We start from the raw sequence: 230,686 nt of genomic DNA, 5'->3' as shown, positions 1-230,686 counted from the left end.
TTGGGGAGCAATGCGATCCGGGCTGTTGTCGAAGACAGAGTTGATGGATCCTGGTGTGCCTTTAGCAGCATTCCTTGAGGGTGCATAATTGCTTAGGCCCTCACAAGTGGACCAAGGATTGACCAATTCTAAGCTGTAACCATTGGTTAAAACCTCACTTGCGAGTGGGATTTCGGGGCCGTAATTCATTTTATCCACAAGCTCGTCTTTGTGGTTTAATAGGGATAGTTCATCTCCTCCATTTAGCAATGCAGGCCAGGGACTCAGCCCAATTACCTTACCATAGTTTGTGAAAGAAGCCACTGATGCTATTGGGCATAGGATAACATGTTCACCTGGTTTTATTTCTTCCCTGGGAAGAAGGCTTTGGTTTCTTGAGTTAGCCAGTTTCATGCCTCCAAGATTAAAAGTGCTGTCGGTGGAATTGAATATTTCAATGTATTCAGAGGCAGGTAAGTCACTTCCCTCTCTGGGAGCAGGCATGACCTCATTGATCAGCAAATCTTTAAAGCTAGGAACAGCTACCTGTTGGTAAACAAAGGTAAAAACAATTGGGTCAATCTCATTCCCGTCCAAGTCTTCGAGTTGGCGGATTTCCAGGGAAAGTTCGGTTCTATCTGACCAGGTAGCTTCGAATTCTAAAATCACTCCTTTGCCATCGTCTTCCAAATACACAGTCATCGGAGCTTCATTGCCTATGCTATAGAATTGAGGGACTGTGGCCAGAATAGGATCGAGTTTTTTGTCAAAATACAAGGCCAGTTGGTTATCCGGTAGCACGACTACTTCCAATAGCTTTGGGGGGAGGGGATTCCAGGAGATTACTCTTAGACTGCCAGGTAAAATTCGCTCACTATTTAATATTCGTGGAGGAATTTTCAAGGTCAATTGAAGGCCTGTAGGAAGTGGAGGAGAGATCAGCACCTGAATTTGATTGGCATGAGTCTGACTTAAAAAGGGTTCCAATTGGTATTCTTCTTCGATAAAATGAAAATTATTGAGCCAGGGTTGGTTTCCTTGAAGCCCTGCTTCATGATTGATCAATAGTTGCTGCTCGTTTTCTAACCATAAATCATCTACTCCATCTTCATAGCGCAATTCCTCTTGGAATAAATTTCCGGACAATTCTGGCACATCCTGAATGGGAGCTATTTCAAGGAAAATGCTTTTTCCCAATGTTAAGTTATCGGACAAAGATAGCCTGACCTGATGGGAGTTTTCCTGACCAACCCCCTTGGGAAATTCCCCATTGATTTTATATTGCTCTCGAAAAATAACCGTTGCTGGGTCATAAAATTTCGTGAAATTAATTAGGATGGATTCCTCATCCCAAATCATGGCCTTTGCTACTGAGAGTAGGCGGTTGTCAACGGTGAAAATAAGGTTTTCCGCAGCCTCTCCAGTTTTGCTGGTAACCAGAGGAAGTTTTATTTCTAATGTAGTTATTGGCCAGCCCTCCTCGTTGGTGACCATTATTTTTCTTCCTGCATCTGTAAGCTCAAATTGGGTATACAATTGTTCGTTAATAAGTAATGTATCCGGTGCATCAATGCTTTTGCTCCAAATGATTTCCAAAGCATAAGGGTTGATCACAAAGGCCGTGTCAATAGCTGGGGCAAGGGTATCCCAAATGAAACTACGTTTAATCGGTTGTATCAGTTTTCCTCCATAGCCGTCTTCGAGGCCATTGATGGTCAATTGGTACTCCTCACCGGTAATCCATTTGAAAGGGAACTGAAGTAAAACTTGATGTTTATTGGGCATTTCTACTTCATGGGGATGTTCATTCTTGTCTTCTATCCTGTAAACCTGTGGCAAAAAAGCCCATTTTGGATCCAGTGCTTTGTTGAAAGTCAACAGGAGGCTTTGGTTGGTAGGGATTTCTATTTGCTCCAATATAATCGGTCTGGTATCATGGATATAGGCTTTTTTTAAGGTGATTTTGTTTTTGCCTTCAGTGTCCTTTATACCGCGTACCAGCAAATGCTGCATCTCGTTTTCTGGAATTTCCGCATCAAAGACCAGCATAAAGGTGTTTTTCTCTTCCTGGTCTTGCAATACTTTGACAGGATGTGTAAGGCCTGATCCAGCCTGGTAATTTTCCGGATTTGTTGCTGTCTCTAGGTTTAGGGTTTCTGAGAATATTACCTTCACCGTATTGGGAGAATATACCATGACCGTATCCAAAACATCTTCCCATTTGAAGGAAATGGTGTCTGAAAGTATCTGATTTCCGGATAGATCGACTATATTATTTATCTTCAATTGGTAAGTTTCACCAATGATCAGGGCGTCTGAGAGGCCAAGCTGAACTTCCTTTGGTACTTCTTCTGTAACACTTGGCTTGAAAGTTATTTCCTTGTTTTGTACCAACTGGTAGTTGGCTGCCTTTATGGCTTCAACCGGATCAATGGCCTCATCAAAAATCAAAACCATGGTCTTTTCATCTATTCCCCAGACATTTTTAGCTACTGGGGGACTGCCATCATAGGTAAAGGAAAGTGAGCTTTCTTCCATTGGCACAGTATTGCAATCCTGTAAATTGGAGATGTCCAGTTGATAGCTTTCTCCGGAAATCAAAGGGGCCGGAGTTAAGAGAAGTAGCGTATAAGTTTTTAACTCGACCAGTTCCAATTCCTGTCCATTTATCGAGAAAGTTGTTTCGGTCGATAGTATTTTGGGCAATGTTTTAGAGAAGGAGAGCTGAATCCTGCCCGAAGTTAAAGGAAGAATTTTGAGTACTTCAAAAATCCTTGGATCTGCGGCTTCGCTAAACCTATCGTTTATTTTTCCAGGAGTTCCCCCTTCTTTGGCTTGGGAAGCTTTCCAATTGTATGGATCATTACAAGTGAGAAATGGATTGACCTGTTCAATGGACCAGCCGCCATTTACTTTTTCGCTGTCTGCATACAATGCGTGATCATATTGTAGACTGTCTATCAAGTTGCCAAAGCCATCCTTCACAATTATATCACCACCGCTATTTACTAGCGTTTTAAATGTCTCCATGCCAGCAACCTGTCCAAAGGGCTGGAACAAATCCTGGTTTGTATTGGAACATAGAATTAAGTAGGTCTGTGGATCAAGGGTCACCTGTGGGATGGGTACCTCATTATAAGTGAAATTATCCAACCTAATGGGTTTGTCCGTCCGGTTGAATAGTTCAATGTATTCTGCATTGGGCAGGATGGGATTTGGAGGTTCCAATCCTTTCGAGTTGGGGTCAGGCATGATCTCATTGATAACAATGGCTCCCTGTGGGGTAGGCTGGTTAAGATCAAACCTAAACGTCCAGTCCGTATAAGTTTTATCCGTAACCAAGCCTTTTATTTGCTCAAAAACAATTTGGTAAGTGTTGTTATAGAGGTAATCGTCAAATTTCAGGAGTACCTGATTGTCTTTTACCTGGGAGACTTCTGAAGGCTGACCATAAGTATTGTCTAGCCTTGTGATTTTAGAAATTAATGATACAGGTTGGTTGAATTCCAATAAAAGAAAACTGTCTTTTTCCGTGTTCAGTAGCTTTGCCGTTAAGGATTCAATTTGTTCTTCTGAGTCCGATACGCTAAAGTCATCCAAAAATAACCTGGCCGCACTACCAGCGCCTTTTCCATATATGACCTCTAACTTAAGCATTATTGCTTGCCTGTTGCTGAGTGAATCAGGTAGGGGAAGACTGTATAGTTGGTAGGCGGTGTCTTCATTTGGGAAGCTATTTTCTGTACCAATTGGTAAGGGATCGCTAAAAGAATTTCCCTGATCTGTAGAAAAAGCGAGGGTTAAAGTAACCGTTCTGTTGCCAGATCCGTTGTTTTTAGTCTTGGCCCAAAAGGAAATTGTAGGGCGTTGTAACCCAACAGTCAATGTTTTTATGTAAATTTGCGCATTGAAAGTGCCAGTGGTTTGGATACCTAGTGCCTTGGAATTAGCGATTCCTTCACCTGCAGCCTGAAAGACCCTGGATTTTTCCGCGCGAATCAGATTAGCTGACCAGCCAGGTAAAAATTCATCAGGGTAGGAGGAAATGGTAAAATCCGCTTCAAAATCCTGATTGGCTAAAATTTCGATTGTAGGAGAAATTGAGAAACCAAATAGAGGTATAGCGATGAAAGTCCAAATTAAAGCAATGGTTTTCATAGCTTTAAGATAACTAAAAGTATACAAAATAAGTATTTACATAGAAGAATTTTTTCTCGGGAAGACACCGGGAAAGTTTTATCGGTCAAAATTATAATCAAAATGAAGTTAGCCGTAGTTGGAGCCACCGGACTGGTAGGCTCAGAAATTCTAGAAGTGCTTGGAGAGCACAATTTTCCTTTCGATGAATTATTGTTGGTTGCCTCTGAACGTTCTGCAGGTAAGAAAATTGCTTATAAGGGTAAGGAGTATACGGTAATTGGCCTGAAGCAGGCAGTAGCAGAAAAGCCGGATGTGGCCATTTTCTCTGCTGGTGGTAGCACTTCATTAGAGTGGGCACCGCAGTTTGCTGAGGCTGGCACAATAGTGATTGACAATTCTTCTGCATGGAGAATGGATCCTTCAAAAAAATTGGTGGTACCAGAAATAAATGGTAAAAGCCTTAGAATAGATGACCGCATCATCGCCAATCCTAATTGCTCTACCATACAAATGGTCCTTGCATTGGCTCCATTGAAAGAAAAATATGGTATCAAAAGAATTGTGGTATCTACTTACCAGTCTGTGACTGGTACCGGTAAAGATGCTGTGGACCAGATGATGGCAGAGAGGAATGGGGAAGAAGCCAATATGGTTTACCCTTATAAAATTGATTTGAACGTATTGCCTCATATTGATGTGTTCCAGGAAAATGGATACACCAAAGAGGAGATGAAGATGATCAATGAAACAAAAAAAATATTTGAAGATGATTCCATTCAGGTTACAGCTACAGCGGTAAGAATTCCAGTGATGGGAGGCCATTCAGAAGCGGTGAATGTTGAATTCCATAAGGACTTTGATCTTACTGAGGTTAGGGATTTGTTGTCAAATACCCCGGGAGTAATCGTAGAAGACGATCCAGCAAACAATATTTATCCAATGCCTTTGAATGCCCATAAAAAAGATGAGGTTTTTGTAGGTAGATTGAGGAGGGATGAGACCCAAGCCAATACCCTTAATATGTGGATTGTTGCGGATAACCTTAGAAAAGGAGCGGCTACCAATGCTGTACAGATTGCCGAGTATTTGTTGGAACACAGCATGGTTTAAGTGAACCTTGAGTCTATATATCATCAAGAATTGATGCAGTTTGTGCAGGATCATCTTAGGGAAGATCCTGCACATTTGCTTTTAAGGCATAAATCCCTTTCAGGAATTGACCTAAAAGCAGCAGCACAGCAGATTGCCATGCGGCAAAAAGCGGCCAAAAAGCTCCCTTTCTGGGCCAGTCATCCTTCTCTTATTTTTCCGCCGACCCTGTCAATGGAACAGTGTTCCTCTGAGCTAACAGCGGTATACAAAGCCAAGTTGGTGTCAGGCAAAACTTTTATTGACCTTACAGGTGGTTTTGCAGTAGACACTTTTTTTATAGGCCAGCATTTTGAGGAGGTTACTTACCTTGAAAGGCAGCAAGAGTTAGTGGATCTTGCCCAGCACAATCTTTCTAGGCTTTTGAAAGAGCAGGACATTAAACTGAATGTATTGCATGGGGAATCTGTTCATTTTATTGAGGAAACCCAAGCAAAGTACGATGTGTTGTATGCTGATCCCGCTAGGCGGGGAACTGGGAATCAAAAGATGTATCAGCTCAAAGACCTTGAACCGGATGTAACCCAAAACTGGAACTTGTTTCGGCAAAAAGCCAAGGTGATTTTGATAAAAGCCTCGCCTATGCTTGACATTCAAGCAGCGCTTACTCACTTGCCAGAAGTAAATGAAGTGCATGTAGTGGCTGTAAAAAATGGGGTTAAAGAATTGTTGTTTCTCTACAATGGCAATAATGAGAAAACCAAAGTGATAGCCGCAGAATTGGGGGAGAATAGAGAACAACGATTTTCCTTCACTTTAGAGGAAGAAATGACTGTCTCTGTTAATTATTCTTTGCCACTGAAATACTTGGTATTGCCTTATGCCTGTATTTTGAAAGCCGGAGCTTTCAAAAGCTTTGCTGTTCGGAATGGATTAAGTAAACTGCATCCACATACTCATCTATATACTGCAAATGAATTACCCGAGCAGGTCAATGGTCGGGTTTTCGAAGTGTTGGAGGAGCTGAAATTGGATAAGAAAACGCTTAAAGCACGCTTCTCCAATGGCAAGGTGAACGTATTGACACGAAATTACCCAATAAAGCCGGACCTTATTAAAAAACGGTATAAGCTAAAAGATGGGGGTGATGAATATTTAATTGCTTGTACCTTAATGGAGGGTCAGACTTCTGTATTGAGGTGTAAACTTTCGCAAGAAAGTAGTTAAATTCGCAAACCTTCTAAACTATAAGCTTGAGATAGTATGAAATTCCTGACTTGTCCTAAAATTAGTTTATCGATTATTGTTTAAATACTGGTATAGGGTTACAATCCCGTATAAATCCCCCTAGCCCCCTTGAAGGGGGAATTGCGGCAAAGTGACAATTCAAGCTCTTTTGGTATCATTGTTACGGGCTGAGGAAATGCAGAACAAGGTTTGAACTCTTTAGTCCTGAAAGTACAAAATCCCCCTTTTCTTCAAAGGGGGACAAAGGGGGATTTTTTCGTAAACATTCTAAAATATAAGCTTGAACCCAGATTATTTAATAGAATTCGTGATGAGTGTTGCAATCCCAAGAAAATCAGGCTGTTTGGAGATTTTAGCATAGCACCGCTATGGTGAAATTGAAAACAGCAACGAAGTGGCCGATTTTAAAGCGATTTCAGCACGCAATAGAATGTCTATTGCATATTTAGGGTCGAAATAGTATGACATTAAGCGGAGACTGCCACACCCTTTTCTGCCTCAGAATCTCCCCAAAAAGGGTTCGCAGTGAAGATTAACCTTTTATTAGCCTACTGACCTAGAGTATTTTAACCTAATTATAAACTTTTTCTTCATTCAATTTTCTTTTGAAAGGAAAAATTTTATCTTTGTTAACCATATGGTTAAACCAAACAGTTAGATGGCCGAAAAAAAGTTTAATCAAGATACAGAAGTGAAAATCTTGGAAGCAGCCAAGGAGGTTTTCCACCAGAAAGGAATGGATGGAGCACGCATGCAGGAGATCGCAAATGGAGCGGGCATAAATAAAGCCATGTTGCATTATTATTTCAGAAGCAAGCAATTGCTATTTGAAGCGGTTTTTAAGAATGCATTTTCCTTATTGGCCCCCCAGCTTAATAAGGTCTTGAACGATGATTCCTCTATTGAGGAAAAGGTGAAAAACTTTACGCACAATTACATTTCTTTTATAAAGAAACATCCTTATTTACCCAATTTTATCATTCAGGAAACCAACCGTAATCCCGGATTTTTTGAAACGATCCAGAATACTCATGGCTTTCCATCAATTGATAAATTTAAAAAGCAGGTAGCCTTAGAGGTTGAACAAGGCATATTAAGGCAGATTGATGGTGAGCAGTTGTTTGTAAGCATTCTTTCTATGAATATTTTTCCTTTTGTAGCAAAGCCATTGATTAAGGGCTTGATGAAAATGGGAGAAGAGGATTTTGAGCAGCTAATGGAGGAGCGGAAAGTTGCGGTTTCTAATTTTATTATCTATTCAATAAGAAAACCATGAAAGGATTTTTAACGCTTATCCTGGGAATATTTCCCCTTCTTTTGCCTGCTCAGCAGGTATTAACATTGGAAGCCTGTCTTTCACTTGTTGAAGAAAATTATCCGCTTGCCCGTCAAAAGGTTTTGTTGGAGCAACAGTTTCAATCCGAGGTAAATATCCTCGAAATGCAGAAACTTCCCAAGCTCGACCTTAACGCACAGTCCACTTACCAATCCGAAGTCACCAGGATTCCTATTGATTTACCCAATGCTACCATTTTACCTCCGAATAAAGATCAGTACAGGGCCACGGTGGATGTTAACCAATTGATATATGCTGGTGGGAGTATAGCTGCAAATGCGAGATTAAAGGAGGCAGAATTGAATACCCGTCAGCAGGAAGTGGAGGTAACAATATATAAAGTAAAGGAACGGGTCAATGGTGCTTTCTTTAATGTTTTACTCCTTCAAGAGCAAGAAAAGCTGCTGGATTCTAAATTGGAGTTATTACAGGAACGCTTTAACGAATTGGTGTCTGCTGTAAAGAATGGAATGGCCCTGCCTTCTTCCAATCAGCTCTTGCAAGCTGAAATGTTATTACTGGAGCAACAGAAAGTTCAGCTCAAATACGAACGAAATAAAGCACTTAAAAGCCTTTCGGCTCTAATTTTTAAGGATATAACTCTTAAAGATACCTTCTTGAAACCCGAGATCCTGGTATCTTCTACTAACCTGATAAATCGGCCGGAACTAAGACTATTTGAGTACAAAGAACATCAGTTGGACCTTTCTAAGGGATTAATTGATAAAGAGAAATCCCCCAGCCTTATGGGCTTTGCTCAGGCAGGATATGGCAACCCTGGTTTAAATATGCTTGACAATTCATTCCAGGATTTTTATATGGTTGGCTTAAAGTTCAACTGGCGGTTATTTGACTGGGGCAAGGCTCAGGAAAAAAAGCACAGTGTTGAAGTATTAAAGAAAATTGTGGCTACAGAAAGAGAAACTTTTCTGCTCAACAATGAGATCCAATTGCAGGCTGCTTGGGAGGATATCAGCAAATACAAAGAAATTCTTCAGCAGGATGCGTCTATAGTGAATTTGCGGGAAGCAGTAATCGCATCCAAAACCTCCCAATTTCAAAATGGGACCATTACTTCCTCTGATTATATCATCGATCTCAATAAGCTTTATGATGCAAAAATCAATCAAAAGTTGACCGAAATCCAGTGGGTCATGAGTCAAGCCAGGTATCGAATAATTAAGGGTGACTTTTAAAATATAAGCGCAATGAAAACCTTCAAACTATTTTTAACAAGTATTCTTCTATTGGGAATTCTATCCTGTAACAAGGAAGAGAAAGCGGATGGCTATGGCAATTTTGAGGCCACTGAGATCACGGTTTCAGCCGAATCAGCTGGAAAGCTATTGTTTTTAGAAATTGAGGAGGGACAAGTGATTGCGGAGGGCGAATTGGTGGGTTTGGTAGACACCGTGTCTTTGTATTTGAGTAAGCAACAGTTGTTGGCTTTAAAGGAAACTGTGTTCTCAAAATCAGGAAGTGTTTCTTCGCAGATCAATGTGCTTAAGGAGCAATTGAAAAACGCAGTTTTAGAATTGGATCGTGTCTCTAAAATGATGTCAGATGGAGCTGCTACCCAACAGCAATTGGATAAAGGAAGCAATCAGGTGGAAGTTTTAAAAAAGCAAATTAAAAACGTCCAAAGTCAGCAGTTGCCTATTGAAAAAGAAGCCTTGTCCTTTGATGCTCGTATCGCTCAAATCGATCAACAAATCGCTCAAAGTGTCTTAAAAAACCCTATTTATGGAACTGTTTTGGGGAAATTCGCTGAAACTGGTGAAGTGGTATCTTTTGGGAAGCCACTCTATAAAATTGCTGACTTGGACAACATGCTTTTGAGGGTTTATATCAGCGAAACACAATTACCCAATGTCACTATCGGACAAGAGGTAAGGGTCAAGATAGATTCAAATGAAGGGATGAAAGCCTACAATGGTAAGGTTAGCTGGGTTTCATCAACTGCAGAGTTTACCCCAAAGATTATCCAAACAAAAGAAGAAAGAGTAAACCTGGTCTATGCAGTAAAAATTAAGGTTAAAAATGATGGAAGCCTTAAAATTGGCATGCCAGCGGAAATGTGGATAGAAGTAGCAGAGACAGAACAATAAACATTACAAAATTTAGACAATTTTCAATATGGAAAAACATGAATACAATGTCGATCTCGATTGGCAAGTCGATAGAAAAGGCCTAATGTGTTCTCCTGAGTTTGATGCAAATGAAGTTGACAGTTCTAATTGTATAGCCGTGGCGACCCCTCCGGAATTCCCGAAGGGGATGCCCAATATTTGGTCCCCCGAGCACCTATTTACGGCTTCAGTTTGTAGTTGTTTGATGACTACTTTTTTGGCCATCGCAGAAAATAGCAAACTGGATTTTTCTGCCTTTAGCTGTAGTGCAAAAGGGATATTGGACAAGAAAGATGGCAAATTGGCGATGACAGAAATTATCCTTTCTCCTACGGTTACCCTCTCCAGTAAAAAAGATAGAGAACGTGCAGAACGAATTGTTCAGAAGTCTGAAGCGGCTTGCTTGATCTCCAATTCAATCAAATCAAAGGTCACCCTTAACATAACCATTAAAATAGAGGAATAAAAATGAGTATTTCGCTCAACCATATTAGCAAGGCCTATAATGGAATAAGTGCTGTCCAGGACATTTCATTTGATGTAAATCCCGGAGAATTGTTTGGGATAATAGGGCCTGATGGTGCGGGGAAAACTACCTTGTTTCGAATTTTGACTACCCTGCTATTGGCAGATACTGGTACGGTAGTAGTAGCAGGGATGGACGTAGTGGAGGATTATATTGCTATTCGAAAATCAGTCGGCTATATGCCAGGTAGGTTTTCTCTTTATCAAGACCTGACGGTGGAGGAAAACCTGCAATTTTTTGCAACAATTTTTGGTACAACCCTCGAAAAAAATTATGATCTGATCAAGGAAATCTATGAACAGATAGCACCCTTTAAAACCCGGAGGGCTGGAAAGTTGTCTGGGGGGATGAAGCAAAAGTTAGCCCTTTGTTGCGCCTTGATTCATAAACCCAAAGTGCTTTTTCTGGATGAACCTACCACTGGTGTGGATCCGGTGTCAAGAAAGGAATTTTGGGACATGCTAAAACGACTTCAGGCAAAAGGCATTACGATTTTGGTTTCCACACCTTATATGGATGAAGCGGCTTTGTGCGATAGAGTTGCCCTCATGCAAGGTGGGCATATCCTTGAAATTGACAGTCCGCAGCATATTGTGGAAAACTATCCTAAAGTAATTTATGAAATTGGGGCAAAGGAAAAACATAAATTGATACAAGTGCTTCGGGATTTCCCTAACCTGTACAGTGTGTATCCCTTTGGCGAGTTTGTGCATTATACAGATAAGCGGACCGATTTAGCAATACCTGAATTGGAAAATTTCTTAAAATCAAAGGGACTTTCAAACATTTATATTGGGCTTACCGAACCTACCATCGAGGATGTATTTATGGAATTGGCAAAAAAATGAGCGAAGAAAAGGTCATAAAGGTTGTAGAATTGACGAAAAAATTTGGCGAATTCCTGGCCGTCGATGCCATAAGCTTTGAGGTAAAGGCGGGTGAAATTTTCGGATTTCTGGGCGCCAATGGAGCGGGGAAAACTACGGCCATGAAAATGCTTATAGGCATTTCGAAACCCAGCTCTGGTGAGGCCAGTGTAGCTGGCTTTGATGTCAATACCCAAACGGAGCTTATCAAAAAAAACATTGGTTATATGAGCCAGAAGTTTGCGCTCTATGATGATTTAACGGTGAGGGAAAACATTACCTTTTTTGGTGGGATATATGGCTTGACCCGCTCTACAGTAAAGGAAAAAATAAAGGTGCTTGTGGCTGACCTGAAACTAGGGAAAATCATAGATCAACAGGTTGGTGCTTTGCCCCTGGGCTGGAAACAGAAATTATCTTTTTCTGTTTCCCTACTGCACGACCCTAAAATTGTTTTTCTGGATGAGCCTACAGGAGGTGTGGACCCGATCACCAGAAGGCAGTTTTGGGAAATGATCTACAATGCTGCAGACAAAGGCACGACCATATTTGTGACGACCCATTACATGGATGAAGCAGAATATTGTGACAGGGTTTCTATTATGGTCAATGGTAAAATTGAAGCGATGGATCGTCCAAAACGTTTAAAGGAACAATATGGGGCGAGTAACCTTAATGAGGTATTTTTGAAATTGGCACGAAAAAGTAATCCAGAATAATTCAAGGAAATTTAATTCTCGAAATGAAGCGTTTTATAGGGTTTGTAAGGAAGGAATTTTACCATATCTATAGGGATAAAAGGTCACTTTTTATCCTTTTTGGCATGCCTATCGCTCAGATTTTATTATTTGGATTCGCCATTACGAATGAAATCAATAAGGTGGAAATTGCTATCCTTGATCATGCCAAGGATGCGACCACCATTGAAATTATTCATAAAATGGCCTCTTCCAAATATTTTTCTATCAATCGTTACCTAAATGCTGAATCCCAAGTAGAAGGTATTTTCAAACAGGGAAAAATCAAGGCAGTAATAAATTTTGAAAAGGATTTTGGTGCCAATCTGATAAAAGAGGGGCAATCCACCATACAGGTGATTGCAGATGCCACTGACCCAAATACAGCGAACTCCATTACCAATTATATTCAGGCCATCATTCAACAATACAATCAAGCCATAAACATCAATCAATTAGAAAGCAATCAGGTTATAATGCAAACCCATATGGCCTTCAATCCTGAGATAAAGAGTGTATTTATGTTTGTCCCTGGGGTGATGACGATAATATTGATGTTGGTCTCTGCCATGATGACTTCCATATCCATCACCAAGGAAAAGGAGTTAGGTACCATGGAAATATTGTTAGTATCTCCCCTTAAGCCATTTCAAGTAGTTTTAGGTAAAGTGGTACCCTATATTTTGCTTTCCATCATCAATGCCATAATTATCGTATTGCTCAGTATTTTTATTTTCAAAATGCCCGTTCAGGGCAGCTTTTTTTTGCTGGCTGCAGAAAGTGTTTTATTTATCATAACGGCGTTGTCTTTGGGGATTTTAATATCAACTATTGCTGAAACCCAACAGACAGCCATGATGATCTCATTGATGGGGCTGATGCTGCCTGTAATCCTCTTGTCTGGATTTATTTTTCCTATTACCAGTATGCCTCTTCCTTTACAGCTTATCAGCAATATTATTCCAGCCAAATGGTTTATCCTTATTATCAAAGGGATCATGTTGAAGGGAGTAGGGATAGCCTTTATATGGAAAGAGACGTTAATACTTTTTGGGATGACGCTGTTTTTTATGGGAGTCAGTATCTATAAATATAAAATCAGGTTGGAATAATGAAAACCATCGGATATTTGATTCAAAAAGAGTTCAAGCAGATCTTTAGAAATAAAGGCATGCTTCCTATTATTTTTATTTTGCCTATCATCCAACTCCTTGTACTTTCTAATGCTGCAACTTATGAGGTAAAGAATATTAGTTTCGGATACATCGATTCAGACCATAGTACTTCTTCCAGGGAATTGATTGAGAAGTTCGGTTCTTCCACCTACTTCAAACTATTGCCACCCTTTTCCTCCTTTGAAGAAGCAAATTCAGCAATGCTTGAAGGCAAAGTAAACGTTATTTTAGAAATCCCCAATGATTTTGAACGAGCGCTTATAAAGAATAATAAAGCCGGATTAGGGCTTACCGTTGATGCCATAGATGGTGCAGCTGCAGGGGTGGAGAGTGCTTATGTTAATCAAATTGTGCAGGGATTCAACCAAAGTATTTCGCTACATGCTGCTAATGGAAACAATATCAATGGACCTTCTGGAGTGATTACAATTATTCCATCCTACTGGTACAATATTACATTAGATTACAAAACCTTTATGGTGCCGGGGATACTGGTGCTTTTGGTCACCATGATTACCCTGTTTCTTTCAGGAATGAATATTGTTCGTGAAAAAGAAGTTGGCACCTTGGAACAGATAAATGTTACCCCAATTAGGAAGAGCCAATTTATTATAGGGAAGCTTTTTCCTTTTTGGATTATCGGTTTAGGATTGTTGACCATCGGTCTGGTGCTGGCCAAACTTATTTTTGATATTCCCATGCTAGGTAGTTTGGGCATTCTCTATTTTTATACGGCTATCTATTTGTTGGTGATTTTGGGTATCGGTCTTTTTATTTCCAATTTCACTGATACCCAACAGCAGGCCATGTTTATTGCTTGGTTTTTTATCGTGATTTTTATCCTAATGAGTGGTTTGTTTACTCCTATAGAGAGCATGCCACAATGGGCACAGATAATTACAACCTTCAATCCCATCCGCTATTTTGTGGAGGTAGTGCGTATGGTAATGTTAAAGGGTGCAGGGTTTGAAGCTATTTTACCTCAGCTATGGAAGACGCTGGCCTATGCCATTTTGGTCAATGGATTGGCTGTGTATAGTTATAAAAAAGTGAATTAAGAAATTCTTACCTGGGGCTACGAAGATTTCTGGAGTGCTGCATTGAATATTGTCATCTTAATTCCGAGCTTTTAAAATATTAAGTCTCGTAAAGACGTCTTCCGGTCACTGAGCTTGTCGAAGTGTACCGAATTAGCGATATACCATTACGTCAATTCGAACTCTTTTTTTGGGGAAATGAAGGGCAGGAAAGGGGAGTGGCAATCTCTTTACGTTTGTGATTCCATCGACTTTCTCTACTCAAAGCTCCTGAAAAGTCTAGAAATGACGAATTTCAATTAAACCTGATTAGGGTTAAGTTCCTATGATAAATTAATTTCCGCCTTGTAGATTTTCGGCGTTAAGAAATTTATGATGCGAAGGAAAGGGCACAAGCATGGTTAGCCTTTGAAATATAGGATTGAATTCCGAAAAAGCAATCTATATAAATAAACGCTATAATAACCTAGTTTGTCTGTGTGCGGGAGGTCTTAATTTTAGCCGAAAAGATACTCAGCGGCGGGGTTTTTTCGTCACTTTTTTGACCTGCAGCAAAAAAGTGACAATCGTCTTTTGATTGAATATGTATAGGTAAGTCGGAAATATAATGTAAAGATTGCACTTGCCTGGAGTCCTATACTGGATAGTATTATCTTGATTGATGCGTTATCAAAATATTAATTCTCGGAAAGGCAATTTTTTGCTAAATTTTAATCGTGCTCAGGTTATCAGAATGATCTTGTAAGTATTTTAAAAGTGATGTTGCGCAATGAAATCTAAAAAGAGGAGGGTTTTGCCATTAATTCAGGTCCAATGTGCCAGGGAAAGCTTTATGAAATAGATTAAGATTGCAGGAATGCCATAATACTTGAGGACTGTAAGCCTATTGAAGCGGTGCATAAACCAAAGCACGATTACCGGTCTAATTAGGCCTAGTATGGTCCCTAAAAGGGTGACTAAAAACAGGATGTCTATGCCGGTGGCTACTGTTTCCATGGTTATAGATAAAAAAAAGGGACAACTTTACGCTGTCCCTTAAGTGGTAATAAACTTGTTATTTATTTTTTACGCTTGATCTCTTCCATTTTGTACCCTTCAAAGGTATCACCCTCTTGGATATCGTTGAATCCTTTAATGGAAACACCACATTCGTAGCCGTATTTCACTTCGCTAACATCATCCTTGAATCGTTTCAAGGCACTGATCTCACCTTCATGAATTACAATACCATCTCTGATAATTCTGATTTTGTTTTTACGGTTGATATAACCATCCGTAACGTAAGAACCAGCGACTGTTCCGATTTTAGAGATTTTGAATACTTCTCTTACTTCAATATTACCAGTAATGACCTCTTCAAATTCAGGCTCAAGCATACCTTCAATGGCATCTTTTATCTGGTTGATAGCATCATAAATTATTGAGTAATGTCTGATTTCAATTTCCTCTTGCTCAGCAAGACGTTTCGCATTGACAGAAGGTCTTACCTGGAAGCCTAAGATAATCGCATCAGAAGCAGAGGCAAGCAATACATCAGATTCAGAGATTTGACCTACGCCATGGTGAATGATATTTACATTCACTTCCTCTTTTGAAAGTTTCAATAAAGAATCAGACAATGCTTCTACTGAACCATCCACATCACCTTTGATAATGATGTTAAGTTCTTTAAAGCTACCAATGGCCAATCGTCTACCGATCTCATCCAGTGTGATATGTTTTTTGGTACGTAAGCTTTGCTCTCTTTGTATTTGCTCTCTGGAATTGGCAATTTCTCTTGCTTCTCTTTCGGAGTCATATACTTTGAATACATCCCCTGCTTGAGGAGCACCGCCTAATCCAAGTACTTGAACTGGAGTGGAAGGTCCTGCCGCATCGAGTTTCTTACCCAAGTGGTCAAACATCGCTTTAACTCTACCGTAATGTTGGCCAGCCAAAATCGTATCACCCACATGTAAAGTTCCTGCCTGTACCATTATTGTAGATACATAACCTCTACCTTTATCAAGAGAGGCTTCTACTACTGTACCGACAGCATTTTTATTTGGATTTGCTTTAAGTTCTAATATTTCAGATTCAAGCAATACTTTTTCCAATAGGTCATCAATACCAGCACCTGTTTTAGCAGATATGTCCTGAGATTGGTACTTACCACCCCAGTCTTCGACCAGTAGGTTCATATTGGCAAGCTCTTCCTTAATCCTTTCCGGATTAGAGTTTGGTCTATCTATTTTATTGATGGCGAAGATCATTGGAACACCAGCTACCTGAGCATGGTTTATTGCTTCTTTTGTTTGAGGCATGACATTGTCATCCGCTGCAATTACAATGATGGCAACATCCGTGATTTTAGCACCCCTGGCTCGCATAGCTGTAAAGGCTTCGTGACCCGGAGTATCTAGAAACGCAATTTTGTGTCCACCTGATGTTTGTACATCGTAGGCACCAATGTGCTGGGTAATCCCACCTGCTTCACCATGGGTAACCTTAGCCCTACGGATATAATCCAGTAAGGAAGTTTTACCATGATCAACGTGTCCCATTATGGTGACGATCGGAGCCCTTTCTATTAATGTATCTTCATTTTCCTCCTCAATGATTTCAGTCTCTTCTTCGTCGGTTTTGGTGAACTCTACATCATAATTGAATTCATCAGCAATAATTGTAATTGCTTCTGCATCCAATCTTTGGTTGATGGAAACGAACATGCCTAGTCCCATGCAAACAGAGATGACCTCATTAACGGTAACATCCATTAGGGATGCCAGGTCGTTTGCGGAGATAAATTCCGTTACACGTAAGATTTTGCTTTCCTCAGGCGTTTCGCTAACCTCTTTCGTTCTGTCAGAGCGTTTGTCTCTCCTGTTTTTGTTTTTTCCACCAGATCGTCCGCCACCTTGCAATCTTGCAAGTGTTTGTTTGATTTGATCCTGAATTTCTTTCTGAGTTGGTTCCTCTTTTTGGAAACGAGGATTTTGTCCTCTTCCTCCTGGTCTTCCGACTCCACCACCTCGGTTGTTGCCTTTTCGGGCTCCACCACCACCTTGGCCTGGTCCACCTTGTCCTCCTGGCCCTCTATTGGCAGGTGTTGTAGGTCTCGCTCCTTCTGCGGGTTTGATAGGTCGATTATCAATCCGTTTTCTTGGACGTTTCTTCTTCTCCTTATTGCGCTCATCAGAAGAGGCAACTGGTTTGGATTTTTTCTTAGGTTTGTCTTTTGGAAGTTCAATTTTTCCCAATACAGTCAAACCTCTAAGGGATTCTGCTTTAGCAGATATCACCTTGTCTTCAGTCTTTTCGATAGGTTTCTCCGGTTCTTTAGTTGCTTTATCTTCAGTAACAGGCTTAGGTTGGGCAGGAGCCTCCTTAGGTGCAGCAGGTTTAGCTTCTGGTGCTTTTTCTGGAGGAGTGCTTTTTTCTTCTGCTTCTGGAGCAGGAGTTTTATCCACAGGTTTTTCGGGTATTACTGGAGCAGGAGTAGGTTTAGGAGCAGTCGTTTCCGGCTTGGCCTCTGCTTTTGGAGGCGCGGCTTTTTCTTCTTTGACTTCTGGTTCCTTCTTAGGTTCTGGCTTTGGCGCTGGCTGTTTTGGTTCTTCAGCTACAGGCTTTGGAGGAGTAGGTTTTTCCACTTCCTTAACTGGCTCCGGTTTTGGCTTGGATTTATTGGCATCCAAATCAATTTTCCCAACTACTTTAATTCCTTGTAGTTTAGGCGCTTCATTTGATATTTTGTCAGCAGCTTTTTCCACAGGCTTTTTGGCCTCTACTGGAGGGGCTGGAGTAACCGGCTTTTTTGGCTCTGGTTTCTTGATTTCTTTTTCAATCTCAGATTCCGACTCTGCCTTGATGGTAAAGTTTTCATTGTGCCTTTTGCCTATAGATAGATGGGAGGCCTCTTCCTTTTCTTGGGCAGAAGACTTGAACTCTTTGGCAAGCATACTATAATGCTCCGAACTAATTTTCGAGTTCGGATTGCTTTCTACCTCAAAGCCCTTTTTGGCCATAGACTCAACGATGGTGGAAACACCCACGTTAAGTTTTCTGGCTACTTGGCCTAATCGCATCATTTTTTCTTCTGACATACTAATACCTATTCCTGTATTTATAATAATGCAAATATAAAGGGGATAACGAATTATCTGTCGTTATTTGCTATTCAAATTCTTGTTTTAATATTTTAAATATATCGGCAATTGTTTCTTCTTCCAGTTCGGTCCTTCTGAGAAGGTCTTCTTTGGTCAAAGCCAATACACTTTTTGCGGTATCTAAACCTGTTTTTTTCAACTCCCCTATTACCCAACTTTCAATTTCGTCAGAAAATTCAGACAGATCAACATCTTCTTCATCTTCATAACCAGATAGTTCTCGGAATACGTCAATTTCGTACCCCACCAATCGGCTAGCAAGTCTAATGTTAAACCCACCTTTACCTATGGCTAAGGAAACCTGATCAGGCTTCAAATATACCGAAATCCTTTTGGCTTCTTCATTCACTTGTAGTGAAGTTACCTTTGCAGGACTTAACGCTCTGGAAACATACAGGTCAAGATTGTCTGTGTAATTGATAACATCTATGTTTTCATTTTGTAGTTCTCTAACTACAGCATGAATTCTGCTGCCTTTCATACCCACACAAGCGCCAACTGGGTCAATACGGTCATCATAAGATTCTACCGCTACCTTGGCCCTGTCGCCTGGTTCCCTTACTATTTTTTTAATGGTAATAAGACCATCATATACTTCAGGAACTTCATTTTCAAACAACCTTTCCAGGAATATTGGTGAAGTTCTCGAAAGAATAATTCGTGGATTACCATTGATCATTTCCACTTTGTGAACAATTGCTCGGACAGAATCTCCCTTTCTAAACCTGTCCTTTGGTATTTGTTCGGATTTTGGCATGATCAATTCATTGCCTTCAGCATCCATAAGTAGAATTTCTCTACCCAATATCTGATATACTTCCGCAGTTATAATTTCACTTACCAGTTCCTCATATTGTTGAAAAAGCAAATCTTTTTCCAAATCTTTGATTCTCTGGATGAGTGTCTGTCTGGCCATCATCACTGCTCTGCGACCAAAATCTTCTAACTCTATTTTTTCATAAGTCTCTTCACCGATTTCAAAATCTGGCTCAATTTTTTTGGCTTCAGCCAAACTAATCTTATCATGATCCCAGATGTCCTCAGAGTTGTCGTCAACGATCTGTCTAATCCTTACGATTTCTAAATCACCTTTGTCCGCATTGATGATAACATCAAAGTTTTCATCAGTTTCATACTTTTTACGAATCATCGCCCTAAATACATCTTCGAGAATGCGGATCATTGTTGGTCTATCCACATTTTTTGATCTTGCAAACTCTGCAAATGATTCAATCAGAATTTTAGCATCCATTGTTTTTATTTGAAAGAGACTAATACAATTGATTTCTTTATTTGGTCAAAAGAGATGCTGACTGCTTCTTCAACAACCTTTTTCCCTTTTTCTTTTTTCTTCACCATTAACTGAATAGCTCTTTGGTCTACTTCAGTCAGCTTACCCTCCGTTACTGGACCCTCTTCTAGGGTTACTTTCAAATTTCGGCCGATATTCTTTTCGTACTGTCTTCTAGAACTTAACGGAAAATCTACCCCAGGGGATGAAACTTCCATTACATAAGCGGTGTCCATCAGCTCTTTAGCTTCTATTTCTTCGCCTACTGCTCTACTAACCAACGCACAAGCATCAATATTTATGCCGTTGTCAGCATCGATTAAAATGTGCAATAATTTTTTATTGCCCTTTTCTATAATTTGTACATCAACGACAAAATGGCTGCTGTCAGGCAGGTGTTTTTCCACTATTTCTTCTATCGTTTGCTTCAAATTCATATCTTTTTGCTTACTTGCTTCTGGTTTTTGTTCCACAAATGATCAATAAATGAAAGAGGGGACTGTGGTCCCCTCTCTTGTCATGAATTAACTCAGGCACAAATGTAATAAAATTATTTTCCTAAAAAAAGTATTGAAAGTTTGATAAATTTGCCTCATGCAATCAAAAAAGTTAAAAATATACAATACCCTTTCCAGAACTAAGGAAACTTTCGAACCTATAAGTCCCCCAAATGTAGGCATGTATGTCTGTGGCCCCACGGTTTACGGTGATGCACACCTAGGACATGCCAGGGCTGCAGTGTCCTTTGACATTGTTTTTAGGTACCTAAGATTTCTGGATTATAAAGTTCGTTATGTCAGAAATATTACTGATGTGGGTCATTTGGAAGCAGATGCAGATGAAGGAGAAGATAAAATAGCGAAAAAAGCAAAGCTTGAACAACTAGAACCCATGGAAGTGGCCCAGCAATATGCAGCTTCCTACCATAGAGACATGGAGCAACTCAATACTATCAAGCCAAGTATAGAGCCGCGAGCCACAGGGCATATTCCCGAGCAGATCAAACTCATTGATGAAATAATCGAAAATGATTTGGCTTATGTGGTGAATGGAAGCGTCTATTTCGATGTTTTGAAATACAATAAAGAAGAAAAGCAATATGGCATATTGTCCGGAAGAGTGGTCGAGGAACTAATGAGTGGTAGCCGTGAGCTTGACGGACAATCTGAAAAAAAGAATCCTGTGGATTTTGCCCTTTGGAAAAAAGCCGCTCCTGAACACCTCATGCGTTGGGATTCTAAATGGAGTGTGGGTTTTCCAGGATGGCACCTGGAGTGTACTGCCATGAGTGCTAAATACCTGGGAAATCAATTTGATATTCATGGTGGTGGTATGGACCTTATGTTTCCGCATCATGAATGTGAAATCGCCCAAAGCAATGCAAGTCATCATACCGATCCAGCGAAATATTGGATGCACAACAATATGATTACCATTAACGGGCAGAAAATGGGTAAGTCCCTCGGGAATTTCATTACCCTGCAGCAATTGTTCCAGGGAGATCATGACAAACTAGAGCAGGCTTATAGCCCCATGACCGTTAGGTATTTTATATTGACGGCACATTACCGCTCTACGTTGGATTTTTCTAACCAAGCTTTGCAAGCTGCCCAAAAAGGGTACAAGAAGTTGATCAATGGGCTGAGAATAACTTCTCAGTTACAGTATCAAGCTGACCCTGAAGTGGAGGTTGATGAGAACAATGTGGCTCAAATCGAAAAAAGTATAGCGGCTGCATTTGATTCCATGAATGATGATTTCAATACAGCACAGGCCATTGGCCATCTCTTTAACTTGCTCAAAAAAATCAACAGCCTTTATACTGGACAATTGCATTCAGCTCAGTTGGGTAAGGATGTATATGATAAATTGATTCAAACTTTCAATGTCTTTATTAAGGAGATTCTAGGTTTGATAGAAGAAAAAGGAGATAACCAGGACGAGTTATTAAAAGTGATCATCGATCTGTATAGCAATGCTAAATCAGCACGTGATTATCAAAAAGTAGATGAAATTAGAGCGGCTTTAAAAGGAGTTGGCGTGATAATTAAGGACATGAAGAATAGTGTAGATTGGGCATATGAAGAATAATAAATGGATAGGGTTTTTATTTCTAGGATTGCTGCTTTATGTAGGTGCTTGTAGTGAAAAAGCCAGCAATGAAAATAAATCGGCAGAAACAATCGCATACCAGCCGGCACCTGCGTTTAGTGCAGATTCCGCTTATGCTTATATACAGCAACAAGTGGACTTTGGCCCTCGGGTACCCAATACTGAGCCCCATAAAATTGCTGGCGACTGGATAATAGAAAAGCTGGAAGCATTTGGGCTCAAAGTGACTGTGCAAGCTTTTGAAGACAAAGCATATGATGGCAAAGTACTCCAATTGAGAAATATAGTTGGAAGTTATAAGCCAGAAGCGACTAAGCGAATTTTATTAGGTGCACACTGGGACACCAGAAGAATAGCGGATAAAGATACGCAGGACCTTGATGATCCTATAGACGGCGCCAATGATGGCGGGAGTGGGGTGGCAGTAATGTTAGAAATTGCCCGTGTGTTGCATACAGATACTTTGCAACCCAATGTCGGCATAGATTTTATCTTCTTCGATGGGGAAGATGATGGGGAGCCTGATCATAGGAATTTTCGGGACAATAGCCAAATTTGGTGGTGTCTGGGCTCTCAGTATTGGTCCAAAACGCCTCACGTGAAGGGGTATTCCGCTTATTATGGTATACTATTAGACATGGTTGGTGGAAAAGGTGCCAGGTTTTACAAGGAGGGCTATTCTGTACAATATGCCAAAAACATAGTAGATAAAGTTTGGGGTTTGGCGCATCATTTGGGCTTTGGGGATTTCTTCCAGATGCGAAATGCGGAGGCCATCACAGATGACCACCTTTTTGTCAATCAGGATGCCAATATTCCTATGATAAACATTATAGAGTATAGCCCTGATTTTGGCTTTGGCCTGTACCACCATACCCATAAGGACAATATGGAGATCATTGATAAAAAGACCCTTTCAGTAGTGGGTCAAACGGTTTTATTTACCCTTTTCCAAGAATAGAAATTTTAATATTACCATACATTTTCCATGACCATTCTAGCACTCATTGCAAAAACCTTTGAGGAAAAATACCAGCAGAAACCCTTGATTGTTCGCTCTCCTGGAAGGATCAACCTAATAGGTGAACATACCGATTATAATGAGGGTTTTGTGTTGCCTGCAGCAATTGACAAATCCATTTACCTGGGCTTTGCTAAGAATAATACGGGGTCTTGTAGGGTTTATTCACTTGATTTTAAAGAAGAACAAACCTTTTCGCTTGATAATTTAAAACCGGCGAAAGGCTGGGTGAATTTTGTGATGGGAGTGGCCAATGCCATTCAGAAGTCCGGCAAAAAGCTGGAAGGCTTTGATTGTGTATTTGGCGGAGACATACCCATAGGGGCAGGACTTTCTTCTTCTGCCGCCTTGGAAAATGGAGTAGGCTTTGGCCTGAATCAGTTGCTTGATTTAAAACTGGAAAGGCTTGAGCTGCTGAAATTTTCCCAACAGGCGGAACATGAATTTGTAGGGGTAAAATGTGGGATCATGGACATGTTTGCTTCCATGATGGGCAAGCAGGACCAAGTCATTCGTTTGGACTGTCGATCTTTGGCACATACTTATTTCCCTTTGGAATTGGGAAATTACCAACTCATCCTCTGCAATACCAAAGTAGCGCATTCTTTAGCTGAATCTGCCTATAACCAAAGGAGGGAGGAATGCCAGGAAGGCGTAAACCAGGTCAAGAAGCAATTTCCGGAGGTGAATAGCCTTAGGGATATCAACCTGGAAATGCTGGACAAGGCCAAAGGAGGAATTTCTTCGGTCATTTACAAGCGTTGTGCCTATGTGATTCAGGAGAATGAACGGCTAATAAATACCTGCGAGGCCCTGGACAAGCAGGACCTAGAGGCGGTAGGACAATTCATCTACGGCTCTCATGATGGCCTTTCTCTTGATTATGAAGTGAGTTGCCCAGAGCTTGATTTTTTAGTGGACTATACCAGGGAATTGCCCCATGTTTTAGGGGCCAGAATGATGGGTGGTGGATTCGGTGGATGCACCCTAAACCTGATCAAGAAAACCCATAAAAAGGAATTTATAGCTGCTATTTCAGCATCCTATGCCACCAAGTTTAACAGGCAAATGGAAACCTATGAGGTGAATGTGGCTGATGGTACGGGGCTTATAATTTAGCATGTATTTCCTAAGCCTTAAGGGTACTTCGGAACTGGGATAGGGTACCTTTGAACATATCCATTGGGGTTCAAAACTCCAATTACGCACATAATAACAGGGGTGGGGTACCTAAAACTGACAAGCTTGAACCTTTTAACTCGAATTTTCGACCTCCGAACTCGGATTTTGTCATAAAAAACCTGGTAATTCAAGCTAAACCCGACGGTGATTCGATATAAATACTGAAAAACTGACAAAATATCCGAAAATTTCAACGTGCAGGTCAAATTTTCGGTGTCTAGAAGTGCAAGGGGGTACCTCCGAACCTACCCATTGCAGTTATTAACTTCAAAATCCCAGTTCAGAAGTGGGTAATCGAACCTTTTAACCGGAAAATTTCGCCTTTTTGGCAGTATTGTTTAAGTTTAAACCAAAGCATTTGACCAAAAACTGACAAGAGAGAAGGTTTAGAGTAAAGCATTTTGGTAAAATGATGGGGTATATAGGGTTTTTTAATTAAAGTCTGATTCAATTACATAATCCTGATTTAACAAACGCTTAGAGAAAAATGCGTAATAAATCTATCAATTTTCTAAAAACCCCTGTTTAAGGGTTCAAAGGGTTTTTTATTTAGTATTTATTCCTTAGTTTTAGTGGTAGTTGGAAGGCGAATAAAGTGTACTTTAGCATCAATTCACTGAACCGAAATATGGAAGAAAGAAAACTAGAAGTACTAAGATTTTATATTACCTCGAAGCACAACAAACAGGAAAAGCTCCCACTTTATGATATTGAAGGGGTTGATCTTTTGGAAAATCTTTTTACTAACTTAATCCCGTTCATTGATGACTTACCACCTGACGAACGTAACAAAAGGGTAGTCCAATTAGGAAAAGACCTTGAAGGAGCGAGCATTTTTCACAAGAAGGATTCAATTAGGTCAATCTCCGGTATAATTGAAACAGGGAAGTATGGCAAGGAAGAAAACGTAGTTGATATTAATAGGAAAAAAGATGAAACACCTGTTTTCAGAATGATGAAAAATCATGCCCTTCAAAAGCCTTTCTTTTTTTTAATCTGTATTTCATCTAAAAAGAATGAAGGCCTAATTTTTCTGGAAAGAGAAGGTCAATTTGGAATAAAGCAAGTATTTACTCTCATTCTGTCTAAATACATAAATCTTAATTTTCCTGAACATACTTTTCACTTCTCGAATTTCATCGACCAAGAGTTTGTGAAAAAGTTCATAAATGATGGGGTGTACAATAAAATTCGCTTGGTGAGAAACTCTCTACCTGGGGACATAGCTGAAAAGTATGGCCTTGAAACATTTGAAACAGACGATTTTGTTTTGGAGCTTAGTATTCGTTCAAAAGGGAAAAGACGAATTGGTGGTAATGCCAGAAAAAGAATTCAAGAAATTTTTGAAAACAATCCAGATGGGTTTTTTACATCTCAAGATTTTAGAAAAATCGGATTTGATGATGAAGCCTCCATTCATGTGAATTCGACATACAAGAATTCCTCCAGAACAATTAACTTATCAGATACTTTGAAATTCAGACCGTATTATGATATTAAGGTTGAAATTACATCAACTGGTCATTCTGACTTTCGTTCTATTGAGGGCGCATGTATCCAACTATTAAATGATTTTAGCCTAGACCTCTATTAATATGTCTTCAAAGATTAATGTCATCGAAATTTTGCAAAAGCATAAGTCAACCCTTGAAAATGCTGAAGGTAAAATGCTTAGACGTGACAGAAGACATTTCATTATCTATCCGCTGATTATCGCCTTTGTCCTAAGCACAGTAGTTAGAATTCCGAACGACAACCTTGTCAACATCTTCGCAATCTGCCTATCCGTTTTCGTTGGACTTTTTTTGAATTTATTAGTACTTATTATTTCTTTCGCAGAGAATAAGCTCAACATAAAAGACAGTAAAAACAGAGCTGAGCTTTTGGAACAGACTTTTTACAATATCACTTATACCATTGTAATTTCACTTTTTGCACTTGGAATTCTGTTCTTTGCGAACATTCAGTTTTTACCCACGGAATTGGTCTTTTCATTTGAAAAAACAGTCTATGGAATTCAGATTGATATATCGAAACTCGAATACAATAAGGTGATCACATTTGTGATTTATTTCATTTTCAACTTTGTATTTGCACACTTAATACTCACTTTGTTAATGATTATTAAAAGGATATTTAAGCTATTCAAGGTCGAAATTGAGAAGATTAATGGACAAAAAGATGCTAATAAACACTAAAATGAATATACGAACAGAGCCATTTGAATGGATATTTCGAAAAAGAAACTTAAGTGTTTCAAGCAACTGGGGCACATACTCATTTGATTTGAGCGTTAGGCACAATTAAACATAAACTCATGTCTAGAACAAAAAATCTAATACAACTTATTGAATGCTTGGAGAAACCAGAATTTGATGAAGTAGTGAAAACATACTTGAAAGAAGAGTATGGATTTGAACGGGTAGTTAATACTGATGGCAAAGACGATACAGGAATTGATATAAAAGTTTTTGACTTCCAGAAGGAGAAACTTCAATTTCAACTTACAACTCAAAAATCAAAAACTCAAGCTGAGAAAAGGTCTTTTGATAAAAAATTAAAAGAAGATTTAGAAAAGGCAAAAGCGAATTATCAAGATTATGGATTTGGTAACAAACTGTTTTTCTTTTACTCTTACGAATTAACTAATAAGGTGATTAGAGGATATGAAAAGCTTGCTTTTAAAGATTATGGTATCAATTTAGAATTGATTGATGCGAATAGAATTGCAGAAGAAGCTGAAAATATTATTGCTATTCAAAGAGTGCTTTATAAGAAAAATAAACTCGATGAATTTGCTGTTAAAGAATCAGTTTTTAATAATGAAAATGAAAATTTTGTTTTTGATTTATTATCATTTGGAAAGCCTTCTGAGTTTAGAATACAGATAATTGAGGGGTTTATATTAAAATCTATTTTTGATAAGAACTCATTAAGTACTCAAGAAATTAAAGATTATTGTGAATCAAAATTTAAAGTTGGTGAAAATGATGTGTTCTATACAAAACTCCTTTCAAGACTTCAATCATCAAAAAAAATAAAAAAAGAATCTACTGATTGTTTTTCACTTACAGAAGAAGAAAAGAGCCTAATTAACCGGAAAGTTGAGCAATACGAATTAGATGAAAAAGTATTTTTTAGTGAATTGCATCAAATATTAGAAGGCTTTAAGCAAAGTGAACATGTTGATGATTACGTCTTGCAATTAAAGGAATTGTACACTCAAAATTTTAGTTCTGACTTAAAAGATCTTTTGAATACTGGTGAAAATGAGGCGATATTCAGTGTTGCCAGAGAATTTATCCATTTTACTCAATCTAAACTTGAAGATAAAGAAAAAGCAAAAAGGCTTTCATTGAAATTATTGCGTTATTGTATGAATAGTAAGTTTATTCAGAAAATTGCTGCTAGTAAAGTCTATTGCTCAAATATCAACAATTCAAGATTGGAAAGATATTTAAATACCCAAAAACGCATTTTTGTTGATACTCCAGTGGCCTTATATGCCTTGTGTCATTTTTACAAGCCAAAGAGTAATTATAACAATTACTTCTACAGTACAACTAAGGGATTGATTGAGTTTTCTTCCCAAGAAAATCTAAATCTTCATATATCTGAACGTTATATTTGGGAGGTACAAAACCATGTTAAGGAGGCGTTTTACTTGATCCCCTTTTCGCAACTTGATAATTTTAGGAAATTAGGTTCTTCAAAGAATGTTTTTTATAACTTTTATCTCTTTCTCCTAAGCAATGATTTGATTTATGAGCAAACGACCTTTAATCAGTTTTTAAGTGAATATGGCTTTGAAGAATCTAGTTCACAAGATTCCATTAACTCAAAAATTAGCTCTCATTTGGCTAAAATGAATATTCAAAAGTATGAATTTGAATATGACTACGACATAGAAGATACTAACAGAATATTTGAAAACATCCTAGTTGCCAATAACAAATTTAAATCGCCATTTACCAGAAATAATGATAGTATCATGGTCAAATTTCTCGCGGACAACGATGTAGATGTGCATCCAGTACAACCTATGTTTTTGACTTGGGATCGATCATTTTTTGATGTTCAAAAACAGTATTTCAAATCTTATCCAGATTGTCAAAAGTGGCTCATGCTCCCACCGGGAAAAATGATTGATTCGTATGCTGTTTTAAAGTTCAAAATAGATTCTGAAAGTGTTACCGAGAATTTATTAGCTCTAATTTCTGATGAACTGATTCTGAATACGCATGCTTTAGTAGATACCATAAAGTTTATTCTGGACCCAAATAATGAAGTTAGCTTAGAATACACTAATCGCTTAGCACAAATCAGAGAAGAGGAAATTAATAGAATCAATAGAAAGGTTAGCACTCCGCCAGAAGAGTTTGAAGGTGAAGCTGTAATTGATGAAGTTTTCTATTCTTTATCTAATCACTTTCAAGAGAAAGAAGATGAAAAGTACTTCGGGTACTTTAAAGAAATATTTACAAAGAAAGAGTTAATGACAACTGTAATTGAGTCTATTATGTCTGCTATAGAATCATACTATCAGAAACAAAAAATTGACTCTAATCTTTTTACAACATTCGATAAACTAGTTGAAGAAATAAAGAAGGAAAAAGCCCCCAATAACTAAGCATTCTGACGGCTGGAACAGCCTAGTCTGTATGCAGTGTGTGTGCCCAGCATGGGCATCTGGTATCGAAGGTAACAAATTATACCAGCCGGTGAAAACCTGTACCGAGTTTTATCGGTATCCCTTATGTTTGGGCATTTATGTCCCGATGCATTATCAACAGTCATTTGATTTGTAGTAAACTACCGGAGTGATAGGGGTGTTGTGGTTATAGATGGATTTACATATGCTGGGCAGAATCCTATGAAAAGGAAATAAAAAAGATTTTCGGTAAGTCGTACGAGCGAAAAGTTCACATACGGTTTGATGAAAGGGGCGTTGAAAGTTTACTGCTTATTATTATCTTTATAGGTAATTAAATAGGGTAGGCTATTAGGCTCTACTCAACAGCATAATTAGAAACACCCTAGCGAATGGAAATACCTAAGTTTCATGAAACATTTATACCAATACTGAAAGTGCTTGAGAACGGAGAGACTCTTCAATCAAGAGAGATGTATAGAAAAGTAATTGATAAATTTTACACAGGGTTATCTAAAGAACAATTAGAGCAGACAACAAAAAGTGGTGACATACTGATAAACAATAGAATAGCTTGGGGTAAATCGTATTTAAAAAAGGGTAGATTTATAGAGTTCCCCAAAAGAGGTTATGTGAGAATTACTGAAAAAGGTAAAAAACACAGTGCTTCTAATTTAACATTAAATGAAGTTGAAAGCTCAGAAAATTTTTTAGAATTCTATAACGAAGAAGATCAAAAAAAGGAAACTACTCCTTCCAGAGTTCAGAATGCTTCACCACAAGATTTAATTGATGAAGGTTTTAAAGCGATTGAAATTCAACTTAAGGATGAGCTGTTAGAGAAATTAAAAGAAATGGATCCCTTCTATTTTGAAAAAGTAATACTGATCTTGCTGAAGAGAATGGGGTACGGTGATTTCGTAGAAACCTCCAAAACGGGTGACGGTGGTATTGATGGAATTATCAATGAAGATAAACTTGGGCTGGATAAAATTTACATTCAAGCTAAACGATACGGAGAAAACAAGGTACGCGAAAAGGATATAAGGAATTTTATAGGTGCAATGAGTGGAGATACTCAGAAAGGCGTTTTCGTTACTACTTCCAATTTTGACAAAGGAGCTGTAAAAAAAGCAAATGATGCACACCACACAATAATTCTTATTGACGGACAAAAGTTAGTAGATTTAATGCATGAATTTAATGTAGGAGTTCAGGTTAAAACACCATATGAAGTCAAAGAAATAGACATAGACTTTTTCGATGGAGACTAAAAAATATGAGTAATCGATGGGGCATACCAAAAGAAGTTGAGGATTTTGTAAAGCAAAGAGACAAGAGTTGCGTTTATTGTGGTCAAGAATTTCGAGATAATCCCCAATCAAGAAAACATAAGCCATCGTGGGAACATATTGTAAATGACATTAGAATAAATGATAAGAGTAATATTTCGCTTTGTTGTATGTCATGTAACTCAAGTAAAGGAGCTAAGCTTTTAGAGGACTGGTTCAACAGTGACTATTGTAATAGAAATGAAATTACGGAAGATTCGGTAGCTCAAGTAGTAAAAGATGTTTTAAAGAATATTCCAAAACTGAAATAACTATGCAAAACAAGATGAATAGTGCATAGAACCCTTTGAGATGTTACGTCACTATACACTAATCGTTGATGCGCCACGAGGTGGCATTTATCCAGTAGGTGTAAAACCTACCAGGGCAATTGACTATTCAACCTGGGACAGTCAATTTCGTGAAGAGTTCGCTGAAGCTCTGTTGGTTTTCAAATACCTAAGTCGCAATGTGCAAGTGTGAACTCGTTGTAGCTTCGGTATGTGTACCCGTAATTTGGGCGCAGTTTTGATCCAGATTTTTCGGGAGAACCCTGCCATATTACAAAGATTAACAGTCATTTGATTTGTAGTAAATTACTGGAGTGATAGGGGTGTTGTGGATATAAATGGATTTACATTTGCTGGGGAGAATCCTATGAAAAGCAAATATTGAAGGCTATCATGCTCTACTCTACGTTGTAATTCACTAGACTCACGCTGCCCAAACCTTTAAATTTATAGCATCAAATCAATCAAATTCGCCATTGTAAGATGGGAATCAAATCGATAAAACCAACCTCAAATTGTTCAATTTTGTTAATTTTATAATATGGCTTATTTGATATTCAAGAAGCCTGAGGGGCTTCAACAATAATAACCACGGGTGGCACCCGTGGTTAGGAAAGCATTTATCAAATCTGCAACTCTGGAAGGGTTGAACAAGTACCTTTATAACCTGGAAAGACACTTTTTGTCTTGATTTAGAACAAGGGCAATATTACCTATCCGTCAGAGGATGATGGTTTCCATCTTATTATTATCTTTATAGGTATTAATAAAGTTGATTATTAGGCGTTATTCTACTGGACAAGTGTAAGAAAATAATCAGAATTTAGGCCCAGATTTTGGAAGAATCAACCCAATTAAATTAACAAGACGCTACAATAATTATGTATATAAAAAATTTTAATAATGCTATTCTTTTAGGTTTTCTAATGGTATTGCTTCATTCCTGCTCTTTGCAGGTGGCACATATGACAAGTACTAAAATGAATGCGCTTGAACTTGGTATGTCGAAAGAGGAGGTAACTCAGATTTTAGGGGATGACTATACAATTGCAGAAAAGCGATTGGAAGGCCCCATTGAAATTGAGGTTTTATCTTATAGGGACCATTTTGAAAATGACGAATTTTATCTGTTTGTTTTTAGAAATAAAAAATTGGATAAATGGTACCGTGAGTTGTTTTCAAAAGAAGGAATAGAAATGAAATAGCTTTTTTACTCAAAGTTTCTTTTTGAGCGAATTAGGTACACAATTGATTGTTCATATCGTGTTTAATCAAATGGAGAATATTGAGGCCTTAGTTAAAATTGGTTTGCTGCCATTTTTCCTTTGGCAAAACTTAATTCCATAATTACCCTTTTATGACTTAAATTTTGGATAAAGCCGGATGCTGTATTGCATCTTTGAAAATGGGTTAAAGCCCATTCCTATGGAGTAGTTATTTTAATAAAAGGGCTTATTTTTTAAATCGAAGAAGCCCGAGGGGCTTCAATTACAATAACCACGGGTGGCATTTGTGGGTAGGAAGCATTTATCAAATCTGCAACCCTGGAAGGGTTGAACAGGAGCCTTTGAGCTGGAAAGCGTTTTATAATGGATGAACACTTTTTGTTCCAAAAATGGATTGTCTGCTAGTTTACTTTTTATCACCTTTTTATAGCACGCGCTGACTGAGATCATAAGAATTTATTATCCGGCGGATAGGTCTATCGATGCATTAAAAGAGGAAAAAGTAATATCATTTAATTTTATTTCTAATTACATAAATTTATTTCTAGAGCCCTTTTTATATGGAAGTGCATATAGTTTATTATATTTCGTTATTTTTGTATGTAAATACATATACTATGAGTAGACTATCAGACTTTGTAAAAACCAAAAGGAAGCAATTGGGGCTGACTCAGGAAGACTTTGCTGAAAAAGCCGGAGTTGCTCTTACGGTAATACGAAAAATCGAACAAGGCAAAGATAACCTCAGTATGTCAAAAGTAAGCCAAGTACTTCAGATGTTTGGTCATGTTTTAGGTCCAATTAATGAAAAAGATGAGACAAGGAATAGTTAAATGCAATAACATCCAAGCCGGTGTTCTTACTGAAGAGGATAATGGGGAATATCTCTTTGTATATGACGAAGTGTATGCCCAAACCTATCCGGACCAATTCGTCACCTTTCAAATGCACGTTTCCACTAGACCATATAGGAGTAATAGACTGTTTCCCTTTTTTGATGGGCTAATACCTGAAGGTTGGCTACTGAATATTGCGGTAGAAAGCTGGAAAATTAATAAGAATGATCGCATGGGCTTATTGCTGGCCTGTTGCCAAAATGCTATTGGTGCTGTAAGTGTTCACCCTGTAATTCCTAAAGTTGATGTCTAAGTGCCTGTACTGCTATAAGCCCTTGGATGAAAATCAGGAGGACTACCACCCGAAGTGTATAATGGCCTTTTATGGGACAAAACATGCTCCGCTAATGCCCTATGGCTTATCAGAGATGGAGAAACTGGCGAAAGAGGCCGTAGAGCAATCTATTACCGTCCCGGGCGTTCAACCAAAATTGTCTTTAGGGTGGATCAAAACAGCTGTGGAAAATGGCCATCAAGGCCGATTGACCATAATGAATGCTTTAGAAGGGAACTATATTTTGAAACCCCAAAATGCTGATTACCCGCTTATGCCAGAAAACGAGCACCTTTCCATGAAACTAGCAGATTTGTTTAAAATAAACATTGTGCCCATAAATATGATTCGTTTACAATCAGGTGAACTTTGTTTTATTACCAAACGGATTGATCGTAACAAGGATGGGTCCAAGAACCACATGATAGATTTTCTCCAAATTCTTGAGCTGACTGATAAATACAAGGGTACCATGGAAATGCTTGGAAAAACCATAGGTGAATTATCAGCAAACACTTTGTTAGACAAGTTGCGATTTTTTGAATCAACGGTATTCAACTTTATTATAGGGAATAATGATATGCACTTGAAAAACTATTCTATGTTTTTGTCAGAAATGGGTTGGGTCCTAGCCCCTTTTTATGACTTTTTAAGTGTCAAAATGATATTGCCAAAAGACAAGGAGGATACAGCCCTATTGCTGGGTGGTAAAAAGAAAAATTTCAATAGAGGATATTTCGACCGCCTTGGAGCTGTTTTAAATTTAAATAACAAACAAATAAATGTAGTGTATAAAAGGGCACAAAAATGGCTTCCTGAAGCCAATAAATTAATAGAGCGTTCATTCCTTGATGTAAACAGGCAAATAGACTATAAGGAATTAATTGTTGAACGAACGAAACTTTTTTTATCATAAGCCAACCATGAAGACATGAGCGAAAGTGAACCACGTAATAAAGGCCTTTTGCATATTCGGGATTAAGCATTATAGGTGGAATTTAGGCCATTAGGAGGACTGTTACTATTGTTGAAGGCCCTAATGCCTTGAAATGCTTCTCCTTTGTACTATCTCAATTCAATCTTTTTGTTTCCGTAGTTTTGGCTAAAGCCCATTCCTATTGAGAAGATATTTTTATGAACATGGCTTAGTTTCAAATCGAAGAAGCCTGAGGGGCTTTAATAATAATAACTACGGCTGGCACCCGTGGATTAGAAACGATCTATTAAACTTGCAACCCTGAGAAGGGTTGAACAGAAGCCTTGTAGCCTAAATTTTTTTTACGAAAATAAATGCACCTATTCCTTACCCTAGGGCTCTTTTCCACAGGCTAAGGAGCTGAGTTTAGAGACTAGATTATAGTCTTTGGTATAGGGTTTTTTCTTATGCAACGGAGCATATTGCCCTCTTTGAAAAAAGGTTTATTGCTCCTTTCCCTTTGATAAGTTTCAATTCAATCCTATTGATCGCTTGAATTTGGATTTTAATCTTAGATCCAAAAAAAATAAAAATAGGTGAATCCAATCTTATTCTCTTTTTCGTAAGTAGGTGAACAAATGTGATAACTAAGCACTATTATTTAACCAAACTAAATTTTAAAATGAAAAAATCTAACCTTTTTAAAGTCTTTCTTGGCTTTACATTGCTCGCTTTTACTTCATGTGATGATGATGATATGATGGATATGGATAAGCATGGCGCTACCTTGTTTGTTACCAGCAACGCCACTGGCGATATTAATACCTACGCGTTTAAAGAAGATGGAGGGGTGGAAATGAATAGGTTTACCACGCTTTCCACGGGAAATGAGGGCATTCACTACGATGAGGCAAGTGATGACCTTATTGTTGCTTCCAGAAGCGCCCTTCAAGTAAATGTTTATGGTGGTGTATCCAATGTTTTGATGAACCCCTCACTTTCATTAGACTTGGGAGGTTCTGGTGCTGCGGACTTAATGAATCCACGTGCTATGGCTGTAAACGGAAATACTATGGTAATTGCTGACAACCAACAAAATCAGTTTTTCGTTTATACGAAATCAGGTAACAGCCTGACGTTAAAGAATACTTTTGATATCGATTTCGCAGTCTGGGGAATTGAATTTATAGGTGATGACCTATTTGCTGTGGTGGATAAAACTGCTGATCTGGCAGTGTTCAATAATTTTTCATCAAATACTAGCGATGGAATGCTGCAAGCTTCAAAAAAGGTTACCATTGAAGGAATTGAACGTACGCATGGGTTGGCCTATGATAGGATGAAGGACATGATGGTGATGACAGATATCGGTGACGCAGAGAATACCGAAGACGATGGAGGGTTTCATTTGATTGAAAATTTCAGCAGCACGTTCAATAATACCTCAGATGGAGGAACTATCGGGATGGCTGCACAGATCAGAGTGGCAGGTGCTGCCACCATGATGGGTAACCCCATTGATGTGGCTTATGACAGTGAATCCGGTACGGTTTATATTGCAGAAATAGGAAATGGCGGAGGCCGTGTGCTGGCTTTTTCTAATTATGAAAACGGAGGAAATGTATCTCCTTCATGGAATGTAGCCCTCGGTGGAGCCAGCTCCTTGTACCTGGCTACTGATTAATTTAGGTGAGTACGAATGTTCAGCTGGCATTAGTAGAGTTGAACATATTGCTTTTTCCATTTTTGGAAAGGCGAAATTTCATAAGGTGAAGAAGGACATTTATATGTCCTTCTTTTTTAGGTTTATGCTATAGAATTTGCGATGAGAGCAGAACCTAAAGGCTGGAATTATTCCTAAGGTATGTGGCCAACACATCTTTAGCAAAATTCAAAATTACCACTATTTTTACCTAAATTTTGGCTAAAGCCGAGTACTGTATTACCATTTTTTAAAATGGGCTAAAGCCCATTCCTATTTAGTAGATACTTTATAGGGCTTAGTTTCGAACTAAGAATTCAATAATAATAACCACGGGTGGCACCCGTGGACAGGAAAGTACTCATCAAATCTGTAACCCTGGAAGGGTTGAACAGGAGACTAGGAGCTGGAAAGCCATTATTATAGAAAGCTACATATTGTCTTCTTTAGGGTTTCCTGATAGCCTAATTTATATAAAATCCTTTTCCGTATTAATAGAGAAGTATACCAGCCTCTAGTCTACTACGACATTTTTGCTAAAAACAAATTTTATACTAACCTTTAGCGTTAGTAACGCGTAAAAGTATTATGATAATATCGTTTGGCTCTAAAAGAGACTGAAAAAATTTGGAACGGTATCCGTGTCAGAAAAATGCCTATAGATATACAAACTATAGGGCGTAGGAAATTAAGAATGCTTAATAACTCTCAGGATATACCGGATTTACGCATTCCACCTTCCAACCGACTGGAAAAGTTGACTGGAAAACTAAACGGATTTTATAGTATTAGGATTAACAAGCAATGGGGGATAATATTTCAATGGGATAATGGAAACGCTAAAGAAGTTGAAATAATTAACTATCATTAAATAAGCATTAAAGATGGAGAAATTAGCAAATGTACACCCTGGCGAAGTTTTAAATTTTGAATTTCTTGAGCCACTCGAGATTTCGGCTTACCAACTTTCAAAAGATTTAAAAATACCTCAAACAAGGATTTCGGAAATAATAAAAGGAAGACGTAGGATTACAGCGGACACAGCCCTTCGTTTGAGCAAATATTTTGGGAATTCTGCTAAATTTTGGCTAGGACTTCAAGACGATTATGATATTGAAGTAAAAAGTGATGAAAAAAAAGGGGAATTGGAAGATATTCCTAAATACGAAAATAAAAATCTTGCCTAATAATTGAGCTAAATGATGCGATTAAGGCTTCGGTTCCTAATAGTCCTGTGCGGTCAGGATTCGGACTGAGCTTTCGATAGCTTCCTGGGATGGGGATAGGATCAGTTTTATTGGCCTGGTCTTACCAGTGATTTTGGTTCAAGCTTGCCATTATATGCCGTTCTCCGGTCTTGTAACAAAGACAATTTTCGAGTAGTTAAGCTGTTTTTTCTACTTCTATTATGACTTGCCTATCTCGGTTTAATAAAATGGAAGATGTTGTCCGACTACCTATTATAAGCTACCTACCTTTTGGCATTTCGATTCATTATTAACACTATTTTTACCTAAATTTTGGCTAAAGCCGAGTGCTGTATTACCGGCTTTAAAAATGGGCTAAAGCCCTTTCCTATTGAGAAGTTAATTCTTGAAATATGGCTTATTTGATATTCAAGAATTCAATAATAATAGCCACGGGTGGCAACCGGGGATAGGAAAGTAACCATCAAATTTGCAACCCTGGAAGGGTTGAAAATGAGCCTTGGAGCTGGAATTGATATTTTATGATGGGAGCCCACTTATTGTGCGGAATTAGGAAACAGGGATATTATTCTTTTCCTGCTAGTTGTTGATCATTTGCTTCGTTGTATCTTTATAGGGAATGGAGAAATGGCCATGAGGCGAGAAGCAATTCAACCAAACTATTCATGGGATGATAATTTGTATTGCACAAACATGTTCTGAAAAAGGAAACATTCAATTGAACATCCAAAATCACTTGGAATTAATTCAACGTGCCATAAAGCACAATGCTGACCTGATTATTTTCCCTGAATTGTCTATAACCAACTACGAACCTTCCATTGCCAGAAAGCTTGTAACAGCTGTAGATAACAGCCTTTTCAATCCATTTCTAGAACTTGCGGATAGAAATAAGATTACGATTGGTTTAGGCATGCCTACAAACTCTACTGAAGGAATAAACATCAGTATGTTGATTTTTCAGCCGAACCATAATGGAGCTGTGTATTCCAAGCAAATATTACATCCAGACGAGCTACCGTACTTTGTATGTGGAAACAAACAATATTTACTAAATATTAAAGGAAAAAAGATTGCGTTTGGGATTTGCTATGAAACCTTACAAGGAGAACATTTTAAAAATGCCCACCACCTTGGAGCTGATATTTACATTGCAAGTGTAGCAAAATCTAAAGACGGTATTGTAAAGGCCTACAAGTATTTTTCCAAAACCGCAATTACATACAAAACCCCAATTTTAATGTCGAACTGCATTGGTCCCTGCGACAACTTTATTAGTGTGGGACAAAGTGCAATATGGAACAAGGATGGTCACATAATTGGGGAATTAGATGACAAAAATCAGGGGTTATTAATATATGATACGGTAAGTGAATTAACAGGAATTGAACAAATATAAATTAGGCAAAAAAGTAATTATTTGGTCGATTTTAAAATTAATACCAATTAATTTCGGGATGTGTTATTTGTAGTGTTTAATGGCCAAACGAATCGGTATATTAAGGGTTCTCAAAATTATTTTGAACATGTACAAAGATCAGTTCATACCGTTTGCAACTATGGTTGCTATAGGAAATGGTTTTCGGTTTACTTTTTTACGGCTTGTGAGGTTTAACTTTTCGATATTAGCTTTATAGTTGCATTGGCTAGGGTACAATATTGCCTGATTTAGAAAAGGTTTGATTAATAATGAGCTGATAGTTAACTTATTATTATTATTTTAAAGTTTTAATAGGGGTGCAATGAATAGACGCTACGGTATTGCGTACTTGTCTAAGTAATTGCTTCCAAACCAAGTCTTAGAAAGGTTAACCATTCTTTATGAGAATTGTATGCTTAATTGTATTATTAATTATTTCTTCCCTAAGAACGGTTGCTCAACAGGACTTTATTAATTCTTACCCAGATTCAATTGACAAGAAGCGTTTAAACACTGCGATTGGAATTGAAGTTGGCAGTTACTTGGCAGGTCTTTCTTTCTTGAACTATATCTGGTACAAAGATCATGAGCGTGTTCCCTTTCATTTCTACGATGACTCAAAAGGGTATTTACAAATGGATAAGTTTGGACATGCTTTTGGAGCATATAGAGAAAGTTATTCAGCTTACTACGCATTGAGAAGAGCGGGTGTAGACAAAAGAAAAGCACTTATTTATGGAGGACCAATAGGCCTAATCTTCCAAACACCAATAGAAGTTTTTGATGGCATGTATGAAGGCTGGGGCTTCTCTTGGTCAGACATGATTGCAAACACATTAGGGTCTACTCTATTTATTATCCAGGAAGCGGTTTTTGACGAACAGGTATTTCTTATGAAATTCTCCTATTCTCCCAGCATATATCCAAATTACCATACCCACCTTGGAGAATCGCATTTAGAACGATTTTTCTTAGATTACAATGCCCATACTTACTGGTTCTCTGGCAATCTACAGCAACTTACTGGTTTAGAAAAAATCCCTCCATGGCTCAATATTGCATTTGGATACAGTGCAAATGGGATGATTTATGAATTTGAAAATCCTAAGTTTTATCAGGGAGAGCCCTTTCCCAATTTAGAAAGGTACCGACAATACCTATTCTCATTAGACATTGACTTCACCAAAATTCCTACCAATAAAAAATGGTTGAAAAGGGTGTTTAGGTCGGTTAACCTTATTAAGATTCCATTTCCTGCTATTGAAATTAATAGGGTGGATGGTATTGTATTTAGTCCTATTTACTTCTAACAGCTTTTCCGAACAAATAAGCTACCATGATGCAAAGCAGCCAAAACCAATCCTAATTTCAAATCACTAATCAGCCTGTTTTTTTATCATAGAAAGCCTTCTCAGTGGAGTGGCTGAGTCCTATTTATTAATGCTGGGTAACCAAGCTCAGCTTATCAATACCTGCCAACAATGCCTACATTGAAATTCCCCATAGGCCCGTAACCTCCTTCAAAAAAGAACCCGAAATTTTTGGTAGGGTAAAAACCAACACCGGTCAATAATCCTGCAGAATAATTGAGGTCTTCATCTGTTCGATATAACGTGTAGTTAATCTGATCTTCAGGCAAATGACCACTATACCTGTCAAACTTATCCGTTACGGAGTTTAATGTTACACTGGCATAATACCGCACATAAACATCCCATTTCTCTGGCTTAAGATTAAGTTGTAATTGTTTGCTCAAAAATGAGGTAAAGTGTACGGTAACTCTTATTCCTATAGGGATGAAATTTTGGTCGTAATATAAAACTTTACTGTCTGAGCCTACTACAGATAAAAAGGAATATTGCCTCTTTTGATAACCAACGAATACCCCTGTGCTTATAAATTCCCCAAGACCATAATCAAAAAACAATTCTTTGTAAAGATCATTGTTGCCTTGTAAATACCTGGTGTTATTTAGGGAAGTTGCCAGGCCAACTATTTTTTTTCCCTTTACTGAATAATCCTCAGCATTTTGTTGGGCAAATGCAGTTATTCCTGTGACTATAAAAAAGGCTGCTGCCAATGCTATTATGTTCATAATCAAATTTTTAAAAGGGTGATTCTCGTACCCAATAGATCCCAGCTTTAAAGTGCACCAATTATTTTGATTACAGTGGCTTAAATATTTAATACTAGTTAAAATTAAACTAAGTTTTAAATAATTCAAAATAAAGCTAGCTTATGTCATTTTTTAAGAGGGTTCGATGCGTAAACATGAGGATGCAAAACCAAGCGCAACCTCGGTTTCGATTAAGGAGGTAGAAAGGATCGAATGCCTTTCACCTGATTATCTTCCTTCCTGGTATTTTTTATCCCCCTTATCTATCCCTTAAAAAAAACCTTTCTTCTCTTATACAATTGGATCAATGAATTTTAGGGCAAAAATCGTATATTATCAAATCTTTTTCAAAATAACCAAATTCAAATACGATGAAAAAAATAGTATTATTTGCTGCTTTATTCCTGGTTCTGTTTCAGGTAAAGGCAGAATTAGAATTGCCTAAAGTTTTTGCTGACCATATGGTACTGCAAAGAGGCCAGGAAATACCTGTATGGGGTAAAGCAGACCCGAAACAATGGGTAAATGTGACCTTTCAGGGCAAAAAATACCGTGTAAAAGCAGATAAAGAAGGACAGTGGATGTTGAAAATGGACGCTTTCCCAAAAGGAGGTCCCTATATTCTTTCCATTAATACCAAAAAAGACTCCAAAGTTTTGGAAAACGTTATGATGGGCGATGTTTGGTTGCTCGGTGGCCAATCCAATATGGAGTGGCCATTGACAAAGACCATTGGTGGTGAAGACAGTATCAAAACAGCGAACCATCCCAATATCCGACTTTTTGAAGTGGGAAGAAACCTAAGCCTTGAGGAGATAGAAGAAGTTCCTGAGGCCAAATGGTCCATTTGTTCTCCCGAAACCGTAGCTAATTTTTCTGCCATTGGTTATTATTTTGCCAGAAGAATTGAGTCAGATATGGACGTAGCCATAGGACTTTTGGACATCAATTGGGGGGGAACACTTTCAGAGGCATGGACGAGTGCAGATGCTTTATTGACACATGCAGATTTCAAGGAAAGGGTAACCACAAACCAAACTGAAGGGCCTAAGGATTTTTCTGATCCAAACTTAGAGAAAAAGAGTCCAAACAGTTGGCCAACCAGCTTGTTTTATGGGATGCTTGAACCAATAATTCCATTTGCTATCAAAGGAGCCCTGTGGTATCAGGGTGAATCCAATGCATCAAGGGCTTACCAGTACAGGGAAATCTTCCCTTTAATGATTGAAGACTGGAGAGCACAGTGGGGTCAGGGAGACTTCCCTTTCTTATGGGTACAATTGGCGAATTTCAAACAGCCTAAAGCTGCTCCTGAAGACAGTGATTGGGCAGAGTTAAGAGAAGCACAAACCATGACATTGTCGCTTCCCAATACTGCTCAAGCAGTTATCATCGATAAAGGTGAAGCAGGGGATATTCACCCTAGAGACAAATGGACTGTAGGAGAGCGTCTTGCAAAAGGAGCCAAGAAAATCGCTTACGATATGGATGTTGTTTACAGTGGACCTACCTATAAATCCATGGAAATCCAGGGAAACCAAATCCGTATAAGCTTTGATCATGTAGGTTCTGGCCTAATGGTGAATGACAAATATGGTTATGTCAAAGGATTTGCAGTGGCAGGTTCCGACAAGAAATTCCATTGGGTATCCGGACAGCAAGATGGCGATCAAATCGTATTGCAAACCGGGGACATCAAAAACCCAGTTGCTGTAAGGTACGGTTGGGCGGACAATCCTGATGATGTCAATGTGTACAATAAAGAAGGGCTTCCTGCCAATCCATTCAGAACAGACGATTGGAATGGCATTACTTATGGTAAAAGATAAGTTTGCTCAATAAATATAAACCTCCGGACAGTTGCAATAATAAATGCAATTATCCGGAGGTTTTTTTTATGGGTGAAAGGATTCGAGGTATAGAAAAATATATCGATAATAGAAATTTCGTCAGTATTGATGCAAAAAAAGGCAACAATACCGCCAAAATCATTTAGTGTACATTCATTGAACCTCGGGCAGCACCCGTGGCTGAGATATTACGTCCATTCTTGGCTGATGAAATTGAAATCTTTAATGTTAATTTAATAGAATTAACTTTTTAAAAGTAAACGCTAAAGTATTAGATGGTATTCTAAGACCTCGGCAAAAATGGACAGGAAGAGATAAGGGTAACCAGTAGGTCAAGCCATTAAATCATATTAAGTGGTTAATTTATACCTGTAATTATATGCTTTAGAAGGGATTACGCAAAAGGGGTTTTCGTGATTTGATCATATAAGGGAAGGTTTATCGCCTATTTCGGGGGCAATTACCAAAATTTAATTTTTTCTATGGCAGTGATTAGCCTCTGTATGTCCTCAGGAAATACATGGCCGATATGGCCTATTCTAAAAGTAGCCGCTTTGGACACTTTACCTGGATAAATTACAAAGCCTTCTTCTTTGAGCAAATGGTACAATTTATTGAAAGAAAAGTCAGGACTTGAAGGCTCATGAAAGGCCGTAATAATGGGGGACTGGTCTTTTTCAGGAAGAAAAGCTTCAATTCCCAAATTTTTCATTCCCCTTACCAAAGTTTGGTGGTTACTGACATACCTATGGTGCCGGGTAGAAATTCCGCCCTCTTCTTTTAATTCTTCGAGGGCTTGTAGAAATGCCCTCACGGTATGCGTAGGAGAGGTAAACCGCCATTTTCCTGGGTCATTTTCCATCGCCTCCCATTGGTCATAAAGGTCTAAAGAATGGCTTTTAGAATTGCCTTTGCATGCTTGAAGAACATCCTTGCGGACAATAACAAAACCAAAACCAGGTACGCCTTGGATACATTTATTGGCACTACTGATCAGAAAATCAATTTTAGGAGCTCGGATGTCAAGCGGTATACCTCCAAAACTGCTCATGGCATCCAGAATAAAACACTTGTGGTATTGCTCTGCCAGCAAAGCGATGGGTGCATAATCATTTAGCATCCCTGTGGTGGTCTCACTGTGAACCATCCCGATATGGCTGATGTCTGGATTTTGCTTAAGCAATTCCTCGACTTTTTCCGGGTCAGGTTGTAAGTGCTCTTCCATTTCCATCACTTCCAAACTTATGCCCATCAAGGAGACGATCTTACCCATTCGCTTACCATAAGCACCATTAGAAAGCACCAATATTTTATCATTGGGCTTCAAACAAGTCCACAAAACTGCTTCAACAGAAAAGGTGCCACTTCCCTGCATCAAAACGGTAGTGTAAGCATCTCCACCATTACTTAAGTCTAATAAAGAGCTGCGGATATTTTGCACGATTGTTTTGTAATCTTCATCCCAAGTGCACCAGTCGCGGTTCATGGCTTCCCTAACTGTTTTACTAGTGCTCAAGGGGCCTGGTGTAAGCAGTAAATAAGGATTTTCAGGTATCATTTTAAGTAAATTTCGGTGGTTTCTTTAATCAAATATAATTGATATTGAAATTGGTTTCTGTTAAAAAGGGATATTATTAATGAAAAAATCCCAGACGGACAAGCATGCTCTTGGTCTGGGATTTTCTTTTTTTTAGCTTAATTTAGTCCAATGGGATCAATGAACTGTCTTTTAATATTCAAAAAGACTTATGCTAAAATACTTTTGGCTATCTGTGAAATGATGATCCGTTTTAAACCCTGCGTTTTCCCTTAATTGAATCAAATCACTGATATTGTATTTTTGGGAAATTTCCATGTGCACAGGTTCGTTTTTCTCAAAATCGATGGCTTGGCCTCCCACTTGAACATTTTGCTTAATTTTACTAATGAGGAAACTTTTGGTAGTGCCGCTTAACGGATCGTAACTTGCATAATGATCGTAATTTTCAGGAATAAAATTACCCTCCAATTCTCGGTTAATGCGGTGTAGCAGGTTCAGGTTAAACCTTTTTGTAATGCCTTCAGGATCATCGTAGGCTTTTAATATTGTTTGAGGGTGCTTTTTCAAATCTGCACCCAGCATAAATAAATCTCCTTTTACTAAATATTGACGAACGAATTTTAGAAATGCTACGGCCTTTTCCCCTTCAAAATTGCCAATATTACTTCCCAAGAAAAGTACAATTTTCGGGTTTTTACGAGGTTTTATTTTTTCTAAAGTCTCAAAATAATCCCCTGCAATAGGCAATATGTTTAAGTCTGGAAACTTCTCAATTAAAAAATCTTTGTTGACCTCAAGGATTTCAGGAGATATATCAAGAGGTAAGTAATTTATTGTCTTCTCTGACTTTAATAAGGCGTCTAGGAATAAGGCCGTTTTAGTTCCATCTCCAGCCCCAAGTTCTACTACATCATAGGTAGGGTTTGGAAGACGGGAAATTATCTCCTGACTCTTTTCGGTTAAAATTTCTGTTTCGCAGCCTGGCAGATAATAGCTTTTCATCTGCATAATTTCCTGAAATATTTCAGACCCTTTTTCATCGTAAAAATACTTCGAAGAAAGCTGTTTGGGTGCTGAGTTAAGCCCTTCAAGGATATCTCTTTTAAAAATGGTATTCATCATAATGATTTGGCAAGTCTTATTCCTGAAAAAATCCATTGGGAGGAAGGTGCAAAGAAATTACGGTAAGTCTTTCTGCTATGGTTTTTGGCTGTGGCGGTAGAGGCGCCTCTGAGCACTTGTTGGTTGACCATGAATTTACCATTGTATTCTCCCAAAGCACCTGGGGCTTTTTGAAAGCCTGGATAGGGCAGGTAGGCGCTTGATGTCCATTCCCAAAGTTGACCCCAGCTAAATTGGTCTGCTGCTACTTCCCATTCAAATTCGGTGGGCAATCTCATTCCCTTCCATTCGGCAAAAGCAAAAGCCTCATAATAGCTAAGATGTTGTACAGGTAAATCTGGATTTACTTCTTTGAGTCCGTTAAAAGTATATTGATGCCATTTACCTTCAATTTTATGCCAATACAATGGCGCCTTAATTCCCTTTTCATTAATAAATTCCCAACCATCAGAATGCCACAAGTTAAAATTAGTATATCCTCCGGATTCAATAAATTGAATGTATTCCCCATTGGATACGAGATTTTTAGAAATACTATAGGGCGCTAGAAAGACACGGTGTTTTCCTAGTTCATTGTCATAAGAGAAGCCATCACCGGAAAAACCAATTTGTTTTATTCCCTCTGAAACTTCGACCCATTCGTTATTCTTGTCTTCAGGTTTATTTGAAAAATGATCCCCGTAAGTAGGGAAAGTAGGCTGATTTCCAAGAATGTATTTAATGTCATAAACCAGGAGTTCCTGATGTTGTTGTTCGTGGTTGATGCCTAATTCGATTAATTCCATTATTTGGCTGCTAAGTTCTCCCTTTTCAGCAAATTCCAATACAGCATTGGTAACATATTCTCGATATGCCATCACCTGGGAAACTGGAGGTCTACTCATCAGCCCTCTATTGGGGCGCAAAACCCTTTCTCCAGCATTGTTGTAATAGCTATTGAACAAATAGGCAAAATCTTGATCATATACCTTATAGTCGCTATTGAAAGGGATAAGCAAAAATTGTTCAAAAAACCAAGTACTATGAGCCAAGTGCCATTTGGGTGGTGATACCTCAGGTATAGGCTGAGGAACAAAATCTTCCACTTCGAGCGGAGCACATATTTTTTCTGTTTGTTGGCGACAATTTTTGAATCTGTCTAAAAGTAATGATCGAGTGGGTACTTCTTGCTTTAATATCCCTGCCATGAAAACTATCTTTTGTTGGGTTTATAATGCTAACAAATAAAAATAGGGATGGTTTTCACCGTCCCTATTTTTTTAAGCAATTATCGGGCTAAAATTTATTTAACCAACTATATATTAGTCATAAAGTTCTACAATCATCTCTATTTCAACGGAAATGTTAGAAGGCAATGAACCCATCCCTATGGCTGCTCGGGCATGTTTTCCTTTCTCACCGAATACTTCTACCATCAAATCAGAAAAGCCATTGATGACTTGTGAATGTTGCGTAAAAGAAGGGTCTGCATTGACCATACCTTTGGCACGAACGATGTTCTTCACTCTGTTAAGATCACCTATTTCAGCTTTCAAGGAAGAAAGTAGTGAAATGCCTGCAAAACGAGCAGCAGCTATGCCTTCTTCAAGACTTATTTCACTGCCTAATTTACCAGTAACCTGAGAGCCATCAGGTCTATCTGGCCCAGTACCTGCCAAGTATACTACATTGCCCAAGGTTTTGGCTTTAAGGTAATTGGCAGTAGGTGGTTTAGGCTTAATAAGTTCAATGCCCAAATCTTTGATTCTCTGTTCGGCATCCACACCATCGGTGCCTTGTTCTGTAGCGCTCCCATTTTTATCTGAAGGATTGGACGATGGTGGTCCACCACATCCTGCTAGACATAAGAAAGGAATCAACAGTAATAATGTAATTTTTCTCATCGTATGATTTATTTTTTTAATTTAACCTTTTAGGGGTGCTTTATTTTTGAAAGTTTTGGATCAAGTTGCCAAAGGAGGTCCTCCTGGTACGTTGATTTTTTCTTTCCGCTGTTTGCTTTGCCATTTCTTAGCGGTGAATTTAGCAGTAAGGTATTCACCCATGAAAACATCTCCAGCGATTTCACCATTTTTTACTTTGCCAGTAAACATATAGACGATAGAATCGCCAGGTTTCCTGAAATGGCTACGGATTTTTACTGTATCACCATCAATTGTTCCATACAAATCCTGCTCTGCAAAATCACTGTTATGAATTCCATTCAGCCAGTTTCCATCTTGCTCAATTAGCATGCTATGCGTGCTTTCACTGCTGAAGAAGGTCATTTCGACATTCCATCTACCTGAAATATTTGCAGCTGGTGAAGCCATTGAAGTATCAGGTGTAGGTCTCTTTTCGGAAAGGGTATCGTGAAGTCGGTTGGCAACCACTTTTGCTTCGCCATCCTGCATTTGGCTAGGGGTAACATTGATAGAAGTCATTCCATCTTTTCCACCGCTTCCAATTGCAATTCTTGGTTCTGACCTACCGAATAACTCAGCCACTTCATCACCTGTAATATTGAATTGTTTAGGATCCCAACTAACTATTAATCCTGGGGCTCTATTGTTAAGGCCTTCAGGAATCGTGATTTCGTGAGTAACTCCTTTTAATTTGGTGACTTTATTAGCGATGAGATTTAGATATTCCATCCATTTATCCCATTCTTTTTCATGGTCTCTGGTGGTCCAGGCTTCCACCGCTGCTAGCATGCCTAGCATTTCTTCTTTGCCGACTTTATTGTCTCTTCCGGGTCCGTGATGGGGAGAGCTTGCCTGCCAAGCAGAAAGCATTAGGTCTTTCTTACCTAGCAAAAGTCCAGCACATTGAGGGCCACACATGGCTTTTCCACCACTATAGGCAACCATATCTGCTCCACGATCAAAGTGGACAACCGGAATACTTAAGTTTTCAGCAGCTGCATCCACCATAATTGGTATGCTTTGTTTTTTTGCAACTTTTGCAATATTCTCTACTGACATAGGCTGTCCAGTAGCAGAGCTTCTGTTTGCAAGCAAATAGATCATTGCTGTTTTAGGATTAATGGCTTTTTCCAGCTCCTCCATGCTCTCTACTTCTACCACTGTTATGCCAATGTTTCTAACAGCATGGTCATAAACATTTCTGGAATGCCTTGGGATGATTACTTCAGTTTTATCCAATCCCGAAAGGTCAGGTATTCTAAGTAATTTTTCAGGATTACCTCCTGTGACACAAGCAGCAGTACCATGCTTCATCGCCGCTGCACAACCAGCAGTGACTATACCAAACTCAGCCTTGGTGATTTCAGCAAGCCTTTCGCCAATGGCAAAAGCCAATTCATCGTATTGAACGAAGTTTTTTGAGGCTGCAGCCATTGCGGCATGTACCTCTGGTCGCTCAATTGACCCACCTATAATGGTGAATGTACCCCTACAATTGATAATTGGAACCACTCCAATTGACTTATAAATATCTTCATCAAGGGCTAGTGGTCCCTTGGCAGTATTATTTTCCGTCGAAGCCATAAGTGGCGACATACTCATTAGGCTTCCTCCAACCGGAAGGATGGCCAGGTTTTTTAACATTTCTCTTCTATCCATAATTTTAGTGGTATTTGTCTGCTGCCAATCCATTTAGGTCATAAACGACCTTCCCATCTTTCATGGTCAGCTCTGTTTCTAATTTATATTTACCTTCAATTTTCTTTTTCCCTGCATCAATAAAACCAAACTCCCCGATGTGCAATTGGAGCAAAGTAAGATCGGCCACTGCTCCTACACTTAGGTGCCCCAGGTCGGTTCGATGTATGGCCTGAGCAGTTTTCCATGAAGCTTTTTCAATTACCTCTTCTATGCCCATTCCGATATTGATGAATTTTGACATGACATTTAACATGTTCTTCATACCGCTATTCATACTGAAACGGTGTAGGTCTGTACCAAATGAATTTGGAACCAAACCCTGCTGGTAGGCAGGAATAGCTTGACTAAACCAAAAGCCAGCTCCTCCATGGCCTACATCGAAATTTATACCCCTGTCATAAGCCGATTTTACAAATGGGTGAAGCCTTCCTTCTGCATCTATGATGGGTAACCTTTCGTCTATTTCTTCAAAACTGTGAGTAATGATGTCTCCCGGTCTCATTTTGTTCAATTGATCTTCAAGTGAATACTCGGGCAAATGGCATTCTACAAGTAAAGGCTTGTCAGCTCTTCCAGAAGCTTGAAGCGCATTTTCAAAAGGAAGCCAGTCTGTACCCGTATAATGTCCAATTTTAATCCCTAAAAGGATATCAGGATACTGCATTAAGGTCTCATATGCCTTTTCGGCATTCATGTCTGATAGGTTTTCTTGAGTAGAACCCCCACTCATCCCCGTTCCGGCAATATTTAGAAATGCCAGGACCCTAGTATTTGAGGCATCGATTACATTTGCCTTAAAAGTCTCGAAATTTCGCCATCCCGAAGTGCCTGCGTCTACGACTGTGGTAATGCCCGAGCGAAAGCTGAAATCGTCAGGGGAAACACTGTTAAAACCATCTGCAAACGTTTTGCTTTTGCTACCAACAAAAACATGCGTGTGCGGATCTATCAAACCAGGACTAAGAATCAGTCCGGAAGCATCAATTACCTTCTTCGACAGAGTGGCAGGGATATTTCTAGAAACAACCGCGATTTTCCCATCTGATACCGCAATATCCATGGTGTCACGAATTTCATTCTTAGCATCTATTAGATAAGCCCCTTTGATAAGAATATCATATTCCTGGCCATTGGCCTGCAAGGTGTAAGCGATACAGAAGCATATAATAAGAAAAAACCTCATGGTTGTTTTTTACGAATTTTACTATTTAAACTCTGATTCCCAATGAGGCATACTCAAGCCGTTTAAGTCCCAAACAACCCTTCCTGCCCTGATGGTCATTTCAGTTTCCAATCGCCTGTCTCCATCTATTTTGGTTCTTCTGATGTCTAAAAACCCAAAATCTCCTTCTCTAAGTGTAAATACAGCAATGTCTGCTTCGGTTCCTACCTCCAAGTGACCCAAATCTTTTCGGTTAATTATTTTGGCAGGATTCCATGTTGCTCTTAGTACGACTTCTTCTAGGGTCAATCCCATGTTCATGAATTTTGACAATAGGTTTGCCATGTCTTTAAAGCCACTGTTCATGCTTTGGCTATGAAGATCAGAGCTTATTACATCGGGTAAAAACCCTTGTTGTATCGATGGAATAGCCTGACGAAAGGAAAAAGCACCGCCACCATGGCCTACATCGAAATGAATACCTCTTTTCTGCGCTTCAAATATAAAGGGCTTCACCTTAAGGTCTTCATCTACCACCGTTTCTCTATTACTAGGCCCATAGGAAAAAGTGTGTGTAAAAATGTCACCCGGTCTTAGGTGCTTCATAAACAATGCTTCAATAGAGTTGGTTGGTTGGTGTTCACCGAAATCCACCATTACGGGAACTTCGGCCAATTTACCAGCTTCTACCGCCAGGTCTACCTGGGTGAAATCTCCCCAATAATGGGCTGATTTTATCCCAACCAAAATATCAGGAAACATTTTTGTGATCATATTGGCGGTCATGGTTGGGTTCATGTCTGTGACATCTTGTTCCTCCAACCTGCCGTACATCCCAGTACCTACTATATTCAATAGTGCCAATACCCTTGTTTTGGATTGGTCGATGGTCTGTTTTTTGAATTGGCGAAAATTTCGCCATCCAGAAGATCCAGCATCAACTACAGTAGTCACACCTGACCTGAAAGTAAAACCATCAGGAGGTAAACTGGTCAATGCATTGGCAATATAGGACTCGGTATCGGCACCATTAAAAACATGTACATGCATGTCTATAAGCCCAGGGGTTACATAATAACCTTTTAGATCGATGGTTTTTTTTGCTGTGTTTTCCGGAATGTTTTTGGCTATCTTTACAATATCCTTTCCAGTAATGCCAATGTCCATGACCTCACTAATCCCATTTTTGGGATCGATTACATGGCCACCTTTAAGCAACAGGTCAATGTCTTGGGCATTGGCAGTAAGAGAAATCAGTAGGCAGGTGATAATTGCAAATGATTTATAAAGGAGCTTAGTTAAAGTCATTGGGTGTGAATAAGGTTAGTGACTGTATCACGAAGGAAAATGGGTCTATCCTTAAAAGAGGATCGGAAATATTGCAAAAAAAATTGTCTAAACAAAGCCATATTTTATTAAAATTTCATCTATCCAATGTAATCTCTTTTTATTCAAAATAAAAATTTCCAAATTAACAACTCATTTAAATTTACCCAAAATTATCTACAATGGAGCCCACCAACAATACCAATAACAATACAATTTTTCAAAAGATTTGGCTGTGGATGCTTGGGATTGGCCCGGGGATTTTCTGCATAGGCTATACCATAGGTACCGGAAGTGTAACCTCTATGGCCAAGGCGGGAAGTGAGTTTGGTATGCAGCTACTATGGGTATTGGTGTTGAGTTGTGTTTTTGCCTGGGTGCTGATGGAGGCCTACGGAAGGTATGCAGTGGTAACGGGTCAGACTTCCATCTATAGCTATAAGACTAAATTAAAAGGAGGTAAATTGATCTCCTTTCTGATTGTAGGAGGAATTATTCTAGCCCAATGGAATTCCTTGTCTGGAATACTAGGCCTAAGTGCCAATGCTATTTACGAGATGATCCTTTTATTTTTCCCAAACATGGAAGGAGGGAGCTCCTATTGGATAATTTTAGGGATTGCCATTGTGTTGATTCTTGTGATGTATGCTTTTTTATGGGTTGGCCAATACTCCTTCTTTGAAAAAGTACTGGTAGTCTTTGTGAGCATTATGGGTTTGTCTTTTATCATTTCCATGTTTATGGTATTGCCTGATCCGAGTCAAATGGCAAGGGGATTGATCCCCAGTGTTCCTCAGGTAGCTGGTGGGAAACTACTAGTAGCGGCCTTCGTAGGGACTACTATGGCAGCACCTACTTTTGTGGTAAGGCCACTTTTGATGAAAGGTAAAGGGTGGGGACCAGGAAATACCAAAGATCAATCTAGAGACGCATTGACAGGAGCTGTTTTGATGTTGGTCATCAATCTTAGTATAATGGCCGCTGCTACGGGAGCTTTGCATTCAGAGGGCAAGACAATTGAAAAAGTAATGGACATGGTTTATTTGTTGGAACCAGTCGCTGGAAAATTTGCTGTAGCATTATTTATGACTGGGGCCTTAAGTGCTGGCTTGTCTTCTATTTTCCCAATATTGATGGTTGCGCCACTGTTAGTAGCAGATTATAAAGAGGGGGAGTTGGATACCGGGTCCGTTCGTTTCAAGGTTTTGACAGGTATAGCCTGCATAGTTGGCTTGACTGTACCTATTCTTGGTGCCAATCCTATCTTTGCGCAGATTTTGACTCAGGTGGCGGCAGTTTTTGTTTTGCCACTTGTGATTGCCTGTATCATGTACCTGGTCAATCAAAAATCCTTGATGGGAAATCAAAAAGCGGGTCTATGGCTTAATTTCGGATTGCTATCAGCTTTTGTTTTTGCCTGTATCATCTCTTACACAGGAGCGGTAGCATTGATTGAGTTGTTGTGATTGGAATAGGGGCTTACGTTTGTAACGTACATCTATAACAGCGTGTCCATGAAGTAAAGTGAAAGGCTTCCTAGGTCCCATTATTACTCAAAAAGCAATTCCATTCTGTAAAGGGTCACATAGTTTTCCTCTATATCAAACAAATCGGGGTTTTTCAATGCGATTATTTCATTCTTATTGCTGACGACATTTGGATAGTACACACCTTCAGGGAATTTGACGTTACTGTCAAGAACTTTGTAATCTTTGTTCAGAATGACCGCATAAAAGGCATCTTTCCTTTCCATTTCAATTTTGGTTTCACTTGGGAATTGTCCTTTTATATCCGCTTGTTCCGCCTCCGTCAAGCCTTTTCTGTAGACAATAACCGTGTAATCGTCCATAAATAGGATGTCATTGATATTTCCAGGGCGTTTGCCTTCGTTAATATCAAAAAACTGCTCACTATTGTTCATTTCCACGGGCTGGTAATTGTTCATCCCTGAAATTTGTAAATCTATGGCCTTTTCGAATATTATACCTTCGGCACTTTCCTTGTAAAGGAAAACAAAGGGATCAAACCAAGTTGATACCAACCAGTCACTGCCTTTATTTTTGATTACTGGTATGTATATGCCATGATTCTTACCGTCTTTAAAAATACTTCGTTCGGGAATTTCTAAATATTGGTTGGTCTCACCAGTGTTCGCATTGTGCTTTTCAAGTAGCGATTTATTGTAATAATTTTTATAAAACTGTTCTCCCATACCATCTATGAAGTCTTCATCTACAAGTGGTTGGAGATAATAAAACGCCCCTCCGCTTTGCTTAACTAAAGGGAGGTGGGGAGGGAAAAACAAATAGCTATGGGAATAAGGAATTTTTGCCTCAGGGCTAATGCTTGAGTTGGAATTGAGTTGTACAAAGCCTTTTTCCATGTCATATATAATGATGGCTCCATTCAGTAATCCCACACTTCCTGGATTTGAAAGTGCGTTAGGACCTTCTTCAGGAATCGTAAAATTTGAAACAATGGCTCCATTATCATTTACCCTGAAAATCTGGCGTATGCCAATACCAGCGTTTGACAAAAGGTATTGGTCTGATTCCGGATCATAGCCTTTTAGGTGCAAGGGATCTAAATTTTCAATATTGATTGAGTCCCTTACAATGAAGGAAAATTTTCTTTGAGCGGTATCTTTTCTCGGTGCAGTGCAACCTAGGCAGAGTCCAAGAATAATTAAGAATGCTCTTCTATTCAAAAAGTTATAGAAGCTTCTCATTTTGATTTCCACCTTAAGCTTGTTGACTGACAATTGATTACATTTTTAGGGTTAGCTTTAACTAAGAATGTAATATATTTATAATTAAGGTGGAATAAAAGTTTGTAGCTGAATTTGTATCTCACATTTATAGACAGGTGCCTGATTCACCAGTTAAGGTACCTGGGCTCGGCCGTTGGGCCTGTAAAAGAGTAGCCATTGATCCTGTCGAAGGGTACACCCAAATCTAAATAACAAGATTCTGTTATCAATTTGGTTAATAAACTATTTTAAAATTGCTTCCCTTATCGTTCTCACGTCCTCAGAAGTGACTGCAGAGGCATTGTTATCAAAATTTTGCCTGATAAAGGTCAATACTTCTGAAACTTGCTCATCAGTTAAAAACTGATGGGCTGGCATTACATTGTCATAAAGCTCTCCATTCACCTCGATCTCACCATCAAGGCCTTGCAATACTATATTAATGAGTTTGTCTTTGTTTCCAGTTACCCAATCCGTTTCCCTAAGCCCAGGTATCCTTCCCGTAGCGCCATTCCCATCTCTTTGGTGGCAAGGGGAACAATAAGTATTGTATACTTTTTTTCCTTCTGGAAGCTGCCCTTTGTCTAGGTTGTCCTCTTCTGGGTGTGGGTTGCGAATATTGGCCACCAATTTTTGTGCTTCCATTTTAGCTAATTCAGCTTCTCCAAATGAAGCTTTATCTCCTTTATATAGGATCCTCCAAATTTTACCTACCCTTGAATCTGACACGTATACAGAGCCATCAGGCCCTTGCGCCAGACCCATGGGCCTGAATTCAGCATCATTGGTATTTACAATAAGTTCTTTGCCTGCAAAGCCATTGGCGAAAACTTCCCAATCTCCGCTTGGTTGTCCATTTTTAAATGGGACAAAGGCAATAAAGTACCCAGACTGTTGGTAGGGAGATCGGTTGGTGGAGCCATGGAAGGCGATGAAAGCGCCATTTCTGTATCGATCAGGGAATTGGTCTCCGGTATAAAATAGCAGGTCGTTGGGTGCCCAATGTCCAGGAAATCCCATAACCGGGTCATCCATGTCTGCACAACGCCCAACAATTTCACCATCACCCCCATATTCTGGAGCGAGTACTTTTTTGCCATCTACCTGGTCATAGTAACAATATGGCCAACCATAATCTCCGCCCTGCTCTACTCTTATAAACTCTTCTGAAGGAAGCACAGCGCTTTCCCAAGGGGTAAAGGTTTCTGGGTATAGTAAATGTAGGTTGTCTCTACCATGCATGACTAGGTAAAGGTTTTTGTCCTGCTTGTTATAATCCATGGCTACTACACTCCTGATACCAGTAGCATACAATTCACCATCTTTTTGTGTCATGTTCAACTTATCCATTTTGAATCGCCAAACCCCTCCATGCTCGATCAATTCAGGGCATGGATCTAAGCCCGTGGAGCCTGGGATTCCTCCTGGTTTATTTTCCATATCCTGACAGGCATTAGAAGGGCTTCCGAAGGGAACATACATGTATCCTTCTTCATCAAAAGATATTGGTTTAGTAATATGCCAGTGAATTCCATGCTCATGGTCATCTGTAAGGATTATTTCCATAGGGCTGTCAGGCACCAATTTGCCCGGTTCCAATTTATTTCTATACACTACTCTAGCAGCACTATAATATAAATACCCTTCGTGGATACGCATGCCATTGGCAAGACTTCCTTCATCTTCATAATCGCCGAAGTGGGTAATAATGTCTGCTTTGCCATCACCCGTAGTATCCCTTAGGGCGACATTACTTCCTGTACCTTTAGCATACCTTAGTTTTACATAGATATCGCCATTTGTATTCACTGCCAGGTGCCGGGCTTTTCCAATGCTGTCAACAACTACGAGTGCCCCAAACCCATCGGGCAGGATCAATCCATCATTATTAGTATCTGTTTTGGGTAAATCGGAAGGGGAGGAACAAGAAAGGAGAAAAAAATAAAAAAAATTAATAAATAGTATTTTTTTTATAAGCGGTAGATGTAAGTTTTCCATGGAATTACGGCAAAATTTCATGATAATTAATAAAATTCTAAGAATTTTACAATAGTATTTTAAGAAAGATATGATTATATAGAAATTATTGCAATTTTCATAAAATAATACAAGCAGTTATTTTAAAAGCGGAATCAAAATAAAAGTACGGATAAAAGAAGTCAAAAAGTGTTTAATTTTGAAAATGCCATAATTTAATAGTTTAAATTATTAAAATGTTAAGGGGGTATTGATAAAATTTTCGCTTTTTAAGGCTTATTATTTTTAAATTAAATTATTTCAAAGGTAAAGGGCTTGTATGAGCAAAATAATTTTCAGTATATTAGCGTCAAATCCACCCATTAGATCAATAACCTTATTTTAATTCTTAAATCAATTGAATGATTTATCGTCGTCATGACTATAAAACTATTCAATAAATTATGAGTTAAGACGAGGATTATGTTATTTGGGTGTTTAGTTTGTATCGGACTGTGTTCGTTAGGTATTGCTGTAATGCAGCGATTTTCAAGTAAAAATTAAACATTGGGAAAAATTCTCAATACTTATTTAATTAAATTTGTTCATTTACTTATGAAAAAAAGATTACTCGTGTTTTTTCTGGCCTTGTTTACGATACAAGCTATGGCACAGAATCGCACTGTTACAGGTACTGTGACAGATGCAGACGCTGATGCTCCTTTACCGGGAGTCAGCATATTGATAAAAGGATCCAGTACAGGTACCATCACTGACATGGATGGTAAATACACGCTGGATGTCCCAGGTCCAACTGCTACCTTAATTTTCTCCTATTTAGGATATGGGAAAATGGAGAGAGCTGTAGGGAACAATAGTGAAATCAATGTAGCTCTTGCAGGTCAAGAATCTGCTCTTTCTGAAGTGGTAGTTACTGCTTTTGGTTTAGAAAGAGAAAAGAAAGCATTGACGTACACAACACAGGAAGTAAATACTGAAGAAATTACTCAAGCGAGAGAATTGAACGTAGTGAATTCCCTTTCTGGTAAAGTTGCTGGTCTTTCTATTAACCGTTCTGGTAGTGGTGTAGGTGGATCAACAAGGGTAGTATTAAGAGGTAACCGTTCCATTAGTGGAGACAGTCAGCCTCTTTATATCGTGGATGGTGTTCCTGCTAAAGGAATTGAGACACTTAACCCAGATGATATTTCTAGTATTAACGTATTGAAAGGTCCAAATGCAGCAGCCCTTTATGGTAGCCGTGCAAACAATGGAGCGATTGTGGTTACAACAAAAAGAGGTTCTACAGAAGGATTTAATGTAAGTTTGAATACTTCTTACATGTTTGATCAGCCTTTGATTTTGACAAATTATCAAAATGTTTATGGTCAAGGAAGTAATGGAAATTATTCTCCAACCTCTGAATTTTCTTGGGGTCCTAAAATGGATGGTTCTTCTGTAGCGTTTTGGTCTCCGGATCCAAATAGCGATATAGATACTTATGCATTTTCACCTCAGCCAAACAATATCCGTGATTTTTATCAGACAGGTCACAACTTGGCTACTACGTTAGCAATCAGTGGAGGAAATGATAGAAATCAGACGTATTTCTCTTATACTTTCACGGATGCTGCAGGCGTTATGCCTAACAATAAGTTAGGGAGACACAGTATTAACTTAAGGTTGACCAATAAATTGACTGATAAATTGACTTTAGATTCTAAAATTAATTATATCCGTCAAGATATCAACAATCAAATTGCTCAGGGAGAAAATTATGCCAACCCAACAAGACATATTGTAAGGTTACCAAGAAACATCAGAACTGAGGACATCTCAAATTTTGAATATACAGATGCTTCTGGTGTTAATCGCCAAAATTATTTTAATCCTGGATCTAATGGAGGTGCAAACCCTTATTGGTCTCCGAACAGGAATCTTAGTAAAGATAGCTTTGACAGAATTATTGCTTTCACTTCATTGAATTATGAGATTGCAGAAGGCTTAACAGTATTGGGTAGGGCTTCTTTAGACCGTACTTTCGGTGTAAGTGAAGAAAAATTATACAATGATACTTATATCATTGCCCAAAACGGTAGATTCTCAGTTGGTCAATCAGAAAGCATGGAAATCAATACTGATTTCTTGATTTCTTACGAGAAAACATTGAGTCAGGATTGGTATTTCAATATCAATGCAGGTGGTAACTCAAGAATCAACAGAAATTCCAGCATCAATTCTAATACTGGACAGAACATGATTGTTCCTAATTTCTTTGCCTTGAGTAACACACAGCAAGTGGTTTCTAGCTATGGTGTAGGAAGTCCTAAAGATGTGAATTCACTTTATGGGTTTGGTCAGTTGGCATGGAAAAATGCGATCTTCTTGGACATAACTGCAAGAAATGACTGGTCTTCTACATTGCCAAAAGAGAATTGGTCCTTTTTCTACCCATCAGTAGGTATTAATGCCGTAATCTCTGATTTAATCGAATTCCCATCTTGGTTTACATTTGCCAAGGCAAGAGGGTCTTTTGCAGAAGTGGGTAATGATACCAATCCTTATCAATTGCAAAGAACTGCTGCCTTTGGTGCAGGTGGTTTGGGAGGTTATGTGTCTTTGAGTACACAGTTACCAAATGCTAATTTGCTTCCAGAAAGTACAAGATCTATTGAGGTAGGTACTGACTTAAGATTTTTGGATAATCGTTTGGGTTTAGATTTCACTTACTACAAGACGAACTCTTTCAATCAGTTGTTTACTGTAGCCCTACCTGTAGGGTCTGGAGCTTCTAGCTTTTTCACCAATGGTGGAGATGTGCAAAACGAAGGAATTGAAGTAGTGTTAAACATTACTCCAATGAGAAGAGCTGACTTCAACTGGAATATTACTGGAAACTTTGCCAGAAATATATCTATGGTAAATGAGATCAATGACGAACGGCCAAGTATAGTAACTGGAAGTGACTTCTTAAGGGAATTCAGAGTTGAAGAAGGAGAGCTGTTTGGAGAAGTGTATTCCAGAGGTTATTTGAGAAATGAAGATGGGGCTGTAATTATAGGTGCCAATGGTGTTCCTAGAACTACTCCAGGTAAAACGGTAAGGGTTGCCAATTACAATCCTATCTGGACTGGTGGTGTCCAAAACACCTTCAAGTATAAGAATTTCACAGCCAACTTTACGATTGATTTCAGACAAGGTGGTAGCATTGCTTCTTTCACAAATGCGGTTACTTTTGCTGATGGTGTGACTGAAGAAACACTTCAAGGAAGAGACGGCGGGTTGATTTTTGGTGATAACTTCATGTCTCATGAAACTGCAGTTATGGAACTTGAAGATGGAACCTTTGCTCCTAATACAATCGAAACTACCGCTGAACTGTTTTGGGTAAATATGGGAGGTAGAAATGCACCTATTGGAGAAGTATTCTCTGTATCTGCTACAAATATTAGAATGAGAGAAGCTGTGATCGGTTATGCTGTTCCAGCTAGTAAATTAGAAGGCTTGCCTTTGAATTCTGTTAGTATTTCTTTCGTAGCTAGAAACTTATTCTTCTTCTTAAATGAAGCTGGAAATATTGATCCAGATGTAACCGTTGGAACATCTGCTTCGGCTCAAGGATTTGATTCCTTTGCACCGCCGACTGCCAGATCTTTTGGTTTTAATCTTAATTTAGGATTTTAAAAAATTTGAAGATGATAAAAATTTCTAAAATAGCAATGGGTTTGTCCGTCGCAGCATTATCACTAGGTGCTTGTACGGAAAACTTTGAAGAGTTAAACACTCGACCAGATGCACTTGTTGCAGATAACCTGGATATTGGATTATTGGGCAATGCATTTGCAAATGCACAAGCGCGTGCAATGTATCTTGCTCCAGGAGGAGGAACCTCTGGGTTTCAGATTGCACAAAGTTTATTTGGTGACTTGTACTCTCAGTATTTTGCCACTACTCAGGTAAACTTTGACTCTGATCGTCATACCCAAGTAGGTGGATGGTCAAATAGTGCCTGGAATTACTACTATGGACAAGCCGCTCCGGTAATCCAATTCGTAGAAGAATTTACAGAAACTAATGAACTACCGATAGAGAATGCCATAATTAAAGTTTGGAAAGTAGCTGGTTACCATAGAATCACTGATTACTGGGGTCCAATTATCTATTCTAATTTTGGTAACGGTGAAACCAGTGTAGCTTATGATACACAGGAAGATGTTTACATGGACTTCTTCAAGTTATTAGACGAGTCGGTAGCTGTGTTGAAGCAAAATACTGGTAAAAGTGCTTTCGTAGGTCATGACCAAATATATGGTGGGTCTGTTGACAAGTGGTTGACATTTGCCAATACACTTAGGTTGAGACTAGCCATGAGAATTAGGTTTGTAGAACCTGCTATGGCAAAAGCTGAAGCCGAAAAAGCGGTTGCTGATGGGGTAATGGCCTCTAATGCAGATGGTGCACAGATTCAAACTACTGTAAATTCAAGAAACCCATATTGGATCATTACCAACTGGGGTGAGTACCGAATGAGTGCTTTGATGGAAAGTGTAATGGTAGGTTATGATGATCCAAGAACCGGTATCTTCTTTAGCGAAACAGTTAATTATGCAAATACTGGAGTGGGTATGCCTCACAAAGGTTTGAGAAACGGACTTTCAAGAGAAGAATTGGGTACACCAAACCTTAATGATTTACATTCAGATATGGGAACAATCTTCCTAAATGAAGGTAGAGGCGGAAGTCCAGCTGGTGAACCTTGGAGAGTACTTAGTGCATCAGAAGCTCAATTTCTATTGGCTGAAGGTGCTGCTGAAGGATGGGCCATGGGTGGTACCGCTCAGGAATTTTATGAGAAAGGCATTACCCTTTCTATGCAAGAGCCAAGAATTGCTGCAGATGCTGCTACCATTACAGGTTATATCAATAGTAGCAATACACCAAGTGATGTATCGTACTCATTCAAACCTGAATGGAATATTGCAGCGAAATCAAATATTCCTGTTAAATTCATGGCTGGTGGTACCAAAGAACAACAATTAGAGCAAATTGGTACTCAAAAATGGATTGCCATCTATCCTGATGGATGGGAAGCTTGGGCTGAATTAAGGAGAACTAATTTCCCAACTCCTTTTCCTCGCTTAAACTCTGACAATGAATTTGTACCTGCAGATGAGGTGATGCCTAGGTTGATCTTTGTTGAAGGAGAATATTCCAATAACCGTGAAGCGGTAGAAGCTGCTGAAGATTTCCCTGAACTTGTCGGTGGAAACTTGAATAGCACGAAGCTTTGGTGGGATGCTAAGCCATAATTAAAATTATTAGCACAGAAGTAAATGAAAAGTGCCGTTTTTAACGGCACTTTTTTTATTTTTACATCAAATTACATTTGCCATGAAAGTTTATTTACCCTTCCTGTTAAGTTTTTTTTTATTGACTTTCATCTTTTCATGCCAGCAGGAAGACCCCAATGCATTGTTTACAAAAGTTTCCTCAGCTTCATCAGGGATCTCCTTTAAGAATTTAGTAAAAGAATCCGATGAATTCAATGTGCTTACTTATGGATATTTTTATCAAGGAGGAGGAGTAGCGGTAGGGGATATCAATAACGATGGATTGCCTGATATTTACTTTACAGGTAATATGATGGCCAGTAAACTTTATTTGAATAAAGGAAATTTTGAATTTGAAGACATCACTTCTCAAGCTGGTGTTGAAGCTGCAGGTTTGTGGAATACGGGTACTACCATGGCCGATGTTAATGGAGATGGACTTTTAGATATTTATATATGCAGATCAGCAGCGAAGGCTCCGGATAAACGAACAAATCAACTGTACATCAATCAAGGTGATCTCACCTTCTTAGAAGCTGCCAAAGAGTATGGTTTGGATGATCCTGGATATTCCACGCAAGCTTCTTTTTTCGACTATGACAATGATGGAGATTTGGACATGTTTCTTCTCAATCATTCGACACAAGAATATGCTGGGTTTAGCAGAATAGATGGTTCTTTCAAATCCAGAACTGGAGATTTTTTAGGCGATAGATTGTATAGAAATGATAATGGTCAATTTGTAGACGCCACTAAAGAAAGCGGAATCATTGACAATGTATTGGGCTTCGGTCTTGCCGTTACCGTGAGTGATTATGACAATGATGGTTGGTTAGATATCTATGTTAGCAATGATTATAATGAAGAAGATTACCTCTATTATAACCAAAAAGATGGCACATTTAAAGAGGAGTTGAGAGGCCACATGGGGCACGTGTCGCTTTTTTCAATGGGGGCAGACGCCGCAGACATGAACAATGACTTGTTGCCGGACTTGCTTACTATGGACATGATGCCGGAATTTAATTTCAACCAGAAGGCAATGCTTGGCCCAGAAAATTATGGAAAATACAGTGAATTATTGAACAAAGGTTTTTACCCGCAAAGCATGCGCAACATGTTCCAACTCAATCAAGGAGATGGCAACTTCGTTGAAATAGCTCAATACAGTGGAGTGGCACATACTGACTGGAGTTGGGCAGTTTTGGCCGCTGATTTTGACAATGATGGCTGGAAAGATATTTTTATCAGCAATGGTTACGCGCGCAATTACTTGGACATGGACTTTATGAATTATGTGGTAAGCACACAGATAAAGGCCAATCAGACTGGAAAAGAAGAGGCGTTGATGGCCTTAATTGATAAGATGCCTCCGATTTATGTTAGGAATTATTTGTACCACAATCAAGGCAATTTAAAATTTGAGAACAAGGCCAAAGAATGGGGTTTGGAAGAAGAAACGGTTTCCAATGCAGCTGCTTATGCAGACCTGGATGGGGATGGGGATTTGGATCTAATCGTCTGCCATACCAATGACCCAGTAACGGTCTTTAGGAATAATAGTGAAAGACTTTCCAACCATTCCTTCCTTAAAGTTAGATTGGAAGGAAAGGGTTTGAATAGTAGAGGGATAGGGGCCAAGGTATTGGTCTATTCAAACGGAAACCAATATCATCAGGAGTTAATTCCTACCAGAGGTTATCAATCATCTGTAGACCAGGAATTGGTTTTTGGCCTAGGTGAAAATTCAAGCATTGATAGCCTACAGGTATTTTGGCCTACGGGGGAGAGGCAGACCGTAACTCATGTTTCCGTTAACCAAACAATACTGCTGGACCAATCAGAAGGTCCGACACAAAAGTTTACGAAAGTGGAAACTCCCACATTATTAGTAGAAGTACCAGGAGCTTTGGGTATTACTTATACCCATCAAGAAACGAGTTTCTTGGATTTTTCTCAGGACAGATTAATGCCCAATAGTATGGGAGCTATGGGACCGAAATTAGCCATCGCTGATGTGAATGGAGATAAGTTGGAGGACTTATATGTTGGAGGAGGAAAAGATCAGGCAGCTATCCTATATGTGCAAAATTCCCGTGGTAATTTCACGGTCAGCCATCAAGCTGCTTTTGTGGCAGACAGTAGTTATACCGATACAGACGCTGTATGGCTGGATGTAAATGGAGATGGTTACCTCGATCTTTATGTAGTCAGTGGAGGCACAGACCATCCAAAAGAAAGTAATTTGTACCATGACAGGCTTTACCTTAATGACGGTAAAGGTAATTTCAAAAGAAAGATTGAGGCACTGCCTCAGATGGCTGTAAGTGGCGGGACAGTTGCTAGCAGCGATTTTAACGGGGATGGTTTCCTTGATTTGTTTGTAGGTGGGCGTTATCTTCCTGGAAATTATCCCGAAGCGCCTCGAAGTTATTTGTTGGTAAATGACGGCAAAGGGAATTTCAAAGATGTTACACAGGAATATAATCCATCATTGATGGTACCGGGCTTAGTGAGCGATGCCTGCTTTGTAGACACGAATGGGGATGGCAAATCTGAATTGGTGATTGCTGGTGAATGGATGGGCATTCAGGTATATGGCCTTGAAGGAAAACAATTTGTAGCCAAGCATACTGCCCTAACCGAGTCTACCAAGGGATGGTGGTTAAGTTTGTACGTTACAGATTTAGATGAAGACGGAGACATGGATCTTTTGGCCGGTAATTATGGAGAGAATCTTGTTTACAAGGCCAATGCGGAACAACCACTACAAGTGGTGTACAAAGATTTTGACAACAATGGAAGAACAGATCCTATCCTTACTTACTATAAGGCTGATACAAGCTCATTTGCCTATAGTAGGGACGAATTAATTGGACAATTACCTAAGTTAAAAGGCAAGTTTGTGGATTACAATTCATTTGCTGAAGCGAATTTAGAAAACATTTTCGAGTCATTGGACCTTAGTGAAGCCGATACGCTTCAAGCAAGAAGTTTGTCTTCAATCGCTTTAATAAATGATGGAAAAGGTAATTTCACGATAAATCAATTACCTATGGAGTTGCAACTTTCTCCTCTGTTTGCAATGAATAAAGCCATAATTTCTGCAGACAATCAGTCAATCTTATTAACTGGTGGTAACATTAGGAAGACCCGTGTAAGCACAGGTCAATTGGACGCAAACCCTGGATTTGTATTCAATATAGCTGCACAAAATGCAGAACTAAAGGCTATTCCTGCGACAAAAGCAGGATTGTTCTTTCAAGAGGAGGTAAGGGACATTCAAACCATTAAGGTAGGCTCCGAAACCTACTTCTTGTATTCCTTTAATAATTCAGCAATAAGAATGTTTAAGCTTCGATAGTTTATCGGGATTTGTCAATAATATTTCATCTAGAGATTTCCTCCAATAAATAAAAACGAGTAAATAAACGATCTATTTTCTCGTCTTTACTTTTGGCGCGTTTTTATGCCAGTAGGAAGCGAGTACGGATCCGGTAATGTTCATAATGATGCTAAAGACAGCAGGAGCCAAACCTACGGTGGCCAGTTTGCCCATTTCTTTGGCCAGTGCTCCAGCCATTCCGCCATTTTGAAGACCCACTTCCAAAGCGATGGTCCTGGAATCTCTTTCATCTAGACCAAGGGCTTTGCTTGCAGAATACCCGAGAACGTAGCCTACAATATTGTGTAAGAGAACTAAACCTAGCAAAATAAATCCAATATCCATTAAATTATCCCGTCCTGAGGCGGTGATGAGAACGATTACAATGGCGACGACAACCATTGAAAGGGTAGGCATTACTTTTTGAAGATGGCTTATTCTATTACGAAACAGGTGATTAACCAATAGGCCTGCCCCAATTGGAATGATGACCATTTTAACAATACTCCACATCATGACCCCCACATCAATTTCAATCATTGAGCCTGCCAGCCATTTCATTAAAAATGGGGTGGCAAATGGGGCCAATAAGGTAGACATGGCAGTGATCGTTATTGATAGGGCCAGGTTAGCCTTGGCCAAATAGCTGATGACATTGGAGGCCACTCCACTTGGAGAGCAACCTACCAGAATGATTCCTGCTGCAATTTCTATAGGCAATCCACTATAATGTGCGATGGCCCAGCCAGATAGTGGCATTAAGGTCAGTTGACAAACCAATCCTATAAATACCCCTTTAGGGTTTTTACCAATTTGCACAAAATCCTTAACCGACATGGCTGTCCCCATCCCAAACATTATGAATTGGATAAGCGGGGTGATCAATTGGCTTAAGGCATAGCCTTTAAAAGAAATGAAAGGTTGGGGATAATATAGTGCCAGTGTAGCGGCACCGAAGATCATCACCGTATAGGTGTACCCTTTAAGTTTGTTGCTTAAGTTAAATGCGATACCTACCAATACCATAAATCCTATCAGGAATGGACCCGATGGTCCAAAATTTCCTGATAGGATCAGGTAGAAGTATGAGATTAGCAGCAAAATTGCTGAGAGCAATAACAGCCGAAATAGAACGTGCTTTTTCAAAAACTACTCATCTTTTATTGGCTTTCTATGCCAATAGGAGGCAAGTACGGATCCGGTAATGTTCATCAGAGGACCAAATACCGCAGGAGCTAAACCAATAGTAGCTAGTTTGCCCATTTCCTTGGCCAAACCTGAAGCCAGTCCACCATTTTGCATACCGACTTCTAAAGCAACAGTACGTGCATCTCTTTCTGAAAGGCCCAGCCATTTGCTGATCCAAAATCCCAGATTGTATCCCATAACATTATGGATAAATACCAGAACAATCAAAATACCTCCAATGTCTAGCAAGCTGTCTCTGCCAGCGGCTGTAATGATAACGATAATTACACCTATGCCTGCCATTGATACTATTGGCATCGCATCATCTAACCATTTTGCTTTACCACTAAGGAGCTTGTTGAAAATGAGGCCAGCTCCAATAGGGATGATGACCATTTTGATAATGCTCCACATCATGTCAAGCACATCTATCTCTACAAATTGGCCAGCCAATAACTTCATTAACAATGGTGTTAAAAAGGGGGCTAAAAGGGTAGAGATGGCAGTAATAGTAATGGATAAGGCCAAATTTGCTTTGGCCAGATAACTCATGACATTTGATGCAAGCCCACTAGGGGAGCAACCAATTAGTATCAAACCGGCGGCAATTTCAGCAGGGAAATTACTTAAACTAGCCAAAATAAACCCGGTAATGGGCATGATGGTGAATTGGCTCAGTAAGCCAATGAATACCCCTTTCGGCATTTTTATCACCCCTGCAAAGTCTTTGAAGGCCATTGATGTCCCCATTCCAAACATGATTATTTGGATAAGGGGTGTTATGAGGTTACTGTAAGTGTAACCTTCGTACGACACAAAATATTCTGGATAGTACATGGCTGCAGTAACCCCCGCGAAGATCATGGTGGTATAAGTAAAACCTTTAAGTTTTTCGAATCCTCGAAAACCAATACCCATTAATACAAAAAAGAGTATTAGGGGTATTGCGGCTTGTTCAATATTGCCAGGAATAATAAATATTAAAGCTAAGAGCAGGCACAAAAGGCCTGCTCCAATTATTGATTTGAAAATGATTTCTTTTTTCAAGGTAAATCGGGTTAACGGGTTATAAGCTTGATTTGACCTTTAAATGTAAGCAATACAATCCATTTCCACTAAGGAGTCTCCAGGTACACCTCCATAAGTTGCTACAGTAGTTCTTACTGGTGGCTTACTTCCAAACCTTCCTTTATACACTTCATTCATCCCTTTATAATCATTAAGGTCGTGTAAAAATACAGTTACTTTAAGCACCTTATCCATAGAACTACCTGCTTTAATGAGCTCTTTTTCTAGTTCTTTCAAAACGTGATCAGTGTGGGCTTTAATATCGCCATCAAAGTGGGCACCCTTACCTGCGATATAAACTGTATTTCCTTGTTTGGTTGCACCAGAAAACAATGGTACATCCTGTTCTTCTACAATGCTGAATGCTTCTTTTTCAGTGCTTTGTGAAACTGTAGTGTTTGCTTTGGCAACAGTGCTTATTCCTGCCACTCCAGCAAGTGAAGCAAAGATTTTTTTAATTGTATTTCTTCTTTTCATCTTTTCCATGATTGTAGATATAGGTTTAGTTTACGTATTATGTACATTGAATATATAGGAATAATATTTTTTCTCCAAATGTAATGGGATGAACCCCTATTTTAACTTTTTTAGTGGGCTGAAATGATTGATGAGAATGTCTGTTAAGTATGGATTTAACCCTAAATTTAGACCTGATGAGTCCTATAACAAATCGTAAGGATTACTCCTTTTTCAGATTTGAACTTTGCTGACTTTACAGTTTTTATTCAAATTCAGGTAGATTTAAGATAAAAATTTTCGGATGTAAACTGTTCCAATAGACCTAACCAACGATTTACTTAAATGGGAATAATATGACAGTAATCATGAATTTCCTAGTATTTCTCAATGCTCAAAGTGGTACTAATCTTAAAAGCCACGGCTGTAAAATCTAAAGTAAGTATTGTGTAATTTTTGGGAATATTTTTGATAGTGACCTAGTAAAAATATGGTTATCCATGAGACTTAAAAATAGTCATGGATAAAGTACTTTTATCTGTTGAAAAATAAATATATTCGCATAGAATCTATTTTATTTTACTTGAAATCTTGTAATCATAGAATAATACATATATTTTTATTTTTAACCTATATTTAGAAATGTTAAAAAATCATATCAATCTTTGGTTCTTTGTGCTTTTATTAGTCAGTGCAGGAGCCTGTTCATCCAAATCATCTGAAACTGAAACTAAGGAAATGAGTAATGTAGATATATTGTATAAAAGTCAGCCTTTTACTTCAAATAGTGAATTTACTGGAGGAATAGAAGGACCAGCGGTTGATAAGAATGGGGTGCTGTATGTTGTTAATTTTGAGAAGCAAGGTACCATTGGTAAAGTAACCCCTGATGGAAAAGCTTCGTTGTTCGTTGACTTACCCGAAGGCAGCACTGGAAATGGCATTCGTTTCAATAGTAAAGGGGAGATGTTGATTGCTGATTATACTGGTCATAATGTGCTTAAAGTGGACATGGAATCTTTGGCCATTTCTGTTTATGCCCATCACGATGAATTGAATCAGCCAAATGACATTGCCATTATGGACAATGACATAGTATTTGCCAGTGATCCGGATTGGAAAAACAGTAAAGGTCAAATTTGGAGAGTAGGGCTAGATGGAGAGTTTGTGCTTTTAGAAACGGATATGGGAACCACTAACGGAATTGAAGTCAGCCCTGACAACAAAACGCTCTATGTAAATGAATCTGTCCAACGTACTGTTTGGGCTTATGACCTGAATGAAGAGGGTGAAATTTCAAACAAACGACTGATTCACACTTTTGAAGATTTTGGAATGGATGGAATGAGAGTTGATACGGATGGAGATCTATATGTGACTAGACATGGTAAGGGTACAGTAGTAAAGCTGTCACCAAAAGGAGATTTGCTTAAGGAGATTAAAATGACAGGGGAGAAACCTTCGAACATCGCTTTTGGTGGACCGGAAGGTAAGACAGCTTATGTGACATTGCAAGACAATGGAAATATTGACACTTTTTTAGTTGAAAAGCCTGGAAGAGCGTTTATCAAATAGTAAAATTATTTTTTAATAGAAAAGACCTGGAATGCCAGCTTATGAAGCAGAAAATGAACGTTGGTCGGAAGTAATTGAAAATTGTGACATAGCTGCCTGGGAGATCGACTCAGGCAGCCGCACAATTAAATTTTCTTCCTTTGGCCAAGAAATTTTTAACCTTAGGGATACTGATTCAATTGCTCTCTCAACTATTTTAGAGAAGGTTCAGTCTCCTTATACTGAAGCGCTTGCTAATCATTTTCATAAGCTTGTAAAAGAGAGCAAACCGTTTTTAGATACAATATACCTTAATGATCTCACCTGCATTAGGATTAAAGGGCGTGGAATCTGTCGAGAAGAAACGGCCAGATTTATAGGGACTGTAGAAGTGGTTTTTCCTGTCAATGATCCCAAAACATCGGTAGTTTCAAAATCAGGGATTACTGAGGGGCATTATAAATTGATTTTTGACTTTAATCCCATGCCCATTTTTATTTGGGAATATGACAGCCTAAAAATTATCGATTGCAACAACCAAGCCTTATCAAAGTACGGCTATTCCAGAGCGGAATTTTTAAGTTTGGATATTAAAAGTATCCGGCCATTAGAAGAGGCTTTATTGGTAAACAGTTTTATTGCTGAAGAATTAAAACACAAAGGGGGACATCATCGGGTTTGCCGACACGTAACAAAATCTGGAGAAATTTTTATCGCCAAAGTTTTAGGTTATTATGTGAATATCGATGGAAAAAATTGTTCTATGGAGCTTATAACTGACTTTACTGATCAGTTAGAGGGAGAAGAACAGCTGTTGGAAAGTGTGAACGAACTTTCAGATTATAGGTATGCTTTGGATGAATCCTGTCTTGTGATGATCCTTGATCACGAACAGAATGTTGAATACCTAAACCTAAAATTTCAAGAAATTTCAGGATATCAATACCAAGAAATAGTCGGGGAATTACCCAATGCCGTCTATGAAGAAAATGATGCCCTAAAAGATTGTCTTAATGCAATGACAGAAGGAAAGATATGGAGAGGAGAGCTGAAAGGATTAAAAAGCAATGGAGGTATTTTTTGGGTGGATACGGTAATTACACCATTTAAAAATAGTAAAGGCAAAACCTACCAATACATTTGGGTAGGATATGATATAACGGAGAAAAAGCAAGCTGAGGAATCACTCTTCAAAGAGCGTTTTTTATTAAGGACTATCATTGACAATTTGCCGATCCATATTTATGTGAAAGATACAGAAGGTAATCATATAGTTAATAATAAATTTCAATATGAGAATTTTCTTGGAGCTACAACAGAGGAGGTCACCTTGGGAAAAACAGTGTTTGATTATTTTCCCGAAGAGGTTGCTAGAAGAATGACCGAAATTGACCGACAAGTTATTGAGGGTGGACGGTCATTCATGAATTTGGAAGAATACTATTATAATGCAGAGGGCAAAATTACATGGCTACTTACCAATAAAGTTGCGCTAAGGGATGCTTCTAACAAGGTTATTGGATTGGTGGGCATGACAAAAGATGTGACGGATAAAAAAAATGAAGAGGAAAATCTAAAAAATTTGAATCAGGAGTTAATCAAGAAGGCAAAGGAGCTTGAGCAGTCAAATGAAGAACTTGAGCAGTTTGCTTACATTGCCTCACATGATTTGCAGGAGCCATTGCGGATGATAACAGGGTTTCTTAGCCTTCTGGAAAAAAACTACTCAAATGTATTGGATGAAAGAGGAGCAAAATACATGTACTTTGTAGTAGATGGGGCGACTAGGATGAAAGCCATTATCATGGATTTATTGACCTATTCGAGAGTAGGAAGAATTGAAGAAAAGATTAAAGAAACGGATCTTGCCGAAGTTGTTTCAGATGTTTTGAATCTTCAGCAAACCCTTATTACTCAAATGGGCGCTAAAATAACAGTTGGACCATTACCTACATTGAGGATTCCAGTATCTCCCATCATTCAGGTCTTTCAAAACCTGATCAATAATTCTCTAAAATACCAAGCGGATGGCGTGAATCCTTTAATCAGTATTTCGGCCAAAGAAAAAGACGCCTTTTGGGAGTTTTACGTGAAAGACAATGGAATTGGCATTCCTGAAAATGCACAGGACAAGGTTTTTATTCTATTTTCCAGACTTCATTCTAAAAGCAAATACTCTGGTACGGGTATAGGTTTGGCCATGTGTAAAAAAATTATTGAAAACCTAGGTGGTAGTATAGGGTTTCAATCTAAAGACGGTGCAGGATCTATCTTTTATTTTACTGTACCTAAGGTGCTTTCATAAAACATTGTGTCTATTACATAGATTAGCTAAGATTGAATTCTAGTTTTATTCTTAGATATGAAGCCCTTTGATTGTATTTAATGTAAGAATTGGCGTAATTAAAAAGGTTATTAATTTTTGAGTCGCAAAATTTAATTTAGGACATTATCTGAAGAAATTTTTATATAGAATTTGACGATGGATCAGGAAGGGTATCATTTATTATTGGTTGAGGATAATTTGGGGGATGTGTTTCTAATTGAAGAATACCTGCATGAAAAAATTCTCAATTTGAAGCTTACTGTCACAAATACTTTTGGAGAAGCCCAAGAAAAATTAACTGATGGGAACCTTCATTTTGATGGTATAATATTAGATTTGACATTGCCAGATTTGCAAGGCGAAGCACTGATTTTAGAAATTAAAGAACTTGCAGGAGACACCAGTATCGTAGTCCTTACAGGCTATTCAAACATTGAGTTTGGCATGAAATCACTTTCTTTAGGGGTATCAGATTACCTATTGAAAGATGAATTATCACCTACTTCCCTTTACAAAAGTATTATATACAGCATTGGGAGAAGTAGGATTTCAAAACAATTGAAACATTCGGAATTGAAATACAAAGAGTTATTTCATCTCAGCCCTCAGCCGATGTATCTTTATAACCTATCGACTTTAGCGTTTATGGATGTCAATAAGGCCGCCATCGATCACTATGGTTATAGCAAAGAAGAATTTTTACAAATGGACCTCACCCAGATCCGGCCAGAACTTGAAGTACCCAGGCTAAAAAGAATGATCAGCAGTATAAGGTCTGGAAAAGTCAACAATGGCCCTAGAATTTTCACCCACCAAAAGAAGAATGGGGAAATTATTACCGTGGAGATTAAAAGTAGCCAGATTGATCATGAAGGTGTAAAAGCAGAGGTTGTGCTTGCAAATGATATCACAGAACGGATGCAGTACATCAAGGCCATAGAAGACCAAAATAAGCGGTTGCAGGAAATTGCCTGGATGCAATCCCATGTTGTAAGGGCCCCCTTGGCGCGTTTGATGAGTTTAGTAATGGCTGAAGAGACCCTTGAAGAAGATTTTGGGAAGGTAAACTACCGTAAAATGATAATGGATTCTGCAGAAGAGTTAGATGATATTATTAGGGATATTGTGAAGAAAACGGACAAGGTAAGCCTAGAGGCTAAAAAGAAAGAAAAATACGATCAAAGTTCCTAGAAGGAGAAAGACTTTTAACCCATCCGTCTTTCAATGAAACCTCAATCTTCAATTGGCCTGGTTTTCCCGTAATACTATTGTGTTGAACTCTCTATAAAAATAGTTATCCATGAAATAATGGTAACAAATGAATCAAAAATCTGGCCTTACCTCTATGCTGGATTATCTTTATTGAAATGCTTCGAAAAGCGGTTCAATTCCTAGGAAGTCATCAGGCTTTTTAAAATTTCAGTGTCCAGACCAGCATAAAGCGGAAACCTAATTAACCTTTCACTGTATTTATCTGCCTGTATTAAATGTTGCCTCTGACCTTGACCTATAAGAGACAAGATGTAAGGACTAGCGTGAAGGCTTTGGTAATGAAATACGGCTAAAATGCCTTTCTGCTTAAGGTGTTTTAATAACTTGTCTCTCTGTTTTAAACTTTTTGCCAACCCATAAAACAAATGAAAATTTTGAATGGAATGAACCGGGATATTCATCCAGTCTAAATCAAAATGAGCCAAAAGATAGGGTAAATTGCTTTGGTGCCAATTCCAGATTTTAGCCCTTGATTTTTGAATAGAATCCATTTCTTCTAGTTGTGCCCACAACCAAGCGGCAGTAATTTCAGAAGGGGCAAAAGCACTGCCAAGGCCTACCCACTCGTATTTTTTTCTTTGACCGCTAATAAATGCTTTTTTGTTGGTGCCTCTGTTCCACACTTCATCTGCCTTTTCTATAAAGTTATCATGATTAACGACCAGCAAACCTCCCTCCCCACAGCTGATATTTTTGGTTTCGTGGAAAGAAAAGGTGGCGAAGTGACCAAACGAACCCAATGGTTTTGGCTTTTTATCTGCTCCAATATAGTAACTGTCAATAGCAGCAGCGGCATCCTCAATCAAAAATAAATTGTGCTTCTTAGTGATTTCAGTGAGCCAGTCCATGTTGCAAGCTATCCCTCCATAATGGACGGCTACTATGGCCTTTGTTTTGTCATTTATCAATGGCTCTAGCTGTATTTCATTCATGCCAGGGTAATCTGGCCTGCTATCGACAAATACAATTTTACACCCTCTAAGCGCAAAAGCATTGGCTGTACTTACATAAGTATAACTGGGTAGGATTACTTCGTCTCCCGGCTTAAGATCCATTAACAAGGCCGCCATTTCTAAGGCCTGGGTACAAGAGTGCGTCAGATAGGCTTTCCCAAAGCCATATCTCTTTTCAAAAAATTGTTGGCACTTTTGAGTGTATTTCCCATCAGCAGCCAATTTGCCCTCTTTACATGCATCCTGGATGTACTGCCATTCATTCCCTGTCGAAAAAGGACTGTTAAAAGGAATGGGGAGCATACTATAGATTGTCTTTAGGCGTGATAGGCATTCCTTCCACTTTATGTGCTTTTGGGTTTTTATAATAGTGCAAGTCAGACACACCTCCAGAAACAATGAATTTCATGACTTCTGTACTGTTGACATTGTATAATTTCTCTACGTTTTTTCTGGGAACCAAGTACAAGTTGCCACTGAAATTGTAGGAGTGAGGGAAGTAGACGGCCACTAATTCTTCCTGCCCGATCACTTTTAAATCGTCTTGTGTCATAAAGCCTAGTCTAGACATATTGTCCGAAAGTTTTACAACAATAGGTGTGTTGAATTTCTTCTTATCGCCTACAAATGCAGACATAAGATCCTTGATACTTGTGTATAGAATGTTGACCAAAGGTATTTTGAATACCAGCTTTTCTAGCTCTTCAAAAATTGATTTAGTGATAAATATGCTGGTCAAGTAACCGACGAGTGTGATAAAAACGAGCATGACCAATATCCCAAGACCTGGAATATTGACGGGAATAATATTATCTAAAAACTGGACGGTAAGAATAATAATATAGGCCGTCAAAAAGAAGGGTACTACAAATAAAAGGCCCCTAAGGAAGTACCCTAAAAGTCGTTTGGAAGTGAAGCTTGACATCTCAGATTGGGTTAGCGTTAATTTATTCTAAAAGCCAAAAAACCCTGCTCACTATAAAGAGAACAGGGTTTCATAAATTATTTTAATTGGATATTAACCTATTATTATAAATCAATACCCATAAAAGACATAAATGCGATCCCCATGAGCCCTGTAATGAGCATGGTAATGCCAAGTCCTTTAAGCCCATTCGGAACATTGGAGTACTTCAATTTTTCTCTGATAGCTGCTAAAGCTATTATTGCAAGGAAAAATCCAGTTCCTGAACCAAATCCATAGACGGTTGCCTCGGCAAGCGTATAATCTCTTTGAGCCATGAAAAGTGACCCTCCTAATATGGCACAGTTTACTGCGATAAGAGGAAGAAAAATACCCAAGGCACCATACAGAGCAGGAGCAAATTTTTCAACTACCATTTCTACCAATTGAACCATCGCTGCAATGATGGCAATAAACATGATAAATCGTAGAAAGGTAAGGTCTATGGCGGCGAAAGATTCACCAAGAAATGACAAAGCCCCTTCCTTCAAAACAAATTCATTCAATAACCAATTGAGAGGGACAGTTATCGTCAATACGAATATTACGGCAGCACCCAGACCCAAGGCCGTACTTACTTTTTTGGAAACAGCCAAAAAAGAACACATACCCAGGAAGTAGGCAAATACCATATTGTCAATAAAAATTGACCTAATTGCTAAACTAAATAATTCCATTGTTCCTGATTTATTAATGTTCTACATATCCTGTTTTGGATCTTTGGACCCAAATCAATAATCCCAATATAATAAAAGCACCAACTGGCGAAACCATAAGGCCATTGGTAGCTAAATTGAAGTCCTCTCCAAACAATCCAGAGACATAATCAAAAACCGGGATACCAAAAACAGCACCAGAACCCCATAACTCTCTAAAGAAGGCGACTGTAAGAATGATCCAGGAATAGCCCAAGGCACTTCCAAATCCATCTAAAATAGAATCGTAAGGTTTGTTACCTAAAGCAAAAGCTTCCAGACGTCCCATTACGATACAGTTGGTAATAATCAGACCGACAAAAACGGAAAGCTCTTTGTACATATCGTAAGCAAAAGCTTTCAATACTTCGTTTACCAGCGTTACCAATGTTGCTACTACTGCCAGTTGAACAATGATCCTTACCCTGCCCGGTATTTTATTTCTCAAAAGAGAAATGGACAGGTTAGACATTACTATTACAAAAATAACCGACAAGGCCATTACCAAGGTTGGTTGCATCTGCGTAGTTACCGCCAAGGCGGAACATATACCTAATACTTGAATTGTAATAGGGTTATCATCTACCAAAGGGTCAGTGATCAGCTTTTTTCTCCTTTTGGAGAACATCGCTTCTGAATCCTTTTCTATTATTGCTTTATCAGCGGTTTCTGTACTCATAATTTCTTTGTGTTGAAATTTTTCACAATTAATTCATAGCCACTTCTGAACTACCCTCTTTCTTTTTGTCCATATAGGACTGGTAATAATTCAGGTAGTTTTTTAGCATATTATTGACACCATTGGCTGTGATGGTTGCACCAGACATGCCATCAATTTTGTGAGGGTCGCCGGAATAATCTTTGCCTTCACCTTTTTGCATGTTTACGGATACAAGTTCCCCATCTTCACTGTAAATGCTTTTGTCTTTGTAACGCTGCTGCACATCCAAAGAGGTAATTCTTGCGCCCAAACCAGGCGTTTCTCCTGCATGTGAAAAAGTTACCCCTTCAATGGTGTCCATATCAGTTTTCAAAGCAACATATCCCCATATTTTATCCCAAAGTCCATTGCCGTAAACTGGCAATACATAAGCGAGAGCTGCATCTTCACTTCCTTCTTCAAGGAAGATGAAAACTGGGAATAGTCTTTCTTCAGGTTCTTTCTTGAAATTTTTACCAACATCTACTGTTTCCGCGGTAATTTCTACACCATCCTGCTCAGTGATTTCTTCACCTTCAATGTTTACCACTACAGAAGATATTCTGCTTTCGTAGAATTCATTAACTTCTTCAGGCTTCATCTCAGCGATGCTTTCTGCAGGTATTACCGCACCAAGAATCTGCTTTTTGGTGTCAAGTTCTTCAGCTTTCTTTTGAATAGGTTTTAAAATCTCAGATGTGCCTGACAATAATAAACCTAAAACTACGGTCAAAATGACCGAAAATGTAATGATATAAGCGTTAGACTGTTGCACGTTGTAACCTCCTTTTCTTGTTTGCTTTAACTACGTAATAATCGATAAGCGGTGCAAATACATTCATAAATAACACCGCTAGCATAATGCCTTCAGGATATGCAGGGTTCGTTACCCGTATTATTATCGTGAGAACACCTATAAGTAAACCATAAATCCATTTTCCCGATTCCGTTTGAGCGGCAGAAACTGGATCCGTAGCCATAAATACTATTCCGAATGCTATACCTCCCATTACCAAATGGTAATGTGCAGGCATGGCCATGAATTCATTCACTGCCAATAGTTGCATTACAGCAGCCATAATATAAGCTCCGCCAAATCCACTGACAATGATTTTCCAACTTGCTACTCCTGTAAACAAAAGAATAGCGGCACCAATTAGTACCATCAATGTGGATGTTTCACCAATTGAACCAGGAATGAATCCCATGAACATATTTTGAAAACCAAACATATTGTCCATCAAAGATGCATTATGGCTGGCCAAATTGCTTACCGCATTCACTCCGTCTTGTCCAGACTGGTAGGCTACAGCTAGTGCTGTAGCGCCAGAAAAACCATCAACAGGCATTTTGTCTCCTAAATACGTCCAAACCTGATCACCAGAAATCTGTGCCGGGTAGGCGAAATATAGAAATGCCCTGGCGGTCATTGCTACGTTTAGAATATTCATACCAGTACCTCCGAAAACTTCCTTTGCAATAACCACTGCAAAGACTGTAGCCAAGGCAACTTGCCATAATGGGGTAGTCGCTGGTACAACTAGAGGAATTAACATACCTGTAACCAAGAAGCCTTCGTTAATCGGGTGTTTTCTTACCACTGCAAAAACTGCTTCAACAATACCTCCAGCAGTGTACGCTACCAATACAATTGGTAATACAAGGGTCAAGCCTAAAATAAATTTGTCGCCGAAAGTCCCTGCTTCACCTACTGCCAGATAGTGTAAGTGGCCAGTGTTATAGATCCCAAATATCAAGCATGGAATCATGGCAATAACCACAGTGATCATCATCCTTTTAAGATCGATCGCATCCTTTACCTGTGCACCTTTAATAGCTGTAGTATGATTAGGTGAAAACATAAATGTTTCCCCTGCTTCATACAGGTAATAAAGATCTTCCAATTTTCCTCCCTTTTGGAATAAGGGTTTCTGTTTATCCAACAGATCTCGTAAAAACTTCATATTTTAACTGTATTGAATAAGTTCTATACCTTTTCTAATTAACTGCTGAACAGGGTGCTTGGAAACATCCACAAATTCACACAATGCAAGATCCTCTTCTACAACTTCGTAAATCCCGAGCTCTTCCATTTCATCAAAATCTTCAGCCATGATGGCTTTTAAAAGATAAACAGGATATATATCCATCGGTGTTACCTTTTCAAAAACGCCTGTTTGCACAAATGCTCTAGGTTCCCCTCTAACATTGGAATCCAGTGCATATTCTTTCTTTGGAAAAAGGAAAGACATTAAACCCAGCGCCTTGTGAAAGCTTAGCTTATCACTCGTAGGCTTCATCCAACCAAGGAATTCATAATAATCACCCTCAGGGATTATCGTCAGTTGGTGTTGATAGAAGCCAAGGTAGCCATCCTTGTTAATTTTTTCTCCAGTAAGTACATTTCCAGAAATAACCCTGAGGTTATTCGTTTTGGTTTTTCCTGCCACATAGCTGTCAACACAGCTGCCTATATAGGTCTGTGCGTAGGATGGATTTTTGGCTTCAGAGCCAGTGATGGCCACTAATTTTGAAGCGTCATATATTCCATTTATAAAAAGTTTACCAATTTGAACAACACCATAAGGATTTATGGTCCAAAGAATTTCTCCTTTATTGATGGGGGCAACGTGGTGGATTTGCACACCTACATTTCCTGATGGGTGTGGGCCAGAAAAGTTTGTGGTTTCAACTCCTTCAATGGAGGCTAGTTCTGCAGATTTCTCATCTGAAGACAAACCCAAATAAACCTTTCCTTTTGTGAGTTTTTTTAGGACATCTATCCCTGCCTGAAAATAATTACTTTGCCCTTTAAGGGTGAAATTATAATCCGGGGCTAAAGGATGTGAATCAAATCCTGAAATAAATATAGCACGTGGAGCATCATCAGGATTGGCAACTACTCCATATGGCCTTTGAATTATTTGAGGCCAGACACCTGAAGCAGTAAGTTTGTCTGTGATTGTCTCCTTACTTGCTGACTTAATTTCTGAGGAAGTGAATTTCTCAAAGTTTTCAAAATTAATTTCGCCGTCAGCTAGGATTTTTATTTCCAATAATTTTCTTTTTTCTCCTCGTTTAATTTCAACGATTTCTCCAGAAACGGGTGCAACATACATCACCCTTTCCAGTTTTTTATCAATTAAAATAGGAGTGCCTGCCTTTACCGTATCACCTTCTTTTACAAGGACCTTAGGTCTTTGCATTCCGATGAAATCTGTGGGCTTGATGGCAAAGGTTTTGACAGGTTGGTAATCACCGACTTTTTTTTCGGCTTTACCAATCAGGCGTATATCAAACCCTTTTTTAAGCTTGACTTGTTTTGACATATTTATTTTTTGAAACTATTTGATCCTATGAAAAACGCCTCAAATCTAATAAATTACATTAGTTATTAGAAGATAATTCGGCGATTATTTACCTATTTTTATGTATAAAACCCAATTAGCAGGCTTGCTTCTCAAATGATTGCCTTAATACTATTTTTATCAAGGGATAAAATATGCGCTTTTACTTGGTCCATTAACCACATCGGTGTGGAGGTAGCACCACAAATACCGATTTTATCTTCTGGGTTCAGCCATTCGATATTTATTTCAGTTTCATTTTCTACGAAGAAACTTCTGTCGTTTATTCCCTTGCAAACTTGGTAAAGTGCTTTTCCATTTGAGCTCTTTTTCCCTGCTACAAAAACGATGACATCATTGTCTTCAGAAAACTTTTGTAATTGAGGCTCTCTGTTAGAAACTTGTCTACAGATAGAATCATTGGCATTAAAATCTATATCCTTTAAAACGCCTTTAGCCGCTTTGATTTTTTCTTCAATTTTAGCCTTCAACTCGTAAAAGCCTTTTGTGCTTTTGGTGGTTTGACTGAAAAGGGTCACTGGTCTGGAAAAGTCAATTTGGTCTAAATCGGCATCATCCATAACAACAATCGCCTTTTCAAGCGTCTGCCCAGTCAATCCTATAACCTCAGCATGGCCCTTCTTGCCGTAAATTACAATTTGACCGCTTTGATTTTCCATTTTATCAAAAGCACTTTTTACCCGGTGTTGTAACTTTAATACCACCGGGCAAGAAGCATCAATTAACTCAATATTGTTTTTTATAGCTGTCCGATAAGTTTCTGGTGGTTCACCATGGGCCCTGATTAATACCTTACAATCATGCAAATCCTCCAATTGGTCTCTGTCGATCACTACTAGGCCTTTGCTACTAAGTCGATTGACTTCCATTGCATTGTGCACGATGTCACCCAAGCAATATAGCTTAGAACTACTTTCCATCTCATCCTCAGCCATCTTAATGGCATACTCTACACCAAAACAATAACCGGAATTTTTATCTATAGTAACTTCCATAAATTTAGTTCATTCTCTCCTTTGCCAATTCAATTATTTTTGAAACCTGGTCTTTAAATTCAAGATAACTGGTGTCGATTTCAATGGCGTCTAAAGCTTTTTTCAATGGGCTTACCGCTCTTCCTGAATCGATTGCATCCCTGGATTCCAAGTTTTTCTTAACGATGTCTAAGCTTATTCTTTCTCCTCTTTCAAATAATTCTCTCTGTCTCCTTTCAGCACGGATAGTAGTGTCAGCAGTCATGAAAATCTTTAGTTCTGCTTCAGGGAAAACAACTGTGCCTATGTCACGGCCGTCCATAACTATCCCTTTATCATTTCCCATTCTCTGCTGAATGTCCACCATCGCAGCGCGAACAGCTGCTATCGTACTTACTTCGCTTACATGTGAAGTTACGGTCATACCTCTGATTTCAGCTTCTATATTTTCGCCATTCATGAAAATCTCCTGTATTCCTTTGGCCTCATTGAAATGAAAGGTGATTTTAATGTCTCTAAGGTTATTTATGATTTCTTTTGAATTTGCTAGATCTGTGTTATTCCTTAAAAAATAAAGGGTCACTGCCCGGTACATAGCGCCAGAATCCAAATAGGTATATTGCAAGCCCTTTGCTACAGCTTTGGCTGTAGTACTTTTTCCGCATCCAGAATACCCATCGATGGCAATGATAATTTTTTTCATCAAAGAAAAATGAAATTGCTTACTGCTTTCCTTTTCAGTTGCAAATATAGTATATTTATGACTATTCTTGGCAGGAAGCTTTATTTGAATTGGTTTTTTATTCCCTTTAGGGATCTTGTTGTCTTGAATGTGTAATTGCTATTTTAACTTTTCATATTGATGTCAACTACTTTTAAGGTTAGGGGAAAATTCGTAAATATTATAAATCGGAAAATTTTTCCAGTAGAAATTCAGATTTCACAAGGTAAAATTAGGAGCGTTTTAGAAGTAAGTGAGGCACCTAATAAGTTTATTCTTCCAGGCTTTATTGATGCACATGTTCATATAGAATCCTCCTTGCTTATTCCTTCGGAATTCGCAAGGTTGGCTTGTATTCATGGGACGGTTGCTACTGTTTCTGACCCACATGAAATAGCCAACGTTTGTGGCCTTGAAGGGGTGGAATACATGATTGACAATGGAAATCAAACACCATTTAAATTTTTCTTTGGCGCTCCCTCTTGTGTTCCTGCTACTGAATTTGAAACCGCAGGTGCAGTGATTGACAGTTCAGAAACGGAAAAACTCTTACGAAGGAAGGAAATCCTATACCTGGCAGAAATGATGAACTGGCCAGGTGTGCTCGCAGGGAACGAGGAGGTAAAGAAAAAGATTGAATGGGCAAAAAAATACAACAAACCAGTTGATGGCCATGCTCCTGGATTGAGAGGTGAGCAGGCGGTTGAATACATTAATGCAGGGATTTCTACTGATCATGAATGTGTCTCATTGGAAGAAGCACGGAATAAGGTCAATCATGGAATGAAAATAGTGATTCGAGAGGGAAGTGCTGCCAAGAATTTTGAAGCCTTAATAGACCTGATAGATGATTTTCCTAGTCAAATTATGTTTTGCTCTGATGATAAACATCCAGACAGTCTACTTGAAGGACATATCAATGAACTGGCTGCTAGGGCAATAAACAAAGGAAAAGACCTTTTCCATGTGCTTCAGGCCTGCTGTATAAACCCAGTACTCCATTATGGGTTAGATGTAGGTGTGCTTAAGGTAAATGATGCTGCGGATTTTATAATAGTAGATGATTTGATAAATTTCAAGGTATTTGAAACGTATATCTCTGGAGAATTGGTAGCCAAGGAAGGAAAGACAAAATTATTGTCAGTAAAATATCCAGCTATTAATAATTTTAATACCTCCTATGTGACCGCTGTTGATTTTGAACTTATCCATGAGGGCGGTAAGGCAAAGGTGATACAGGCACATGACTCACAATTGATAACAACAAGTGTTTTTGTCGATGTCCCTTCAATTAATGGTAAAGTTTCTACTGATTTTGAGAATGATATTCTCAAAATTGCTGTTATAAATAGGTACCAGCCCCATTTAAAGCCAGCTGTGGCATTGGTGCAAAATTTTGGTCTTAAAAATGGGGCCATTGGTTCCTCTGTAGCCCATGACTCTCACAATATCATAATTGTTGGCACGGACGATGCGCTTATGGCAAAGGCTGCAAATCTTATTATAGAAAGCAAAGGGGGATTATCAGCAGTAAGCAATGAAGAAGCCAGACTCTTAAAACTACCTGTCGGAGGATTAATGAGTAATGCAGATGGTTTTTCGATTGCAAGGGATTATATTGAGATTGATAAGGTGGCTAAAGGATTAGGTTGTTCACTACAATCACCCTATATGACATTAAGTTTTATGGCATTATTGGTTATCCCTCAAATCAAATTAAGCGATAAAGGATTGTTTGATGGCGAAACATTTTCATTCACAAAAGTTTTTGTTTAGTATAATTGAATCTATTTACTAACTTATTTTGAAAGTGGAGTACTGGGAAAAAATTAAAAGGCAAGGTAAGCGTTTGTTCTACTGGGATGGTAATCCATCAATGGAAGTTCAAATTTATAATGCCCTTTTGGTAATTATTTTTTTTATAGGCATTGTATTTTCTATTTCAAACCTATTTTTAGGTAATATAGCATTGGTTTGGTCAAGTGCGGTAGCCGTAGTTTTACTGTTAATTTGTTTTTATTTATTAAGAGTAAAAAATGCTTATAAATTGGCATTTTACATCACCAGTATAGGGAGCTATCCCATTTTATCTTATGCTTTTTTTTACAATGATGGCATTCATGGACCTAATTTTTACATGTTTTTACTGGTCCATTTAATTATCCTTAGCATCTTAAAATTGAAGTTTCATTACATTTGGACTTCAATAAACATGTTCTTTTTTATTGGGCTTTTTTACATAGGTCTTTATCATGAAGAGTGGATACCGAGAAGTTATGAGAACAAAGAAGCTATTTTTATTGACCATGGGCTTACCTATTTGGTCTCCCTTCTTGGTGTTTCTATTTTGATAAATAGTATCAAGCGATTTTATGGGGATGAAAAGAAAAAAGTTAAAGAAAAAACCACTGAATTGACCCATATTAATAGCAGCCTGACAAAAACCAGTGCGCAAAAGGATAAGATTATCACCATTATTTCACATGACCTTAAAAACCCGCTTCAATCCATTATTCAAACTTTAGAATTAATGGATTCGGGCGAACTTTCAGAAGAAGAAATCAAATTTCTTCGGCAGGAACTATTGAAAACCACTAATAGAACTTACCAGATGATGGAAAACATTTTGGAATGGTCATCTTTTGAAATCAAAAATATGGCTGGGAGAGAAAAAAAGACGCTGGTAAAAGACCTTGTAGAAGATACAGTTGAAATATTAAAAGTTATAGCCAAACAAAAAAATATTCAACTAGAAGTTAAATACCATAAAAACCCTTTGGTTTACCTGGAAACGGATCGCTTGTTACTTATTTTTAGAAATCTTATTCAGAATGCGATCAAATTTACTCCTTCAGGTGGCCTGGTTACCATAGATCTGAATAGTTTAAATGACCAATTAATTCTCGAAATAAAAGACAATGGAATTGGCATTTCGGAAGACCGCCTTGCCCATATTTTTGAGCAAGATATAAAATCTACTTACGGTACCGAACAAGAAAAAGGAACAGGTATGGGACTTCACTTGTGTTTTCAAAGTGCCCACAAATTAAATGGGGAATTAAAAGTAAATAGTAAAGAAGGAGTTGGGTCAAGCTTTAAGCTCATAATTCCGACAGGAATTAATAGGTAAATCTTCTTGAAATTTATTTTAATGATTTAGCAATTATGTTTACATTTTCTTAATAGAATTAGGTGTGATAATTTTTCACAGGTAATTTTATTGGGGTTAAAGGAATATATTTCAGGCTTCTTTTAAAATTTCCGCCCTGTCCATTTGATGAAATAAACGATACTATTCCTGACATAAATTCTGAAAGCCTGTTCTCCATAATTGCAACCGGACTGGCCACCTTTCTGTTTCCATCAAAGCTTAAATCCTTTGCTATCTAGTTTACCATAAGAAGGAAAAAATGTGCCTTTCGGATGGTTTTTCGATAACTAAAGATTATATTGTATTTGATAGATTAAATCTGGCGCGGGGTTATATTGCTTTATCGCTCCTGCATCTTTAAGTTTTGCGGCAATAAATGATATTTTTCAGTCTCAATAACCTATAGAGGGTTGTTTTATGGGCGTGTTTTGCATTTCCATAGGTTTTAATAAGTAATACTGTTTTAAATAATAGCAGATTTTGAAAGTGAGTTTTTGGGTTAGAATTATAAGACTAAGTAATAGTTTGTTCTATTGGGAAGGGAATCCATCCATGGAAGTGCAAATTTTTAATGCCACTTTGATAATTGTTTTTTTCTTTAACCTTTTTTTAATGTCATTGAACATTTATATAGGCAACTATTTATTGTTCGGATTTTGTGTATTTATCTCTATTATCATTGCTGGCTATTTGTATTTACTAAGGGTGAAAAAAGCCTATAAAACGGCATTTTATACAGCAAGTCTGACCATATACCCTCTTCTAGCGTATAATTTTGTGCATAATGATGGAATTAATGGACCAACCTTTTACGTTTTTTTACTCATCCATTTAATAATACTAAGCATTGTAAAAAGTAAGTATTATTTATTTTGGACAGTGCTGAATGTCGTTTTTTTTACAGTGCTCTACTATATAGGCTTGTATCATGAGAATTGGATACCACTTAATTATGGAAACAATGAAGAAATTTTTACAGATCAATCCCTAACTTATACCGCATGTATTATCGGAATTTCGCTAGTAGCAGCTAGTTTAAAACGGTTTTATGAAGTGCAAAAAAATCGCGTTAAGCGACAAAAATTAGAATTAATAAAATTAAATAGAAGCTTAAAACAAACGAGTGATAAAAAAGACAGAATAATCACCATCATATCACATGATCTGAAGAACCCACTTCAATCGATTATTCAGACATTAGAACTTATAAATTCAGGGGACTTGACAGAAGAAGAGGCCAAATTCCTTCGGGAAGAATTATTGAAAACGACCAACAGAACCTACCAAATGATGGAAAATATTTTGGAGTGGTCTTCTTTTGAAATTAAAAATGTAGCTGGGCGAGAGAAAAAGATGCAGGTAAAAGCGCTTTTTGAGGATACTGTGGAAATATTGAAAGTAATCTCCAAACAAAAGCGCATTCAACTTCAGGTCAATTACCTTGAAAACCCAATGGTTTATATAGAAACCGACAGGTTGCTGCTAATTTTTAGAAACCTTGTTCAGAACGCTATCAAATTTACACCTACAGGGGGATTGGTTACTGTAAATATCAATAGTAGTGAAGAGCAGTTAGTTCTTGAAATATCAGACAATGGTATTGGAATATCCCCGGATAGATTGAAAAATATTTTCGAGCAAGATATTAAATCTACTTATGGAACAGATCAAGAAAAAGGAACAGGCATGGGCCTCCACCTGTGTTTTCAAAGTGCTCACAAACTCAATGGGCAATTAAATGTGAAAAGCACAGAAGGTGTTGGTTCTAGTTTTAAACTGGTTATTCCTACAGGTATTAATAAACCCTCCCTTGTGTGATTTTTTTATTTAAGTAAGATTTACCAACCCCCTTCTTAATATTGGCAGTCACTTGTCCATTTATTTGTTTTAGCTTTCCATGCATGAACGAGCATTGGCAGTTGGGCATAACTCTTAACCCCTTCCTTAACTCCTTGGGTTTTCAAGTACAAGTCATTGGATTTTCTGCTAAGTTCAACCGAATAGGGCCTAATTGCTTTATTGCTCTCTTGAATTTCTCTTATGTCTCTTTTAATTATCTCCGGGATGTTTTTAACCAAAAGGAGGTAACCTTCTTCATCCATTCTGTATAGGTCATTAAGTTGGTAGCGAAACAATTTCAATGTAGCAGCATAACGAATAAATGATTGTTCGCTTTCTGAGCAGATCAGCCAAGCCATAAAGTTTGCCTCCCCTTCATTCGTGATACCAAAACCATGGGCCAATTCATGGGCCATGGTAAAGCTTTTTTCTAAAGGATGAAGACTAGGATCAAGGTACCCCTCACCTGTAAAAGGAAAATAAATACCGAATATCCCAAGTTTTCGGAGCGTACCTTCCGGCCGAAATTGCTTTACTACCGGACTGCCTTTCCAACTGTGATTCCATTCTTTTAAAAATGCCTTCATATCACTTCTTACATGCGAAATTTGAAACGAAAAGGAGGGTGCATTGGGTAACGAAAAAGTGTCCGCTTGCATTTCATTCCTTATCAAAACAAGTTGATTTTGGGTTGCCTCCATTTCTTCAACCAATAGCGATAAGGATAAAGGTTCAGGATTTAAATTCAGGTGTTGATAAAGCGGAATTCGGTAATAATTATACCCCCAAAGCATTAGGAATAGAAAGATCACCCAGCCCAAAAAATTAATCAGAACTCTTGGGAAAAATAATAGTTTACCATTCCTGTTTTTAAGTTGTTTCAGGGTTTTTATCAAACGGTAACCAAGAAACAGCAAGCTTAACAACAAGAGGTAAAATGCAGGGAAGGGCAAAAGGACTAAAGTGTGGTCAAGTAGTCCTCTGATGATCGGGTAAACGCTTGCCGAATACCATTTTTCTGTCAGCTGGGGATACGCTGCTGCAGATAATCTCAATACAACTGCAAACAATCCCAAGTAACCACCTGCCCACCTGCTAAAACCCATAACCTACATTAAAGTGCTAACAAAGGTTAAACTCCTTCTGCTTCAACACTTTTAACTTCAGGTAACATTCTGGTTAATAGATTTTCAATACCCGCTTTCAGCGTAACGGTGCTTGAAGGGCATCCAGAGCAAGAGCCTTGTAATAATACTTTTACTATACCTTCTTGAAAGCTATGGAATACAATTGCACCACCATCCTGTTCCACAGCTGGACGAATGTACTCGTCTAAAATGCCTTTAATTTTCTTGACTACCTCACTGTCGTTTTCGTCAAAAAGGGGATCGCTTTCAAATGCAGTAGTTATTGCTTGCTTACCTGTTTCTAGGTAGTTTTTAATTTGAGATTTGATATGAAGCTGAATGTCTTCCCAAGGAATATCTGCTTTCTTTGTAACAGTCACAAAATTGGAGGCGATGAAAACCCGTTCAACAGCGGCGAAATTAAATAACTCTAATGCAAGAGGAGAGTTAGTCGCACTTTCCTCATCAGGAAAATCGAAACTGACACCATCATCTGCCAACATAAAATTGGCCACAAATTTTAGAGAATTTGGATTTGGGTTCGCTTCCATGTACAAGTGTACAGGTCTTTTTTGTGCTTCTAGCATTATTTTATAATTATAATTCTTAAATTCTTTCCTTTATTAATCTAGAACGAAAGCGACTACATCTTGGTTCGTTCACTTGTGAATTCACCAAGGAATATATATCAGGTATTTGTTAGGGGATTCGATTTTCTGATTAAGCCTTCGGGCAATTCACCCTCTGTAGAGGCGACCACTGTGCAGACCATTGCGTCTCCAGTTACATTCACGATTGTTCTGAACATGTCCAAAATTCTATCAGGTGCCAGTATTAGCGCAATTCCTGCAGAAGGCACTCCTATAGACTCCAAGACAATGATGAGCATAATAATACCCGCCCCCGGTACACCAGCGGTACCAATAGATGCTAGGGTAGCCGTCATGACAATCATTAGTTGCTGACTTATACTAAGGTCAAAACCCATGGCCTGTGCAATAAATACGGCTGCTACTCCTTGGTACAAACTTGTACCATCCATATTAATAGTGGCTCCTAAGGGAAGAACAAAACTACTGATCTCCTCTGAGACGCCTATTTCTTCCTCTACTTGCTTCATCGTAACAGGCAAGGTGGCTGAGCTTGAACTTGTCGTAAAAGCCAGCAATTGCGCGGGCCGAAGTGCTTTAAAGAAATCCAGGTATTTGACCTTTGTGAAGACTTTCAGGATCATAGGATAAAAGAAAACAACCATTAGTAATAAGCCTCCAATCACAACTAGGCTGTATTTCAATAGGGCCAATAACAATTCAATGGCGGAATCAGGGTTGTCTCCTGTTATGTCAACAATAAGGGAAGCCATCAAGGCAAAAACCCCATAAGGGGCTAGAATCATAATAAATCCTACGATTTCGATGATCACATCATTAATGCCTTCGAAGAAAGCAATGACTGGAGCCGATTTGGCTTTAGGAATCCGAATCAAGGCAATGCCCATAATGATGGCAAAAAACACCACCTGTAACATCATTTCATTTGCTGCAGCCGCCTGGAAAATGTTTTCAGGCACCATGTCTACCAAAGGTTTCAAAGGACTTTGCTCCTTAATTTGTTCCGCTTCTAAAGATTTGCTACCTGCTGTTTCATCGTACAATTCCATCAACTTCTCTCTGGTTTCAGAAGGCAGGCTTTTTCCCGGACTAAAGATATTTACCAAAATTAAGCCAACCGATACCGAAAGGGCAGTGGTGAAAATGTAAATCAATATGGTCTTTCCACCAATTCGACTCAGTTTAGTAATGTCTCCCAAATTAGAAACACCAACTATCAATGAGGCCAAAACCAGTGGCACTGCGATCATTTTAAGGGCAGTGATAAAAACGGTCCCTATGGGTTTGACGAAGTCATCGATAAAGTCTGGTGAAAGTCCAAATTTTACAACCCCAAGCCCTACGGCCAGGCCCAAAACCAGTCCTATAATGATACGGGTGTGAAGTGGTATATTTCTTTTCATAAAAATTGAAGCTAGCGAAATTTAAATCTTGCTGGATCGGTTTAGTAGCAGGTAATCTGCTAAAACCAACGCACACATGGCTTCCACAATAGGCACAGCTCTAGGAACTACACAAGGATCATGTCGCCCTTTTCCTGAAACAGTTGCGGCATCTCCTTTGGTATCCACACTTTCTTGGTCCTGCATGATCGTTGCCACAGGTTTGAAGGCTACTTTAAAATAAATGTCTTCACCGTTTGAAATGCCTCCCTGAATTCCTCCGGAATGATTGGTTCGGGTTCTTACCCTGTCGCCTTCTTTATAAAAAGCATCATTGTGCTCAGAACCTTTCATGGTCACTCCTTCAAAACCGCTTCCAAACTCAAATCCTTTCACAGCATTTATGCTTAGCATGGCATGCCCTAGTACAGCATGGAGCCTATCAAAAACAGGCTCGCCTAAACCAACAGGAACGCCTTTGGCTACACAACTTACAACGCCACCTATGGTGTCTTTTTCCTTTCTGGTTTGGTCGATCACTTGAATCATTTTATCCGCAGTCTCCTGGTCTGGACACCTTACGATATTTGATTCGGTCAGACTTAAGTCCAATTCCTGGTAAGGTTTGTCAAGACGTACCGCCCCAGCCTGACTAACGTAGGCGTTGATTTCAACCCCATAATGAGCAAGGAATAACTTGGCTACCGCTCCTGATGCTACTCTGGCTGCGGTTTCTCTGGCACTACTTCTTCCACCCCCTCTGTAATCCCTTACTCCAAACTTCTCGTGGTAGGTGTAGTCTGCGTGTGAGGGCCTGAATTTTTCTGCAATATGAGAATAGTCTTTGCTTTTTTGGTCTGTATTATAGATGACCATGGCAATTGGAGTACCTGTACTCTGCCCCTCAAAGACCCCCGATAGAATTTCAAAATCGTCTTCCTCTTTTCTTTGGGTAGTTATTTTGGATTGGCCTGGTTTTCTCCGCTGCAATTCCAACCTGATAAAATCCTCATCGATTTTAACACCTGCCGGGCAGCCATCTATGATCACTCCGAGTCCTCTTCCGTGGGATTCTCCGAAGGTTGTAATTGTGAATAAGTTTCCGAATGTATTACGCATGAATTATTTTTTCTTAACTATCAAATAAGCCAATAATATCAATGCCAGCAATAGCAAAATATTTATCAGGCTGGAAAAATAAGACTTATATCCTTGGTTTAAAAGTTTATTGTCTTCTACTTCTATTAGGTCATATAATCCACCAAGCCTTGAAGAAGAAATGGCTTGGTTTATTCTACTCTCCCCAGTGACCCTCACTATGGCTTGGGGGAGGAGGGTGTCGTATTCTGCCAATGCTGGATTAAAGTAAATCCATTCAAAATGGTCTTTTAAAGGCACTTCTTCAGCTTCGTTCAATGTTATGAAGTAGCTAAATTCCTTCATGCCAGTAACCTTGCCTCTACCTCTATTGATTTGAACTTGCTCATTGGGATCAAATGTGTTCAGCTTCTGACCTTTGTTAACCTTTGGAGGACGTATTGAACTAATATTGCCTTCTCCAGTAATGATAAAATCATAGGTGAAGCCTTCTCCGGTTTTGACTTCCAAATCGCTAAAATTCTCTCTAAGCCTGTAATTTCCTACACTGACTTCATTTTTAAGTGGGTGAGGAGGGAGGTCTTTCACCTTTATTGCCTTTGGCTGGGAATAGAAGGTTTTAAAATCCTGTAATCTATTGCTGCCAAAGAAGCTAGGGTTTTTTGCTACTTTGTATTTTATCATTTCCCATCCTACTGAAGGGAAATCTACCGTGCCAGCATTGAAGGGGTAAAAATTGGCTTCATAAACTTTGTATTTTGTCCATTTTTTGCCTCCAAATTCTACCCGCTCAGGTTGGATACTGGTGATATTAAAGTTTTCTTCCCATGCATTCCCTGGTTTGATTTCATTGATAATCCTTTCAAGTTGCTTGCCGGGTTCATGGAAATTAAATGGTGCCTGATTGCTTTCAGACATATAAAATGCAAAACTTACACTGAAACCTTCTCCCACATAAACCTCATCTTTGCTAACAGTAAGTGAGAAAAAAGCATCGTCTTCGACCTCTACATACTCCGGTTGATCTGGGTTGGTCCTACCAAAAAGATCGTCAAAAGGATCAAGGGCACGGTTGCTTTGAGCATTTGAGCGCGCATCTACAACTGTAATAGAGGTTCCCGAAGAGGAAGCTGAAATGCCATTTATATCTATTTTAAAGGCTGGAAGGGAAAACTGTCCTTTTCTCAAAGGTTTGTAATACTGAATGACACTGTTTGTACTACTCATCTGCCCATTGACGATGTTCATCGAAGAGCTTTGAGATATACCTTGCTTCTGAAATCCAGGAATTTCTGGCAATTGGTCGTAGGATCTGATTTTATCACCAGACACGATTACCTTTATTGTGAATGTTTCATTAAGTGCGACCTCATTTTCGCCCAATTCTATGATGACCTCCTGAGCATGAACAGTCAGTGAAAAAAGACCCAGCAGGCATACAAAAAGAAGAAGCTTTTTCGTTAAAGACATATAAAACGATTGTGTTTTCGTAATTTAATAACTGCAAATAAACAAGTATATTTTATACGTAACAAATCTAATCCAAAACCGTTAGTAGTATTTAAAACAATCTTTTTAATCCAAAACCCAATTTAAAATATCTCGAACCATGATGGAATATGTTAAGACTATTTTATTAAAGGTAAGTTTTGACGGCAAACTCTTCGAGAAAGAGTTAAGAAAAGGTCTGAATATGCTAGTTCCTGGAGAGCTGGAAGAATTCAGAAAGTGGTGTTACGGCACTTTTTCAAAAGTATATGAGCCAATACTGAATAAATACTTCATTTTATTGGCAGGTTAGTCCAACAACTTTAGCCCCACTGGAAATTGGGGCTTTTTTTATAAATGAGAGGGTCGTTCAAGTACACAATACTTTTTTATCAGTGTTTTATGCATTATTTTACTTACTTTTAAAAAGTTAAACTTTGTTAAGCAATGGAAAAAAAGAGCTCGGGATTTGATGAAATTGAAAAAATGCTTCAGGAAGTTGGTAGCAAAATTGAAACCTTAATCCAAAAAGGCAACAAAGCTACAGGTGAGGCAAGTGAAGAGATAGAAAAGAAAATCAAAGACCTTCATAAAAACAAAGAAAAGCTGGAAAAAGAATTCCATGAAAAGAAATCCAAATTTGAGGAAAAATACCAGAGTAAATCAAGTACAGCTAAACCTTTTTTGGATGATTCCATCGCTCATTTTAAGCAAGGTGTCAAATCTTTGGTAAATGCCCTTAATGAAATGCTCAAGTAATTTTTTTGAGAAGAGCTGTCTATTTTTTTAGATAATCTGCTAAAATTTATTTAGTCAATAGCAGCTATAGAAGGCTTTCTTGGGATGCTGATAAGAATGTTAAGATCAATATTGGCAGGTTAAAACTCAAATGTTCAACCTATCATTCTTTTTTAAGGCCTATATTCACAATTTCTTCAGTCTTCAATTATTCAAATTTAAGTAAGACTTACCTAACTGGAGTGCATGTGATTAGGCTATTTAAAATCCTATTGCGCAATCAATGTTGAATTATCCGAAATACCGTTGTAATTTTGCGCCATGAATTACCTTTCAGTTGATACACTTAGCAAGTCCTTTGGAGAAAGAGTCTTGTTCTCAGAAATTTCCTTCGGGATAGAACAAGGCCAGAAAACAGCTTTAGTAGGAATAAATGGGGCAGGAAAGTCTACCTTGATGAAAATCATTATGGGCGAAGAGATCGCAGACGCTGGACAAGTTGTGATCAACCAAGAAATTAAGATGGCTTACGTAAATCAAAATCCTGTTTTCACAGGAGGGAAAACGATTTATGAAACCATTTTCGATGACCCTGACAATGAAATTATTCAGGTGATCCATGCCTATCAGGAGGCCATGGTGGAAGCGGAGAAAGGAATAGACAATAGCGAAGCTTTGCAGCCTATTTTTGAGAAAATGGATCGCTTACAAGCTTGGGACTTTGAATACCAGATCAAAGAAGTGCTAGGAAAATTAGGCTTACATGATACTACCCTTCAAGTAACCGCTCTAAGTGGAGGCCAACGAAAAAGAGTAGCAATAGCCAGTGCAATTCTACATTTTCCTGATCTGCTCCTTCTGGATGAGCCTACCAATCACTTGGATTTGGAAACCATTGAGTGGTTGGAAGATTACTTGTCCAAAGCAAACCTTTCGCTTTTGATGGTGACTCACGACAGGTATTTTTTGGATAAAGTAACCAACAATATTCTTGAATTGGAAAATGGTGAATTGTACCGGTATGCGGGCAATTACAGTTATTTCTTAGAAAAGAAAGAAGAAAGAAAAGCCAATGAAGCCACTGAGTTGGGTAAAGCCAAGAGTCTCTATAAAAAAGAGCTGGACTGGATACGAAGGCAACCTAAGGCGCGAGGGACAAAATCTAAGTCCAGAATAGAAGCTTTTAACGAGACCAAAGAAAAGGCCTTTAAGAAACCTGAAGAAAGAGACATTAGCCTTGGAGTAACAGCACAAAGGCTAGGGAAGAAAATTGTAGAAATAGAGAAAATCCATAAATCATACGGAGACCTTAATTTGGTCGATGATTTTAGTTATACTTTCAAAAAAGGAGATAAGGTGGGCATCGTTGGTCCCAATGGGGCAGGGAAAACGACCTTTTTGAATATGCTTATCGGTAAAAATGCTCCTGACAAAGGTGCTGTTACTATTGGGCAAACCACGGCCTTTGGGTACTACAAGCAAGAGGAAGACAGTTTCGATGAGAACATGCGGCTTATCGATATTGTCAAGGAAATAGCTGAAGTGGTTACTGTAGCAGGTGGAGCCACAATCACAATTAGTCAGTTTTTGACACAGTTTGGTTTCCCTCCTAAGCAACAGCATACCCCAATTGCCAAATTGAGTGGTGGGGAAAGAAGGCGACTTCAGTTGCTAATGATCCTGGTAAAGAGCCCCAATTTTCTGATTCTCGATGAGCCAACCAACGACTTGGACATCGTAACCCTCAATACCCTTGAAGCGTTTTTGGATGACTTCCCTGGTTGTTTGGTGATTGTTTCGCATGATAGGTATTTCATGGACAGGCTGGTAGATCACCTTTTTGTATTTGAAGGTCAAGGACAAATCAGTGACTTTCCAGGCAATTATACTGACCTTAGAGAAAAAGAGAAATCAGACAAAGCCCAAGCACCAAAGCAGGTTGCTGAAAAAAAAGTAGTTGGTGAGACCAAAGCTACAGATAAAAATACAGACAAAGCTACTTTCAAGGAGAAGCAAGAATTCGAAGTAATTTCAACCAGCTTGGAAGAATTGATAGGTAAAAAAGATACTTATATCCAAAAAATCAATAAAGGAACAGAGGATCATGAAGAGTTGTTGAAGTGGTCCCTTGAAATTGAAGGATTGGATAAAAAGATAGAAGAATTGGAAATGAGATGGCTCGAATTAAGTGAGCTTGACGGAATTTCTTAATCAATAAAGCTTCCCAGAATAGGTCATTCTATTCTGGGAAGCTTTATTATAATTAAAATTTATAACCCACAGAGGAATAACTGGGCTTAGGAAATAGCGCTTATTTTTTCCAATACGCTATCTATCAATTGATCAATAATAAGCTCAGGAGCACTGGCAAAATTTCCTGAGATTCGATTGGCTACGATGGCGTTCATACTAAGTACATCGTGTCCTAACATTGACCCCATGGCGTAGTAGCCGGCTGTTTCCATTTCAAAATTTGTAAAAGAATGTTCCTGAAATGGATGCTCGCCTAATAAGCTAAAAATTGAAGAAATCCGAGGCTTTAATCTCACTTCTCTTCCTTGTGGTCCAAAAAACCCTGGGCAAGTAACCGTAATGCCCGAAGAAACCCCTTTCCCAATTATCGCCAATAATTTTTGTGAACCAGTCACACAATAGGGTAAGAAAGGCAAGGCAAGGCATTTCTGAACATGGTACGCCATTTGACTTTCCAGCGTAGTTTGAGGAATGGCATAAAAAGCCATCAAAGTATCCAAACCAACTGCCATAGCAGAGGCGAGCAAACTGCCTTCAGGTAGACTGCTTTGCATGCTCCCAGAAGTGCCAATTCGGATTATATTGAGTCGTTTGTGGTTGGAATTTGGTTTGCGGGTATTGAAATCCACATTGAAAAGGGCATCCAACTCGGTCATGAAAATCTCCACGTTGTCTGTACCCATGCCTGTACTGATGACACTGATTCTCTTGCCATGCAGCCAGCCGGTATGTGTTACAAATTCCCTGTGTTCAACTTCCAACTCTATACTATCGAAGCGAGCAGAAATCTTCCCGACCCGATTGGGGTCTCCCACCGTAATGACAATATCCGCCACTTGCCCAGGCTTGAGCTTTAGGTGGTAAATACTGCCATCAGGATTGATGATTAGTTCCGATTCAGGTATCGGATTGGACATGTAGAGTAGTTTTTATTTTATCAGCATTGGGCTTTTGGTACAGCCCTTTATAAGGATTGTAACCATTGGTGTTTTTTTGGTAGTAGCCAGTTCCATTATATGGCCTCCTCTGAGGAGCATTTTTGCAGCTTTCAGAGCAGGCACCTTCCATTTCCCAACCACAAGCATCACATATAGGCACGTGCGCATTGCATTTAGGGTTAGAGCAGTTGACCATTCGGTCAGACAAAGTAGCACAAACAAAGCACTTTGAAACGGTCTTAGGATTTACCTTGTTTACATCTACAGCCAATCGGTTGTCAAAAACGTAGCATTTACCTTCAAAATCTTCTCCTCCGGCATCAAAGCCGTATTTTATGATTCCTCCGTGAAGCTGGTAAACGTCTTCAAAACCCTGTTCTAGTAAGAAGGCAGAGGCTTTTTCACATTTGATTCCGCCAGTACAATAGGTAAGAATCTTTTTGTTTTTAAGATGTTCCAGCTCTTTTACTTTTTCTGGAAAATCTCTGAAATTATCGATATCCAATCGTAGTGCATTCTTGAAATGACCCAGCTCATGTTCATAGTTTGAGCGGACATCCAAAACCACTACATCCTCCTGGTCTTTCAAGGCCTTGAATTCCTCAGGTTCCAGGTGTTTTCCTGTATTTTCTCGTGGGTTAAGATGCCTTAGACCGGAATGAACAATCTCTTCCTTTGCCCTAACATTTATTTTGGCAAAGGCGTGTTCTGGATGTTGGTCGATTTTAAATTCCGTATCAGCAAATCTAGGGTCTGCCTTGATATAGGCCATGTATTTTTCACTGTCTTCTTTTAATCCTGAAACAGTGCCATTCAGGCCTTCTGAAGAAATGATTATGCGTCCTCTGATATTGTTTTGAACGCAAAAGAGGTGGTGTTCTTCTCGGTATGCTTCCAAATCCTCGATTTGGGCATAACAATAATACAATAAGATGTTGTAATCCATAACTTAAGCCCTGTTTCATGCAGGGTGTTATTTGTATAATAAATTAATAAAACTAATTCTTTATGACTTGAGCGGGGTTGCCAAAAACGGTTTGGTTGTCTTCAATATCCGCGATTACCACTGAACCTGCACCGATTCTAGCATTTTTTCCTATTTTCACTCCTGAAACCACCGTTACTCCAGAACCTATAAATACGCCATTTTCTATTGTTACGTTGGAGTTAATAACCGCGCCTGCACCGACTTGAACAAAATCCCCAAGTGTAGCTTGATGTTCTATCGTTGCATTTGTATGCAATATACAATGATTTCCTATTTCAGCACCTGCGCCAATGGTTACTTTAGCATTGATAAAGTTTCCATGACCAATCCCTGCATCCGTAGAGATATAAGACAATCTGTGCAAGGCATTTACTGGTTGTACCTTTCTTCTTTTATTGAGTAATTTCACCAAGGTCTCCCTGTACTTTGGGTCGTCTACAGCAACAAAAGCATCACATTTACTACCAATAAGTTTTAAAAATCCGTCGTCCTCAAGTTTTCCCAGAATGGAAATGTTGTTAATTTCTTTTTGGTGCAAAGTCGCATCATCATCTAAAAACCCATAGACCACAATATCGTGACTATTGAATATTTCTAATGCAGGATGGGCAATTCCTTTGGCGCCAAAGATAATAATTGGTTTTTCCATAATTTTGTTTTTCTAAACACAAAATTAATGGAAATTACCAACCTATGCAAAATATCATTTTAAATTAGGCCTAAGCAAGTTTTGACCGATTTTACATTGCAAACACATTCGCTTGCTGCAATATTGATGGTAAAGCCCCAACATGCCCTGACTGTCAAAAGCATTGGCTGCCGACCAGTTTACTTCCTGGTAAATACTAATCAGGCTGTTTTTCTCGGCAGGGATCTCTTGAAGTAGGTTAAAGCATTTTTCCTGCCATATCGAAAGGTCTGTGTATCTGCCGTAAGCATACCAAAGGGGCACTATAAAGTTAATGGCTAAGAGGTTCATAATAGCACTGGACAAGGCGCCTTTGGTTGCCCGCAAGTTTGGCTTGCCAAAGTGATAATGGTTCTTCCAGTAATCACTGACTGAAAGGTTGAAAATCCGCTCAAAAGACCGGCTGTTGTCCAATTCGTGAAGCACTGCATCAAAAAGGTGAGGGCTGTTATTGAGCAGGTTGGCAATTTGGGCGAGCCTAAAAGAGGGGAAATTGCTAGGCCTTACCTTCATAAACTTCCACTCTGAAGGGTAAAGGTTATTTTTTAGGCCGTATTTTTTTTTAAGGTACGCATATTCGTATTTAAGATTTTTTTCATAACCGGGGTTTAAGTCCAATGTATTGGTAAACATCCCCGCCTGACCAAAAATTATTGCTTCAATTTGCATTAAATTTCCGGCATTCTTCTTTATCAACTTGTAAGGGAGGCTTTGAGCTAATTTGAGCATTGGAAGGCCATTGGTTTTAAAACCGAAAGAGAAAAACAGCCATTGATAGGCTGTTTCCTCCCAATCATTTTCATTTTCTTTCAATAATTCCAATACCCGATCACTTTTTTTCTGGAGTCGCTCTACAAGCGCTTTCTCTAACATGGAGAATTTTAAAATTTCAGGAATGGAAGGGAGGCTTTCTGTGCAGAGTAATTTTTTGGGGGAACTTTGAAGTTTTTGGTAATTTCTGATTACATCCAATGGTACCTTGCCATCCAAAACTAACGTAGGAATAAGGGTGCCATCTTTTCTTTTTACTTCTACATCATGTTGCCATACCACATGTAAGACCACGGCATTGTAAGCATGGTCTGCCTGATGATGATGGGATTTCCAGTCAGAAGTGCGTAGGTGGATTTCAACATGACCAAAATGCCTTATGCCAGAAAGGGAGATTTCAGCCTCCTTAAAATCAGGTCCTTCATGATGGTTATGGAAACCGATTTTATGAATCAGCAATGGTGTTCCACCTTCTGTTTCCAGTGCATTTTTATCAAAATACTGGTACTTCCAAATGAGCTGAAGAAAATCTTCTTGAAAACGAAACATAGGCCAATTTCATAATTGCCTCATGAAATTACCTAAAAATAAAAGAAATACGAAATATATGTTTTGGATATTCTAATTGCAATAAAGATCTAATAGCTTGGCCATAGACTCCTGAAGTACCAGCGCTTCTTTTTTAGAGGCTTCACCAAAATTCTTTTCCGATGAAGCATAAATAATGCCGCGGGAAGAGTTTACCAAGAGACCACATTGCTTGTTCATCCCAAACTTAGCGACTTCTTCTAGGCTTCCTCCTTGAGCGCCAACTCCTGGAACCAACAAAAAATGATCTGGAACAAACTTTCTAACTTCCGAAATTGACTCCCCTCTGGTAGCGCCGACCACATACATCATGTTTTCAGTAGTTCCCCAGGTTTGGCTCTTTTCCAATACTGAGGCATATAGTGGTTTATCCTCTTTATTTTGGATTAATTGAAAATCCTGGCTTCCCTGATTAGAAGTTAAAGCGAGCAATATCACCCATTTACCATCAAACGCTAAAAAAGGTCCTACACTGTCCTCGCCCATGTAGGGTGCGACAGTGATGGCGTCAAAATTCATTTGCTCAAAGAAAGCCTTGGCATATAATCGAGAAGTATTTCCTATATCGCCTCTTTTGGCATCTGCTATAGTAAAGACCTCTTCGGGAAGGTATTCCAATGTTTTAGCAAGTGTTTCTAAACCTTCCGGTCCCATCGCTTCATAAAATGCGAGGTTTGGTTTATAAGCCACCGCATGGTCGATGGTATGGTCAATGATAACTTTATTGAAAGTGAATACAGGATCCTTTTCTTTCAGCAGGTGCTGCGGGATTCGTTGTGGATCTGGATCAAGGCCAACGCATAAAAAGGAGGCTTTCTTTTTTATTTGGGCAAATATCTCTTGAGAAGTCATGTGGTAAATATACAAAAATAGGAAAGGATAAACCTTGGTCTGGGGGATTACCTCAAATCAATAACCTCTACATCTTGATTTTCACTTGCTTTAAATACAAAATAATCGTCTACGATCTGCACGTTTGGATTCAATTCCTTAAAAGTATATTTGAAAGTGCCACCTACATCATCTTTTATTTCCCAAGCCAGTATTTCATTTTTCACTTTATCTACATAAAGCTTAATTTTTTTAAACCGTGCATTGGATTTTTCAGAGCTCAATAGAATTTCATGGGCAGCGACTCCATTTATTTCACTACTACCCGTAATTTTGGAAATGTATCCTTTTTTATAGATGTTGTAAACATTGGATGGGGTCAGTTCATCCGCATCATCCTCAACATTATTGATAGTGACTTCTTTGTATTTGCTAGATTTGATCAGCGTCCAAACGGTTTTACCATTATTGTAAATTTCCTGGTCGTTTAGTGTGAGTCTGTATTTATCACCTTTTACCGTAACATTACCTGTATTGGTTTGGATGAGTCCCTCGTCTTCAGTAGAATAGCTGTATTCGAAAAGCCCAGTAAATCCATTTAGATTTTTATAGTTTTCGCTTACTTTAGAAAGTATTTTCACAGCTTTATCATCACTTTGAGCAAGCAATGCATAAGAAATGCTGGTAAAAAGGAAAATTAAGGTGATTGCTTTTTTTAGTAACATTTTTACAAATCAATATATTTTAAAGGTTCTTCAATAACTGTTCCAAAGTGTTTTCATCTTGGACCAACACCTCCCGGGCTTTGCTTCCTTCAAATGCCCCAACTATACCTGCGGCCTCTAGTTGATCAATAATTCTTCCTGCTCGGTTGTAGCCCAATTTCAATTTTCTTTGGATTAATGAGGTGCTTCCTTGTTGGTGCATCACGATCAGTCTTGCCGCATCATCGAACAAAGCGTCCCTGTCAGCCAAGTCAACTTCTCCCACGGAACTGTCTCCGTCTTCGCCGACAAATTCAGGCAATAGGTAGGCATCCGTATAGCCTCTTTGGTCTCCAATCCAATCACAAACCGCTTCTACTTCGGGAGTGTCTAAAAAGGCACACTGCAGTCTGATAACATCAGAGCCCATGGAGAGTAACATGTCACCCATGCCAATCAACTGTTCCGCCCCTCCTGCATCCAAAATGGTACGGCTATCTATTTTACTTGTAACCCTAAAAGACAGCCTTGCCGGGAAGTTGGCTTTAATGATACCAGTGATCACATTTACGGAGGGTCTTTGGGTCGCAAGAACAAGGTGTATACCGATGGCCCTGGCCAGCTGTGCCAGCCTGGCGATGGGGCCCTCAATTTCTTTTCCCGCGGTCATCATCAAATCGGCTAACTCATCGATGACCAATACGATATAGGGCATGAATTTATGTCCTTTCTCTGGGCTAAGTCTTCTCGCCACAAATTTCGTATTGTATTCCTTTAAGTTTCTACAACCGGCATCTTTCAAAAGATCGTAGCGGTTGTCCATTTCGATACAAAGTGAATTTAAGGTGTAAATCACCTTTTTCGTATCTGTAATGATGGCCTCTTCAGCGTTGGGAAGCTTGGCTAGAAAATGCCTTTCAATTTTATTAAATAAGGTTAGCTCTACTTTTTTAGGATCCACTAAAATAAGTTTGAGCTGAGAGGGATGCTTTTTATAGATAAGGGAAGCCAGAATCATGTTCAATCCCACGGATTTACCCTGCCCGGTTGCTCCCGCCATAAGTAGGTGGGGCATTTTTGCTAGATCAACGACAAAGACCTCATTGGAAATGGTTTTACCCAATGCCACAGGAAGCTCTTTGTCACTTTTCATGAATTTCTCAGTACCCAATACTGATCGGGCAGCCACCAGTTCTCTATTTTTGTTCGGTACTTCTATCCCTATTGTTCCTTTACCTGGAATCGGAGCAATAATACGGATTCCCAATGCCGCCAGACTAAGGGCGATATCATCCTCCAGGTTCTTAATTTTGCTTATTTTTACCCCTGGTTCTGGAATTATTTCATATAGTGTAACCGTGGGTCCAATGGTTGCTTTAATTTCCTGAATGCCTATTTTAAAGTTTATCAGGGTTTCTACAATCTTATTTTTGTTCTCCTCTAATTCCTGCCTTGTTACGGTTACTTTTTGTTGGTCGTATTCGTTTAGTAGGTTTAAATTGGGGAACTGATAACTAGGTAGGTCTAATGTCGGGTCATAAGGATCCAGATTTTCGACCATTTCAGCGGTTTTCTCTTCCTTGCCGTTGGTGTTGACTACAAAGTCATTTGTTGCCCCTGTATCCTCTGATTTTACAGGGCCATCTTTGGTAGTGTCCTCTATTTTAAATGCTGGAGCTACTGGCTTTTCCTTTTTAGCTGATTGGGAAGACTTATCAGCATCGGACACTTTCCAACTGTTGGTGTCCACTTCTTCTTCCTCATCTTCTTCTAGCTCATCAAAATCTTCTTCCAGGGCTTGTTCTTCATACCCGTCCTCTTCTAGGTATTCATTTTCATATAGAGAATCCTCGTTTGGTTGGGCAGGCGCTTTATCAGCAGTATTGAACCAGGTGATCTGATCAACATTAAAGAAAACGATTACGAATATCAACAGTGTACCAAAAATCAGTATGAAGGTACCCCATCCTAGAAATGCGTCCGATAAAATGGCAAGTTCATAGCCAAATCCACCACTTAGAAAAGCCAGGTAATTGAAGCCATCAATAAGGTGTACCAAATAGCCCATCAACAAGCCCAGCCAGACCAAAAAGAACAGTGAAAATCCTGCATAACGGGTAAGAGAGACCAACGATTCTTTGAAGGATAATTTGTATCCCAAAAAGAATAAAAATGGTGGAAAGAACAATGCTGCAATCCCAAACCAACGGTAAATCATGAAATAACTTATGACCGACCCAGTGTAGCCAAGTAAGTTTTGGGTTTCACCAGCCTTGGTACGAAGCGGCATTTCCAAGGCATTCACCAGACTTTGGTCTGCTTGACCAACAAACAAGTAGCTTAGGAAAGCCAAAAACATAAAAATAGAAAGCATCATAAAGATGATTCCAAAAGATAGGCTCCAGCGCTTATCATTGAACAAGGCGAAGTTAAATCTCCTTTTACTTTTAGGGGCTGGTTTTCCAGGCGTTTCCTTCTTTTTAAATGTATTTTTTTTGTACGTATTTGCAGCCATGGTGCTTCCTTTCTCCGCTGGGGATGTAATTTAATGCTTGCTTTGGAAATAAAAAAGTTCTGCTAATTCACTGATTTATTTATCAGCCCTTTTTTCAAGCGCTTAACCAAGCTGGGCCCTTCATAAATCATACCAGTATATACCTGAACCAGGCTAGCTCCTGCTGCTAATTTTGCTGTCGCATCTGCTACAGAAAAAATACCTCCCACTCCAATTACTGGAAAAGAATTTCCTGAATTTTGAGTCAGGTAACGGATGACTTCAGTACTTCTTTCATTTAATACTTTGCCACTAATGCCTCCGGCACCTATTGCTTCTACTTGTTGGGCAGGCGTGGACAATAATCCCCGGTCTATAGTAGTATTGGTTGCAATTACTCCCGCAATCTTCGTTTCCTGCACTATAGAGATGATGTCATCAAGCTGACCATCTGTAAGATCAGGAGCAATTTTTAGCAGTATAGGTTTGGGTTTGTCGTACATAAAGTTTGCTTCATTTACGACAGCCAGTAATTTTTTTAATGGTTCTTTTTCTTGTAATTCCCTCAAATTTGGGGTGTTGGGAGAACTGACATTTACTACAAAATAATCTACATGGGCATGCAAGGCATGCAAACAAAAAAGGTAATCTGATATGGCGTCCTCATTAGGAGTAATTTTGTTTTTACCAATATTTCCTCCTACCAATACATCAGACTTTCTATTCTTTAATCTTTCTACAGCTGCAGCAACTCCACCATTATTGAAGCCCATCCTGTTGATCAGTGCTTCATCTTTAGGGAGGCGAAACATCCTTGGTTTCGGATTGCCTTCTTGCGGTTTGGGCGTCAAAGTCCCAATTTCTATAAAGCCAAATCCCAGAAGTGACATTTCATCTATTAGTCTTGCGTCTTTGTCAAATCCAGCGGCCAAGCCAATAGGATTTTTAAATTTTAAGCCAAACACTTCTCTTTCTAGTTCTTTGTGTTCAAATGCAAAATTTCCCTTTATGGCTTGTCTAAGCAAAGGGAAATTAAACAGTTTTTTAATCCAGGAGAACGTGAAATGATGCGCAGATTCCGGATTTTTTAGAAAAAGAAGGGGCTTTATAATTTGTTTGTACACGACGATGAATTTTTCTCAGGTACAAAAATAACGCAATTCTTTGACAATCGACCTGAATTGTTCCAGCAATGTGGCAGATTATAATTTAGATGAAGTGAAAAAGGACAAACCTATTGTTTATTAATGGTTTAGCGTTTTTAAAAAATCGCTATATCCTAAGCGCTGTTAATAAATTGTGGGAACCTTTAAAGGGTACTTATAGTATTGTAGACTTTCCAAAATACTTTTTTCTTAACCAAAAGGAAACCCGAACCAATAAAATCAATGCTGGCACTTCTACTAATGGACCGATTACACCAGTAAATGCTTGTCCTGAATTTAACCCGAATACAGCGATGGATACCGCGATGGCCAATTCAAAATTATTACCCGCCGCCGTGAAGGCAACCGCAGCCGTTTGGTCGTAATTTGCGCCCATTGCCTTTGTAACGAAAAAGCCAATGATGAACATCAACGTGAAATACAGGAGCAATGGAATTGATATAAGCAAAACGTCCATTGGAATTTGTACGATTAACTCTCCCTTTAAGGAAAACATAACCACAATTGTAAACAATAGTGCGATCAAGGTAATAGGAGATACCCTCGGAATAAATGAGTTGGTGTACCAATCCTCGCCTCTAAGTTTTACTAAGATGATCCGGCTCAATATGCCCAGTAGGAAAGGGATTCCCAAATATATGGCAACACTTTCAGCAATAGTTGCAATCGAAATATCCACTATTGCACCTTCAAACCCAAAATAAGGTGGGAGGATGGTGATAAAAAGCCAAGCATAAAAACTGTACGCGAAAACCTGGAAAATACTATTTAGAGCCACTAAACCTGCGCCATATTCAGTACTTCCCTCTGCAAGGTCATTCCAAACGAGTACCATGGCAATGCATCGGGCCAAACCGATTAAGATCAGGCCTACCATGTATTCAGGGTAATCCCTTAAAAAAGTGATGGCCAAAACAAACATCAAAACCGGGCCGATAATCCAATTGAGCACAAGAGAAATGGATAGGATTTTTGTGTTCCGAAAAACTTTAGGCAAGAGAGCGTAATTGACCTTTGCTAATGGTGGATACATCATTAAAATTAGCCCTATCGCTATGGGGATATTTGTACTCCCACTATTAAATGAGTTGATTGTATTGGGAAAGGTAGGTATAAAATAACCCAAACTAACCCCAATGGCCATCGCTACAAAAATCCAAAGTGTTAAGTTTCGGTCTAAGAACCCTAATTTTTTCGCTGCCATTTAATTATTTGATTTGAGAGAAAACGTAGTACAATTCAGTCGCAATCTGATCACTTCTTTCTTGGTATTTTTCCACTTGCTGAGGGGTGTTGTCAAAAGCTTTTGGATCGTCAAAAGTTACAGGGATGCGTTTTTCTGCCCCCTCTATAGTGGGGCAGGCGCTATCTGCTTGTGAACAGGTCATGATCGCTACGAATTCGGATCTGGGAATAAATTCATCTTCTAAACTTTTGGAAAACCCTATGATGGGATGCTGGTTGTGGGCATACTTGATACTGTAAACAGGGTTGCTATCTTGAGAAAGTGTTTTTATATGAAAGCCTGAATTTTTTAGGGTATCTGCAACCATGGGAAAAAGGGCTGTGGCTTCTGTTCCAGCCGAATAGCAAAAAACGTTTTTTATTCCAAAATGATAGGCCATCGTTTGTGCCCAAACCTGAGACAAATGACTCCTCCTAGAATTGTGAGTGCAGATGAAATTGATTCGAATTTCTTGTTGACTGTCCACCTTGAGCTGGATGTAATCAATCAATGGTTTTAAAACGGCTTTGCGGTCTTTGTTCAGGTGTTCTGGTTTAAGACGGTTTATGGTATTGCCTATTTCCGGAAAAAGATTTGACTGGGTGGGGATCATAGGGATAGGAATTGTGATTGTAAATTTATTTATTGCTATAATGCGATTAATAAAGAAATTTTTTTTTAACAGCAATTGGGTTTATTTGTGATGTCTTGATCTAGAAATTCAGCCATAATTGACTTCATGGCCGCCCATTTTTCTGTGTTGATGCAGTAGCAAACACTTGTGCCTTCCACATTTCCTTTAATAAGTCCCAAGAGTTTTAGTTCTTTTAAATGTTGTGATATGGTGGGTTGGGCCAGCCCAATCTCATTCACAATATCGCCGCAAACGCAGGAATCAATCTTGAATAAGTATTGTAAAATGGAAACCCTGGCAGGATGGCCGAAAGCCTTTGCGAACAGTGCAATTTCGTTTTGTTTGTCGGTAAATATCTCTGTTTTGGCTAGTCCCATGGCTCCTCATTATTTGATTGCAATATTACGATAAATAATTAAATCATCAAAATAGTCTATAAGCTTTTGATTGTTCTTTCTGGTGAAGTATTAATTCAAGCCCAGTAAGAAAGCTCAAATAGAAACCATGACCAACAACTTATTCCCTACAGGTTTGTTCAATGAAGAAAATATGCCGCCCTTTCAAGGCTTGTGGAATTATAAACCTTTTTACGATGGGCTGTACCCATCGCTATTAGATGTCACCCTTTCAGGGCTCAGTAAAGAAGAAATACACAAGCCGAAATAGAAGGACAGTTTAAGCCCTGAAAGGGCATAATATCAAAGCACAGGGGTGAAACCCTGTGTAAGAATCAATCATTCTTAACCAAGCCCTGAAAGGGATAAGTACTATTTTTCATCCTCCAGGTTTAAATTGTACCAGTCAATTTTGCGAGAGAAATACATCACGATGCCTAGTATTATAAATATACCAATACTGCCTATAAGCAGGGCGTAATCTTGTAGTTGAATGATGACAAAAATATTCTTGGGGCATATGTGCTTCTTTTTTCGCAGCCTTACCAGCCCTGGATTATTCTAAAGGTCAGCTAAATCTACCATTTAGGTATTTCAAGTATTGTGCTTTCACTATTCTTTGTTAATTTCATTCGGTTTTAACTAAGTATATCATTGTTCACCTTATGAAAGCATTTTCTACTCTTCTTATTGTAGTATTCCTTTTTACAAGCGTTTCTGTCTTTAGCCAGACCAAATCCCAAGCGATTTCCAAAATCAATACAGAAGGATTTCAGCATTCACAAGTCATGCGTCTCATCGAAGACCTTTCGGATGTTTATGGGCCTAGGTTGACAGGAACCGATCAATACCTGACCGCTGCGGAATGGACGAAAGAAACCCTGGAAGGTTGGGGCCTGGATAAGGTGTATTTCGAAAACTATTGTGACGATTGCATGGGTTGGGAAGTGAAATCCTTTAATGTGGAAATGATTGAACCCGCTTATATGAAAATTCAGGCTTATCCATATGCCTGGACAGAAAATTCCAATGGAGTGCAAATTGGGGACTTGGTATGGCTGGAAAGTCATGCGGACATGGAAAAGGTAAAAAAACAGTGGGCTGGAAAACTGAAAGGGAAGACTGTTTTGATAGGATCAGCTCCCAAGCCAAACATGTTGTTTGATCCACTTACGAAAAGATTTACCCAAGCCGAAATAGAAGAGGCTAAAAAGGATATTGTACCTGCTTCCCCAAATCCACTGGGCCCAACTTCCGGGAATGTGGACTTGGTAGCCAATAAAGACATTGTTTTCAGAGAAGGAATGAGGAAAAACGATGCGTTTTATGCTTTCTTGAAAGAGGAAGGTGCATTAAGTATTTTAGGAACGACACCTTTGTTTCCAGGTATTGTCCATCCAAGTGGCACCTATAGTTTTAGAAAAGACCATATCAAATCCGTCCCTTATTTTGCCATCTCTCCTGAAAGTTTCGGCAAATTAAAACGCCTGGCAGATAGAGGTATTCAGCCAAAAATCAAATTCCATCTGGATTCAGAGCTGTATTTAAAGCCAGAAAACAATGTGAACATTATAGGGGAAATCACAGGTTCAGACCCAGTATTAAAAGAGGAAGTAGTGATGATTGGCGCCCATTTCGATACTTGGCATCCGGCATCGGGGGCTACAGACAATGGAGCAGGAACAGGAGTGATGATGGAAGTGATGCGCATCATCAAAGCCACAGGCTTGAAACCAAAGCGAACCATAAGAATTGCCCTTTGGGGTGGTGAGGAACAAGGCTTTTTAGGTTCTTTGGCCTATGCTGAGGATCACTTTGGAAAAGTGGGAGAAACCAGCAGAAAAAAGGAAGTTGAAAAGATTTCAGCCTATTTAAATATGGACAATGGAGCAGGTCAAATGCGAGGCATCTACATGCAGGGGAATGAAGCCGTAAGGCCTATTTTTGAAGAAATGTTGGCTCCCTACGCACACCTGGATGTGGATAACCTAAGCATTCAAAACACCAACTATACCGACCATGATGTTTTCGATCATTACAAGGTCCCTGGATTTCAAATCATTCAAGACATGTTGAACTACTTCACCGTAACGCACCACACCAACCTGGATGCCATGGAATATGTACCCAAACGGGATGTAATGATCAATGCCACAGTAATTGCATCCCTTGTTTATCAGATCGCAGAAAGAGATGAAAGAATGCCTAGGGAGGAGTAGGGGGAGAGGTTAATCGTAACTTGAAAACTAGCCTTTTTCGGTGTTAATGAAACGGTCTGGCTAATCTGATTAGCAAATTCAAATTATACCTGGCAATGGTTTAATTTTCTGAACTTGAAATTTATATACTTTCAGGAAGTAATACTTTAATAAATCTTGGTGATAAGTGCGTTAGCAAAACTGGCATATAAAAAAATCGTATCTTTATATTGTGGAGAAATTTGGCGACATAGAAATCAGGGTTTTTGGAAAATCAGGTAATTTAGAATTGAAACCTGAGAATTACGACATAAAGCATATTGCTAGTATTTTGCAAAATGTTGAAGATCTGTTATACCCTAATAATAAAAAAGACCGGCCAATCATTACTTATGATATTCAAGGAGGCTCTGTAAGGCATGTTTTTAAAACACCAATCCAATATATTATTGGATTTAGTGCAATTCTAAGTCAAATTCAAGTATCTAACTCAATCGATTTTCTCGATTTAAAAACGGCTAGAGCTTTAGAAAACATTCAACAACTTGCGCAGCAAAAAAATTATGAATTTCAATTTACTACCTCGGTTAAAAAAGAAGTTGAACTTGCTATAAATCCAAACACACGATTTTTCAGATCGGAAGAAACTTGGGCAGATGCTGAATTTTATTTTTACGGTATCTTAAAGGATGCTGGCGGAAAAAGCAAAGCCAATATTCATATTGACACGGATGACTATGGTTACTTGGCAATTGAGACTGGAAAGGAATTTTTAATAGAGCAAGAGGGAAATTTGTTGTATAAAAAATTTGGCGTCCGTGCTACAGGAAAACAGCATCTGGAAACCGGTGAAATTGATACCAAATCATTGAAGCTTGTTGAATTAATAAATTATAACCCGTCCTTTGATTCAGATTATTTGACTTCATTAATTACTAAAGCCAAAAAAAGCTGGAACGGAGTAAATACAGATGAATGGCTATCTAACTTAAGGGGAGGATATGATACCTAGTGTCCTTTTAGATACAAGTTTTTTTGTAAGGCTCTTAAATTTAAACTTTTCGCCCAAGCTGACCTTGACAATTCAATCAATTATTTTGTAACATCAGATAGTAGGTCAAAAAACATAGTAGGTCAAAAAACACTTTTTCAGCATTAAAAAGAAGAATCAATCCAAAATTTGAAATAATAGATATTGCAAGACCATTTAATGAAACCTTTGGATTGCTAGACTTAGTGTAGCCTTGATACTTTCTACAAAAATGTATAAGAGGAGCTAAATGGCTAAAATTAATGCCACAATAATTGCAGCCCTTGTATATCAGATCGCTGAAAGAGATGATAGAATGCCTAGAGAGGAGTAGGGGGTTGGTTTAAAGGGGGGTGAGAAGGAGCTGAAATCCTGTCGAATTTCATTTTAGGGATATTTCATGCGCGTCAGACTAGACGGATATCTATGGTCAATACAAAAGTCATTGTCTTTATTTTTTAATGTGCCTATTTTATATTTCTTAACGGACTAATATCCAAAGGTAAAGTGAGTCCTGAGTTCACTAATCAAAATTAAATATGGCATTTAGACTTGTTTACCTGACCGAAATCCTTAATTTGACTGCGGGAATTAACTGAAGGAGTTATGCGCATAGTAAATATATACGTAACTCCATTGCTAAAACATAGCTTTATACAAATGTTGCCACCAATGCAAAAAATAAGAACCTATGAGATTTAGAAGAAAAGCCAAACTATTCCCGGGAGTATACCTGAACTTTAGTAAAACCGGTATCAGCACGACACTAGGAGTGCCAGGAGCAAGTATTAATCTCGGAAAACAAGGCGCATATCTGAATACAGGAATTCCAGGGACAGGACTGTACGACAGACAAAAAATTGGCGGTGGTAAAAAGGGAAAGCAAACAAATCCACAAGCGGACATTGAAATCCCAAGCGAAATTGTGCCTAATGCAGAAATTGGTGCAATCAAAACTGAACAAGCTGAAATAACCACGACACAAGGACTACAAGAACTTAAAAAAACGCTTCTCGATTGCTATCAAGAAAGAATTGACTTGAAAAAGGAAATTCAAAAGGCTAAATCTAAATTGACAGTTGCAACTGTTTTGATGGTCTTTTCTTACCTACTGATTTTCGGATTTTTTATAAAATGGTTTAAAGAAAATAGAAAGGACAAAAAGGAGTATCTGACTGATTTAAACACTCAACTTGAAAATTGTTTCGTGAATATAGATATAGATGTTGATGACCAAATTGAGAAGAAATATCAGAACTTATTAACTAGCTATAAAACTCTGTTGTCTTGCGAAAAAATTTGGGACATAACTTCAACTGTAGCAGTTGACCAGAAAACCTCACATTCAGCCGCTTCAGCTTCAGTAACACGTAGATTGGTCAAGTTTGGCTTTGGTAATATTGATATAATTAAATCCAAACATGATGCTTTGCATTTTGAAAATGCCAATGGTGGAGACTTGTACATATATCCTGCTTTCTTGGCAATTGTTGATGCGCAGAAAAAATTTGGACTAGTAGATATTAGAGAATTAGACTTCAATTTTCATGGACAAAGATTCATTGAAGAAGAAAAAGTTCCAAAAGATGCGGTTGTAATAGACCATACTTGGGCTAAAGTCAATAAGAATGGAGCCCCTGACAAAAGATTTAAGGACAACTATCAAATTCCAATTTGTAAGTACGGAGAAATCGAATTGACAAGCACAACAGGATTAAATGAAGCTTATTCATTAAGTAGCTTCGAAAAGTCGGAAAGCTTTGCACAATCAATGATTGAATACCAAAATACCATAAAATAAAAAGCACATGGTGGCAACAATGGCTATTCGTAATGCGTGCGGAAGTGCTGATATGAAAGTAATTACATCAAATAAACTAAGTGCTAAATTGAAAGGTATGTGCCTTGAAATCCCGCACTACGCATAGCCAGAACGTTACGCAACTGTTTATAAGATGGTGGAACCGACCGACCGGTGTTGTCCTACAGGGGAGAGCATCAAACCACCATAAGGTGCTTTGGTGGCAGCGTCAAAGTATTGAGCTTTATGGAAATGGCTAGGTCAAGAACGTGGTCAGGTAAGGATAAAGGAGATGAATGCAAATTAACCTCTGATGAAGTGTCCCTGAAAAACAGGGCAGGCTGAGAAAGAGCTACATTCTGTCAAAAGTGGTTGAAGTATGACAAACATTACGAGTTCAGTGGTTACCTGTTTATTGAATGAACGGTCCCGATGCATCAGGATCATTTAGGTGGCATAGCCTGTCTCGTATTTGCGGGAAACTTTATTCGGGCTTATTTGCGGAACTTGGGAAACTGCATACAAATGCCAAGGGAAATGCACAATAAGATCAACTTAGAAGTAGAATAGCGATGTTTGGTTCAGGGCCTTACCAATCCGTAGTAGTGTTGAAATTTCTGTAATAGAAACGTAGTGAAGGGATTGGCTTATACAGTTTTCATCAGTTTTATATGTCAGCAGGACTAACAGGTCCAGGATTTTTGCTTGAAATTGACTCAATAGCATTTAACCCTGAATAATAAAAACTATGGAAAGAGAATTGGGACAGCAAGAATCCGCTGATTTTTGGGGGGTTTAAACAATAAAATGAAGTAGGTGGACCATGAAGATTTATACTAAATGTGCAAAATGTAGATCGGAAATTGTTTTGAAGACAAATGCTTCGGACAGGTTTGTTCTGGCTAAAAAAATTGGAGAAACTATCGATTTAAGCTGCAAATCATGTGGAACAAATAAAAAGTACCATGTTAAAGAAATGAAGGCTGAAGAAAGCAAAATTGTCGGTTTTATCTCACTTTTAATTTTTCTAGGTGGAACATCTGGAATATTCTTTTATTTGTGGCCATACTTTTTTAGAACATCCTATATTTATGCAATATCAGCGCTGATTGGAGTATTGACCGTTCCATTTTTAATATACCAAGCAATTAACTTTGGACAATCAAATAAAGTGAAATACTTCAATGCAAAACAATATGGGTAGGAAAATAAATCCTGGAACTTGAACTATTAAATAAATCGGGAACTCCTTATTTAATTAGAGCAAATGCTATTGCTTTTTTACAACTTAAAACAAACCCTAAAGTACGGCCATTTTATTGTATTTATTTCTATATTCAATTGGGGTAAGTCCCGTGATTTTTTTAAAGGTGGTTCGAAATGCTTTGGTGTCAGCGTAGCCAACATCATACATTACCTCATTAATATTCTTGCGACTGGATTCAAAGCTACGCTTGGCACTTTCAATCTTCACCCTGTTGATATATTGCAAAACCGTATTGTTCGTGGCAATTTTAAACCGCCTTTCAAAGCTTCTTCTCCCTAAAGAAACCAAATTAGCCAATTCATCAATCGTAATCTTTTCCTGAATATTATTTTCAATAAATTGTTGTCCCCGCTTAATTAATTCATCCGGATGGTTTTTTTGCCCCTGAAACATGGCAAACGTTGCTTGACTATCTCTGTCAATATCAATGGCAAAATATTTGGAAGCCAATATGGCCGTTTGCCTATCCGTGTATTTTTCGACCAGGTACAGCAACAAATTCCAATATGAGTTTGCACCACCACTTGAGTAAATTCGCTCTTCTTCTGTAACAATATTTCCTTCCACCACTTCGACTTCGGGAAACATCTCCCGAAATTCATTTTGAAAACCCCAATGGGTAGAGCATTTTTTGCCATTAAGCAAACCCGTGGAGGCCAATAGAAATGCACCTACACATAGGGAAGCAATTTCTACTCCCTTATCGTGTTGTTCCTTAATCCAGGGCAAAAGACTGCGATTCGAAGCAATGGCCTTTTTCATATCGCCAAACAAAGCAGGAATAATAACTAAATCGGTTTCATCAACCTCTTTTAAAAGTTTAGAAGGATTTACGGAATACAAACCATCATTGAGTTTCACTTCTTTTTTTACACCTACCAAGTGTACCTCAAACAAGGGGTTTCTACCATTAACCGCCATAAACTGATTAACTGCCGTAAACAAATATTGGGGGTCGGCTATCGCTTGCATCACAGCGCTTTCAGGAACTAAGATACTGACTTTTTTCATTTTCAATTTGTTTTAGACCATCTATAAAGATAGATTTAATTTTGTCGTTTACCACCCCTTTGTTGTCATCTTCGCACATCATAATTATGGAAAGATCCTCGCATCTTTGTAATAACAATAATTTAAATCAACATATCATGAGCAATTCAAAAATCAAAGTACAAGCCATCATTGATGCAGGAATAAAAAAAGTTTGGGATTATTACAATCAACCGCATCATATCGTCAATTGGAATTTTGCGGACCCAAGTTGGCACTGTCCAACTGCTGAAAACGACATGCAGGTAGGGGGTACGTATAAAGCAAGAATGGAGGCCAAGGATGGTAGCTTCGGCTTTGACTTTGAAGCGGTTTATACCCATATTTCAGAAGGTAAAAGCTTTTCGTATGAATTTGGGGGAAGAACGGCTACAGTAGACTTTATTGACTTGGATGGCAAAACAGAGGTGACAGTAACTTTTGATCCAGAAGAAGAAAACGCTATAGAGATGCAAAAAAGCGGTTGGCAGGCCATCCTGACCAATTTCAAAAATTATACGGAAAATAATTGAATGAAAATCAATGCTTACCTCACCGTTGGCGGTAATTACCGTGAAGCCATGAAATAGCATTATTAATTCCAGAAGTTCCAGGCCGGCTAAAAGAATGGGCTGATGCTGGTTTGACCTATAATTTTATCTTTTCAGCAATAAGTCATGGTGCGGTGGACGGGGTGAATTTTCAAACTTTCTTTCCCCTTGTCATCCTAGGTTTTTTAATGGTTTCTTAGGTAAAAGTAGGTTGACGTTATTATTTTTTCTACTGCCAACTTTAAATTTTTTCAATGGATTAAGTAAGTCAAGGTTTTATAGGGAGATGGTCTTGGCTACAAAATATGAGTTCGAGGCAATTTTGGCAGTATAGTTGATTTCTTTACCACTGACTGCACTGTTGCGACCTTTGAAAACTATCTGATGTTAGGTTTTATCGAAGTCATAACTCCAATCTAGGTTAATAAATGTTAATCGTTTATTTTAAGTTGTGCACAATTAAATTTTACACTATATTTGTGCTGGTCTAAGAAACTAAGCCATGTCAGACAATTTAAAATTAAGCAACCAAATATGCTTTCCGCTTTACACTTTAGCGAAAGAAGTAATCAAACAGTATCGCCCAATACTTGATGAATTGGATTTGACTTATCCACAATATTTAGTGATGTTGGTTTTATGGGAAGAAGGGCCTCAAAGTGTCTCTGAAATAGGAAATAAACTGTTTTTAGATAGTGGTACGCTTACCCCATTGCTTAAAAGATTGGCACAAAAAAACATAATCACAAGACAAAGAAATGCAGAAGATGAGCGGGTTGTAACGATCTCTTTAACTGATAATGGAAGAATAATGAAAGAAAAAGCACGATGTGTTCCAGATAGAATAGCAGAAACTTTAAACATTTCTACAGAGGACTTGGTGCAGCTTAAAAATACAATTGATAAAATTAATACAGGAATAAATAAAAACAAAGAGCAATGAAATCGATTTACACAATAGGGGCAAAAGCCACTGGAGGAAGAAACGGACACGTAGCAAGTGAAAATGGAATTATAGACATTGAAGTGAAACATCCAAAAGCCTTGGGTGGAGCCAATGATGATTATGCCAACCCGGAAATGCTATTTGCAGCTGGATATGCAGCTTGTTTCGATAGCGCGCTAAACTTAGTGATTAATAAAACCAAAGCAAAAACCGGAACAACTTCCGTGCAAGCAAATGTTAGCATTGGTCAAATTGAAAATGGTGGTTTTGGACTTGCAGTAAAATTGGATGTAAACGTACCTGAAGTTAGCCTTGAAGAAGCTAAAGCATTGGCAGAAAAAGCCCACCAAGTATGTCCTTACTCCAATGCCACTAGAGGAAACATAGAAGTAGCATTAAACATTTCTAACGATTAAAAAATAATGTCATTAATTGAAAATTTGAATTGGAGACATGCTGTTAAAGCTTTTGATCCTAACAAAAAGGTAAGTGAAGAAAAAGTTGAAAAAATTATTGAGGCTACTAGGTTGACTCCTACATCCTCCGGCTTGCAACAGTTTAGAGTATTATTGGTAACTAACCAAGAAGTAAAAGAAAAGTTAGCACAAGGGGCCTTAAATCCTGAGTCAATGAAAGAATGTTCCCACGTTTTGATTTTTGCTGCTTGGGATACCTATACTTCAAAAAGAATTGATGAAGTATTTGATTTCGCAACCGAAGAAAGAGGCTTGCCAAAAGGAAGATTTGAAAGTTATACGGATAAGTTAAAGGCTATGTATTTAAACTTGCCCGCCGAAACAAATTTTGCGCACACTGCAAGACAATCTTATATAGGCTTGGGGTTAGCTATGGCAGAAGCGGCAGAATTGAAAGTAGATACCTGCCCTGCAGAAGGTTTTGACAACAAACAGGTAGATGAGGTTTTAGGCTTGGATAAATATGGCCTAAAAAGCGTTTCCTTGCTGTATATTGGTGTGGCTGATGATGTAAGGGATTGGGTGAAACCAATGAAGAAAGTAAGAATACCAAGAGAAGAATTTGTTATTGAGGTTAATTAATAGGCGTCAATATCGTTTTAGAAACACCTGATAAGGCCTTGTACCTGTCAGGTGTTTTTTTATGTTAAATAATTTAAGAATCGCCTATCATCGATTAGCCTAATGCTTTCTATCCATTAAGATAAGGAGCAAGGCTTTCTTTTGTACATCATAAAAGGTGGATTATTGAATGGCGACAAATTGGTAAAACCAAAACCAAAAATGTTGTTATCTTAGGGGAAGGAATAAGGTATGGCTTATTCGCTTAGCTTAAAATACTTTTAATTCATGATTCAATATTTACCTACCCTGTCCATTAAATTTTTGTTTCTACTTCTTTTATTGCTACCTGTTTCAGTTTTTGCACAAAAGAACAAGGTTTTAATTGTGTCTGACACCTGGCCTGAAATGGAGGTCCTGTCAGAAGGCTTGGTGGAAAAGGGATACCTCGTAAGTAAGACGAGCGAGGAAGAACTTCAGTCCGATTTATCCGGTTTTGACTTTGTTTTCATGTATGTTCATGTAACCCATGCTCCCAGAACGACACAGGTATTAATTGATTATACCATGAATGGCGGTTCATTGGTTGTCTTGCATCATGGAATATCCTCTTCTAAAATGAAAAATCCGCAGTGGCTTGACTTCCTAGGTATAGCATTGTACCCAAGAGACCATCAGGAATACCCATGGAAGGTATTGGCTAATTTGACTTATTCCATGGTGAATTTAAATCCGGGACATTTTATCAGCAGTAATGAGATGGACTATGAAAACGTCACCACCTTTAAATCGGAATACGAAACAAATTACGAGGGTGAGTATAGTGCTTTTCAACTCGTCAATACGGAATTGTTTTTGAACCAGCGTTTTACCGAAGACCAAAGAACAATTTTGTATGGTTTTAGAACGGAGGATGGATCAAGGATTCAACCAACATCAGGCTGGTACAGTAAGAAAGGAAAAGGCATGGTTTTTTATTACCAAGCAGGCCATGCAGCATCAGATTATCAAAACCCGAATTTCCACCAAGTTATATTGAATACGCTGGAGTGGGATCCGAGTTAAGGATAATTCGTCCAGATTAATGTTGTACCCTGAGCCTGTCGAAGGGTACAACATTAATGATCGAATTGAAATGGAAATTTTTGGATAAATTGAAAAAAAAGAGGGTCTAGGTAAAAATAAAAAATCAACATTGAAAAGCTAGCAATGGAATTTAGGGAACTAATAGCGGGGAATTACAGCATTATTCTTTGGGCATTACTGGTTATTGTTCTTCTATTTGCTATTGTTTCAATTATTAAAACAATTCGCGATAGAAAAATTATAAAGACAGTTACTTCCTTAAACCGTGGGACCAAATCAGAAAGATTTCTAGTTTTGAAGTTGCTGAAACATGGTATTCCTGCAACAACAATATTTCATGACTTATGTATTGAAAGGAAAAATGGAGAGTTTTCTCAGGTTGATGTTGTGGTTGCAACATCTGAAGGACTTATTGTGTTTGAAGTGAAGGATTACAAAGGTTGGATTTTTGGTAATGCAAATCATTCACATTGGACTAAAGTTCTTGCTTACGGTAAGAAGAAATATAGATTTTACAACCCTGTAAAACAAAATAATCGTCATATTGAGATTCTACGAAAGCAATTAAGGCAGTTTGAAAATATTCCATTTTTCTCAATAATAGTTTTCTTTGGGGATTGCGAATTCAAAGAAATAAATTTCGTTCCTGAAGGGACGTTTCTTGTGAAATTTCCGAGGTTATTCGAAGTGCTTAGACTCATTAAGCAAAACAATGAAGTAGCTCCTTATACCAATAAAAAAGAAATTGTTGGAGTGTTAAAAAAAGCAGTTCTTACAGGTGAAAATATACGTAATCAAGAAAAGCACATTAAAAATATTAATGATATGTTGGGTAAGGATAGAATATTTGACTAAAAAAATCTTATCAAGAACAAGTAGCTTTCCACAATTAACTCCACCAGTTTGATTTTAAATCATGATTTGTCTCTCCCTGCCTCGTCTGTTAAAATAACAAAAGCGGTAAGGAATTTAGCCAATCGATTTCTCGTATCTTTATCTGATATTTCGCCTTCCGTATTTACCTTTCCTTTGATGCCTTGGATAAGTAGGGTGGTTTCTTCTTTGAAAGTTGCCTGAATGGTTTCCATGATTAGTTTCAATTCTTCATGGCCTTTTACACCACTGGCTGAGGCCGTTACCAGCCCAACAGGCTTTTCTGAGAAGACGGTGGTAGCAACACACCATTCTAGCAGGTTTTTTAAACCGCTTGGAATACTAAAAACATATTCCGGGGTACAGATGATTACCCCATCAGCTTTGGTGATTTTCTCTCTTAGGACAATGATTTTTTCCGGCACATTATTTTCAGTTAGTGCCGTTTGGAAATGAGGCAATTCCGTCAAATCATCAAGCAGTTCCATATTGAAATCAGCTTTTCCCAATTCCGTCAGGTATTTTAATAGTGCCAGGTTGCCGGAGTTTTTACTTGCGCTGCCACAAATACCAAGGATGGTTTTATTTGTTTTCATTTAGAATTAATTTATTGTATTAAATAATTTCGAATTCAAGTTATCAATACTTGAATTAAATGGAATCTAAAGAATAGCAGGCAGGCCCTGAAGATTATAATTTCAATTTACACATTTTTCGTGATGCTGGTACATTTCTGTAATGCTGTCTCCCCTGTTGGGTTTTGGATGGGATGTGGATTGATTGTCTATAATCGTTTCATCCCTTTGGGATTGGTTTTTGGTCAAATTGACTTTTCATCGCGTAAGCAACGTTAAGTATTTAATTGGGTTTGGGTGGAAAGCCGATATTTGTGCAGTAGGTTTAATATTTTAGCAAGGTTAGTAGGAAAAGTAGATTTGCAGAAACCCCAAAGGGGTGTCAAGATTATAGCAAAATGGTACCTGAAAAATACATGAATCCCGTAGGGATGGTATTATAAATTTAGCCAATCCAGCAAAAAATTTAATAAAATAAGTTGTAGCCATAATTTTGCCCTATAATGGCTGTAATAACTGTCACCCCCTTGGGGTTTTAAATTTGACGCGATTTTTAAATCTATAATCCTGTCATCCCTTCGGGATTTGGTTTTGTAAAATTGTGTTAGTACTACCTATGGATAAATTTTAAAACTGTAAACTTTTTTCAGGACGGGGCTGAATGCTAATTTTTTAACCCCAAAGGGGTGCCAAGATTATAGCAAAATGGTACCTGAAAAATACATGAATCCCGTAGGGATGGTATTATAAATTTAGCCAATCTAGCAAAAAATCTATTAATTAAGTTGTAGCCATAATTTTGCCCTATAATGGCTGTAATGACTGTCACCCCCTTGGGGTTTTAAATTTGATGCGTTTTTTAAATCTATAATCCTGACATCCCTTCGGGATTTGGTTTTGTAAATTTGTGTTAGTACTATCTAAGAATAAAATTTAAAACTGTAAACTTTTTTCAGGACGGGGCTGATGCTAATTTTTTAACCCCAAAGGGGTGTCAAGATTATAGCAAAATGGTACCTGAAAAATACATGAATCCCGTAGGGATGGTATTATAAATTTAGCCAATCTAGCAAAAAATCTATTAATTAAGTTGTAGCCATAATTTTGCCCTATAATGGCTGTAATGACTGTCACCCCCTTGGGGTTTTAAATTTGATGCGTTTTTTAAATCTATAATCCTGACATCCCTTCGGGATTTGGTTTTGTAAATTTGTGTTAGTACTATCTAAGAATAAAATTTAAAACTGTAAACTTTTTTCATGACGGGTCATAATCCTGTCATCCCTTTGGGATTTGGCTTTAGATTGTTTTATGGTGCTATTTTAGAACAAGATTCCTTATTCAAAAAAAGTCCCAAAGAATTTCTCCTTTGGGACTTAACTTGACATACATTTAAATAGCTTAATGACTATTGGTACTATTTTCAGACACACTTTTACCCCAAATCAAGCTTCACTTTCTTACCCGTTTTTACGGCTTTATAGATGGCGTCAATAATGATTAGGTCTTTTAATCCTTCCCTTCCATCCACGGGAACTTTGGCAGATTCTCCATCTAGGATAATGCCAGCCATTTTGTCCATTTGAACGGTTTGGTGTGTAACATGTGGGAAATTTAATGGGCCTTCATTCGTCCAGGCTTTTATAGGGCCATAACCTGTGGAGGGTTGCATTTCCGCAAAGCCTTTGGTGCCGTTTAGGAAAAACTTATCCAAATTGCTTGTGCTGTAGGTGGACAAGCAGGAAGATATCACCCCGCTTGGAAATCCAAATTGAAAAGTAATGGTTTCATCCACTCCTTCCTTGAATTTTACCGGATCGGTTTTGGTTTCTTGGGCAGTAACCCAAATCGGTTCTTCACCCACCATGTACCGGGCCCCATTGATAGAATAGATCCCTATGTCCATCATGGCACCGCCTCCGGCCAATTCCTTGTTAAGCCGCCACTGGGTTGGATCACCGATTCTAAACCCGCTTAATCCCTGAAAGAATTTTATTTCACCAAATGCCCCGCTATCACGCAAGCGAATAATCTCCAGCGTGTTGGGTTCGAAGTGCATGCGATATCCCACCAATAATTTAACGCCAGCCTCTTCACAAGCGGCCACCATTTCTCTACCTTCTTTGGCATTCAAGGCCATCGGTTTCTCACAAATCACGTGCTTACCAGCCGCTGCTACTCTTAAAGTTTGAGGGTGGTGTAGTGCATTTGGTGTGATGATGTAGACAGCATCGATGTCTGGATTGTCCTTGATGGCATCAAAGTTTTCATAATTGTAGCAATTTTTATCAGGGATATCATAGGTGGCTTGCCAGTCTTTGATCTTGGATGGAGTTCCACTGATCAAACCTACCAATTTGGCATTTTTGGAATCCAACATGGCTTTGGCAACGCGGGTAGCATAACCACCCAAACCCATAATAGCCACTCTTAAAGTGCTTGCTTTTTTAGGGTTGCTATTCATGATTGCTTGTGGTTTTTGCGTAAAGTTTGGAATCAGGGGAAGGGATACTGCGGAAAGGGTCAGCTTTTGCAAAAAGTTTCTTCTACTTGTCATGGTCTGCTTTAGGTTTAGGGTTAAATCTGAAATTGGCTATAGCAAATGTATTATGTGCTGAAATCACAAAAACTATTTCTTAATCCAGATTAAATTCATTAACTACAAGATATTGTTTTTTATCCGAAAACGGAAAATAAAATATTTTTTACCTTTACACAAATAGGAAAACTAAATACCAATCGAATGCCAGCTTCCATTACTTATCAAGCAGAGCCAGAGTTAAATGCCGTCGATTTTCAAAAGCTACTTATTGCCTCTACCCTGGGGGAGCGCAGACCTGTTGGGGAGCTGGAGCGATTGGAAAAAATGCTTACCCATTCCGATTTGATTCTTACTGCCAGGGAGGAAGGTAAATTGGTAGGTATAGCCAGGGCAGTTTCAGATCATTGCTATTGTACTTATCTATCAGACTTGGCGGTACATAGGGACCATCAAAACATGGGAATTGGAAAGATGCTAGTAAAGCTTAGCAAGGCCACATTCCCATTGGCAAATCTAATATTGCTTTCGGCACCAAAGGCCATTGCTTATTATCCTAAAATAGGGATGAAAAAACATGAGAACTGTTTTATCTCAATACCTGAGGATCCGATCTATTGATGGAATGAAGCCAGGTTAAAAAAATGGCTGTTTCATTTTAGAAACAGCCTTTAGAATTGTTTTAAACTTTATCAGGCGAGGGAAGATCAAATTCCGCTCTTCTCGGATCAAACAGCAGCCTGTTGGCTTCTACTGATCTATTTCCTACAAAGAACTCTGAATCTCCATCAAACTCCAGCCAAGGGCCTACAATATAATCTGCTTGGTCCACAGGTACTCCCATGCCATCTCTTGCGATTTCGTGAATTTTCATAAATTCTTCAAAGGCCAATTTATTGTCACCAAAGGCTCCTGCTTTCGCATTAAAAGGTACTTTTTCTCCCATTCTATAGGAGATGTTCATTAGGTGGCCCAAAGTACAGCTGTAATGAGCATCATACATATTGCCATTGGCCATAGTAGGATCTTTGGCGCGACATGCATTTACAAAGCTTCCAAATGCTCCTCCCGGAGTCATAGGTACCTTCTTAACATTTACATTACGTGCCTGGCTTCCATTATGTGACTTGTACTCACCATCTATTAGTTTGCCACCATCTTCAAAATAGAAGCGGTTGGTAACTTCTTTTACATATCCTTCATGGTTTGCATTCCTGACATTGAAAAACACATATTGCCCATTGGCAAATTGGGCCACAGCAAACATGGTATTTGGAGTTTCTCCTTGGTCATCCCAGTTGAATCTACCACCCATGGCCATTACCCTTACCGGGTGTGTATTGGCCACTTCATCATCAAGGGCCCAATAGGCCACATCTAACTGGTGCGTACCTTGGTTGTTCAATTCTCCATTACCTACCTGCCAGTTCCAGTGCCAGTTATAATGAACAAGGTTCTCATTGTATTGGTCAATTACCGCTGGACCTTTCCATAAGTTCCAGTCCAGATTACTAGGAGGAGCTGTATTTGGTTTGTATCCTATACCTTCTCTTGGCTTACAAGCAAAACCATGTGAAACCAACATTTTCCCATATTTTCCAGACTTGATATCACTTACTTGATCACGCCATTCGTCGCTGCTACGCCTTTGGGCGCCATGTTGAACTACTATGCCGTATTTTTCTGCAGCAGCCAAAGCGATTCTACCTTCGTGGACGTCATGACTGGCTGGTTTTTCTACATAGCAATGTTTTCCATTCTGTGCAGCCCATACCACCATCAAGGAGTGCCAACTATTGGGTGTGGCCACACTGATGGCATCTATGTCCTTTAGCTCAAGTACTCGGCGAACATCTGCCTCACCTTTCACGCGATTACTTTTAGTATCTCCATCGCGTAAAGATTGTACACGTTGGTTAAGTACGTTCTTGTCTGGATCGACTAAGTAAGCAATTTCCACATTTTCCATTCCTGAAAAAGCCGCTATATGCGATTTCCCACGGCCATTTACCCCACATACGGCCATTCTAAAACGATCGTTCGCACCAATAATTGAACCGTAAGATTTTGCACTAAAACTCATGGCTCCGATGGTCAATCCACTGGCTCCAAATATAGATTTTTTGATAAACGCTCTTCTTTCTTTCATGCTTTGGGTTTATTAATACTATCGAAATAAAGCCGAAATACCCAATAGATATTTTATGGTATATTTCGAGTTAAAGGTATAAGTAAGAGAAAAATGAGTTTTATTTCAAGTTTTACTTAGTTTTTTATTTGCAAGAAAGAGCAAGTACACAATTACTTTTGAAATAAGAGGATTTTTTGGTAGGAAATTATTTTGAAGAAGGAGATCCGAAAATTTTTAAAGGTAGGCTAAAAAGTTTCTAATCTTCAAAATGTACAATTTGTAGGATTGGGCATAAAGAAAATGGTAGCAATAAATCCTCCTTTTTAAGAGATAAATAAATACACTTAAGGAGTAGTTATGAAGCCTTCAGTAAAGTGTAAATAAGTTCTGATGGCGTCTGAATACGGGCGACTTTGTCGTCTTCTAATTCTTTATTTAACTCGTGTTCCAATTCGAAGATTAATCCTGAAACAAAAATCTTGTCCATTCTCAAGTCACAATAAAAGTTGGCTGCTTTTTGCTTTCCCGTTAAGGGGATTCCGTAAGACTGGAAAATTTCAATGGCCTTACGCATTGCTGCAATATTGTTCATAGGTATTAAATTCGATTCAAAGTCAATACGCTGAAACCTTTCACTTTGTTGTGTCTTTGAATAAATTTTTTCCTTAAAATTTGTTAGGAGCTCAATAAAACTACTAGAAATTTACTTATCATTTGGAATTCGGAATTTATAAATCACCTAGTTTTTTCCCTTTTTTGTTTAACAACCCTTCGTTTTTGGGGGAACCTAGTACCTGAGAATGGTAAATGCCCGAGTGGCCACTAAACAGGTAAGCCAAAACACAAGCTAAACCAATATACACCCCAGGGAGTGCACCAAAAAGCTCAATTCCCATTAGGGTACAGGCAAGAGGTGTATTGGTAGCGCCAGAAAAAACGCCTACAAAACCCATACCTGCTAAAAGCGCTACGGGTAATGGAATAATACCTGACAATGCATTCCCAAGTGTGGCTCCTGTATAGAACAATGGGGTGACTTCGCCTCCTTTAAAACCTGAACCAAGGGTGAGTGAAGTTTTAGCAATTTTCACCAAAAAATCATACCAAGGTAAATCTTGGGAAAAAGAGTCGACAATGGTAGGAATACCCAATCCTATGTATTTAGTGTCGCCAATAATAAATACTGATGCGGCAATGATCACTCCCCCCACCAGGGGCCTAAATGGAGGGTATTTTATTTTACGGCTAAAGAAATTTGACCAGAAATGGGTGGATTTTGAAAAAAGCCTAGCAGCCAATCCAAAACATATCCCTGCAGGAATTACCCACAGTACATTGATAATATCAAATGCAGGTACAATTGGGACAGAGTACTGGGTATGATGTACTAGCCAGATGCCTTCGCAAGCAAAATTTGCGATTATGGCTGCCAGAAAAGCGGGCAAAATCGACTCGTACCTTACCCTACCAATAATGAGCCATTCGAGGGCAAAAACTGCTCCTGCCAGTGGCGTGCCAAACACGGAGGAAAAACCTGCGGCCACTCCTATGGTAATGATCATTTTTCGGTCTCCATTGGTAAGTTTAAACCATTTTGTGAATTGATCCGCAATAGCACCTCCCATTTGAATAGCTGTACCCTCTCTGCCGGCAGACCCTCCAAATAGGTGGGTGAGCAGTGTCCCAAAAAGAACCAATGGGGCCATTCTGAGAGGTATTATTTTCAGAGGGTTGTAAAATTCCTCGAGCAATTGATTGTTGCCTTTGACCACAGAAGTTCCATATCGGTGGTAAACCCAACCTATGAAAAACCCACCAAAGGGTAAAAACAATATGATCCAGGTATTGGCCTCTCGGTAATTTGTTACCCAATTTAAGGAAGTTAAAAATAAGGCTGATGCCGACCCTACAAGCGTACCAATAACCAAGGCCAAAATCAGCCATTTGGCTGTAAAGGCCATATTAGGAAGCAGTTCCTGAAAAATATATTTGGAAATCAAAAGTAGGTTAGGGTTACTATTTGACATGAAGCCAATAATTTATGTTCAAAAATACCATTTACCCAAACCTAAAGTTAATTACCGATGATTAGGAGATTTTGAATTGGGAGCCAAAAAGCGATGTCAATTTACCAATAATATTTTGGCAATTCAGTTTCTGTTTAGACGCTGCCTTTAATCATAACAAATATAGGCAATCTTTTAAACATTAAATTTCAACAATTAGGGTTTGTTAAAGGCTTTGCCTTTTAGCAAAAGTTAAAAATTTTTCATAACGTATTAAATTTTTAAGTGTGGAAGAACATTGTTAATGTAGGTTTTTTCACTGATTGAGTTAATTTTCAAATTTATTGCGTTACTTTTCTTAAGGATTAAGGCTTCGTGGAATAATTTTTGTGGAGCCTAGCTTTCGATGAATTAAGAAAATTGGGGTAAATTAATTATGCAACATATACTAATTACGGGAGGATCAGGACTTGTAGGTGCTTCAATAACAAAAAGACTTGAAGCAATTGGTAAAAAGGTTGCCTGGCTAAGCAGAAATCCGGATAAACATTCTCAAAAGTGCTTCTTTTGGGATCCGAAAAATGGGGATATCGATGAGGATGCAGTAGAATGGGCAGATGCTATAATCCATTTAGCAGGAGCAGGAGTAGCGGACAAAAAATGGACTGATGAGCGAAAAAAAGTAATTCTTGACAGTAGAATTGATAGTACTGAGTTGCTTTATAAAACTTTAGAAAAAGCCGAGAAAAAGCCACAAGCGATTGTCTGTTCAAGTGCTGTAGGTTACTATGGATTTTATACAGGAGAAAAATTGGTTTTTGAGGGAGATCCAGCAGGAGATGATTTTTTGGCTACTGTGGTTAAAAAATGGGAGAAAGCAACAGATAAATTTCAAGAATTAAACATTCGTACGGTTACTTTTCGAATAGGAATTGTATTGGCCAAGGAAGGCGGGGCGCTGAAAGAGATGTTAAAACCACCTGTAGCAGCACCTTTGGGTTCAGGACAACAATATTTGAGTTGGATATTTATTGAAGATTTGTCTAGAATGATTGAATATGCTTTTGAAAACCATGGAGTATCGGGTATATACAATGCGGTAGGTCCAGTACCAGTTACAAATAAGGTGCTTACCCAAAGAGCCGCTGAATACAAAGGGAAACCTTTTGTAAATATAGGTGTTCCCTCTTTTGCCTTGAAACTTGGACTTGGAGAAATGGCCAATATGGTTTTGGGTGGAAATAGAGTCAGTAATGAAAAAATTGAGGGCACAGGTTTTAAGTATGAGTATGGAGATCTTAACCAAGCGCTGAAAAAAATTTTCAAATAAGTTTTGATAAATGACCGTTCAATTTATAAAAAAACATCCTAAATTTCGATCCCTGAAATAACACGACGCTTAATTTACGTGTAATTAACCCCCAGCAAAAAATGAAAAGAGGCCTACTTAGCAGTATATTGTTATTTCTATTTTTTTCGGCTAGTGCTCAGAATGTTAAACTAGATTATTACCTTCCTGATGACGTTACCTACGACACAGGAATAACAAAGCCTTCTTCAATTTTAGGCTTCGAGGTGGGAGAGTGGCATGTGAACCACACCCAAGTCGTACAATACTACAGGGCCATAGCTGATCAATCTCCCAGGGCTACCTTAATAACCTACGGCCAAACTTATGAAAAACGACCTTTAATAATGTTGGCTGTCTCTTCTCCTAAAAACATCAAACAGCTAGATAAGCTTAAGGAGCAAAGGGGAGGTTTGAGGTATCCTGATTTTAAATCCGATCTTGCCGGAATGCCGGTGGTCATGTACATGGGGCATTCTGTACATGGAAATGAAGCCTCGGGTGTGAATGCATCTTTACTTTCAGCCTACCACTTTACGGCTGCAAAAGAAATAGAAGAAGACCTAGAAAATATTATATTGCTTATTGACCCTGCCATTAACCCTGATGGTATAAATCGTTTTGCTTCATGGGTAAACAGTCATAAAAGCTATTATCCTAATGGGGACAGAAACAATAGAGAGTTAAACGAATCTTGGCCTAGAGGAAGAACAAACCACTATTGGTTTGACTTAAATAGGGATTGGCTGCCAGTACAGCATCCGGAATCTCAAGGGAGAATAGCTCAGTTACAGGCTTGGTTGCCTAATATCGTCCTTGATTTTCATGAAATGGGTACGGACAATACTTATTTTTTCCAACCGGGAATTCCCAGTCGGAACAATCCACTAACTCCAGCAAAGAATTTTGAACTCACGGAGAAAATAGCAACTTACCATGCAAAATACCTTGACAAAATAGGCTCACTTTATTATACCAAGGAAAGTTTCGATGATTACTATTTTGGGAAAGGTTCCACTTATCCCGACATTCAGGGAGCTGTAGGGATTCTTTTTGAGCAAGCCTCTTCAAGAGGAAACTTACAGGAGAGCGATTATGGTAAAATTTCATTTCCATTTACTATCAGAAATCAATTCACCACTGCGCTTTCATCCTTTGATGCCGCTACGGACATGAGGGTAGAGTTGAATACTTACATGTCTGATTTTTATAAAGAGGCCAAAGCGGAATATACTGAGGACGATAATAAGGCCATAATATTTGGAGCGATAGAGGATTATGGACGGACCTTTCATTTTGCCGATATTCTTTTGCAACACAATATACAGCTTTATAGCCTTGAAGAAGATGTTACCCTAAATGGAGTACCCTTTAAATCAGGGAAGTCTTTTATTGTCCCTTTGGACCAGCCTCAATACAGGCTTGTTAAATCATTGTTTGAAAGTAGAACAACTTTTCAGGACAGTTTATTTTACGATGTTTCTACTTGGAACATGCCAATGGCATTCAATCTAAACTCCATGTCATTGAGCAGCAAAATATTAAACTTGGCTAAAGTAGTAAATGTAAGCAATGGTCTTTCTTTTAAAGAAGGGGAAGTGTTTGGGGAAGCTGGCGCTTACAGTTATGCCTTCGAATGGGATGAATATTATACTCCCAAAGCCCTTTACAAGTTAATGGATCTTGGTTATCAGGTAAGGGTGAGTCACAAGGAATTTCAATCGAAAGACAAGAAAAATTTTGGAAGGGGCACCATATTGGTTGAAAAGGGAAACTCCGAAAAGTCCGACCAAGCCTTTTTTGAAGACCTTAAAACAATAGCATCGAAAACGGGAGTGAATATTTATGCCTTATCCACAGGGCTTACGGGAGGTGTTAACCTTGGCTCACCTAGCATAAGTGTATTGAAAAAGCCGTCCATTGCACTTTTGGTGGATGATGGAGTTGGAAGCGCGGATGCTGGAGAAATATGGCACCTTTTTGATCAACGCATGGAAATCCCGATTACGTTAATGGCCACCTATAGGATGTCCGTTGCAGATCTTAACAGGTACAATGTAATTATTTTGCCCACTGGTGATTATTCTATCTTAGGGGAAAAAGAAGCCGAAAAATTAAAATCATGGGTACAAATGGGGGGAACACTTATAAGCAGGGGAGCTGCCATGAGTTGGTTAGCGGACAATGACATTGCCGTTTTTAATTTTCAAAATCCAGATTATAGTGATACCACCAGTCAGAAACAGTATGCAGACTTGGAAAACAGCAGAGGGGCGAAGGTTACCGGAGGGGCAATTTTCAAGGCTACATTAGACATCACACATCCTATTGGCTATGGCTATAATAATGCTGAAATTCATGTGTTTAAGCAAGGGAATCAATTTCTTGAGCCTTCAGGCAATCCATTTGCCAATCCATTGATGTACGCAGAGAGTCCATTGGCAAGTGGCTATGTTCACCCTACCAATCTGGCAATGATGAAAAACAAAGGTGTGGTTCAGGTTTCAGGTAAAGGAAAAGGAAAGACCATTGGGTTTGTAGACAACCCTAACTTTAGGGCTTATTGGTTTGGCACAAATAAAATGTTTTTAAATGCCGTGTTTTTTGGGCAGACTATAAACAATGCTTCTACCAGATAATGGTAGAAATATCCCTAAAAATGGAATTTGCTTTACTGTTGCAAGCATTTGACATTAATGATAATCGAAATTAAAAGCTGTAAATTGTGGAAAAACCGCATTTTTCCGATTACTTTTCTTTAATTTGCAGGCTCAAAGGCGAATCATGACTAGAAAACTGTTTCCATTAGATAAAAATTATATCCTTAGGCAGGCCCAAGATGGCATTGAAAAGGAGATGATGGATCTGATGGTGGAGGAATTGAAAATTGCCTTTACCTTATTGTTCAACCCCCTTGAATTACAGGATGATACCTACTTGAAGATACTTTCTAAAAAGTCTTTTCCAGAAGATCATCTGTCTATAATTTATAGGCAACTTGCGGGTATTTTTAGGTACAAATTTGGCACGAATCAGTTGGAGCTAAGGTTTGATGGTAAAAGCCACTTTGAGAAATACCAAGAAGATTGGAAGTGTACCTTTCATAATTGGATCCAAACACTGGGACAAAATCCTGCCTACGTAAAGAACCTTTTAAGGATGACTTTGCTTTATGATACTTCTTCCCGTGCACTTTTTGCAGAAAATAGGTGTAAATCTATTTTGAATGAACATTTTGGACTTCTAATTATCAAAAGAAAAGGGGACCTCCTGATGAAAACAGGAAGCTAGTCCGAAGATTAAACTAATCAACAGATTCTAATACAGAACGGAAAGAAACAAACTGGCTTCCAAATTTTTCTTTTATTCTTTCTCTGAATATAGCGCCATACCTGGATTGAAAGAATTTTACCTCTTCTATACTCTCTGCCGAAAATTGAGCGGAAAAATTGATGCCTTCTCCATTGTCTTCCTGCAAAAGGCGAAAAAATCGTTTCTCATAAAAAAGGCCAGTTTGCATGATTCCAGAAAGATAAACCTGGTTCATCCACTCAATAAACTCTTCCTCTTTTTCACTGTCAATATTTATTGTTATGTTGTAAAGTATCATTAGCTCTTGTGTTATGCCTTGTTTAATTCAATTTCTACTAAATTCGTACCGATTCTTTCGAACAAAAATGTAAAGAAACACTTATAGTATATTGAAAACAAAAATAGTACCTCAATATTTAATTTTCTGTTTTGCTATGCCTAATTATATGGAGAATTCGACCCTCTTTAATTTTGAAAAATCTCAGGTAGCCAAAGTCTTCATTACCATACTTCATGTTGTAGGTCTATTTGGATTGTATTGGGAAAAAAGTCGATCATTGTTTCAGTTAATTACACCATTTCATTTGTTATTGGTTACGGGCATTCTGCTTTATTTTCATTGCGACTTTAACAAAGGCTTCTTTGGGTTTTTATTTTTTTCATTCTTTCTCGGCATGATTACCGAAATCATTGGTGTCAATACCGGAATGCTGTTTGGGGATTACAGCTACAGTGGTGTCCTTGGTATTAAGGCCTTCGGGGTGCCTTTGATGATAGGATTAAATTGGTTTTTACTGGTTTACCTAACTGGCGGGATTTTTCAAAAAATGATAAAAAATGACTTTATTGCAGCTGCCTCAGGTGCTGCATTGATGGTTTTGTTGGATTTAAGCCTTGAAAAAGTAGCTGTTGCTTTAGACTTCTGGCAGTGGCATCAGGCCAGTATTCCTGTGTCCAATTTCGTCACCTGGTTTTTAGTTGCCTTTATCATTCAGGTCGTATATAGAAAGCTCTCTTTTGAGAAGGACAATAAACTTAATCTTGTTGTCTTTTTTAATCTACTGGCCTTTTTTACTGTTTTGGCAATGATTCTATAAAATGAAAACAAAATTACCCTAGCTTGGTTTAATTAACAATGATTTACGCTTTGTCCTATATATTGGTTGGATTTGTGGCCATGGAATTTTCCGGATGGTTTATTCACAAATATTTAATGCATGGTTTATTGTGGAAAATTCACAAAACACATCACAGTTATTCCAAAAAATTTTTTGAACTCAATGACCTTTTCTCTTTCCTTTTCGCTAGTGTTGCTATTGTACTGATCTTATTGGGAGTTAGTACTTTAGACCATAGGTTTTGGATTGGCACGGGAATCACCTTGTACGGTTTTAGCTATTTTATTTTGCACGATATATTAATACACAGGAGAGTGAAGCTTTTTACAAAACCGAAAGGCGGATACCTGGCAGGTATTTTTAGGGCCCATCAAGCACACCATGCAAGTAGAAAAAGAGATGGCGCAGTTTCATTTGGATTATTCATTGTACCTAACAAGTACTTTAAAAAAAAGGTAAATGAGTAAATATTCTATAAAAGACCTAGAGAAGTTATCTGGGATAAAAGCCCACACTGTAAGGATTTGGGAGCAGCGGTATAAACTACTTAATCCAAAAAGAACGGATACAAATATCAGGTTTTACGACGATGATGACCTAAAATTAATTTTGAATGTAGCCTTACTCAATGAGAATGGGTTGAAAATAAGCAAGATCGCCAAAATGACTGGTGAAGAAATGAAAGCTGAAGTGCTTCAAATGACTGAAAGGTCCTTTGCTTACGATGATCAAATCAATTCGTTGGTTTTAGCGATGGTGGAGTTCAATGAGGAAAGATTTGAAAAAATTGTTGCTACCAATATTCTCAAAATAGGTTTTGAACAGACCATGTTGAATATCATCTATCCCTTTTTGTCTAAAATAGGGGTGTTGTGGCAAACCGGAAGCATTCATCCAGGACAAGAGCACTTTATTTCGAATCTGGTGAGGCAAAAATTAATAGTAGCCATAGATGGTCAGGTGTTTACTGGAGAAGGAAGTAAATTTTTGCTGTTTTTGCCAGAAGGTGAGTTGCATGAGATATCCCTGCTTTTCACTTCCTATTTACTAAAAGCCAATGGGCACAAGGTTATTTATCTTGGCCAAAATACCCCAGATGAAGACTTAAATAATGTTTATAAGGTGCACAATCCAGATTTTCTTGTGACGGCAATTACGACTAACCCTTCTAGCGAATTTGTAGAAGGATACCTTCAATCTTTGGGTAAGAGATTTCCTAAATCCACGATTATTGCCTCAGGATATCAAATCCTTGGACAGCACCTAAATTTGCCTTCAAACATTCTTTTGATGCATTACTTAAAGGAAATAAAAGAATACATTAATCAACTCGCTACAAACACAGTTTAATTCTACTATTGTATTAAAATAAACAGAATTTTAAATTTTCTTTATGAGTTTAACTTTGAAGCAGAAAAGTGGTTTTTTTGTAATATGATTCTCATTTAGGTTAAAATATCAGGTATTATGAGTGTGAAATCACACTTTTTTAATACTTTTGCCATCTCATTGGCCCAAGATAGGTAATATTCACAATTCACTGAAATGGAATCACCTCCTAAAATAATCAAGAATTGGTATTACAAAACCTAGATTTCCAAGTGTTGGCTCTTTTATAAATTAGAGCTTTCACCCTAAAAAATTTGCAGTAATTACCCCGAAATAATTCGCCTTTAATACAAGTGAAATCAACGTAAATTTGATTCAGCCCAAAATAGGTTCTGCCCTTTATTTACATGGAATTTTGGTTGGAGCTTTGAGGTAGGAACCATTTCCATCCTGCTTTATCCACTTAAGTAATTTTCTTTTATTAATACGCTTGTATTCTAGGGAAATTTTATGATTTCAACTTAACTTACCTATCTAATTTATAATACGATCACCCACTTAAAATTAAAAAGACGAATAGCTATTAATGTTTATATGATGAAAAATATTTCTTTTAACACACAAAAGCGCTTGGCTTACTACACGTTGATGTTTGTTCTTTTTTCTCTTGGAGCTTGCCAATCAGGAGTGAAATTACCAAGCGGAGATTCCGACAATGGAGGTTTAACGCTTCCTGGAGGATTTGAGGCAGTTGTAGTGGTAGATAGCATTGGGCGAGCAAGGCACCTTACAGTTAGGGACAATGGCGACATTTATGTAAAGCTAAGAGTCGGTAATGAAGAAGGCCAAGGCATAGTTGCCTTGAGAGATACTGATGGAAATGGAAAAGCTGACATTGTAAACACATTCGGATCTTATCCAGAAATAGGCAGTTATGGTACAGGTATGGAGATTTACAATGGATACCTTTACTTCAGTACAGCTGGGGATGTTTTCCGTATTAAAATTGACCCAGAGAATTTGGTGCCCGAAGGGGAAGCCGAATTAATTATGCGTGATGATTATAAAAATGCATTTTATGGATATGAGCACATTGCTAAACCACTTGCATTTGACAATGAAGGCAATATGTATGTGCCTTTTGGTTCTCCAGGAGATGTTTGTCAAGAGTTTAACAGACGTCCAGGTTTACCAGGAATGCTTCCTTGTCCTCAGTTGGAATGGCACGGCGGTATTTGGAGGTTTGATGCAAATAAGCCCAACCAAACCCAGAAAGATGGTTACTTGTATGCAACAGGCATTAGAAGTGTCGTGGCAATGGATTGGAACGATAAGGAAAACAGCCTTTACGTGGTTCAGCATGGGCGAGATAACTTGTACAGAACCTGGCCTGATCTTTATTCAAGATGGGAATCAGCAGTTCTTCCTTCTGAAGAGTTTTTAAAGGTAGAAGAAGGTACCAATGCAGGCTGGCCTTATTTCTATTACGATCATATTCGGGGTAAAAAACTATTGAATCCAGAATATGGCGGAGACAAGGAATTGGACACGGGTGTAGATTCAGTGGCCATGCCTATAGTAGGTTTTCCAGGACACTATGCGCCTAATGACCTGTTCTTTTACACAGGAGATCAATTTCCAGAAAGGTATAAAGATGGTGCATTTGTTGCCTTCCATGGCAGTACCATCAGAGGGCCCTATCCTCAGGCAGGATATTTTGTAGGATTTGTTCCTTTCGAAGGAGATAAACCTTCAGGGCCATGGGAAGTTTTCGCTGATGGCTTTGCCCAATTGGATACGATAGTCAACACCGGGGATGCTGCTGCGCGACCTATGGGGATCTCTATGGGACCTGATGGCTCACTTTATATAACTGAAAGTGTGCAGGGTAAGATTTGGAGAGTGATGTATCCAGGAGACAAAGAAGATTTTTCTGATGAAGCCTTAGAAGAACTAGCAAAAAGAAAAGAGTCAAGAACCAACATTAGAAAGCCTGATGAAGAGCAAGACAACCTTGAAAAAGGATTGCTGGAAGTTGGTGCGCAGACTTATAATGTATACTGTGCTACTTGTCATCAAAGCAATGGGTTGGGAGATGGTACTAGATTTCCTCCTTTGGCAGGAACCAAATGGGTTCGAGGTAATAAAAAGGAATTGATCAATGTTATATTGCAAGGTCTGGAAGGACAAATTGAGGTAGATGGCGTACCTTACAATGGAATAATGCCTGCTCACTCTTTCCTAAGTGATGCGGAAGTTGCAGGTGTATTGACCTACATCAGAAAAAGCTTCGGTAACAATTCCTCTAGTATTTCAGCGATTGAGGTGGCCAATGCACGTAAAGAAATTAAGTAAGGACTAAATTAGCGACCACCAATTAAACCCCAAAGGATGAAATTAATTGTTTCTTTTTTTATTGTATTATTTGGGCTGATTCAAGGTCCTAAACCTAAAGCTATGATAGAAAGCAAACCATCGACTTCTGAGTACATTGTCAAATCCGTAGACAAGCCAATATCAATTGATGGAAACTGGGACAAGCCGGAATGGCAAGAAGTATCATCGGTTGCTATAGCACTTCATATGGGGCCAGAACCGGAGAAATTTATCCCAAAAACACAAATAAAATTAAGATACGATAAGGACAATATATACGGGATTTTCAAGGTGGAGGACAAATATGTTAAATGTGTCGTTCAAGAGGTAAATGGAAACGTTTCTAGCGATTCTTGTGTAGAGTTTTTCTTTGCTCCTGATACCAGCTCACCTTTAGAATATTTTAATTTAGAGATCAATTGTTCTGGTGTGCCCTTATTTCATTATGTAACAGTACCTAGAAAAGAATTCAAGTTATTGAAACCTGAAGAAATTGAGCAAATTGAAATTGCACACACTATGCCTGATAAAGTAGACCCTGAAATCACGGAGCCAGTCACCTGGTTTATAGAATTCAAGGTGCCTTTGGCATTGCTTAAGGAATACAGAGAGATCACTAGTCCTGCACCAGGTGTAACTTGGAAGGCTAATTTTTATAAAATTGCAGGCAGGACCAGTAACCCTCATTACTTTACTTGGAATGAGGTAATCAATCCTCACCCAGATTTCCATTTACCGAAATATTTCGGAAAAATAACCTTTCAATAAATTGTTATACCTATGAAATTACTAAAGCTAACCTTTGTCCTATTTATGGCGATTGTCCTACAAGGCATGGCCCAGGATTTTGACCTTTTGATAAAAAATGGTCATGTAATAGACCCCAAAAATAAAATTGACGGGGTGATGGATGTCGCAATTAAAGATCAAAAAATTGCGAAAGTATCCAAAAATATTAGCGAAAAGTCTGCTAAAAAAATCATTGATGCCAAAGGTTTAATCGTAACTCCAGGCTTGATTGATATTCATGGGCACCATTTCTCCGGAACAATTTCCCATAGAGATTATAACAATAGCTTTTCTGCTTTGCCCCCTGATGGTTTCACCTTTAGAGCGGGAGTCACTACGGTTGCTGATGCCGGAAGTCCTGGCTGGAAAAATTTTCAGATTTATAAAGAAAATGTGATTGACCGATCTAAGACCAGAGTATTGGTTTTTATCAATATTGTAGGTGAAGGTATGAGTGGGGTAACCTCTAGGGAACAGGACACTACTGACATGAGTCCAAAAATGACAGCTATGATAGCGAGACAGCACCCTGAGATTATTGGGGTTAAAATAGCCCACTATAGAGGACACGAATGGGGGCCTTACGAAAAAGCGGTTGAAGCGGGAGAAATTGCCAATATTCCGGTAATGGTGGATTTGGGGGGTGCAGATCCTGCATTACCACTTTCTACCTTACTATTTGATGTGTTGAGGCCAGGAGATATCCTTACACATATGTACGGTGGAGATCACTCCGGGCATGGACCTAAAGAAGGTACCCTGAATGCTGATGGTAAAGTTTGGCCACATTGGTTTGAAGCTCAAAAAAAGGGCTTGATATTCGATGTTGGGCATGGCGGAGGGTCTTTCTTATTCAGAGTAGCTGTACCTGCAACACAACAAGGTTTTTATCCAAACACCATAAGCACCGACTTGCATACTGGAAGTATGAATGGGGGAATGAAAGACATGTTGAATGTAGTGTCTAAAATGATGAATTTAGGAATGACGCTTCAAGAAGCCATCACCGCTTCAACCTGGAAACCTGCTCAAGTAATACAAAGAGAGGAATTAGGCAATCTATCTGTGGGAGCTGAGGCTGATGTTGCTCTCTTCAAATTACATGAAGGTCAGTTCGGTTTTATAGATTCTTCTGGTGCTGCCGCTAAGGGTACACAGAAATTAGAAACGGAATTGACTCTAAGAGCGGGAAGAATTGTTTGGGACCTGAATGGTATTGGTGCCAAAATTTGGGAATAAAACCCCAGATACTTTATTATAGACCTAATTACTACTAAATATAAAACTGTTATGCTTAAATCATTTGTGTTTTTGTTTTTCATATGTCTGGTTGCTTCGCCTACATTTTCTAATGCACAGCAAAGCCCAGAGAAAAAATTAAAAGATATGGGGATTGTCTTAAAAACCCCCGAACCGTTTACAGGGAGTATTGTGAAGGCGGTAAGAACAGGAAACTTGGTATTCCTTTCTGGCCATGGCCCAGTAAAGCCTGAAGGTGGAATGGTAACAGGTAAACTGGGAACAGAATTGACAATAACTGAAGGTAGAGCAGCGGCGAAGTTGGTCGGCATTGATTTACTTACCTCCCTAAAAGCTGAAATTGGAGATTTGAGCAAGGTGACAAGGATTGTAAAGGTTCTTGGAATGGTAAATGCTAGTCCTGATTTCGTAGATCAACCTAAAGTAATGAATGGTTTTTCTGATTTTATGGTAGAAGTGTTTGGAGAAAAAGGAAGGCATGCCAGATCAGCGGTGGGAATGGGATCTTTGCCTGGAGGCATCGCCTTGGAAATTGAAATGATTGTTGAAATCGAGGACTAATCTTACGATTCATTTGCAAATGAATCGGATCGTCTTCCAAAAAAAATATTACTATGTTAAGTAGAAGAAAATTATTGAAAAAATTAGGCACCCTTCCTCTTGTAGGAGGAGCACTTGGTGCGGGAATCCCTTTATCGGCTGTAAAAGCAGAGACCATGGTGGCGGTTCCCAAAAGGAATGTCATTGAAGAATTGGGACTTAGAAGCTTTGTGAATGCTGCAGGTACCTATACTGCAATGACGGCTTCCCTAATGCCGGATGAAGTTATTCAGACCATTAACTTTACTTCAGACCATTATATAATGTTAGATGAAGTTCAGGACAAGGTAGGCGAAAAAATTGCCGCATTGTGCCATGCTGAATATGCCACCGTTACCGCTGGCTGTTGGTCTGCCATGGTTTTAGGTACTGCAGGTGTCCTTACCGGAAAAGATAGAAAAAAAATTAGCCAATTGCCTGATCTAACAGGTATGAAATCTCAGGTAATTGTTCAAAAATCCCATAACACAGGTTATGTCCACGCCCTTACAAATACTGGAGTTGACATTGTTGAGGTAGAAACTGCAGCAGATGTAGATCGCGCTGTTAACAATAAAACTGCAATGATGTGGTTCCTCAATTATCAAGCGCCTTCTGGGAAAATTCAGCATGAGGAATGGGTAGCCCTGGCAAAAAAACATGGTCTTCCTACTATGATAGACATGGCGGCTGATGTTCCTCCAGTAGAAAACTTGTGGAAGTACAATGATTTAGGATTTGATTTGGTGTGTGTTTCTGGTGGTAAAGCCATTAGAGGACCCCAAAGTGCAGGAATCCTAATGGGACGCAGAGATCTTGTAGAGGCCGCTAGGTTAAGTGCACCACCAAGAGGAGGCACAATCGGTCGTGGAATGAAAGTCAATAAAGAGGAAATTCTTGGCATGTATGTAGCACTTGATACTTATATCAAAAAGGATCATGACAAAGAATGGAAAGAATGGGAAGACAAAATTGCACATATTTCTGATGCCGTTTCTGGTATCGATGGGGTTAGTACCGAGGTATCTGTTCCGCCCATTGCAAACCATACGCCTTATCTAGAAATTGGCTGGGATACTGCTAAGATTAATATTGATCAAGGGGAATTTCGCAAAAGACTACGTGAAGGAAACCCTTCTATAGAAGTGATAAGTGGTGGTGACAATGCAGTTAAACTTACTGTATTTATGTTAAGACCAAAAGAAGAAAAAATTGTCGCTAAGAGAATTGCTGAAGAATTGCTAAAAGCTAAAGTTTAACTGATGAATTTAAGATATAGATTATTACTTGTTGTGATGGTGTTTACCTGTAGCTTGGTAAGTGCCCAGACCTATGACATGCTAATCAAAGGCGGTAGGTTAATTGATCCAAAAAACAATATTGATGCTACTATGGACATCGCCATTAAAGATGGAAAGGTGGCTAAAGTGGCTAAATCCATTTCTGAAAAAGAGGCTGGAAAAGTTATCGCTGCTTCAGGACTTGTCGTAACTCCTGGATTAATTGATATTCATGGTCACGTATTTCATGGTACCAAACCAAACCATTACTTAAGCGATGGTTTAACAGCATTGCCACCAGATGGCTTTACTTTCCGAGTAGGTGTTACTACAATCGTTGATTGTGGAGGAGTTGGATGGAAAAACTTCGATACTTTCAAAAGAAATGTAATCGATGCAAGTAAAACAAGGGTATTGAGTTTTATGAATATCGTGGGTGAAGGCATGCGTGGTGGAGCTTGGGAGCAAAATACAGGTGACATGGATGCTAAATTGAGCGGCATGGTGGCTAAGCAAAACAAACAACACATTGTAGGATTTAAAGTGGCGCATTATGGAAGTCGCGATTGGATTCCAATAGACAGAGCTGTGGAAGCTGGTAGGATTGCTGATATGCCGGTAATTGTTGATTTCGGTGGGTCAAATGAATTTGATCCGCTATCAATTAAAGAATTGTTTTTTGAGCGTTTAAGACCAGGAGACATTTATACGCATACTTATGCCGAGCTCAATGGCGCTAGAGAAACAGTGATCAATCGTACTAGTAGAGAGCTAGAGCCTTTTATATTGGATGCGCAAAAAAGAGGGATCATTTTTGACGTAGGGTATGGTGGAGCCAGCTTCGAATTTAAGCAAGCAATTCCTGCTTTAGCTGCTGGACTTTATCCTAATACGATCAGTACTGACCTTCACACTGGGAGCATGAATGCTGCTATGAAAGACCAGCTTAATGTAATGACCACTTTCTTGGCAATGGGAATGGAACTTCCAGATGTCATTAAAGCGAGTACATGGAAGCCTGCTCAGGTTATCCAAAGGGTTGAATTGGGACATCTTTCTGAAGGAGCGATAGCTGATATTAGTATTTTGAATATCAGAGAGGGTGAATTCACACTTTGGGATAGAACAGGACAAAAAGTCCCTACTAATCAAAAATTAGAGTGTGAATTGACTGTAAAGGATGGTCGAGTAGTATATGATTTAAATGGGCGATCCATTCAATAATATACAGCTGATCAGCCTTTGTAAAAAGAAAAAGTCCTTCGAAAGAAGGACTTTTTTTATGCTTAAATATACTTGGTAGCAATTATACCTGAGCTTCTAATTTATCAGCAATTACAGATTTAGGAACTGCACCTACTATTTTGTCTACTACCTCTCCATCTTTAAAAATCAAAAGGGTAGGGATACTTCTGATTCCAAATCTGCCTGGAATTTCTTGGTTGGCATCTACATCTAATTTACCGATGGTGACCTTACCTTCATATTCTCCTGCAAGTTCTTCTACTATGGGTCCTATCATTTTACAAGGTCCACACCATTCTGCCCAAAAGTCTACCAATACTGGTTGTTCAGATTTGATTACTTCATCAAAACTGCTATCTGTGATTTCTATTGTTTTTGCCATTTTAATGTAATTATGGTTTTTTATAAAATATATAACTTAATCAGTTTCAACAATAATAAGTTCCAGACTGACAAAATTAATTTAGTATCAAATGATCTTATAGGCCACTTCTGGTATTTGATCCAAGGCCTGTATGAACTCGTTTGATGGGTCTATTCGGTACTTTGAGGAGATCAGGTCCAGCGTTAAATTTTCTTTATTGTCTATGATATTTATATATAATTTGGCTTCCCCTTTGTATTTCTGGGTGATGGTTTCCAATTTTTCCATCAGTTCTAGCCCCAAGTCATCCAAATCAATATGCACTCTCAAACCCTTGATCATTTTAGCCCTTATCTCATTAAGTAGAGTGATTTGAGTAATTTTAAATTCAAATTCTTCAGGGTTAAATCTTTTGGGTTGCACCGATCCAGTGATGTATAAAAACCAATTGGGCATAAAATATTCCTTGAATCTCACATAATCCTCTCCAAATATGAAAAAGGTATGTCCACCATGATAATCTTCCATAGTGAGTGTTCCAAAAGGTTTTCCATTTTTTGTAGTCCGGTGAGCAAAGGTGGTTACTGCTCCCGCAAGTTTAATTTCACCTTTTGATTTAAGCTGAGCAGAGTCAGCGAGTTCAGGCAGCCCAGTGTTGGTAAATGCGTCGATTTCTACCTTGTACTGATCCAGTGGGTGCCCTGAAATATACAGTCCTACGACCTCTTTTTCAATGTTTAATTGTTGCAGTTGGCTGAAGGGTTCCATTTGAGAAATTGTAGGAACAGGAATGTCAAGACCTCCGCCTCCTCCAAACATAGAAACTTGTGAACTCTCTTCCTCTTGAATAACTTTTTGGGCATATTTAACAGCTTTCTCTAGTAGTGAAGCTTCACCTTCTGGTGCTTCTAGGTATTGCCTGCGGTGAAAGTCTACAAAACAATCAAACCCACCTGCCATGGCCAATACTTCCATGGTTTTCTTATTTACCGCTTTAAGGTTTACCCTTTTTGTAAAGGAAAAAATATTTTTGTAAAGCCCTGCTTTCTCCCTTTCTTCAATGATAGCGTTCACAGCAGCATTACCTGCCCCCTTTATCGCTGCCATGCCAAACCGTACCTGCCCTTCCATGTTTACTGTAAAATCACTTTTAGATTCATTAACATCAGGCCCTAGTACTTGAATGCCCATTCGTTTACATTCCTCCATAAAGAAAGTAACCTGCGTAATGTCATTCATATTATTGCTTAGCACAGAGGCCATGTACTCTGCAGGATAATGCGCTTTTAGGTAAGCTGTTTGATAAGCAATCCAGGCATAGCAGGTAGAGTGGGATTTGTTAAAGGCATAAGAGGCAAAGGCTTCCCAGTCCTTCCATATTTTTTCTAGTTTTTTGCTATCGTGACCTTTTGCTGCTGCCTGATTGACGAACTTTGGCTTCATCTCATCAAGCACGTTTTTTTGTTTCTTACCCATGGCCTTACGCAGCACATCTGCCTCACCTTTGGTAAAATCAGCTAGCTTTTGCGAAAGTAGCATCACTTGTTCCTGGTAGACTGTGATCCCATAAGTCTCCTCCAGGTATTCCTTCATGTCGTCCAGATCGTAAGTGATCGGTTCTAAGCCATGCTTTCTTCTAATAAAACTGGGTATATACTCCAAAGGTCCTGGTCTGTACAAGGCGTTCATGGCGATGAGGTCAGCAAATACAGTAGGTTTCAATTCCCTCATGTATTTCTGCATACCCGCAGATTCATATTGGAATATGCCGACAGTTTCTCCTTTCTGAAAGAGCTCATAAGTCTTGACATCGTCAATCGGGAAGCTTTCAGGATCTAGTAAAATGCCATGTCGTTCATCAATAATCCTTACAGCATCCTTGATCAGGGTTAGGGTTTTTAGGCCTAAAAAGTCCATTTTAAGTAAGCCAGCACTCTCTACAACGGAGTTGTCAAATTGAGTGCACACCATTTCCGAATCCTTAGCAAGCGCCACGGGTACAAAATTGGTAATGTCGTCAGGCGTAATAATAACACCACAGGCATGAATACCGGTGTTTCTTACTGAACCTTCCAGCACCTTAGCCTGATTGATAGTTTTGGAACTTTCATCGTTGCCTTTTGAAATTCGGATAAGCTCTAATGCTTTTTCTAAATTGTCATTGTTGTTTTTAAGCTTGGCAGAAAGCTTGGCCCGGTCATTGGCCAATTCAAAAAGCGCTTTAAGTTTGATATCTGTAACTAGCTTTGCCAGCCTATCGGCTTCAGGGAGTGGAAGGTTAAGTACCCTAGCCGTATCCCGAATGGCGGATTTGGCAGCCATTGTTCCATAAGTGATGATCTGTGCTACCTGGTTAGCACCATACTTCTTAATAACGTAGTCGATAACCCTTTGTCGTCCTTCATCGTCAAAGTCAATGTCAATATCAGGAAGCGAAACCCTGTCTGGATTAAGGAATCTCTCAAAAAGTAGGTCATAAGCAATGGGATCGACATTGGTAATTGCCACGCAATAGGCCACTGCAGACCCTGCGGCAGAGCCCCTTCCGGGTCCTACCGAGACGCCCATGTCTCTCGCTGCACGCGTGAAGTCCTGAACAATCAGGAAATAACCCGGGTAGCCTGTCCTCTGTATCGTTTCCAATTCAAAATCCAGTCTTTCCCTAATTTCATCGGTGATCTCTGTGTACCTTTTTTTAGCTCCTTCGTAAGTGAGGTGGCGCAGGAAAGCATTTTCACCCCTTTTGCCTCCATCTTCATCGTCTTTAATATCCACAAACTTCTCAGGAATATCAAATTTTGGCAACAACACTTCCCTAGCCAGTTTGAACGGCTCAATCTTCGCCACGATCTCATCCGTACAAGTGATGGCTTCAGGAAGATCAGCAAAAAGCTTCTTCATCTCTTCCTGAGATTTGAGGTAAAATTCCTCATTAGGAAAGCCATAGCGATATTCTCGTCCTTTCCTTCCGATGTATTTCTTAGGTTTTTCAACCAATTCTCCATCCTTCACACACAATAAAATATCATGTGATTTGGCATCCTCCTGAACATTGTAATAAGTGTTATTGGCAGCAAAATATTTGACCTTGTACTTTTCTGCCCACTGGAGCATTACCTCATTTACCTTTTCCTCCTCTGGAATACCATGGCGGTTTAGCTCAACATAGAAATCTTCACCAAATTGTTCCACCCACCAGACAAAGGCTTCTTCTGCCTGGGTTTCACCTACATTTAGAATCAGATAAGGGATCTCTCCCCATAGTCCGCCTGTAGTCGCAATGATGTCTCCTTTATATTGGACAAGAACTTCCCTGTCTATACGGGGCACATAGTAGAAACCTTCGATGTTGGCATAGGAAGATAGTTTAGCAAGATTATGGTAACCTGCTTTATTCTTTGCCAGCAATACGGTTTGGTAGCCATCGTCTTTATTGGATTTATTTTTTCGGTCGCGGCAAAGATTGAATTCACAACCAATAATGGGTTTGATGTCATTGTTAAAAGCTTCTTTTACAAAATTAAATGCGCCCATCATATTGCCATGATCGGTCATGGCCAATGCGGGCATTCCCAAACTTTTTGCCCTTTTGATGACAGCAGGTATTTCTGAGGTGGACTGAAGTATGGAAAATTGGGTATGGACATGCAAGTGTGTAAAAGGCGTGTCTTTGAGATCCGTAATGTCTGCTCCATCTGCTGCCTTAAGGACTTTTTTGGCTGAAAGCTTTACCTCATCTTTAGCTGCAGCAAAATTTGCGGCCTCAAGATTGGGAGCCTCATAGACTATTTCCTCTATAGTCACTCCCTCGGCGGGTGGCTGTACTCCTTCTTTAATAAGACCGAAAAAACTTTTAGCTGTGGCGTCTACATCATAAGCCGCGTCATGCGCATCGCCAAAACCTTCCCCAAACAATCTCTGGTGGAGCTCAATTAAAGTTGGCCATTTAAATTTCCCCCCTTTACCGCCAGGGATAGCACAAAATTCCGTAGAAATATTTTTTGTGTCGAGGGGCTCTTTTTCCAGGTCTTCGATGGACTTGTTAGTCCTCAATAATTCCGCCCCAACGATGGATATATCGAAGCCAATATTATGGCCTACAAGATAGCTTGAGTTTTTGAGGTCTACTTCAAATATCTCCAATACCTTTTCCAAGTCGTGCCCTTCCTTGAGGGCTCTTTGGGTGGAGATACCGTGTATTTTCTCAGAGTTATAAGGAATAGTAAAACCTTCAGGCTTTACTATAAAATTATTGTTAGAGACAAGTCGTCCTTTATCATCATGGAGTTGCCAAGCCAATTGAACCAATCTTGGCCAATTCTCCAGATCAGACATGGGCGCATTGTAATTGCGAGGAAGCCCAGTAGTCTCAGTGTCAAATATCAGGTACATATTAAATCTATGGATAGGGTATTAAAACCAATTTTTTTAACCAAATGGGGCATTGGACAGAAGCTTTGTTCTGACCAAATCCATTTGCTTTATTTTAACCTAAGGCGAGCAATCGCTGCTGTGGTATCTTCAAAATACTGAATCAATTCAGCCAATCCTAGCCCTTACCGAATACAAACTATTTTAATTACTTAATCCGCTGTTTTTCTTATTATTACAATTTTTTATAAGAAGGGAATGGCTGTTTGTCAAGATTGCTATTGCGAAATAGGAGTTAAAAATACAGGTAATAAAAGGTTTCTACCAGTTAAATTTGAAAAATATCTGAGTAAAAAAAAAGGCCTGTCAGCAGATAAATGGCTAACAGGCTTTAAGTCGAAAGATACTTTTGGTCTTCTATGACACGTTGAATGCTTTTGCTTGGTTTGGCTTTAAAACTTGAAAATTGTAATGTATTATTTGTTAATTGAAAATTGATCGACCTTCTCTCCATCAACATTGATGGTTTGCGCTTTCATCGTTTTACCATCAATTGTAATGTATTGGTACAAGTGATCCGCTTGAAACTGAATTTCCGCATAGGAACCAGTTTCTACGTCTTTGTTTTTCCCAGTGGTGCCAACAGAAATCCAGTAAATGGTTCCGTCCTCAGGATTTTTTACAATTTGTCCGTTATTAATTGGTTTAGACCGCATATAGTAATGAAAATGTCCTCCCATTACCATGTCAACGTGGTACTTGTCGAAGAGTGGTCCCCATTCTTCCTGTATGTCTTCGTAAGGTTCTACAGCATTGAAAGGGGGGAAATGGAATACGGCGATTTTCCATATTGCATCCGATTCTTTTAATTTTTTCTCAATCCATTCCGTTTGGTCTTCATTGGGAAAGGTAGAGTCTATCATTAGGAAGAGCGCATTTCCATAATTGAAAGCATACGAGCGCCCAGCCATTTCAGGAGAAGGACTGTCTGAAGGATAACTCAACATTTTTTCAAACATCCAGGCCCCAAGCCCATCCTGACTATCGTGATTACCAGGAACTGCCATAAGTGGTTTCCTTGCTACAGTACCTCCCGCATATTGGAATAACTTGTCCCAATCATCTCTATATAAACCGGTATTTACAAGGTCTCCTGCAATATAGTAGAAAGCAATGTCGGGGAATCTTTTTTCTGCTTTTTGAATGTTATTGCCCCATACTTCCGAAAGGTGAACATCACCAGACCAAACAAATGAAAATGGTTTGTCTTTGTCTGAAGCAGTGTTGAAGGTCTGGGGAGATGACCAGCCGGCTTCTTCATTTCCCACAATATAGCCATATTCAGTTTCTGGCGTTAAGGACCTGAGCTTCGCTGTAAACCTATTCATGTACCGGTCATTTTGAAGGAGACGGTCTTCCATTAAAAATTTTTCTGCCTGAGTTTCTAAGGTATCTTTCGTACCGCCTTTCCAATACTTAACTATTCCTGAGGGCACTGTCTCCGTCGTTCTCCATTGGATGTCCATGGAGTTTTCGGGCGATTCACTCCAGGTAAGGAGTACCTGATCAGGTTTTTCCCCTGTAGGATAAGCCGTAGTTCTAAATGCATCCACCATGTGTGCCTCTCTAGCTCTACCTCTGATGGTTGTCAGTAGTTGTTGCCCTTTGAGTGCGTCAGGAACCTCGGTAAGTGTCAATCCACTCCAGTCATGATACGTGAAAGCACCAATTTCAAAGACTTCTATGTGTTGTTTTGCAGGAAACACAGGCGTAATTTCCAATTCCTCCTCGGCATTTTGTGGGGCAAGGCCTATAAAATAAACAGGCCTGTGTTTGCCAAAACCGTTAATGCCCAACTGGATTTCTCCTGCATCAAAATCTTTTTGCCAAACTTCGTAAGTATCGTGCTCATTTTTCACTTCCAGCGCTGTGAGACTGAACCCAGAAGGCTTAAGCCAAAAAGGAACGACCTCTTGGCCTTTATTTCTCATGAGGGAAACAGTAGTAGGTACATTTACCTTTACTTTCCAATATTGGGTAGCCAGGGATTCTTTTTCTTCCTCCGTAAGGTAATGTTCTGCATAGCTATGTGAGATGGTATCAAGCGCTTCTTTATCCAATTCTTTATAAAGACGAGTTACTACCTCATCCATCGTTTCCTTTACCGAAGGCAAAGCTTTTTCATCTTTTTTTTGAGGTCCGCATGAACTGAAAATCAATACAATGCAAACCAATAATAGTGGTAAACTTTTCATAAACTGTTTAAAATTAGTGGCCATTGGTCTCCAAAGGCCGATTTTGGTATCAAATAATATTACGCATTAAAATGAAATCAGGCCACTTTGTGCTAAGGTTAAGTTTGTTAACAATTATTTCACAATAAAAAAGAATTGAATTAAATAGTCTCTTTTTTATAACCTATGGTATTTACGGTGGAGGGCATTTATATGAAAAAGAAAAAAGCAGAGGCTCTAATGCAGAGACTTGTACAAAATAAAATTTCACGGCCGGAGTTTGAGGAACTTTTAGGAAGTCTTGAGGATCCAGAAATGGTGAACGGGATGGAAGAAAGTATGCGGAAACATTTTGAGCAAGTCTTAAAAGACTACGACGATGAGTTAAAATCGAATATAGAAGATCAAATAATAAGTGATAATTACAGTAAAGATCATAAAGAAAAGTAATAGAAGTCCTTTAATGGGCAAGGTTTGGAGAATCAATTCCAATTAATAAAATGAACGCAAAACTGAAAATTCAAATCAATTAATTATGAAAAAACATCGTACTAAAAAAATGATGAAGTGGATGGTGCCACTTCTCTCGGTAGGTATTTTATCTACTGGATCAGTACTGGCGGAAGCCAATGGAAATCCTGCAATAGGGAATTCTTTTGCACCTGCTTTTACTGTCGAGGAGATGGTTGCAGTCACTATCAGAGGAAAAGTTACCTCCACAAGTGATGCTTCAGGCTTGCCTGGTGTAACCATTTTGGAGAAAGGAACAAGCAATGGAACAGTTACGGACATAGACGGATCATATACTATTGACGTCGCTGGTTCCAATTCAGTATTGGTATTCTCTTATGTAGGCTTTGAAAGCCAGGAGGTAACAGTTGGTAACCAAACCAATATTAACCTAAGCTTGGAAGAGGCAGCTACGGCCATGAATGAAGTAGTAGTAACAGCCCTTGGTATCAAAAGAGATCAAAGGTCATTAGGGTATGATGTATCTACTGTATCTGCAGAAGACGTAACTCAGGTGTCTCAAGAAAACGTTTTGAGTTCTCTTGCAGGTAGGATGGCTGGTGTGACCATCAACCAAACAAGTGGACCAGGATCTTCCATGAGCATGGTAATCAGGGGCGCGAGTTCATTGTCATCTGACAACCAGCCTCTATTTGTAGTAGATGGGGTGCCAATGTCTAATTCGCTAAATAACAATTCTCAAAATGGTGATGGTAACCAGGTTGATTATGGTAATGCGATTTCCGATATCAATCCTGATGATATCGCCAGTGTCAGTGTGTTAAAAGGCCCAAGTGCAGCAGCACTTTATGGTACTCGTGCAGGTAATGGCGTAGTTATCATTACTACCAAATCTGGTGGGAAAGGTAAAAGCATGGGGCTTTCCTTCTCTACAAGTAACGTTTTTGAACAAGCTTCTCGTTTGCTTGACTTGCATTATAATTATGCAAATGGTAACAGAGAAGGTGTTTTTAATGATGGATCAGCCTATTGGGGTGGACCACAATTGGACGTCGGAAACTTAGCACAACAATGGAATAGCCCTGTTGATGAAAACGGAAACGTAATCCCAACTGAGTTGAAGTCTTATCCGAATGCTATGAAAGACTTCCTTCAAACTGGTATCACTTCCAATAACAATCTCGCCATAAGTGGTGGAGATGACAAGGCTACCTATAGGGTGTCTTACGGAAATATGATCCATCAGGGTATGATCCCAAATTCCGATTTGTATAGAAACAGCATTTCTTCTGCCGTTACTTATGACATTTTGGACAATTTGACGCTTAGTACTAACTTCAACTATACCAATAGCAAGTCAAATGACAGACCTAGTACAGGTGATAGAAGAGGTAACGCTTTAGAAGCGGTGTACAATTCCTCTTATATTGATTATGAGGGAATGAAAGGCATCTGGGTTCCTGGACAAGAAGAAATTCAGCAATTAAGGACTCCTGTGGGAGACAACCCATATTTTATCGCTTATGGCATTGAAAATGCTTTCCGAAGAGACAGGGTTTATGGAAACGTATCTTTGGATTATAAGTTCTCTGAGAACTTAAATTTATTGGTAAGGTATTCTTTGGACCGATCTGACGAAAACAGAGAAACCAAAATCGGTTACAGTTATAGCAGAATGGCTAAAGGTGGATATTACAACACAGACATGTTGAGGCAAGAGTCTAATGCCGATTTCCTTTTGAGCTATAATGAGGACTTTGGTAAATTAGATTTCAATGCATCTGTAGGTGGAAATATCATGAATAGGTATTATAGTGCGACAGAAATTGGAGTAGGTAGTGACAGGAACAATGGTCTTGTGGTACCGGGTATTTATAATGCTCAGAACATTCCAGCAGACAATAGAGCTGTTTCCAGTGCTTTTAATAAAAAGCATATCTACAGTATTTACGGATTGGCCTCATTTGGATATGACGATCAATTGTATTTGGATTTGACTGCTAGAAATGATTGGGCATCTACTTTACCTTTGAACAACAATTCTTATTTCTACCCGTCTGCTTCTTTAAGCTGGTTAGCGAATTATACGCTTAATCTTCCTGAAAGCATTGACATGTTGAAAGCAAGAGTAGGTTGGGCCAAAGTGGGTAATGATACAGATCCTTATAGTTTGTATCCTAACCTTTCTACAGGTAATTATAATTCAATAAATACTGCTTCAGTAAGTTCAGCAATATTGAACCCTAATTTCTTACCTGAAGAAGCTACTTCTATAGAAGCTGGTATCGATTTGAATATGTTTGCCAATAAGTTAAGGTTTTCTGGAACCTATTACGTGATTGAAAACACGAACCAAATATTCGCTGTAAATCTTCCAAGATCCTCAGGATTCAGTAGCAGGTTAATTAATGCTGGATTGATCCAAAGTAAAGGTTTGGAATTGGCTTTAGGTGGTACACCTCTTGATAGAAATGGTTGGAAACTGGATGTTGATTTAAATTGGAGTAGAAACAGAACCAGCGTTTTGGAACTGGTAGAAAACTTTGATAGAATTACCCTTTGGGGAGAAAATGGTGGAGGAGCCATTACTTTCTTAGGAGATGAGATTGGAAACATGTACAGTAGAGGATATGTAGAGGTGGAAGATCCAAATTCTCCTTATTACAAATGGCCAGTATTAAGTAATGATGGTGAATGGCAACGATTGTCAGCAGATGAAGACTTAAGAAAAGTGGGTAACTTCAACCCTGATTTCATATTGGGTATGCAAACTGGGATTAGCTACAAACGATTTGTTTTGAATGCGAGTTTTGATTGGAGACAAGGTGGTGAATTCATGTCATTCACTTATAGATATGGTGAATCTGATTGGAAATCCCAAAGACAAATTGACGATCTAATACCAGGTGGTTTGTATTCTGAAGATGAATTGGCAGCCATGTTGAAGTCTGATCCAGATAAATACATTATACCTAGACCTGGAAATTTCCCTCGTGTAGGTGGTCATACCGCTGAAACAGGCGGATTCCCTATCGATGAGAATGGTTCTGACGGGGCATTTATTCCTGGTGTGATTCAAACTGCTGGTGCAGATACTCCTGACAATTATGCAGATGATGTGTACGAAGAGCATTTGGGTGGTTCTGGCACAAATATTTATCCTATCACCAATACCTACCCATGGAGTTTCAATGAGCAAGTTACATTTGATGCAACTTTTATTAAATTGAGAGAATTGTCTTTAGGGTATAAAATACCAAATTTCAGTGTGTTTACGAATGCTACATTCTCTGTTTACACCAGAAATATTATGTTATGGACCAAAGCTGATATCGGAATTGATCCTGAAAGAGCCTTTATGACTTCTGGATCTGGGTTTAGACAAGGAATCGAACGTCAAAACGTTATGCCTTGGAGTGTGCCAATTGGTTTCAAGCTTAATTTTAATCTTTAAAGTTCCTATACTTACATATCATGAAAAATTTATTTGAATTTAGAAAGATAGCCGTATTTCTCCTGGGGCTTATCTTGGTCACAGGATGTGACGAAAAACTCAGTGAGATCAATACCAACCCTTATGGTATTGACCCGGCCAATGCCAATCCAAACCTTTTAATGCCTTCAGTGCTAACTTCTTCAGCGCAAGGTTATTTGGAGTTGGGCTTTAATGACCTGGCTGGAGCCATGCAATACACACAGAAAAATGGATGGTATAGCGGTCATAATAATTATGAGTGGGTTTCGAGAAACTGGACAGGATGGTATGATATCCTGAGAACCAACAACCTGATGATTACCAGAGGTGAGGAAATGGAAAATGTCTTTTTCCAGGGAATTGGGCTTACCATGAAATCCTTTGCTTTCGGAAATATTGCAGATCTTTGGGGTGATGCTCCTTATACGGATGCCCTAATGGGTGACCAAGGAAGTGACCAATTTCAGTTCCCAAAATTTGACAGCCAGGAAATCATTTATGATGGTATCATTGCTGATTTGAAAGAGGCAGCAACCATGCTTGCTTCTGCTTCAGCAGAGGGTGTTACAGCTGGAAATGATCTTATTTATGGTGCCAATGTAGATAGCTGGAGAAGGTTTACCAACTCCTTATTGCTAAGGTATTATATGCGTTTGTCTGAAAAGAAGCCTGATGTAGCCAAAGCTGGAATTGAAGCCATTTATAGCAGTGGGATCTATATTCAGGATCCTTCTCAGGATGCCACTCTTGATTATACAGGTGGATCAAATGACATTTGGATCACAAGACATGTTAGGTTAAACCCTGATGATTTCCAAAGATACCAGGCTTGTCAGACTTTCATCGATCAATTGATGATGACTGAAGATCCTAGACTTCCTGTATGGTTTGATTCTGTAAGGGTGCAGTGGGTAGAAGATGCTACCCTTGCTGTTGCCGCCGAAAGTTTCATTAGAGCTAATGGAAATCCAATCGAATCAATTTACACTTTTGATCAATTCGAAGAAGATTATGCTGATGTGAAATTTACACGTCATTTTAATCCAAATATGGCGGATTACAATACAGATTTGTATGTTGGTTTACCTCCATCTATCCTTACGCCAGAATCTTATAACGGTAATCCTATCCCTGGTCAAGGAACGCAAAACCTACATGTTTCTCAGTTGGATGAAATTTATGGTACGGCTGGATCTTCGGGAGACATCCTAAAAGCGAGAATTATCTCTGCTGCAGAAATTAGCTTTATCTTCGCTGAAGCAGCCTTGAAAGGCTGGAATGTTGGTGATGCTGAGATGCATTACAATATGGGAATCGAACAATCTCTTGAAGTTTGGGGAAAAGGCGATATGTACGATGAATTTATCGCGAAATCTGGTGTAATGTTTAACGGTACTATCGAACAAATAATTACCCAAAAATGGGTAGCTAACTGGTCCAATGGTACTGAAGCTTTTGCAGATTACAGAAGAACAGGTTTTCCTGACTTAACTGCAGGTCCATTGTCTCCTCAGCCAGAGGTAGCAATCAGGTTCCAGTATGGAAATGATGAGTATAACAACAACGCAAATAATATTGATGCTGCACTAAACAACCTTGAAGTGACTGACTTCTCAGGTAACTTTGGAGCAGATAGTCAATGGTCTAAGCCTTGGTTGTATCAAGGAACTACAACACCTTTTTAAGGTATTGATTAGTTTTTAATTAAAACTTAAGGTTCTCTGTCGGTTCGGCAGAGAACCTTTTTTATTTTGGCTTTTGTGAAAATGGTTTTAGACCACCCAGCAAATTTATTTCTGGTTTTTAGTTTAGCGTTTTTAGTGTTTACTTTTAACCACCCAGGAAGTTGCTTTGGTAAAGACAAAGGATTTATCAATGTCTTTAGATTTTCCAGTTTGTATTATTATGCCCCATAGGGTAAATCCTTTGGAATCCCTGGCAGGATTAAAAATGTATGAAGCATAAAAATTTGCATGGTTGGAGAGGAAGACTTCAGACATTCAGGTGTATCAGCTGATTGAGATAATAAGAGCCAAGCCTAAATTTAAGGCATTACCGGTAACAGGGGAGCTATATGATGCTTTCGATTTGCATAATAATAAATCAGGCAGCATTAAGCTGGTCTTTTAAATAGCCAATTTGCCTAAATCGATACGAAAAGAATTATGATAAAGAGTAAAAACGAAAAAGTCAGGATCGTATGATCCTGACTTTTTTATAATATAAATCAATGGAATATTTAAGCTATTCTATTTGGGGTTAAACCCAATCAAATCGTTTTTGCATATGGGACATTTCTCCATGGCTATTTATCAATATAAGTGTAAGAATAGCCAAGAAGATAAAAATAAGTAAAAGGGCTTTTCTCCAGGTTTTTGAAAGTGCAGGGCGTTCCTGAAAAGTAGGTTTGAACTTGGGGATTAATAGAATAATAATAATAAAGTTGACGATATATAGAAACTGTTCTATTCTATAGAAGCTTAAAAAGGAGCCTGTTATGAAGATAGAGAACAGTATGTAGGTAGCGAAAAAAGTTTTGAAAACCATGGATAACTCCTTGTAGCTGATCTGTTGGTTTTGAAGAGCCTTTTTGCCCGAGAACAAATTTATCCAATAGATGGCTAAACCTAGGAATACGATAAGGGCAATTATTTGAACAGCCATCATCCATGTTTGAGGCTGGCTAACAAATGCCCCCAAAGTGTCTGAGAAATCCTTCATTATAAAAGATTGCTGCCAAACAAAGAAAGGAATAAGTAGTAATAGGCCGACAGCCGGAATGGTAAGGTTGCTAGTCGTAAATGAAGCTGTAGCTTTTTCTTCTGGCCATTTAGAGGTAAATGTTCCATAAGCCATCCCTGCTCCACCAAAGAACCCAAGAGAATATTCCATGACATTCCACATGTTGAAGGGTACTTCAGCGAAATTGCCGAGCACATGTAGAAAATTACCAAAAGCGAAACCAAAGCCGCCTCCCAACCCTGAATATACAGCCACTCTCATGGCGCTATATTGTTTGGTTCTTGCCATATAATACAACATGGCAATTCCTGAGCCAGCACATATCCCCCAGGCCTCAGAGCGTGGAGGCGTCATTTCAAAACCCAATTGCTCAATGATTAAAAAATAAAAGATGATACCACCTACCGTCATTTCCATAACTACTTGGTGCCATTTAATTTTCTTTTCAGGATGATCTGCCAGAACTAACCCAAATAGACCACCCCCTATTAAACCATAAAGACCTCCAACAACCAATAAACTTGCTAAGCCGTAATACACATTAATAAAATCCACGCCTCTTCCGTACCCGACAAGAATACCGTAACTCATCATGCCACCAAATCCCCATCCTAATGCTCCTGCAAAGGCAGCCTTAATTGCCTTATTGTACCAATGTTCTTTTTTTGCCAATAATATAATACTCAGACAGCCTATACCTCCCGCCCAAGCTGCACCTTGTTCATGCCCGAATTGGCCACGTATGGCCCAGGCAGTGGCCAATGCCATACCAGCGATGATAATGGAAATGATTGTATTTTTGTCTAAATGTTTCATAAAGGGAATTAAGGTAAGGGTTGAAAATTGATATTGACATTAATATTCTATAATACCCTAGCCTTCTGAAAAGTACCATTCTTGGTATTTTCTTTTTATGAATGGTAGCAATTAATTATTTCGTAAGTGAGAGTTTACGAGAAATTTACAACTGCTGTAGCTAAAAGTGGAGTTATTTTCCAGCGAGATACCTTTTTCGGTATTCAATAGGATTGCACCCTTTGACCTGTTTGAATTGGCGGGCAATATTTTTGCTATCATTCAATCCCAGGTCCATCGCGATTTCAAAAACGGTCTCGTCCGTTTCGAGAAGTTTCTGGGTGAATTTTTCAATGCGTAGGTTAAATATATATTTATAAATGGGGTAGCCTGTAATCTGCAGAAACCGTTTTTCCAAGCTTCTTCTGGAAAGAGGAACCTGCTTTACAACCTCATCTACCTGTAGGTTTTTTTCTATGTTTTTATGGATAAATTTTAAGGAAGAGGCAATGTGATCATCATTGGTCGCATAGATATCCGTAGACTGGCGGGTGATAACTTGGGTTGGCTTCACCAGGATGTCATAAAAATTACTTGCGCTTGTCCTGATCATTTGTTCCATCAATTTGGCTGTATCATAGCCCCCTTTTTCTATGTCCAGCCCTATACTTGACAGTGGAGGGTCAGACAATTCACATAGCATTTCATCATTGTCTACGCCCAATACGGCGACTTCTTCGGGGATTCGGATTTTATTTTGTTTGCAAGCTTCTGTGATGTGCAGACCTTGATTGTCATCACAGGTCATTAATGCGATCGGTTTCGGCAAGGACAGCAACCATTTACTCAAGGAGTTGCTTTTATAATACCATAAATCTGTGGACCTTGATTTTCTGTGTTCAAAGTAATTGACTTTGTAACCCATGGAATTGACTTCTTTTTCGAAGCCTTCTGCTCGTTCTCTGGACCAAACAATGTCCTTGAACCCATAGAATGCGAAATTTTTAAACCCTTTTTTTAAAAAATACTGTGCACCGATTTCACCAGCTTCATGGTAGGAGCCGGTGATATTTGGAATTTCAGTAAACCGTTCTTTAAAATCTTGTGCTACTACAGGAATCTTAGAGTCGATAAGCAATTCTAAGTCAATTTCATTGTATAATTGCCCTATTATCCCATCTGCTCCCCAATCCTTAGCCCATTCAAGTATTCCTTTGATCCCAATGGTTTCCCTGTAATATAGCGGCATGCGACAATAAGTCCACGGACCATTTTCAGTAGAGTACTTGGAGATTCCTTTTAATAAACTCTTGCTGTACTCTTCGGCAAAATCGAGGAGCAAAATTATCTTATACATGTATTACTTAAAGATATCCTTCAAACTTTTAGTAGCATTGGTGACCAATGGTTTGGCCCAAATTCCTATGCTCAATATATATCCTAAAGTAAACAAAAGAAATAACATCGACAATTTTAATCCAACAAGTTCTGCCAAGCCACCGATTACCAGTGGCACTATAGCACCACCAGCTATACCTGTACACAATATCCCTGAAAAGGTACCATGGTGCTGAGGTACTGAATTGAGCGCCAATGAAAAGATAATAGACCACATCACAGAAGCGAAAAAGCCAGTCAAAGGAAAGGCGATCAAAGCAATTTCTGCCGTGCCAAAAAGACCTGCTAACAATGAAATAATTGCTCCTAATGTGAAAGCGATCAAAACTGTTCGGCTATCAAGGAATTTTAATAAAGCCAGCCCTAGCAAACAACCGATTGTTAGCAAACCCCAAAAATAGGAAATGACAATCGCACCCGTAGTAGAAGGGTCAATGCCATGGTATGATTGAAGGAATTTTGAAATCCAGTTGGCTATACCTTGCTCAGTACCCACATAACAGAATATTCCAAGAAAGTACAGTAATACATATTTATTGCCAAGTAGGTCTTTAAAAGCTACCCCCACATCAATTTTTTCATCTGCTTTAAGCTCAACTTTAGGGAATTTTGCGAAATATACGATGATGACCATAAGAAAAGCAATGGCTGCAAATACCCAGTACAATGAAACCCATTTTAGGTCTTCAGGAACCATAGGGTTTAAAAATGAAAAGAGAAGGGAATCTTTTGTCGTATGAATATTCGTAACCAAATAGCTGTAAAGCATAGGGCTAAGAAAAGAAGCCGCTCCAAAGGCCAGCTGACCCATCACTGAGTTAAATGCAAAGTGTTCCTCACCTCCAGCCGTTCTTAACAAAGGATTAATGACTACTTGAAGTACAGCCATCCCAATTCCAATAATGAATAATGAAATCAAAGCGACGGAGAAGCCAGGTATAAATGCGAAAAGGAGCGCACCAATAAAAGCCATGGTAAAAGCAAATATTAGCATTTTCTTTTCCTTGTATTTCTCCACTAAAATGCCGGAGGGAATAGACATCACAGCATAGGCTACAAAAAAGGCAAACGGTAAAAACCCTGCTAAACCAATGCTAAGTGTGAAACTATCGATGATATCGGGAATGATCGGCCCAAGAATATTGGTAAGAAATGAAATGACGAAAAAAATCAATAAAATCAAGGCAACAATCAGTGTGTTTTTTTTCATGTCATTTAATTATTGGTCGTAGCAATTGTTTTGATTGATAATTTGCTGATTAAGATTGGTCATTGAACCAATACAATCGATGATATTAAAGTGCTTTGCTGGTATGTTTGATTGATAAGTCCACGAGTGCAGCAGCACCTAAGAGTGCAATATCTGCATTTTTGGTCAAATGAATCTTCAATTTTTTCACAGATTCTGGATAAATGTAATTGCTAAAGGTTGCCCGCATGGCTTCTTCGAAAAATGGGAAGGCGTTTGCCACAGAACCTCCTATTACAATGGCTTCTGGATCGTAAGTATACATCACTACCTGAACGGCAGCGCCAAAGTGTTTTCCAAAAGTATGCCATTGAGCCAAGGCCTCCTTGTCTCCATTTTTTGCAGCTGTAAATGCATCTAGAGCAGTGGTTTGATATTCTGCACTAAAGAAATTTCCACTCGCATAATATTCAATATTATGTTCAAGGTAGGGAAGTAGGCCGATTTCTCCGGCACCACAGTTCACCCCTGCATAGAGCTTGTCTTCGATGATTATCCCTGAGCCCAAGCCTGTACCTATAGACATGCCTACCATATTGCTGTAGTTTTTGCCCATACCAAATTTGTATTCACCAATGGCAAAACAATTGACATCGTTGTTTACAAATACTGGAAGGTTGAACTCCTTTTCAAGAATGTCTTTTAATGCCACCTTGGTCCAAGAAGGAATATTAGTCACATTATAGACTATCCCTTTTTTTACATCTACTACCGAAGGTACGCCTATACCTATGCCATCTACATCGTATGCTGTTAGTGGCTCGATAAATTTTATAACCTGGTTAAGAGTGGACTGAAGGTTGTCTTTTTCTTTCAAAAGCGCTTTCGTCTTATGAATGATTTTGCCTTCGTGCTCTATCCCTACCTGGATTTTTGTTCCTCCTAAATCTATTCCTATGTTCATGGTAATAAGTCGGGTATCTTTAAAAAAAAATCAACGACAAATATATCTTAATTTTAACCTTTTAACAATTAATAAAAGTATTTTAGGTCATGTTTAAGGTCTATTAACTGGCTGAAATACAGTATATAATAAGTTGGTATATGTGTTGAAATTCAAGAGGTATACTTGAAAAGTTGCGTTAAGGCTATTTGAGAGCTATTGTTTTTTTCAATAGTACAAAACAGTAATTTGTTGTAATGTATTTGAGAATTAAGATTGGGGAAGGGTTTGTCCAAGTGCAAAATGAAAGCTTAGCCCTGATTGGGGTGCCTGACAACGTTATGTTAAAATTGAAGGTATTAATGATAGCGAACATTAGAAGTGATTTAAAATGCAATAGCTTGTCTATTGCCATTTTCATTTTAGGGTAATTAAAATGTTTGTGATTAATCCATCGCAGCCCGATTGAATAAGTGTTTTTATATTTTTATAACTAAATAACCTGTACTATATTTATTTAAATCCAGAATGATGAAAGAAAGAATTAAAGCATTATTTAATATTGGGTTCTTTTGCCTGCTAGGTTTGTCTCCATTGGCTCTTGCTGCTCAGGAAGAACCAAGTGGGATTTACCTTACATGGCAAGAAGATCCAACGAGCACCATTACCATAGATTGGCACCTTAAAACCAGCACTAGTCAGACGCTTGCTTATCGTAAAAAAGGCACTGATAGTTGGGTTGAAGCAACTAGCAATGTAACTGACTTTCCTTTTTCAGACCGCAAAATCCACAGGGTTTCGCTGAAAGGACTTTCTGCTGAGAGTGCATACGAATTAAAATTTGCTGCCAAGGGCAATGTTTATTATTTCAAGACCATGCCAAAGGATATTTCCAGAAGTTCGATTAAGTTTGCGATAGGAGGAGATACCATGCATGACAAGGCTGTAATGGAGAAGACCAACAGACAGGTTTTACCTTATGATCCGGATTTTATAATCATTGGAGGAGACTTGGCTTATGGCAATGGAGATGGTAAAAACGTAAACAGATGGTATGATTGGTTTGACGCTGTTAAAAACACCTTGATTCAGGAGGATGGACGTATAATACCGATGATGTTAGGAATAGGAAATCACGAAGTGAAGAGTGGTTACAATGATGAGGACATCCCTGAACATTTGAAAGTTGAAAAAAGAAAAGAGAGTGCACCATTTTACTTTAACCTTTTTGCATTTCCAGGACAGCCAGGGTATGGCGTACTGGAATTTGGTAAATACCTAAGCTTTATCTTCTTGGACTCAGACCACACCAATGCAATAGATGGTCCACAGAAGGATTGGTTAGCCCGCGAACTAGCGATTCAGAAAGAAAAGAAAACTTCCCATGTGATGGCTGTTTATCACGTTCCAGCTTACCCGTCAGCGAGGGCTTTTACAGGTACTACCCAAACCATGATCAGGAAACATTGGGTGCCTTTATTCGAAAAATCTAGCATGCAATTAGTATTTGAAAACCATGATCATGCTTATAAGAGGACCTATCCAATAAAAAACAACAATGTGGATGAGGATGGTATCGTCTATATAGGTGATGGATCCTGGGGAACTAGACCTAGGACGGTTCATGATGCTGCGAGTACTTGGTACTTGGAGACTTCTCAATCCGTAAGGGCCTTCACCTTGGTAACGCTTCAAGGCAAAAGTTTTAACATTCTAACAGTTGATGAAGATGGAAAAATCATCGACAGTTATCCAAATAATCCATTGATAAAACCATGAAAAATTCTCAGAAAGTAATTAGTTGTGTACTTTTCGCACTTATAATATTCCTTAATTCCGGCTGTGGTAATGGGAATAAAACAGAAGAAGTCTCAGAAGAGGCCGTGAATACTCAGGTTCCCACGCTTGTAACGGAAGAATATGAACATATCTTCGGTGAGGACAGGCCATTTGCGCAATGCCATGCCTCAACCATTACCGGACTTGGTGACGGTAATTATTTGACAGCATGGTTTGCAGGATCCTATGAAAAACACAACGATGTAGGCATTTGGATTTCTAAAGGCAAGCCAGGTAATTGGTCCGAACCGGAATTACTTGTAAAAGTAAGAAATGAGCCGCATTGGAACCCCGTTTTATTCAATGCTCCTGATGGTAAAGTTTATTTGTACTTTAAAGTCGGTAAAGAAATTGATTATTGGGAAACATGGGTTCAGTATACTGAAGATGGTGGCGTTACCTGGTCTGAGGCCAAAGAATTGGTGCCAGGTGATAAAGGTGGACGTGGCCCTGTAAGAAACCATATGCTGGTTTTATCTGACGGTACATGGCTTGCTCCTGCATCTGATGAAAAAAACAAAGTCTGGACTGTGTTTGTAGACAGATCTGAAGATGAAGGGAAAACCTGGAGTGCTACTGATAAACTAGAAATGGACCGAACAGTGATCACTGAGGAAGGGGTTATTCAACCAGCACTTTGGGAGTCAAAACCTGGACATGTACACATGCTAATGCGAAGTAGCTCAGGGAATATCTGTCGATCAGATTCTGAAGATTATGGAAAAACCTGGTCGGAAGTGACAGAAATAGAATTGCCTAATAATAACAGTGGGATTGATGTTGCCCATATTGAAGGGGAAAAGATAGCTTTGATTTATAATCCCGTAGCTGAAAACTGGGGAGATCGTTTTCCAATTTCCATTGCTGTTTCAGAAGACAACGGCAAAACCTGGCCATTAAAATTTGAAATTGAAAAAGGAGATGGCGAAGATGAATTGTCTTATCCAGCAATGTTTTATGAAGATGGCCATTTGGTGGCTTGCTATACATGGAATCGACAAACTGTTGCATTCTGGAAAGGGAAGCTTGAAGGAATCTAAATCTTGATATTATGAAAATTTCAGTCTGGAATTTATTGATTATATTATTAATCTACCAACCGGTCTTTAGCCAACAAGAAATGACATACGCTCAAAAACTAGGTTATCCTGAAGGGAAAAAAGTTGTCATCTTTCATGTAGATGATGCAGGAATGTCATTTGAGTCCAATGAAGGGGCAATTAAATCCATCAAGGAGGGAGTGGCAACATCCTGTAGCATCATGATGCCTTGTCCATGGGCAGCGAGTTTTGTGAAAGAGGCCTTAAAAGAGCCTATGGATGCTGGACTTCACCTGACCCTAACTTCTGAATGGAAAGATTTTCGTTGGCCTCCAGTTGCTGGCAAGGCTGCAGTTCCTGGTCTGGTCGATAAAGAAGGTGCAATGTGGTCTTCCGTTGAAGAGGTTGTTGCGAATGCGACTCCGGATGAGGTAGAAATAGAAATCCGGGCACAAATTGATCGCGCTTTGTCACTAGGATTAAAACCCACTCATATGGATAGCCATATGGGGACTTTGTTCTATCATTCTCCATTTCTGGAGCGCTACATAAAGGTGGGAATTGAATACGGTATTCCTATCATGTTCCCTGGTGGGAACAATAAATTGCTTGGTCTTTCGATGAATAACAACCTCATCAAACAATTGAAGAAAGAAGGGAAATATAAGGAGGGGATGAAATTGCCCAGCAATTCCCTTATGGAGAAGACGCCTATTGTAGGTAAAAAAATATGGGAAGCAGGATTGCCCGTTTTGGACGACTTGCATTCAATAAGTGGCAATTGGTCTCCAGATTATGAAGTTGATGATGAGGGATTGGGAGCATACAAAGTAGAAAAGTGCAAAGAATTACTGACATTAATGGAGCCTGGATTGGCCATGGTGATTGTTCACAGCATAGGTGATAGAAAAACCTTTGACAGGATCAGTGGATCGGGAGCATCAAGGTATGCTGACATGCTTGCCATGACATCCCCAGATCTTCAAAAATTTATTGAAGAGGAAGGAATTATACTGACTACTTGGGCGGAAGTTATGGAGAGGAGAAAGAAGATAAAATGAAAAGATTAGTATTTATAGGCTTGTTTTTACTCAATACTGCTGCTTTTGGACAATACATACCAAAGGAGAAAATAGTGGTAAATGAAAATCTGATTTTCCCTCTGCAAGGAAACCATGTACATGGAAGTAGTATTGTGGCATTGCCCAATGGGGATTTACTTACAGCTTGGTTTGAGGGATCAGGAGAAAGGAAAGCAGATGATGTTCGGATAATGGGGGCTAGACTCAGAAAGAAGGAAACCCAATGGGGAGAGCCTTTCTTAATGGCAGATACACCCAACCTTCCAGATTGTAACCCTGTACTTTTTCTTAATCAAGAAGGAAAGCTTTTCTTGGTATGGATCGCCGTACAGGCCAATCGTTGGGAACAGTCCATTTTACGCCTACGGACAAGCTCAAGTTATGACAATGCAGGAGCACCAATATGGAGCTGGCAAGACAATATTTTGCTCAAACCGGGGGAAGAATTCCATCAGGAGGTGGTTAAACGCTTTGCCGAATTGCCTGATAATAATGCTGGATGGTCTGAATATGCACCTCTTTATGATCACATGATCATTGAAGCTAGCAAGGACAGTAAGAAATCCAGTATTGGATGGATGACGAGGATTAAACCACTTGTACTCCAGTCGGGAAGGATTCTTTTGCCACTTTACTCGGACGGGTTTAATTTTTCTTTGGCAGCCATTTCAGATGATGATGGGGCCACCTGGATTCCTAGTAAACCAATAGTAGGTAGAGGACCTATTCAACCAGCATTGAGCCAAAGGAAAAGTGGAGAGATAATGGCAATAATGAGGGACAGTGGAGATGCTCCAACCAGGCTACATAGAAGCTTTTCTACAGATGAGGGGATGACATGGACTGCCTCCGAGAAGTCAAGTATTCCCAATACTGCTAGTGTCGAACTGCTGGAGTTAGACAATGGACTGTGGCTATTCCTTGGGAATGACATTGATGATGGCAGGTACCGTCTTTCCCTTTACGTTTCAGGTGATGAGGGCCAAACCTGGAGAAGTAAAGTTTATTTGGAGGATGAGAAAAAAGAATTCGGTGGTTTTTCCTATCCTTCAATGATCCAAGATAGTAATGGAATGATTCACATTACCTACTCCTATCACCTAGACGAAGGTGGCAAATCTATTAAGTACGTAAAAATTGATCCAAATAATTTCGAATCGAAGTAGCCCATCTTTATTAAAAATTGTATTATAATTAACTGAATCACTTACTGGTATTAAGTAAGTCTGGTTCGGCTTTAGTAGTTAGGTTAGGTAATTTTTGTCCGCTCATGTTTTAACAACGGGGCGGACAAATTTATTTATTGGCCATTTTCAGGGCCTACGCTTTAAAATGAATCCACTTTAGTCGCAAGATCGATTCACCAGTCTATTTTTATCAACCATATTATTTTACAATGAAATACTTACAGTCAAAGCTTCTTATACCTGTTGGATTGCTTTTGGGTTTGACGCAAGTTCAGGCGCAACAACTGCCATCAAGCAGTAAAAGGACGCACCAAGATGTTCCTTTTGTGCAAGAATACAGCATCAAATATTACTCAGATGAGCAGTCCACGGACCTTAAAAAGGTTTATGCTGACAGAAATGGCACCGTGCAGCTTTTAGGGACCAAAGGACTATTTAGAACGCATGCAGGAGCATTCTTGTACCCAGGCACCTTTACGCCTGACAAGACCTACCTGGCCATGAAAGATAAAAACATCAGTAGCCTATCCACCGTAGAGGATCAATTTGTTTACTTGGATGACAAGGCGGTATTTAGCAATGCCTGGGCAGGGAGCCTCTACCTAAAACATGAACTTCCGGGAGCCAAACATTTTGTCCATGGGGAGGATTTTACTTTTTTGGTTTCTGATGGAAGCAATATCCATCTTGTAAACCAAGCAGGTGTCATCTATAAAGGCAAGATCAGTGGTTCTCCAGTAATAGGAATCAGCTATGACATTGCCTCAGCAAGGTTTCTGCTTCTGGCGGAAAATAAAGTAATGGCTTTCTCAACGGATACCAAAAAGCTGCAAACCTTGACTGAAGGTTCTGGCTTTACCAGTTTCGTGGTTAGAGAAGGAAAGAACAAGCTTGCAGTAGCCACCACAGATGGTTATTTCGAATGGGACTTATTGGCAGATAAAAAGGTTGGCGAGAAGTACAATGCTTTGCCATGGCCATCCTTGACCAGCCTTACTGAGATCAACGGCTTACTTTGGTTTGGTTCTGAGCAAGGAGCATTTATGCAAAAGGAAGATGGTGGGTTTAACTACTACTATGGTGAAAGATGGTTGCCAGGCGATAAAGTGCTTCATATAACCCAAAAGAACGAGGACGAGGTACTGATACTAACAGACAAAGGGCTTAGTAAACTGGTATTTATGTCACAGACCTTGGCAGAAAAAGCCGCTTTTTACAGCAAGCAAGTAAGGGATAGACATATCCGCCATGGGTTCAACGCCACATTGGTGCAGATGGAAAAAGGCAATGTAAATAGTGGACGAATAAAAGATTCCGACAATGACGGACTTTGGACTTCCATGTATTTGGGAGGAGAGGCATTTCGCTATGCTACCACAGGATCTGCTGATGCTTTGCAGAATGTGAAAGAATCTTTAGATGCGATGGAAAGACTTTATACCATTAATGACATAGAAGGTTTTCCTGCAAGGTCTTTTTCCAGAAGTGGTTTCAAAGACCAACTAGGAGGATCTGTTCATTGGCAAGATGCCTCGGATCCTGAGTGGGTTTGGAAAGCAACTACGAGTAGTGATGAAGTAATCGGACATGTGTTTGTCTTTGGAGTAATCGCAGAATTGGTAGACAATGAAGCATTGCGCCAACAGGCTATAGGCCTTTTGGATCAGCTAATGACCCATATCGTTGAAAATGACTGGTATTTGATAGATTTTGATGGTAAACACACGACCTGGGGCAGGTGGAATCCTGAATATGTAAATGGATTCCCTACCATGGTTGGCGACAGGAAACTAAATTCTTCGAATATCATCGCCATGTTACAAACGGCCTACCATTTTACAGGCAAGGAAGTGTATAAAAAGGAGGCTTACAAGCTTATGAACAAGCATGGCTATCTGGAAAACTTAATGCGTCCTATGGATGGAATAGGCAAAGCCAAGGAAGGTAGCGATGATTGGGCAGCGATGTTGTCAGAATCTTGGAATCATTCAGATGATGAAATGTACTTCCTAGGTTATTGGGGCCTTTATCGTTACGCGTTTACGGAAGATTTAAAAGAAAAATACAAAGAAGCTATTTTAGATCACTGGGAATCAGAACGCCCAGAGAAAGACGGTCTTTGGAATATTTTCGGAGCCTTGGTGGATAGAGAAAACTTTGATTTGGAAGAAGCTGTTTGGTACCTTCAGGAATATCCGCTAGACATGATCAGCTGGAATGCGAAAAATAGCCATAGAAAAGACATTGATTTACTGGAAGCAAATTTCAGAAACCAATCCACCGCAGAGGTGCTTCCACCTGATGAATTGAAACTTCGAAGACATAATGGCAACAGGTTTGACCTGGATGGTGGAAACAACGGAGTGGAAGAATATAGCGCAGGAGATATTTGGCTTTTACCTTACTGGATGGGTAGATACCTTGGCGTTATTAGTGATCCAACTTCTGAATAGGGAGGTTTTAGAAACAGTCCATCTATAAAAATTAACCATATTATTTTTACCATGAAATACTTACAATCAAAGCTTCTTATTCTTATTGGGTTGCTTTTGGGTTTGACACAGGTTCAGGCGCAACACCTGCCATCAAGCAGTAAAAGGACGCATCAGGATGTTCCTTTTGTGCAGGAATACAGCATCAAATATTACTCAGATGAGCAGTCTACGGACCTTAAAAAGGTTTATGCTGACAGAAATGGCACCGTGCAGCTTTTAGGGACCAAAGGACTATTTAGAACGCATGCAGGAGCATTCTTGTACCCAGGCACCTTTACGCCTGACAAGACCTACCTGGCCATGAAAGATAAAAACATCAGTAGCCTATCCACCGTAGAGGATCAATTTGTTTACTTGGATGACAAGGCGGTATTTAGCAATGCCTGGGCAGGGAGCCTCTACCTAAAACATGAACTTCCGGGAGCCAAACATTTTGTCCATGGGGAGGATTTTACTTTTTTGGTTTCTGATGGAAGCAATATCCATCTTGTAAACCAAGCAGGTGTCATCTATAAAGGCAAGATCAGTGGTTCTCCAGTAATAGGAATCAGCTATGACATTGCCTCAGCAAGGTTTCTGCTTCTGGCGGAAAATAAAGTAATGGCTTTCTCAACGGATACCAAAAAGCTGCAAACCTTGACTGAAGGTTCTGGCTTTACCAGTTTCGTGGTTAGAGAAGGAAAGAACAAGCTTGCAGTAGCCACCACAGATGGTTATTTCGAATGGGACTTATTGGCAGATAAAAAGGTTGGCGAGAAGTACAATGCTTTGCCATGGCCATCCTTGACCAGCCTTACTGAGATCAACGGCTTACTTTGGTTTGGTTCAGAGCGAGGAGCATTTATGCAAAAGGAAGATGGTGGGTTTAACTACTATTATGGAGAAAGATGGTTGCCAGGCGACCAAGTGCTTCATATAAGTCAAAAGAATGAGGACGAAGTATTGGTTTTGACAGACAAAGGGCTAGGCAAACTTGTATTTATGTCACAGACTTTGGCAGAGAAGGCTGCCTATTATAGTGAACAAGTAAGAGAACGCCACATCCGACACGGTTTCAATGCTACATTGTCAAGGATGGAAAAAGGCAATATGGACACTGGAAGATTGGATGATTCAGACAATGATGGTCTTTGGACTTCTATGTATTTGGGCGGAGAGGCATTTCGCTATGCTGCCACAGGGTCTGCTGATGCTTTAAAGAATGTTAAGGAATCTTTGGATGCTTTGGAAAGACTTTATACAATCAATCCAGTCGAAGGATTTCCCTCCAGGTCTTTTAATAGAAGTGGATATATCGATAAATTAGCTGACCCAGACAGGTGGCAACATGCTGCTGACAAAGAATGGGATTGGAAAGCGACAACCAGTAGTGATGAAGTGATAGGACATGTGTTTGTTTTCGGCGTAATTGCTGAATTGGTAGACAATGAAGCGTTGCGCAATCAAGCAATAGGTCTATTGGATCAGCTAATGACACATATCGTCGAAAATGATTGGTACTTGATAGATTATGATGGCAAGCATACCACTTGGGGCAGGTGGAATCCTGAATATGTAAATGGATTCCCTACCATGGTTGGTGACAGGAAGTTGAACTCTTCAAACATTATCGCCATGTTACAAACGGCCTACCACTTTACTCGTAAGGAAGTGTATAAAAAGGAGGCTTACATGTTGATGGACAAGCATGATTACTTAGAAAACTTAATGCGTCCAATGGAAGTAATAGGTAAAGCACAAGAAGGAAGTGATGATTGGGCAGCCATGTTGTCTGAATCCTGGAATCACTCTGACGATGAGATGTACTTTATGGGGTATTGGGGTTTATACCGCTATGCTTTTACAGCTGAGTTAAAAGAAAAATTTAGGCTTGCGATCCAGGATCATTGGGAGTCAGAACGACCTGAAAAAGATGGGCTATGGAATATTTTTGGAGCTTTGGTCAACAGGGAAAATTTTGATTTGGAGGAAGCTGTTTGGTATCTTCAAGAGCATCCTCTTGACATGATCAGCTGGAATACGGCTAACAGTCATAGAAAAGACATCAAGCTATTGGAACAGAATTTTAGAGAGCAAACTACGGAGCTTGTACTTCCTCCTGATGAATTGATGATACGCCGGCACAATGGCAATAGGTTTACACTTGACGGAGGAAATGGTGGCGGACAGGAGTACAGCGCCGGAGATATATGGCTTTTGCCTTATTGGATGGGCAGGTATCTTGGTGTGATCAGTGACCCATTGACCAAATAAAAGGAGCTTTCAAAATAAAATTCATTCAGGATAAAGGAGGGCGTATATATGGTGGTACATCCTTCGGATTTTGCTTTATTTACACAAAGATTAAATGCAGACCTTGGTCAAGTAAGAGAGGCCTCTGGAGGTAAGGTTTCCACCAAAACTAAACCCGGAAATACCCCCACAATTTGAACTATTCTTGTGAACTTTTAAAATAGATTTATAATGACAAAAATTACCGAGCAGCCTTCTTTGTACCGGCATTTAGAACAGATGTCTATAGAAGAATTGACAGCCAATATAAACAATGAGGACAAAAAAGTAGCCCTTGCAATTGAAGCGGTCCTTCCAAAAATCAACTTAATGATACAATCGATTGTAGATAAGCTTGAAAATGGAGGAAGACTGTTTTACGTAGGAGCTGGTAGTGGAGGAAGGCTTTCAGTCTTGGATGCTATAGAACTTCCCACCACTTATGGAATTCCAAAGGGGAAAGTGAATGTCATTCTAGCAGGTGGAGTAGACCGTTTGATAGAAGCAAGGGAGGAAAAAGAAGACGACCCTGATGCTGCATGGGAAGCTTTGCTTGGCTATGAGGTTTCAGATAAAGACTTTGTTTTGGGAATTTCAGCAAGTGGAACCACTCCATTCGTTTTGGGTGCATTGAAGACTTGCAGAGATAAGGGAATACTTACGGGTTGTATTGTAAGCAATCCTGAATCACCGATTGCTGCCAATGCAGCTCATCCAATAGAAATATTGACTGGACCTGAATTTGTATCAGGAAGTACGAGGATGAAGTGTGGAACAGCCCAAAAGATGATTTTCGATATGCTTTCCACCACCTGCATGATCAGGTTGGGAAGGGTAGAGGACAATAAAATGGTCAACGTCTTGCTTATCAATGACAAGATTGTGGACAGAAGTGTGAAAATGCTAATGGAAAGGGCTGGTTTGACTGATTATGATAAAGCCAAGGCACTATTAATGGACAAAGGATCTGTGAAAGCAGCGCTAGATTCCTTAGGAAAATAGAATTACTAAGTTTTTTACTTAATAAATAAAAAGGGTTCTGAAAATTTAATTTCAGAACCCTTTTAGGTTTTGCGAAAGAAGTAGCTTAATTCACTACCTTTTCTGCCAATACAATAATTTTATTGTCATTAACCTCTACTACTCCTCCATCTACTATCAATGACTTTTGTCCTTCAGAAGTAGTGTAAGAAACAGCTCCTTTTACAAGGGCTGATATTATAGCAGCGTGGTTTTTCAATACTTGAAAGGAACCATCGGCTCCAGGAAAGGTTGCCTCAGAAACTTCTCCTTCAAATACTTTTTGGTCCGGTGTAATGATCTCTAAATGCATGATATATTTTATTAGAGGGTAATACTTGACGTATTACCCTAATAAAGTGCTATTATTTAACTTCTGCCAACAATTTTTCACCTTTGGCAATGGCATCTTCAATACCACCTACTAAGTTGAATGCTGCTTCAGGCAAGTGATCCAATTCTCCATCCATGATCATGTTGAAGCCTTTGATCGTATCTTTGATATCTACCAATACTCCTTTAAGACCTGTAAACTGCTCCGCTACGTGGAAAGGTTGAGAAAGGAAACGTTGTACCCTTCTGGCGCGGTGTACTACTCTTTTGTCTTCTTCAGAAAGTTCTTCCATACCCAAGATAGCGATGATATCCTGAAGTTCTTTGTAACGCTGAAGTAGCTCTTTAATATTGGTAGCGCAATTGTAATGCTCATCGCCAACTACAGAAGGTTCAAGAATTCTAGAGGTAGAATCCAGAGGATCTACTGCTGGGTAAATTCCTAGTTCTGCAATTTTTCTTGAAAGTACAGTTTGTGCATCCAAGTGAGCAAAAGTTGTTGCTGGTGCTGGATCTGTTAAATCATCAGCAGGCACATAAACGGCCTGTACAGAAGTAATAGATCCGTTTTTTGTAGAGGTAATTCGCTCTTGCATCGCGCCCATTTCGGTAGCGAGCGTAGGCTGGTAACCCACAGCTGAAGGCATCCTTCCCAAAAGGGCTGATACTTCGGAACCTGCTTGTGTAAAACGGAAGATATTGTCAATAAAGAAAAGAATGTCTTTACCAGCGCCATCACCTTCACCGTCTCTGTAATACTCTGCTAGTGTTAATCCAGTCAAAGCTACTCTTGCACGTGCTCCAGGAGGTTCGTTCATTTGACCGAAAACGAAAGTCGCCTTGGAATCTTTAAGTTTTTCCAAATCCACTTTTGATAGATCCCAACCGCCTTCTTTTTCAAGAGACTCAACGAAATCATCACCATAGGTCACAATTCCTGATTCGATCATTTCTCTGAGCAAATCGTTTCCTTCCCTGGTTCTCTCGCCAACTCCTGCAAATACAGAAAGACCTGAGTATGCTTTAGCAATATTGTTGATCAGTTCTTGAATAAGTACTGTTTTACCAACACCTGCTCCTCCAAACAAACCAATTTTACCACCTTTTGCATAAGGCTCGATCAAATCGATTACCTTAATTCCTGTATACAATACTTCTGTAGAAGTAGACAGGTCTTCAAATTTCGGTGCCGACCTATGTATAGGTAGCCTGTTGTTAGACTCAGGTTGAGGTAATCCATCAATGGCTTCTCCTACCACGTTAAATAACCTTCCTTTGATATTGTCGCCGGTGGGGACTGATATAGGACTACCAAGGTCTATTACCTCCATACCTCTTACCATTCCTTCCGAAGAGTCCATCGCAATGGTTCTTACCCTGTCCTCGCCTAGGTGTTGTTGAACTTCAAGAATAACCTTCTGGCCATTCTCTTTTATGATTTCAAGTGCATCAAGGATATTTGGCAGGTTACTCCCTTCAAAGGAAACATCCACAACAGGACCAATTACCTGAGTTATCTTACCAGTATTCGCCATTGTTATATTTTAAGATCTATTGGAACAATACTTTTTAATTCGAGTGCAAAATTAGTTAATATTGCTGAATACCAAAGGATGTTTTAAAAATTAATGCACTTTGATACAAATTTTTATAGCACTACTTATTTAATTAAAGATTTTCACCCTTTTTTTCCCCTCTTTTGACTTGCTAAAAAATTCTTCTTGCCCTTACCCATCTTTTAGACCAGTATTTTGATTGCAAGTTGTCTTCTGTAACCCCTAAAGAAGTGGAGGCATGAATAAAATAAGTTTTACCCATTCGTTTCTCCAACACGATACCTGCATGGGTCACCTTGTTTCTTCTGCGACCGGTTGCAAAGAAGACTACATCACCCTTTTTTAATTTAGCTTGTGTCACTTTCTTGCCAATTTTGCTCTGCGCTGCCGATACGCGAGGCAGCGTTACCCCTACACTTTTGAACGAAAGGTAAACCAAAGCCGAACAATCCATTCCTGAACGGGTATTACCGCCATACCTATAAGGAGTGCCTTGATAGGATTTAGCTGTATTGACTACTTGTTGGATGTTTTGCTGTCTTACTTTTCTAGAGGAAGAACAAGAGCTACTAAAAAGGAGTAATAAACTAAAAATGAAAAGTAAAAAGACACTGTTTTTTTGATTTTTAATCATAAATGTGATCAGTTATTTCGTTCCTTATGCTGTAGGAGTTTTGTCGTGACTTCTCTTACCTTGGTTTATCTATCAATTTCAAAACTCATGCGCTTTATTGCCGTTTAAAAACGTTAAGGTAGTTCAATTCGATCAAATTACTTTGCCTGAAGGATGCTATTTTTGAATAAATTATTTACTTTTAATCATTAATGGATCGTAAATCTCTCCAAATTTGTTACCCTTTTACCCAAAAGCCTACTACAACATCACTACAAAATAGCATTCGATGAGTAAAGAGGACTTTAGCAGGCTTAGCATACAAAAGAAAACTCAGAAACTGTACACTGAAGGTACATTTGTCGTTGCCATTCGGTATTATACGCATAAAGTTAACCTCTACCTTTTGGGGGAGGAGTACGTTGAAGTTTTTTACAACCACAAACAAGACCGAATTGACAAAATTGATTTTTTGAATCACAGGCATTCAAGAATGAAATTTTACCTGGATCAGATAAGCCTTAGCGAAATCTAATTGAACTGCTCAATTTTCATTGCACCTCCATCAAATGCGAATGGATTTTTAATACCTGCGGAATCACAAGAGATGATTCATCATTGGAAACGATGTAACTAGCCAGCTTATTTTTTTCTTCGTCTGTTAGCTGCTTGTTTATGATTTGCTTAATTTGATCTACGCTACGCTTAGGATCTCTGGATTTTATCCTCTCAATTCTTATCTTTTCTGATGCTGCTACATGTACCGTATAATCCAATGCCTTGTAAGAGCCTGTTTCAAATAACAATGCGGCTTCCTTTAAGACATACTTGGTTTGCTGGCTTAATGCCCAGGATTTGAAATCTTCAGCTACAGCAGGATGTACCAGGCTGTTTATTAAGGCTGTTTTATCAGGGTCGGCAAAAACAATGTCTGCCAGGTATTGACGATTGAGTTGGCCATCCTCAAAGTAAGCTGAAGCACCAAAATTATCGATAATCAGTTTTTTTAAGGGAAGATGATGCACCATAAGATACTTAGCACGGTCATCCGCATTGAATATTGGAATGCTAAGGAGGGAAAAAATTTTGCAAATTAGGGTTTTGCCAGCCCCAATGCCCCCACTTATCCCAACCAATAACGGAGTGGCCTTACTCATAGATCAAATCAAAACTATCAGGAGAGAAGGTTATGTCCCTAAGGAAAGAACGGTTTACATTTAAGGAAACCGCAATAGAACTGTCTTCCCTATTTCTGTTGTTATAATTGAGGATCGCTGAAAGATTCAAGGCCTCAAGATCATTTTGCCTTCTTTCGTCAACCAAAAACTGAAGGGTTACATTGTTGACATCGCCTTCAATATTTACATTGGTAGGGAAATATAATTTTTTAACCTCCAATTTTAAAGTTTTTTCTATAAAAGCAACCACCTGAAAACTTATCTGAACGGTTTCTTCATCCAGGGTTAAAAAATCTCTTTTTGTTTTGTCTAATTCAAGGGGAAGAAGCTTTGAATAGTGGTTTTTAATATTGTTTTCACCAAGCTGAACAAGTAATTTACCTTCTAATTGTTCTATTACAGAAATAGGCCCTTTTACAGTTACATATTCAGGATCCATTGTAATAGGGGAGGCAAAGTCGTAGTTTTCAGCTAGGGGGTTGGCCAAGGTGTCCGGGATTATTTGGATTTTCTTGGATACAATTTTGTCAATACTGAAAAATAAGGTGTCCTGAACGATGCGCACCAGATTTGTTGCTGAAATATGCTCTGACATTTGCTGAGCTATTTCAGCAGTAATTAAGTAGGGTTGATGAGAAGGATCATCCAGATTTATTTCTAATGGATCTTGGCTTACGCCAAAGTGTTTTTTCAGAAGATCCCAACCATTCCCATTGATTTCAATCTTGACTTCGTTTGGGAGGCCTTTTACAGCCATGTACTCTTCTTCATCAAACTGAATAGAGACGGGCTGATTGACGATAGTGGTGTAGTTGTCCTTATTTAGTGCATTAAGCAACCAAAAGGTGGTAGCCGTGACTACGCACAGAACTACCACCTTCAGATTGGAAGTTTTATTAGGTTTAAATTTCCGGAAATAATTACTGAGTGTACTCAAGTGTACGGAAAATTATTTTTCAGTTGATAATTTTTTAGTGTAATCAAGAGATAAGGCAGATTTTTCGACCCTTATTTTCATCCCTTTGTCCAAGTCAATGGTCACAATGTCACCTTCTACGGAATATACTTTTCCATGAATCCCACCTACTGTTACTACTTGTTCTCCCTTTTTTATGTCAGAGATAAACTTGGCCGTATCTTTTTGTTTTTTCTGCTGGGGTCTGATCATAAAGAAATACATGATCAGGATGATACTACCAAAAAGAAAAACTTGACCCATGATACCACTACCCATGGCACTGTCTACTTGAAGCAATAATGAATTGTGCATTTTTATCGTTTTACTGGACCTGCTGAAGGTGCGGTGGATGTTCCTGTTGATCTGTTAACTTCTCCTTTTAATCTTAACCTAGATACACTTGGATTGGTATTGGCTTGAATTGTAACGGTTGGGCTTTGAACACCAGATTTTCCTCTAGAGTTAAATACTACCTTTACAAAACCTTCATCACCTGGTTTTACTGGGCTTTTGGACCATTCTGGACTTGTACATCCACAAGAAGCTTGAATATTGGAAATAATCAGAGGTGCCTGACCTTCATTTTTGAATTTGAAAATATGCTCGACAACCTCTCCTTCATTGATGGTACCAAAGTCAAAGATTTCATCTTCGAAGGCGAATGCACCTACTGTAGATGGGTCTGCAGGTTGTACATTTTGTGCACTTGAAGGAGTAACTACTTGATTTTGCTCTAGCTGGGAAATTTTTTGCTCCAACTCCTGAATTTTATCATTGTCTCCACTTCCTTTTTCACTACAGGCTCCTGCCATAATCAGTGTCAAGCCAAGTAGCCACACCGAAAGATTAGAATACTTCATAAATAGAACTGTTTTAATTTTTATTGTTGTCGTTATTGATTTGGTCAATAAGTTTATTGACATCATTTAGCAAATTTTCTGCTTTGGATTTTGCCTCTGTGATAACCTTGTCTCCTTCAGATCTGGCAATATTGTCTGGCAGATGTTTTTCATCTATCAGTTCATTGATCAGGTCTTCCAGCTCATTGCGGTATTTTGCCAGTCTGTAGGATAATTTATCTCTAGTATTATTTCCTGCATCAGGTGCAAAAAGCACCCCTAGAGTAGCACCCAAACCTGCTCCTAGAGCAAATGCGAATAATGAATTACCTTTTTTACCCATTTTGTGTTTTTATTTATTATCTATAAGCCCTCTACCACTCTTACGTATTTTTCCGTTTTCGGTTAGTTCTTTTGACAATGTATCCAAAAGTCCGTTCACAAACTGCTTACTTTTCGGAGTACTATACGTTTTGGAGATATCAATATATTCATTTATGGACACTTTGGTAGGGATACTTGAGAAATTTACCATTTCTGATAAAGCCATTATAAGTATTACCCGGTCCGTTAAAGCGATCCTTTCTACATCCCAGTTTTTAGTCGTGTTTGCAATTAACTCGCTGTATTCCTTTTCTGAGGCTACTGTAAAGTTGTAGATGTCCTGAAAGAATTCTTTGTCCTCTTCCCAATTTAATGCCAATTCCGGAAGAATCTCATCCGATTCATCTTCGGTGCCGGTAAGGGTTTTTATTACCTTTGAAGACAAACTCTTAACAATCGATTTGTTTTCCGACCAATTCAAATCTCTGTCCTGAAAGAAGCTTAAAGGAGCCTCTAGCTTAAAAATTATCTTTTTGAGGATAACTTGTAAAATCTCTTTGTCCTCCTCGAAACTTGGGTTTTCAATCTTCATGTACTCCTGGTATTCCTCCTGAGGTTTTACCAGTTCTCTGTACCATTCTTTGATCTCCAGCTCCAACTCTTCTATGTCTACATCAAATCTAAGACAATCCTTTTTGAAAGAATGGTTTTGTTCAATTATCAATAAGGCTTTATTAGAACCTAGATTATAAGTTGCAGGAAGTGTTATTGCAGGTTGGTCATCAAGTTTTCTCTTTTTTAACTTTTCTTTCCTAACATGCTCCCCAAATGCTACCAACATACTGACCGCAAACAAATACAAACCTGGAATGTTTTCCACAGCCGTCAGCATATTCGTTCGTAAAAATTCCTTGTCCTTTTTATTGTTAGAATTGTAATAGGCAAGGGCCTTTACCGCTGTTTCTTTTACCTTTTCATTGTCGCTTTTTTCCAATGAAAGTTGTGCTTGATCTCTGTTTTTGATAAAAACCTGAATACAACGCTCTGCTTCTTTTTTAAGGAAACTCTTGTCTTGTACTTCCATAGAATTGAGATCTGGTAAGAAGGCTTCTTTTATAAAGTCTTGGGCCAGATTTGCATTGGAAAGTTTGCACTGGTGAAAAGCATACAACGTTTGAAATGCTTTTACTCTGAGGATTCTCCTATTTAACATTAACTGAAATTAAAGAACGTGATAAGTGGTATATGACAAGTAGGACAGAAGCAGCCTTTTCTCGTCTAATCTAATTTTTCTGCAAATTAGTAAATGTACCTGCAAAGGACAAATATTTGATCTCACATGCTGTAAAAAACACGCAACCTACCATGACATTTTCAATTGTCCGATATCTTTTATCCTATTTAACGCTTTTTGTAGTGCCGCTTCATGTGGGGATTTGCCCTCGGAAGCAGCCAAATCAAATACCTCCAAACAAGTGTCGTATATTTTTTCCGCCTTTTCTATCGCTAGGGACTTTTTGTAATTTCCCTGGTATTCCTGATAGACATTTATTAAACCACCAGCATTGATTAGAAAGTCAGGGGCGTAGAGTATTCCATGCTCCATTAGCATTTTGCCATGGACTTGTTCCTTGTCCAATTGGTTGTTGGCTGCTCCTGCTACTATATCACAAGTCAATGATGGAATGGTCTGGTCATTGAGTTGACCTCCCATTGCACATGGGGCGAAAATGTCCATCGCGATGTCCTGAATCGAGCTTGCAGAGATGACTTTTGCGCCTGTTGATGCAGCCACTTTATTTGCTCTATCCGCATTAATATCGGCCACCATTAATGCAGCACCCTCTTTGTGTAAGTGCTCTGCCAGGTGATTGCCCACTTGACCAGCCCCCTGGATTAGAATCCTTTTTCCTTTTAGTGAATCACTTCCATAAGCTTTTTTTGCGGCGGCTTTCATGCCCAAATAAGTGCCATAGGCTGTCACAGGAGACGGATCTCCTCCACCACCCTTGCTTTCGGGTAATCCTGTTACATGCTTTGTTTCCATAGCAATGTATTCCATGTCCGCAGTTTGGGTATTCATGTCTTCGGCGGTGATGTACCGGCCTCCTAAACTTTCAATAAATCGACCAAACCGCCTTAAATAAGCCTCTGTTTTCAGGGAAGGATCTCCTATTAAAACAGCTTTTCCACCGCCAATATTCAAACCAGCTATTGAAGCTTTAAAAGTCATCCCTCTGGAAAGTCGCAATACATCTTTTATCGCATCTGCTTCATTGGTATAATGCCACATTCTGGTTCCTCCAAGAGAAGGGCCAAGCACTGTATTGTGTATCGCAATTATGGCTTTTAGACCAGTTGGTTTGTCAAAGCATATTACCAATTGCTCATGCTCCATTTCCTCCATCTGGGCATAGATTTCATTTATCTTCGGTTTTTCCTCCGTTTTGATTGCCGCCATTGAACTTTGATGTTTATAATATGTTATATTTGAGTTCAGTTAAAAACAGATGTGTACAGAATTTAATGTATTTCATCTGCCTTTCATTTGCAATATAACACAATATTATTCAAGATATTGCGGTTTAAAAAGTCATTTGTTTTGTGAAGCCCCTTTGGAGATTAAATAAATACCTATATAAATATAAGCTGTACCTTTTTTTAGGAATAGTTTTTACGCTTATTTCAAACTTTTTTGTGATAATTCCGGCACGACTCGTTGGGATTGCCATCGATTATGTGGTTGAAAGTTTTAGCTATTATCAGGTATTTGATGATGGTGAAGTGGTGCAAGAAGCTTCCAGGTCTGAGTTTCTGAAGTATATATTGATATTTGGCTTGCTAATGCTCGCCATGGCCCTGTTGAGAGGACTCTTCTTGTTTCTCATCCGCCAAACCATCATTGCGATGTCAAGGCTAATAGAATATGACTTAAAAAATGAAATTTATGCCCACTATCAAACCCTGCCATTAAGTTTTTTCAGGCAAAACAGCACTGGCGACCTAATGGCCAGGATCACTGAGGATGTTTCCAAGGTTAGAATGTATCTGGGGCCAGCCTTGATGTATGGCATTAACCTCATCATCTTGTTTCCAATGGTGATCGGCTATATGTTCACCGTAAATGTACCTCTTACTTTATATTCTCTTTTGCCTCTGCCAGTCTTGTCTGTGAGTATATACCTGGTCAATAATATGATCAATAAACGTTCGGAAAAGATACAGCGTAGCCTATCGGGATTAAGTACTTTTGTTCAGGAAGCTTTTTCAGGGATTCGGGTGATCAAATCATTTGTTAGAGAAAAAGACAGCGCCAATCAGTTTCAGAAAGCAAGCGAAGACTACAAGGAGAAATCCATATCACTTACCAAGGTGCAGTCCTTATTCTTTCCCCTGATCATGGCATTGATTGGGCTTAGTACAATCCTTACTGTTTATGTGGGAGGAATACAAGTGATAGAGGGGGCCATAGGATATGGGGTAATCGCAGAGTTTATTTTGTATGTCAACATACTTACCTGGCCAGTGACGTCTCTAGGCTGGGTCACGAGTATTGTGCAAAGGGCTGCTGCTTCTCAATCCAGAATCAATGAATTCTTGGATGAAAAAAATGATATTTTAAGTTCAGAGTACCTGGAGAAAGAAATCAATGGCCATATTGAAGTACAAAAACTCTCCTTCGTCTATCCTGATTCGGGAATAAAAGCCTTAGATAAAGTGAGTTTTGAAATAAAGGCGGGGAAATCATTGGCCATCATAGGCACAACAGGATCCGGAAAATCGACCATTGCCAATCTCCTCATGCGGACCTATGATGCCACCGAAGGAAGAATCTTGCTGGATGACCACGATATCAGAAGTTATGATATCGCCAATCTTAGGGAGCAAATCGGCTATGTCCCTCAGGATGTGTTTCTTTTTAGTGATTCCATAGCTAATAATATTGGTTTTGGCCTAGGCAAGTCACTAGATATGGCGCAGATAGAACAAGCTGCAAAAGATGCTGATGTATATAATAATATCATTGAATTTCCACAGGGATTTGAAACCAGGCTGGGAGAAAGAGGTATGACGCTGTCTGGTGGTCAGAAGCAAAGGGTTTCCATCGCCAGAGCCATAGTGAAATCTCCAAAGATTCTCTTACTTGACGATTGCCTTTCTGCTGTAGATACAAAAACGGAAAATGCGATCTTAAATGCCTTAGAGAAGATAATGAAAGACAGGACCTCCATTATCATATCCCATCGAGTGTCCTCTGCAAAGCTTGCTGATCAGATCATCGTCCTTGATGATGGTGCGGTTGTTGAGAAAGGCAATCATGTGGAATTGATGGCCATTAAAGGGGCTTATGCTTCTTTATACGAAAAACAAACCCAGCAAGCTGGCGAAGTAGATTGATTAATGTCGAAAGGTTTACAATTGAAGGAATAATCCTGCAACGGCAAACTGAACCAAAGTGAAATTGTACACCTCGTCCACATCAGCCCCTCCTTCCAAAAAGCGGTAACCTGCTTTTATAGCAATGTGGTCCGTGAGGGGAAGTTTGGCTCCTAAAAATAAATCAAAAGCCCTTCCCGGACCTCCAGCCAAGCCATCTCCTTCAAAATAAATCAAATTTTCACCTCCCAGATCATAGGCGGTGTATAGGTGCAATAATGGGACAAATCCTAAATCATCTTTTTTGTCGCTTAGTCCTTGGTCATTGGCCAGGCGAACTTGCGCATCACGGATTTTGGCAGTGAAGCCAACACCGACAAGCAAGTTTCCTGCAGTAAGGATGTCCCTACGGTAAGTAAGTCTATAACTGTTAAATTGGTAATAGCCATCCAAAGCCTGACCTTGCTCAAATACACTGGACTCAAAGTTGATGTCTCTATTGGCTGTACCTTTATAGTCAATGCCTAGCGGAGCATAGAGCGCAAAAATATGGTTCTTCTCATTGAAGGTGTAACCCAGCCTTATTCTGTAAGGTATGACAGGCCCTTCCGCTTCAAAATCGTCCTGAAAACTAAACAAAGTCCCTGAGGTACCAGGTATACGTACATCATTATAACCTGGAAAGGCCAGCCCGGTTTCGGCATCTATCGTGAACTGGGCCTGGGTGGGTGTGATGATAAAAAAGACAAGGAAAGCCAAAGGAATAATCACAAGTTTATACATGTAGCAAATGATTTTAGGGTTGAACTTAATCCCTTAGTATCAAGTATTGTGCCTTATTTCTGGGGACTGTTTTTATTTCAACAAACTACTTATTTTTCCTGAAGAGCAGAAAAACACCCATTCGGGTCGTTTCAAAGGGTAGATTATTTCCTGGTTAGTGTAAACCTTTTAAGGTTTAGATGTCCTTGCACGGTATCCGCTTCTGTTGTATATTTCTATCCCAATAAATTACTTTATAAATAGCCCAAAATAGTTATTGCCCTATGAAAATGATATTCGGACTGCTATTGACTTTTTCTTTTTTCGCCACCAGTAGGGCACAGGAACTTACCTTGGTCAAAAATAAGAAATCTGACTTTGCCATCATTATTCCCGAACAACCTACTGTAGAAGAAATTCAGGGCGCCAAGGTTTTGCAACACTATTTGTACAAAATCTCTGGCGCCGAGCTTCCCGTAAAGCAGGACCGAGGACTTCCCGGCAATAATGAAATTCTTGTAGGGAGAGTAAGTCGGCCCGAGACCGCCAAGCTGCCCTATGAGCAAATGGGTAAAGATGGGCTCTATATTGGCAATAATGGCAAACAACTTATCCTGACTGGAGGGCCTAAAAAAGGGGTAGAGTATGCTGTTTACACTTTTCTGGAAAAGTACCTAGGTTGTAAAAAATACACTTCAACCTTCGAAGTTATACCTGAACAAAAAACCATCAGAATACCAGCCATAGACGATTTACAAATCCCTGATTTTACTTTTAGGGAGGTGTTTTATAATGATGCCTATGATCCAAAATTCATGGACTGGCACAAGTTGCATTCTCACAGTGAACGTGGCAATATTTCAGCTGAATGGGGCTACTGGGTGCATACTTTTCATAACTTCCTCAACCCAGAAGAATATGGGGAAAGCCATCCTGAATATTTCAGCTACTATGATGGCCAGCGACATGCTGGGATGGTGCCATCCTGGGATGGAAAGAGTTTGCAACCCGAATCCCAACTTTGCCTAACCAATCCAGATGTGCTTGAGATCGTGTGTGAAAACCTTCAAAAAGCCATCGATAACAAACCTGAAGCCCTGTATTGGTCCGTTAGCCAAAATGACAATGTGAATTACTGCCAATGTGAACACTGTGCGGCTTTGGATGCCAAGTATGCAGCCTTTTCTCCAGAGGAAAAAATGTATGCCACCCACAGTGGTCAATACCCTGCGCTAGGAATGGGGTCAATGTTGACCTTTGTCAATAAGGTCGCCGAGCGATTTCCAGATAAAATTATCTCTACGCTGGCATATCAATATACCCGGGTGCCTCCTAAGGATATTGTACCTCGCGAAAATGTAAATATCATGCTATGTAGCATTGAGAGCACTCGAAATGAACCCATGGAAACGGGCGACCCAGACTTTAGCAATGACCTGAAAGGTTGGGGTCAGATTACAGACAATATTTTGATTTGGGATTACAATATTCAATTTGCGAATTTGATGGCACCTTTTCCCAATCTTCGTACCCTGCAACCCAATATTTCCTTTCTTCGAGATAACAATGTCAGTGCAGTATTTGCCCAAGGTAATATTCAGTCCGGTGGGGAATCTGCAGAGATTAGGGCCTATCTATTGGCCAAATTGCTGTGGAATCCTGACTTAAATGCTGACCAAGAAATGGATGGTTTTCTTAAAGCTTACTATGGAAAGGCATCCCCTTTTATTAAAGAATATATTGCCCTGCTCCACGACAATAACCAAGGATTTACAGGAAGAAAAATGTCGATTTTTGGAAGTCCAAAACATGAAAAAGACAGTTTCCTCAGCCCGGAATTATTGGCCAAATACAATGGGCTCTTCGATAAAGCTGAGAAGGCAGTTCGCAAGAATCCCGAACAACTCAGCCGTGTAAAATCTGCCCGACTTCCAGTATCTTTTGCCATGCTTGAAATCACTAAGGAACAAAATGGGAACAATTGGGAGACTTACCTAGATGGAGACCAGAAAAAAGTTAAGCTTCCAGCAGAGGTAAGCAAACTACTCTATGATTTTTACTATCAATGCATGGACACCGAAGTCAGCAGACTTTCAGAATGGCATACTACGCCGAAGGAATACCTTCGTAATTATCAATTATTAATTGTTAATTATTAATGTTTGTTACCGCTAATGGTTACTCTTACGCTTGTATTAAATCTCAAAGGTTGTTTTAAGTAGACAGGTTCTATTTTTGCTTACGCAAAAAAGATTTTGTTTGACATCTGCGGAAAGTAATCGTCAAACCACCACAATAAAAGCCAACCACCCCTTTTTTTTCATTAACAATTAATAATTAACAATTAACCATTTACAATTAACAATTGTCAAATTTTGTCATCGTGAAACATTAATTTAGTACTGTTTCTGCTTTATAAAAGTCGTACTGAAAGGATAGGGCCAGTTTTTTCGAAGTAAAAACCGATACCGCTTACGGTTGCTTAAAGGAAGCGTCAAATCCTCACTATAAACGATAGCCATTCCTTTTTCATTAACAATCAATAATTAACCATTAACAATTATTTTTCGTTGTTCTTAAAATACTAGTAACCAGCTTAATTAATTCAATAGCGTCTGCATTGATACTTGAAAATTGTTCTTCACCTAGGTAGTTTGTTTCTTTTAAAAGTTCGAGCCAATAAATAGTTTCATTTATTTCTTTTTGAGCAATTGCCAATTTATGGATGAAATCTTTCTTGCTTTCAGAATGCTCACTTTCTCTCACCATCGCACCAACACTGGTTCCACTCCTTAAAAGTTGCTTTGAAAGAACAAATTCTTTCTTCTGCTCACACAAGAACTGGTATAACTTGACTACCCTGACCGCAAATGCAAAGCTCTTAGTTTTTACAATGTTCTCCTTCATAATCTTTTTTAATTATTAATGATTAATTGTTAATGTTGGATACCGTGCACCTTTGCGCCCACGTAGCGACTGCTTTTTAGAAGTTGTTATGAGAGGACAAGTCCAGTTTTTGCGTAAGCAAAAACTGACGAACCTCGGCGGTTGCTTACATCAAACGACTAACTTATAATGTATAACGACAACCATCTCATTTTCATTAACAATTAACCATTTACAATTAATAATTATAAATGTTGTTTATCGCTAATGGTTACCCCAACACTTGTCCTACCATGGCGGTTGCTGAAAGTAAACGCCAAAATTCTACCGAATAACGACAACCACCCCTTTTTTTTCATTAACAATTAACAATTAACAATTAACCATTAACAATTATTAAACAATCCAAGCTCATCAGCCAACGCTTCCAAATCAGTGGGCAGGTGCCAGGCAGACAATATAATCCGATTAACTGGCGGGCTGGCGGGGAATGGATAGGGGAAGGAAGAGAGGGCAAAACCTTTTTGATGCAATTCATTTACCCAGTGTTCAGGGGCAAAAGAAATGACGGGGTACTGAGGCAACATATTAAATTCTTCTAGCTGAGAAACAGCCGAGAACATGTAGTGAAGGTTTTTGTTTAGTTTTTGCTGCTGGCATTGATAGATGTTCTGGCCTTCCAAAAATGCATTTAGAAATGCTGGAGCAGGAGGGGAGGAGGTACGGTAAACAGGATTTTCTTTTACCTGTTGAATCAATGACTGACTTCCTAAGATAATTCCTGCCGGAAGGGCAAGAGCTTTACCCAAAGATCCGCAAACCATCAATTCTACAGGAAGCTTTTTCCATTGGGAATAGGTACCATAGAGCCCTTTGCCCAGAATGCCAAATGCATGGCTGTCGTCTATCAGCAGGTAGTATTTATTGGCGGGAGACAGGTCTTTCGTCCACTTAAAATCATGAATCTCGGGGATTAGTGGGTTAACGGCATTGGAAAGCAATAATATTTTTTGTCCCATTAGGTCATGGGATTTAGCAATGCATTTTTTTTGCCATTGGTTGTGGGAAAGGGTCGATGGCTGTTGACTGCCAAAGGTAATGGCGGGATGGGTGTCTGGTGCAGTCCATGTGAGGTCCACCAGTGATCCTAGAGTGTTTAATGCCAATTGTCCTGCCATGTAGCCACTGCTCAACAATGCCGCATATTGAGCCTCAGAAGCATCTGCAAAGTACGTTTCAAAAGCATCATATATAGGCAATTTTACATTGCTGTTTCTGCTGGAGCCATGATTGGGACCGTGCTTTATTATACTATCAATCAGTAGTTGCCTGAACTGGGGCTGACTGCCCATGCCTAGATAGGAGGTGCCACTAAAGTGGAGATAAGGTTTTCCTTCATAAAAAATTTCCCTGTCCGGAAGATCGGTATAATAGGAGTGGCTCATGGTGAATTATTGGTTTATAAAAGTAGGGCACCCGTTCCGTTTCTGTCTGGGAATGTAACATGATCGTCAAAAATTTCCACACCACTAGCGATGTCTTTTGACAATAGCATGGCGCCATCCATGTCTACATAATCCAATAAAGGGGCAATATGCGCAATAGCGGAAATGCCTACGGATGACTCGGTCATGCAGCCGACCATGGTCTTCATGCCTAAATCTTTCGCTTCCTTAAGCATTCGTAACCCAGGCGTGATTCCCCCAGCTTTGACAAGTTTTACATTGATCCCATGAAAGTATCCATGACATTTGGCTACATCCCCTTCCATAATACAACTCTCGTCAGCAATAACAGGTAAGGCACTTTGAGCAAATACTTTCTTCATTCCCTCAAAGTCGTCTTTAGGGAGAGGCTGTTCCATAAATTCAACATTTAGATCGGCCAGCTCTTTGGAATTGGCAATGGCTTCATCCGCATTCCAGGCACAGTTGGCATCAATTCTAAAAGCTGCATCGGTGTGTTTTCTTAACTCTCTGATGATCTCCATGTCATTTGCAGTTCCCAATTTGATTTTATAGAGTGGCCATTTTTGTTCCTGCATTTTCTCCACCATTTTAGCAATAGGGGCAATGCCTATAGTGAAATTGGTTACCGGTATTTTTTTCGGATCAAGTGCAAGCAATTCGTAGAGTTTCTTGCCCTGAATCTTGGCATATAAATCCCAGGCAGCTATGTCCAGCGCACATTGAGCAAAGGGATTGTCCTTAAATAAAGGGGCTGTAATCGCCCAAAGTTGCACTGGATGGATAGGGACCATTTGGGCCAGTTCTTTTGCTACGAGTTGCAAGCAGGCCTGCATATTGTCCAGGGTCATGCCATAAAATGGGTTGGTAGTAGACTCACCTAATCCATAGTGCTCCCCATGGCTCAACCTTACTACTAGCGTATCTTGCACATCTCTGCTTTGGTGAGCGATGGTGAAGGTGTGTTTTAATGGTAGCTTGTAGGGTAGTATTTCTAGTTTCATAAAATGGTCGAATGGGATTTTACAAGTATTTCCTATAGATGAAAAACGGATAGGTAATCGAAAGACAATGGCAATACCTTATTAAATTCGTCTTGTTGCTGTTTGCTTATTTCGGGACTTAAATTTAATTAAATTTCGCCATATTTACATAGTAACCAAGATTCAGTTGCCTTATGAAATCTTCTTCTGGAATAAGTGTGCTTATTATTGTCATCCTTTTTTTATCCTACGGTTGTCAACCTGTAAAGAATAGCACTGATAGTATTCCTCCTGCGCTTCTCGAGGATGCCTATGCCCAATACAAAGCCCCGGAAATTGACAACAGGCGTTTTGGTTATGATGTGATTGCGCCTTTAATTGCCCGAAGAAAGGCGATGTTTGAAACAACAGAACTTGGAAAATCTGTGGAAGGCCGACCAATTAATGCACTGACCTATGGCGAAGGCACTCGAAAAGTGCTACTCTGGTCCCAGATGCATGGCAATGAAAGCACTGCCACCATGGCGCTTTTTGATCTTTTTAATTTCCTTGAGGGCTCAGCTGATGACGGCTTTGAGGGCATTCGCTCTGCCCTTCGGGAAAATTTGTTGCTTCGGTTTATTCCCATGTTGAATCCTGATGGTGCAGAGAAGTTTGCAAGGCGAAATGCACAGCAAATCGATCTTAACAGGGATGCTGTTCGCCAAAGTACTCCCGAGGGCATAGTCCTTAAGGCTGCCAGGGATGATTTTGAACCTGAGTTTGGCTTTAATCTTCATGATCAAAACAGGTATTATAATGTGGATGGGACGGCACTGCCTGCGACCATTTCCTTTCTTGCTCCTGCTTATAATGAAGCTCGTGAGGTAAATGAGGTAAGAAGTAAGGCCATGAAAGTGATCGTTGGAATGAATCATTTGTTACAGCAGGTTATCCCGGGTCAGGTGGGTAAATACGATGACAGCTTTGAGCCCAGGGCTTTTGGTGACAATATCCAAAAGTGGGGAACCAGTACAATTTTAATAGAATCTGGAGCTTATTTTGGGGATCGTGAGAAACAATATATCCGCCAGTTAAATTTCATGATTGTATTAAACGCCTTGTATGAGATCGCCACAGAGCGTTACACTCAGTATACTGAAGAAGCTTACCAAGCCATACCTGAAAATGATTCCAAGTTGATGGACCTATTGATTAATAATGTGGAAACTGCGGACGGGGACAACAAATACCGGACAGACATCGGAATTAAAAGTAGTGAGCAGTATCTCGACAGCCTTATTTTGATGAAGGGAAGTATTGCCGATTGGGGAGATTTATCGGTGTATTATGGTCATGAGGAAATAGATGCAGAAGGAATGAGCCTTGAGAAGGGTGAGATTTGGCCTGAAGTTATTCCTTTAGAACAATTGGACAGCGCCAAGGTCCTACAAATGCTGAAAGAAGGTTATTTGGCAGTTGCTACAGACAAGCATCATCAGGGGAAAGTTCATCAATTGCCGATTCTTGTCTACACAGAAGGAAACACACCTGATTTGAATCCTACACTGGAGCAGCGGCCATTCTTTTATCTGACAGCAAATGGGAAAAGACTAATGGCTGTAATAAATGGTAATGTAATCCGGATGGACGGACATAAAAATGAATCCTTTTGGCAATTAATTGAATAGGTAGTGGGGGTGGTGTTATGATCTTGTAATAAAGTATTTGAAGCAATTTAGGCTTTGGCAATTTTGATGGAAGTCAGTAGAAATGTTGTAATTGTAGCTATAAATTGTTAAAATCAGGGATGTTTAATATAAATAAAACCAAAATAACCTCATGCAAAGCAAATCTACTGTAAAGGAAATAAAAGAAAGATTTGATCAGGATGTTGAGCGCTTTTCTAATTTAGAGACCGGACAACAAGCGACAATTGATGCACCATTGACCATGGATTTGATAGCGAATGCAGCATTAGCTTGCAACCCTGAAGCAGAAAATTTATTGGACATAGGCTGCGGGGCTGGGAATCTTACTTTAAAGATTTTGGAACAATTCCCACAGTTAAACAGTGATTTGCTCGACCTTAGCAAACCAATGCTAATCAGGGCCAAGGACAGGGTTTCTTGGGCTACAACAGGTAAGGTAAATACCCTGCAAGCAGATATTCGAGAGGCAAAATTAGAAGAAGGTAAATATGATATTGTAGTAGCAGCAGCTGTTTTACATCACCTCAGGGAAGAGGAAGATTGGGAAAATGTCTTTGCTAAAATATTTAAATTGTTAGCCCCAGGGGGTAGTTTTTGGATTTCAGATCTTGTAATTCATGATGCTCCTGAAGTTCAGCAAATGATGTGGAACTGGTACGGAAGCTATTTGGAAAAACTCAAGGGAGCAGAATACCGCAAGGATGTTTTTGCCTATATAGCAAAAGAAGACAGCCCCAGGTCTTTGTTTTATCAACTCAATCTAATGGAGAAAGTTGGTTTTACAGGATTGGAAATTTTACACAAGAACAGCTGTTTTGCAGCTTTTGGTTGTAGAAAACCCAAATAAGCACTTGATAATAATAAATTCTCTGAAAGAAATGTACCTGTTATAAAAATATATGGCGGTACATTTCTTCCAGTTTACTTACTGCAAGGACTTCGATTTTGTATTTGTCTAAATCCAGGCCTTTTATAGCGTATCGGGAAAGCATTATTTTTTTGAAGCCCATTTTTGCCGCTTCTGCAATTCTGTTTTCGATCCTGTTAACCGCACGCACTTCCCCTCCGAGACCAATTTCTCCAGCAAAACATATTCCAGGATCAATGGCTTTGTCCTCGTAGGAGGAAATGATAGAAGCTGCAACGGATAGATCCAGTCCTGGGTCATCCACCCTTATACCTCCGGCAACATTGAGAAAAACATCCTGTTGCCCCAATCGCATGCCTCCTCTTTTTTCTAAAACTGCCAGTAACATGTTCAGTCTTTTGGCGTCATGCCCTGTGCTACTTCTCTGGGGTGTGCCATAAGTGGCGGGACTGACAAGGGATTGGATTTCGATTAATAAAGGCCGGTTTCCTTCCAGCATGGCGCCTATTGCCACTCCGTTTAATTGCTCGTCCCGCTGGGTCATCAGGATTTCAGAAGGATTGGTGACGGGCCTCAATCCATTGGCATGCATTTCATAAATGCCCAATTCATTGGTAGAGCCAAACCTGTTTTTAGAGGTTCGGAGGATTCTATAGCTCAAGTGACGGTCTCCTTCAAACTGCAGGACAGTGTCTACCATATGCTCCAATATCTTTGGCCCTGCGATGGTTCCGTCTTTGGTAATATGGCCAATTAGAAAGACGGGTGTTCCCGTTTCTTTGGCAAATTTCATCAACTCGGCAGTACATTCTCTTACCTGACTAACAGATCCTGCTGGTGATTCTACATATTGACTGTGGAGGGTTTGAATGGAATCAATGACCAGAAGGTCTGGCTTTAGCAATTCGATTTGTTGAAAAATATTTTGCGTTTTGGTTTCGGAGAGCACAAAACACCCATCGGAATGGTGCTGCATGCGCTCACTACGCATTTTTATCTGTGTTTCACTTTCTTCTCCGGAAACGTACAATACCTTGGTATTTGAAAGCATCAAAGCAATCTGTAGCATGAGTGTAGATTTGCCTATCCCTGGTTCGCCACCTATTAGCACCAAAGATCCGGGCACTATTCCTCCACCAAGTACCCTGTCCAATTCTACATCCCCAGTCATCAGGCGGGTTTGTTCCTCAAAGGTTATCTCCCGAAGTTGTTTGGGTTGATTTGCTTTTTTGGTGCTATTATTACTTGCCTTCCAGCCTCCCCTTTGAACCTCTTCTTTCTGAATGACCTCTTCCACAAAAGTATTCCATTCTCCACAGGAGGGACATTTACCGGCCCACTTGGCACTTTCTACGCCGCAGTTTTGACAAAAAAAGGATGTTTTTATTTTAGCCACATTAATTATTGTTGGTGAGCTTTCGGTAAATCAATAAATTTCTGGAAACCCAACTCCCTGGGTTTATACCTATAGGGCCAAGTTTAGCAACTTTGCCATGTTTTTTTCAGGGGTATTAATGGGCTTCCAGCCAATCATTACCTACCCCTACCTCAACTTCCAATGGCACAGCAATTTTTATGGCATTGGCCATTAAAAGGGGGATTTCTTTTTTCAAAAGCGCTACTTCATCCTTGTGCGCATCAAAAACCAATTCATCATGTACCTGAAGGATCATTTTAGATTTAAGGTTTTCCTTAATCATCCAATCCTGAACATGGATCATGGCCAGTTTGATCATATCAGCAGCTGATCCCTGAATAGGAGCATTGATGGCATTTCTTTCGGCGAACCCTCTCATGGTTGCATTCCTGCTGTTGATATCCCTTAAGTACCTTCTTCTGCCTAAGATCGTTTCCACATATTCGTTCTTTCTCGCATTCTCTATGCACTGATCCATGTAGTCCTTTACAGCAGGGAATTCCTTGAAATAAGCATCGATAATTTCTTTGGCTTCTCCCCTAGGGATCTTAAGCCTTTGGGACAAACCAAAGGCAGAGATGCCATAGATTATTCCAAAATTGGCTGTTTTTGCTTTTCTTCTCATGTCTCCTGTTACCTCTTCAAGAGGAACCTGGAAAATTTTGGCAGCAGTTGTTGCATGTATGTCACGTCCCTGCTTGAATGCTTCTATCATCGATTCATCCTGGGAGAATGCCGCCATGATGCGCAATTCTATCTGGCTATAATCCGCAGCAAGTATGGAATGATTTTCATCTCTTGGAACAAATGCCTTCCGTATTTCTCTACCTCTTTCAGTTCGGATAGGGATGTTTTGTAGATTTGGATTGTTGGAAGAAAGTCTACCTGTGGCAGCTACAAACTGATTGTAGGTAGTGTGGATTCTACCTGTTTTAGGATTAATTAAAGCAGGAAGCGCATCTACATAGGTTGACTTTAATTTTACCAACTGTCTAAAATCCAGGATAGCCTGAGCGATTTCATGTTCACCTGCAAGTCGGCTTAGTACTTCCTCGCCAGTAGCATATTGGCCGGTTTTTGTTTTTTTGGCTTTGGCATCGAGCTCAAGTTTGTTGAAAAGAACCTCACCCAGTTGCTTTGGAGAAGCCAAGTTAAAAGTCTCCCCAGCCAATTCATATACCCTCGCTTCTATTTCCTTGCTCTCCTTTTCAAGGGTTACAGACATTTCTTGCAGGCTTTCTATGTCTATTTTTATACCTTCAAACTCCATGGCTGCCAATACTTCAATCAGCGGGCTTTCTACCTCTAGTAGGAGCTTTTCAAGCTTGTTTTCTTTGATAATTGGATCAAGCTTGGTTTTTAATTGCAGGGTAATGTCTGCATCTTCCGATGCATAGGGTGCCACTTCTTCGGGGGCTACATCCCGCATTGTCCCTTGGTTTTTTCCTTTTTTTCCGATCAGGCTTTCTATGGAAACTGGCTTATAATTTAAGTATTGCTCCGCCAACCAATCCATGGAATGTTTGCCTTCAGGCTCTATCAGGTAATGGGCCAGCATGGTGTCATAGCGTTTCCCCTTTACTGCAATTCCATAATTCATCAGCACTAAAATATCATATTTGATATTCTGACCGATTTTTAAAATGCCCTCGTCTTCAAATACAGGTTGAAGCTGGGCTAGAATTTTATCAGCGGCCTCTCTTTCTTCAGGGAAGGGGATGTAGTATGCTTCTGAAGTGATGTATGAAAAAGAAATTCCCACCAATTCAGCCTTATTGGGATTGATAGAAGTAGTTTCAGTATCGAAGCAAATTTCTTTTTGTTTCAAAAGATAACCAACCAAATCAGCAATGGCAGTTTCACCTTCTACTGTGTGGTAATCATGAGGGCGATTGTAAATTGTATCCAATGCTACAGACTCAGCTATTGGAGGCTCCAGTTCGGCCTCATTATTGGAAGCTGCCTCGGGTTTGTCATTTCCAGTAAATAGACCCAATTGTTCATCTACCTTTATTTTGGACTTTTTCACTCCTTCTCCAAAGACTCTTTTAGAGAGCGTTCTGAATTCCAGTTCAGCAAATAAGGCTTTTAAGGTTTCTTCATTAGGGGGTTCAATTGTGAAATCATCTGCATGATATTCTATGGGAACATCTATCATGATGGTAGCCAATTCTTTGGATAGAATTCCTTGCTGCGCAAAATTCACTACATTTTCCTTTTGTTTCCCTTTTAATTGGTCCGTGTTTTTTATCAGCTCCTCAATGGTTCCATATTGTTTGAGCAATTTAACCGCTGTCTTCGCACCAATTCCGGGTATACCTGGGATGTTATCAACCGCATCTCCCATTAAACCAAGCATATCCCTTACTTGGTCTACATTCTCAATGTCCCATTTTTCGCAAATTTCTTTAGGACCCATCACATCTACGGCATTTCCCATAAAAGCAGGTTTGTAGAGGTAGATATGTTCATCTACCAACTGCCCATAATCCTTGTCTGGGGTCATCATATAGACCGTATAGCTGCTTTTTTCGGCTTGTTTTGCGAGGGTACCGATGATGTCATCTGCCTCATATCCATCCAGTTCAAGGGTTGGGATATTAAAAGCTTTAACGATTTGCTTTACCCAAGGTATGCCTACAGCTATGTCCTCGGGTTGTGCTTGTCTATTGGCTTTATAGGCCTCAAATTGGACGTGCCTAAAGGTAGGGGCAGAGGTGTCAAAAACTACCGCTATATGGGAAGGCTTTTCTTTTTCTAAGATCTCCAGTAGGGTATTGGTAAAGCCGAGCATGACCCCTGTGTTTAACCCTTTGCTATTGATTCTCGGATTTTTGCTGAAGGCAAAATGGGCCCTGTAAATCAGTGCCATAGCATCCAGTAAGAATAGTTTTTTGTTGCCTTTAGACATTTTTAGCTGTGATTTTGATGTTTTGCGCTACTTTAATTTGGTAAATATACAAACAATTTTAGCCTAAGTTAATGAATTTTAGGGAATGCATGAGCGGTAAGAAATGAGGCAATGTGCGTCCTTTTGGCATAAGATCAACGATATCAATTAAATTGGTAAGGTTATTGATAATTAAATCTTTTGTGAGGACGCTTAAAAAGCGTGTTTATAAAGAATTAATGAGGGTTTAACAACAACTATAACGAATATGAAAAAGATAGCTTACTTTTTATCATTTGCATTATTATTTACAAGTCTGGCGCCTGCCGCAATGGCCAAGGATGGAGACAATAACCCGGAAAAAAAGGAGTTGAGTCCTGAGGACCAAGCAAGGCTGGAAGAGTTAGATAGCCGAATACTGGAAATCAAAGCCATGGATTTTAAGGCCATGGACAAGAGTGAAAGAAAAGAAATTCGTGAAGAACTGAGAGAGATCAACAAAGAAGCTAAAGAGCGTGGGAGTGGGATCTATATTTCTACAGGAGCCATCATCATTATCTTATTGTTGATCCTTATCTTGTAGATTATAACAATTCGATTGAATTCAAAGGGTTGCTGTTTATCTTAAAACGGCAACCCTTTTTAGTGTTTAGGGGCTTATTTTCGAAATGACTGCTCAAGTTGAATTAATTACGCTGGGAGCGTTTTTAGGTATTTTTTCACTTGCCAAGCTTTCCACAACATTATACCTACAAGTATGATACAGAGGATTTCATTAAAGAAAAGGTGAAATGCGACCCGTTTGTTCCATTCTAATTCTGGCATATAAAGAAGGAGAAAGGTAAGTATGCTAACGAGTTTCCCGAACAGTCCAAGGGCCGTAAGGTAAATCCAACTTATGGGATAAAAGGCGGACAATAAAATAATGATCCCTGAAATTATGCCAACGATTCCATAAAACCCGGTCGGCATGGTAGTGCTAAAATCAATTTGCATAGACAACCATGAAAACAATTGGGGGCCAAACCATTTGAAAAGAGCTGCCCAAGCAGCGGTATAGATTCCACTTAAGAGCAATATGCCTCTGTTTGACATGGTGAACATTGGGAATTCATTTGTACTTGAGGGATTATTCATGGCCAAATTTAAAAAGGATACATTGATAAAAACCAGCTTTTTTAATATTAATACAATTAGAACATTTATTCTAGTTTTTGACCGTGTTGGAAAAGTACCTGAATGCCCAAAGCGTTTCGCTGATCAAGTTGATGGGAGCACTGGTTTCTTTGATGTTTTTGGGAGCAAAGGGTTCCAAAGTAACCCGAAAATTTTTGAAGCGGTCTTTTTCCACAATAAGTGAAAACCGGGAGGTAAGTTTTAGCAACTCTTTAGGAAAAAATACGCGTTGTTGCCTGTTAATAGAAGCAGGCATTCCGAACCTCTTTTGGCTTGCAGCATAAGTTTCTACTGCCATCTCAAACGATTCTGGTCCTATACACAAACTAGACTGTGCTGTGAAGCGAGGATTAAATGAATGCATAATTTTGATTTTGTTTTTTGCAAATACATATAACACCTTATTATCGATTTCTTTTTTTAGAAACAGTTGATTTTGAGTTGCAAAGAAATGCCAAAGATTGTCAATCCTTTTTAATTCCATAACTAGATTATTTTTGGGTCATTTAATTCTTTAAAGCAAAATACGCAGTAGCTTTTACTAATACTTGCTGATTCGACGCGGTGTGCAAATTCAGTCAATGAATCCTATTTTCAATTTTTATTAGCTGGTTTCTAAATACTGTTACATCTAATGGGAAAAGCCAATAAATCCTATTACACATTATTATAAGTTAATAAAAAAAGTAGCCTTTCCCAACAGGATTTACGAAACCCATTAGCTGTTTGGTTAAATTCTGAACGTTTTGAGATTAAATTTATATCGAAACTTACTTAGTTGCTGTAATTTTAAGAAAATCATTTAGGGTATCAATAAAAGCTTCTTTTTGCTTTTTGTCTGGATATAAGTTTAGCCATTTTTCGTCTGTAAATACTTCTAAATTACCCTCTTTTTCTTGAAGCCAACCCGCGATTTTTTTTGCAGCTGCTAAATGTACGTGTCGGTCTGCAGCTCCAGATCTAATTATTAAGGAGTCTTGGACTGAAAGCTGTCCATTTCTCAATCTTAGGCTTCTATCGGTTAATTTGCCTAGGGGTTTTAGATAGAGAAAGGCGGTTTGGTTTTTTTTATTGAGAATTAGATCTAACTGGAGCGTGCTTTTTGTGCTGTCTCTGTCGAAAGAAGTGTTGGTATAAATTTCTATTTTGGCTTCAGGTAAGCGATTGATTTGATAATCTATCCTTCTGACATTGTAAAAAAACAATCTACCTGCGTCTTTCATGGTGAAAGTGGGGTCTTCCCCAGAGTTGTTGGCTCTATGGCCATCGAAGAAAGAAAGAATGAGAACCAAACCCAGAGAAGCAAAGCCGAAAATTTTCAAAAGTCGAAACAGTTCCTTTTGGGAGGGGTCGTTATTTACAGGAGTTTTTGCCATGATTGGCTTATTAAACATCAAGTAACGTTTTATAGTTTAGCTATTAAAGCTCAATGACAATACTTTGAGGTAGATTCAGGCGATTTCGTTATTTATTGATTATCTTTGCCCACTTAAATTGAAATTGATTGCTGTTTTATGAGTAAGGAAGTACGCGTTAGATTTGCTCCATCACCTACTGGAGCTTTACATATAGGCGGTGTAAGAACTGCATTGTACAATTATCTTTTTGCCAAAAAACATGGTGGAAAATTTTTGTTAAGGATTGAAGATACTGATCAAAACAGGTATGTGCCTGGCGCCGAAGATTACATTAAACAATCTTTGGAATGGATAGGAATTGAACCTGATGAAAGTCCTTGGAATCCTGGAGAGGTAGGGCCTTATCGCCAGTCCGAAAGAAAATCAATGTATATGGAGTATGCGCAATATCTTTTGGATCAAGGGCATGCCTATTATGCGTTTGATACTTCTGAAGAGCTTGATGAGATGAGAAAACGGCTCACTGCTGCTAGGGTAGTTTCCCCACAGTACAATTCTATCACTAGAACGCAAATGAAAAATTCCCTTACCCTCCCATCTGATGAGGTGAAGGAGCGTTTGGATTCAGGTGAACCGTATGTGATTCGTATCAAAATCCCAAGAAAAGAAGAAGTAAGGTTAAACGATTTGGTTCGTGGCTGGGTAATGGTTCATTCCAATTCTTTGGATGATAAGGTATTGATGAAGTCTGACGGAATGCCCACTTATCATTTGGCAAACATAGTTGATGATCATTTGATGGGAATCACACACGTTATTAGGGGGGAAGAGTGGCTTCCATCTGCTCCGCTTCATGTTTTGCTATACAAGTTTTTAGGTTGGGAAGACACCATGCCACAATTTGCCCATCTTCCTTTGTTACTTAAGCCTGATGGCAATGGTAAATTGTCCAAAAGAGATGCAGACAAGCACGGGTTCCCAATTTTCCCTCTTAACTGGACTAATCCCGAAAACGGTGAATTAGTAGATGGTTTTAAGGAAGCTGGTTATTTGCCTGATGCATTCCTTAATTTCCTTGCCTTCCTAGGTTGGAATCCTGGTGATCAGCGTGAAATGTTTAGCATAGATGAATTGATCGAAACATTTTCAATTGAGCGGATTGGTAAATCAGGTACAAAATTTGATATAAATAAAGCGAAGTGGTACAACGAACAGTACCTGAGAAATAAAAGCAACACGGCGCTTTCTGCTTATTTAGCAGCAGATCTTGCAAAGGAAGATGTTTCTATAAGTACGGAAAAAGCGGAGAAAATAGTATCTCTTATGAAAGAGAGAGCGACTTTCCCTTCTGATCTTTGGAAAGAAGGGCGCTTTATGGTATTTGCTCCCAAGGAGTTTGACCAACAAATAGTAAACAAAAAGTGGAACCAGGATGTGGTTACAGTTTTGTCTGCTTTTGAGGAAAAATTAGGTGGCTTAACGACTACACTTACTGCAGATATGTCTAGAAGCATGCTGGGTGAAACTGCAGACGAGAAAGAAATTAAGTTAGGCAAAATAATGCAAGCAGTAAGACTTGCCATTACGGGAGTAGGGGCAGGACCTGATCTTATGCAGATTTTCGAAATATTAGGTAAGGAAGAACTGATCATTAGAATTAATTTTGCGTTAAAGAATATAACTGTTGCTTAATTATTATATGTAAAGTTTACTTTAAACCCTGGAGTCATGGCTAAGAATTCAAAAAAGAAAGATATACCAAAAGTCAATGAGGAATTGGAAGGTTTTAAAATGAATATCAATTCATTTGGAGAAATTTCAAGCTCGTTTTCTATTGATAAAATCAATGCGTTTTTGAACAAGAATGTGGATGATAAGAAATTGAGGGACAGAGAGGGCAATAAAGAAGAAAAGAAAAAATAGGTAAATGCTCCTATTAATTTGTGTTAATGAGACCATTTAATGACCTATGAAGTCTGCTTATTTATTTTTACTTCTTACCTCTTTTATGACTGTAGGCAATGTATTTGCCCAGACGAGTATTGGTTTGAAAGCAGGGTTTACGCAGTCAAGTGCAAATTACAGGACATCTCTAGGTACTTACCCCAGAGATGTCACTGGTTTTAATGCACCTAGTTACTCCTTAGTAGTCGAACAATTTTTCGAAAAGCATGCGGGAGCTCAGGTGGAGTTCCAGTTTTTAACTACAGGGTACGCAGCTTCAGACTCCATTAATATGGGGAATGAAACCAGGTTCACTTACTTAAAGGTACCTGTTCTGTCCAATTTTTATTTAGGAAATTCTGGAAGGTTTCATATTAAAATAGGACCACACCTTGGTTATCTTTTGAAGACTGATGATATTGAGAGGGTGATGGAAGGCGACTTAGTGATTCCTACCTACGGACAGGAAAGCGATACCCCTAGAAAAATTATGTATGGGCTTACTGCTGGTGTAGGCTTGTCCAAATTGTTTGGTAAGCATACTATCCAAGGTGAAGTGAGGTATTCTTATGAATTTGGTAATCCAGAAGCACAGGAAAGAATCTTTGATCTCAATTTTACCCAATTGGAATTTTCTTTAGCATATTTGTTCAGGGTAGCAGATTGAATTGCTATATTTTTGGTTGAGCTGAGGCAACAGCAACGATAATTTCTTGAAATATCTCCGCAGTTTCTCTTTGGATTTTCTCATAAGCGGCTTCTTCAGCCCTTAAGTATCCGCCCATATGGTACCTTTGGTACCATGGCAAAATAGAAATAGCAGCGTCCCAGATAGAGTAGTTAAACATTGTCTGTAAAGTCAAGTAGGCAAAGGAGCCATTGAGCACCAGTGAATTTATGCCATTCCTCACGTCTCCAGCATAAAATTGACCTAAACCAGGCACAATCATACTCATGATACGCGCTTTCTTAGGGTTTATTTTCTCCACCTTTTCCAATTTTGAGAAGGATTCTATGATTTTCATTTGGAGCGTTTTAGCTGATACGATTTGTAAAAAACTGGCTTTTGATTCATCGTATTCGCCCAAACCGTAATGAATTATTCCGGCATACAGCAGTTTCCTATTTGTTAAAGCGGGAGGTAAGTTCTCAGGTAAATTCAATAGCTCAACCATGGCGAAAAGAAAAGACTTTTCTCTAACCAGGCTTTCGATTTTTTTAAAAGTATAGTTTGTTTTGCTTGTATCTGCTGTAGCAGCAAAATAGGCAAGGTCAAAATACCTCGAAGCAGTCGAGTAGTCTTCTAGTAAAAAGTAACATTCAGCTATATTTGGAAAGACCTTTTGCTGGAAATCCTCATTGCCAAAAAACAAAACACGCTGGAAGGCTGCAATTGCTTCTTTAGGTCTGTTTAATTCCATAAGGTTCAGTCCGTAATCAAATGTTTGACTTACGGTTTGGGCTTTACTTACTACTGAAAATAAACAACTAAAGTTAAAAATTAGAATAAAATAGATGCTCGATTTTATTTTGATGAAATTCATCTTTTTTAAGATTAATCAATTTTGCAGATTTATGCGATCCAAAAATATTCCCCACATGAAAGCCTAAGGAGATGGATGCAAAGATCCAACCTCTGACACTTTCTACTCCCTGCCGTTGAAAGGCCCTTTGTGCTTGCCAGGCTGTTGAACCTACAAAGAGTAGTGCTACTAAGCCATCTTTCCAATCTCCAGTATAAAGTTTCCCTGAACCTGGGACTATTGTAGACATAATGGCTGCGAGACCTGGACTTTTTCTTTTTTCATCAAGTGCCTGCCTGGTGATGGTAAGGTACTCCTGGGCAGATTGGAAATCACTTCCTTCCAAATGACTGTATGCTTCAAAAGCAGGTTTCCATTCGTAATTTATAGCATAGGTAGTTCCTGTATAGAAGTAACGTTCGCTCTCTTTAAGGTTAATATTATTTTCCGAGAATTCTTCTGCTTTGCTGAACTGATTGTTCTTAAACAATAGGGCCAGGTATTCGAAAGCCAATTCACTTGGCAGGTGGTTTTCATTTGGGTAAAGACCTAACGCACGGTTTATGCCTACATCCCATAAATCTGCTTCCCAGTAAACGGCCAATAGGTTTTTCTGAAGGGTTAAATCACCTGGTTTCATAAAAACGAGTCTTTCATACTCGGGTATGGCCAGGTCAAACTGATTGGTTTGTCTCAGGTAGCTTGCAAATGCTGCTGAATTCTCGAAATCATATAAGTTTTGACTAAATCCTGATAGGCCAAATAAGGACAGTAATATTACTGCAAAGAAATACTTCATTTTAATTCATCTATCATTAAGGTTCTGTCCTCTGTCCAGGAATACTTTTCGGGGCTCAAACCATTGCACCTTGTTAATCTATCCATTGTATTAGCAGCCCCGATCAATACGCCGTATTTTTTTACGGCTAAAAGACCGTACTCAGAACAGGATGGATAAAACACACAATTTGAGCCATCTTGAGATGAGATGAAGTTTTTGTACACCATAAATAAGCCTGAAAAAACAGATTCAATCTCATTCTTGTTTTCCTCAGCTGCTTCGTAATGAATTTCTTCTCTCTTTTCAGATAGTAAATCCTTGTAGTCAAGGACCTCGCTATTAGATTGAGCGAAGGTAACGCCAACTAAGCTACAAATCAGGAAGCTTGTAATCGTAAATAATTTCATTTCCTTTTTCGTTTATGACCACATTCTTGTAGGAAGTAACTTGGTAGTTCTGTCCCTGATCATGGTAATTTATTTGGGTGATCTCTGTTGGGATTTCACAACCCGAAACATTGATATAGTTTTTATAGAATTGCTTGCTCAACAAATCGCTGTTGGGGTTATAAAAAGCGATGGCTTGTAACTTTTTGTCCAAATTAGACATTATTACTTTACCCATTAATGTTTTTACCCGATCTTCTTTTGGTTCCCAAGTGGTCAGAATCTGTTGTTCTTTTTTTTCTACATCTACAATAGTATAGCCACTATTTTTTAAACCAAAATCAGCGAGTTGTCCTGACAAGGTGTAGTGGAAAAATGAGGAATTAGGAATTATAAATGACGATGTTTTGCTTAATAATTCGCTGGCTTGGAATCTATATAGAGTAGTATCCTTAAGCACCCAGGTTTCAGGTTCTGGAAAGGATATATCGTATATTATTTTCTCGGCTGAAAGGTCATAAAAAACCTTTCCAACAATTAATTTGGAGGTGCCATCAGCAATTTTTTCCTTGATAGAAAAGTCCGCACTTATCCTAAAAAACTGTTGCCCAAAATTAATTCCGGGCAACAGTGTTAATATCAGTAGTATTAGTATAGGTTTTTTCAGAAGACTATTAATTAAAATGGATAGGCAGAGAAAGCAAATAGGTATGAAGCAGCAACTAAAAGGGCATATACACCACCTAAAGCTACACAACCCCAGATCGCTTTTCTGGTTTGCTCTTTGTCTTCAGCATCAAAATGTACGATTGCAATACCGATAGGACCTAATACGCAACCCCAAAGAAAGGAAGGGATACCTGCTACCGGATGATCACCTGCATTTACTGCAAAGTTATTCAACATGTTGGCATCTAAGTTGACATCAAATGCATTGGAATTTGCAACGACCTCTTTAAGGGTGATTCCCTCATTTGAAAGTACGTACTCTTCCAGTTGATCAAGTTCTGAAAATTGAGCTTCAATAAGTGCTGAATTGAAATCCAAAACATCAGGTTTAATTTCCTCTCCAAAGGAGATTCCAGAAATTAAAAATGGAACAATGAATGCGATTAGTTTTTTCATAGTATAGATTTATTAAAGATTTGGTTTATAAAGATATTAAAAAATCTAAATAATCAACCCCATTTTAGAAATATTAAAATAGTTCATTTTAAGGTTTTGATATTTATACTAATATATAAGTAAAATTTTAAAATATTTTAAGTTTGGTAATTGTATTTAATGTTCAAGTAATTTGTATTTTCCTAGAATAAATTAGGGTAGAATGTAATGTTTTAATTGAAAGGGCTAGCCTTAAAATTAATTTTAAAGTCATGGTCAATTGATGTTTTACTCAATGATTTATGAAATCATTTATTGTTACGGATATTATTTAACGCTAGAAACATCAAAGCGGTGGGGTAAGAAAGCATCCTTCATGGCTTGTTTATGAATTGGTTAGGGAAATGTATTAGATTCTATGGTTAATTTGAATTGAATTGCTCCACTTTATTTCTGATGTAGGATAATTCCCTATGCATCGATTTAGTAGGCATGTGGTTATTCTATTGTATAGATGAGAATGTTTCCAAAAAGTAATCTCTTGGTTGTTCAATGTTAAGAAAACATTAAGTTTAACTTTTCTGGTCTTTTTAATGGCCTGAATAATCTACTTATTTTTCATTTGCCTTTATTAGAGAGTTGATGCAAAGATTCTGATTCACTCGTGGATAAGCATAATAAAATGACTGAGCTGGATATAGCTTGTTTTTAAGGTAGCTGGATGAGCTTTTATTGCTGTTACAATTACTTTCCATTTGCTTAATAATTTGCTATTATTTATTTTTTTAGCAACTTCTCTTATTTTTAGATTAGAAGCGCTATTTTTGTGTGTCCTACCATTATAAATATTATGAAAAAACAAAAAAATTACCATTACCTACTATTTGCCTTGCTGGCAATATTTGTAAGTAGCTGTAACCTTTCAGACATCATTGATGACGATGATTTGGATGACGACGATCCAGAGAGTGAAATAATGTCCGCCAAAATTAATGGAGACGCTTTCATGGCGGTTGATTCAGATAAAACTTTGATCCAATTGGATGATGTGGATGCGGAATTGAATTTAAATGGAGATGTATATGAATTAAATATCTCCGGTTTGGATTTTGGCAATTCCTATTTAACCACTATTACGATATCACTTCGTGGTGACAGCTATTCATCTTTGAAAGTTGGGGATGAGTTTTTAGGAATAACTGAAGAAAGTTATTCAAGTGGAAGCCCAATAGGCGCTGTTGGTATAATAGCAAAAGCTTCCTTGGGTGGGACTACTGAATTTGGAGGTACGACCTTGTTTAAAGAGGAAGAAACAATCAATGTTAAAATCACCAAACTTGATAAGGAGAATGAACTTGTATCGGGAACCTTTTCTTTTATTGCGAAAGATGAAGACGATGATAATTTTGAAATTAGGGTGACAGACGGTGTGTTTACAGATGTTGAATTTTAAGTTAGTTCACTTAATTTTTTACAAAATTAATATTCCTTTGGAAGCCTTCCCATTTTGTTCTTTTTAAAGCAGATCGCTTAAATACCTTATTAAAAGTTTCTTTAGTCATTTCTTTCCATGCTGAATTTTCTAAATCAGCATGGTGAAGAAATGCTTCTTCCTTATGTGGTTTAGAAAATCGGTTCCACGGACACACGTCCTGGCAAATGTCACAGCCAAAAACCCAGTTTTTCATTTTTCCTTTAAAATCCTCGGGAATAGCATCCTTTAACTCTATGGTAAGGTATGAAATACATTTAGAACCATCAATTACATTGTCCTGCAGGATGGCATCTGTGGGACAGGCGTCTATGCATCGGGTGCAAGTGCCGCAATAATCCCTCGTTGTTGGAGCGTCATAAGCCAAAGGTAAATCAATGATCAGCTCTGCTAGGAAGAAGAAGCTCCCTGATTTTTTATTGAGCAATAGACTGTTTTTCCCTTTCCAGCCCAGCCCTGATTTTTGAGCCCATTGCCTTTCCATTACTGGTGCGCTGTCTACAAAAACCCTACCATGGACTTCACCGATTTCTTCCTTTAAGCATTCTAAAAATTCTTTGAGTTTATCTTTAATTACAAAATGATAATCTTCCCCATAGGCATACTTTGCTATTTTGAGCGCATCCTCATCTTTCACTTGCCCCTGTTGTGGGTAATAGTTGTACATTAAGCTGACGACAGATTTAGCGCCTTCCACCAATTTTCGCGGATCCAATCTTTTGTCAAAGTGGTTGGCCATATAGGCCATCTTTCCATGATAATTTTTATTCAGCCAGTTCTCTAATTTTGGTGCATCTTCCTCCAGAAAAGCAGCTTTAGCAATGCCACAATAGTCAAAGCCCAGTCTTGATGCTGTGCTTTTGACAATTTGTGTATGTTTGGCAATGGTTTTCAAGAACTGCTGAAATTAGAGGTTCAATTAAGAAATTTAGCTGTCAAATAAATTACCTGAAACTCCGCCTAAGTTTGGCTTTATTTTAAGGTGTTTATAAGCCAATTCCGTAGCTGTACGACCTCTGCTTGTTCTTTTGAGGTATCCTTCCTTAATTAAAAATGGCTCGTAAACCTCTTCAATTGTTTCTGCCTCCTCGCCACAAGCAGTGGCTATTGTAGATATCCCTACTGGTCCGCCTGCAAATTTGTTGATGATGGTAAGTAAGATTCTATTGTCCATCTCGTCCAGTCCATTGCTGTCTACTTCCAATGCATCTAGGGCTATCTTGGCAATCTCTAGGGTAATACGCCCATCGCCTTTTATTTCGGCAAAATCCCTGGTTCTGCGAAGCAGGTTATTGGCTATTCTAGGTGTACCCCTGCTTCTTCGAGCAATTTCAAATGCAGCTTCATTGTCCATAGGAGTTCCTAGTATGGCGGCAGATCTTTTGACGATGGTGCAGAGTAACTTGGCATCGTAGTATTCAAGTCGCGCATTGATTCCAAAACGTGCCCGTAATGGAGAGGTAAGTAGCCCTGACCTTGTAGTCGCTCCTACAAGTGTAAAAGGATTTAAGTTTATTTGGACTGTTCGTGCATTTGGTCCAGAATCCAACATGATGTCAATCCGAAAATCTTCCATCGCGGAATAAAGGTATTCTTCCACTATTGGATTTAGACGATGGATTTCATCAATAAATAAAACATCTCCTTCCTCCAAATTAGTGAGTAGCCCTGCTAAATCAGAAGGCTTGTCTAAAACCGGACCAGAAGTAATCTTTAAAGTTGACTCCAGCTCATTGGCGATGATATGACTTAGAGTAGTTTTGCCCAATCCTGGGGGGCCATGAAGCAATACATGGTCCAAGGATTCATTCCTTTTCTTGGCGGCCATAACAAAAATCTTGATGTTTTCCACAGTCTTTTTCTGACCTGTGAAATCATCAAAACTTAAGGGCCTCAATGCTTTTTCTATTTCCTTATCTCCAGTACTAAAGCTTTCCTGGTCACCTCGCAGATAATCTTCTCTCATATATACCTTCTATGTGTTACAAAGATAGAAAATTCATACCAGCTTTGCAGGTTTTCAATGGTTTCCAACCAATCAGCAAGTGATGGAATTAGCTAAAAACAATGGGCAATTGAAAAAATAGAATTAACTTTGGGGAAATTAAAACTGGCATTGTTTTATGCAAAAATCAGCCAAGAAAAATATCATCTACAGCATTTTGTTACTGTTAGTGGTGTTTATGGTTTACCTTTATCGGCAAAACAAAGAAACTGTTACTTCACCTATCTCTGACAATCAAAAAACGGTTTTTAGTGGTAAAACCATGGGGACGACCTACAGGGTGGTTTACCTTGACCCTGGTGGGAGAAATTTTAAAAAAGACATTGATTCTATCCTGGTTAATTTCAACCAGGCACTCTCTACTTATATTTCAGATTCAGAATTAAGCAGGTTAAACAAGTACGATTCATTGGTTTTTGAATCTGAGTATTTTTATCCTGTGTTGAAAACCAGTAAAGAGGTTTTTTCCCTTACTGATGGGGCTTTTGACCCTACGATCGGGCCTCTTGTCAATGCCTGGGGTTTTGGGCCAGATGGACCCTCTTTGCAGGACAGTCTTGGGGTTAAACAATTGTTGGAGCGTGTAGGATTTGAGAATATTGTTTTTGATGAGAAAGGAGTCAGAAAGACCGAAACGGATGTATACCTGGATTTTAGTGCCATTGCCAAAGGATTTGGCGTAGATGTAGTTGCTAGGTTTTTAAGTGAGCAAGGCATTCAAAACTATCTCGTGGAGATTGGTGGTGAATTAAAAGGAAATGGTGTAAATGAGAAAGGTGAGCTTTGGAAAGTTGGCGTGTCTCAACCAGGTGAAGAAGGATTAGCCAATGAAATTTATAGTATAGTTGCCCTCGAAAACAAAGGTCTAGCTACCTCTGGTAATTATCGAAACTTTTATATTAAAGACAGTGTAAAATATTCACATACCATTAGTCCATTTACTGGCTATCCTGTGGTGCATCGTTTGTTAAGTGCTACAGTGGTAGCAGAAAGCTGTATACTAGCTGATGCCTATGCTACCGCCTTTATGGTGTTGGGTATGGATCAGGCTAAGGAAATTCAAAAATCGGTGGAAGGTATAGAGATCTTTCTTATCTTTAATGATGATCAAGGTCAAATTCAATCCTATGTCAGTGATGGTCTTGCGCCATTTTTGACTTCTGTTGCTGCCCAAGAATCCAAATAACCCTACCTAAATATGTTGTCTGTTCTATTACTGTTTTTTGCTGCCGTAGGTGCAGGTCTGGTTGCCATATTGGTACCAGGATGGAATGAAAAGAGTTTTAAACTGGCGCTAATATTTGCTGGGGCTTACCTTTTTGCAATTACCATTCTGCACATTTTCCCTGAGCTTTTTGCCAATAAAGAATCAGCTTACTTTATGGGCTTGTATATTTTACTTGGATTTTTATTGCAGCAGGTGTTGGATTTTATGTCTTCAGGAATTGAACATGGACATATCCACGACCATAAAGGGCATGGTGCAGGGAATACTGTTTGGACCTTAATGATAGGTTTATTTTTACATGCTTTTCTGGAAGGTACCTTGCTTTCAAAGCAGCCGATGCTTACTGGTCATCACCACGGAAGTGAAACCTTGCTGATGGGGATGATTATGCATAAAATGCCTGAGGCCTTCGCATTGGCAGCGGTACTATTGACACGTTTAAATAAAACCAGTACGGTTCTATTATTAATTTTATTTGCACTCGCCTCCCCATTAGGGATGCTCTCTACGGATTTCCTATTTGACCGGTCCTTAATAGGAAGAGGAACCCTTGATATTTTGTTTGGCTTAGTAGCGGGTGGCTTTCTGCATATATCCACCATCATATTTTTTGAAAGTTCGCCACAACATCGCTTTCAATTGCATAAACTGTTGATCATTCTCTTGGCATCCGTCCTAGCCATATTGACCGAGTTTATCGTCTAGGATTTTAAGATTTATGGATGTCTTTGCATCTATTGGGAGCATTTTACCCAAATTATGCTATAGGATTTGTGTAGCTTGTTTCTAGTTTACAGGAAGGGCTGCAATCGAATAAAAATTATTAGGTTGAGGGATTTGGCGTAGCAACACTATGGTGAAATTGAGAACAGTGACTAAGTGGCTGATTTAGTTCGCCGCGGTGGACCAGCACGTAGTAAATTGTCTATTTCGGGTTTAATAATCCGAAGTACAATAGGATTAAAAAAAAATGCCAGGGTTTTATTTATCATAAAACCCTGGACAAACCCTACATTAAAAAATAACCAACTTCCGCTACGGTATCCAACTTCCTTTCTCGTCTCACACCGTTTTCATATTTTTCTATAGCATAAATGTACTAAAGAAAATTTTACAATACCAATTAATATAAAAGTAAATAGCAATATATGTTTACAAAGATTTTTTAATTGTACAAAATACAATAATATAAGTATTAAAAATGGCGAAATACAGTTAATTGTATTTGATGCGTACAAAAAACCTGTTTATTTGAGCAGTCTGTATGAGAAAATCACATTAAGTAGTTGAAATTAAGATAATTGCGTATTTTTGGGTCGATTTTTATCGAATTTTTAATAGAGGCAATGAGAATTAATACATCAATTACAATAATCCATTGAAATCTAAAATTTAAAAGAAATTTAGTTGGGCGTAAAAAGATAGATTAAAGCAATCTTATATACTATAGCTATAGTACATCATCAATGGAAATTTTAAACTAGTAAGTAGAGGGGATAGTAGGTTTGTATTCTTTTAAATTTGACCACACTTGAATACTTATATCTCGCCTGGAAATACCATAAAATTTTGATACAAATGTCTCTTCATAGGTTAGGGTTTCAAAAATGGCTTTATTATTTAGGGTATTGTAGTTCCAGCTAACAAAAATACCGGTGTTTGGATGCCCTATAAATTGCTCCATACCAGTCCAGAAATTAAACTGATTTTTTCTGGATCCCATATTCAAAACATAGGTTTGTGGGTTTTCCAACAGGTAAAAGGAGAGTTCTGAAGCAGTATGGTAGGAGTCAGAAAAAATGAATTCATTGTTAATGTCAAGACTGTCTTTCAGGTAATCAATTCTTTTTGCCAATTGTTCATGACCTAACAATCTTTTAACAATCTTTTGCTCTCTTATTCTTATTGGTTCGATCGATTTAATCCCAGTATAATCCGGTAAAATGAAAAGGATGGGTATTGCAATACTGAAAAAAATGCCGCCCAAACTGATGATTTTCCAAAGCCTGCTTTGCACCACCATCCACCTGGCCAAAGCAATTGCAAAACCAGAATAAGCAAAAGCGGGCCAATTTACCATTGCCTCCTTGAAGAAGCTCAAACAGCCGAAAAAGATAAAAGCAATAAATCCTGGCAGGACCAGATAAATCAAATTCGCATTTTTATTTCTAAAGGTATGCATGAATGGGGCCAACCCTAGGGGGACCAAGAACAAGGATACAATGGCCAATTGCCCTTTTAAATATTCAAAAAAACTTTTGCTGGTAGTAGTAACAGACAATGCCTTGGAACTGACTTCTTCTGTACCGGTCAAGGCCATTAAATGCCTCAAGGTTTCATAATCATTTTGCCAATTCCAAAGAATTGCAGGAACAAATCCTAAAGCACTTATGAGAACGTACATCAAAAAATTTGCTTGATGGGTTTTCCAATTTTTGAGGTATAGTAGGTAAATTAGGAGTACCGGAAATATAAGTAACATCACATATTTTGCCGTGAGTCCAAAAACTGTAGCGATACCTGCATATATCCACCAAATACATATCTTTTCCTTAATTCCCCTGTAAAGAAGATAGGTACTTAAAATCCAAAAAAAGGAAAGAGAGGAATCTGTCGTATGAAATGTGGTGGCCAACCACCAAGAAGGCATTGCCTGCACGATTATTGCAGACCAAAAGCCTGTTCTCTTAGCGTACATGTAGGTCCCAAATAGGTAGGTAATCCAGGCAATACCAACCCCACAAAGTATCGCATTCAGACGAATGGCTATCTCTGTATTGCCGAACAGAGAAGTGCTTAAAAAATTCAGAACCGCTACCAAGGCTGGTTTTGAATAATAATGCCATGCCAAATGCTGTGACCATAACCAATACTGGGCTTCCTCAGTAAACAAGTTTATTTCTGGCCGAAGGGTAAACAGAATTTTGGATACCGCAATTGCGATTGTTAATAGGTATAAATAGACAGAATATTTTTTTTGGCTGGAAACCATAAAAAATGGGTCAGGATAAATATGCTTTTATAAAACACATTATAATTTAACCCTAAATATTTAATGTTCAATGGGTTATTCGGTTTTGTGGCTTAAAATCAAGATATCCGGCTATTTATTAAAGGTTAATTGTTTTTTGTAAGCATTATGGCTTTGGAACAATCCATATTTCTGCGACCTGAGCGCCTCTTTCACCTTCTCCACAAGTCCAATGGAGAACCAATTTACCATCTGAGTAAGTACTGGTGGGAATTTCAAATTCATACAAAGGCTTTACTCCTGTTTTAATGAAATCATGGATCACATGCCCATCGTCAGTGGTCAATTTCATTTTAGCCCTAAACCTTCCAGTATAAGCGATTTTTATCCTATAGGAAACTTCTGGGTTAAGCTGTTCATAACTAATGACCAGAGGAGTGTCATAAAGGGTAGTTACTTGGTTCATCCATGCCAATGGGGTAGCAGTCCCTCCAAAACCTACTGCTTGAATTTCATGCACCCACTCTTCGCCCCTCAAGCCTACACCAAAACTTGCCCTGGGACCATATAGACCTCCAGGGTCCTGACTCCATTCGGTTGTTTTTAATACCCTATCCCAACTTTTTCCTTGGCCGAAATTGTCATAAAAACCTCCTGGTCCCGGGTTGGTACGATTCAGCAATTGCGCTATTTTCTCTAGTCTTTGCTTTTCATTGGTATCTTTCTTGATTTCATTGAGATTGGCCAAAAGCCATGGGGCATCATTGAGCACCACATCCAAATTATCTATGAAGTTTCCCCTGCCAGAAGCAGCACCATGAGGTATTACGGTGAGTTGGGCACCTATACTGTTGTACAGCGCATCTGCCAATTCCAGACACCTTTGTTTTAATTGAGCAATATAAGGGTCTGCCATTTTTTCATGCAATAGGGCAGTGGCCATTTTAATACTGTTCAGGCTTCCTTCTTTCACAGCGCTGTGGAGAACATTTTGCGCCATTTGTTCTTGTTGGGTTTCAAAAAGCAATTTTTGCTGAATGTATGCATCGAAATAAGCCCGGATCAGGCCCATTTGAAACCTGAAATTACCCATTAAATTGGCATCTGCTCTTTTTTCCATGTCCTGCCACTGGGCCAGTGTTTGTCGAATACCAGTATTAGTAAGCAGTGGACCCTGAAGATTTTTTTCCTCTGCTAAAAAACCATTGGCTGCTGCATCTACCCACTTTGGGCCAAAGAAAAAGCGAGAATAGTCTCTAAGGGTCTCTATAACTTCAGTTTCAGGATTCCATTCCTGATCGTTCCAAATAAATTTATTCACATCGTCATTGGTGCCTTCGGAATAGCTCAAGCTTCCATTGGCATATTGGGCCAGAGAATTGTGGATGGTTTTTTGATCCATTGGGCGTGGATTAATGGATTCTCTCCCTAAGGTCATCGCCATGGCTAAATCCCATTCTGGAATTGGATATTGAGAGCTCAGGTTATGGGTAATGTCCGGATACCTTCGAATAGGGATTGAAGCATCGGTTAATTGTCTCAGTTCAGGTAAAGGTATTTTAACCCAAGGCCCGAAAACGACACCTCCAAACCAATCATACTTTTGGTTGACGTGGTAAAAAAACCGATCAAACCAGGCCTTTGTAGGCCTAAATACCTGAGGAGAAATCCATATTTTGGCGCTGGGGTGAAATCTATGAAGCTTGATTGCTACTTCTTCTAGCCAATGGAACAAAACATCCGGTTCTAGGTCTCCAGGGTCTCCCCCAGGTACAAAAAGATGGTCCAGCCTTGGGATGGAGGCAAATACATCTTTGCGTTGCGTTAGTTCTATGACTCTTGTTTGAGGATCTTCATAGTCATCAGCCATATTGGGAAACCACATCCAAACATCCAGATCCAACTCATCGGCAATTCGAGACTGCTCTCCGATCATGTCAATTGCTGGTAAAGTCATGTGTGGAGAGGTAAAGTCATCGTCAGTACGTGGAGGCATAATCTCTATGCTATTGGCTCCGAAAAGTGCCAATTCTCTAATGTATTGGTCAAAACGATCCACTGTAAATGCATCATAAGCATTGGTTTTGGGACGGTATCCGAGCTGGTGTCCTCTTATGGAGGACTTTGGTGAAGCCGATTTTTCAATGGCTTTGGTCAATAAAAGCTTGTTCTCAGACCAATTCATTTTCCTAAGGAAATGCCCAATTCCAAACAATAGGCCTTTGTCATCTTGGCCTATAATAATGGCATTTGGTTGGGACGATGTATTGTCAATAATGACTTTGAAACCTTCTTCAGGCATGGGCTCAACCCCTTGAAGGATTTTTTTCCATTTACTTGAGAGGGTTTGGATGTCCTCATATTGAGTTAATAGTAGGGTTGGTTGTTTGCCTTTTGTGCTATTCTGTATAAGAAATGGCTTGTCTATTCGTTTAGCCAGCTCCTCGTGTAGTACTGTGGCATATTTTTGCATCCGATCACTTTTGCCTTGAGTGACGATTACGGCATTTGAAAAATCCAGGTCTTGCCCATAAGAAAGACCATTTATCAAAAAAACAGAAACAATTAGGAGGGTTCGTAGTAGCATCATTATTTGGGATTATCCTTAAATATACCACTCTGCCAGCCAATTAGGCTATTTTGATTGCAAGTCTCTACGTCTCACTTCATAATTTTTTATTGGATTATGCATGCTAACCTTCAGCATTTTTCCATCTTGATAATAATATTTGTTTTGATCGCCTTCTATATGGGTGGTGTATATGCCGTCCCCATGGGCCCTTATTTCTGAAAATTTCCCCAGGTTTTCGGCAATCATAACTTCTACTCCTGCAGGTTCTTCAAAAAATAGCCGGACAGCACTGTGATAGATAGGTTCATTGATGGTGCCCGAATTTTCGTATTTATACCCGTTAGCATCAATTTTATACTGATCACCTTCCAGCCAAATTTTAGAGATGAAGTCACCCCTATTCGTTTGTGAGCTTACAATCGAACTAATAAAAACACCTTTGTGGTATTTTACCTCAGTATAGTAATCCACATTTATGGTACCAAACAGCCAAAAACTAACTTTACTTTCAAGTAAATAAATGGTGGAGTCACCTTTAATTACCTTGTTGGCTTTCATTTCTCCTATAGTGAACCCAGCCAAGGTAATGTCAAAATCAATTTTATCTTGAGCCTTCAAGGTAGGTGTAGAAAAAAAGACTAGGATGGTGAAACAGCAGGTTATAAAAATTTCTTTAATCGACATTTGCTATAGGGTTAAAATTCTTGCCAGATAGTAAGGTATAAAAAAGAGTTGTTCTGTTCAAATCGGAATAAAAATGCGCTTGTCAAAGGGGATTAAATGGTCTTTAAAAACCTTAAAGAAATCTTATTGAAAGCTTCTGGGTTTTCTACATTTACTACATGCCCGCAGGAAGGAACTACCTGGAGAGTGGCGGATTGGTGGGTCTTAACCAATTTGGTGATTGTAGGCAAAAACATGTAATCTTCCTCTCCCATTAAATAAAGGGTTGGGATATTGGTTTCTTTTATCCTGAAAAATTTAAGCAGCGGATTTACCCTGGAGGCGAGACTAAACCAGCGAATAAATTCTTTTTGGTACAGCTTTTTTGCCTCCTTTACGAAAAGAAATCGGGAGGCCTTGTGGTTTTTCCTAGGCATTATTATAAATGCAAAAAGCTTGTAAAGAAGAATGTATGGAATAACCGATTTCAGAAGTATACCCATACGCATCAATACTTGTCCCCGAACATTTAGCTTCATAATGGCACCTGCCAAAATCATGCTGGACACCCTTTCAGGATATCGCTCTGTTATCTCCCGAATGATGATTGTGCCTAAAGAAATACCTATAAAATGTGATTTTTTAATTTTCAAATGATTTAATACTTCCATTACTTCATCTGAAATTACAGGAAAAGTATAATTCTTTAATTTCTCGTAAACCTTGTCTTTTGATTTGCCATGGCCACGCAAGTCAACCAACAAAACGTTAAAGGACTTTTTGAAATCCCGGATCTGCTTAAACCAAATAGCACTGCTACCTCCTGCACCATGCACAAAAGTAACCCATGGGGCGTCTTCCTTTAATATATATGTAGTATAATGGAGCATGAGTTAAGATAACACGGGTTTGCCCTATATGGTTTAAACCTTGTTGCTTTTCATTAATAATGGGTGTTGTGATTACTTTGTCTCAACAGAAAACCTTTCCTTTTTCAATCATCAGAGATTTCTAAATTTAAGCCTGTTCCTTGACTAGTAGGAACAGGCTTAAACGGACTGTAGGGATAGACCCAAGCGAGAACATTTTGCTTTAGCGGATCGCTTTGGCCACAATTTTTGCCATGATTTTGTTCCCTTTTTTATTGGGGTGGACACCGTCGGCAAACAATTCCCCATGTTTTTCCATTGGTTGATGCAGGTCAAGGAGTATGGTGCCTGTTTTTTCTGCTGCTTGACGAATTAATGGGGCCATTTCGTTGACAATAATTTCTTCTGTAATACCAAAGTTGGTTTTGAAAACTGGGACTGGCAGGCAGACATAAATTTTGCCAGTTTTGGGCATGCTTGCTTTATAGACCTCAATCATTTCTACATAATCCTCCAGGAATTCATCTTTGAATTTCCAGTTCTGTGGTTTGGAATCATTGGTGCCCAATTTGATGATTAGAATATCAGGGGCAAAGTTTTTCACAGCCTCAAATTGTGGCTCTTCCCAATATGGGTGGTCACCTTTTTTTAATAAGGTACGTCCACTGACACCAAAATTGACTACTTCGTATTTCTTGCCTAATTTCTTTTGCATTTGAAGTGGGTAGCTGTCAGGGTTTTCTCTTCCGGGTCCCTGAGTGATGCTATTGCCTACACAGGCAACTTTAATAGGAGATTGGGCTAAAACTTCTTGCCCTAAAAATAGCAACAGGATATAAAATAACTTGTTCATGAATATTGATTTTGCGTTGAATGTGGAAATTACATAATTTTTAAAGGTTTTGATCTTTTCATTTCTTTAAATTGCCAATCAGTTGGAATTTTTCTGTACAATGAAATGGAACTACTTGGTCTTTAATGAGAAATTTAACCTCCTTTCTTTGGATGTGGTAGCAGGGGCATGTGCGGGGATGTGTTTTTTTTCCGATTTAATGAAGGTTGATTTGTCATGGAAGATCTATTTACTTTTAGCGTTAGCTGTTTGGAGCATTTATACTTTTGACCATTTATTGGATGCGAAAAAGGTAAAAGGTCAAGCATTGTCCGAAAGGCATAGGTTCCATCAAGACCATTTTATCTTATTATTGGTATTATTATTTATAGCGGTTATTTGTGGTTTTGTTTTGGCCCTCTGGTTTTTACCTACTCTAAGGCTGCTCGGTTCAGGGCTTATTCTTGCCTTTCTTATTGTATCGTCTATGTCAATATTGCGAATAGCAGGGAAAAAAACAGCTGCGATTAAAGAGTTTTCTACGGCTTTGTTTTATGTTGCTGGGCTTGCTTTAATTCCCCTATTGAATATTGACTTTTCATTTTCTTCCAATTATTGGATGTATTTTTTAGGAGCCTATCTTTTGCTGGCTTGGTACAACCTGGTATTTCTCTCCTATAGTGATAGTGAGCAAGATTTGGTAGAAGGGCAGCCTTCAATTGTGACCGTTATTGGTAGGGTAAATACACAAAGGTTACTTTGGGGCCTTTCCATTATCGGTTTGCTTTACCTCGTATTCCTTTTTCTAATTTTACCTTCCTATTATCACATCTATACTTTGATTTGGGGTTTAATGTTTTTGATGCATATCATTAGTTTTGTAGCTTCCTCTTCGGATAAAAGCGCAAAAACCAGAAAACGTCTTGAGTTGGCCTTTTCACTGCCTTTATTGCTCTTACTATTTTAAGACTATAGCCATTTACCTCAAATATGGAAATAAAGAAAGGCGTAGAATTTAAAGACAATTACCATTTATTGGCTGCTGTTTATGACCCATTGGCCTCTTTGTTTTTAGGGGAAAAATTTCAAAACAGTAAGTGGGAATTTTTAGATTGTATCCAGCCAGGGGATACCGTTTGGATAATTGGAGGTGGAACGGGAGCCAATTTGCCTGAGATTCTGAAAAGATGTGGGGAAAGGGGAAAAATAATATTCATGGAGGCCTCGATTAAAATGCTTGAGAAAGCTAAGGGCAGAATTCATTCTGATTTAACAAGCAAGGTTGAATTTGTTTGTTCGGATGATTTTAAACTTTCCAAAAAGGAGAAAATTGATGTAGTCATCACCCAATTTCTATTGGATGTATTGGCAGATGATTCTATTGACGCATTATTTGAAAATGTAATGCAAAATGTATCACCAACCACTTCTTGGTTGTTTCTGGACTTTTATCCAGTTAAAAACAAGAAATGGTTGATCCATTTTATGATAAAAACCTTTAGTATCTTGGCCGACCACCCAAGAAAAGAACTTCCTGATTACGATAAGTTTTTTGAAAGCTGGGATTGGGAAGAAATAAAAACAACTTCCTTTGAGAATGGATTTTACCGAGCCAAGGTTTATAAATTGGCTCCCAAACCTATCAAATCGGATACGATTTCTTTAAAATATTCCCCATTGTAGGGACCATAGAAATTCATGTCCCTTGCTTCATAATAATCCCCTGAGTAGTATTTGTCCGGAGTGATGTATCCAATGTATCCTCCGTTAAATGTGGTGATGAATAGGGACAGGCCAAGCGCTTCCGCTTGCGCTTCCCAAGCCTTGTAAAAGACCCCTGAAATTTCACCCGAGGAGGAGATAAACAAGGCATTTCCAATTCTTATCACATCAAAGTAAGCAGGGCTTTCTCCAATGGCCCAGTTAAAAAGCCAAGGCCGAAGTCGCAAATTGTCACTGATTCTGTAATGTGGTGAACGCAGCTTTAGGGGGAGGTTGGCTGCCATTATATGGGTGCCCTTTACTTTTTTATAGACCTGCTTACTATTTACTACGGAATCTAAAGAGGAAGCGTATTGCTTGATACTCTTGATGTCGTTTCCTGGGGCTTTTGGCCGATGACTTCCCACTGCTCCTGCAGCAAAAACAGCAAAGTCATGTCTTTTTTCCAGCGCTTCGGTGAGGTAATAGGGATAGTCTCCCGAGAGCCCCATAAACTTACTACTAAGGCAAGTCGCATGTGCACTGTAGGTCACAAGAGTACAGGTTTCACCGTTACTTTTTTCTAAAGTCAACTGTCTGATATAGGGGTCAATAGGATCTGAGGGGATCAGTCGATTGCTTACAAAATCTGCCGCTTCTGATCTTTTGGTGCGCAAGGATACTGTATCCATATTGACCAAGGCATTGTCTATAGCTTTAAGAGTGCCGTTTGTAACATGGCTTACCAAGGATTCGTCCCAGCCCCCCATGGCCAATTCACCTACTGGTCCTGGAATGGTTCCTCCCATACCACTGTGTGTATGGGTGGCTGTAAAATAAACATGGTCAACAGGAAGTTGTTGTTTTTTTATTGCTGCACTAAGTGCTTTAGCCAATTCGGGGTGAACAATCAGCAATTCGTAATTTAGGAAAGCCACCTTAAATTGCGCATTTCCAATGATGATCGCTTTTACGAAACTGCTGTCTTCTACGTATTCATAAGGGCCTCGTGGTTTATAAGCAACAAGGTTTACGGGCGATTCAGCCGTTATATTTGCTTTCGACCAACCTGAGAGGACGTATCCTTTATCCGCCCCTTCAAAAGTCAGATCCTCTAATGCTTGTAAGGTCTCCTTATAGTAGGCAGTTTCTTTATACGGGGTCCAATTGACAGTAGTGATAGTAATCAATGCCAGTGCCAATAAGAAAATGAAGCACCCAATGATGATTTTTAAAAGGACTTTCATTTTCTTAAAGTTTAAACCGCTGATTTAACCATCATAGGTAAAGGTACCGTGCTGACTGTTTACTGTAACTTTTTTGCCTTGGTGATCTGTAACTCTACCGATAACTTTGGCTTCTACACCGAAACTAGCGGCAATGGCAATCACTTGATCCGCATATTTTTCGTCCAGGTACACTTCCATTCTGTGGCCCATATTGAATACCTTGTACATTTCCTTCCAGTCCGTACTGCTTTCTTCCTGGATGATTTTAAAGAGTGGTGGTGTGTCAAAAAGGTTGTCTTTGATCACATGCAAGTTGTCTATGAAATGAAGCACTTTTGTTTGTGCTCCACCGCTACAATGTACTAAGCCATGTATTGCATCCCTGTTTTCTTTCAATAAGGCAGCGATAATAGGCGCATAGGTTCTGGTAGGTGATAGCACCAATTTCCCCATATCTAAGGGAGTGCCTGGGGCCGGACTGGTTAAGTCATAGCTACCGGAGTAAACCAACTCCTCGGGTACGGATGGATCAAAGCTTTCTGGATAGGCTGTTTTTATGTTTTTTCCAAAGACATCATGTCTGGCAGAGGTAAGACCATTGCTGCCCATTCCTCCGTTGTATTCAGATTCGTATGTGGCTTGACCGAATGAGGTCATTCCCACTACTACATCCCCTGCTTTTATATTGTCATTGGAGATGACTTCATTTCTTTTCATTCGGCAGGTGACTGTGCTGTCCACAATGATCGTGCGTACCAAGTCTCCAACATCTGCTGTTTCGCCACCAGTAAGTACGGTATTAACACCATGCTCCCTGAGCATTTGAAGTACTTCTTCTGTGCCATTGATGATCGCAGCAATCACTTCCCCTGGAACAAGGTTTTTGTTCCTACCTATGGTGGAGGAAACGAGTATATTATTGACTGCACCTACGCAAAGCAGGTCGTCTATATTCATAATTATGGCATCCTGGGCAATGCCCTTCCATACACTCAGGTCTCCTGTGGCCTTCCAATACAGGTAGGCCAGAGAGGATTTGGTTCCAGCACCATCGGCATGCATGATGTTACAATAGTCCGGGTCATTTCCCAAGACATCTGCTACTATTTTGCAGAAGGCTTTGGGGTACAGGCCTTTGTCTAGGTTTGAAATTGCTTGATGTACGTCTTCTTTGGAGGCGGAAACCCCCCGCTGCATGTACCTATCGTTCATAAACTTAGCTTTGGAAAAAACAGATAAGGGGCAAAGGTAAGCATTTTACTCCGTGATTTCTATAACCTTAAACTCTGTTCTTCTGTTGACTTGGTGCTCTTCTTCAGTTTGGGCATTCTCTACAATTAACTGCCTTTCTCCATATCCCTTCGCTTGCAGCCTGTCGGCTGCGATGCCTTGGGAAACAATATAGGCTACTGCAGATTCAGCCCTCCTTTGAGAAAGGTCATCATTGTAAGCATCCGTTGCCCTTACATCTGTATGGCTACTCAACTCAATGCGTATTCCAGGATTATCTTTTAGAATTTTTACTAGCTTGTCTAGCTCGACAGCCGCATCAGGCCGAATATCTGCCTTGTCCAAGTCATAATAAATATTCTCAAGTACTATTGCCCTTTCCAATATCAACTGGTCAAGCACAATGGTGGTATCCAGTGTAATGTTGGTAACATCCTGGATCAGGTCCTCCTCTGCTGGGGTTTTGCCGACTGTACTGTAAGGGATGCTTTTGGTAAAGTAACCGCTTTTAGAGGCGATCATAGAATAGTCTTTGTCTGGCTCGAGCGGAAATCTCAAGCGGCCACTTTGGCTTGTTAAGTTCCCATCGATGCTTTTGTTTTGGTCATCATAAAGCATTACCCGTACCTGAGGTAATATTTGCTCTTCGCCATTTTCAGCCGTTGTTTTTGTTACCACGTTTAACAAAACATTGACCACTTTGGGAGCTGGCGTCATGTCTTTGAAATAATAAATGTCATCATCTCCTTTGCCACCTTCCCGGTTGGAGGTGATAAAGCCTTCTTCAGGATATTTGGTAAAGAATATCCCAAAATCATCTGCTATGGTATTAAAGTTTGGCCCCAGGTTCAATACCTTGGCTTCGCCATCGACCTCCCTAAAAACAAAGATGTCTAGTTTACCATAGCCAGGATGACCATCGGAGGCAAAATAAAACTCGCCATTTGACAAAGACCTTGGAAACATTTCATTGCCAGGAGTATTGATTTCAGGGCCCATATTTTCCGCGCTTCCAAAATTTCCAGAAGCCATTATAGTAGCTTTGTAGAGGTCTGTTCCACCATATCCTCCGGGTCTGTTGGATGCAAAATAAAGGGTTTGTCCATCCAGACTAAAGGCTGGCGTGGAATTCCAATATTCAGCTTCTGCATTTACGCCCATATAGGCAGGTTCTGTAAATGCTGTTCCGTTGAATTTAGAAGAAAATAGACTTACATCAGGGAGGTCATTTTTACTGTTGCTGTTGCCCCGTGCATAGATGATCATGTTGCCATCTGGGCTTATCGCAATTGCACCCTGGTTTAGTCCTGACTCGTTTTGAAACTCAGAAAGGGTTTGGACACCTTGTACATCTACATTGATTCCTTCAGCCCTTGTTTTAAATAAGCGGGTATATCCTTGTCCTGTTCCTGCATACATGCCTCCCGCACCTCTTGAACTTGTAAAGAAAAGTTGGTTTTCACTTACAATTGGAGCATAATCAATTCCTGTAGAATTAAGCAATTCATAATTTTCCAATTCATGATTGGGCCAAATAGGAGTGATGGTCTCTATCTGGTCTATATTCTCAATTTCTTTTGTAGCGAGAGCGATTTTTTCATCGTCCATTGTTAACGATTTGGCCGCTTCAAAAGCTTCCTTTGCAGCCTGGTATTCCCCTTTGCCTTTCAAACTTTTTGCCTTGTGGTATTCGCTATCAAAGCTGGCATTCTCTTCCGAGACTTTTTCATAATACTCAGCCGCTTTTTCTATACGGTTAGAGAGTCTGTAGCTTTCGGCAATGTAAAAGTTTGCCTCACTGTTTGCCGAATCACTCTCTAATAACTTAGAATAAGAGGCGATTGCCAGTTGATATTCTCCTGTGTTAAATTGCGTTTGGGCCTTTTGTTGTAGACTGGTACAAGATGCTTGAAATACAAGCAATAAAACAGGAAGTAAACAGCGGTTTAATGGAAAGGTGGACTTTATGTTTCTCATACTATTTTTTCTCTTGCAGCATTAATTAGCAAAATATTTTTTCAACCAACTTCTGTCAGCTTCAATTAGCCAATTGTCTTTTAAGTCCGCAATTTTATTTACACTAGGATTAAACATTCTACTGTTGGACTTTAAAGATCCTTCTACTACATGATTTTTGATCTCTGGTAAAAAGGCCACCCTTACGTTATCTCCCTCTAAATAGGCAACTTTACCACTGTCCAATAAATTTATATTTAACTTAACTTCTATTTCCCTTATAACCCTCACCGAGCTATCAATAGAGCAGCCACTGGCCCCCATTTGGCTCTCATCAACAGAAAGGACAATAAATTGGTCGTATTTTAAGTCAAAAGAACTGGGCATCTCAGCTCCATGTGTATTCCACTGGTTACAGAAAGCGACTAATTTAGATATTATCCAGGTCTTTTCCTGCTCCTCGAAAGGACGGTCAGACTGATAGATCCAAATTTTCGCATCTTCTGGCATTTTATCAAATGGTACGTACATGATTGGCTCTTTTAAATGTATATCCTTTACAAATTTACAAACAATGCCAGGAATTACCCGACCGTATTATTAAACGAAGATAGATTTATTATGATACAAAATTTTTTTAAGTTCCCTTAAAAAAAGTTCTAAACCAAAATCGAGGAGTATTTCTAAAGCCCCAAATGCATAAAAACCTACAACTCCTGGTCTTTTGCTATTAGTTCAGCTAGGTCTAGAACATTTACCTCCTTTTCTTTCTCCTTGTTTTTTACACCATCTGTCATCATCGTAAGGCAGAAAGGACAACCCACAGCGATGGTTTTTGCTCCCGTTTGGAGTGCCTCTTCAGTTCGTTCTACATTGATGTCTTTACTTCCTTTTTCTGGTTCTTTGAACATCTGGGCACCGCCAGCCCCACAGCAAAGTCCCTTGGACTTGCATCGCTTCATTTCTACCAATTCCATGTCTAGGGCTTTAATTACTGCTCTAGGAGCTTCATACACATCATTGGCACGCCCTAGAAAGCAACTGTCATGGAAGGTGATTTTCTTGCCTTTAAATTCCCCGCCGTCTTTCATGACAATCTTGCCATCGTTGATCAACTCTTGCAAATATTGAGAATGATGTACCACTTCGTAATTGCCACCTAAGGCTGGGTATTCATTTTTTATGGTATTGAAACAATGGGGGCAGGCAGTTACAATTCTTTTTACCTGATAGCCATCCAATACCTGGATATTGCTCATGGCTTGCATTTGGTATAAAAATTCATTGCCAGCCCTTCTGGCTGGATCTCCGGTGCATGTCTCCTCGTCACCGAGTACAGCAAAGTTTACCCCAACTTTATTTAGGATTTTGACAAATGCCAGGGTTACGGATTTGTATCGTTCATCAAATGATCCCGCGCAACCTACCCAAAATAAAATCTCCGGGGCCTCCCCGGAAGCCATTTTTTGAGCCATGGTTGGGGCTTTATAGCTATCACTCATAGTATCGAATTTTACTTGTTATCTTTGTTTAAATCTGCTGCCCAATTAAATCTGTCTGTTGGAGGGAATTTCCAAGGAGCAAAGCTAGTCTCAATATTTTGAAACATGGCATTCCATTGTGCCGGACTGCCACTTTCTTCCATAGCCGTATACCGCCTCAATTCTACAATAATGGCCAAAGGATCGATATTCACTGGACAGGCTTCCACACAGGCACTGCAGTTGGTACAAGCATTTATTTCTTCCTGTGTGATATAATCTCCCAAAAGGGATTTGCCATCATCCAATCCTTTTTTGCCAGCAGATAAATTATTACTCACTTCTTCAGCCCTGTCCCTGGTGTCCATCATTATTTTGCGGGGAGATAATTTTTTGCCCGTAATATTTGCAGGACATTCCGCCGTACATCTTCCACACTCAGTACAGGAAAAGGCATTCAAAAGGTTTATCCTAGACAAGTCATTCACATCCTTGGCACCAAACCTACCCACTTCTGCTGTTTCAGTAGGTTGTGGATCGGTAGGCATTCCCAACATCATTTTCACTTCATTGGTTACGACTTCCATGTTTGGCATTTTTCCTTTAGGTTCCAGATTAGAATACCAGGTATTGGGGAAGGCTAGGAATATATGCAGGTGTTTAGAATAGGTAACATAAATGGCAAATCCTAAAATGCCGATGATGTGAAACCACCAGGCAAACCTTTCGATCAAAATTAGTGTACTGGATTCCAGTCCTTCAAATAGGCCCTGAATACTCCCACTTATCCAAAGGCCTCCAAGGGGAATGTATCCGCCGATGCCCCTATAAGCTAAAATTTGGTCCGTAGCATTCATGGTTAATATCGCCATCATCAATACTATTTCAATTATCAGGATCAGGTTGGCATCTAATTTTGGCCAGCCTTTCAACTCGACCATATTGAGTCTTGGTACTTTGGTGATGTTTCTACGGATGAGGAAAATAACACAGGAAAGGAGTACACCCATTGCCAAAAACTCAAAGAAATTCATGGCAATGGAATAGAATCCTGCCAGAAAAGGGGCGAAAACCCTGTGCGTGCCTGCTATTCCATCTATTATAAATTCCAATACCTCTAGGTTGATGATCACAAAAGATACGTATATGACCATATGCAGCAAGGCTGGAATCATGTTTTTGAACATCTTCTTTTGTCCAAAGGCGACCAACAACATGGTCTTCCATCTTTCCCCAGGATTGTCATTGCGTTGTGTGGGTTTGCCCAGTTGAATGGTTTTTAGGATATAATTTATTCGTTTGTACAGGATATATCCTGCAGTTCCTAAAACCAATAAAAAAAGGATTTGCGGTAAGCTACTCATATTGAATGTGTTATTATTTATCCTCAATTTTTTTATTAAAATTGCTTGTACAAAAGTAACAAATAAGTACCTTTGCATCACTTTCAGCGGTGATGTAGCTCAGTTGGTAGAGCATCGGACTGAAAATCCGTGAGTCGGTGGTTCGAGCCCACTCATCACCACAAGCCCTGGTTTTACCAGGGCTTTTTTTTTGTCCTTTATTTTTAGCAAATGATTTCCGGTATTTTGCATGCTTTGATTTTTTCTATTCTTTGAATAGGCAAATTAATAAATAGTCAGGAGGCAAACTATATATTTTATTTTTAAACCCAGATTCTAAGACCTCGCGAAAAAGTAACCTTCGGTAGCAAACTTTTATTTTTTGCTTTCAACTGCTACCTACACTAATTTGTTTATTACAGAAAGATAGCAAAAATGGGATTCGTGTTTTCGACGGAATAAAATATCAGGTAATTTCCGTTCTTTAAAGGTTATGGTTTTTGGATCAGGATGGAAGGATTCACAGCGCAATGGCTATAGCCTATTTTAAATTCATTTTTCGGAAATATGGTCATGATTGGTCCAAACAGGATTATTTTTATCATTTAGGCATAAATTCAAAAAAGTTTTTTGCCAAAAGTGTAACCTTTTTGTTTCCCGATCATCATATTACTACATGAAGTCCTTTTTTGAATCTCAGCTATGGCCCTTAAAGAACAGGCTCTACCGATTTGCCATATTATGGTTGAAGGATAGGGATAGGGCGCAGGATGCGGTTCAAGAAACGATGACTAAAGGGTTTTTGCAACAGGATTATCTTTCTTCTATCGAAAACCCAACCGGGTGGATGGTGAAGACCTTGAAAAATGAGGCCCTTCAGCAAATCAGGGAAGCCGGAAAGTGGGGGACAATGGAGGAAGTTGGGGATAGGGCAATGGAGATTGTTCCTGACGTGGATTTTAGCCAGCAAACCAAAATGGTTTTTAGGTTTATCGAAAAACTACCTGAGCGCCAAAAAGAAATTTTCTTCCTGAGGGAAGTAGAAGGGCTTACACACAGGGAAATGGCCGATTACCTGGAGCTTAATGAAGGACAGGTAAAGGTGGAACTGCACCGGGCTAGGAAAAAATTGAAAACATTTCTGGAGAATTATGGAAAATAAAAACGAGAAATTGTGGGAGAAATACTGGAAAGGTGAAACGACACTGGAAGAGGAAAATTTGCTTTTCAGTGAGATTGAGGCTGATCAGGAGGAAGGAAGCCTCAAGGATTTCTATTCAGGGATTGAAACCATCCGTTTAGAGAAGCCAAAAGGAATTTCATTGCCTCTGCGGAAGCAACAATATCCTTGGCAAAAACTGGCGGCTGTACTATTGGTATTCCTTACTTTAACTGCCTGCTGGTGGGGTTATAGGGAGTATGAGAAACAGCAACAAGAATTGGCTTACCAGCAAGTGGTGGAAGCCATGGGTAAAATCCAAGTCAACCTTAGAAAAGGCACCAGTCAATTGGAAGGCATGGAAAAGATCAAATACCTCAATACAGGTGCGCATTGGTATGAAAACAATAAAAATAATTAGCGATGAAAAAGATACTATTCCTGGCACTGTGCTTATTGCCATGGCTGGCTCAGGCCCAAAATGAAGTCATAGATCAGTTTTATGAAAAATACCGGCAGGATGAACGCTTTTCCAGGGTTTACATCAGTCCCAAACTGATGCAAATGGCAGGTGGGTTCCTGAGTTCCAATGCCGATCAGAAAGATGAAGATGCCGCAAACCTTATGGAACTGATCACCAAAGTAAAAGGCATCAGGATTCTTTCTGCTGAAAAAATTGGTGGTTTGGCCTTGTTCAATGAGGCCATGGGAGACCTGAAAACGGACATGTATGAAGAGCTCATGGATGTGAGGGACAAAGAAAGCTCGCTGAAGTTTATGGTCAGGGAAGAAAAAGGCAGGATCAAAGAACTGCTAATGGTTTCGGGTTCTACCAGTGAATTCACCTTTATGAGTATGCAGGGAGATTTCACCTACCAAGACCTCAACATGCTTTCCGAAAACACCAATTTGCCAGGAATGGAAGCGTATGGACGAGCCAAAAAAAGTAAATAATCAAAAAAGCACTAAATACCATTACCATGAAAAAATCAACAATTATTATCGCATTGACACTCTTTTTTAGCCTTCCCTCAGCACTTTATGCCCAAAGTAAAAGTGTAGATCAGTTGTACCAACAATACAAGGGGCAGGAAAACTTCTTTCATTTAGATCTGGCAGGGAACTTCCTTGACTTTGCCAAAGGATGGAACCTAGAAATCGAAGAAGCCAATCTGGATGCCATTACTGAAAGCATAGAAAGAGTTAAATTTTTCAAGTTGCCAGTGAGTGGCACACGTGCCAGGACAGATTTTCAAAAGCTTAGTAAAGGACTAGGAAAAGAACGCTATGAGCTGATGATGGATGCCACAGATAAAGACAGCGGACTTGCCATTTATTCCAAGGGAAAAGATTCCGTTGAAGGGCTGGTGCTGATGATCCGATCAGACAATGACAACGAATTTATGGTAATCGAGCTGGAAGGTCGCTTTGATCAGAAAACATTGGCAACCATAGGAAAAGGGATTTGATTTTACCCAACCTTATTCTAATCAACAAGTCCATAAAAATTTGAGCTGTCAGATTTAAGGGAAATAGGGGTTTAATAATAGGGTGTTCTTATCTAAGTTTTATTGAATCTCTTTATTGTTATAAAAACAATTAAAGACCAGCTATTTTGGCATAGTTTTTTCTTGAATAGTAATTGAATTTAAAAACCAACGACTATGATGATGAAAACAATTAATTATTTTCTTTTTATCGGGGCAGCATCCATGGCATTTGCCTGCGGATCTGGAACCAATAATTCTGGGGATGATGCTACCGATAGCCTTGAAATGACTGAAAACCATATGGGTAATATGGATATGGAAACCACAATGACTGACACGATGAATGAGATGTCAGCTACGGCTTTGCTTTCCGCAGCAAGTGGAAGCAATGTTACTGGAACCGCAACCTTTACCCAAGAAGCCGATGGAAAGGTTAGACTTGAATTGACAGTAGAAAATTTGACGGCAGGAGAGCATGCGATTCACCTTCATGAAAATGGAGACTGTAGTGCGGATGACGCTTCTTCTGCAGGTGGCCATTGGAACCCAGATGGGGAGGACCATGGCAAAAGAGGTGAAAATGAATACCATGCAGGTGATATCGATAATTTGACTGTAGGTGAAGATGGTAAAGGAAACCTAGAAATGATGGTTGAAGGATGGTCTATAGGTGATGGACAGGATTCAGATATCCTTAATAAAGCCATTATCATTCATGCCGATGAAGATGACTTCACTTCTCAACCTTCAGGTGCAGCCGGTTCAAGGGTGGCATGTGGAGTGATACAAAAAGCAGGTTAATTAGATCCTCTTCAAAATTTGCAGGTGAGTACATTTTTTGTACTTATACAGCATTAATAAATTACTGCATAGAAACATGGAGCAATCCAAGATGTTTCAGTGCACCTATAGCCCAATGGCATTATCCATTGGGCTTTTTTCATGCGCATTTAATTTCTGGAACTTTCCAAAGTTACCCTATGCTCTTCTCCAGACCTTACCTTATTGTTATGAATTGGTTTTGAACTCGTGTGAATAGTTTTCAATAATGCATGTATTGGGTTTAAATGAAGTACCTTTGTGCTCACCCTAGAGGCCTGTATGATCGACTTCTTCTAAATGATGGTTAACTTTCTTGTTGGTTTGAAAAGCAGGATTATAGGGTTTCCCAAAGCACAAAGTAAAATATGACTGGAGCAATAAAAATAAACAAACCGGAACCGATTGTTTCCGCCAAACCAAAAACCGTCTTTGATGGTACCACAGACGTAAAGCTTGCTATCGAAGCATTAGAGGCAGGAAAGCAGGTGTTGATTACAGCCTTTTATAGCAATGGTTTGTTGCTATTGAAGGAATTGAAAGAACAGCTACAAAACAAGCTTCCTAACACGACTTTCAAGGAACAGCGTGAATTCCGAGCAACCTACCGTAAGCTTTCCAATCTTGTTTTGATTGAAATTGCAGGCAATAAATTGGCACTAAAAAAAGCCCCTTTCATAGGCTGGTTGGAGGAATTGTACCCAGACGATAGTGATTTTTTATTGACCTTCCCTCAAGTGCAGGGACTAAACAGTTCCTGGGAATGGTATAAAAATGGGATGACTATTCCGGTGCTTAGAAATAAATTGCATCCCTACTACGGGACTTATTTTCCTACTCGTTTTGATCATTTGTCAGTATTTGACCAATGGCTTAAGCGGTATGAAGGCCCTAAAAAAACGGCCATAGATGTTGGGATTGGGAGCGGTGTGCTTTCCATGCAAATGGTGCAATATGGCTTTCAGAAAGTCTTTGGAACTGACACCAATCCAAATGCGATTGTTGGCCTAAAAGCCTTTATGGGAGATACCAAGTTGTCTCGTAAGATTGAGTTAGATTATGGCAACCTATTTGGGAAATGGGAAAAGCAAACCGAACTAATTGTTTTTAATCCGCCATGGTTGCCCGAATCCTATGCACCAGAAAGCCTGGATGCAGGCATCTATTACGATAAGAAGCTGTTCCCAGCGTTCTTTGCTGAGGCTAAGAAAAGGCTTTTGCCAGACGGTAAACTCGTGCTCCTGTTCTCCAACCTGGGCCAAATTACAGAAGCCACCAAAGAACATCCCATAGAAAAAGAACTGGCTGAAGACGGCCGTTTTAAATTGGAAAGGTGCTTTAAAAAATCAGTAAAAGCTGCCTCAAAGAAAACCAAGCGTGACCAGAACTGGCGTGCCGAAGAAGTAGTAGAACTTTGGGAGCTGACGCATAAGGAGCTAGAGACTGCCAATTGATTCGCGTTTTTGAGAAAATCAGCTAATAACAATCCTTATTTTCCCTATTATAATAATTATCTTGTTTGATTCTTTCTGTAATCAAACAAGATAATTTATGGAGCATAAAATCAAGTCAATCAGGCCATTTATTGGCGCCAGGGATTATGAGCTGTCTCGTCAGTTTTATAAAGACCTTGGGTTTGAAGAAGTGGTGATTCCCAGCAATATGTCCTACTTCAAATCAGGAGATTTTGGCTTCTACCTGCAGGATGCCTATGTCAAAGACTGGGTAGACAATACCATGTTATTTATGGAAGTGGAGGACCTGGATGCGCAGTTCGAAAAGATAAAAGCCCTCTCCCAAAAATACAAAGGCGTCCGCCTGTCCGGAATCGTCTATAACGATTGGGGAAATGAATTTTTTCTACACGATCCTTCGGGGATTTTATGGCATATTGGGGTGTTTTTGGGGTAGTATATTTTCTATTTGGGCGATTCCTAGTTTTTAATTCCCAGCTGCCAAACTTTCTAAATATTTAACAAATCTTTGATAACCAATTCCCAGAAACCGAATTGCGGAGAAAAAAGCCATTATTCCTTTTAAATATGCGGTGATTAGGTGGTGTGTTTACTGCAAGAAGATTCTGGAGGAAGAAGTACAAATTACAAATTGACTGAAAATTGAAAAGCCCTCGAAAACAGACTATAACCACTTGGGGAATGAATAGTTCTTATATTGTACTTTAGGTGTGTTGTGGCAAATTGAGGTAAGGGCCTTATAGGTTTCTAATTAAATTTTAAGTGTATAATTCTATGTTTTAAAAAAGGTTTTAGAAGGGTTATTTTGAATCCTTTTTTATATTGAAACGAGGTAAAGATTAGTTGAAAACATTAAGTGGGGAAGATTATTTAAAGCTATATTTACTGGTTAAATAAAGAGGAATATTTTTTAAAATTATGCGGGTTTAAATTAAATAACCCTAAAAAAAAACATGGGAAAATTGCAAAAATATTGGATAGAAAAGACTAAAGTTAAAGGTAGGCCGGATAGGGAGAAAGGAGATAGAGCACTAGGTAAGGTACTTTGGTCTCCTCAAAAGAATAAAAAAGGAGCTGATATTTATAAAAATATGAGGAGGGTGGAGAAGGGCGATATTGTTTTACATTTAATAAATAACATAGAAATTTCGGGAGTTTCAATTGTAGAAAAAGAATTCGTTGAAACATCTGGAGTACCTGGAACTAACTGGGAGGGGCCATCATACCTAATTGAATTAAGTAATTTCACAGAATTGAATCCAAGAATTCATAGAGGAGCTATTTTAAATGATGAAAATAGAGATTTTCTTGCTTCTATTTCGAAAAATTCTGAAGTCTTCTATAACAATATACTTAATTTGCGAGAAGGAGCCTATTTGACTCCATGTCCAATTAAATTAATTTCCTTTATTAATAATTATTATTATAAAAAAACAAATAATAATCTACCGCATGTAAAATTTTTGGAGAATATGGAAAATAACTTTTTAAATTATGAAGAATTTAATAAAGATTATTTTTCAGATGCGTTGAAGAATTCTAGTTTGATTTATTCTAGCAATTTAATTACAAGATTCGTTGCCTCTCTCCTTACCAAACCCTTTGTTATCCTCACAGGCCTTTCGGGATCAGGAAAAACAAAGTTAGCACAAGCTTTTGTGGAATGGATATGCCAAGACGACGATCAATACTGCATTATTCCTGTAGGTGCCGACTGGACAAATAGGGAGCCTTTATTAGGGTATCCGAATGCATTAGAGCCTGAAAAGTACGTAAAGCCTGATAGTGGGGTGTTGGATTTAATCATTCGGGCTAATTCTTCTTCTGAGCTTCCCTATTTTCTTATCCTTGATGAAATGAACCTAAGTCATGTAGAACGGTATTTCGCTGATTTTCTTAGTGTTATGGAATCGAAAAAAGAAATACCATTGTATGATCATAATTCTACAGTAGAAAATGGTGTACCATCAAAATTAAAATTACCAGAAAACCTATTTATAATTGGCACTGTAAATATTGATGAAACCACCAATATGTTTAGCCCAAAGGTTCTGGACAGAGCCAATACCATAGAGTTTCGTGTATCGGATCAGGATATGAAGAATTTTTTTAAAAATGCTCAAGAAATTGATATGAAAGCATTGAATGCACAAGGTGCAGGGATGGAAAGGAGCTTTTTGCAATTGTCAAAAAACAAGTCTTTTACAACTAACGACCTTGAGAAGATTGAAGTAACACTGCTTCAATTCTTTGGTGAACTGAAAAAAACAGGAGCAGAATTTGGCTACAGGAGTGCAAGTGAAATACTTCGGTTAATCAATCAACTTACGAGCCTAGATGGCGAACTTTCACCGGATCAAAAAATAGACATTGCAATCATGCAAAAGCTATTACCTAAACTTCATGGTTCTAGAAGAAAGCTTTGTCCAATATTAATTACTTTAGGCAATTTATGTTTTACATCAGAAGATAAAGAAAAAATTAAAATAGAAAAAGAGGTCTTTGAGAAAGATATTTTTGATTTCAGTGTTTCTAATGTACGCTACCCGTTATCCCTAGAAAAAATCACAAGAATGTATAAGGGGGCAATTGACAATGGATTCACAAGTTTTGCCGAAGCTTAAGCTATGAAATCTGTTTCCTCCGTAGATATTAAGCTTGATTCAATAGAAGAAGGGTTACTGTTGTGTTTAGATACTCGTAAACCTGACACTCTTTTTGATGCTTTACCTAGTGCAACTGAAAACAATGAAGCAAGGTATCAACTGGTAGAAGGCTGTGATTATTATTACACCTTTAGTGATCCAAACTTTATCTTTGGGAATACCCCTGAGCAGATTGTACGACCGCATCCCCGGAACAAAAACACAGGAACAATTTCACCCAATATTTTTGTAGGGACGCTTTCATTACAAGTCATCAAAATAGGAGATGAGGACCAAATTGGACATGTAAAGCTAGAGGTACAGTCTGTTAAATCTGGATATCGAGATGATTATCGTGATATGCTGGAATTCATTACAGAAAAATGTACAGACTTACTGTTTCAGGCAAATTCACCAGTTTCCCATTATTTTGAAGTTAATTTTTCAAAAGACAGCACAACGAATTATCAGCGTTTTGCTTTTATTAAATCTGTGATTGATACAGATGAGTTTTCAGAAGCGATTCACCGGATTGTTTCAGCTCCTGTTACCAATTGGTCTGAAATTTCTGAAGCCAAGGACATTCGTCAGGTAAGAAGGTTTTCCAATGCCAATATAAAAGAAATATTAAGAGGAGGAAGAAGAACAGCATTACCAACTTCACACTACTTGAGGAGCGTTGGATTGGAAACGCTTCCTGAAAGAATAGTATCTATTCGAAAAACGGATTCAGTTGACACACCAGAGAACCGCTTTATAAAACATGCATTAGGAACTTTTCTGAAGTTTTGTATGGATATCAATGCCGTCTCTAAAACGGGCAGCAGGATTGAGCAAGAGTCGAAACTGCTTATTCGAGAATTGGAATCCCAATTGCATCATACAGTTTTTAAAGATATTTCACGGCCGACAACCCTTAGGATCAGTAGCCCCATTCTACAGCGGAAAGAAGGTTACCGAGAAGTATTGAGGGTCTGGCTTATGTTTGATCTAGCAGCCAAGCTTATTTGGTCAGGAGGTGATGATGTATATAGCGGTAGTAAAAAGGACATTGCTACGCTTTACGAATATTGGTTGTTTTTTAAATTACTTGATTTATTTCAAGACTTGTTTGATATTGAGCCTACAGATATTAATAATTTAATAAAACCTACAGATGATGGATTGAGCCTTCAATTAAAACAAGGAGAGCATACTGCACTCAGGGGGATTTATAATTCTGGAACACGTAAACTCAATTTTAAATTTAATTACAACCGATCTTTTAGCGGTCAAAAAGAATATCCTGCTTCTGGTAGTTGGACCACAACCTTAAGACCTGATTATACCCTTTCATTTTGGCCAATTGAGATTTCTGAGGAGGAAGCTGAAAGGCAAGAGTTAATTGTGCACATTCATTTTGATGCCAAATATAAAGTAGCCAACCTAAATGACTTACTAGAAGAGCATGCAGAGGAAGAATTAAATAATGAAAAAACAGAAAACCGTAAAGGGGTATATAAGAATGCGGATCTTTTAAAAATGCATGCCTATAAGGATGCCATTAGAAGAACAGGGGGCGCCTATGTTTTGTATCCAGGTGGTAAATCCGTAAAACAAAGAGGGTTCCATGAAATAATCCCAGGATTAGGTGCATTTCCTGTTAGTCCTTCAAAAAAGGATAGTGGGATTGGAGATTTAAAAGCATTTATTACTGAAGTTATTGATCATTTTATTAATCGAGCTTCACAAAGAGAGAGGTTTGCTTACCGAACTTTTGACGTTTTTAAGTCTCCACCTGAGACTGATAATGAAGTAAATGATTTGCTTCCAGAGCCAATTAATAGTAATAGGGGACTAATACCTAATGATACTTTTGTAATGGTTGGGTTTTATAAATCTCCAAAACATTTAGAATGGATTAAGAAAAATAAGCTTTATAATGTCAGAACTGGTACAGACAATGGTTCAGTAAAATTAGATATTGAACATATTAGTGCAAGGTACCTTTTGCTTCACACTACAGGTGATAAAAGTTCAGGTAAGCTTTTGGGAATTGTTAACAAAGGTGCTCGATTATTTTCAAAAAAAGACCTT

Annotated in this window: 193 protein-coding genes, 1 tRNA gene and 1 pseudogene (2 of these 195 only partly in view); 100 read left to right on the top strand and 95 right to left on the bottom strand. The window is 39.0% G+C overall.

Features of this window, described 5'->3' with window-relative positions; all coding sequences use genetic code 11:
• On the bottom strand, nucleotides 1-4,137 hold the 5' portion of the coding sequence (locus tag AAC073_RS12505; protein ID WP_339924174.1) for a lamin tail domain-containing protein. Its footprint begins 1,125 nt before the window's first position; only the first 4,137 of its 5,262 coding nucleotides appear in the window; the start codon lies at nucleotides 4,135-4,137; the stop codon falls past the left edge of the window.
• Between the two features lie 102 nt (nucleotides 4,138-4,239).
• Between AAC073_RS12505 and AAC073_RS12500 the strand changes: the two genes are divergently transcribed.
• From AAC073_RS12500 to AAC073_RS12455, 10 genes are all read left to right on the top strand, one after another.
• Nucleotides 4,240-5,229 carry an aspartate-semialdehyde dehydrogenase gene (locus AAC073_RS12500; RefSeq protein ID WP_339924173.1) on the top strand — a complete coding sequence of 330 codons (990 nt, stop codon included), beginning with the start codon at nucleotides 4,240-4,242 and terminating at the stop codon, nucleotides 5,227-5,229.
• Between the two features lie 33 nt (nucleotides 5,230-5,262).
• On the top strand, nucleotides 5,263-6,435 hold the full coding sequence (locus AAC073_RS12495; RefSeq protein ID WP_339924172.1) for a class I SAM-dependent methyltransferase: 1,173 nt from the start codon (nucleotides 5,263-5,265) through the stop codon (nucleotides 6,433-6,435).
• Between the two features lie 679 nt (nucleotides 6,436-7,114).
• Nucleotides 7,115-7,732, top strand: a complete 618-nt coding sequence (locus AAC073_RS12490) for a TetR/AcrR family transcriptional regulator (RefSeq protein WP_339924171.1) — start codon at nucleotides 7,115-7,117, stop codon at nucleotides 7,730-7,732.
• Nucleotides 7,729-8,988, top strand: coding sequence for a TolC family protein (locus AAC073_RS12485; RefSeq protein ID WP_339924170.1), 1,260 nt, complete (start codon nucleotides 7,729-7,731; stop codon nucleotides 8,986-8,988). Before AAC073_RS12490 ends, AAC073_RS12485 begins: the two co-directional genes overlap by 4 nt.
• Nucleotides 8,989-9,000: 12 nt before the next feature.
• Entirely contained in the window at nucleotides 9,001-9,900 is a 900-nt protein-coding gene (locus AAC073_RS12480; RefSeq protein ID WP_339924169.1) for an HlyD family efflux transporter periplasmic adaptor subunit, read from the top strand.
• A 28-nt stretch (nucleotides 9,901-9,928) separates the two neighbouring features.
• Nucleotides 9,929-10,387: an OsmC family protein gene (locus AAC073_RS12475; RefSeq protein WP_339924168.1), complete on the top strand. Its 459-nt coding sequence runs from the start codon at nucleotides 9,929-9,931 to the stop codon at nucleotides 10,385-10,387.
• Between the two features lie 2 nt (nucleotides 10,388-10,389).
• A complete protein-coding gene (locus AAC073_RS12470; RefSeq protein ID WP_339924167.1) occupies nucleotides 10,390-11,295 on the top strand; it encodes an ABC transporter ATP-binding protein in 906 nt (301 codons plus the stop codon).
• Entirely contained in the window at nucleotides 11,292-12,032 is a 741-nt protein-coding gene (locus tag AAC073_RS12465; RefSeq protein ID WP_339924166.1) for an ABC transporter ATP-binding protein, read from the top strand. Before AAC073_RS12470 ends, AAC073_RS12465 begins: the two co-directional genes overlap by 4 nt.
• Nucleotides 12,033-12,055: 23 nt before the next feature.
• On the top strand, nucleotides 12,056-13,162 hold the full coding sequence (locus AAC073_RS12460; protein ID WP_339924165.1) for an ABC transporter permease: 1,107 nt from the start codon (nucleotides 12,056-12,058) through the stop codon (nucleotides 13,160-13,162).
• On the top strand, nucleotides 13,162-14,283 hold the full coding sequence (locus AAC073_RS12455; protein ID WP_339924164.1) for an ABC transporter permease: 1,122 nt from the start codon (nucleotides 13,162-13,164) through the stop codon (nucleotides 14,281-14,283). The genes AAC073_RS12460 and AAC073_RS12455 overlap by 1 nt, the downstream gene beginning before the upstream one ends.
• Nucleotides 14,284-15,066: 783 nt before the next feature.
• Here the strand turns inward: AAC073_RS12455 and AAC073_RS12450 are convergent.
• From AAC073_RS12450 to AAC073_RS12435, 4 genes are all read right to left on the bottom strand, one after another.
• Complete coding sequence (locus AAC073_RS12450) at nucleotides 15,067-15,258, bottom strand: hypothetical protein (protein ID WP_339924163.1); 192 nt, start codon at nucleotides 15,256-15,258, stop codon at nucleotides 15,067-15,069.
• A 62-nt stretch (nucleotides 15,259-15,320) separates the two neighbouring features.
• Entirely contained in the window at nucleotides 15,321-18,344 is a 3,024-nt protein-coding gene (gene infB, locus AAC073_RS12445) for a translation initiation factor IF-2 (RefSeq protein ID WP_339924162.1), read from the bottom strand.
• 70 nt (nucleotides 18,345-18,414) lie between these two features.
• Nucleotides 18,415-19,659: a transcription termination factor NusA gene (gene nusA / locus AAC073_RS12440; RefSeq protein ID WP_339924161.1), complete on the bottom strand. Its 1,245-nt coding sequence runs from the start codon at nucleotides 19,657-19,659 to the stop codon at nucleotides 18,415-18,417.
• A 5-nt stretch (nucleotides 19,660-19,664) separates the two neighbouring features.
• The gene (locus AAC073_RS12435) at nucleotides 19,665-20,135 is read right to left on the bottom strand and encodes a ribosome maturation factor RimP (protein WP_339924181.1); all 471 of its coding nucleotides are present in this window, start codon (nucleotides 20,133-20,135) and stop codon (nucleotides 19,665-19,667) included.
• A gap of 157 nt (nucleotides 20,136-20,292) precedes the next feature.
• Between AAC073_RS12435 and cysS the strand changes: the two genes are divergently transcribed.
• The 18 genes and pseudogenes from cysS (at nucleotide 20,293) to AAC073_RS12345 (ending at nucleotide 39,237) form a co-directional block, all read left to right on the top strand.
• Entirely contained in the window at nucleotides 20,293-21,789 is a 1,497-nt protein-coding gene (cysS, locus tag AAC073_RS12430; RefSeq protein ID WP_339924160.1) for a cysteine--tRNA ligase, read from the top strand.
• Nucleotides 21,779-22,771: a M28 family peptidase gene (locus AAC073_RS12425; RefSeq protein ID WP_339924159.1), complete on the top strand. Its 993-nt coding sequence runs from the start codon at nucleotides 21,779-21,781 to the stop codon at nucleotides 22,769-22,771. The genes cysS and AAC073_RS12425 overlap by 11 nt, the downstream gene beginning before the upstream one ends.
• Before the next feature lie 27 nt (nucleotides 22,772-22,798).
• Nucleotides 22,799-23,950, top strand: coding sequence for a galactokinase (gene galK / locus AAC073_RS12420; RefSeq protein ID WP_339924158.1), 1,152 nt, complete (start codon nucleotides 22,799-22,801; stop codon nucleotides 23,948-23,950).
• 691 nt (nucleotides 23,951-24,641) lie between these two features.
• Nucleotides 24,642-25,607: a hypothetical protein gene (locus AAC073_RS12415; RefSeq protein WP_339924157.1), complete on the top strand. Its 966-nt coding sequence runs from the start codon at nucleotides 24,642-24,644 to the stop codon at nucleotides 25,605-25,607.
• Nucleotide 25,608: 1 nt separating this feature from the next.
• Nucleotides 25,609-26,211 (top strand): hypothetical protein, encoded by a 603-nt coding sequence (locus AAC073_RS12410; protein WP_339924156.1) that lies wholly within the window; start codon nucleotides 25,609-25,611, stop codon nucleotides 26,209-26,211.
• Nucleotides 26,212-26,330: 119 nt separating this feature from the next.
• Entirely contained in the window at nucleotides 26,331-28,643 is a 2,313-nt protein-coding gene (locus tag AAC073_RS12405; RefSeq protein WP_339924155.1) for a hypothetical protein, read from the top strand.
• A 413-nt stretch (nucleotides 28,644-29,056) separates the two neighbouring features.
• Nucleotides 29,057-29,938, top strand: coding sequence for a restriction endonuclease (locus AAC073_RS12400; RefSeq protein ID WP_339924154.1), 882 nt, complete (start codon nucleotides 29,057-29,059; stop codon nucleotides 29,936-29,938).
• Between the two features lie 5 nt (nucleotides 29,939-29,943).
• On the top strand, nucleotides 29,944-30,267 hold the full coding sequence (locus tag AAC073_RS12395; RefSeq protein ID WP_339924153.1) for an HNH endonuclease: 324 nt from the start codon (nucleotides 29,944-29,946) through the stop codon (nucleotides 30,265-30,267).
• Nucleotides 30,268-30,307: 40 nt separating this feature from the next.
• Entirely contained in the window at nucleotides 30,308-30,478 is a 171-nt protein-coding gene (locus tag AAC073_RS12390) for a hypothetical protein (RefSeq protein WP_339924152.1), read from the top strand.
• A gap of 688 nt (nucleotides 30,479-31,166) precedes the next feature.
• Nucleotides 31,167-31,490, top strand: a complete 324-nt coding sequence (locus tag AAC073_RS12385) for a hypothetical protein (protein ID WP_339924151.1) — start codon at nucleotides 31,167-31,169, stop codon at nucleotides 31,488-31,490.
• 638 nt (nucleotides 31,491-32,128) lie between these two features.
• Nucleotides 32,129-32,344 (top strand): type II toxin-antitoxin system Y4mF family antitoxin, encoded by a 216-nt coding sequence (locus AAC073_RS12380; RefSeq protein WP_339924150.1) that lies wholly within the window; start codon nucleotides 32,129-32,131, stop codon nucleotides 32,342-32,344.
• On the top strand, nucleotides 32,325-32,660 hold the full coding sequence (locus tag AAC073_RS12375; RefSeq protein ID WP_339924149.1) for a HipA N-terminal domain-containing protein: 336 nt from the start codon (nucleotides 32,325-32,327) through the stop codon (nucleotides 32,658-32,660). Before AAC073_RS12380 ends, AAC073_RS12375 begins: the two co-directional genes overlap by 20 nt.
• Nucleotides 32,653-33,597: a HipA domain-containing protein gene (locus tag AAC073_RS12370; RefSeq protein ID WP_339924148.1), complete on the top strand. Its 945-nt coding sequence runs from the start codon at nucleotides 32,653-32,655 to the stop codon at nucleotides 33,595-33,597. Before AAC073_RS12375 ends, AAC073_RS12370 begins: the two co-directional genes overlap by 8 nt.
• A gap of 682 nt (nucleotides 33,598-34,279) precedes the next feature.
• Entirely contained in the window at nucleotides 34,280-35,281 is a 1,002-nt protein-coding gene (locus AAC073_RS12365) for a hypothetical protein (protein WP_339924147.1), read from the top strand.
• A 606-nt stretch (nucleotides 35,282-35,887) separates the two neighbouring features.
• Nucleotides 35,888-36,170: pseudogene (locus tag AAC073_RS12360) on the top strand (type II toxin-antitoxin system RelE/ParE family toxin).
• 13 nt (nucleotides 36,171-36,183) lie between these two features.
• The gene (locus tag AAC073_RS12355; protein ID WP_339924146.1) at nucleotides 36,184-36,486 is read left to right on the top strand and encodes a HigA family addiction module antitoxin; all 303 of its coding nucleotides are present in this window, start codon (nucleotides 36,184-36,186) and stop codon (nucleotides 36,484-36,486) included.
• Nucleotides 36,487-37,177: 691 nt separating this feature from the next.
• Complete coding sequence (locus tag AAC073_RS12350; RefSeq protein WP_339924145.1) at nucleotides 37,178-37,906, top strand: carbon-nitrogen hydrolase family protein; 729 nt, start codon at nucleotides 37,178-37,180, stop codon at nucleotides 37,904-37,906.
• A 422-nt stretch (nucleotides 37,907-38,328) separates the two neighbouring features.
• Nucleotides 38,329-39,237: a DUF2279 domain-containing protein gene (locus AAC073_RS12345; protein WP_339924144.1), complete on the top strand. Its 909-nt coding sequence runs from the start codon at nucleotides 38,329-38,331 to the stop codon at nucleotides 39,235-39,237.
• Nucleotides 39,238-39,392: 155 nt separating this feature from the next.
• Here AAC073_RS12345 and AAC073_RS12340 read toward each other — a convergent pair whose 3' ends face one another.
• Entirely contained in the window at nucleotides 39,393-40,022 is a 630-nt protein-coding gene (locus tag AAC073_RS12340) for a hypothetical protein (protein ID WP_339924143.1), read from the bottom strand.
• A gap of 392 nt (nucleotides 40,023-40,414) precedes the next feature.
• On the opposite strand from AAC073_RS12340, the gene AAC073_RS12335 reads away from it, so the two are divergent.
• Complete coding sequence (locus AAC073_RS12335; protein ID WP_339924142.1) at nucleotides 40,415-41,872, top strand: sialate O-acetylesterase; 1,458 nt, start codon at nucleotides 40,415-40,417, stop codon at nucleotides 41,870-41,872.
• Between the two features lie 481 nt (nucleotides 41,873-42,353).
• Here AAC073_RS12335 and phnW read toward each other — a convergent pair whose 3' ends face one another.
• The 7 genes from phnW to AAC073_RS12300 all read right to left on the bottom strand — a co-directional run bounded on the left by phnW (nucleotide 42,354) and on the right by AAC073_RS12300 (nucleotide 50,630).
• On the bottom strand, nucleotides 42,354-43,451 hold the full coding sequence (gene phnW, locus AAC073_RS12330) for a 2-aminoethylphosphonate--pyruvate transaminase (protein WP_339924141.1): 1,098 nt from the start codon (nucleotides 43,449-43,451) through the stop codon (nucleotides 42,354-42,356).
• A gap of 171 nt (nucleotides 43,452-43,622) precedes the next feature.
• Nucleotides 43,623-44,555, bottom strand: a complete 933-nt coding sequence (egtD, locus tag AAC073_RS12325; RefSeq protein ID WP_339924140.1) for an L-histidine N(alpha)-methyltransferase — start codon at nucleotides 44,553-44,555, stop codon at nucleotides 43,623-43,625.
• Nucleotides 44,552-45,742 (bottom strand): ergothioneine biosynthesis protein EgtB, encoded by a 1,191-nt coding sequence (gene egtB, locus AAC073_RS12320; protein WP_339924139.1) that lies wholly within the window; start codon nucleotides 45,740-45,742, stop codon nucleotides 44,552-44,554. The genes egtD and egtB overlap by 4 nt, the downstream gene beginning before the upstream one ends.
• A 114-nt stretch (nucleotides 45,743-45,856) precedes the next feature.
• Nucleotides 45,857-46,438, bottom strand: a complete 582-nt coding sequence (locus AAC073_RS12315; RefSeq protein ID WP_339924138.1) for a RidA family protein — start codon at nucleotides 46,436-46,438, stop codon at nucleotides 45,857-45,859.
• Nucleotides 46,439-46,498: 60 nt separating this feature from the next.
• Entirely contained in the window at nucleotides 46,499-48,118 is a 1,620-nt protein-coding gene (locus tag AAC073_RS12310; protein WP_339924137.1) for an aminotransferase class V-fold PLP-dependent enzyme, read from the bottom strand.
• Between the two features lie 4 nt (nucleotides 48,119-48,122).
• Nucleotides 48,123-49,343 (bottom strand): amidohydrolase/deacetylase family metallohydrolase, encoded by a 1,221-nt coding sequence (locus tag AAC073_RS12305; protein ID WP_339924136.1) that lies wholly within the window; start codon nucleotides 49,341-49,343, stop codon nucleotides 48,123-48,125.
• 21 nt (nucleotides 49,344-49,364) lie between these two features.
• The gene (locus AAC073_RS12300) at nucleotides 49,365-50,630 is read right to left on the bottom strand and encodes an amidohydrolase/deacetylase family metallohydrolase (RefSeq protein WP_339924135.1); all 1,266 of its coding nucleotides are present in this window, start codon (nucleotides 50,628-50,630) and stop codon (nucleotides 49,365-49,367) included.
• A gap of 200 nt (nucleotides 50,631-50,830) precedes the next feature.
• Here AAC073_RS12300 and AAC073_RS12295 point away from each other — a divergent pair, with 200 nt between their 5' ends.
• Nucleotides 50,831-52,114: an Nramp family divalent metal transporter gene (locus tag AAC073_RS12295; RefSeq protein ID WP_339924134.1), complete on the top strand. Its 1,284-nt coding sequence runs from the start codon at nucleotides 50,831-50,833 to the stop codon at nucleotides 52,112-52,114.
• Nucleotides 52,115-52,197: 83 nt separating this feature from the next.
• On the opposite strand, the gene AAC073_RS12290 is transcribed toward AAC073_RS12295, so the two are convergent.
• Both AAC073_RS12290 and AAC073_RS12285 read right to left on the bottom strand, forming a co-directional pair.
• The gene (locus tag AAC073_RS12290; protein ID WP_339924133.1) at nucleotides 52,198-53,409 is read right to left on the bottom strand and encodes a hypothetical protein; all 1,212 of its coding nucleotides are present in this window, start codon (nucleotides 53,407-53,409) and stop codon (nucleotides 52,198-52,200) included.
• Between the two features lie 231 nt (nucleotides 53,410-53,640).
• The gene (locus AAC073_RS12285) at nucleotides 53,641-55,395 is read right to left on the bottom strand and encodes a PQQ-dependent sugar dehydrogenase (protein ID WP_339924132.1); all 1,755 of its coding nucleotides are present in this window, start codon (nucleotides 55,393-55,395) and stop codon (nucleotides 53,641-53,643) included.
• A gap of 573 nt (nucleotides 55,396-55,968) precedes the next feature.
• Here AAC073_RS12285 and AAC073_RS12280 point away from each other — a divergent pair.
• The 3 genes from AAC073_RS12280 to AAC073_RS12270 all read left to right on the top strand — a co-directional run bounded on the left by AAC073_RS12280 (nucleotide 55,969) and on the right by AAC073_RS12270 (nucleotide 64,047).
• Nucleotides 55,969-59,037, top strand: a complete 3,069-nt coding sequence (locus AAC073_RS12280; RefSeq protein ID WP_339924131.1) for a SusC/RagA family TonB-linked outer membrane protein — start codon at nucleotides 55,969-55,971, stop codon at nucleotides 59,035-59,037.
• Nucleotides 59,038-59,048: 11 nt separating this feature from the next.
• Nucleotides 59,049-60,662 (top strand): SusD/RagB family nutrient-binding outer membrane lipoprotein, encoded by a 1,614-nt coding sequence (locus AAC073_RS12275; RefSeq protein WP_339924130.1) that lies wholly within the window; start codon nucleotides 59,049-59,051, stop codon nucleotides 60,660-60,662.
• Between the two features lie 82 nt (nucleotides 60,663-60,744).
• Nucleotides 60,745-64,047, top strand: coding sequence for a VCBS repeat-containing protein (locus AAC073_RS12270; RefSeq protein ID WP_339924129.1), 3,303 nt, complete (start codon nucleotides 60,745-60,747; stop codon nucleotides 64,045-64,047).
• Between the two features lie 72 nt (nucleotides 64,048-64,119).
• Here AAC073_RS12270 and AAC073_RS12265 read toward each other — a convergent pair whose 3' ends face one another.
• The 3 genes from AAC073_RS12265 to AAC073_RS12255 are packed head-to-tail and all read right to left on the bottom strand — an operon-like array spanning nucleotide 64,120 to nucleotide 66,810.
• A complete protein-coding gene (locus AAC073_RS12265) occupies nucleotides 64,120-65,214 on the bottom strand; it encodes a bile acid:sodium symporter family protein (protein ID WP_339924128.1) in 1,095 nt (364 codons plus the stop codon).
• Between the two features lie 3 nt (nucleotides 65,215-65,217).
• Entirely contained in the window at nucleotides 65,218-66,303 is a 1,086-nt protein-coding gene (locus AAC073_RS12260) for a bile acid:sodium symporter family protein (RefSeq protein ID WP_339924127.1), read from the bottom strand.
• A 39-nt stretch (nucleotides 66,304-66,342) separates the two neighbouring features.
• Nucleotides 66,343-66,810 carry a RidA family protein gene (locus AAC073_RS12255; protein ID WP_339924126.1) on the bottom strand — a complete coding sequence of 156 codons (468 nt, stop codon included), beginning with the start codon at nucleotides 66,808-66,810 and terminating at the stop codon, nucleotides 66,343-66,345.
• A gap of 612 nt (nucleotides 66,811-67,422) precedes the next feature.
• Between AAC073_RS12255 and AAC073_RS12250 the strand changes: the two genes are divergently transcribed.
• From AAC073_RS12250 to AAC073_RS12240, 3 genes are all read left to right on the top strand, one after another.
• Nucleotides 67,423-68,355, top strand: a complete 933-nt coding sequence (locus AAC073_RS12250; protein ID WP_339924125.1) for an SMP-30/gluconolactonase/LRE family protein — start codon at nucleotides 67,423-67,425, stop codon at nucleotides 68,353-68,355.
• 31 nt (nucleotides 68,356-68,386) lie between these two features.
• Entirely contained in the window at nucleotides 68,387-70,639 is a 2,253-nt protein-coding gene (locus AAC073_RS12245) for a PAS domain S-box protein (RefSeq protein WP_339924124.1), read from the top strand.
• A gap of 177 nt (nucleotides 70,640-70,816) precedes the next feature.
• The gene (locus AAC073_RS12240; protein ID WP_339924123.1) at nucleotides 70,817-71,851 is read left to right on the top strand and encodes a PAS domain S-box protein; all 1,035 of its coding nucleotides are present in this window, start codon (nucleotides 70,817-70,819) and stop codon (nucleotides 71,849-71,851) included.
• 200 nt (nucleotides 71,852-72,051) lie between these two features.
• Here the strand turns inward: AAC073_RS12240 and rffA are convergent, their stop codons facing one another.
• The 9 genes from rffA to cmk all read right to left on the bottom strand — a co-directional run bounded on the left by rffA (nucleotide 72,052) and on the right by cmk (nucleotide 80,289).
• Nucleotides 72,052-73,188, bottom strand: coding sequence for a dTDP-4-amino-4,6-dideoxygalactose transaminase (gene rffA, locus AAC073_RS12235; RefSeq protein WP_339924122.1), 1,137 nt, complete (start codon nucleotides 73,186-73,188; stop codon nucleotides 72,052-72,054).
• Nucleotide 73,189: 1 nt separating this feature from the next.
• Nucleotides 73,190-73,810: a DUF502 domain-containing protein gene (locus AAC073_RS12230; RefSeq protein ID WP_339924121.1), complete on the bottom strand. Its 621-nt coding sequence runs from the start codon at nucleotides 73,808-73,810 to the stop codon at nucleotides 73,190-73,192.
• Between the two features lie 104 nt (nucleotides 73,811-73,914).
• Nucleotides 73,915-74,526 carry an NADH:ubiquinone reductase (Na(+)-transporting) subunit E gene (gene nqrE, locus AAC073_RS12225; RefSeq protein WP_339924120.1) on the bottom strand — a complete coding sequence of 204 codons (612 nt, stop codon included), beginning with the start codon at nucleotides 74,524-74,526 and terminating at the stop codon, nucleotides 73,915-73,917.
• A gap of 13 nt (nucleotides 74,527-74,539) precedes the next feature.
• Nucleotides 74,540-75,223 carry an NADH:ubiquinone reductase (Na(+)-transporting) subunit D gene (locus AAC073_RS12220; protein ID WP_339924119.1) on the bottom strand — a complete coding sequence of 228 codons (684 nt, stop codon included), beginning with the start codon at nucleotides 75,221-75,223 and terminating at the stop codon, nucleotides 74,540-74,542.
• Between the two features lie 28 nt (nucleotides 75,224-75,251).
• Nucleotides 75,252-76,019 carry an NADH:ubiquinone reductase (Na(+)-transporting) subunit C gene (gene nqrC, locus AAC073_RS12215; RefSeq protein WP_339924118.1) on the bottom strand — a complete coding sequence of 256 codons (768 nt, stop codon included), beginning with the start codon at nucleotides 76,017-76,019 and terminating at the stop codon, nucleotides 75,252-75,254.
• Complete coding sequence (locus AAC073_RS12210; RefSeq protein ID WP_339924117.1) at nucleotides 76,006-77,208, bottom strand: NADH:ubiquinone reductase (Na(+)-transporting) subunit B; 1,203 nt, start codon at nucleotides 77,206-77,208, stop codon at nucleotides 76,006-76,008. Before AAC073_RS12210 ends, nqrC begins: the two co-directional genes overlap by 14 nt.
• Before the next feature lie 3 nt (nucleotides 77,209-77,211).
• Nucleotides 77,212-78,573: a Na(+)-translocating NADH-quinone reductase subunit A gene (locus tag AAC073_RS12205; RefSeq protein WP_339924116.1), complete on the bottom strand. Its 1,362-nt coding sequence runs from the start codon at nucleotides 78,571-78,573 to the stop codon at nucleotides 77,212-77,214.
• Between the two features lie 131 nt (nucleotides 78,574-78,704).
• Nucleotides 78,705-79,607 (bottom strand): 4-hydroxy-3-methylbut-2-enyl diphosphate reductase, encoded by a 903-nt coding sequence (locus AAC073_RS12200; protein ID WP_339924115.1) that lies wholly within the window; start codon nucleotides 79,605-79,607, stop codon nucleotides 78,705-78,707.
• Between the two features lie 4 nt (nucleotides 79,608-79,611).
• Complete coding sequence (cmk, locus tag AAC073_RS12195) at nucleotides 79,612-80,289, bottom strand: (d)CMP kinase (RefSeq protein WP_339924114.1); 678 nt, start codon at nucleotides 80,287-80,289, stop codon at nucleotides 79,612-79,614.
• A gap of 159 nt (nucleotides 80,290-80,448) precedes the next feature.
• On the opposite strand from cmk, the gene ade reads away from it, so the two are divergent.
• The 3 genes from ade to AAC073_RS12180 all read left to right on the top strand — a co-directional run bounded on the left by ade (nucleotide 80,449) and on the right by AAC073_RS12180 (nucleotide 85,276).
• A complete protein-coding gene (ade, locus tag AAC073_RS12190; protein ID WP_339924113.1) occupies nucleotides 80,449-82,083 on the top strand; it encodes an adenine deaminase in 1,635 nt (544 codons plus the stop codon).
• A 34-nt stretch (nucleotides 82,084-82,117) separates the two neighbouring features.
• Entirely contained in the window at nucleotides 82,118-83,437 is a 1,320-nt protein-coding gene (locus AAC073_RS12185; protein ID WP_339924112.1) for an ATP-binding protein, read from the top strand.
• Between the two features lie 633 nt (nucleotides 83,438-84,070).
• A complete protein-coding gene (locus AAC073_RS12180) occupies nucleotides 84,071-85,276 on the top strand; it encodes a HAMP domain-containing sensor histidine kinase (RefSeq protein ID WP_339924111.1) in 1,206 nt (401 codons plus the stop codon).
• Between the two features lie 35 nt (nucleotides 85,277-85,311).
• Here the strand turns inward: AAC073_RS12180 and AAC073_RS12175 are convergent, their stop codons facing one another.
• The 5 genes from AAC073_RS12175 to AAC073_RS12155 form a co-directional block, all read right to left on the bottom strand.
• A complete protein-coding gene (locus tag AAC073_RS12175) occupies nucleotides 85,312-86,403 on the bottom strand; it encodes a DUF3810 domain-containing protein (RefSeq protein WP_339924110.1) in 1,092 nt (363 codons plus the stop codon).
• A 26-nt stretch (nucleotides 86,404-86,429) separates the two neighbouring features.
• A complete protein-coding gene (locus tag AAC073_RS12170) occupies nucleotides 86,430-87,011 on the bottom strand; it encodes a NifU family protein (RefSeq protein ID WP_339924109.1) in 582 nt (193 codons plus the stop codon).
• Nucleotides 87,012-87,112: 101 nt separating this feature from the next.
• A complete protein-coding gene (locus tag AAC073_RS12165) occupies nucleotides 87,113-88,438 on the bottom strand; it encodes a dicarboxylate/amino acid:cation symporter (protein WP_339924108.1) in 1,326 nt (441 codons plus the stop codon).
• 21 nt (nucleotides 88,439-88,459) lie between these two features.
• The gene (gene aroC, locus AAC073_RS12160) at nucleotides 88,460-89,536 is read right to left on the bottom strand and encodes a chorismate synthase (protein WP_339924107.1); all 1,077 of its coding nucleotides are present in this window, start codon (nucleotides 89,534-89,536) and stop codon (nucleotides 88,460-88,462) included.
• Between the two features lie 3 nt (nucleotides 89,537-89,539).
• Complete coding sequence (locus tag AAC073_RS12155) at nucleotides 89,540-90,985, bottom strand: BatD family protein (RefSeq protein ID WP_339924106.1); 1,446 nt, start codon at nucleotides 90,983-90,985, stop codon at nucleotides 89,540-89,542.
• 139 nt (nucleotides 90,986-91,124) lie between these two features.
• Here AAC073_RS12155 and AAC073_RS12150 point away from each other — a divergent pair, with 139 nt between their 5' ends.
• The 3 genes from AAC073_RS12150 to AAC073_RS12140 all read left to right on the top strand — a co-directional run bounded on the left by AAC073_RS12150 (nucleotide 91,125) and on the right by AAC073_RS12140 (nucleotide 93,952).
• On the top strand, nucleotides 91,125-91,316 hold the full coding sequence (locus AAC073_RS12150) for a hypothetical protein (RefSeq protein WP_020892637.1): 192 nt from the start codon (nucleotides 91,125-91,127) through the stop codon (nucleotides 91,314-91,316).
• 134 nt (nucleotides 91,317-91,450) lie between these two features.
• The gene (locus AAC073_RS12145; protein ID WP_339924105.1) at nucleotides 91,451-91,762 is read left to right on the top strand and encodes a hypothetical protein; all 312 of its coding nucleotides are present in this window, start codon (nucleotides 91,451-91,453) and stop codon (nucleotides 91,760-91,762) included.
• Between the two features lie 300 nt (nucleotides 91,763-92,062).
• Nucleotides 92,063-93,952 carry an ABC-F family ATP-binding cassette domain-containing protein gene (locus tag AAC073_RS12140; RefSeq protein ID WP_339924104.1) on the top strand — a complete coding sequence of 630 codons (1,890 nt, stop codon included), beginning with the start codon at nucleotides 92,063-92,065 and terminating at the stop codon, nucleotides 93,950-93,952.
• Between the two features lie 86 nt (nucleotides 93,953-94,038).
• Here AAC073_RS12140 and AAC073_RS12135 read toward each other — a convergent pair whose 3' ends face one another.
• The 11 genes from AAC073_RS12135 to AAC073_RS12085 all read right to left on the bottom strand — a co-directional run bounded on the left by AAC073_RS12135 (nucleotide 94,039) and on the right by AAC073_RS12085 (nucleotide 105,398).
• Nucleotides 94,039-94,911 (bottom strand): nucleoside phosphorylase, encoded by an 873-nt coding sequence (locus AAC073_RS12135; RefSeq protein ID WP_339924103.1) that lies wholly within the window; start codon nucleotides 94,909-94,911, stop codon nucleotides 94,039-94,041.
• Nucleotides 94,892-95,878, bottom strand: a complete 987-nt coding sequence (locus AAC073_RS12130) for a rhodanese-related sulfurtransferase (protein WP_339924102.1) — start codon at nucleotides 95,876-95,878, stop codon at nucleotides 94,892-94,894. The genes AAC073_RS12135 and AAC073_RS12130 overlap by 20 nt, the downstream gene beginning before the upstream one ends.
• Before the next feature lie 52 nt (nucleotides 95,879-95,930).
• Nucleotides 95,931-96,569: an acetyltransferase gene (locus AAC073_RS12125; RefSeq protein ID WP_339924101.1), complete on the bottom strand. Its 639-nt coding sequence runs from the start codon at nucleotides 96,567-96,569 to the stop codon at nucleotides 95,931-95,933.
• 54 nt (nucleotides 96,570-96,623) lie between these two features.
• Nucleotides 96,624-97,928 carry a DUF2851 family protein gene (locus AAC073_RS12120; RefSeq protein WP_339924100.1) on the bottom strand — a complete coding sequence of 435 codons (1,305 nt, stop codon included), beginning with the start codon at nucleotides 97,926-97,928 and terminating at the stop codon, nucleotides 96,624-96,626.
• A 72-nt stretch (nucleotides 97,929-98,000) separates the two neighbouring features.
• Nucleotides 98,001-98,819, bottom strand: a complete 819-nt coding sequence (gene pyrF / locus AAC073_RS12115) for an orotidine-5'-phosphate decarboxylase (RefSeq protein ID WP_339924099.1) — start codon at nucleotides 98,817-98,819, stop codon at nucleotides 98,001-98,003.
• A gap of 47 nt (nucleotides 98,820-98,866) precedes the next feature.
• Complete coding sequence (locus AAC073_RS12110; protein WP_339924098.1) at nucleotides 98,867-99,523, bottom strand: outer membrane lipoprotein carrier protein LolA; 657 nt, start codon at nucleotides 99,521-99,523, stop codon at nucleotides 98,867-98,869.
• A 19-nt stretch (nucleotides 99,524-99,542) separates the two neighbouring features.
• Nucleotides 99,543-102,017: a DNA translocase FtsK 4TM domain-containing protein gene (locus tag AAC073_RS12105; protein WP_339924097.1), complete on the bottom strand. Its 2,475-nt coding sequence runs from the start codon at nucleotides 102,015-102,017 to the stop codon at nucleotides 99,543-99,545.
• Between the two features lie 62 nt (nucleotides 102,018-102,079).
• On the bottom strand, nucleotides 102,080-103,120 hold the full coding sequence (locus AAC073_RS12100; RefSeq protein ID WP_339924096.1) for a quinone-dependent dihydroorotate dehydrogenase: 1,041 nt from the start codon (nucleotides 103,118-103,120) through the stop codon (nucleotides 102,080-102,082).
• Between the two features lie 196 nt (nucleotides 103,121-103,316).
• Nucleotides 103,317-104,366, bottom strand: a complete 1,050-nt coding sequence (gene arsB / locus AAC073_RS12095; RefSeq protein WP_339924095.1) for an ACR3 family arsenite efflux transporter — start codon at nucleotides 104,364-104,366, stop codon at nucleotides 103,317-103,319.
• A gap of 4 nt (nucleotides 104,367-104,370) precedes the next feature.
• On the bottom strand, nucleotides 104,371-105,000 hold the full coding sequence (locus AAC073_RS12090) for a protein-tyrosine-phosphatase (RefSeq protein WP_339924094.1): 630 nt from the start codon (nucleotides 104,998-105,000) through the stop codon (nucleotides 104,371-104,373).
• A 65-nt stretch (nucleotides 105,001-105,065) separates the two neighbouring features.
• Nucleotides 105,066-105,398, bottom strand: a complete 333-nt coding sequence (locus tag AAC073_RS12085) for a metalloregulator ArsR/SmtB family transcription factor (protein WP_339924093.1) — start codon at nucleotides 105,396-105,398, stop codon at nucleotides 105,066-105,068.
• Between the two features lie 127 nt (nucleotides 105,399-105,525).
• Here AAC073_RS12085 and AAC073_RS12080 point away from each other — a divergent pair, with 127 nt between their 5' ends.
• On the top strand, nucleotides 105,526-105,687 hold the full coding sequence (locus tag AAC073_RS12080) for a hypothetical protein (protein ID WP_339924092.1): 162 nt from the start codon (nucleotides 105,526-105,528) through the stop codon (nucleotides 105,685-105,687).
• A gap of 101 nt (nucleotides 105,688-105,788) precedes the next feature.
• Here the strand turns inward: AAC073_RS12080 and AAC073_RS12075 are convergent, their stop codons facing one another.
• The gene (locus AAC073_RS12075) at nucleotides 105,789-105,911 is read right to left on the bottom strand and encodes an inner membrane CreD family protein (RefSeq protein ID WP_339924180.1); all 123 of its coding nucleotides are present in this window, start codon (nucleotides 105,909-105,911) and stop codon (nucleotides 105,789-105,791) included.
• Nucleotides 105,912-106,081: 170 nt separating this feature from the next.
• On the opposite strand from AAC073_RS12075, the gene AAC073_RS12070 reads away from it, so the two are divergent.
• The 4 genes from AAC073_RS12070 (at nucleotide 106,082) to AAC073_RS12055 (ending at nucleotide 111,649) form a co-directional block, all read left to right on the top strand.
• On the top strand, nucleotides 106,082-107,635 hold the full coding sequence (locus AAC073_RS12070; protein WP_339924091.1) for a M20/M25/M40 family metallo-hydrolase: 1,554 nt from the start codon (nucleotides 106,082-106,084) through the stop codon (nucleotides 107,633-107,635).
• Nucleotides 107,636-107,846: 211 nt separating this feature from the next.
• Nucleotides 107,847-108,626, top strand: a complete 780-nt coding sequence (locus AAC073_RS12065) for a hypothetical protein (RefSeq protein ID WP_339924090.1) — start codon at nucleotides 107,847-107,849, stop codon at nucleotides 108,624-108,626.
• Nucleotides 108,627-109,335: 709 nt separating this feature from the next.
• Complete coding sequence (locus AAC073_RS12060) at nucleotides 109,336-110,445, top strand: DUF4236 domain-containing protein (protein WP_339924089.1); 1,110 nt, start codon at nucleotides 109,336-109,338, stop codon at nucleotides 110,443-110,445.
• A gap of 823 nt (nucleotides 110,446-111,268) precedes the next feature.
• Complete coding sequence (locus AAC073_RS12055) at nucleotides 111,269-111,649, top strand: hypothetical protein (protein ID WP_339924088.1); 381 nt, start codon at nucleotides 111,269-111,271, stop codon at nucleotides 111,647-111,649.
• Nucleotides 111,650-111,745: 96 nt separating this feature from the next.
• Here AAC073_RS12055 and AAC073_RS12050 read toward each other — a convergent pair whose 3' ends face one another.
• Complete coding sequence (locus AAC073_RS12050; RefSeq protein WP_339924087.1) at nucleotides 111,746-112,723, bottom strand: helix-turn-helix domain-containing protein; 978 nt, start codon at nucleotides 112,721-112,723, stop codon at nucleotides 111,746-111,748.
• Between the two features lie 137 nt (nucleotides 112,724-112,860).
• Here AAC073_RS12050 and AAC073_RS12045 point away from each other — a divergent pair, with 137 nt between their 5' ends.
• The 6 genes from AAC073_RS12045 (at nucleotide 112,861) to AAC073_RS12020 (ending at nucleotide 117,216) form a co-directional block, all read left to right on the top strand.
• Nucleotides 112,861-113,274 carry an SRPBCC domain-containing protein gene (locus tag AAC073_RS12045; protein ID WP_339924086.1) on the top strand — a complete coding sequence of 138 codons (414 nt, stop codon included), beginning with the start codon at nucleotides 112,861-112,863 and terminating at the stop codon, nucleotides 113,272-113,274.
• 520 nt (nucleotides 113,275-113,794) lie between these two features.
• Nucleotides 113,795-114,235 (top strand): MarR family transcriptional regulator, encoded by a 441-nt coding sequence (locus AAC073_RS12040; RefSeq protein ID WP_339924085.1) that lies wholly within the window; start codon nucleotides 113,795-113,797, stop codon nucleotides 114,233-114,235.
• Nucleotides 114,232-114,654, top strand: a complete 423-nt coding sequence (locus tag AAC073_RS12035; protein WP_339924084.1) for an organic hydroperoxide resistance protein — start codon at nucleotides 114,232-114,234, stop codon at nucleotides 114,652-114,654. The genes AAC073_RS12040 and AAC073_RS12035 overlap by 4 nt, the downstream gene beginning before the upstream one ends.
• Nucleotides 114,655-114,660: 6 nt before the next feature.
• Nucleotides 114,661-115,296, top strand: coding sequence for a nitroreductase family protein (locus tag AAC073_RS12030; RefSeq protein ID WP_339924083.1), 636 nt, complete (start codon nucleotides 114,661-114,663; stop codon nucleotides 115,294-115,296).
• Between the two features lie 267 nt (nucleotides 115,297-115,563).
• Nucleotides 115,564-116,340: a ThuA domain-containing protein gene (locus tag AAC073_RS12025; RefSeq protein ID WP_339924082.1), complete on the top strand. Its 777-nt coding sequence runs from the start codon at nucleotides 115,564-115,566 to the stop codon at nucleotides 116,338-116,340.
• Between the two features lie 144 nt (nucleotides 116,341-116,484).
• Complete coding sequence (locus AAC073_RS12020; RefSeq protein WP_339924081.1) at nucleotides 116,485-117,216, top strand: nuclease-related domain-containing protein; 732 nt, start codon at nucleotides 116,485-116,487, stop codon at nucleotides 117,214-117,216.
• Nucleotides 117,217-117,275: 59 nt separating this feature from the next.
• On the opposite strand, the gene AAC073_RS12015 is transcribed toward AAC073_RS12020, so the two are convergent.
• Together AAC073_RS12015 and AAC073_RS12010 are read right to left on the bottom strand one after the other, a co-directional pair.
• The gene (locus tag AAC073_RS12015; protein WP_339924080.1) at nucleotides 117,276-117,830 is read right to left on the bottom strand and encodes an NAD(P)H-dependent oxidoreductase; all 555 of its coding nucleotides are present in this window, start codon (nucleotides 117,828-117,830) and stop codon (nucleotides 117,276-117,278) included.
• Between the two features lie 1,414 nt (nucleotides 117,831-119,244).
• The gene (locus AAC073_RS12010; RefSeq protein WP_339924079.1) at nucleotides 119,245-120,366 is read right to left on the bottom strand and encodes a Gfo/Idh/MocA family oxidoreductase; all 1,122 of its coding nucleotides are present in this window, start codon (nucleotides 120,364-120,366) and stop codon (nucleotides 119,245-119,247) included.
• 186 nt (nucleotides 120,367-120,552) lie between these two features.
• On the opposite strand from AAC073_RS12010, the gene AAC073_RS12005 reads away from it, so the two are divergent.
• A complete protein-coding gene (locus AAC073_RS12005) occupies nucleotides 120,553-120,969 on the top strand; it encodes a GNAT family N-acetyltransferase (RefSeq protein WP_339924078.1) in 417 nt (138 codons plus the stop codon).
• A gap of 61 nt (nucleotides 120,970-121,030) precedes the next feature.
• Here the strand turns inward: AAC073_RS12005 and AAC073_RS12000 are convergent, their stop codons facing one another.
• The 3 genes from AAC073_RS12000 to AAC073_RS11990 all read right to left on the bottom strand — a co-directional run bounded on the left by AAC073_RS12000 (nucleotide 121,031) and on the right by AAC073_RS11990 (nucleotide 124,506).
• Nucleotides 121,031-122,497, bottom strand: coding sequence for a Gfo/Idh/MocA family oxidoreductase (locus AAC073_RS12000; protein WP_339924077.1), 1,467 nt, complete (start codon nucleotides 122,495-122,497; stop codon nucleotides 121,031-121,033).
• 337 nt (nucleotides 122,498-122,834) lie between these two features.
• A complete protein-coding gene (locus tag AAC073_RS11995) occupies nucleotides 122,835-123,071 on the bottom strand; it encodes an acyl carrier protein (protein WP_339924076.1) in 237 nt (78 codons plus the stop codon).
• A gap of 136 nt (nucleotides 123,072-123,207) precedes the next feature.
• The gene (locus tag AAC073_RS11990; RefSeq protein WP_339924075.1) at nucleotides 123,208-124,506 is read right to left on the bottom strand and encodes a voltage-gated chloride channel family protein; all 1,299 of its coding nucleotides are present in this window, start codon (nucleotides 124,504-124,506) and stop codon (nucleotides 123,208-123,210) included.
• A 415-nt stretch (nucleotides 124,507-124,921) separates the two neighbouring features.
• On the opposite strand from AAC073_RS11990, the gene AAC073_RS11985 reads away from it, so the two are divergent.
• The 3 genes from AAC073_RS11985 (at nucleotide 124,922) to AAC073_RS11975 (ending at nucleotide 129,124) form a co-directional block, all read left to right on the top strand.
• Complete coding sequence (locus AAC073_RS11985) at nucleotides 124,922-125,815, top strand: TIGR01777 family oxidoreductase (protein WP_339924074.1); 894 nt, start codon at nucleotides 124,922-124,924, stop codon at nucleotides 125,813-125,815.
• Between the two features lie 101 nt (nucleotides 125,816-125,916).
• Nucleotides 125,917-128,472, top strand: coding sequence for a M14 family metallopeptidase (locus tag AAC073_RS11980; protein ID WP_339924073.1), 2,556 nt, complete (start codon nucleotides 125,917-125,919; stop codon nucleotides 128,470-128,472).
• A gap of 145 nt (nucleotides 128,473-128,617) precedes the next feature.
• Nucleotides 128,618-129,124, top strand: coding sequence for a hypothetical protein (locus AAC073_RS11975; RefSeq protein WP_339924072.1), 507 nt, complete (start codon nucleotides 128,618-128,620; stop codon nucleotides 129,122-129,124).
• A gap of 13 nt (nucleotides 129,125-129,137) precedes the next feature.
• Here AAC073_RS11975 and AAC073_RS11970 read toward each other — a convergent pair whose 3' ends face one another.
• Nucleotides 129,138-129,443 (bottom strand): DUF4286 family protein, encoded by a 306-nt coding sequence (locus tag AAC073_RS11970; RefSeq protein WP_339924071.1) that lies wholly within the window; start codon nucleotides 129,441-129,443, stop codon nucleotides 129,138-129,140.
• Nucleotides 129,444-129,591: 148 nt separating this feature from the next.
• Between AAC073_RS11970 and AAC073_RS11965 the strand changes: the two genes are divergently transcribed.
• From AAC073_RS11965 to AAC073_RS11925, 9 genes are all read left to right on the top strand, one after another.
• Complete coding sequence (locus AAC073_RS11965) at nucleotides 129,592-130,242, top strand: carotenoid biosynthesis protein (protein WP_339924070.1); 651 nt, start codon at nucleotides 129,592-129,594, stop codon at nucleotides 130,240-130,242.
• Nucleotides 130,243-130,280: 38 nt separating this feature from the next.
• Nucleotides 130,281-130,730 carry a sterol desaturase family protein gene (locus AAC073_RS11960; RefSeq protein WP_339924069.1) on the top strand — a complete coding sequence of 150 codons (450 nt, stop codon included), beginning with the start codon at nucleotides 130,281-130,283 and terminating at the stop codon, nucleotides 130,728-130,730.
• Complete coding sequence (locus AAC073_RS11955) at nucleotides 130,723-131,613, top strand: MerR family transcriptional regulator (protein WP_339924068.1); 891 nt, start codon at nucleotides 130,723-130,725, stop codon at nucleotides 131,611-131,613. Before AAC073_RS11960 ends, AAC073_RS11955 begins: the two co-directional genes overlap by 8 nt.
• Before the next feature lie 573 nt (nucleotides 131,614-132,186).
• The gene (locus AAC073_RS11950) at nucleotides 132,187-133,947 is read left to right on the top strand and encodes a c-type cytochrome (protein WP_339924067.1); all 1,761 of its coding nucleotides are present in this window, start codon (nucleotides 132,187-132,189) and stop codon (nucleotides 133,945-133,947) included.
• A 102-nt stretch (nucleotides 133,948-134,049) separates the two neighbouring features.
• Nucleotides 134,050-134,736 (top strand): carbohydrate-binding family 9-like protein, encoded by a 687-nt coding sequence (locus AAC073_RS11945; RefSeq protein WP_339924066.1) that lies wholly within the window; start codon nucleotides 134,050-134,052, stop codon nucleotides 134,734-134,736.
• Nucleotides 134,737-134,748: 12 nt separating this feature from the next.
• Nucleotides 134,749-135,996 (top strand): amidohydrolase/deacetylase family metallohydrolase, encoded by a 1,248-nt coding sequence (locus AAC073_RS11940; RefSeq protein WP_339924065.1) that lies wholly within the window; start codon nucleotides 134,749-134,751, stop codon nucleotides 135,994-135,996.
• A gap of 51 nt (nucleotides 135,997-136,047) precedes the next feature.
• A complete protein-coding gene (locus AAC073_RS11935) occupies nucleotides 136,048-136,578 on the top strand; it encodes a RidA family protein (protein WP_339924064.1) in 531 nt (176 codons plus the stop codon).
• Between the two features lie 53 nt (nucleotides 136,579-136,631).
• Nucleotides 136,632-137,855 (top strand): aminotransferase class V-fold PLP-dependent enzyme, encoded by a 1,224-nt coding sequence (locus tag AAC073_RS11930; protein ID WP_339924063.1) that lies wholly within the window; start codon nucleotides 136,632-136,634, stop codon nucleotides 137,853-137,855.
• 3 nt (nucleotides 137,856-137,858) lie between these two features.
• Nucleotides 137,859-139,100, top strand: a complete 1,242-nt coding sequence (locus tag AAC073_RS11925; protein WP_339924062.1) for an amidohydrolase/deacetylase family metallohydrolase — start codon at nucleotides 137,859-137,861, stop codon at nucleotides 139,098-139,100.
• Between the two features lie 82 nt (nucleotides 139,101-139,182).
• On the opposite strand, the gene trxA is transcribed toward AAC073_RS11925, so the two are convergent.
• The 3 genes from trxA to AAC073_RS11910 all read right to left on the bottom strand — a co-directional run bounded on the left by trxA (nucleotide 139,183) and on the right by AAC073_RS11910 (nucleotide 146,111).
• Nucleotides 139,183-139,503 carry a thioredoxin gene (gene trxA, locus AAC073_RS11920; RefSeq protein WP_339924061.1) on the bottom strand — a complete coding sequence of 107 codons (321 nt, stop codon included), beginning with the start codon at nucleotides 139,501-139,503 and terminating at the stop codon, nucleotides 139,183-139,185.
• Between the two features lie 87 nt (nucleotides 139,504-139,590).
• Nucleotides 139,591-143,877 (bottom strand): DNA polymerase III subunit alpha, encoded by a 4,287-nt coding sequence (gene dnaE, locus AAC073_RS11915; RefSeq protein WP_339924060.1) that lies wholly within the window; start codon nucleotides 143,875-143,877, stop codon nucleotides 139,591-139,593.
• A gap of 455 nt (nucleotides 143,878-144,332) precedes the next feature.
• Nucleotides 144,333-146,111: a metallophosphoesterase family protein gene (locus tag AAC073_RS11910; protein WP_339924059.1), complete on the bottom strand. Its 1,779-nt coding sequence runs from the start codon at nucleotides 146,109-146,111 to the stop codon at nucleotides 144,333-144,335.
• A 219-nt stretch (nucleotides 146,112-146,330) separates the two neighbouring features.
• On the opposite strand from AAC073_RS11910, the gene AAC073_RS11905 reads away from it, so the two are divergent.
• From AAC073_RS11905 to AAC073_RS11895, 3 genes are all read left to right on the top strand, one after another.
• Nucleotides 146,331-146,540 (top strand): hypothetical protein, encoded by a 210-nt coding sequence (locus tag AAC073_RS11905; RefSeq protein ID WP_339924058.1) that lies wholly within the window; start codon nucleotides 146,331-146,333, stop codon nucleotides 146,538-146,540.
• Between the two features lie 85 nt (nucleotides 146,541-146,625).
• Entirely contained in the window at nucleotides 146,626-150,015 is a 3,390-nt protein-coding gene (locus AAC073_RS11900; protein ID WP_339924057.1) for a SusC/RagA family TonB-linked outer membrane protein, read from the top strand.
• Nucleotides 150,016-150,035: 20 nt separating this feature from the next.
• A complete protein-coding gene (locus AAC073_RS11895; RefSeq protein ID WP_339924056.1) occupies nucleotides 150,036-151,721 on the top strand; it encodes a SusD/RagB family nutrient-binding outer membrane lipoprotein in 1,686 nt (561 codons plus the stop codon).
• Nucleotides 151,722-152,295: 574 nt separating this feature from the next.
• Here AAC073_RS11895 and AAC073_RS11890 read toward each other — a convergent pair.
• The 4 genes from AAC073_RS11890 to AAC073_RS11875 all read right to left on the bottom strand — a co-directional run bounded on the left by AAC073_RS11890 (nucleotide 152,296) and on the right by AAC073_RS11875 (nucleotide 157,124).
• A complete protein-coding gene (locus tag AAC073_RS11890; RefSeq protein ID WP_339924055.1) occupies nucleotides 152,296-153,594 on the bottom strand; it encodes a hypothetical protein in 1,299 nt (432 codons plus the stop codon).
• 172 nt (nucleotides 153,595-153,766) lie between these two features.
• On the bottom strand, nucleotides 153,767-154,930 hold the full coding sequence (locus AAC073_RS11885) for a DNA-binding transcriptional regulator (RefSeq protein WP_339924054.1): 1,164 nt from the start codon (nucleotides 154,928-154,930) through the stop codon (nucleotides 153,767-153,769).
• Between the two features lie 3 nt (nucleotides 154,931-154,933).
• Nucleotides 154,934-156,181: an MFS transporter gene (locus AAC073_RS11880; RefSeq protein ID WP_339924053.1), complete on the bottom strand. Its 1,248-nt coding sequence runs from the start codon at nucleotides 156,179-156,181 to the stop codon at nucleotides 154,934-154,936.
• 85 nt (nucleotides 156,182-156,266) lie between these two features.
• Nucleotides 156,267-157,124: an ROK family protein gene (locus AAC073_RS11875; protein WP_339924052.1), complete on the bottom strand. Its 858-nt coding sequence runs from the start codon at nucleotides 157,122-157,124 to the stop codon at nucleotides 156,267-156,269.
• Nucleotides 157,125-157,631: 507 nt separating this feature from the next.
• Between AAC073_RS11875 and AAC073_RS11870 the strand changes: the two genes are divergently transcribed.
• The 7 genes from AAC073_RS11870 (at nucleotide 157,632) to AAC073_RS11840 (ending at nucleotide 168,019) form a co-directional block, all read left to right on the top strand.
• A complete protein-coding gene (locus AAC073_RS11870) occupies nucleotides 157,632-158,882 on the top strand; it encodes a metallophosphoesterase family protein (protein WP_339924051.1) in 1,251 nt (416 codons plus the stop codon).
• Nucleotides 158,879-159,982, top strand: coding sequence for a sialidase family protein (locus AAC073_RS11865; RefSeq protein ID WP_339924050.1), 1,104 nt, complete (start codon nucleotides 158,879-158,881; stop codon nucleotides 159,980-159,982). The genes AAC073_RS11870 and AAC073_RS11865 overlap by 4 nt, the downstream gene beginning before the upstream one ends.
• An 11-nt stretch (nucleotides 159,983-159,993) precedes the next feature.
• Entirely contained in the window at nucleotides 159,994-161,043 is a 1,050-nt protein-coding gene (locus AAC073_RS11860) for a polysaccharide deacetylase family protein (RefSeq protein ID WP_339924049.1), read from the top strand.
• Nucleotides 161,040-162,230, top strand: a complete 1,191-nt coding sequence (locus AAC073_RS11855) for a sialidase family protein (protein WP_339924048.1) — start codon at nucleotides 161,040-161,042, stop codon at nucleotides 162,228-162,230. Before AAC073_RS11860 ends, AAC073_RS11855 begins: the two co-directional genes overlap by 4 nt.
• A gap of 230 nt (nucleotides 162,231-162,460) precedes the next feature.
• Nucleotides 162,461-164,704, top strand: a complete 2,244-nt coding sequence (locus AAC073_RS11850) for a hypothetical protein (RefSeq protein WP_339924047.1) — start codon at nucleotides 162,461-162,463, stop codon at nucleotides 164,702-164,704.
• 51 nt (nucleotides 164,705-164,755) lie between these two features.
• The gene (locus AAC073_RS11845) at nucleotides 164,756-166,999 is read left to right on the top strand and encodes a hypothetical protein (protein ID WP_339924046.1); all 2,244 of its coding nucleotides are present in this window, start codon (nucleotides 164,756-164,758) and stop codon (nucleotides 166,997-166,999) included.
• Between the two features lie 210 nt (nucleotides 167,000-167,209).
• Complete coding sequence (locus AAC073_RS11840) at nucleotides 167,210-168,019, top strand: N-acetylmuramic acid 6-phosphate etherase (protein WP_339924045.1); 810 nt, start codon at nucleotides 167,210-167,212, stop codon at nucleotides 168,017-168,019.
• A gap of 85 nt (nucleotides 168,020-168,104) precedes the next feature.
• On the opposite strand, the gene atpC is transcribed toward AAC073_RS11840, so the two are convergent.
• From atpC to AAC073_RS11825, 3 genes are all read right to left on the bottom strand, one after another.
• Nucleotides 168,105-168,350 carry an ATP synthase F1 subunit epsilon gene (gene atpC / locus AAC073_RS11835; protein ID WP_339924044.1) on the bottom strand — a complete coding sequence of 82 codons (246 nt, stop codon included), beginning with the start codon at nucleotides 168,348-168,350 and terminating at the stop codon, nucleotides 168,105-168,107.
• Between the two features lie 52 nt (nucleotides 168,351-168,402).
• On the bottom strand, nucleotides 168,403-169,905 hold the full coding sequence (gene atpD, locus AAC073_RS11830) for a F0F1 ATP synthase subunit beta (RefSeq protein ID WP_339924043.1): 1,503 nt from the start codon (nucleotides 169,903-169,905) through the stop codon (nucleotides 168,403-168,405).
• A 172-nt stretch (nucleotides 169,906-170,077) separates the two neighbouring features.
• A complete protein-coding gene (locus AAC073_RS11825) occupies nucleotides 170,078-170,560 on the bottom strand; it encodes a C40 family peptidase (RefSeq protein WP_339924042.1) in 483 nt (160 codons plus the stop codon).
• A gap of 268 nt (nucleotides 170,561-170,828) precedes the next feature.
• Between AAC073_RS11825 and AAC073_RS11820 the strand changes: the two genes are divergently transcribed.
• Nucleotides 170,829-171,074, top strand: coding sequence for a hypothetical protein (locus AAC073_RS11820; RefSeq protein WP_339924041.1), 246 nt, complete (start codon nucleotides 170,829-170,831; stop codon nucleotides 171,072-171,074).
• A gap of 16 nt (nucleotides 171,075-171,090) precedes the next feature.
• Here AAC073_RS11820 and coaE read toward each other — a convergent pair whose 3' ends face one another.
• From coaE to AAC073_RS11785, 7 genes are all read right to left on the bottom strand, one after another.
• The gene (gene coaE, locus AAC073_RS11815; protein WP_339924040.1) at nucleotides 171,091-171,696 is read right to left on the bottom strand and encodes a dephospho-CoA kinase; all 606 of its coding nucleotides are present in this window, start codon (nucleotides 171,694-171,696) and stop codon (nucleotides 171,091-171,093) included.
• Nucleotides 171,689-172,654: a YbbR-like domain-containing protein gene (locus AAC073_RS11810; RefSeq protein ID WP_339924039.1), complete on the bottom strand. Its 966-nt coding sequence runs from the start codon at nucleotides 172,652-172,654 to the stop codon at nucleotides 171,689-171,691. Before AAC073_RS11810 ends, coaE begins: the two co-directional genes overlap by 8 nt.
• Before the next feature lie 12 nt (nucleotides 172,655-172,666).
• The gene (gene yajC / locus AAC073_RS11805) at nucleotides 172,667-172,987 is read right to left on the bottom strand and encodes a preprotein translocase subunit YajC (protein WP_339924038.1); all 321 of its coding nucleotides are present in this window, start codon (nucleotides 172,985-172,987) and stop codon (nucleotides 172,667-172,669) included.
• Nucleotides 172,988-172,989: 2 nt separating this feature from the next.
• Nucleotides 172,990-173,535: a DUF1573 domain-containing protein gene (locus tag AAC073_RS11800; protein WP_339924037.1), complete on the bottom strand. Its 546-nt coding sequence runs from the start codon at nucleotides 173,533-173,535 to the stop codon at nucleotides 172,990-172,992.
• A 13-nt stretch (nucleotides 173,536-173,548) separates the two neighbouring features.
• Nucleotides 173,549-173,857, bottom strand: coding sequence for a YtxH domain-containing protein (locus AAC073_RS11795; RefSeq protein ID WP_339924036.1), 309 nt, complete (start codon nucleotides 173,855-173,857; stop codon nucleotides 173,549-173,551).
• Between the two features lie 9 nt (nucleotides 173,858-173,866).
• The gene (gene nusB, locus AAC073_RS11790; RefSeq protein WP_339924035.1) at nucleotides 173,867-175,051 is read right to left on the bottom strand and encodes a transcription antitermination factor NusB; all 1,185 of its coding nucleotides are present in this window, start codon (nucleotides 175,049-175,051) and stop codon (nucleotides 173,867-173,869) included.
• 147 nt (nucleotides 175,052-175,198) lie between these two features.
• Nucleotides 175,199-176,299 carry a Glu/Leu/Phe/Val dehydrogenase gene (locus AAC073_RS11785; RefSeq protein ID WP_339924034.1) on the bottom strand — a complete coding sequence of 367 codons (1,101 nt, stop codon included), beginning with the start codon at nucleotides 176,297-176,299 and terminating at the stop codon, nucleotides 175,199-175,201.
• Nucleotides 176,300-176,442: 143 nt separating this feature from the next.
• Between AAC073_RS11785 and AAC073_RS11780 the strand changes: the two genes are divergently transcribed.
• Nucleotides 176,443-178,236 (top strand): ABC transporter ATP-binding protein, encoded by a 1,794-nt coding sequence (locus AAC073_RS11780; protein WP_339924033.1) that lies wholly within the window; start codon nucleotides 176,443-176,445, stop codon nucleotides 178,234-178,236.
• Between the two features lie 15 nt (nucleotides 178,237-178,251).
• Here the strand turns inward: AAC073_RS11780 and AAC073_RS11775 are convergent, their stop codons facing one another.
• The gene (locus tag AAC073_RS11775) at nucleotides 178,252-178,998 is read right to left on the bottom strand and encodes a hypothetical protein (RefSeq protein ID WP_339924032.1); all 747 of its coding nucleotides are present in this window, start codon (nucleotides 178,996-178,998) and stop codon (nucleotides 178,252-178,254) included.
• Between the two features lie 263 nt (nucleotides 178,999-179,261).
• On the opposite strand from AAC073_RS11775, the gene AAC073_RS11770 reads away from it, so the two are divergent.
• A complete protein-coding gene (locus tag AAC073_RS11770; protein ID WP_339924031.1) occupies nucleotides 179,262-181,136 on the top strand; it encodes a DUF4838 domain-containing protein in 1,875 nt (624 codons plus the stop codon).
• Between the two features lie 394 nt (nucleotides 181,137-181,530).
• Here AAC073_RS11770 and AAC073_RS11765 read toward each other — a convergent pair whose 3' ends face one another.
• The 3 genes from AAC073_RS11765 to AAC073_RS11755 all read right to left on the bottom strand — a co-directional run bounded on the left by AAC073_RS11765 (nucleotide 181,531) and on the right by AAC073_RS11755 (nucleotide 184,333).
• A complete protein-coding gene (locus AAC073_RS11765; protein WP_040417513.1) occupies nucleotides 181,531-181,884 on the bottom strand; it encodes a four helix bundle protein in 354 nt (117 codons plus the stop codon).
• 365 nt (nucleotides 181,885-182,249) lie between these two features.
• Entirely contained in the window at nucleotides 182,250-183,308 is a 1,059-nt protein-coding gene (locus AAC073_RS11760) for an aminotransferase class I/II-fold pyridoxal phosphate-dependent enzyme (protein ID WP_339924030.1), read from the bottom strand.
• A 14-nt stretch (nucleotides 183,309-183,322) separates the two neighbouring features.
• On the bottom strand, nucleotides 183,323-184,333 hold the full coding sequence (locus AAC073_RS11755; RefSeq protein ID WP_339924029.1) for a dipeptide epimerase: 1,011 nt from the start codon (nucleotides 184,331-184,333) through the stop codon (nucleotides 183,323-183,325).
• 173 nt (nucleotides 184,334-184,506) lie between these two features.
• Between AAC073_RS11755 and AAC073_RS11750 the strand changes: the two genes are divergently transcribed.
• Together AAC073_RS11750 and AAC073_RS11745 are read left to right on the top strand one after the other, a co-directional pair.
• The gene (locus tag AAC073_RS11750) at nucleotides 184,507-185,982 is read left to right on the top strand and encodes a M14 metallopeptidase family protein (RefSeq protein ID WP_339924028.1); all 1,476 of its coding nucleotides are present in this window, start codon (nucleotides 184,507-184,509) and stop codon (nucleotides 185,980-185,982) included.
• A 151-nt stretch (nucleotides 185,983-186,133) separates the two neighbouring features.
• Nucleotides 186,134-186,850 carry a methyltransferase gene (locus AAC073_RS11745; protein WP_339924027.1) on the top strand — a complete coding sequence of 239 codons (717 nt, stop codon included), beginning with the start codon at nucleotides 186,134-186,136 and terminating at the stop codon, nucleotides 186,848-186,850.
• Nucleotides 186,851-186,890: 40 nt separating this feature from the next.
• Here AAC073_RS11745 and radA read toward each other — a convergent pair whose 3' ends face one another.
• Nucleotides 186,891-188,267: a DNA repair protein RadA gene (gene radA, locus AAC073_RS11740; protein WP_339924026.1), complete on the bottom strand. Its 1,377-nt coding sequence runs from the start codon at nucleotides 188,265-188,267 to the stop codon at nucleotides 186,891-186,893.
• Nucleotides 188,268-188,382: 115 nt separating this feature from the next.
• The gene (gene polA / locus AAC073_RS11735; protein ID WP_339924025.1) at nucleotides 188,383-191,199 is read right to left on the bottom strand and encodes a DNA polymerase I; all 2,817 of its coding nucleotides are present in this window, start codon (nucleotides 191,197-191,199) and stop codon (nucleotides 188,383-188,385) included.
• A 247-nt stretch (nucleotides 191,200-191,446) separates the two neighbouring features.
• Between polA and AAC073_RS11730 the strand changes: the two genes are divergently transcribed.
• Nucleotides 191,447-191,761, top strand: coding sequence for a hypothetical protein (locus tag AAC073_RS11730; protein ID WP_339924024.1), 315 nt, complete (start codon nucleotides 191,447-191,449; stop codon nucleotides 191,759-191,761).
• A 107-nt stretch (nucleotides 191,762-191,868) separates the two neighbouring features.
• On the opposite strand, the gene AAC073_RS11725 is transcribed toward AAC073_RS11730, so the two are convergent.
• The 3 genes from AAC073_RS11725 to AAC073_RS11715 all read right to left on the bottom strand — a co-directional run bounded on the left by AAC073_RS11725 (nucleotide 191,869) and on the right by AAC073_RS11715 (nucleotide 193,748).
• Nucleotides 191,869-192,315: a hypothetical protein gene (locus tag AAC073_RS11725; RefSeq protein WP_339924023.1), complete on the bottom strand. Its 447-nt coding sequence runs from the start codon at nucleotides 192,313-192,315 to the stop codon at nucleotides 191,869-191,871.
• Between the two features lie 70 nt (nucleotides 192,316-192,385).
• Nucleotides 192,386-192,838 carry a hypothetical protein gene (locus AAC073_RS11720; RefSeq protein ID WP_339924022.1) on the bottom strand — a complete coding sequence of 151 codons (453 nt, stop codon included), beginning with the start codon at nucleotides 192,836-192,838 and terminating at the stop codon, nucleotides 192,386-192,388.
• A gap of 286 nt (nucleotides 192,839-193,124) precedes the next feature.
• A complete protein-coding gene (locus tag AAC073_RS11715; RefSeq protein WP_339924021.1) occupies nucleotides 193,125-193,748 on the bottom strand; it encodes a hypothetical protein in 624 nt (207 codons plus the stop codon).
• 120 nt (nucleotides 193,749-193,868) lie between these two features.
• Between AAC073_RS11715 and gltX the strand changes: the two genes are divergently transcribed.
• The 3 genes from gltX to AAC073_RS11700 are packed head-to-tail and all read left to right on the top strand — an operon-like array spanning nucleotide 193,869 to nucleotide 196,323.
• Nucleotides 193,869-195,404 carry a glutamate--tRNA ligase gene (gltX, locus tag AAC073_RS11710; RefSeq protein WP_339924020.1) on the top strand — a complete coding sequence of 512 codons (1,536 nt, stop codon included), beginning with the start codon at nucleotides 193,869-193,871 and terminating at the stop codon, nucleotides 195,402-195,404.
• Nucleotides 195,405-195,440: 36 nt separating this feature from the next.
• Nucleotides 195,441-195,635 carry a hypothetical protein gene (locus tag AAC073_RS11705; protein WP_020891964.1) on the top strand — a complete coding sequence of 65 codons (195 nt, stop codon included), beginning with the start codon at nucleotides 195,441-195,443 and terminating at the stop codon, nucleotides 195,633-195,635.
• A 46-nt stretch (nucleotides 195,636-195,681) separates the two neighbouring features.
• Nucleotides 195,682-196,323 carry a porin family protein gene (locus AAC073_RS11700; RefSeq protein WP_339924019.1) on the top strand — a complete coding sequence of 214 codons (642 nt, stop codon included), beginning with the start codon at nucleotides 195,682-195,684 and terminating at the stop codon, nucleotides 196,321-196,323.
• Between the two features lie 4 nt (nucleotides 196,324-196,327).
• Here the strand turns inward: AAC073_RS11700 and AAC073_RS11695 are convergent, their stop codons facing one another.
• Genes AAC073_RS11695 through AAC073_RS11675 form a run of 5 tightly spaced genes read right to left on the bottom strand, consistent with a single transcriptional unit; the run spans nucleotide 196,328 to nucleotide 199,471 of the window.
• Nucleotides 196,328-197,200: a hypothetical protein gene (locus AAC073_RS11695; RefSeq protein WP_339924018.1), complete on the bottom strand. Its 873-nt coding sequence runs from the start codon at nucleotides 197,198-197,200 to the stop codon at nucleotides 196,328-196,330.
• On the bottom strand, nucleotides 197,151-197,978 hold the full coding sequence (locus AAC073_RS11690) for a hypothetical protein (protein WP_339924017.1): 828 nt from the start codon (nucleotides 197,976-197,978) through the stop codon (nucleotides 197,151-197,153). Before AAC073_RS11690 ends, AAC073_RS11695 begins: the two co-directional genes overlap by 50 nt.
• Nucleotides 197,975-198,367, bottom strand: a complete 393-nt coding sequence (gene yidD / locus AAC073_RS11685) for a membrane protein insertion efficiency factor YidD (RefSeq protein ID WP_339924016.1) — start codon at nucleotides 198,365-198,367, stop codon at nucleotides 197,975-197,977. The genes AAC073_RS11690 and yidD overlap by 4 nt, the downstream gene beginning before the upstream one ends.
• Nucleotides 198,330-198,974: a hypothetical protein gene (locus tag AAC073_RS11680; protein WP_339924015.1), complete on the bottom strand. Its 645-nt coding sequence runs from the start codon at nucleotides 198,972-198,974 to the stop codon at nucleotides 198,330-198,332. The genes yidD and AAC073_RS11680 overlap by 38 nt, the downstream gene beginning before the upstream one ends.
• Nucleotides 198,975-199,024: 50 nt before the next feature.
• Complete coding sequence (locus AAC073_RS11675; RefSeq protein ID WP_339924014.1) at nucleotides 199,025-199,471, bottom strand: hypothetical protein; 447 nt, start codon at nucleotides 199,469-199,471, stop codon at nucleotides 199,025-199,027.
• Nucleotides 199,472-200,300: 829 nt separating this feature from the next.
• On the opposite strand from AAC073_RS11675, the gene AAC073_RS11670 reads away from it, so the two are divergent.
• Entirely contained in the window at nucleotides 200,301-200,903 is a 603-nt protein-coding gene (locus AAC073_RS11670; RefSeq protein WP_339924013.1) for a hypothetical protein, read from the top strand.
• Between the two features lie 10 nt (nucleotides 200,904-200,913).
• On the opposite strand, the gene queG is transcribed toward AAC073_RS11670, so the two are convergent.
• Both queG and ruvB read right to left on the bottom strand, forming a co-directional pair.
• Entirely contained in the window at nucleotides 200,914-201,837 is a 924-nt protein-coding gene (queG, locus tag AAC073_RS11665) for a tRNA epoxyqueuosine(34) reductase QueG (protein WP_339924012.1), read from the bottom strand.
• A 33-nt stretch (nucleotides 201,838-201,870) separates the two neighbouring features.
• Nucleotides 201,871-202,908, bottom strand: a complete 1,038-nt coding sequence (ruvB, locus tag AAC073_RS11660) for a Holliday junction branch migration DNA helicase RuvB (protein WP_339924011.1) — start codon at nucleotides 202,906-202,908, stop codon at nucleotides 201,871-201,873.
• A gap of 157 nt (nucleotides 202,909-203,065) precedes the next feature.
• Here ruvB and AAC073_RS11655 point away from each other — a divergent pair, with 157 nt between their 5' ends.
• The gene (locus AAC073_RS11655) at nucleotides 203,066-204,133 is read left to right on the top strand and encodes an FAD:protein FMN transferase (RefSeq protein WP_339924010.1); all 1,068 of its coding nucleotides are present in this window, start codon (nucleotides 203,066-203,068) and stop codon (nucleotides 204,131-204,133) included.
• Nucleotides 204,134-204,145: 12 nt separating this feature from the next.
• Nucleotides 204,146-204,880, top strand: a complete 735-nt coding sequence (locus tag AAC073_RS11650) for a ZIP family metal transporter (protein WP_339924009.1) — start codon at nucleotides 204,146-204,148, stop codon at nucleotides 204,878-204,880.
• Nucleotides 204,881-205,655: 775 nt separating this feature from the next.
• Here AAC073_RS11650 and AAC073_RS11645 read toward each other — a convergent pair.
• The 5 genes from AAC073_RS11645 to AAC073_RS11625 form a co-directional block, all read right to left on the bottom strand.
• Nucleotides 205,656-207,167, bottom strand: a complete 1,512-nt coding sequence (locus AAC073_RS11645; RefSeq protein WP_339924008.1) for a glycosyltransferase family 39 protein — start codon at nucleotides 207,165-207,167, stop codon at nucleotides 205,656-205,658.
• A 145-nt stretch (nucleotides 207,168-207,312) separates the two neighbouring features.
• The gene (locus AAC073_RS11640; RefSeq protein WP_339924007.1) at nucleotides 207,313-209,736 is read right to left on the bottom strand and encodes a hypothetical protein; all 2,424 of its coding nucleotides are present in this window, start codon (nucleotides 209,734-209,736) and stop codon (nucleotides 207,313-207,315) included.
• Nucleotides 209,737-209,781: 45 nt separating this feature from the next.
• On the bottom strand, nucleotides 209,782-210,402 hold the full coding sequence (locus AAC073_RS11635) for a DUF6134 family protein (RefSeq protein ID WP_339924006.1): 621 nt from the start codon (nucleotides 210,400-210,402) through the stop codon (nucleotides 209,782-209,784).
• Nucleotides 210,403-210,494: 92 nt separating this feature from the next.
• Nucleotides 210,495-211,271 carry an alpha/beta hydrolase gene (locus AAC073_RS11630; protein ID WP_339924005.1) on the bottom strand — a complete coding sequence of 259 codons (777 nt, stop codon included), beginning with the start codon at nucleotides 211,269-211,271 and terminating at the stop codon, nucleotides 210,495-210,497.
• A gap of 202 nt (nucleotides 211,272-211,473) precedes the next feature.
• Nucleotides 211,474-212,103 carry a GDSL-type esterase/lipase family protein gene (locus AAC073_RS11625; RefSeq protein WP_339924004.1) on the bottom strand — a complete coding sequence of 210 codons (630 nt, stop codon included), beginning with the start codon at nucleotides 212,101-212,103 and terminating at the stop codon, nucleotides 211,474-211,476.
• 100 nt (nucleotides 212,104-212,203) lie between these two features.
• On the opposite strand from AAC073_RS11625, the gene AAC073_RS11620 reads away from it, so the two are divergent.
• Nucleotides 212,204-213,049: a hypothetical protein gene (locus AAC073_RS11620; RefSeq protein ID WP_339924003.1), complete on the top strand. Its 846-nt coding sequence runs from the start codon at nucleotides 212,204-212,206 to the stop codon at nucleotides 213,047-213,049.
• A gap of 23 nt (nucleotides 213,050-213,072) precedes the next feature.
• Nucleotides 213,073-213,765: a class I SAM-dependent methyltransferase gene (locus AAC073_RS11615; protein WP_339924002.1), complete on the top strand. Its 693-nt coding sequence runs from the start codon at nucleotides 213,073-213,075 to the stop codon at nucleotides 213,763-213,765.
• On the opposite strand, the gene AAC073_RS11610 is transcribed toward AAC073_RS11615, so the two are convergent.
• The 6 genes from AAC073_RS11610 to AAC073_RS11585 form a co-directional block, all read right to left on the bottom strand.
• Entirely contained in the window at nucleotides 213,702-215,030 is a 1,329-nt protein-coding gene (locus tag AAC073_RS11610; protein WP_339924001.1) for a neutral/alkaline non-lysosomal ceramidase N-terminal domain-containing protein, read from the bottom strand. The genes AAC073_RS11615 and AAC073_RS11610 overlap by 64 nt on opposite strands.
• A gap of 24 nt (nucleotides 215,031-215,054) precedes the next feature.
• The gene (locus tag AAC073_RS11605) at nucleotides 215,055-216,224 is read right to left on the bottom strand and encodes an AIR synthase related protein (protein ID WP_339924000.1); all 1,170 of its coding nucleotides are present in this window, start codon (nucleotides 216,222-216,224) and stop codon (nucleotides 215,055-215,057) included.
• 45 nt (nucleotides 216,225-216,269) lie between these two features.
• Complete coding sequence (locus AAC073_RS11600) at nucleotides 216,270-218,219, bottom strand: OmpA family protein (protein WP_339923999.1); 1,950 nt, start codon at nucleotides 218,217-218,219, stop codon at nucleotides 216,270-216,272.
• A gap of 21 nt (nucleotides 218,220-218,240) precedes the next feature.
• Entirely contained in the window at nucleotides 218,241-218,729 is a 489-nt protein-coding gene (locus AAC073_RS11595; protein WP_339923998.1) for a hypothetical protein, read from the bottom strand.
• A gap of 176 nt (nucleotides 218,730-218,905) precedes the next feature.
• The gene (locus AAC073_RS11590; protein ID WP_339923997.1) at nucleotides 218,906-219,700 is read right to left on the bottom strand and encodes a (Fe-S)-binding protein; all 795 of its coding nucleotides are present in this window, start codon (nucleotides 219,698-219,700) and stop codon (nucleotides 218,906-218,908) included.
• Between the two features lie 11 nt (nucleotides 219,701-219,711).
• On the bottom strand, nucleotides 219,712-221,043 hold the full coding sequence (locus AAC073_RS11585) for a 4Fe-4S dicluster domain-containing protein (RefSeq protein WP_339923996.1): 1,332 nt from the start codon (nucleotides 221,041-221,043) through the stop codon (nucleotides 219,712-219,714).
• An 88-nt stretch (nucleotides 221,044-221,131) separates the two neighbouring features.
• On the opposite strand from AAC073_RS11585, the gene AAC073_RS11580 reads away from it, so the two are divergent.
• The 10 genes from AAC073_RS11580 to AAC073_RS11535 form a co-directional block, all read left to right on the top strand.
• Nucleotides 221,132-221,204 (top strand) — tRNA-Phe (locus tag AAC073_RS11580).
• A gap of 494 nt (nucleotides 221,205-221,698) precedes the next feature.
• Nucleotides 221,699-222,184, top strand: a complete 486-nt coding sequence (locus tag AAC073_RS11575; RefSeq protein WP_339923995.1) for an RNA polymerase sigma factor — start codon at nucleotides 221,699-221,701, stop codon at nucleotides 222,182-222,184.
• Complete coding sequence (locus AAC073_RS11570) at nucleotides 222,174-222,602, top strand: hypothetical protein (protein ID WP_339923994.1); 429 nt, start codon at nucleotides 222,174-222,176, stop codon at nucleotides 222,600-222,602. Before AAC073_RS11575 ends, AAC073_RS11570 begins: the two co-directional genes overlap by 11 nt.
• Nucleotides 222,603-222,604: 2 nt before the next feature.
• Nucleotides 222,605-223,135 (top strand): DUF4252 domain-containing protein, encoded by a 531-nt coding sequence (locus AAC073_RS11565; protein ID WP_339923993.1) that lies wholly within the window; start codon nucleotides 222,605-222,607, stop codon nucleotides 223,133-223,135.
• A 26-nt stretch (nucleotides 223,136-223,161) separates the two neighbouring features.
• Entirely contained in the window at nucleotides 223,162-223,650 is a 489-nt protein-coding gene (locus AAC073_RS11560; RefSeq protein ID WP_339923992.1) for a DUF4252 domain-containing protein, read from the top strand.
• Nucleotides 223,651-223,845: 195 nt separating this feature from the next.
• A complete protein-coding gene (locus AAC073_RS11555) occupies nucleotides 223,846-224,472 on the top strand; it encodes a superoxide dismutase family protein (RefSeq protein WP_339923991.1) in 627 nt (208 codons plus the stop codon).
• A 386-nt stretch (nucleotides 224,473-224,858) separates the two neighbouring features.
• Entirely contained in the window at nucleotides 224,859-225,944 is a 1,086-nt protein-coding gene (locus tag AAC073_RS11550; RefSeq protein ID WP_339923990.1) for a methyltransferase, read from the top strand.
• Nucleotides 225,945-226,041: 97 nt separating this feature from the next.
• Nucleotides 226,042-226,401 carry a glyoxalase gene (locus tag AAC073_RS11545; protein WP_339923989.1) on the top strand — a complete coding sequence of 120 codons (360 nt, stop codon included), beginning with the start codon at nucleotides 226,042-226,044 and terminating at the stop codon, nucleotides 226,399-226,401.
• 517 nt (nucleotides 226,402-226,918) lie between these two features.
• The gene (locus AAC073_RS11540; RefSeq protein WP_339923988.1) at nucleotides 226,919-228,589 is read left to right on the top strand and encodes a hypothetical protein; all 1,671 of its coding nucleotides are present in this window, start codon (nucleotides 226,919-226,921) and stop codon (nucleotides 228,587-228,589) included.
• A gap of 3 nt (nucleotides 228,590-228,592) precedes the next feature.
• Nucleotides 228,593-230,686, top strand: the 5' portion of a protein-coding gene (locus AAC073_RS11535; RefSeq protein ID WP_339923987.1) for a DUF2357 domain-containing protein. It continues 189 nt past the right edge of the window; the window shows 2,094 of its 2,283 coding nt (coding positions 1-2,094); it begins with the start codon at nucleotides 228,593-228,595; its stop codon lies beyond the right edge, outside the window.

This window comes from uncultured Cyclobacterium sp. (genome assembly GCF_963977555.1).
GTDB lineage: Bacteria > Bacteroidota > Bacteroidia > Cytophagales > Cyclobacteriaceae > Cyclobacterium.
This window is presented reverse-complemented; position numbering and strand designations above follow the sequence as displayed.

Excerpts from the sequence above, each read along its gene's own strand:
- AAC073_RS11725 (WP_339924023.1), bottom strand. The coding sequence starts at position 192,315 with ATGAATAATCCCTCAAGTACAAATGAATTCCCAATGTTCACCATGTCA.
- AAC073_RS12400 (WP_339924154.1), top strand. The coding sequence starts at position 29,057 with ATGGAAATACCTAAGTTTCATGAAACATTTATACCAATACTGAAAGTG.
- AAC073_RS11590 (WP_339923997.1), bottom strand. The coding sequence starts at position 219,700 with ATGAGTGATAGCTATAAAGCCCCAACCATGGCTCAAAAAATGGCTTCC.
- AAC073_RS11560 (WP_339923992.1), top strand. The coding sequence starts at position 223,162 with ATGAAAAAATCAACAATTATTATCGCATTGACACTCTTTTTTAGCCTT.
- AAC073_RS11865 (WP_339924050.1), top strand. The coding sequence starts at position 158,879 with ATGAAAAATTCTCAGAAAGTAATTAGTTGTGTACTTTTCGCACTTATA.
- AAC073_RS11765 (WP_040417513.1), bottom strand. The coding sequence starts at position 181,884 with ATGAAGGAGAACATTGTAAAAACTAAGAGCTTTGCATTTGCGGTCAGG.
- ruvB (WP_339924011.1), bottom strand. The coding sequence starts at position 202,908 with ATGAGAGAAGATTATCTGCGAGGTGACCAGGAAAGCTTTAGTACTGGA.
- galK (WP_339924158.1), top strand. The coding sequence starts at position 22,799 with ATGACCATTCTAGCACTCATTGCAAAAACCTTTGAGGAAAAATACCAG.
- AAC073_RS12425 (WP_339924159.1), top strand. The coding sequence starts at position 21,779 with ATGAAGAATAATAAATGGATAGGGTTTTTATTTCTAGGATTGCTGCTT.
- AAC073_RS12300 (WP_339924135.1), bottom strand. The coding sequence starts at position 50,630 with ATGACTTTAACTAAGCTCCTTTATAAATCATTTGCAATTATCACCTGC.
- AAC073_RS12030 (WP_339924083.1), top strand. The coding sequence starts at position 114,661 with ATGTCATTAATTGAAAATTTGAATTGGAGACATGCTGTTAAAGCTTTT.
- AAC073_RS11690 (WP_339924017.1), bottom strand. The coding sequence starts at position 197,978 with ATGAAGTATTTCTTTGCAGTAATATTACTGTCCTTATTTGGCCTATCA.
- AAC073_RS12455 (WP_339924164.1), top strand. The coding sequence starts at position 13,162 with ATGAAAACCATCGGATATTTGATTCAAAAAGAGTTCAAGCAGATCTTT.
- AAC073_RS11615 (WP_339924002.1), top strand. The coding sequence starts at position 213,073 with ATGGAAATAAAGAAAGGCGTAGAATTTAAAGACAATTACCATTTATTG.
- AAC073_RS11775 (WP_339924032.1), bottom strand. The coding sequence starts at position 178,998 with ATGTATAAACTTGTGATTATTCCTTTGGCTTTCCTTGTCTTTTTTATC.
- AAC073_RS12355 (WP_339924146.1), top strand. The coding sequence starts at position 36,184 with ATGGAGAAATTAGCAAATGTACACCCTGGCGAAGTTTTAAATTTTGAA.
- AAC073_RS12010 (WP_339924079.1), bottom strand. The coding sequence starts at position 120,366 with ATGACAAGTAGAAGAAACTTTTTGCAAAAGCTGACCCTTTCCGCAGTA.
- AAC073_RS12305 (WP_339924136.1), bottom strand. The coding sequence starts at position 49,343 with ATGAGGTTTTTTCTTATTATATGCTTCTGTATCGCTTACACCTTGCAG.
- AAC073_RS11950 (WP_339924067.1), top strand. The coding sequence starts at position 132,187 with ATGATGAAAAATATTTCTTTTAACACACAAAAGCGCTTGGCTTACTAC.
- AAC073_RS12285 (WP_339924132.1), bottom strand. The coding sequence starts at position 55,395 with ATGGAAAACTTACATCTACCGCTTATAAAAAAAATACTATTTATTAAT.
- AAC073_RS11930 (WP_339924063.1), top strand. The coding sequence starts at position 136,632 with ATGTTAAGTAGAAGAAAATTATTGAAAAAATTAGGCACCCTTCCTCTT.
- AAC073_RS12220 (WP_339924119.1), bottom strand. The coding sequence starts at position 75,223 with ATGAGTACAGAAACCGCTGATAAAGCAATAATAGAAAAGGATTCAGAA.
- AAC073_RS11720 (WP_339924022.1), bottom strand. The coding sequence starts at position 192,838 with ATGGAATTAAAAAGGATTGACAATCTTTGGCATTTCTTTGCAACTCAA.
- AAC073_RS11600 (WP_339923999.1), bottom strand. The coding sequence starts at position 218,219 with ATGAGAAACATAAAGTCCACCTTTCCATTAAACCGCTGTTTACTTCCT.
- coaE (WP_339924040.1), bottom strand. The coding sequence starts at position 171,696 with ATGAGTAAGGCCACTCCGTTATTGGTTGGGATAAGTGGGGGCATTGGG.
- AAC073_RS11770 (WP_339924031.1), top strand. The coding sequence starts at position 179,262 with ATGAAAATGATATTCGGACTGCTATTGACTTTTTCTTTTTTCGCCACC.
- cmk (WP_339924114.1), bottom strand. The coding sequence starts at position 80,289 with ATGAAAAAAATTATCATTGCCATCGATGGGTATTCTGGATGCGGAAAA.
- AAC073_RS11745 (WP_339924027.1), top strand. The coding sequence starts at position 186,134 with ATGCAAAGCAAATCTACTGTAAAGGAAATAAAAGAAAGATTTGATCAG.
- AAC073_RS12175 (WP_339924110.1), bottom strand. The coding sequence starts at position 86,403 with ATGGGTTTTAGCAGGTGGGCAGGTGGTTACTTGGGATTGTTTGCAGTT.
- AAC073_RS11955 (WP_339924068.1), top strand. The coding sequence starts at position 130,723 with ATGAGTAAATATTCTATAAAAGACCTAGAGAAGTTATCTGGGATAAAA.
- egtD (WP_339924140.1), bottom strand. The coding sequence starts at position 44,555 with ATGATGAATACCATTTTTAAAAGAGATATCCTTGAAGGGCTTAACTCA.
- AAC073_RS11855 (WP_339924048.1), top strand. The coding sequence starts at position 161,040 with ATGAAAAGATTAGTATTTATAGGCTTGTTTTTACTCAATACTGCTGCT.
- AAC073_RS12275 (WP_339924130.1), top strand. The coding sequence starts at position 59,049 with ATGATAAAAATTTCTAAAATAGCAATGGGTTTGTCCGTCGCAGCATTA.
- AAC073_RS12365 (WP_339924147.1), top strand. The coding sequence starts at position 34,280 with ATGAAAAAATCTAACCTTTTTAAAGTCTTTCTTGGCTTTACATTGCTC.
- AAC073_RS11875 (WP_339924052.1), bottom strand. The coding sequence starts at position 157,124 with ATGAACATAGGAATAGATTTAGGAGGAACAAAAATCCAGGTAGGGATA.
- AAC073_RS12310 (WP_339924137.1), bottom strand. The coding sequence starts at position 48,118 with ATGGATAGAAGAGAAATGTTAAAAAACCTGGCCATCCTTCCGGTTGGA.
- AAC073_RS12125 (WP_339924101.1), bottom strand. The coding sequence starts at position 96,569 with ATGGAAAAACCAATTATTATCTTTGGCGCCAAAGGAATTGCCCATCCT.
- AAC073_RS11795 (WP_339924036.1), bottom strand. The coding sequence starts at position 173,857 with ATGGGTAAAAAAGGTAATTCATTATTCGCATTTGCTCTAGGAGCAGGT.
- AAC073_RS12035 (WP_339924084.1), top strand. The coding sequence starts at position 114,232 with ATGAAATCGATTTACACAATAGGGGCAAAAGCCACTGGAGGAAGAAAC.
- AAC073_RS11640 (WP_339924007.1), bottom strand. The coding sequence starts at position 209,736 with ATGATGCTACTACGAACCCTCCTAATTGTTTCTGTTTTTTTGATAAAT.
- AAC073_RS11555 (WP_339923991.1), top strand. The coding sequence starts at position 223,846 with ATGATGATGAAAACAATTAATTATTTTCTTTTTATCGGGGCAGCATCC.
- AAC073_RS12375 (WP_339924149.1), top strand. The coding sequence starts at position 32,325 with ATGAGACAAGGAATAGTTAAATGCAATAACATCCAAGCCGGTGTTCTT.
- AAC073_RS12475 (WP_339924168.1), top strand. The coding sequence starts at position 9,929 with ATGGAAAAACATGAATACAATGTCGATCTCGATTGGCAAGTCGATAGA.
- AAC073_RS12060 (WP_339924089.1), top strand. The coding sequence starts at position 109,336 with ATGAGATTTAGAAGAAAAGCCAAACTATTCCCGGGAGTATACCTGAAC.
- AAC073_RS12470 (WP_339924167.1), top strand. The coding sequence starts at position 10,390 with ATGAGTATTTCGCTCAACCATATTAGCAAGGCCTATAATGGAATAAGT.
- AAC073_RS11705 (WP_020891964.1), top strand. The coding sequence starts at position 195,441 with ATGGCTAAGAATTCAAAAAAGAAAGATATACCAAAAGTCAATGAGGAA.
- AAC073_RS11935 (WP_339924064.1), top strand. The coding sequence starts at position 136,048 with ATGCTTAAATCATTTGTGTTTTTGTTTTTCATATGTCTGGTTGCTTCG.
- AAC073_RS11630 (WP_339924005.1), bottom strand. The coding sequence starts at position 211,271 with ATGCTCCATTATACTACATATATATTAAAGGAAGACGCCCCATGGGTT.
- AAC073_RS12205 (WP_339924116.1), bottom strand. The coding sequence starts at position 78,573 with ATGTCAAAACAAGTCAAGCTTAAAAAAGGGTTTGATATACGCCTGATT.
- AAC073_RS11610 (WP_339924001.1), bottom strand. The coding sequence starts at position 215,030 with ATGAAAGTCCTTTTAAAAATCATCATTGGGTGCTTCATTTTCTTATTG.
- AAC073_RS11900 (WP_339924057.1), top strand. The coding sequence starts at position 146,626 with ATGAAAAAACATCGTACTAAAAAAATGATGAAGTGGATGGTGCCACTT.
- AAC073_RS12135 (WP_339924103.1), bottom strand. The coding sequence starts at position 94,911 with ATGTCCAATCCGATACCTGAATCGGAACTAATCATCAATCCTGATGGC.
- AAC073_RS11605 (WP_339924000.1), bottom strand. The coding sequence starts at position 216,224 with ATGAACGATAGGTACATGCAGCGGGGGGTTTCCGCCTCCAAAGAAGAC.
- AAC073_RS12170 (WP_339924109.1), bottom strand. The coding sequence starts at position 87,011 with ATGCTAGAAGCACAAAAAAGACCTGTACACTTGTACATGGAAGCGAAC.
- dnaE (WP_339924060.1), bottom strand. The coding sequence starts at position 143,877 with ATGTACCTGATATTTGACACTGAGACTACTGGGCTTCCTCGCAATTAC.
- AAC073_RS11980 (WP_339924073.1), top strand. The coding sequence starts at position 125,917 with ATGAAAAGAGGCCTACTTAGCAGTATATTGTTATTTCTATTTTTTTCG.
- AAC073_RS11945 (WP_339924066.1), top strand. The coding sequence starts at position 134,050 with ATGATAGAAAGCAAACCATCGACTTCTGAGTACATTGTCAAATCCGTA.
- AAC073_RS12150 (WP_020892637.1), top strand. The coding sequence starts at position 91,125 with ATGATGGAATATGTTAAGACTATTTTATTAAAGGTAAGTTTTGACGGC.
- AAC073_RS12295 (WP_339924134.1), top strand. The coding sequence starts at position 50,831 with ATGGAGCCCACCAACAATACCAATAACAATACAATTTTTCAAAAGATT.
- AAC073_RS11565 (WP_339923993.1), top strand. The coding sequence starts at position 222,605 with ATGAAAAAGATACTATTCCTGGCACTGTGCTTATTGCCATGGCTGGCT.
- AAC073_RS12485 (WP_339924170.1), top strand. The coding sequence starts at position 7,729 with ATGAAAGGATTTTTAACGCTTATCCTGGGAATATTTCCCCTTCTTTTG.
- AAC073_RS11635 (WP_339924006.1), bottom strand. The coding sequence starts at position 210,402 with ATGTCGATTAAAGAAATTTTTATAACCTGCTGTTTCACCATCCTAGTC.
- AAC073_RS12335 (WP_339924142.1), top strand. The coding sequence starts at position 40,415 with ATGAAAAAAATAGTATTATTTGCTGCTTTATTCCTGGTTCTGTTTCAG.
- AAC073_RS11715 (WP_339924021.1), bottom strand. The coding sequence starts at position 193,748 with ATGTTTAATAAGCCAATCATGGCAAAAACTCCTGTAAATAACGACCCC.
- AAC073_RS11970 (WP_339924071.1), bottom strand. The coding sequence starts at position 129,443 with ATGATACTTTACAACATAACAATAAATATTGACAGTGAAAAAGAGGAA.
- nusB (WP_339924035.1), bottom strand. The coding sequence starts at position 175,051 with ATGTTAAATAGGAGAATCCTCAGAGTAAAAGCATTTCAAACGTTGTAT.
- AAC073_RS12000 (WP_339924077.1), bottom strand. The coding sequence starts at position 122,497 with ATGAAAGAAAGAAGAGCGTTTATCAAAAAATCTATATTTGGAGCCAGT.
- AAC073_RS12385 (WP_339924151.1), top strand. The coding sequence starts at position 31,167 with ATGTATATAAAAAATTTTAATAATGCTATTCTTTTAGGTTTTCTAATG.
- AAC073_RS12415 (WP_339924157.1), top strand. The coding sequence starts at position 24,642 with ATGGAAGAAAGAAAACTAGAAGTACTAAGATTTTATATTACCTCGAAG.
- AAC073_RS12110 (WP_339924098.1), bottom strand. The coding sequence starts at position 99,523 with ATGTTACTAAAAAAAGCAATCACCTTAATTTTCCTTTTTACCAGCATT.
- AAC073_RS11860 (WP_339924049.1), top strand. The coding sequence starts at position 159,994 with ATGAAAATTTCAGTCTGGAATTTATTGATTATATTATTAATCTACCAA.
- AAC073_RS11975 (WP_339924072.1), top strand. The coding sequence starts at position 128,618 with ATGACTAGAAAACTGTTTCCATTAGATAAAAATTATATCCTTAGGCAG.
- AAC073_RS11990 (WP_339924075.1), bottom strand. The coding sequence starts at position 124,506 with ATGTCAAATAGTAACCCTAACCTACTTTTGATTTCCAAATATATTTTT.
- AAC073_RS12495 (WP_339924172.1), top strand. The coding sequence starts at position 5,263 with ATGCAGTTTGTGCAGGATCATCTTAGGGAAGATCCTGCACATTTGCTT.
- AAC073_RS11820 (WP_339924041.1), top strand. The coding sequence starts at position 170,829 with ATGAGTAAAGAGGACTTTAGCAGGCTTAGCATACAAAAGAAAACTCAG.
- AAC073_RS12370 (WP_339924148.1), top strand. The coding sequence starts at position 32,653 with ATGTCTAAGTGCCTGTACTGCTATAAGCCCTTGGATGAAAATCAGGAG.
- polA (WP_339924025.1), bottom strand. The coding sequence starts at position 191,199 with ATGTCTAAAGGCAACAAAAAACTATTCTTACTGGATGCTATGGCACTG.
- AAC073_RS11570 (WP_339923994.1), top strand. The coding sequence starts at position 222,174 with ATGGAAAATAAAAACGAGAAATTGTGGGAGAAATACTGGAAAGGTGAA.
- AAC073_RS11905 (WP_339924058.1), top strand. The coding sequence starts at position 146,331 with ATGCAGAGACTTGTACAAAATAAAATTTCACGGCCGGAGTTTGAGGAA.
- AAC073_RS11750 (WP_339924028.1), top strand. The coding sequence starts at position 184,507 with ATGAAATCTTCTTCTGGAATAAGTGTGCTTATTATTGTCATCCTTTTT.
- rffA (WP_339924122.1), bottom strand. The coding sequence starts at position 73,188 with ATGCTCCCCATTCCTTTTAACAGTCCTTTTTCGACAGGGAATGAATGG.
- AAC073_RS12465 (WP_339924166.1), top strand. The coding sequence starts at position 11,292 with ATGAGCGAAGAAAAGGTCATAAAGGTTGTAGAATTGACGAAAAAATTT.
- AAC073_RS11845 (WP_339924046.1), top strand. The coding sequence starts at position 164,756 with ATGAAATACTTACAATCAAAGCTTCTTATTCTTATTGGGTTGCTTTTG.
- ade (WP_339924113.1), top strand. The coding sequence starts at position 80,449 with ATGTCAACTACTTTTAAGGTTAGGGGAAAATTCGTAAATATTATAAAT.
- AAC073_RS12120 (WP_339924100.1), bottom strand. The coding sequence starts at position 97,928 with ATGTTTCGTTTTCAAGAAGATTTTCTTCAGCTCATTTGGAAGTACCAG.
- aroC (WP_339924107.1), bottom strand. The coding sequence starts at position 89,536 with ATGCGTAATACATTCGGAAACTTATTCACAATTACAACCTTCGGAGAA.
- AAC073_RS12240 (WP_339924123.1), top strand. The coding sequence starts at position 70,817 with ATGGATCAGGAAGGGTATCATTTATTATTGGTTGAGGATAATTTGGGG.
- AAC073_RS12410 (WP_339924156.1), top strand. The coding sequence starts at position 25,609 with ATGTCTTCAAAGATTAATGTCATCGAAATTTTGCAAAAGCATAAGTCA.
- AAC073_RS12480 (WP_339924169.1), top strand. The coding sequence starts at position 9,001 with ATGAAAACCTTCAAACTATTTTTAACAAGTATTCTTCTATTGGGAATT.
- AAC073_RS12165 (WP_339924108.1), bottom strand. The coding sequence starts at position 88,438 with ATGAAAAGAAATATACCACTTCACACCCGTATCATTATAGGACTGGTT.
- AAC073_RS11675 (WP_339924014.1), bottom strand. The coding sequence starts at position 199,471 with ATGAAAAAACTAATCGCATTCATTGTTCCATTTTTAATTTCTGGAATC.
- AAC073_RS12245 (WP_339924124.1), top strand. The coding sequence starts at position 68,387 with ATGCCAGCTTATGAAGCAGAAAATGAACGTTGGTCGGAAGTAATTGAA.
- AAC073_RS11650 (WP_339924009.1), top strand. The coding sequence starts at position 204,146 with ATGTTGTCTGTTCTATTACTGTTTTTTGCTGCCGTAGGTGCAGGTCTG.
- AAC073_RS11910 (WP_339924059.1), bottom strand. The coding sequence starts at position 146,111 with ATGAAAAGTTTACCACTATTATTGGTTTGCATTGTATTGATTTTCAGT.
- AAC073_RS12055 (WP_339924088.1), top strand. The coding sequence starts at position 111,269 with ATGAAGATTTATACTAAATGTGCAAAATGTAGATCGGAAATTGTTTTG.
- gltX (WP_339924020.1), top strand. The coding sequence starts at position 193,869 with ATGAGTAAGGAAGTACGCGTTAGATTTGCTCCATCACCTACTGGAGCT.
- AAC073_RS11645 (WP_339924008.1), bottom strand. The coding sequence starts at position 207,167 with ATGGTTTCCAGCCAAAAAAAATATTCTGTCTATTTATACCTATTAACA.
- AAC073_RS11670 (WP_339924013.1), top strand. The coding sequence starts at position 200,301 with ATGAAAAAACAAAAAAATTACCATTACCTACTATTTGCCTTGCTGGCA.
- AAC073_RS12025 (WP_339924082.1), top strand. The coding sequence starts at position 115,564 with ATGATTCAATATTTACCTACCCTGTCCATTAAATTTTTGTTTCTACTT.
- AAC073_RS11825 (WP_339924042.1), bottom strand. The coding sequence starts at position 170,560 with ATGATTAAAAATCAAAAAAACAGTGTCTTTTTACTTTTCATTTTTAGT.
- AAC073_RS12020 (WP_339924081.1), top strand. The coding sequence starts at position 116,485 with ATGGAATTTAGGGAACTAATAGCGGGGAATTACAGCATTATTCTTTGG.
- atpC (WP_339924044.1), bottom strand. The coding sequence starts at position 168,350 with ATGCATTTAGAGATCATTACACCGGACCAAAAAGTATTTGAAGGAGAA.
- AAC073_RS11925 (WP_339924062.1), top strand. The coding sequence starts at position 137,859 with ATGAATTTAAGATATAGATTATTACTTGTTGTGATGGTGTTTACCTGT.
- AAC073_RS11885 (WP_339924054.1), bottom strand. The coding sequence starts at position 154,930 with ATGTATAAGATAATTTTGCTCCTCGATTTTGCCGAAGAGTACAGCAAG.
- AAC073_RS11575 (WP_339923995.1), top strand. The coding sequence starts at position 221,699 with ATGAAGTCCTTTTTTGAATCTCAGCTATGGCCCTTAAAGAACAGGCTC.
- AAC073_RS12050 (WP_339924087.1), bottom strand. The coding sequence starts at position 112,723 with ATGAAAAAAGTCAGTATCTTAGTTCCTGAAAGCGCTGTGATGCAAGCG.
- AAC073_RS12435 (WP_339924181.1), bottom strand. The coding sequence starts at position 20,135 with ATGAATTTGAAGCAAACGATAGAAGAAATAGTGGAAAAACACCTGCCT.
- AAC073_RS12180 (WP_339924111.1), top strand. The coding sequence starts at position 84,071 with ATGTCATTGAACATTTATATAGGCAACTATTTATTGTTCGGATTTTGT.
- AAC073_RS12210 (WP_339924117.1), bottom strand. The coding sequence starts at position 77,208 with ATGAAGTTTTTACGAGATCTGTTGGATAAACAGAAACCCTTATTCCAA.
- yidD (WP_339924016.1), bottom strand. The coding sequence starts at position 198,367 with ATGAAATTATTTACGATTACAAGCTTCCTGATTTGTAGCTTAGTTGGC.
- AAC073_RS12005 (WP_339924078.1), top strand. The coding sequence starts at position 120,553 with ATGCCAGCTTCCATTACTTATCAAGCAGAGCCAGAGTTAAATGCCGTC.
- pyrF (WP_339924099.1), bottom strand. The coding sequence starts at position 98,819 with ATGACTTCTCAAGAGATATTTGCCCAAATAAAAAAGAAAGCCTCCTTT.
- AAC073_RS11940 (WP_339924065.1), top strand. The coding sequence starts at position 134,749 with ATGAAATTACTAAAGCTAACCTTTGTCCTATTTATGGCGATTGTCCTA.
- AAC073_RS11700 (WP_339924019.1), top strand. The coding sequence starts at position 195,682 with ATGAAGTCTGCTTATTTATTTTTACTTCTTACCTCTTTTATGACTGTA.
- AAC073_RS11995 (WP_339924076.1), bottom strand. The coding sequence starts at position 123,071 with ATGAACAATATTGCAGCAATGCGTAAGGCCATTGAAATTTTCCAGTCT.
- AAC073_RS12080 (WP_339924092.1), top strand. The coding sequence starts at position 105,526 with ATGACCAACAACTTATTCCCTACAGGTTTGTTCAATGAAGAAAATATG.
- AAC073_RS11840 (WP_339924045.1), top strand. The coding sequence starts at position 167,210 with ATGACAAAAATTACCGAGCAGCCTTCTTTGTACCGGCATTTAGAACAG.
- AAC073_RS11985 (WP_339924074.1), top strand. The coding sequence starts at position 124,922 with ATGCAACATATACTAATTACGGGAGGATCAGGACTTGTAGGTGCTTCA.
- egtB (WP_339924139.1), bottom strand. The coding sequence starts at position 45,742 with ATGGCAGGGATATTAAAGCAAGAAGTACCCACTCGATCATTACTTTTA.
- AAC073_RS12155 (WP_339924106.1), bottom strand. The coding sequence starts at position 90,985 with ATGTCTTTAACGAAAAAGCTTCTTCTTTTTGTATGCCTGCTGGGTCTT.
- AAC073_RS11625 (WP_339924004.1), bottom strand. The coding sequence starts at position 212,103 with ATGAACAAGTTATTTTATATCCTGTTGCTATTTTTAGGGCAAGAAGTT.
- AAC073_RS12350 (WP_339924145.1), top strand. The coding sequence starts at position 37,178 with ATGATAATTTGTATTGCACAAACATGTTCTGAAAAAGGAAACATTCAA.
- arsB (WP_339924095.1), bottom strand. The coding sequence starts at position 104,366 with ATGGCAGCGAAAAAATTAGGGTTCTTAGACCGAAACTTAACACTTTGG.
- AAC073_RS12395 (WP_339924153.1), top strand. The coding sequence starts at position 29,944 with ATGAGTAATCGATGGGGCATACCAAAAGAAGTTGAGGATTTTGTAAAG.
- AAC073_RS12500 (WP_339924173.1), top strand. The coding sequence starts at position 4,240 with ATGAAGTTAGCCGTAGTTGGAGCCACCGGACTGGTAGGCTCAGAAATT.
- AAC073_RS12490 (WP_339924171.1), top strand. The coding sequence starts at position 7,115 with ATGGCCGAAAAAAAGTTTAATCAAGATACAGAAGTGAAAATCTTGGAA.
- AAC073_RS12145 (WP_339924105.1), top strand. The coding sequence starts at position 91,451 with ATGGAAAAAAAGAGCTCGGGATTTGATGAAATTGAAAAAATGCTTCAG.
- AAC073_RS12130 (WP_339924102.1), bottom strand. The coding sequence starts at position 95,878 with ATGGATTACAACATCTTATTGTATTATTGTTATGCCCAAATCGAGGAT.
- AAC073_RS12250 (WP_339924125.1), top strand. The coding sequence starts at position 67,423 with ATGTTAAAAAATCATATCAATCTTTGGTTCTTTGTGCTTTTATTAGTC.
- AAC073_RS11760 (WP_339924030.1), bottom strand. The coding sequence starts at position 183,308 with ATGAGCCACTCCTATTATACCGATCTTCCGGACAGGGAAATTTTTTAT.
- AAC073_RS11545 (WP_339923989.1), top strand. The coding sequence starts at position 226,042 with ATGGAGCATAAAATCAAGTCAATCAGGCCATTTATTGGCGCCAGGGAT.
- AAC073_RS12105 (WP_339924097.1), bottom strand. The coding sequence starts at position 102,017 with ATGGCTGCAAATACGTACAAAAAAAATACATTTAAAAAGAAGGAAACG.
- phnW (WP_339924141.1), bottom strand. The coding sequence starts at position 43,451 with ATGATACCTGAAAATCCTTATTTACTGCTTACACCAGGCCCCTTGAGC.
- nqrE (WP_339924120.1), bottom strand. The coding sequence starts at position 74,526 with ATGGAATTATTTAGTTTAGCAATTAGGTCAATTTTTATTGACAATATG.
- infB (WP_339924162.1), bottom strand. The coding sequence starts at position 18,344 with ATGTCAGAAGAAAAAATGATGCGATTAGGCCAAGTAGCCAGAAAACTT.
- cysS (WP_339924160.1), top strand. The coding sequence starts at position 20,293 with ATGCAATCAAAAAAGTTAAAAATATACAATACCCTTTCCAGAACTAAG.
- AAC073_RS12040 (WP_339924085.1), top strand. The coding sequence starts at position 113,795 with ATGTCAGACAATTTAAAATTAAGCAACCAAATATGCTTTCCGCTTTAC.
- AAC073_RS12255 (WP_339924126.1), bottom strand. The coding sequence starts at position 66,810 with ATGGAAAAGATGAAAAGAAGAAATACAATTAAAAAAATCTTTGCTTCA.
- AAC073_RS12390 (WP_339924152.1), top strand. The coding sequence starts at position 30,308 with ATGTTACGTCACTATACACTAATCGTTGATGCGCCACGAGGTGGCATT.
- AAC073_RS11965 (WP_339924070.1), top strand. The coding sequence starts at position 129,592 with ATGGAGAATTCGACCCTCTTTAATTTTGAAAAATCTCAGGTAGCCAAA.
- AAC073_RS11800 (WP_339924037.1), bottom strand. The coding sequence starts at position 173,535 with ATGAAGTATTCTAATCTTTCGGTGTGGCTACTTGGCTTGACACTGATT.
- AAC073_RS11620 (WP_339924003.1), top strand. The coding sequence starts at position 212,204 with ATGAAATGGAACTACTTGGTCTTTAATGAGAAATTTAACCTCCTTTCT.
- AAC073_RS11730 (WP_339924024.1), top strand. The coding sequence starts at position 191,447 with ATGAAAAAGATAGCTTACTTTTTATCATTTGCATTATTATTTACAAGT.
- AAC073_RS11895 (WP_339924056.1), top strand. The coding sequence starts at position 150,036 with ATGAAAAATTTATTTGAATTTAGAAAGATAGCCGTATTTCTCCTGGGG.
- AAC073_RS11785 (WP_339924034.1), bottom strand. The coding sequence starts at position 176,299 with ATGGCGGCAATCAAAACGGAGGAAAAACCGAAGATAAATGAAATCTAT.
- nusA (WP_339924161.1), bottom strand. The coding sequence starts at position 19,659 with ATGGATGCTAAAATTCTGATTGAATCATTTGCAGAGTTTGCAAGATCA.
- AAC073_RS11540 (WP_339923988.1), top strand. The coding sequence starts at position 226,919 with ATGGGAAAATTGCAAAAATATTGGATAGAAAAGACTAAAGTTAAAGGT.
- AAC073_RS11550 (WP_339923990.1), top strand. The coding sequence starts at position 224,859 with ATGACTGGAGCAATAAAAATAAACAAACCGGAACCGATTGTTTCCGCC.
- AAC073_RS11655 (WP_339924010.1), top strand. The coding sequence starts at position 203,066 with ATGCAAAAATCAGCCAAGAAAAATATCATCTACAGCATTTTGTTACTG.
- trxA (WP_339924061.1), bottom strand. The coding sequence starts at position 139,503 with ATGGCAAAAACAATAGAAATCACAGATAGCAGTTTTGATGAAGTAATC.
- AAC073_RS12345 (WP_339924144.1), top strand. The coding sequence starts at position 38,329 with ATGAGAATTGTATGCTTAATTGTATTATTAATTATTTCTTCCCTAAGA.
- AAC073_RS11595 (WP_339923998.1), bottom strand. The coding sequence starts at position 218,729 with ATGTACGTACCATTTGATAAAATGCCAGAAGATGCGAAAATTTGGATC.
- AAC073_RS12450 (WP_339924163.1), bottom strand. The coding sequence starts at position 15,258 with ATGGAAACAGTAGCCACCGGCATAGACATCCTGTTTTTAGTCACCCTT.
- AAC073_RS12270 (WP_339924129.1), top strand. The coding sequence starts at position 60,745 with ATGAAAGTTTATTTACCCTTCCTGTTAAGTTTTTTTTTATTGACTTTC.
- AAC073_RS11695 (WP_339924018.1), bottom strand. The coding sequence starts at position 197,200 with ATGAATTTCATCAAAATAAAATCGAGCATCTATTTTATTCTAATTTTT.
- AAC073_RS11585 (WP_339923996.1), bottom strand. The coding sequence starts at position 221,043 with ATGAGTAGCTTACCGCAAATCCTTTTTTTATTGGTTTTAGGAACTGCA.
- AAC073_RS12340 (WP_339924143.1), bottom strand. The coding sequence starts at position 40,022 with ATGAACATAATAGCATTGGCAGCAGCCTTTTTTATAGTCACAGGAATA.
- yajC (WP_339924038.1), bottom strand. The coding sequence starts at position 172,987 with ATGCACAATTCATTATTGCTTCAAGTAGACAGTGCCATGGGTAGTGGT.
- AAC073_RS12045 (WP_339924086.1), top strand. The coding sequence starts at position 112,861 with ATGAGCAATTCAAAAATCAAAGTACAAGCCATCATTGATGCAGGAATA.
- AAC073_RS12015 (WP_339924080.1), bottom strand. The coding sequence starts at position 117,830 with ATGAAAACAAATAAAACCATCCTTGGTATTTGTGGCAGCGCAAGTAAA.
- AAC073_RS11960 (WP_339924069.1), top strand. The coding sequence starts at position 130,281 with ATGATTTACGCTTTGTCCTATATATTGGTTGGATTTGTGGCCATGGAA.
- AAC073_RS12230 (WP_339924121.1), bottom strand. The coding sequence starts at position 73,810 with ATGTCAAGCTTCACTTCCAAACGACTTTTAGGGTACTTCCTTAGGGGC.
- AAC073_RS12380 (WP_339924150.1), top strand. The coding sequence starts at position 32,129 with ATGAGTAGACTATCAGACTTTGTAAAAACCAAAAGGAAGCAATTGGGG.
- AAC073_RS12405 (WP_339924155.1), top strand. The coding sequence starts at position 26,331 with ATGTCTAGAACAAAAAATCTAATACAACTTATTGAATGCTTGGAGAAA.
- AAC073_RS11890 (WP_339924055.1), bottom strand. The coding sequence starts at position 153,594 with ATGAAACATTTAGACAAAAATACAATCATTTCCATTATCATCGCTGGT.
- AAC073_RS12070 (WP_339924091.1), top strand. The coding sequence starts at position 106,082 with ATGAAAGCATTTTCTACTCTTCTTATTGTAGTATTCCTTTTTACAAGC.
- AAC073_RS12085 (WP_339924093.1), bottom strand. The coding sequence starts at position 105,398 with ATGGGACTAGCCAAAACAGAGATATTTACCGACAAACAAAACGAAATT.
- AAC073_RS12280 (WP_339924131.1), top strand. The coding sequence starts at position 55,969 with ATGAAAAAAAGATTACTCGTGTTTTTTCTGGCCTTGTTTACGATACAA.
- AAC073_RS11850 (WP_339924047.1), top strand. The coding sequence starts at position 162,461 with ATGAAATACTTACAGTCAAAGCTTCTTATACCTGTTGGATTGCTTTTG.
- AAC073_RS12315 (WP_339924138.1), bottom strand. The coding sequence starts at position 46,438 with ATGAGAAAAATTACATTATTACTGTTGATTCCTTTCTTATGTCTAGCA.
- AAC073_RS12090 (WP_339924094.1), bottom strand. The coding sequence starts at position 105,000 with ATGATCCCCACCCAGTCAAATCTTTTTCCGGAAATAGGCAATACCATA.
- AAC073_RS11880 (WP_339924053.1), bottom strand. The coding sequence starts at position 156,181 with ATGAAAAAAAACACACTGATTGTTGCCTTGATTTTATTGATTTTTTTC.
- atpD (WP_339924043.1), bottom strand. The coding sequence starts at position 169,905 with ATGGCGAATACTGGTAAGATAACTCAGGTAATTGGTCCTGTTGTGGAT.
- AAC073_RS12140 (WP_339924104.1), top strand. The coding sequence starts at position 92,063 with ATGAATTACCTTTCAGTTGATACACTTAGCAAGTCCTTTGGAGAAAGA.
- AAC073_RS11870 (WP_339924051.1), top strand. The coding sequence starts at position 157,632 with ATGATGAAAGAAAGAATTAAAGCATTATTTAATATTGGGTTCTTTTGC.
- AAC073_RS11755 (WP_339924029.1), bottom strand. The coding sequence starts at position 184,333 with ATGAAACTAGAAATACTACCCTACAAGCTACCATTAAAACACACCTTC.
- AAC073_RS12460 (WP_339924165.1), top strand. The coding sequence starts at position 12,056 with ATGAAGCGTTTTATAGGGTTTGTAAGGAAGGAATTTTACCATATCTAT.
- AAC073_RS12200 (WP_339924115.1), bottom strand. The coding sequence starts at position 79,607 with ATGGAAGTTACTATAGATAAAAATTCCGGTTATTGTTTTGGTGTAGAG.